Genomic DNA, 229,296 nt, shown 5'->3' on the forward strand with positions numbered 1-229,296 from the left:
TTGCTTTTACCCTTGAAGATAAATTTGGGGATAATGGTTTAATAGCGGTTGTTGTTTTAAAGAAGAATAGTGAAACGGATTTGTTCATTGAGTCTTGGTTCATGAGTTGTCGTGTTTTAAAACGTGGAATGGAAAACTTTATGTTGAATACTTTAACAGCGTATGCAGAAACGAATGGTTTCAAACGTATTTTAGGTGAATATATCCCAACTCCAAAAAACGAAATTGTTAAAGATCATTATCAAAACTTAGGGTTTGTGCAAGAGAATGATTTATGGTCATTATCATTGAAAGCATATATAGAAAGAACAAATTACATCACCTTGAAGTTACAAGATTAATTTATGAGCACCATTTTAAAGGTTATATTAGATAAGATTAAAGCAAAAAATCCAAAGCATTACGAAAAATTAGTGGCTCATTTGGAAGGCTATAATGATGCTTATGAAAACTTAGCCAATTCTTTTTTCAATAAATACAATGAATACCTAGAACGCAATCAAAAATCAATCGATTTTGGTGTTGATTGTTATCTTCATATGATTGAAGATATGTTGGAAGAGCGATTCAAATTCATTAGAGAAGGAAAATATTCTAATAGTTCTTTTGATGATGTAGAAAAAAGAATCTATGGTAATACCGAAATCATGACATATCACATGCATGGTTTGGTTTTTGCTCAATTTCTCTGGTTTGATCAATATGAGCGCATTTTGTTTTTTATTGAAAACATCAATAAATATGCTAAAGGCGGAAAAAAATATTTAGAAATTGGTGGCGGACACGGTTTGTATATGAACGAAGCCGTAAATTTGCTAACCGATATCGAAAAATTTGATTTGGTTGATATTAGTCAAAGTTCATTAGATTTAGCAGAAGGTATTATTAATACGACCAAAGTAAACTATTTTCTAAAAAATATTTTTGATTTTAGAGAAAGTGAAACCTATGATTTTATCACCATGGGTGAGGTGTTAGAGCATGTAGAAGAACCATTGAATTTATTGAATAAAATCAATCAGCTGTTAAATAAGCATGGAGTCTGTTATATTACAACTCCTATTAATGCACCAATGATTGATCATATTTATTTGTTTCACAATGAAACTGAAATTAGAGATATGTTAAATCAAGCGGGTTTTGAAATCATTGAAGAAAGAATTGTAATTTCTGAAAAAATAACAGAGAAGCAAGCAGCAAAATTCAAAGTTCCAGTAATGTATGCTGCTTTTATAAAGAAACAATAAGTATGGAAAGAGAACAAATCTTAAAAGAAATTAATGCGATTTTTATTGATGTTTTAGATAACGAAGATATCGTTTTAACAGATGAAACCAAAGCATCTGATGTGGATGGTTGGGATTCTTTAACGCATATTCAATTAGTAGTAACTTTCGAAAATCATTTCGGTATTCGATTTACGACTATGGAAATTCAAGGTTGGGAAAATGTAGGTGCTATTGTAGCTTGTATTAGTTCCAAATGTTAGATAAACATCTCATACGCTTTGCAACATTACAAGATGTTGATGCTATTATGACTTTCATCAATGAAAATTGGAAAGAAGGTCATGTATTGGCAACAAATAAGTCTTTTTTTCTCTACGAATACCAGTGTGGAGAACGTATTAATTTTGCCTTAGCGATTGATGTTGCAGATAATAAAATTGTAGGACTTTGCGGTTTTATAAAAAACACAGAAGCCTATCAAAATAGTTGTATTTGGGGTTCCGTTTGGAAAGTAATCAAAACAGATGACCCTATGTTAGGAATCAAGATTCTAGAATACCTACATACACAATCCGAATGCAAAATCTTTTCCTCTTGTGGAATTGCCCCAAAGACCATTCCTATATATCAATTTCTACGTTTTAAGACCGGAAAATTGAATCATTATTATAGATTAAATGATAAAGAAACGTATAAAGTAGCAAAAATTGTTTCCAAAGAAATTTCAGAATTTAAAGTAAACAACGAAGTTTCTTTCAAGGAATTCAAAACTTTTTCCGATTTACAAGCCCATTTTGATATAGCTTCTTTTTCGAATTCACTACCATATAAAGACGGTTGGTACATAGAAAAGCGCTATTTCAAACATCCTGTTTATCAATATAAAGTTTTTGGTATCGATGATAATTTTGGGCAGATAAAATCGATTTTAATTGCAAGAGAGGTTGGGTATAATGGAGTTAAAGTGCTAAGAATTGTTGATTTTATTGGGAATTACAATCAATTAGCAGAAACAGGAAATGCCATTCAAGAGATAATGCACAAAAATGATTATGAATATGTTGATTTTTATGCTGGTGGATTCAAATTAGACGCCATTGAAAAAGCAGGTTTCAAATTAAAAACAGAAGCTGATTTGAATTGCATTCCAAATTATTTTGAGCCATTTGTTCATGAAAACACAACGATACATTATTTTACCACATCAGAACAAGATTTTTTAATTTTCAAAGGAGATGGTGACCAAGATAGACCCAATTTTATACCTCAATCATAGATAAAATTAACAGATGAGATTATTATTAATAGTGCCAGACGGTGTAGCGGTGAGAAATTATTTGTATTCAGAATTTATAAATGAATTACAAGCTAAAGGTGTTGAGGTAATGTTGTATCAACAAATTTCAAATGCTGCCCTAGAAGAAGTAAAGAAAGTTCATCCAAAGTTATCTGAAATAAAATCAATACCTTACTTTATTGAAAAACCTGTAGCAAGACTTTTAAGAGAAAGTTTAGCATACGCTAGATTATTATATAATTCAAAAAAATTAAAGAACCCCACTATAATGGGTTTTTGGAATCGTAATCAAAAAAGCTTGAAACAGAAGCTGCTTTACAGATTAGCTGAAGTTTTAGGGACAGCTTTTTCTTGGAATTACAAATTGATTCTAAAAATGGAAAAGTTATATGATAGAGAGATTAGTCAAGATGCTATTTTGAAGAAGATGGATGAAGATTTCAGAGAATTCAATCCAGATTCTATTTTAAATCTACATCAACGCTCCCCATTATGTGCTCCAATTGTATTAGCCGCAAAAAAAAGGAATATTCCTATTTCAACTGTTATTTTTTCATGGGATAATGTGCCTAAAGCACGATTAATTTCAAGGTATAATACATATTTGGTTTGGTCAGAGATTATGAAAGATGAGCTGTCGCAACTTTACCCTGAAATAAATAAAGAAAGTATTCAAATAGTTGGCACACCTCAGTTTGAGTTTTATTTTGATGAGAAATTTTTAAAAAGTAAAGAGGATTTTTTTACTGAATTTGGATTAGATTTAAATAAAAAAACGGTTTGTTTTTCTGGGAATGACTTATCTTCACCTTACGAAGCAAATTATTTTGAAGATATTTGTGAGGCAATATCAAAAATAGAGGAAAAAGAAAGACCTCAGGTTCTTTTTAGAAGATGTCCAGTTGATAAATCCAATAGATTTGACAGTGTTCTTCAAAAATATGATGAATTTGTTTTTTCAGTTGATCCAGATTGGAGAAATGAAGATGAATTGGTAGGGTCTTTTGCGACTATTTATCCTGCTTACCAAGATATAGCTTTACTCGTAAATACTGTTAAACATTGTGATGTAGTAATTAATCTGGGGAGTACTATGGTATTTGATTTTGCAATTTTTAACAAACCATGTTTGTATTTAAATTACAACCCTGTTGTTAATTCTGTATTTAAAGTAGAAATGTCTTACGAGTTCCAGCATTTCAAATCAATGCAAGGATTAAATCCCGTAGGTTGGATAAATAGTAAAGAACAAATAGTAGATTCAATAAAGAAGGCATTGTTAAAACCTGATGAAGTGGGGAAAGACAAGCAGTTGTGGTTTCAAAAAGTGGTACATCATCCTTTGGATCAAGCATCGAATAGAATAGCTACTCAATTAACGCAATCGCAATGAAAGTAAAACTCTACAATGATCTAGATAAAATTAAAACTGCTCCAAGTTGGGGGTATGTTTTTCCTTTGTTAGAGTTGTTGCATGATGAAACGTCCCCTTTGCATGATTATTATGTCTTTGCCAATCTTGAAACTTGTGATTATATTGCCTTGCCACTAACGGTTGATTATTTGTTGAAGCATGATGCGGATTATTTTCATAGCATTTTTAAACAAGCGGAATCATTAGATAAAAAAGTATTGGTTTTTTCGGCTAGTGATGTGGGGAAAACCATAACGCATCCCAATTGTATTACTATTCGCTTGGGGGGATTTAAGTCAAAATTTGTACAGACTACCTATATTATGCCGCCTTTTATCAATGATCCTTATGTGTTTTTGGGAAAAGAAATAAGTTATTTGTCAAAAGAAGTAAAACCAGCAGTTGGTTTTGTGGGGCATTCGAATGGTAGTTTAATAAAATTAGCCAAAGAGTTTTTTATTTATGCTAGGTTTTCGCTGCAACGCCTGCTGAAAAAGCATTATTTTGACTACCAGTCTTTTTATCCATCTAGTTATTATCGTTATACTTATTTGAATTTTCTCGCTCGTAGTAAAGCTGTAGTTACTCATTTTATTTACCGAAAAAAATACCGTGCTGGTGTGACTTCATCTGAAGCTCGTTTGCAAACTTCAATGGAGTTTTTTCAAAACATTTATGATAACCCTTATACTTTTTGTATGCGAGGAACAGGAAATTTTTCCGTTCGTTTGTATGAAACCCTTGCCATGGGGCGAATACCAGTAGTCATCAATACAGATTGTCAATTTCCATTTGAAGATAAAATTAATTGGGGAGCACATTGCTTGCTTGTTGAACCAGAAAATGTTGCCTCATTAGGTGAAACTCTTGCTCGTTTTCATGAGGCATTATCCCCTTCGGATTTTATTGCGCTACAAAAATCGAATCGAAAATTGTGGGAAGATTATTTCACAAAGAAGACTTTTTTTATTAAGATGAGTGATGAACTTTTAAAAAAATAAATAAAATGCATATTTGTTACTTAACCAATGAATACCCAAAACAAGGTCATCCACATGGAGGTATCGGTAGTTTTGTAAAAACTATAGCTGAAGAATTGGTAAATAAAGGAATTAATGTTACGATTATTGGGATAAATTACATTCCTAAAAACGAAACGGAAATTAGTAATGGTGTTACAATTATTCGTATTCAAAAAAGTAATTTTAAAGGACTAGCTTGGTATTTTAATTCAAAAAACATTGCCAAAACTATTGCCACAATTCATAAAGAAAACCCTATTGATATTGTTGAAGGTGCTGAATTATCATTTGCATTTTTACCTAAAATTAAAGGTGTCAAATATGTTGTCCGGTTACATGGCGGTCATCATTTTTTTGCTGAAGCCGAAAATAGAGGAATTAATGGTTGGAAAGGGTTTCAGGAAAAACGTACGTTTAAAAAAGCGGATGCATTTATCGCAGTTTCTGATTATGTTAAAAATCATACTGCAACCTATTTGAGTTATCATAATGCACCCATATCTATCATCTATTACCCAATTAATGATTTGCATTTTCAACCTCAAGAGATAGCAATTGAAGTGAATAATATCACTTTTGCTGGAACTATTTGTGAGAAGAAAGGAGTTCGTCAATTGATTCAAGCTTTTCCATTGGTAAAAGAAAAATTTCCAAGTGCAGTTTTGAATTTGTATGGAAGAGATTGGTTATTTCCAGACGGGAGTTCCTATATTAAAATGTTGGAAGAAATAGAATTACCAAAAATAGGGGATATTTCTAAAGATATCATTTTTCATGGTGCGGTTTCTTATAATGAAATCCCAACGGCCTATGCAAAAGCAACTGTGTGTGTATTTCCATCTCACATGGAAACCTTAGGGTTAGTAGCACCAGAAGCAATGGCTATGGAAAAACCCGTAATTTTTACAAAATTAGGACCAGGTCCAGAAGTGATTGCTGATGGTGAAACAGGTTGGTTATGCAGTCCCCACGAACCAAAAGAAATTGCTAATACGGTTATTCAAGTTTTAAGTAATCCTCAAAAAGCCAATGAAATAGCAAAAAAAGGAAGACTATCGGTTTTACAACAATTTGAAATTAAAACTATTGTCGCAAAAAATATAGAATTTTATAATAAATTATAGTATGAATTTTTTGATACTAATTTCATTCGATTACAAAAAATATAAAAAATATGGAGGTAACTTAATTACCATCTTATTTTTTACGCAAGGATTTTGGGCTAGTTTTCAATATCGAGTAGCGCATGCTGTTCACAAGATGCCGATTCCTATTTTAAAGCAATTGTTGCAATTATTGTGTTTGATTTGGCAAAAAATAATTGAAATGTCCACTGGTATTTCAATTCCTGCTTCAGCTCAAATAGGACATTCGTTCTATATAGGGCATTTTGGAGGTATTATTTTAAATGCTAAAACTACTATTGGAAATAATTGTAATATATCACAAGGTGTGACCATTGGAGTATCGGGAAAAGGAGAAAACAGAGGGGTTCCAAAAATTGGAAACAATGTATATATCGGATCAAATGTGGTAATCGCAGGAAATATTACAGTAGAAGATGACGTATTAATTGGAGCTTGTTCACTAGTCAATACTAATGTTACAGCAAATAGCGTAATGTTAGGAGTGCCAGCAGTGAAAGTGTCTGAAAAAGGTTCGGAGGGCTATATTTAAAATGAGATTGTTAGTAATTTCTTCAGCACCCATAGTAAAAAAAGAAGCTCAAAATTATCTTTATGCGCCCTATGAAAAGGAAATGCAATTGTGGGCAAAACATGCCGATACGATACAATTTTGCAGCCCTATTTGGAAAGAAGATAGAAAGCTTCTAATTGCGCCTATTTCTTTTGAAGTTGATAATGTTATCGAACTTCAAGAATTTGATATCACTTCATTTTCAAATAAATTGAAAGCCATTCCTTTTGCTTTTGTGGCTTTGATAAAAATTTTCAAAGCGATGAGACAGGCCGATCATATTCATTTACGTTGTCCTGGAAATATTGCTTTGTTAGCATGTTTGGTTCAAATCTTTTTTCCCCATAAACAAAAAACCGCTAAATATGCTGGAAATTGGGACCCGAAAAGTAAACAACCATGGAGTTACCGTCTTCAAAAATGGGTGTTATCCAATACTTTTTTAACCCGAAATATGCAAGTCTTAGTATATGGGGAATGGGAAGGAAGCACCAAGAATATTAAATCTTTTTTTACTGCTACTTATAGCGAAAGTGAAATTCAGAATTCAGAATTCAGAATTCAGAACAAGTTGTCACTTCAATCGGAATCTAGCACTACAGAAAGCGACTTCGACTTCGCTCAGTCTGACAAAAAGGATTATAACTCATTGTCACTTCGAGCGGAGTCGAGAACTAATGAAAACCAATTCAAGTTTCTGTTTATAGGGACACTTTCACCTGGTAAGCAACCTTTATATGCAATTCAATTAGTTGAGGAGTTATTTAAAAATGGTAAAAATGTTACACTTGAACTTTATGGAGAAGGTATTTTAAGAAAGGAATTAGAGCATTATATTACCCAAAATAAATTAGAACACATAGTGGTTTTAAAAGGAAATCAATTTAAAGAAAATGTTTTAGAAGCCTATCAAACTAGTCATTTTTTAATTTTACCATCCAAAAGCGAGGGCTGGCCAAAAGTTGTGGCTGAAGCTATGTTTTGGAGTTGTGTACCTATTGCTTCTCCCGTTTCTTGTGTTTCCTATATGATGGGAAATGGAAGTAGAGGTGTTGTTTTACAAGAAGACTTAAACCAAGATGTAAGTCAAATAGAAACAGTTGTAAATAATCAAGAATTATATCAAAAAATGGCATCAGAAGGACAATCTTGGTCCAGACAATTCACAACAGATAAGTTTGAAGCAGAGATTAAGAAGTTGTTGAGAGGGTGATTTGGAGAGAGGAGAGTTAGGGAGGTGTTTTAATAAAGTTATCGGTTGTACAGGAGATGCTTGACAGCATGACAAGATTGTGTAAAATTTCATGTCCTTCCTGGTTTAAGAGATGCTTTGAGATGCTTGGCAGCATGACAAACTATTCGTATAGCATCTAATGTGAATTATGCCAAGTGAAACGTCTAATAATTAATCAACACAAAGCAAAACTATGTGTCTATGTGTTTAATAATCTGTGTTGTTCAAGAGATGCTTGCAGCATGACAAACTAAGTGAATCTAATGTGCTTATGTGTTTAAAAATAGAGTTTACCTTGATTTTGTTTTTAAACTTGTTCTTGTTCCTTTGATTTTTTCTATTTTTACATCTTAATCTTAATAAGTAAGTAGCATTGGCTTTTCCAAAAGAAATTCGCGTCCTTCAATTAATTGATAGTTTAGAGCCTGGCGGTGCTGAGCGTATGGCGGTTACTATTGCGAATGGACTTGCTGAAGAGGTAGCTTTTTCAGGCTTGGTAGCAACTCGAAAAGAAGGTGGTTTGAAAAACACTATCAATCAAAAAGTAGTATACACTTTTTTAAATAAAAAGCAGGCTATAGACTTTGCAGCACTTTTTAGTTTAAGAATCTTTGTCAAAAAAAATAATGTTAACACCATTCATGCTCACGGCAGTTCTTACTTTTTCGCGGTTTTGCTAAAGTTAAGCATGCCATCTCTTCAAATTTTTTGGCACGATCATTTTGGGAATCGCGTTACCTCTCAACAAGGTTATTTTGTACTTCGTTTTGTTTCTGTTTTTTTTAGTGGCGTTTTTACCGTTAATGAAGTACTAAAAGATTGGGCGCAAAAAAAATTAGTGGTGAAGGATGTGGCGTTTTTGTCTAATTTCACTTCAGATGCAAAAGACGAAATACCGGTTACCATTTTAAAAGGAACTTCTGATAAGAGAATCGTATTTTTAGCTAATCTTCATCATCCCAAAAATCATATCTTGGCCTTGCGCTCATTTTTGGCAAGTAATATTGCTAATGAAGGTTGGACCTTACATTTAATAGGAAAAGATAAGCAAGATAGTTATTCAGAGGAATTAAAAAATTTTATCCAACACAATACTTTGCAAGAAGCTGTTTTTATTTATGGTTCTTGTACTGATATAAAATCCATTTTGGAGCAAGTTAATTTTGGAATTTTAGTTTCCAGCTATGAAGGGTTTCCCGTAACATTGTTGGAATATGGAATGGTTGGATTGACGGTCATCAGTACCGATGTAGGTTATTGTAGTGCTATTATTCAGAACGATACTACTGGTTATTTGATTCTGCCTAATAATGAAGGAATGCTAACAAAAACTTTTGTTGAAATAGCAAATGAATCCCATAAAAATGCCGCTCTAGCTAAAAATTTGAATACTTTTGTTAAAAATAATTATGCTCCAGAAAAGGTAATTCAAAAAATTACAGCGGCTTATCAAAAACATTTATGAAGAGTGAAACCTCACAATATATAAAATTTGTAATTATCCATTTATTCATTGGATTGGCGGTCTATTTAGTACCGTCACTATCTAAACTATTTGCTATTGGAATTATATTAGTAGGTTATCGCTATGTGATTTCAAGAAGAAATAAAAATAATGAAGTGCTCTTTGTTTCAGCCTATATTGTAGGTGCAGAGGTATTGCTTAGGATGACAGATGGGATGTTTATAAATGAGTATGCTAAATACAATGTATTGTTGTTAATGGTTTTAGGAATATTTTATTCGGGTATCTCAAAATTCTCATTTCCATATTGGATATTTTTACTGCTTTTAGTACCAGGGATTGTTTATGGAATTAGCCAACTAAACTTTGATACAAATATCAGAAAAGCAATTGCGTTTAATATTTCAGGTCCAGTTACTTTAGGAATAGCATCTTTGTATTGTTTTGATAGAAAAATTACATTTGATCAAGTTAAGATATTATTAAAATCATTAGGTTATCCAATAATATCAATTACAACTTACCTTTTTTTATATACACCCTCGGTTAAAGATGTAGTAGTAGGTACTTATTCTAATTTTGAGACATCTGGTGGTTTTGGGCCTAATCAAATGGCAACAATTTTAGGTTTAGGTACATTTGTCTTTTTTTTTAATACAATTTTTAATTCTACGACAAAAAAAATACAGGTTATTAATTTAATAATTACCTCGTTAATAGCTTATCGCGGAATTGTAACTTTTTCAAGAGGCGGAATGATAACAGGTGTTGTAATGATATTTTTTTTGCTAGTATTGTCATATTTTAAAATGAATAATAAAGGTCAAATAAAATTGATTTTTGTTGTTGCTGCTGTTTTTCTAATGGGTGGTTTTATTTGGGTATATAGTTCTATACAAACTGGTGGATTGATTGATAAGCGTTATGCAAATCAAGATGCTAAAGGGAGAGAGAAAGTTAGTAAACTAACTGGAAGAGAAACACTTATTGAGTCTGAATTGAAAATGTTTTGGGAAAACCCTATTATGGGTGTGGGTGTGGGTAAAAATAAGGAATATAGGGAGATGATGACAGGAATTCAAGCGGCTTCTCATAATGAGCTTTCGCGAATGTTAGCAGAACAAGGTATGTTTGGTGTTTTTTGTTTATTAATTTTGTTTATTACTCCATTTTTTTTATATCTAAGTAATAGTAATAATATTCTAATATTGTCTTTTTATTTATTTTGGCTCCTCACGATTAATCACGCTGCCATGCGCTTAGCGGCACCCGCTTTTATATATGCTTTATCACTTTTAAAAGTCCAATTTGTCGATGAAACTACTGTATCTAGGGAATCAATTAAGTAAACATGGTTTTAATAAAACTACAATAGAAACTTTAGGACTTCAACTAGAGCAGGAAGGTTTTATCGTTTATTTTGCCTCGGATAAAAAATCATTTTCATTGCGTATGTTGGATATGATGAGGTCCGTTATTTGCTATCGCAAACAAGTTTCTTATATTTTAATTGATACTTACAGTACTAAAGCTTTTTGGTATGCCTTAGTTTGTAGTCAGTTGGCTCGAGTTTTAAACATAAAATACATTCCTATTTTACATGGAGGCGATTTACCGAATCGGCTTAAAAACAATCCCAAGTTATGCCGAATGGTGTTTGCTAATGCCTATCAAAACGTAGCGCCATCTGGTTATTTAAAAAAAGCGTTTGAAAATGTTGGTTTTAAAAATGTAATTCATATTCCTAATTCTATTGAAATAGATAAATACGAGTTCAAATCTAGAGAAAAATTAACGCCAAAACTACTTTGGGTTCGCGCTTTTGCATCCATTTATAATCCTGAAATGGCCATCAAAGTGTTATTTGAATTACAAAGAAAATATCCAAATACCACGTTAACTATGGTTGGTCCTGATAAAGATGGGAGTTTGCAAACGACTAAAGCATTTGCTGATTCATTAGGCATTTCGGTTACTTTTACCGGGCAATTGTCTAAAGAAGATTGGTGGGAATTAGCCTCAGAACACGATATTTTTATTAACACCACTCATTTTGATAACACACCCATTAGTGTAATGGAAGCGATGGCTTTAGGTCTGCCAGTTGTGAGTACTAATGTAGGCGGAATTCCTTATTTACTTACAGATAACGAAAATGCTTTATTGGTTAACGATAATGATGTAGTTGCCATGACAAATTCTATTTGTTATTTGCTAGAAAACCAGGGGAAAACAAAAGAACTAACTTCAAATGCGAGAACTTTTATAGCTCAAATGGATTGGAATGTAGTTAAAGAGGGGTGGAAGCAGGTTTTGAGGTGATTGGGAGTGTTTTTTGTTTCAAGTTTCAGGTTTCACGTTTCAAGTTTTTTGGAACACAGATTGGAGAAATTGGAATAATGTTTAAAATTTAATATTCCAATTTCAATAAAAAATTAAAGATGATTTCTTGGTTTCCTTTAAATTCGTTACTTTGCATTAGAATTAAGAGAAAATGAGTGCCTCCCAAAAAATACATTTTGAAATTTCTGAACGCAAAATCTTATTGCGTGTTATGGATGTTGTGTTTCCGGTGCTTACATTAGCACTAATTGGTCATTACACCCATTTCGATTATTTCAGAGTTTCGCAAACCAGTTTTTATTGGACTATAGTATTAGCACTTTATATCGTTTTCTTTGGAACCATATTTGAAATGTATAATTTGCAAACCGCAAGTAATCGTTTTCAAATTTCTAAAAGTATTATCCTTACTACTTCTGTTACGGTTTTATTTTATTTGTTAACTCCTTTTTATACGCCGGTATTGCCTTCTAATCGTTTGCAAATTATCTTGTTTTTCTTTTCTATTTTAATTTCATTGTTTGTTTGGCGCTATTTTTATATTGTTTTCTTGGCGTCAAATCGTTTTATGAAGAAAGTGCTTTTTGTGGGAAGTAGTAAAGATGTAGATAGTTTAGTCACCGAATTAGCGAAATTTAATCCGCATTATAAAGTTGTGGGATATATTGCTGTTGATGAAAATCCAAATGCGACAGATGTTGAACGAATTACTGCAGAAGAATTAGATGAGTTTATACGTTTGCAATATGTTTCTGAAATAGTAGTTGCAAACATTAAAAATAAATTAACTTCGGTTGATTTATATAATAAACTTTTGCGATTATTAGAGAATGGAATCGTTATTAGAAAATATAATCAGGTTTATGAACATAGTACCTATCGTTTGCCAATTCATTTTGAAGATAGAGAATTGTATAAGTTTTTCCCATTTAGCAGAAGTAATCAGAACAAGTTGTACATGTACTATACACGATTTTTTGATCTTGTTTTTTCGGTTGTTGGGTTGTTGGGATTCTTTTTGATTGCACCACTTTTGTGGATAATTAATCTTTTTGCAAATAAAGGAAGTTTCTTTTATACACAAGAGCGTGTAGGTAAAAATGGTATTCCTTTTACGATTTATAAAATGCGAACGATGGTGCAAAATGCCGAACAAAACGGTGCTGTTTTTGCTACTACCAATGATAGTCGAATTACTCCTTTCGGGAAATTTCTTCGCAAAACAAGATTAGATGAATTACCACAATTTATTAATGTTTTAAAAGGCGAAATGGCTATTATTGGTCCAAGGCCAGAACGACCAGTTTTTGTAGATCAAATTGCTGCTTCTATTCCTTTGTATCAAACGCGTCATGTTATTAAACCTGGACTTACAGGTTGGGCACAAGTGAATTATCCTTACGGTTCTAACTTAGAAGATAGTTTGATGAAACTTCGATACGACTTGTATTACATCAAACACAGAAGTTTGTTTTTAGATGTTAATATCGTCGTAAAAACATTGAGTACGGTATTGTTTTTTAGAGGACAGTAATTAGTGTTCAGTTGTCAGTGTTTAGTTATCAGTGTGCCAAATTTGATTTCTTAATTTGTAACACAATTTTCCCAATCCAATAAAAATGTAAGACAATAAAAGGCCAAACAATTCCTAAATGAATTTTTGTAGTCATGTAAGCTAAATAAACTAATAGCATTGCTAAAATTATTTTTCCAAAAAGCAGTATTTTGTCTTTAATCCCTTTTTTAATGTACCAAGCAAATACCAATAAAAGCGGATTAAACAATAAAATATTGTAATTCCATAATATCTCTTCATGCAACGAATATAATCCCACCAAGGAGAAGAAAAGACCTAATAAACCAGCAAAGATAAAGTAGCTAATTTTTAACCATTTCTTGTTTAAAAGTGCTAAAATTAAAAGCGCTGTAATTAAGGAATAAATCGAGTTTAACCAATTAAAAGGAGTTTCAGGCTTGGTTACTTGAAGGATTTTTGAATCACTCTTTTCAATTGTATTTCCATTTATTTTGGTAACCGAAATGGTATCTTTGAATTCAAAAGGTAAAAATAGGCGAGTGGCTGGTTCATCTACTTTTGCTCCAAAAATTAATTGAATTCCTAATTTCATATAAAAGTCGCTCATATACGGATATAAAATTTCGCGATACGACATCTTTGAACTATCCGATTTTATGTATTCTTTACCTAAAATGCCATTGATTTTATCCACTACCATTGTGGTGCAATTTCTATCAATGAATTTATACGTATAAAAACGCTTATCACTATAAACCGAATGATTTAGTTGTTGAAATAATGTGTTAATTTGAGTTGGTGACAAATCTAATTCTTGTTCAATTATTTCACGATTTTCCGCTTTATAATTGTAATAGAAATCGATGAAGTTACCATTGGTAACAAAATATTGTAAATCGCCTTTTATAAATCTGCCAATGAAATTTGGTGTACTAAAGTCAAAAGCGCCATAATTATAAACCACATCAATAGCATGAATACTATCTTGAATACGAATTCCTGTATGACCATACATAGCATACGATTCTGGTCCTAAACCACAAGTTAAAATGCTGACTTTTGCTTTTTCGGAAAGAGATATGCTTTGGGAAAATGAAGGTAGTGATATAAAATAAACTAGTAAAAAAAGTAGAAATTTATTCATTTTTTGCGTTTAATTACAACCATATAAGGCATATAAGTTAATATAAGATTTATAGTTATCCATTTTTCTTCCATCACTCATCACCCAACTTCCAGCATCCATCACCTAAACAATTCCCAGTCTACTTTTATGGAAAAAATGTTGGAATATAAAGCCGCACTTTGATCGCCTAAATCAGTTAAAGCATAATCAACTTGAATGCCTTTGTATTTGAATCCTAATCCAATATTCGGTTGAAAGCTTACTTTTTTAGAATCATCAATTTGTGTAATTTGTTGAAAATTTCCAACACCCGCTCTTAAATAAACCAAATCGATATAACCAAATTCCAAACCAAGTGCAGGATCAATACTTACTGCGTTTGTTGAAATGATATCGTTTGTTCTTGCAAATTGCATGTTTAAATTCGTTGCCGCTAACAAGCTATAATCATAGCGAATAATCCATTTTTTTGACATTCCTAATTGTGCTTTTGGAAGCGTAATTTCGCTAGTTTCGGGTAATTCCTGATTTTCCCCTGGAATGGCATCGGCAATTTCTTGAAACTTCTCTTCGTCTATGGTCCAAGTATTATAAGTAGTAGTAATATCGCGAATCATTAAACCAAATTTCCAATCTTCATCATCACTGATGTATTGAATTCCTAAATCCAATCCAAATCCCCAAGAATTAGCAAAATCACCAATAATTCTTCGGATTACTTTCGCATTTACTCCGTAATTCAATCCTTCAATAGGTAAACTTCTAGCATAAGAAACGGTTAAGCCATAATCGGCAGTGGAAAAAAGCGAAATTCTGTTGTAGTCAATGTTTCCTTCGCTATCAATTAATTGTGTGGTATTTAAAATGTCATCAACTCCAAAACGAATTAAGGAAATCCCAACCGCACTTCGGTCGTCAATTGGCATGGCGAAACCTGCATAATCGTATTGCGCAATATTGGCAAAATAACTGGCATGCATTAAAGAAAACTGTTTGTCTTCTAATTTTAATAATCCTGCAGGATTCCAATAACCCGAATTTACATCGCCAGTATGTGCCACGACAGCATTAGACATTCCCAAAGCAGCAGCGTCAACGCCAATATTCATAAATTCATTTGAATATTTTCTGACGGTTTGCCCATAGGTTGTCCCATAAAAACAAATTATAAGTAGTAAAATGGTCTTTTTCAATGCCAATTTTTTTTACAAAGATGAAATAAATTTCTCAAATAGTAAACTCTAAAAGTATTAACTTATTGTATTACATTTGCTGTAAATTATGGAAGGCTTGTTTTTAGGTCTTTTTTAGTTGTAATTTTGCAATTCATTTTAGTTGGAATTCCAACATTAAATTTAATAAAGAGTTTTAAAGTCACGTTATATGAATATCAAAAAACACATTCCCAATCTCATCACTTTGTTAAACTTAGCAGCTGGATTGTTAGCTATCATCGCTATTTTTAAAGGCTATTATGATGAAGCGTTTATTTTTGTTTGTTTGGGTATCTTCTTTGATTTTTGGGACGGATTTTTAGCTAGAAAATTCAATGTTGCCGGACCTTTAGGTGTGCAATTAGATTCTTTAGCAGACATGGTAACTTGTGGTGTAGTGCCAGGATTAATGATGTTTGTGTTGTTTCAAAATATTCAGGCTGATTCAACTTCGGTTTATTATTTAACAGAGGAGTATTATTTCATGGGATTTGTACCATATTTGGGTTTCTTAATTACGTTAGCTTCTTGTTATCGTTTGGCAAATTTTAATATCGATACACGTCAAACCGATTCTTTTATTGGATTGCCAACACCTGCAAACGCTCTGGTAATTATGAGTATTCCAATGATACAATATTCCAATGAATTTGAAGGATTGACTACTGTTTTATATAATCCTTATGTATTGTTGTTTATTACAATTTTGAGTTCGTATATTTTAAATGCCGAAATTCCGTTGTTTTCATTGAAAATTAAAGAGTTTACTTGGGCGAAATATAAAATGCAGATCTTGTTTTTAATTGGTTCGTTATTGTCCTTTTTTATTTTAGGATTTGTGGCGATTCCTTTAATTATCATTAGTTATGTGCTGGTTTCAGTAATCAGTAATAAAATGATGGCTAAGGAGTAATGGCGTCCAAAAATTACAGACGAAAACCTATTACAAAACGAAAATCCAATGCGAAAAGTAAATGGATTTTTTACCTAATCTCTTTTGTTCTATTACTATTTGTTGCAATTGGAATTTATAAATTCCGAGATGGTTTCTTGTATTATTTAGGTTTTAAAACCGATAAAAATGTAGTCACGCTGTCGAAAGAGGAACGAAAGTTAGCCGATATTCGAATTTATGAAGTGTTGCACCAACACGATGAAAAAGCCATAGGTTTTGATGTTTCAGAATACCAAAGTGAAATCGATTGGGAGCAAACGTATCATATTGACGAATCGTTTGAATTGTCTTTTGTGTTTATTCGCGCAACCGCTGGAAAAAATAAAGTGGATAAACGTTTCAAGGAAAACTGGAAAGCTTCAAAAGAGCGAGAACTTATTAGAGGTGCTTATCATTATTATCGTCCTAACGAAAATTCTATTGCTCAAGCTGAAAATTTCATCAAAAATGTAAAATTAGAAAAAGGGGATTTACCTCCTGTTTTGGATATCGAAAAATTGCCAAAATCACAATCGATTGATAGTCTAAAAGTAGGATTACGTCGTTGGTTGAAAAAGGTAGAAAAGCATTATAAAGTCAAGCCAATTATTTATTCGGGAGAAAGTTATTATACGGATTTCTTAAAAAAAGAATTTTCAGACTATCCGCTTTGGATTGCTAATTATAATTTTTGGAGAAACGACTTAGAATCTGATTGGCAGTTTTGGCAATTCACCGAAAAAGCGCAAATTCAAGGTATAGAAGGCATGGTGGATTTGAATATTTTTAATGGTACTAAAAATAAGTTGTTGTTGAAGTGTATTCGATGATTTTTTTAACGCAAAGACGCAAAGTTTTTTACTTCGTCAATTCGACCTTTGGTCTTGGGTCGCAATGGGCGTAATTAATTAAAACCACATAGATACAATAGTTTTGCTTTGTGTTGATTAATTTTGAGGTGTTTCACTATTCATAGTTCACATTAGACTATACTTATAGTTTGTCATGCTGTTAAGTATATCTTGAACTTCAACAAACATGATCAATGAAAGAAATATTAGTGAAACTTTGTGTTCAACTTTGAGAAACTTTGTGCTACAAAAAAACTACTCTATATTCAAATTTAAGTCTCCTTTTCCGTGAACGATAGTGGTTTTCGGAGCATCAAAATCGATTTTTGTTTTACGTAATTCGAAATTTTGCCCAAGATAAACACGTCTTACCATTTCGTCTGCTACTAATTCTTCTGGTTTTCCTGCTTTTAGGATTCCACCTTCAAACATTAAGTAGGTTTTATCGGTAATTGCTAAGGTTTCTTGTACGTTATGGTCAGTAATTAAAATCCCGATGTTCTTGTTTTTTAATTGTGCTACAATTCTTTGAATATCTTCTACTGCCACTGGGTCAACACCGGCAAAAGGTTCGTCTAAAAGAATGAATTTAGGATCGGTTGCTAAAGCACGTGCAATCTCTGTACGACGACGTTCTCCACCAGAAAGTAAATCACCACGATTGGTTCTTATGTGTTCCAATGCAAATTCTGCAATTAATTCTTCCATTTTAGCTTCTTGTTCGGCTTTTGAAAGTGTGGTTAATTGCAAAACACTCAAAATGTTATCTTCGATACTTAATTTTCTAAAAACAGAAGCTTCTTGTGCCAAATAACCAATGCCGTTTTGTGCACGTTTGTACATAGGAAAGTTGGTGATATCCATATCATCTAAATAGATATGGCCACTATTTGGTTTTACTAAACCTACAATCATGTAGAATGAAGTGGTTTTTCCTGCACCATTTGGACCTAATAAGCCCACAATTTCCCCTTGGTTTACTTCAACGGAAATTCCTTTTACAACACTTCTTTTTTTATAGGTTTTAACTAAATTTTCTGCTCTTAATTTCATTCTAAGGTTTAAATGTTTAGAAGTTGAATTGTTTAATCGATTTACAAATAAACGAATAAACAATTTAACAATTTATCTTTTAACAATTATTTAGTCTGCTCTTCTAATGCTTCCCAAAACTCGTATGCTCTTCTTAAATGAGGAATTACGATGGTTCCGCCTACTAAAGTGGCAATTCCCATGCTTTCCATCATTTCTTCTTTCGTAACGCCGTTTTTGTAAGCGGTTTCTAAATGGTATTTGATGCAATCATCGCAACGTAATACCGCCGAAGCTACTAAACCTAATAATTCTTTTGTTTTTACATCTAAAGCGCCTTCCATGTATGCGTTGGTGTCTACATTGAAAATTCTTTTGATGACTTTGTTGTTATCGGCTAATAATTTTTCGTTCATTTTAGAACGGTAATCATTGAATTCTTTTACTATATCTGACATAATTTATGCTTTTAATTTTTCTCTATCTTGACTTTTAACTACTAAAACGCTAATTAAAATACTAACTTCATATAATATCATAATTGGGATAGCAACAATTACTTGACTTATTACGTCTGGAGGTGTTATGATGGCTGATAAAATCAATACAATTATTAATGTGTATTTTCGATATTTTCTTAAAAATTCTGGAGTTACTAATCCTATTTTCGTAAGGAAGAAAATAATAATTGGTAATTCAAATAATAATCCACTAGCAATTGCTGATGTTTTCATTAAACTGATATAGGAATCAATATCAATTGAATTACTAATTTCTGGACTCACAATATAACTGGCAAAAAATTGAACTGATAATGGTGCAATTAAATAGTAGCCAAACAGCACTCCAACAAAGAATAAGAATGAGGATATTATGATAAATGATGCTGCATATTTCTTCTCTTTTTCATACAAAGCCGGACTAATAAATTTCCAAATTTCCCAAAGAATAAAAGGAAAGGCAAAAATAAATCCAACCGTAATGGATGTCCACATGTGCATCGAAAATTGTCCGCCCATTTCTCTGTTTTGGATAGGAAGGTTGATTTCGGTGATACATAAGGTTTCTGCCATATCAAATTGTTTTCCTAATTCACAAAAGAATTGGTAGGTCACAAAATCAGGGCTTTTTGGTCCGAAAATAATTTCATTGAAAATAAAATCACTAAAGAAAAAAGCTACTGCGCCACAAATTAAAATGGCTGCCGAACTTCTAACTAACAACCAACGTAATTCTTCGAGATGGTCTAAAAACGACATCTCTTTTATGTTTTTATCTGCCATTATACGATTCCTTCTTTTAAAATATCGTGTAAGTGAAGTATACCTTTGTATTCGTTGTCATCAATTACCACCAATTGTGTAATCGAATTGTTTTCCAAAATATTCAACGCTTCCGAAACTAAAATGCTCGAATTAATATTTTTTGGATTTTTGGTCATGATATCTTGCGCTGTTAAATCGGCAAAAGTATCACGGTTGTTTAGCATTCTACGAATATCTCCATCCGTTACAATGCCAATTACTTCATTATTTTCAATAACCGCTGTTACACCTAAGCGTTTTTCGGAAATTTCCATAATTACTTTTTTGATAGAAGCATCTGGAGTAACCATTGGTTTGTGTGTTCCATCCAACATGTCTTTTACACGAAGCAATAATTTTTTTCCTAAAGCGCCACCTGGATGGTACACGGCAAAATCTTCGCTTTTAAAGTTGCGCATTTCCATCAAACAAACCGCTAAAGCATCACCTAATACTAATTGAGCGGTAGTACTGTTGGTTGGTGCTAAGTTATTCGGGCACGCTTCGCTTTCCACAAAAGCATGTAAAATATAATGTGATTCTTTACCTAAGTACGAATTTTTGTCCGCTGTCATTCCAATTAAGGTATTACCAAAACGTTTTAATAAAGGAGCCAACACTTTAATTTCTGGACTATTTCCGCTCTTGGAAATACAAATGATGATATCTTCGGGTTGTACCATTCCTAAATCGCCATGAACGGCTTCGGCTGCGTGTAAAAACATAGAAGGTGTTCCTGTTGAATTTAAAGTGGCAACAATCTTTTGAGCGATTAAAGCGCTTTTGCCAATTCCGGTTACTACCAATCTTCCTTTGGTGTTGTAAATTTCGGTAACACTTTTGGCAAAGTCTTCATCTAAGTAATTTACAAGGTCTGTAATGCTTTTACTCTCTGAAAGTAAAGTCTTTTTTGCGGTAGCTAAAATTGTTTCTGTTGTGCTCAAAATAGAAATATTAAAAAATTTGTATGTGTAAAAGAAAATTGTATCTTTATGTTTGCAAATTTAGGTAAAATCATATTAATAGAGAATGAATCCAAACGAAATTGATTTACATAAAGAATTAAAGAAATATTTTGGTTTTAACCAATTCAAAGGACTTCAAGAGCAAGTAGTTAAAAGTATCATCACAGGAAATAATTCCTTTGTGATTATGCCAACAGGTGGCGGAAAGTCGCTTTGTTATCAGTTGCCAGCATTGGTATTAGACGGGACTGCTATTGTGGTTTCTCCGCTGATTGCCTTGATGAAAAACCAAGTAGATGCCATTCGAAGCTTAAGTTCTGATCCAGGAATTGCGCACGTTTTAAACTCTTCTTTAAATAAAACTGAGATTGCCAAAGTAAAAAAAGACATTACGTCGGGCATCACTAAACTATTATATGTAGCACCAGAATCCTTAACCAAGGAGGAATATATTGAGTTTTTGAACAGTGTTCCCATCTCTTTCGTAGCGATTGATGAAGCGCATTGTATTTCGGAATGGGGACATGATTTCCGTCCTGAATATCGTAATCTGAGAAATATTGTTCGTCTTTTAGGCGATGTTCCAATGATTGGTTTAACCGCAACGGCAACTCCAAAAGTGCAAGAAGATATCTTGAAAAATTTGGATATGCCTGATGCGAATACGTTTAAAGCTTCGTTCAACCGTCCTAATTTATATTACGAAGTACGTACTAAAACCAAAAATATCGAATCGGATATTATTCGATTCATCAAACAACATAAAGGAAAATCAGGTGTTATTTACTGTTTGAGTCGTAAAAAAGTGGAAGAAATTGCACAAGTTTTACAAGTAAATGGTATTAGCGCTGTTCCGTATCATGCAGGTTTAGATGCTAAAACGAGAGCCAAACATCAAGATATGTTTTTGATGGAAGATGTTGAAGTTGTAGTAGCAACCATCGCTTTTGGTATGGGAATCGACAAACCAGACGTTCGTTTTGTGATTCATCATGATATTCCAAAATCATTAGAAAGTTACTATCAAGAAACAGGTCGCGCTGGTCGTGATGGTGGTGAAGGACATTGTTTGGCGTATTATTCGTATAAAGACATTGAAAAGTTAGAAAAATTCCTTTCAGGAAAACCCGTTGCCGAACAAGAAATTGGTTTTGCGTTGTTACAAGAAGTAGTAGCCTATGCTGAAACTTCGATGTCGCGTCGTAAATTTTTATTGCATTATTTCGGTGAAGAATTCGATGATGTCAACGGAGAAGGAGCCGATATGGATGATAATGTTCGTAATCCGAAAAAGAAAGCAGAAGCACAAGATCAAGTAGTTACTTTGTTAAAAGTAGTTCGAGATACCAAACAATTGTTCAAATCGAAAGAAGTGGTTTTAGCGCTTGTAGGTAAAGTCAATGCGATTATTAAAGCGCAAAAAATTGATACGCAACCTTATTTTGGAAGCGGTTCGAGTTTTGATGAGAAATATTGGATGGCCTTAATTCGTCAGGTTTTAGTAGATGGATTATTGACAAAAGATATTGAAACCTATGGTGTGTTGAAAATGTCAGAAAAAGGAGTTGCGTTTATCAAAAATCCAGTTTCTTTTATGATGTCGGAAGACCATGAATACAATGAAGAAGAAGACGAAGCGATTGTAACTGCAGCTAAATCTACAGGAACTGCCGATGAAGCTTTAATGAGTATGTTGCGTGATTTACGTAAGAAAGAAGCTAAAAAGTTAGGTGTTCCACCGTTTGTAATTTTCCAAGATCCTTCTTTAGAAGATATGGCGTTGAAATATCCTATTTCAATTGATGAACTAAGTAATGTTCATGGAGTAGGAGAAGGGAAAGCTAAAAAATATGGAAAACCATTCGTTGATATAATCAATAGATATGTAGAAGATAATGATATTATCCGTCCTGATGATTTGGTGGTAAAATCTACTGGAGCCAACTCTGGATTGAAGTTGTATATCATTCAAAACGTAGATAGAAAGTTAGCTTTAGATGATATTGCCAAGGCAAAAGGTTTAGATATGGATGGTTTGTTGAAAGAAATGGAACAAATCGTATATTCTGGAACTAAATTGAATATCCGCTATTGGATTGACGAAATTTTAGATGAAGACCAACAAGAAGAAATTCACGATTATTTCATGGATTCTGAATCGGATAATATCAAAGATGCACTAAAGGAATTTGATGGTGATTATGATATCGAAGAACTTCGTTTAATGCGAATTAAGTTTATTAGTGAAGTAGCGAATTAATTTTTCAAATAAGGAACACAGATTGTTATAATTTGAGAAATTTTAAAAATAAAAGAGGCTTTATAAACAGCTGTCTGTCATTCCGAATTTATTTCGGAATCTAAAAATAACCTAAATTAGATGTTTTTAGAAGCTGAAACGAGTTCAGCTTGACAAACACAATGGTTTAGAAAGCCTCTTTCTTTTTACACCGAATAATCCTTGAAAATATAAATCCAAATAATTCGCGATAGTTTGATGTTGACTAAGGTTAAACTTAAAATAATAATTCCAATTATTGGGATAATTCTCAAATCGAAGGTTTCTTCAAAAAACGGCATGCAAATAAAATAAGTAATTAAAGCTTCGGCAACTCCAAGTCCATAACTAACAAACATTGCTCCGAAGAAAAACCCTGGTTCTTTTTCAAATTTCGTACCACAATTTGAACAGTTTTCATGCATTTTTGGGAAACTAAAACTGAAATGTAATAATCCTTTTTCAAAAATCTTTCCTTTATTGCAATTGGGACATTTGTTGCCAAACATGTTTATAAGGGTTGTAATCATGATTAATTTGCTGTGTAAACTTCACCTCGGTGTGGTTTTAAAATATCTCTAAAGGTAATCATGTCTTTTTCTTCTACCACAATGAAAGCAATAGCGTGCATTTCATTGATGATTTCAAACCCCGTTTTTTCTAATGTTATTTTTTCCTCATCTAAATATTCTTTTAAATGAATATCGTGATGCTCTGCTGTTTTTGCTGCAGCTTCACCTCTAAAATCCCAAATTAGTTTTATTTTTCGCATTTTATAAGTTTCAAAGAGGCAAAGTTACAAAGTCAGCTATCAAATTACTATTTTTGCACCATAATTAACCAAAACAAATATGCCACACGAATTTCAATTTCAAGTTTCACCCGAAGTAGCCGCAAACGAGAGTTTGTTAGCTCAACATGTAGCTAAGTTATTTCAGGTTTCTCCGAAGGAAATTCAAAAAGTGGATGTTTTAAAACGTTCGATTGATGCGCGTCAGAAAGCTATTAAATTAAATATTAAGGCGAATGTTTTTTTGGTTGGAGAAGAATATAATGCGCAAAAACTAGAATTACCTGATTACCCAAATGTTGCCAACAAGCAAGAAGTAATTGTAGTAGGTGCAGGTCCAGCAGGATTATTTGCTGCTTTGCAATTGATTGAATTAGGTTTAAAACCTATCGTTTTAGAACGTGGAAAAGACGTTCGTGGTCGTCGTCGCGATTTAAAAGCAATTAACGTGGATCATATCGTAAATGAAGATTCTAATTATTGTTTTGGCGAAGGTGGCGCAGGAACCTATTCGGATGGTAAATTATACACACGTTCTAAAAAGCGCGGTGATGTAGATAGAATTCTTGAACTTTTAGTAGGATTTGGAGCTACACCTGAAATTATGGTGGAAGCACATCCGCATATTGGAACTAACAAATTGCCACAAATTATTCAAGATATTCGAGAGAAAATCATTGCCAGTGGCGGACAAGTATTGTTTGAAACTCGTGTGACAGATTTCGTAATCAAGAACAACGAAATGCAAGGCGTTGTGGTTCAAAATGGTGATGTGATTTCGGCTAACAAAGTTATTTTGGCTACAGGACATTCAGCACGTGATATTTTTGAATTGTTACATAAAAAAGGTGTTCATATTGAAGCGAAGCCTTTCGCATTAGGTGTTCGAGCAGAACATCCACAGGAACTGATTGACCAAATTCAATATTCATGCGATTTTAGAGGTGATTATTTACCGCCAGCGCCGTATTCTATTGTAAAGCAAGTGAATGGTCGTGGCATGTATTCGTTTTGTATGTGTCCAGGTGGTGTAATTGCGCCCTGTGCTACGGCTCCAGGCGAAGTAGTTACGAATGGTTGGTCACCAAGTAAACGTGATCAAGCAACAGCCAACTCAGGAATTGTGGTGGAATTAAAATTGGAAGATTTTAAGCCGTATGAAAAGTTCGGACCGTTAGCCGGAATGGAATTTCAAAAAGCCATCGAACAAAAAGCGTGGCATTTAGCAGGAGAAACACAAAGAGTACCTGCTCAAAGAATGATCGATTTTACTCAAAATAAAGTTTCAAAAGACATTCCGAAAACATCTTATGTTCCAGGAACTACTTCGGTTGAAATGGGACAAGTTTTTCCTGGTTTTTTATCGCAAATTATGCGAGAAGGTTTTGTGCAATTCGGAAAATTGATGCGTGGTTATATGACTAACGAAGCTATTTTACATGCTCCAGAAAGTAGAACATCATCTCCAGTTAGAATTCCAAGAGATAACTTATCTTTGGAACACGTTCAAATCAAAGGCTTGTATCCTTGTGGAGAAGGAGCCGGTTATGCAGGTGGCATTATTTCAGCAGCAATTGATGGTGAAAAATGTGCTTTGAAAATTGCGGAGAGTTTGTCAAAATAAAAAAAAATCACAGCTTGCACTGTGATTTTAATTTTTGGGATAAAAAGGGATTATATTTTTTTAACGTTTACAGCATTCATGCCTTTAGCGCCTTTTTCTAAATCGTAAGTTACTAAGTTACCTTCTTTTACATCATCTAGTAAACCACTAATGTGTACAAAGTATTTTTCTCCTGTTTCAACTGCTTTAATGAAACCAAAACCTTTAGAATCATTGAAAAAATCGATTGTTCCTCTGCGTTCCGTTGGCGCTTCATCTTCCTCAGTTCTTCTAGAAGTACCAATTTCGATGCTTTCTACATCAACAATAATTTTTTTAGATGGATCTGGAGGTGTGCTGGTTAAGTGACCATTCTCGTCTACATACACATATAAATCTTCTCCCGATAATTTAGGGTTTGATTTACGTGCTTCTTTTTTCTCTTGTTTCTCTTTTCGTTTTTTAGCACGAAGTTTTTCTTGTTCTTTTTTGTTAAAGGTTTCCTGCGGTCTAGCCATTAAATTTTAAATAATTTAAATTAATATTTGTTTTAAAGTAAAAGGATAAAAACACACAAGCGAAATAAACAAGAAATTTATAAAGTACTTTTATTCAAAGTATTGCGAGAAGAAATTATTATCATTACCAATGTGACAAAGGTAGTAAAAAAAACGTTCACTTCTATAAAACCCGCCAATTTTAAGTTTCGATAGCTCTTTTTGCTTTGGAATTCAACACAAGTTAAACTTATCACAAACTCAAAAACTAGTTTCCAATCCTTTCTTTTTTTGTATTTTTGACAAGCATTACAAATCCTATGATAGAAGAACAAGTAATATTAGTCAACGAACAAGACGAGCCTATTGGGCTGATGAACAAAATGGAAGCACATGAGAAAGCCCTTTTGCATAGAGCTTTTTCGGTGTTTATTTTGAATGATAAAAATGAAGTGATGTTGCAACAACGCGCACATCAAAAATACCATTCACCACTTTTGTGGACCAATACTTGTTGCAGTCATCAACGTGCTGGCGAAACCAATATTGAAGCCGGAAAACGTCGCTTATTTGAAGAAATGGGTTTTGAAGTAGAGTTAAAAGAGCTTTTTCATTTTATATACAAAGCACCTTTTGATAACGGTTTAACCGAACATGAATTAGACCATGTAATGATTGGTTATTATAACCAAGCTCCAGTTATTAATCCTGACGAAGTGGAAAGCTGGAAATGGATGAAGATTGAAGATATTAAAGAAGATATGATAGTAAACCCAGAGGCTTATACCGTTTGGTTTAAGATTATATTTGATGAGTTTTATCACTATCTAGAAGAGCATAAATTATAAATTTCCAAACTACTAATTCTGAATTCAAACTTCTAAATTCTAAATTACTATGAGAGTAACTGTTTCAAGAAAAGCCCATTTTAATGCTGCGCATCGTTTGTATCGCAAGGATTGGTCTATGGAAAAAAATCAGGAAGTGTTTGGGAAGTGCAACAATCCTAACTTTCATGGGCATAACTACGAATTAATAGTTTCGGTAACTGGAGAGGTTGATCCTGAAACGGGTTATGTAATTGATACTAAAATTTTATCCGATTTAATCAAAGAACATATCGAAGAAGCATTTGATCATAAAAATTTAAATGAAGATGTTCCAGAATTCAAAGATTTGAATCCGACAGCCGAACATATCGCCTATATTATCTGGAACAAACTTCGAGTTTTAATAGCTACTGAAATAGATTTAGAAATTACTTTATACGAGACGCCAAGAAACTTTGTAACTTATAAAGGTAACTAATTATGGCAATTCAAATAGGAGATAAATTACCAAACTTTAAAGCAACTAAACAAGACGGAACTGCTTTTGAAAGTGCTTCAATTCATGAAAAACCAGTTGTAATTTACTTTTATCCAAAAGATTTTACGCCAGGATGTACTACGCAAGCGTGTAGTTTTAGAGATGCTTATCAAGATTTTCAAGATTTGGGAGCTGAAGTTATTGGTATTAGTGGTGATTCGGCTACTTCTCATCAGAACTTTCAACAAAAATATAAGCTTCCGTTTATTTTGCTTTCTGATGCTGATAGAAAATTACGTCGTTTGTTTGGTGTTCCAAACGCGCTTTTCGGATTGTTGCCAGGACGTGTAACTTATGTTTTTGACGCTAAAGGATATTGTATTTATATTTTTGATAGCATCAGTGCTAAAAATCATATTACAAAGGCTTTAGAAGCTATCAAAAAGTCAAAATAAAATATTTTTTTACAAAGTAAGACTTCCAATTTCTGTAATTCGTTAGAATTTTTCGCATCTTTGTACTTCATTATTTTGACTATGAAGTTTTATCCTTTAACCTTTACACCAATACTTAAAGACCGCATTTGGGGCGGGACCAAGTTGAAAACCTATCTCAACAAACCTATAGTTTCTGAAACTACTGGCGAGAGTTGGGAAATTTCAACCGTGCCTGGCGATATTAGTGTGGTAGCAACGGGTGTTTTAAAAGGAAAGAATATCAACGAAATTATCGATTTGTTTCCAGAAGAGATTTTAGGAAAATCGGTTATTACTCGTTTTGGAAAACAATTTCCATTGCTTTTTAAATTTATAGATGCTAAGGAAGATTTATCCATTCAATTGCATCCAAATGATGAATTGGCAAAAGAACGCCATGATTCTTTCGGGAAAACCGAAATGTGGTATGTAATGCAAGCAGATGAATCGGCACGTTTGGTGGTTGGCTTTAAGAAAGATTCTAATCAGGAAGAATACTTATCACATTTAGAAAATAAAAATTTAGTCGCTTTATTGAATGAATCTTCAGTTAAAAAAGGCGATGTTTTCTTTTTAGAAACTGGAACTATTCATGCCATTGGAGCAGGAGTTGTGGTAGCAGAAATTCAACAAACAAGTGATGTTACTTACCGAATTTACGATTGGGATAGAGTAGATGCTAACGGTCAAGGCAGAGAATTGCATACCGAATTGGCTTTGGATGCGATTAATTATAACGCTACTCATTCAAAAATCGAATATAAGGAAGAAGCCAATCAAAGTACTTCGGTAGTGAATTGCCCTTATTTTATCACTAATATTATCGCATTACAAGATCGTTTTATTTGGAAACGAAAGAAACAAGCGTTTACCGTTTTTATGTGTACCAACGGGCAATTTGAAATGGTAATGAATGGCGAAATCCTGCGATACCGAATGGGAGATACAATTTTGATTCCGGCTTGTATTGAGAATTTAACCATTAAAGGAAAGGCTACATTGTTAGAAATTTCCATATAATGTATTGAGAACAAAATATATTATGTAATTTTGCTTCAAATTTTAAATTTATACAAAATGGCAAGCGTTAAAAACTTGAAAAAAGAAATCAACTACGTTTTAGGTGATATTGTAAACATCGTTTACATTTGGGAAATGTCTACAACAGGAAAACCAACTGAAGCATCTGATAAATTAATTGATGAAGTGTACGAAACTTTCGATGCTTTAATGACAAAAGCTAACGTAAAAGACGTTGAGAATAAAAAAGCACATTTTAAACAAATTCGTAAAGAATACGAAGCTGCTGCTAATCAATTTGTTGCGAAAATAAACGAATTAAAATAAAAAAATCAATAAAAAAAGTGCAAAAAATATTTGGAAATTTAAAAATGACCCTTATATTTGCACTCGAAATTTGAGTTGCCAGCGTAGCTCAGCTGGCTAGAGCAGCTGATTTGTAATCAGCAGGTCGTGGGTTCGAGTCCCTCCGCCGGCTCAAATTAAAAACCATCACAGCAATGTGGTGGTTTTTTTGTTTATCTACATTTTGTAAAAGTAAATTTATTATCAGTATGGTCATAAATCAGCTCTAATCTTAATGAATCAGATGAATTAATTAGCTTATAAAAATCAGCTTCTGTAAAGTTTCTTTTTCTGTTGAAGTAAGTCGTGTTAATGCTAAAATCGCAGAAATCTTTTTCATTATAAATAATAACGTCATGTGTTATAAATGAATCTTTTTCATTGATATGAAAAATTACATGACAAAAATCATCAGAGATTTTATCTTTGTATTCTTTGGATAGTTTTGCTTTAAAAGTAATATTGTCTGGAGCAGGCGCATCATAAGTTCTTTTGATAACAAAATCTTTTACACAATTTTCTGTTTTCTTACATGATATTGTTAGATAAATCATTATTACCAAAAGGAAATGTTTCATAAATTATTTTATTGAGTTTGTAATAAATAGCTTTGTATCTTATAAAGATAAAAATCAATTTTAAATAAAGCATAAAAAAAGCGGTCAATTACTGACCGCTTTACTTTACTTCTGAACTTCTAAAGTTTTTCTTTCCTTAATATGCTCATTAAGCATTTTTCCGTATTTTGATTTAGCAACTTCTGGTGTTAAGCTTTTTTGAATGGTGTCTAAATACGTGGTGTTGATATCTGCAATTTCTGAAAGCGCTAAATAAGGCGCTATTTCTTTATTTCCGTTTGTAGTGGCAAAATGTGCCGTGTAGCGATATTTTCTCGTTAATGAGCTTTTATATGCTTTCTCAATGCTATCTGTAGTGGTTGCATTAGGTTTTAATTCGTTTTTTAAACGTTTTGCCATTAAGGCTAAGTTTTGATCTCTAAATTTACTATTAATGCTATCAAACTTTTTCCATAAATCATGATTTTTAGAACCTGATATTTTCGCATCAGCAAAAAAATGTTTTAAGGTAGTTTCAATTTTAATATTACCAGGTTCAGCAAAAAACGGTAAGCTGTTATCAATAGAATTGGTTTGTCCTCTGTCTAAAAATAAATACAGCATTTCTGGACTATCAAGTTTAATGTGACTCTCAAATTTAGAATCTCCGTTAACGATAATACTATCTAACATTACTAAAGCCGAATCTTGTATTTTTTGTAAGTACAATTTTCCTTGGCTTAAGCCTTTTACATCTCCAGTAATATGAACGTTAGCATCGGCATCAACTTCTTTTTTGTCACAGGCAATTAATGTGATAACGGCAATTACTGCTAAAAATATCTTCTTCATTCTTTTGTTTTATTTTATGTTCGCAAAGTAAATAAAAAAATCCTCAAAATACTAAGTACTTTGAGGATTATGAATCTATTTTGTTAGGATTAACCTCTTAACCAAGCTTCTCTAACTGTTTTTTTAGCGTCGTCAGTTGCTTGATATCCGTCTTGTTTTTCTTTTGGCATCACAATTTTTCCTTTTACAGTTTGTTCTTTACCATCTCTTTTGAATTTTACGGTCATAGCATCACCATCTTTCCAGTTCATACTTGCCATGATTAAATCGTAAATGTTATCTAAATTATAATCTTTACCATTGAAAGCCAAAAGTGTATCATTGTTTTTTAAACCTAAAGTAGTCATGAATACGTTTAATTCGGTATCAGGCAAAATCATGATTTCTTTAGTAGCAGGGTTTACCGTTATATAAGGTTGTGTTTGTCCTTTTAAGAATGGATTTCCAGCAATTTCTATAGTTGCTTCTGTAACTCCCATTTTAGCAAAATATTGCTCATAAGGAATTGGGGTTTCACCAGCTACGTGGTTTTTTAAGAACTCACCAACTGCAGGATACGTTAATGCTGTAATTTTAGCAAATAATTCTTCGTCTTTGAATGCTTTGGTTGTTCCGTATTCTTTAGATAATTCTTGCATCAGACTTAAAATTCCTTTTTGACCATTGCTGTTTTCTCTAATTAAAATATCCATACACATAGCAATTAAAGCTCCTTTTTGATATACGTTTAAGTATTGTTCTTTGTATGGAGGATTTAATACGTTTTTACTCATTTTAGTAAAACTCATATTGTCATTCATTTGACGCGATTGTGCAATTTTGCCTGCCATTCTTTCAAAGAATTCCTTTTCGTCAATTAAACCTTGATTTACTTGGAATAAGTTAGCGAAATATTCAGTTACACCTTCGTACATCCATAAATGTTCTGACATTTGAGGATTGTTGAAATCAAAATATTGAATTTCGTTTGAGTGAATTGTTAATGGAGTTACAATGTGAAAGAATTCGTGAGAAACTACGTCTTTTAATTGTTCTTGTAACATTTCTAATCCCATCATTTCTGGCATAACTACTACAGTTGATGTTGGGTGTTCTAATGCTCCAAATCCTTTTGCATCTTTAGCTGCCATATCAGACAAGTACAATAAGATGGCATATTTTTTTGTAGAGTTAATTGGTCCTAAGAAACGTTTTTGTGCCTTCATCATGTTTTCCATGTTTGGCGTAATCTGTTTCGCTGTATATTTTCCTGTTGGAGAATACACACTGATGATAATTTCCATATCATCTACCATAAATGAAGTGTAATCAGGTTTTGAATACATGATTGGCATTTCAACCAAACTTGCATATTTAGACATTAAAAACACATCTGAAGTAGCACTTGCATCTGTATCTATCATTGCCGAAACACCTAATAAACTTTCAGGATGCGTAACGGTTAATTTGTATGGTGTTTCTTCTTTTCCTTTGAAGTATCCAATGAATCCATGCGTATTTAACATGAAGTTTGTTCCAGCATTAATATTTGTTCCTGAAGGAGAGAAAATATCTTCGCTTTCACCAAAACCTGCACCACCTTCTGTATCAAAAGTGTCATTTACTAGATAAGTTAGCTTCGCTAATTTTGTAGCATTTGAAATGGTATATGAATTTTCACTAATTTTAGCTACTTTAAGACTTCCTCCTTTACTGTCAAAAGCTTTTACATTTTCTATAAAACGACCATAATCATCTTCTGAATACGTTCCCGGAACTGTTTTAGGAAAGTTAAATGTCACCGTTTCTGATGATAAAGATGGTGGAACAACTGTTACCATTACTTTGTCATCTTTAATGGTTATTAAATCGATGGTTACAGACACATCGTTTTGTTTTGTTGTGGATTGAGTTGAGCTACAGCTCCATAAAAATCCTACAAACGCTAGGGATAGAATTAATTTTTTCATTTTATCTAAATTGAATTAGATATAAGTAGAAAAAAAGTTGGGTTTGTTACAAAACCATTTAAAAATTTTTATGGATACGTTTTGTATATCAAATTAAGGTCAATAAAAAAGCTCTTATTTAGTTAAGAGCTTTAATTTTTAGTCGAATTTATTTTTGAAGTAATATTTACTATCTAAATCTTCATCTTCTAATTCGTTGTACTTTATGGGTTTTGGTTTAGGCTTACTTGCCGTTACTTTCTTTTTCCAAAGTTCAAAGTTGTCTTTGGATAATCTTTTGCGCATTAATTCGGTGACTTCGTTTTCAGTCATTCCAAACTCTTCTTTTAAAACTTCAAAAGGTTTTTTTTCCTCTTGAGCCATAGCAACAACTCTATCTAGTGTTTCGTTGTCGAATTCTGAAATTTTCTTCTTTCTCATCAGATGAATACTAATTCTAACTTTTTTATTGGTTTATAATTCAATATTAGTAAAAAAATAAATTCAAAAAATATGCCAATTACTTTTTTTGAAATTTTTAAAATTTCTCAAAACTTGATGTTGTTTTTTAAATAATAATTACAAAATTGTTCGAAACGTTAAATTTATTCTCGCATTTTTGGGTTGGGTAGCTTTTGGAATTTGATGTTTATAATAGATTTGACTACCTTCTTTCATTACTAATAAACTTCCGTGGTTTAAATTGAGCGATAATTTTACGTTCTTATCTGATATATGTTTCAATTGAAATTTTCGTTCTTCTCCAAAACTTACAGATGCAATTATGGGATTTCTGCCTAATTCTTTTTCATTATCGGCATGCCAACCATTACTGTCTTTTTCGTTTCGGTACAAGTTTGCTAAAACGGTTGTGAAATTTTGTTCGGAAATTTTGTCTACTTTCTTTTTTATAAACATCATAGTAGGATTCCAAGTATGAGGTTGCATGGTTAATCTTGAATAGGAATAAGGTTTGCCTTCGTTTCCAAACAAACAAGTTAATCGTGGTTGAGCAACTTTTTTTCCAAAAATAGTGATATCGTCTTGTTGCCAAGGGGTTTCATTCATCAATTTCTCAAATAACATATCCGCTTCTTCTTGATTGAAGAAATTTGGATAAAATTCAAAAACAGCATCAGGTAATGGTAGAATAATTTTCTCTTTTGGGAATAAATCGAGCATAAAAAAAGCGATGATTAACATCGCTAATTTACTATTTTATGGGGAAATATTATTTATTGTCTTGTAATAAATTCTTATAAATATAACCAGCTACAATAGCTCCTGCAATTGGTGCAACCCAAAATAACCATAATTGACTTAAGGCTTCACCTTGAACAAAAAGAGCTTGAGAAGTAGAACGTGCCGGATTTACTGACGTATTGGTTATTGGAATACTAATTAAGTGGATTAAGGTTAATGCTAAACCAATTGCAATTCCAGCAAATCTTCCGTTGGCTAATTTATCTGTTGCACCTAAAATGATAATTAAGAAAAACATAGTCAATAAGAATTCAGCTAAAAATGCTGCTCCCATTGAAAATCCTACACCATTATAATATGTTTTCGAATCAAAAGCGTTAGATTCATAGAAATTTGATGCAAAAGCACCCGCAGAATCAGCTGCAAATTCAGTTCCACCACCGCCATTTAAAATTAAGTATAAAACTCCAGCTGCGGCAGTTGCACCAATTAGTTGTGCCCCAATATAAGGTGCAATTTCTTTTGATGAAAAGCGTCCACTTGCCCATAATCCTAAAGTAACAGCAGGATTAAAATGACCGCCAGAAATATGACCTACAGCATAAGCCATGGTTAAAACGGTTAAACCAAAGGCTAGTGAAACACCAACTAATCCAATTCCAATATCGGGAACTCCGGCTGCAAAAACAGCAGCTCCACAGCCACCAAATACTAACCAAAATGTTCCGAAAAATTCGGCAAATAATTTTCTCATAGTTAAATAGTTTTAATTACAATTTCTTGTAATGGTTATTTAACTAAAATTACTAAAAAAAGAATGCTTTTTAAATTATTGAAAATAAAGTTATTAACAGTATAATTCTTGCTATTTGTTTTTCTTAAACTGAATGTTCATAATAACAATGGCTAAAATTATCAACACAATTCCAATCCATTGAATTAACAAAACTTGTTCGTCCAATAAGAAATAAGCCATCATAACCGAAACCGGTAACTCAAGCGAAGAAACAATACTTCCTAATCCAATTCCGGTATGAGGAAATCCAGCGTTTAATAACATGGGTGGAATGATGGTTCCGAATAATGCTAAAACAATTCCCCATTTGGCAAAAATTTCAAAATTGAAAGGAGTAACTTGAGTGTATAAACTAAAGCCAAAAACGATAACCGCTCCACCTAAAAGCATATACAAACTTCTTTGAGCTGATGAAATCCCTAATGCGACTTTGTTTGCTGTAAACATAGTTGTAGTAAAAGAAGCAGCTGCTAAAATCCCCCAAAATAATCCGTTTGCCCAATCAATTGTTGGGTCATTAAAGTTGATTTTAAAGATATTTATCGCTAAAGCTGTTCCGATTAAAACAATGATTACAGAAATTATTTTTTGGAATGAAGGTGCTTTTTTATCCAAAAACCATTCTAATAAAACACCCATCCAAACGGTTTGCATTAATAATACAATTCCAATAGAAACCGGAATGTATTTTACCGCTAAATAATAGAAAACACTTGTCATTCCTAACGAAGTTCCTGCTAACATTAAATGCATGATGTTTTTTGGAGTAGCTTTTACAGCTGTATTTTTGTTTTTGGTTCTTTGGAATAAATTGATAATTAAAATTCCAATTATTCCTAAAATAAATTGTGACGAAGTTACTTCGGCAGTTGTGAAATTTTCTTTGTATGCTAGTTTTACAAAAGTGGCTAACATTCCGTAACTCGTTGCTCCTAACGCTACAAGAAAAACTCCTTTTATGATATTGTTGTTTGACATGTCCTAAATTTTTAAGGGGCGCAAATATAGGGAATTAGAAATTAGAATTTTGAAGTTAGAAATTAGAAATTAAAATAATCCATTTAGAATTTGATTTTTGATTCCAATTTTTGTGTAATCAAATTGCAGTTTTTGCTCTAAAAGTGTTGCATAGATACTTCTAAAATCGGTTTCAAAAATTAAATCACCATTGTCTAAATTAGATAAATTTGGATTTTTTCCAATGATAGTTCCTTTGTTATTTCCGCCAATGATAAATAGTGGTGCAGCTGTTCCATGATCGGTTCCATTGCCGTTGTCTTTTACCCGACGACCAAATTCTGAAAATACGACTATCGTTACATTTTGGAGCAGGTTTGCTTGTTTTAATTCGGTATAAAAGCTAAATATTGCATCATTTAATTCGGTTAGTTTATTATTGTGAATGGCTAATTGATTATCATGCGTATCATAACCATTTTGAGAAGTGTAATATACTTTTGAATTCAAATTTCCTTTTACTAAGCGAGCTATCCATTCTAAATTTTTGCCTAATTGTGTTTTCGGATAGCTGATTTCAGTTTTAGATTGTGCTAATGCTTTTTGAATTTCGTCGGCACCTTCTGTAACTGAATTTGCAATTTTTCTAACAAAATCTAATTGAGGATTTTCTGAAAGTTGTATGTTTTCTGTTTCCGATTTTGATTTAAAACGGTTTGGATCTTTAACGGTTATAAAATTTGGTTCAACTCCTTTTAATGCTAAATTATCAATATTGTCAAGGTTTATACCTGCTGTTGGTGTGTGAGTAGCGCATTGCAAATCTAAGTAACGTCCTAACCAACCTTCATTGATGTATTGATTTGATTCAGAAGCTGTTTGCCAAATTTCTTGTGAACGAAAATGGGAACGACTTGGTTCTGGATAGCCCACATTTTGGATCACAGCTAAATGTCCGTTCTGTTGCATTGTAGCAAATCCTTTTAAAGCTGGATGAAAAGCCATGCCTTTATTTTTGTTGATTACATCATTTTTTGAAATGGCAATCTTTGGTCTTAAATCATAATACAACTCATTTTCAAAAGGAATAAAAGTGTTTAATCCGTCATTTCCGCCATTTAATTGAATAAATATTACCGAGGAATTTCCATGAATTAATTGCGATTGATTACCAAAAGCATGAAGAAACTCGGGTAGAATTAACATTCCTCCTGTAAATGTACCTGTTAGCGATAAAAAATTACGTCTGTTCATGGCAATTGGTTTAAATTAATTGAAATTCTGGTAATCTGGTAATAAAATTGAATAATCGAATTACTGCTTGTTGTGCATTTTCGGCTTCGGCATCAAAATCATATTTTAAAATGGTTTCCATGTCTTTTTGCGAAATTTCATCTACTTGAAACACATACGCATCACTTAATTCCTTGATAATTTGTTTGTTCGATGCCTTCGGATTAAAGTTGATTTTTATATCGATTTTTTCTAATGAAATTTTTGGTTCTTCTCCTTCAATTGTGCTATTATTGAACGCTTTTTTGTTAATATTTCTACCATTACAAAGTAAGTCTGATGCGTTATTGCGTTGTAAATACAATTGTGCGGTTAGCCAGTTGTTTCCACCTTCCCAACCTTTTACATTTGGCTGATTAAATAAATCCATACCTTGTTGTTTTAAGAAAAAAACAATGATTGCTGCATCCATTTCTTTAATTTGCAAGGCTTCGGTAAGTTGTAAGATATATTCTAATGGATTTTTTATTTTACTTCCAGCAGTATTTTTCTCATATTCTTCGGTGAAAATTTTTAAAAGTAAAGCCTCAATTTCAAAATCTACGGTTCTCAAATAATCACCATAATATTTTACCAGTTCTTCTTTTGGATTATCATAAATAAACCATTTTAAAATTTTTCGAGTAATGAGATAAGGAATATTTGGTTGTTCAAAAATGATATCTACTAAATCATCAGCTTTAAAATTTCCAGTTTTTCCTAAATAAGTAATGGTGTCGTTGTCTTCAAAAATAGCTCTGTATTTGGCTTCATTTTCCCCTAAACCTAATCCTGCCAATGCTTTTGCGCCATTTTTTATGTCAGATTCGGTGTAATTTCCAATGCCTAAAGTAAATAATTCTAACAATTCTCTGCTTAGGTTTTCGTTAATCTTACCTTTTCGGTTATCGGTATTATCTAAATAACGCACCATGGCATTCGTCTGAATCATTATTTTAGTTAATTGTCTAAAATTACTAAAAGCATTTTCTCTTAATAAGTAATTATTTTGATAAATCCACCAGTTTACTTTTACCTTTTGTGAAGTAGCTACAAAATGATTGTGCCAAAATAACACCATTTTTTCTCGCAATGGAAATTCTTGTTTTCTAATTTCATTAATCCACCATTTTCTTAATTCAATACTGTTTTTGATTTGATTTTTTAGGGCTTTTTTGCCTTCTTCAGAAGTAGTGTTTTTTACTTTTTCTCTAAAATCTTTGAGTTCGCTTAAAGTTTTTGGATCTTCTGTTAAACAAACGGGCATTTTATTTTCAAATGGAGCATGAAATGATTCTTTTAGAAATTTTTCAATTCCAATACTATTTATTTTCTGGCTTTGTTTTCCCGAAAATCCTAACCGAAGTGACCAAAGATTTGACTGATTCATGATGTATGGTATTGCATTTAAAATTTAGACTTTATTTAACACAAAAGGTTTAAATAAAAAATAAAAAAATGAGTTTAATCTGTATGTAAATACTTTTAAATATATGAAAAACTTTCTGTTCTTACTTGTGCTTTCTTTTTTATGTTGCAATAATGCAGAAAATACATCGAAAGTGCCAAAAGATTATTTTAAAATTCACTCAGAAGCATTTGAGTTTTGTAAGAAAGAAAAGTTCAATGAAGAATATTATTTTTTGGTTGATTTAAGTATTCATTCGGGTAAAAACCGCTTTTTTATTTGTGATTTTGAAACCAATAAAGTAATCGATAAAAACTTGGTTACACACGGAAGTTGCGATCAGTTTGAAGAAAATTCAGATAAGTGGAAAAAAGTAAAATTCGATAATAGAGTAGATAGTCATTGTTCCATGAAAGGAAAATACAAAATTGGCAATCGCGACTATAGTTCGTGGGGAATAAACGTGAAATATTGGTTACATGGATTAGAATCAACTAATAAAAACGCTGAAAAAAGAGTAGTAGTTTTACATTCGTGGAGTGCTGTTAAAAATAAAGAAGTCTATCCAAAATATTCGCCTTTGAGTTGGGGTTGTCCAGCAGTTTCTAATGAATTTATGAAAAAAATAGACAGTCGCTTGCAAAAATCTGAAAAGCCAGTTTTGTTATGGATTGTAGAATAAATGAATTTGTTTGTAACAAAACAAGAAAAAACCTACTAATTGAAATTATATTAGTACAATGAAAAAAATTTTAATTTGCCTTTCAGTTTTCGCCTTTCAATTTTCAATTGCACAAGAAGAAACATTAAAAGATAGTATAAAAACCACCGAATTAAATGAGGTAGTTTTAGTGAAAAAGAAAAAAGCTATTGAACAAAAAGCTGACAGAACTATATTTGATTTTTCAGAACAAAGTCATTTGAATTCGGGTTCTGTGATGGAAGGATTAAAAAAGTTACCTGGATTAATCGTTTCTGATGTAGCTGGAATGATGTATCAAGGAAAACAATTAGAGGTATTTATGGATGCTAGGCCATTGAATATTTATTCTAACGAATTAACTTCCTATTTAGAAAGTCTTCCTGCAAATTCTATAGAAAAAGTAGAAATTATTACGCAACCTGGAGCCGAATTTCCAGCAACTTCTGGTGGTGCAATTATAAATATTGTAACTTCAAAAAACGCTAAAAAATATCTTTCGGCAACGTATTCAAACGGATATAGTTATACAAAATATGATAAATCACGTCATCGATTTAACAATAGTTTATTGGTAAATGCTAAAAATAAATGGTTTGGTTGGCAGGTTCAATTAGGGCAAAACTTCAACCAAGGTTATCAACGAACCAATTTTCAAAATGAAACCACAGTACTTTCTAAAAATACGACCGACAGAGAAAATCGTTTTTACTTTTTTAAAACCGGTTTAAAGTTCGATTTAAAAAAAGATAGATTTTTGGTCAATTACGATTTCACCACTTCAAATAATAATGCTTTAATTGATGCAAGTGGTTTTGGATTTGCAACAAGTGATAAGAGTAAAAATAAACTCAACAGAAACGATGTTGCCTTGAATTATCAAAAGCGATTTGATGATGCAACTAAAAAATTAGACTTTAGATTTAATGTTAATTCGGTTAATAATAATTTCGATTTGAATAATAGAATTTCTGGAAATTCCGTTTTAGATAATGGCTACGATCAGTTGTTTTATCAATTTAAAACCGATTATTCGCAAGAATTTTCATTTTTAGATAAAACTAAATTTTCAACTGGAGTTTTAGCTGATAAATTAGAATTTGAAGCACAAAATTCTGGTTTAACCAATTTAGATTATCAACGAACCACTTTAGCCGCTTACACTGAATTTCAATCTTCTTACAAAAATTTTGATTTTATTTTGGGTGGAAGATTAGAGTCCTATTCTATTAAAGGAAATACAGATACTGATGAATTAATACCTTTTAATCAAACTCGATTTTTTCCTAATGCAAGTCTTCAATACAATATAATTCCACAAGTTTTTGTGAATGCGAATTATAATAAAAAGATTAGTTTACCCAATACATCTGCTTTAAATCCGAACAATACCAATTATCAAAATCCAAATGTTTCCTTTTTTGGAAACCCCAATTTAGAACCTACCATTTTTGATAATTACGAAGTTAAAATAAGCGCTTTTGAATATTTTTTTGTGAGTTATTCTCGTAGCGATGCGAATAATCAGGTAATGAACAGGATAATTACTGATGGTGATGGTGCTGCAAGTATTTCAGAAAATATTCCGCAAATAACCATTCATAATTTTAATTTTGGCTTGCCAGTTCCATATATGTTGTTTACCAAAGGTTTAAAAGAAACCTTGAAATTTGATTTTAATCCAGATGAGATTAATTTTTTATACTTGTACGTTGGACATCAAAAGCACATTTTACCTGATGTTAGCGGAAAAGGTTTGTGGTTTTTTAATGCTATGTCGCAAATTGTTTTACCAAGTAAAATTAAGTTTACAGCAAATTATAACACTTCAACAACAGGTGGAAATTATTTCTATTATGAAAATCGAGTTCCGTTTAGCCAACAATTTGATGTTACATTTGCTAAGAAATTCTTAGATAATAATTTATCGGTTTCGGTTTATTGTAACGATATTTTTAATACCAATAAACAAGGATTTAACGCCTTAGGAACAAATTTAGTTTACGAAAGTAGAAATGATTCAAGACGAGTAGGAATTACATTAAATTATAAAATTCCGACTAAAAATAAATTAGCAAAAGAAGAAGGTAATATCTTGAATAATGATAAAAAAGAAGATCAGCCAGTTATTGGGAATTAATTTGAAATTATCATAAGACATTTAATAAAAAATCTCGTTTAAAATTACTTTAAACGAGATTTTATCCGAACTAAAAATTAACTAACCTTTATCGTCTTCCACCACGACGTTTTGTTTTTACAACTGTGGTTTTTCCTCTTTTGTTTTTGTGAATTACTGTAGTTCCTCTTCTATTATGAACTACAACAGTCGATTTGCTTCTTCTTGGTGCATATATTTTTCGTGCAACAATAACTCTGTGTGTAGTTGTTTTGTGAAAATATACTCTATGATGCGCACATCTTCCGTTAAAAATGGAGTATCGATAAGGTTTCCAAGGTTTCCACCATCTTGGATAAAATCCCCAACGATGAGGAGAAACCCAAACCACATATCCTGGCGCATACAAGAAACGAACGCTTGGCCAAAACCAAACATTTACTACTACACCAGCTGTAGTAATTTCTGGAACATTTGGTCCTCCTTTTGATTTTTCGATTTTTTCTTCGATTTCAAAAGGTTCAACAATGGTATTTTCTGCATATAATTCTAAATCACCTTCAATTTGCAGTATTGCCGATTCATTTCCTGTTTTTTCTATTCCAATTGTGGCTATGTCCTGTTTTTCTGTTTCACTTAAATACGTGCTTAAAACAATTACATGTGTATTATTCTCTTGAATATCTTGCACCACAATGTAATCAATTTCACCATCATTGTTTAAATCAAGATTGTTCACATTGTTTTTTTCTTCATTGATTAATTTTTCAAATTCTTCTAATGAGTTTGCTTGCTTAAATAAGGCTAAAGCACCTTCTAAACTGAAATTTTCACCTGTGTATTCTGGTATATCATTTTTGTCATTATCTTGAGCAAAGCTTGTTGTAATTCCTAAAAATAACAACAATAGAAAGGATAATCTTTTCATGATTAATATAGTGTTACATTGTAAACAGTTCCGTTTGAATGTGTATAAGTTGCTAAGTTGTCACAGGTATTATTCCCATAGTCTAAAATTCCATCCAAAACACTACCTTGTAAGTCTAATTGTCCTTGCGAAATATGACTACAAGCATATTTTTTAATTAAAGTCTCAACTACAGTTACACTTAATGAAGAACCACCTACTCTCGTAATTGTGTGATTTCCCGAGGTAATTTCGTATATATTATCGGCTAATATTAATGTGCTAACTCCTGCCGTTTGTTTTACAGTTCTAGTACCATTATGGTTAAAAACAATTCCTTGTAAATTTGTAATTTTTCCGTTCGTTATAGTTCTTGTCCACTGTGGAATATCTGGATTTGTAGTTGTGTTTTCATAAACTACCGTTCCTTCAACTTTTCTGCCATTTACATAATAATTATTTCCTCTTTCAATGGTCATAATACTTCCATTATTCATCACATAATCAGTAATAGTGATGGTAATAATTCCAGAACGAGTTAAGCCATTATAAGTGCAACCTGTTCCAAAATCAACTGTAAATACTTTCGGAAATACACCAGGAGTAGAGTTGTTAACACTCACAGAGGCACATGGAGCAACAGCGTTTGTTTGATTAGAACTTCTTTCAGAATAACTTGAATTGTCGCTTGAAACATCAATTCCAGAATTAAAATCTAATTCATTTGTTAAATCAATATCCGCCGAAGCGTTAACTAATTCTTTATCAACAGAAAAATCTTCTTCTTTATTACAAGAAGTAAAATTTAAAGCTAATAATAACAATCCAGCAGTGTAAATTTTAAATTTTTTCATAATTATAATTTTTTTGAGGTTATAATAATTAGACATCGTTCTTCTAAAAAGGTTTAATAAAAAGTTAAAATTTATTCAATATCTTCCGATAAATCTTTCAAGTGAACTCTCAATGCATAAACAGAAATACTAATTTCCCAAAACGAAATTCCCAAAGAAATTAGTAAGCAAAGCAAGCTAGCACCGAAAAAATACATCCCAATAGTTTCTTGACCAATATATAAAACTAACATAGCAAAAACCGATAGAAACAAACACATTACTCCAAAAAGTTGCATGTAACGTATTAATGTTAAACGTAAATTTAAATTTTTTATTTCTATTAAGATACTTTTGTTGTGATTATCGTCATAGTTTTTCTTTAAGCTTCTTACTATTTGAGCAATCGTTAAAAATCGATTAGTATAAGCTAAAAGTATTAGAGATGTAGCCGAGAACAATAATGCTGGAGTTTCTAATGAAAGAGTCATGATTTTATAATTTTATATTGGTTTTGTAAATTCTACTCAAACCATTTTCATATTTTGTAATTTCGGTTTCAAATTCGGCTAACGATTTAAACTCTTTTTCAGAAGGTTCAATACGCTTACTTGTAAAGTATAAAGTTTGTGTAGTTGCATCGTAAAACGGACAATAATCCATTTGCTTGGAATTTATTTTTGCTCCTAAGTTCTTAGGTTCATCCCAATTTCCTTTGTTGTTCTTGTAACTGATATATAAATCGCCACTTCCTAAACCATCGGGTCTTCCGTAACAAGTATAAATAATGAATTCCTCATTCGGACTTACAAAGGCGTTAAATTCGTATCCTGTTGAATTGATGTTCATGCCTAAATTTTCAGGTTCGGTATATTGTTTTCCGTCCCACTTGCATACTAAAATATCGTCTTTTCCAAGTGTTTTTATCGCATCTGAAGTAAAATATAAATTCCCGTTTAAGGTAACACAAGGATAGAATTCATCATTAATTGAATTTACTGGAGCACCAACGTTAATAGGTTTCGACCATTCGCTTTTGAGGTCTTTTCGTTCTACATACCAAATGTCGTAATCTTTTGCTTTTGTTGTCTTATCGTCAATAGGTCGGTTTGAAGCGAAATACAAACGTAAACCATCTTGCGTTAAAAAGGGTTCGAGGTTTCTATAGTTTCCAGAAAACGAAGTCATTTGTGGTTCTTGCCATTTGTTTTTATGTTTCTTAGTAACGGCAATTACCGCTCGGTCTTCCGTTGGACTTTGAATTGAAAAATAAATTTCATCCTGATTTTTTGAAATTGTAAAATCGCGAACGTTTTGATATTTTGTTAAAAATTCACATGCCGGTATTGGTTTTGTATGTTCTTGCGAAAAACCATAAATTCCCAAAAACAGAAAGGAAATAAGTTGTAAAAGTACTTTCATTATTTCTCAGCGATTTCTTTTATGGTTTCTAATCCTTTTGGAAAACAGTCTAAAAAATAATTGGCGTGTTCATCTACAATGTCAAGTGTTACTAATACTTTTGAAAGACTTCCAATTTTAATTATTTCATAATTTTCTTGAGCTCCTGTCCAAGCTTTTGTGTCTTCATCTAAAGGTTGTTCTTCAAAGTTTTTGATGTTACCAATGTGAGTAAAATACATTTTTTCATTCGGAACTAAAACACTGATTTCACTATACATTCCGTTTCCGTTTGGATCTAAAAAATGAATCCTTTCGCCTTGTTTCCAAGAAGATTTTGCATATGAACCTTCGCAGAAAGCAGTAGTCCATTTTTTGTAATTTTCTTCTTCCCACATAGCGATCCAAACTTTATCAGTAGGAGCGTTTATTTCAATTTCGAATGATAGATTTTTCATGGTTTCTTTATTCAGTAATCAAATTTAATGAAAAACCCTGACAGGTTTTGAAACCTGTCAGGATTAATATTTAAAACGTTTTTTTATTTCTTATAAAATTTTCTTTTCTCAATTAGATATTCTTTGTCTTCCACTATCCAATATTTTTTTATCCAAAGGCCATCTTTGTTATAAACATAGCGAAAGTTTTCTTTCTTATAATGAGCTCTACCACCTCCAACTGGAATTGGAAATTCAACCGGATAATTAAATTCACGATTGAGTTCAATAACATTGTTAAATTTATCGTATTTGTAGGTTATGATTCCAATTTGACCTTTTTCAGGATAATCAGATCTTTTATTTTCAATAATATTATTTAATGAATCATATTTATATTCAAATTTTCCCCAAATTGAATCTTCCTCCCTAATAAGATTTCCATTTAAATCGTATTCACCACTATTTTTTATAGTTTCTTTTTTAGCATAATTATGCTTTATTCTGTTTTTTATTGAATCAATTTCTTTCTTAACTATCGAATCATTTTTATAACCTTCATTTATATCAAACAATTCAATAGTGTATTGGCTATTATTTATAGTGTCATAGATTACTATACATTTAAATGTCAATTTTTTTCCTCCGTAATATTCTTGTTCTGTTATATAACCATTTTTCAATTCGTACTTATAAGTCCAACTGTATTTTGTTGTTGGATTAATAATAACTTCATATCTCTTATATTTTTTTAATTTCTCAAATTCTTTACTTTTTTGTGAGAAAGAAAATGAACAAATTAAAAGTAGTATTAGTGTTATTTGGAAGCGAAATTTCATTTGCAGAGAATTATTTATCCAAATATAAAAAAATCCTGACAAGTTTCAAAAACCTGTCAGGATTAATAATAGAGTTCTAAATTATTATTTTAAAGTTTCAAAACTACGCTTCACAAAAGCGGTCAATTCTTCTCCTTTTAATAATCCTTGAGAAAGTTTAGCTAAGTCTAGTGCTTGTTTTACCAAGTCTTTTTGTGCGTCTTCTGGACTGTTTAAAATAGTAGTGGCTAGTTCTGAATTTGTGTTTATCACTAAATTATACATATCTGGGAAATTGCCCATGCCAAACATTCCGCCACCGCCAGACGCACTCATTTCTTTCATTCTGCGCATGAATTCAGGTTGGGTAATGATGAATGGTGAAGCATTACTATCTAAATTTTCTAATTGCACTGTGTAGTTTTCTTTTGGAACTACCGTTTCAATAGACGTTTTTAATTTTTCTTTTTCGTCATCTGATAATTTAGAAATCGTTTCTTCTTCTTTCTGAATTAATTTATCAATATGATCAGCATCCACACGAGCAAAAGTTACATTCTCATTATCTGCTTCTAATTTTTGAATCAAATGCGATACAATTGGCGAATCTAACAATAACACTTGATACCCTTTTTCTTTTGCAATATCAATATAACTGTGTTGCGCGTCTTTATTTGAAGCGTAAAGCACAACTAATTTTCCGTTTTTGTCGGTTTGATTCTCTTTTAAATTTTCCTTTAACTCGGCTAACGTATAATATTTATCTTCTGTCGTTGGATATAAAACGAAATCGCCCGCTTTTTCATAGAATTTTGGTTCCGAAAGCATTCCGTATTCCAATACAATTTTGATATCGTTCCATTTTTGTTCGAAATCTTCACGGTTTTCGTTGAATAACGATTTCAATTTATCAGCAACTTTTCGAGTGATGTAGTTCGAAATTTTCTTCACATTTCCATCCGCTTGTAAATACGAACGTGAAACGTTTAACGGAATGTCTGGTGAATCAATCACCCCTTTTAACATGCCTAAAAACTCAGGTACAATTCCTTCTACGTTATCGGTTACATACACCTGATTTTGGTACAATTGAATTTTATCTTTTTGCAATTGTAAATCAGCTCCCATTTTTGGGAAATATAAAATTCCTGTCAAGTTAAACGGATAATCTACATTTAAGTGAATGTTGAACAAAGGTTCTTCAAACTGCATTGGATACAATTCGTGATAGAATTTTTTGTAATCTTCATCCGTTAAATCTACCGGTTGTTTTGTCCAAGCCGGATTTGGATTATTGATGATATTGTCTACTTCTTGGTATTCTGTTTTGTAATCTTCTGGAGCGTCTTCTGGTTTAGGTAAAGCTTCTTGTTTGGTTCCAAATTTAATTGACACTGGCATGAATTTGTTATACTTGGTTAACAATTCACGGATTTTATATTCTTCTAAAAATTCTAAAGAATCTTCTGCAATATGTAAGATGATTTCAGAACCTCTTTCTGTTTTGTCATGTGACACTAAAGTAAATTCCGGACTTCCATCACATGTCCAATGCGCTGCTGGTTCGTCTTTGTATGATTTGGTTATAATTTCTACTTTTTCAGCTACCATAAAAGCAGAATAAAATCCCAATCCAAAATGTCCAATTACACCAGAATCTTTGGCAGAATCTTTATATTTTTCTAAGAATTCTTCAGCTCCTGAGAATGCAATTTGATTGATATATTTTTCTACTTCATCTGCTGTCATTCCTAATCCTTGGTCAATAATGTGCAGTTTTTTACCTTCTTTGTCGATTTTTACTTCGATGATTGGATTGCCATACTCTACTTTCGCTTCGCCAATACTGGTTAAATGTTTTAATTTTAAAGTAGCGTCGGTCGCATTCGATACTAATTCACGAAGAAAAATTTCGTGGTCGCTGTACAAAAACTTTTTAATTAAGGGAAAGATGTTTTCTACTGAAACATTAATTTTTCCTGATGCCATATTTTAAAATTTTAGTTAAACTTTTTTGTTTTATGTTTCAAAAGCAATACCAAAATCAAATCGATGACAAATTGACATATTCTGCTATTTTTCCAATATTATTTATTACTTTTGCTTGTACAAAAAAATATCATTATATGAAAAAAGCATTATTTTATTTATTTGTTGTGTCTTATTTCGTTGTTGGTTGTAAATCTACTACCCCAGTAACTAATACAAAATTAGATAATAAGACAGAGGTAGCCCTTAAAGGGAATTGGAAAATTACGGAAGTTTCATTTCCGGGGTCAAATTATATTAAAATTACTTCTTTTAATATTGCTGATTCAAAATGTTTTGTTGGAAGTCAATGGAAATTTATTTCTAATAATAATAAAGGAGAAATGATTTTGACAGCTTCAGCTTGTGATCCTTATGGTAGCCATATTACTTGGTACATTAATAAAGAAGGTAATATGGTTATGAAGTTTTTATCTGATGGTGTAAAAGCAAAACACACGACATCTGGATATATATTAAAAGTAGTTAATGTTACTTCCAATTCGTTTCAATTAATTGATAAAATGGATGTAGGAGGGCAAATAGTTGAAGTTGTTTATCAATTTAATAAAAACATGTAATTATGAAAAAAAGTATAGCGATTATTATTCTATTTGGCTTATTTTTTGGGCCAATATTAACAAGTTGTGAAGCAGCTAAAAATACAAATAAAACGCAAAGAGGTGCTGCAATAGGTGTTATTGCTGGAGGTGTTTTAGGAGCCGTTATAGGTAATAATGTTAAGGGTGGTAATGCAGCTTTAGGAGCAGCTTTGGGTGCAGCAATTGGAGGTGCGGCAGGAGGATTAATTGGTCATAAAATGGATAAACAAGCTAGAGAAATTCAAGAAGCTTTGCCGGGAGTTAGTGTTCAACGTGTTGGAGAAGGGATTCATCTTACTTTAGGTGAGAATTCGGTTAATTTTGAATTTAATAAAGCAACATTAACATCTACTGCTATGTCAAATTTAGATAAATTGATTCCTGTATTTAAAGATTACAATCAAACTAATATTAAGATTTACGGTTATACAGATAGTAAAGGTTCTGATGAATATAATTTAACATTATCTGAAAAAAGGGCCGCTACAGTGAAGCAATACTTGATTTCTAAAGGGTTATTAGGAAGCCGATTTACTTCTGTGGGTATGGGGGAGGCTGAACCAATTGCTGAAAATGAAACAGAAGCTGGTAGAAGTCAAAATAGAAGAGTTGAATTTACTATTGTCGCAAATGATCAAATGATAAAAGAAGCAGAAAATCAAGCAGGAGGAAATTAATTTTCATAAAAACGAGCAGTTTTATAACGGCTCGTTTTTATCTATCGTTAAATTTTATTAGTATTCCACCACTTATGGTATAATATAAACCAGTAATTGGATTTGGTTTACCAGAGTATGTTAAACTTCCATCCCAATTATAATGTTGTGATGGATTTATAACGAAAGATGCGTCAGCTGAAAGGTAAAAACCATTAAAAATTCTATATCTTGGATTAATTCCTAATATAACATTTACAATTTCATCTTTGCCTGTTGTTAAATAAGAGGATTTTGCAATTGTATATCCTATACCAACGTGTGTGTGTAGATTAAATTTATTATAGTAATATTCTCTATCTAATAATGCTGAAAGGTTATAGTCTAAATGAATTGTACTTCTAATAAAATCTACACCACTTTCATCACCTAAAAAATCATTTGAAATTCTGAATTTTTCTGAAGCAAAATCTAATTTTATTTCAAAATCTTCATAAATTTCATAAAAACCGCCAATTCTTATATGTTTTAAGTTTGTTTGATTCGGTTCATAAACATTATTCATTCCATAATAAGCCTCAATTCCAAATTTAGATTGTGAGTATAAAATATTGGTAGAAATCAAAAGGAATAATGCAAAAAATGTATTTATTTTAAAGTTCTTCATTTTTTTTGTTTACAAATATAAATTATAAAAATAAATTATGCCTGTTTTGTTACAGAGATTTTTAATTTTGCAATATTATGACACAACTTAAAATTAATAATATTTCTTTTTCTTATCAAAATAAATTGGTTTTGAGTAATATAAATTACTTCTTGTCTAAAGGAAAAAATTTGGCTTTAATTGGCGAAAGCGGTTGTGGGAAAAGTACCTTGCTAAAACTTATTTATGGTTTGTATGACTTAGATGAAGGACAGATATTTTGGAATGATTTAGAAGTATTTGGTCCGAAATATCATTTAATTCCAGGAATGCCTTTCATGAAATATTTGGCTCAAGATTTTGATTTGATGCCTTTTATTACCGTTGCTGAAAACGTAGGAAAGTATCTTTCTAATTTTTTTCCAGAAGACAAACAAGCCCGTATTGCGGAGTTGTTAGAAATTGTAGAAATGACCGAATATGCTAATGTAAAAGCTAAGTTTTTAAGTGGTGGTCAAATGCAACGTGTAGCCATTGCTAGAGTTTTAGCATTAGAGCCAGAAGTTTTATTGTTGGATGAACCTTTTAGTCACATCGATAATTTTAGAAAAAATAGTTTGAGAAGAAAACTTTTTGGCTATTTAAAAGAACAACAAATTACTTGTATTGTAGCCACTCACGATAGCACCGATGTTTTGGCTTTTGCTGATGAGGTAGCGATTATTAAAGAGGGAAAAATCATAGAAAGTGGTATTCCAAAGTTTATTTATGATAATCCAAAAGATAAATATGTAGCCTCTTTGTTTGGCGATGTTAACGAAATTAAAATCAACGGAGAACTAAAATTTGTTTATCCATATCAATTAAAAGTTTCGATTAATTCTGATATAAAAGTAGAAGTTGTAAATTCTTATTTTAGAGGAAGTCATTATTTAATTGAAGCCAAATTTGGAAATCAAACTTTATTTTTTGAAAATGATATGATTTTAGCGAATGGGGAAGTGGTTTGTTTGAAATGGATGTAAAAACAAATAGACCTTCAAATCTCTCAATTCAAAGGTCTATTTTCTTTATTCTATGTTCTTATGTCATCCTGAGCTTGTCGAAGGACTAATTCTTTAAATATTTTTCTAAAAATTGGTCTTGTTCCCATAACAAATGAAAAATGTTTTCTTTAGCTACATAACCGTGGCTTTCTTTTGGTAAAATTACCAATCTTGCAGGACCACCTAATCCTTTCAACGCTTGGAAATAACGCTCTGATTGTAATGTAAAAGTTCCAGGATTATTATCAGCTTCTCCATGAACTAATAATAATGGTGTTTTCATTTTTTCTGCATTCATAAAAGGCGACATTCCGTTGTAAACTCCAGGAACATCCCAGTAATTACGTTGCTCACTTTGGAATCCAAAAGGAGTTAATGTTCTGTTGTATGCACCACTTCTTGCAATTCCACAGGCAAATAAATTAGAGTGTGTTAACAAGTTAGCCGTCATGAAAGCTCCGTATGAGTGACCTCCAATAGCTACTTTTTTACGATTGATATAACCTAATTTGTCCACCGCATCAATAGCAGCTTCAGCATTTGCCACTAATTGTGGAATAAAGGTATCGTTAGGTTCTGTTGTTCCTTCACCAATAATTGGGAAAGACGCATCGTCTAAAACTGCATAACCTTTGGTTACCCAATATACAAACGAACCATAGTAAGGGAACGTAAATTCATTTGGGTTTTTATCGTTTTGTCCTGCCGAATTTTTGTCTTTGTATTCTGCTGGATATGCCCAAATTAACAAAGGTAATTTCTCTTTTTTCGTTTTATCATAACCAACAGGTAAATATAAAGTTCCCGAAAGTTCAACTCCATCTTTTCTCTTGTATTTGATCACTTCTTTGTGAACGTTTTTAATACTTTCGAATGGGTTTTTGAAAGTGGTAATCGGAGTTAATTTGTTTTTCGACTTGATGTTTCTAAAATAGTAATTTGGATATTCATTTTTCGATTGAATCATTACCAACACTTCTCCTTTTTTGAAATCTTCAATTGATAGTAAATCTTCTTTTTTGTCTTTTATGTTAGAAGTGTACAATCTCGTTTTTTTCAAAGTAGAGAAATCGTATTCATCAATAAAAGGAAATTGTCCATCTTTAGTATATCCAGACCCAATTAAGTAACCTTTGTTATTTTCAATTGCAATTACATAACGTCCAAATTCGTTCTTTTTCATTTCGAAATTTCCAGGATCCGAGTAAATGTCTTGCGAATTTCTGTCTTCAATAACTTTTGGAGCAATAGCTAAATTTGAAGGGTTAAATAAATACGCTTTTGTATTTCTAGTATCGTACCATGAATCGGCAACAATCGCAATGTTATCGTTTGCCCACATAATGCCAGCATAACGTTGTTGGGTTTTGATTAAGCTTATTGGGTTTGACGTAAAAGGCGCTTCCCATAAGAAAACTTCATCTCTAAAATCAACTTTTACGGCTTGATCTCCGCCGTCTAAAGCTTCCACAAAATATAAAGTTGCTGGTTTATCGGCTCTCCATCCCATACTTCTTTTTCCTTTTCTTACAGAAGAAAATCCTTTAGGCATAATTTCGATTAATGGCACTTCATTTACCACTTTTACTTCTTTTCCGTTGGCATCATAAACTGTAGTTTTTTGTGGAAATCGACTTAGAGGTACAATGTAAGAATATGGTTTTTGAATGGTGGTTATCATTAAATAGTTGCCATCTGGAGAAAAACTCTCGCCGGCATAAATGTCAGCAGATTTAAATAAAGTTGCATTTCCAGATAAACTTACTTTGTATAATTCTGAAGTAACTAAAACATCAAAATTAGCTTCATCTGTTTTGTTTTTCAATAAATCTTGATAGGTTCTGTTTTGTGATTTTGAACCATCACTTGTAGAAACAGTTGGTCCTTTTGGGATATCTTTATTACTGTCTATTAAATCTGGACGGTTTTTTGGTAACATTTTTACTAATAACGTTTCGTTATCTTTCATCCAATTGAACGGACTTCCTAAATTCGCATTCAAATTATCAGAAGTTAGTTTTTTAGCGTTTGCAGTTGCTATATCAATAACCCAAAGCTCCACACCTTTATTTGTGGTGTTAGTAAAAGCAATTTTCTTTTGGTTAGGTGACCAAGAAACATTTGTAATTCGAGCATTTGCAGGTAATCCGGTAACTTGAATTTCGTTTTTGTCCTTGATTTTTCTGATTTTTAGATTGTTGATATACGTAACAGTACTCGAAATATTGGTTACAGAATTAATTCTTAATCCACCTAATTTCATTTCGGTCTGATTTAAATCGTCTAATGTTTTGTAGGTGTTTCTATAGCTTAAAAGCAAGTACTCTTTTTTGGTATCCATACTTACAGATGGTGCTCTTTCGTAATCAGCCAATGCTAAAATTTCAGCAGATGGCTTTTGATACGTTACATTTTCTTGTGCTATCGCGGTGAATGTTCCCACAAAAACGAACAAGGAAAGGAGTTTTAGTTTCATTTTTTTTGGTTTTATAATTGGCACTAAAATTATTTTTTTAGTTACAATTTTTTTACAATTATTTGTTAATTTTTTCCTACCTTTATTTTTTAATAAATCAACAAAAACTATTTTTATTATGGGAAAATTTGTAATTTCAACAAGAAAAAACGGAGAATTTCAATTTAGCTTAAATGCAGGTAATGGTCAAGAAATCTTAGCTAGCGAAGGATATACAACTAAAGCAGCTTGTTTAAATGGAGTAGAATCAGTGAAGAAAAATTCACAAGAAGAAGCTCGTTTCGATAAATTAGAATCAAAAAATGGAAAATTTTATTTCAATTTGAAGGCTACTAATGGTCAAATTATTGGTACAAGTGAAATGTATGAAACTACAGCTTCTAGAGACAACGGAATTGCTTCTGTAGCGAAAAATGCTCCAGATGCTTCGGTTGATGATCAAACGGCTTAGTTTTAATAAATAATTTTGAAAAGTGTCTACCTAAAAGTAGGCACTTTTTGTTTTTAGATTTGTCAAAACAACAAAAAAAGGATTCTAAATTATTAATTTCGTATTTTTGTTTTAATAAAATGTAAAATTCGAAATATATGTTTCATTCCAAAATATCAGGATTAGGGTATTATGTTCCAGATAATATTGTTACCAATAACGATTTGTCTAAAATAATGGAAACCAATGACGAATGGATTCAAGAACGAACTGGAATTCAAGAACGTCGTCACATCATAAGAGGAGAAGATACCACCACTTCAATGGGTGTAAAAGCAGCTGAAATTGCTATTGAACGTTCAGGAGTAACTAAAGAAGATATCGATTTTGTCATCTTCGCTACTTTGAGTCCCGATTATTATTTTCCAGGTCCAGGTGTTTTAGTGCAACGCGATTTAGGTTTAAGAACCGTTGGTGCTTTAGATGTTCGTAATCAATGTTCGGGTTTTGTGTATGCGATTTCAATTGCAGATCAATACATCAAAACCGGAATGTATAAAAACGTTTTAGTAATCGGTTCTGAATTACATTCAACAGGTTTAGATATGACCACTCGTGGTAGAGGTGTTTCGGTGATTTTTGGAGATGGAGCAGGAGCAGCCGTACTTTCAAGAGAAGAAGATTTATCAAAAGGGATTTTATCAACCCATTTACATTCAGAAGGGCAACATGCTGAAGAATTATCGTTAGTTGCTCCTGGAATGGGGAAACGTTGGGTAACCGACATCATTGCAGATAATGATCCAAATGACGAAAGTTATTATCCATACATGAACGGACAATTTGTTTTCAAAAATGCAGTCGTTCGTTTTAGTGAAGTCATTAACGAAGGCTTACAAGCCAATAATCTGCAAGTTTCTGATATAAATCTATTGGTGCCACATCAAGCGAATTTGAGAATTTCACAATTCATTCAACAGAAATTCCGTTTAACGGATAACCAAGTATTCAATAATATTCAAAAATATGGAAATACAACGGCAGCTTCCATTCCAATTGCTTTAACTGAAGCTTGGGAACAAGGTAAAATCAAATCAGGTGATTTAGTAGTTCTAGCGGCTTTTGGTTCAGGTTTTACTTGGGGAAGTGTGATTATTAGATGGTAAGTTTTAGAGAATAGAAAAAAGAAAAAAGAATATAGATAAAAAGCGCTCTGAGATTTCAGAACGCTTTTTTACTTTTTTATTGAAAATTCCAAGTTGAATATTCAACATTATATTTAATAACGAATGTTGAATTTTCAACAACGAATATTGAAATTTTAGAACATTCCGCCACCACCTTGAGTTTCATTTGCATCTCTTTGTTTTCTGGCTAAAGCACGGTTTTTTCCGCCACCGAAAATGTAATTGAATCCTACATAGAAAGTTTGACTTTCCCAGTAAAACGCCCCTTGTTGTCTAAACGGAATATTTCCATCAAAAGCAAAACGCATATTTTCAAAAACGTCGTTGTAACGAGCTGTGATGGTTCCTTTTCCTTTTAAAATGTTATAAGTTGCTCCAATATCCATTTTGTACATTTCCATTCTATCGTATTGTAAACCTCTGTCTTTTCCTCTATACATTCCAAATAATTGAAAACGCAAATCTTTTGTAGCCGTAAAACTATTGTTGATTCTTGCGTTAAAAGTAGTTACATCTACTTCAGCATTTTCTAAAGCATTTGTGCTAGCATTTTGTACGGTTCCTTTTGCCGTTTTAAAATAAACATCGGCACTTGCATTAACAGACCACCATTGTGTGAATTTTAAATTTCCTGAAGTTTCAATTCCAAAGGCATCATTATTATCAAAGTTGTCATATGATAAAATGTTACGATTTGGATTGTTTGGATCGTTGTAAACTACTCTCGAAATTTCATCTGAAATACTTCTGTAGAAAACACCACTTGTAATAGAACCAATTTTGGTTGTTCTAGTATAATTCACTTCAAACGAATTGGTAAATTGTGGAACTAAATCTGGATTTCCTCTCGATTCCATTAAAGGTGTTGTCCATTCTCTAATTGGGCTAATTTGTCCAATACTTGGTCGGTCAACTCGTCTTGAATAATTAAAATTGAATGAGTTTTTATCGTTTGCCGTATACGTTAAAAATGCTGATGGATAAGCTGTAAACAAGTCGTCAGAAATGTTTTGAGCATCAGTAAAACTAGGATTTGTCTCGTTGATGGCAAAATCAGCATCCAAGTCAAAATGTTCTAAACGCACCCCAAGTTGACCGCTCCATTTTCCAATTTGCTTACCAACATTCGCATAAGCTGAATAAATATTTCTTCCAAATTCAAACGAATTATTCGCACTTGTAAAACTCGGATTAATATCATTAAAACGGTTACCCGAATTTTGAATTCTTGTTTCAACACCTAATTCCAATTTTGTAGTTTCAGTTATAGGGTTGATATAATCGGCATTAAACTGAAAATAATCAGTGGTTCCTTTTACAATATTGGTTCTGTCAAAATTAAAAGTTGGATTCGAAATTGTTTCATCGTACACTGTATTCTCGTCATTCACCGTGTGTGAGTAGTTTAATTGAATCTCTAAATTTTCATCTTTCTTTTCAAAATCATGTTTAAAAACCATATCGTAAGTTTGGTTTTTATTGTTTCCTCTACTTCCAAAAAGTTGTGTTGTGTTTCTATTCGCAATTGGGTCGTCATAAACTACAGTAGTCAAACCAGAACCTGTTCCAGATGTAAAACTTTGATTGGTGTAAGCAGATAATGTGTTTTTGTCGTTGATGTAATAATCCATTCCAAGCTTTAAAAGGTGCGAATTATTCTTGTTTTTAAATTGAAAATCTTGGCGATTTTCTTGCGTAGGTCTTTCGCTATCTACAAAGCCATTGTTGGCATTGATTCCGTGATTAAAACCATAATTGGTGTAAAAATTTACTTTTCCAACACGATAATTCATGTTTAAAGCTGAGTTGGTTTTTGGTGTGATTCCAAAAGTAACACCTGTGTTTAATGAACCATTAAAACCATCTTGCGAATTTTTATGCAAAATAATATTGATAATTCCACTCATTCCTTCTGGGTTGTATTTTGCCGAAGGATTTGTAATCAATTCAATTTGTTTAATCGAAGCCGAAGGAATTTGTTGCAACAATTGCTCTACTGAAACATTCGAAGGTTTTCCGTCGATAAGCACACGTACATTGCTGTTTCCTCTCATGCTAATTTCTTTCGTTTGGGGATCAATACTAACTGTTGGAATATTGTTCATAATTTCAGAAGCTGTAGTTCCTGATGCGATTAAATCTTTACCAACATTAATTACTTTTCTATCAATTTTTTGCACCATGTTTGAACGTTCAGCTACCACTTCAACATCTTTTAATTCTGAAACGTCTTCAGAAATAGCGATTATTCCTAAGTTTTGATTGGCGTCTGAAGTCAAATCCATGTTTTTAATAACTGTTGTATATCCAATAAATTGAATTTCAACTATGTATTTTTGTAAAGCTAATTTGTTGATGGCAAAATTTCCGTCTTCTGTGGTTACACCTCCTGTAACAATCTTGTCATTATCTTTAAGAATAATGTTCACGTAAGGTAAAGGTTCATTTGTGTTTTTGTCAATAACCTTTCCTTTGATGCTTCCTGAATTTTGTGCAAATCCAAAAGTAATTGAGCACAAGAAACAGGTGATAATTAATTTAAGTTTCATTTGTTTGTTTTTGATTAAATGATTGATGATTGTGTTTAATAGACTTCAACAATTGTTAAATGTTACAGTATTTTTAAAATATTTTTTTAATCGAAAAAAAACTAATCACTATTTACTAATCACTAACTACTATTTATTACCTTTGCACGTTCAAAAAATAAGGTAAAATGACATTACATCACACATTAACAACACACATCCAAAATGCGGTTCTTGAATTGTTCAATATTTCTATTGAAAAAGTTGAATTTCAAGCTACTAGGAAAGAGTTCGAAGGTGATATTACTATGGTAGTTTTTCCTTTGGTAAAAGCATTAAAAGGTAATCCAGTTGAAATCGGAAATCAGATAGGAAATTGCTTAGTAACGAACGTAAATGAAGTTTCTAAGTTCAATGTAGTAGGTGGATTTTTAAATATTGTGATTTCGGATGCTTTTTATGTGGAATTTTTTAATTCGATAAAAAACAACGAGACATTTGGTTTTGTAGCTCCAAGAGAAGGAGAAAAGGCGGTTATGGTAGAATATTCTTCGCCAAATACTAACAAACCTTTGCATTTAGGACACATTCGTAACAACTTATTAGGTTATTCCGTTGCCGAAATCATTAAAGCTTCTGGAAAAAAAGTATACAAAACGCAAATCATCAACGATAGAGGAATTCATATTTGTAAATCAATGTTGGCTTGGCAAAAATTCGGTAACGGACAAACGCCAGAATCAACAGGATTGAAAGGTGATAAATTGGTTGGGAATTTCTATGTTGAATTCGACAAACAATATAAAAAAGAAATTACGGAATTAATCGCTCAAGGTAAAACCGAAGAAGAAGCAAAAAAACTAGCACCATCTATTTTAGAAGCACAACAAATGCTTTTAGATTGGGAAAATGGAAAGCAAGAAGTTATTGAACTTTGGAAAACCATGAACCAATGGGTGTATGATGGATTTGAACAAACGTATAAAAATCTTGGCGTAAATTTTGATAGCTATTATTATGAATCCAACACGTATTTACTTGGAAAAGAAGTAGTGCAATTTGGTTTAGAAAAAGGTATTTTTGAGAAAGATCCAGATGGTTCGGTTTGGATTGATTTAACAGCGGATGGATTGGATAGAAAAATCGTGCTTCGTTCTGACGGGACAGCGGTTTATATGACTCAAGATATTGGAACGGCTATCCAACGTGTGAAAGATTTTCCAGATGTTGGAGGAATGGTTTACACCGTTGGAAACGAGCAAGATTACCATTTTAAAGTGTTATTCTTAATCTTGAAAAAGTTAGGGTTTGATTGGGCTGATAGCTTATATCATTTATCATACGGAATGGTGGAATTGCCTTCTGGAAAAATGAAATCACGTGAAGGAACCGTTGTAGATGCAGATGATTTAATGGCAGAAATGACTACAACAGCGCAAACAATTTCGGAAGATTTAGGAAAATTAGAAGGTTATTCTGAAGATGAAAAAGCGGTTTTATTTAAAACAATCGGTTTAGGTGCGTTGAAATATTACATGTTAAAGGTTGATCCGAAAAAACAAATGATGTTCAATCCAGAAGAATCAGTTGATTTTGCTGGAAATACAGGACCATTTATTCAGTATACTTACGCTCGTATTCAGTCGATTTTGAGAAAAGCTGATTTTGATTTTGAAAATGTTGTCATATCGAGCGGAGTCGAGATACATGAAAAAGAGAAAGAATTAATCAAGCAAGTACAATTATTCCCTGAAGTAATTCAAAATGCGGCAGAGAATCATAGTCCGGCGTTGATTGCAAATTATACGTATGATTTGGTAAAAGAATTCAATTCGTTTTATCAACAAGTTTCGATTTTAGGAGAAGAAAATCACGATAAAAAAGTGTTTAGAGTACAATTGTCAAAATCAGTTGGAAACACCATAAAAAATGCATTTCAGTTATTAGGAATTGAGGTTCCTGAGCGAATGTAAAAATATTTCAACATTCAAAATTCCATGTTGAATATTCCTTGTTTAAATATCGAACAACGAACTTGGAACAACGAATTTTGAAATAGTAAATCAGTTATAAGAGATAAAATTAAGTGAACACATCAAAATATTTTTTTCAAACTTTAATTGTGGTAATCGTTTCTGGATTGTCTTTTTTGGCATTCAAAACGTTTTTGCCTAAGAAATTATTTGCCGAAAGTAAATTAGATTCTAAAAATGTGGTAGTCGATAGTTTGCTTTTGGAAGCTATTGCCGAAGATGAGGGTGAAGTGACCGAAGACTCTATAACTAAAACCGTTATTGATTATAAAGTGGTAAACGGTATTAAATTCCCGCCAGAAACATTCGAAGAATATACTGGAAATCAATATTTAGCGACATTTTTTGAAAAGCTATTCCAATTAGAAACAAAAAAAGAAGGCAATGTTCGCATCGCTTATTTTGGAGATTCGATGACCGATGGCGATTTAATTGTAAAAGATTTTAGAACGTATTTCCAAGAAAAATTTGGTGGGCAAGGTGTTGGTTTTGTGAACATCACATCAGAATCTGCAAGTTCTCGTAGTTCTGTTACGCACGAATTTTCTGGAAATTGGAAAACACAATCGTATTTAAAAGTTAAACATCCGTCTAGAGCTTTTGGAGTGAATGGACATGTGTTTTTTGCAAACGATACAGCAAATTTGGCTTGGGTAAAATATAAAGCAACTAAAACAAGATTTGCAACAGAATTACCTCGACCAACCTTATTCTACGGAAGTTCTTCTAACAAAGAAGGAAAGGTGTTTTATGTTGCTGGCGATACAATCGTAAAAAAAATGACACCAAACAATACGTTAAACACACTTACATTATCGGAAGGAAGTTTGAAAAGTATTAAAGTAAATTTTAAACAAGCCGATTCTATTCCAATCTACGGATTCAATTTTGATGATGGAAAAGGCGTTCATGTGGATAATTTTTCTAACAGAGGAAATTCAGGTTTGCCATTAGGAAGTTTTGATATCAATACGATGCGTGCGTTTCATGACAAATTAGATTATGATTTAATTGTCTTGCAATATGGTGCTAATGTGTTGAATTACGGTTCGTTAAATTATAGTTGGTACGAAAAACGAATGGCGAAAGTAGTAGCGCATTTGAAAGAATGTTTTCCAGGAGTGGCTATTTTAATTATTTCAACTGCAGATAAATCTACCAAATACGATTTAGAAATGAAAACAGATTCTGCCGTTATTCCTTTAAATGCTGCACAAAAACGTTATGCAATTAAATCGGAATCGAGTTTTGTAAACATGTACACCTTAATGGGAGGTAATGGTTCCATGATTCAATGGGTAGAACAAGAGCCAGCAAGAGCCAATAAAGATTATACGCATTTTAATCATAGAGGCGCAAAAGAAGTAGCTAATTTGATTTTTACACAATTAAATCAAGGTTATGAAACCTATAAGGGATTAAGAAAAAAACGTAAAAAACAAGCTGCTCCAGTAAAAAAAGATAGTGTGATAATCAATAAAGATTCCGTTTATGAAGAATAGATTTTTGATATTTTTGTTAGGAATTTCTTTTTTTGGATTTTCTCAAGATACTTTATTAGTGCCAATGGATTCGGTTTATACGGATATTCCTGTAGTTGATTCTATCGAAGTTACTTTTACAGGAAACGACATTCAAAATCCTAGTGCATTATTGTCTTTTTATGATAAAATGTACCAATTAGAACAAAGTAAATCAGGTAAGATTAATATAGTTCATATTGGAGATTCGCACATACAAGCCGATTTGTTTACCGCTAAAATTCGTGCTCAATTTCAAAAGGTGTTTGGAAATGGTGGTTTTGGTTTTACCTTTCCGTATAGTGTAGCTAAGACAAATAACAGTGCTCCAATTCGGTATTCTGCATCAGGAAGTTTTCAAAGTTTCAGGAATTTATATGCTGATGAAAATCGACCAGTTGGCTTAAGTGGTTTTTCTATGGAAACGACTTTAAAGGATTTTGCAATTCAATTGAATGTAAAAGATGCACAATATAATTTTACGAAATTGAAAGTCATTACGCCACAAAATGTGAATTTGTTTGATGTTTCTGTTTCTAATAAAAACATTGTCATTGAAAGAAAAGTACCGAAAAAAATCACGCATAAAGTTAAGCCAGGTGAAGTTTTAGGTGGAATAGCTAATAAATATAATGTTTCTTTGAAAGCTTTGAAACAAGCAAACGGTTTAAAAAGTGATATGATTCGCGATGGAAAGGTGTTGACGATTCCAACTAAAGGAACACAATCAAAGTCTACAACCAAAACGGAATATATTCCAATCGAATTACAACCTTCGTTATTTTCTAACGATTATATTTCGGAAACACCTTTAGATAAAATTGCGATTGTTCCCAATCAAGAGATTGATGATTTTGCTTTGAATGGATTGGTTTTAGAAAATGATAATTCGGGTGTGATTTATCACAGCATAGGTGTGAATGGTGCAAAAGCTTCAGATTATAATAAATTCAGATTGTTCAATGAGCAATTACCTGTTTTAAATCCAGATTTGGTTATTATTTCCTTAGGAACAAATGAGAGTTTCGATAAGCAATCAGGCGAACAATATTTTGCACATTTGGATCAAATGATTCAAGGAATTAAAGAAAAAAATCCACAAGCTTGTGTTTTGGTAATGACACCACCTCCATCGGTTTTACATCGAAAATATAGAAATACTTTTATTGAAAAATATGCCGAAGCAATTGAAAATAATGCGCAAAATAGTAATTATGCTTTTTGGGATTTGCTAAAGATTTTTGGTGGGAACAATGCCATCAATAGAAACGCAGCAAAAGGTTTTATGGCTAGAGATAAAGTACATTATTCAAAAGTAGGTTACGAAAAACAAGGCGATTTGTTTTTTGAAGCATTTTTACAATCATATGAATTATTCAAATCAACAAAATAGAAGTGAGAGCACTTTTTAATTTACAAAATTGGTTTCTAGAAACAGTAGGAAATGTTGATTTAGAAACAGTAAAAAATTGGTTTATTTATAACCTAAAACAACCACTATTATTCAATAGTGCTTTGTTTTTAGGATTGTTTCTAATCTTTTACAGTATTTATATTTTATCTCGAAAAACGCATTATTTCCGCATAACATATGTAGTATTGTTTTCGTTGTTTTTCTATTATAAATCAAGTGGGTTCTACTTTTGGATCTTGATATTTTCATCTATCGTAGATTATTCGCTTTCCCGACTTATTTATGTGGAAGCTCAGCAATTCTATCGTAAGTTTTATTTGATATTAAGTTTGTTGATAAACTTAGGAATGTTAGCGTATTTTAAATATACCAATTTCTTCATCGATAATTACAATTCACTTTTCGACGGAACTATGAAGTTTGAAGATATTATTCTTCCTGTCGGAATTTCATTTTACACTTTCCAAACCTTAAGTTATACCATTGACGTTTACCGAAGAGAATTAGAGCCAACAAAAAGCTTTATGGATTTCTTGTTCTTCGTTTCGTTTTTTCCGCAATTAGTAGCAGGGCCAATTGTAAGAGCAAGTGATTTCATTCCTCAAATTTATGAAAAATTAAAGTTAACGAAAGAAGATTTCAATCGCGCTTTATTTCTGATTATTGGAGGTTTATTAAAGAAATCGGTGATATCAGATTACATTTCATCCAACTTCGTTGACCGTGTTTTTGATGCGCCAAACAGTTATACTGCTTTTGAAAATTTAATGGCATCTTACGGCTATGCGATTCAAATTTATTGTGACTTCTCAGGTTATTCTGATATAGCAATCGGATTAGCTTTATTAATGGGATTCTGGTTACCTGATAACTTTAGAACACCTTATCAATCAGGTTCTATTACCGAGTTTTGGAGAAGATGGCATATTTCACTTTCGAGTTGGTTAAGAGATTATTTATACATTTCTTTAGGCGGAAATCGAAAAGGAAAAATCAGAACCTATTTCAACTTATTTATGACCATGTTGTTAGGTGGATTATGGCATGGTGCTTCTTGGAAATTTGTAGTTTGGGGTGTTTTGCATGGATTGGCTTTAGTAGTAGAGAAATTTTTTGGACAGTTTATTAAATTGCCAAAAAATATTGTTGTCCGAACCATTCAAGTGGTTTTAACGTTCCATTTTGTGGTTTTTTGTTGGTTGTTTTTTAGAGCAAAAGATTTTGAAACTGCCTTTCAAGTGATTCAAAATATTGGAAAATTAACCTTCGATTTTAATCAATGGCAAACCATAATTTTAGGCTATAAAAACGTCTTTTTATTGATTGCTATTGGAGTAATTTGGCATTTTGTTCCCGTAAAAGGAATTGCTTTTATGCAAAAAACGTTTAGTTCAATTCCGTTATTGGTGAAAGCTATTTTATTAGGATTGATTTATTGGGTTGTTTATGCTACGGCTTCTGCTGGTGCGCAACCGTTTATTTATTTTCAGTTTTAAAAAAAAATAGTCTGAAAAACGATGAAGCTTTTCAGACTAAATTACTCATACCTAAATTAAATACTATTTTTTCAAAATTGTATTTAAAACTAAATCTTTATCTAATTTTTTAGTACAGAAAAACCAATCTTTACAGTCTAAAGTTTCATCGTTTTCCATTCTTTCTTTTGCAACACCACAAGAACCTGCGGTTGGCACAATTACATCGTCTCCAGGTCTCCAATAAGCTGGACAAGCTACTTCAAAAGCATCGGCAGTTTGTAAAGCAATTAAAGCTCTGTAAATTTCGTCAAAGTTTCTTCCAATACTTAATGGATAATATAAAATAGTTCTAATAGTTCCTTTTGGATCTACAAAGAATACGGCTCTCACAGCTTTTGTATTGCTTTCGCCTTCCATAATCATTCCGTATTTTTTAGAAACTTCCATTGTAATGTCTTCGATTAAAGGAAATTTAACTTCGATGTTCTTCATTCCTTTGTATTCGATTTTTTCTTTAATGGTTCTTAACCATGCAATATGGCTATACAATCCATCAACTGATAATCCTAATAATTCACAATTAGCTTCTTTAAATTGATTTTCCATGCTTGCGAAGGTCATAAATTCAGAAGTACAAACAGGAGTAAAATCGGCTGGGTGACTAAAAAAGATGACCCATTTTCCTTCATAATCTTTTGGAAAGTTGATAGTTCCTTGTGTTGTAATTGCAGTAAATTCTGGTGCTTGTTCGCCAATTCTTGGCATAAATACTTGATTTTCCATTTTTTCTATTTTTAAAATGTTATTATTAATTTTTGATGGTACAAATTTCAATCAAAAAAAATGTTGAAAAAGTAACAAGAGTTCCTTAGTATAATAAAATATTATTATATATTAATGTAATTATAAATTTTATCTATTTTATTATTGGTTTCTCAAATTGATTTGTAACAATCGTTACATCGTTTTATTTGCAATTCTATACATTTGATTTTTAAATAAAATAGAGATGAGATATATTGTTGCAGTAATAGTATTATTTGGTTTTGTGAGTTGCCAAAAAGATAAAAAAGTGTATAAAGAAATTCAAGATGCAAATCCAACTTCACTTCAAAATGAAATTCATGAAGGCAAAAAACTTATGGTAACCCATTGTTATTTGTGTCATAGTCCAAATGCAGCTGAAAGCGAAGGAAGAATTGCGCCACCAATGGTAGCTATTAAAGCAAGATATATCGACAAAGAAGGTTACAACAAAGAAGAGTTTGTAAAACATGTTACAGCATTTGTTGACAATCCAACAGAAGATATAGCACTTATGTATGGAGCAGTAAAAAAACATGGTGTTATGCCAAAACAAGTTTTTCCTGAAGGAAGTGTTGAAAAAATTGCCAATTTCATGTTTGATTATCAAATTGAAGAACCGGAGTGGTTTAAAGAGCATTGGGAAGGTCATGGCAATGAAAATTGGACACAATCGGGTAAAAAGTATGTGGAAGAAAAAAAAGAGAAAACCTATGCTGATATTGGTATAGAATATGCTTTGGGTACTAAAAAAGTATTGGGTAAAAATTTGATGGGAGCTATCCAAAAAAAAGGAACTCTCGAGGCTCTATCCTTTTGTAACATTCAAGCTATACCTTTAACAGACAGTATGTCAACTAAATTTAACGCTTCTATAAAACGTGTTTCTGATAAAAATAGAAATCCAAATAATAAAGCGAATACCGAAGAATTACAATACATTGCTCAATTTAAGAAAGAGTTAGCTGCCAAAAAAGAAATAAAACCAGTTGTAATAGAAAAAGGAAATAAAGTTCAGTTTTATTATCCAATTGAAACCAATACCATGTGTTTGCAGTGTCATGGAAAACAAATTAAACCAGAAGTTTCAAAGCAAATTATGAAATTATATCCAAAGGATTTAGCTATTGGTTATAATGAAAGCGAAGTTCGTGGTATTTGGAGTATTACTTTTGATAAAAAATAGTATGGCCAAAAAGACATATATCATTACTGGAATTGGAATTGTTGTTGGACTACTGTTAGGATATTTATATTATTTAGAAATAGGTTGTGCGTCTGGAATGTGCCATTACTTCTAAACCCTTAAATAGTACCTTATATGGAGGAATAATGGGCGGATTGCTTTTTAGTATGATTGGTGATTTTTTTAAGAAGAAAAAGAGCTAATTTCTTGTGTAACAATTGTTACTAAATATTTTTAAAGTTTACTTACATTTGTTAAATGAAATTCTCGGTTCACATGTTATGTTTTTACTTGTTGCTTCTGCTGACTTTGCCGTCAGTTAGAGCTATGAAAATGTTTGTGAGTCAAGAATGTCAAAATACTTGTCATAATGATGAGGCATCAAATTCAGGTTGTGAAAAAGGTAAAGTAATCATGAATTTGAACTTTAGTCCAACGCAATTTGTCTCTGAAATTTCGCTTAAAGAAATCATTTTAATTCCCGATTTTTATACCGAAAAGGAAAAATCAAACTACGAAAAGATTTTCATCCCAAAATACCAACATTCTATTTGGCATCCGCCCAAATTTTTCATTTAAGAAATTTAATAGTTTATTTATGGTTCCTTTTTTGATAGGAACTCAACTTATAATTTTATACAATGAAAAAATATTTCATCGTGTTATTATTGACTTTTTTACAGTCATCAATAGCACAAACTACTTTTGATTATGATGTAGTTTTAACTCCGGTTTCTGTTTCAGGATTACCAGGATTGCATTCCTATGCTTTTGCGCAACATAATGGAAAATGGTTAATCATTGGCGGAAGAAAAGATGGTGTACACGCACGCCAACCTTTTAATGCGTTTCCAGATGCACAAAACAATAAGGATATTTATGTGGTAGATATTGCCACACAACAATCTTGGTCGGCTTCAGTGAATTCGCTTCCGACTGGGATTAAAGAACAATTGCAATCGACCAACATGAATTTTTATCAAGATGGTGATGCTTTGTTTATTATTGGAGGATACGCTTATTCAACAACAGCTACCGATCATAAAACGTTCAATAATTTGACTTCAGTTGACGTGCCTAGTTTGATAAACGCTATCATTGCAGGAACTCCAATTACATCCTATTTCAAACAAATATCAAATGACGTTTTTGCGATTACGGGAGGTCAATTAGCAAAAATTGGTACTACGTTTTATTTGGTAGGCGGTCATCGTTTTGATGGAAGATATAACCCAATGAATAACCCAACGTTTACCCAAACGTATTCAAATGCTATCCGAAAATTTACAATTGATAATTCGGGAGCGAGTTTGAGTTATGCCAATTATGAAGAAGTTATAGATGCCGTTCATTTGCACCGACGTGATTATAATTTATTACCTCAAGTGTTTCCTGATGGCGAATTAGGGTATACGATTTCTTCAGGCGTATTTCAAATTGCGGTGGATTTACCATTTTTATATCCAGTTGATATAAAAGCAGGAGGTTATTTTCCTCAAACGCAATTCAATCAATATTTGAGCAATTATCATAGCGGAAAGGCTTGTTTGTATGATGCTACCAATAATAGAATGCACAATTTGTTTTTTGGAGGCATGAGTCAGTATTTCTATCAAGCTGGAAATCTAATTCAAGATAATACCGTTCCGTTCGTGAAAACCATCAGTAGAACTACTCGTTTCGCAGATGGAAGTTTGCTTGAATATCAATTACCTGTTGAAATGCCAAATTTAAAAGGCGCAGGAGCCGAATTTATCCCTAATGAGAATTTACCGCATTATTCAAATGAAGTAATTCAATTGTCGAATATTACAGCGGATGAATTCGTAATTGGACATTTATTTGGAGGAATTCAAAGTTCTTCACCTTCGGCATTTACAGATAATCAAACCAATTTAACGAGTGCTGACCCTACGGTTTATGAAGTTAAATTAGTGAAAAATCCGTTATTAAGCACGCCTCAAATAGATGGTAAAAATCCGTTTTCGTTTACGGTTTCGCCTAATCCAACATCGAATGATACAGTTAGAATTCAATTTGATATGGCTTATTCTGCTAAAGTCAATTATATAATATCTACGTTAGATGGTAAAATAGCAGAAGAAGGAGAAATCGAAGATGTAAGTGCAGGAATAAACAGTATGAACTTTAGTTTGGTCGCTGCAAATTCAGAGTTTGTTATTATAACTTTTATTTTTGATGATAAATTTTATGTGTCTCAAAAAGTAATAAAAAAGTAATAACTGTTAAATTAATAAAAAATTAAGAGTACTATTTCTAAAATTATATATATTTGTCATAGTACAATACAAACAAAAAAGATTAAATAACAATTTAAAAATAAATAAAATGAAAAAATTAGTTTCTATTATGGCTGTTGCCGCTTTTATGTTATCAATGAATGTTAATGCTCAAGAGCCAAAACAAAAAGCTAAAAAAGAGAAAGCAAAAACTGAAAAATCTTGCTCAACTGAAGAAAAAAAATCTTGTGGTACTGAAGCAAAATCAGGTGGATGTTGTTCTTCTAAAAAAGCTACTGAGAAAAAAGCTGAATAGTTTTAAACTCATATTTATAAAGACGCCCCGATTTTATCGGGGCGTTTTTTTATAAAAACAATTCAACATGTGTTAAAATTTTATTTGTGTAACAAGCGTTACTTTTAAAAAGATTAACTTACAATAGCTTTGTTCAACAATAAAATATATTATTATGGATGTCGAAATATTAGCTCGAATTCAGTTTGCTTTCACCATTGCTTTTCATTATATCTATCCGCCTTTAAGTATAGGAATAGGTTTGATTATGGTAATTATGGAAGGATTGTATTTAAAAACGGGCAAAAAAGAGTATGAAGTTTTAACCCGTTTTTGGTTGAAAATATTTGCTATTACTTTCGGAATTGGTGTGGCAACAGGAATTATCATGGAGTTTGAATTTGGAACCAATTGGGCAGTTTATTCGAGCTATGTTGGTGATATTTTTGGAAGTGCATTGGCAGCAGAAGGATTGTTTGCTTTCGGATTAGAAAGTACGTTTTTAGGAATTTTAATTTTTGGTTGGAATAGAGTTTCACCTAAAGTGCATTTTATTTCTACCATTGGTGTTTTCTTAGGTTCTATGTTTTCTGCAGTTTGGATTGTTGTAGCAAATAGTTGGCAACAAACTCCAGCAGGATATCATATTGTTGGTGAAGGTTTTAATGCTAGAGCCGAAGTTACCGATTTTTGGGCTATGGTTTTTAATCCGTCAAGTGTGGACCGAATTATTCATGTCTGGCAAGGTGCATTTTTAGCAGGAGCTTTCATGGTTTTGAGTGTTCATGCTTATTATATTCGAAAAGGAAAATTTGTCGAATTATCCAAAATAGCATTCAAAATAGCTTTAGTAGTAGCAACTGTAGTTTCGTTTACACAATTGATTTCTGGTCATAGTTCAGCAGATGGAGTAGCAGTAAATCAACCTGCAAAATTAGCGGCTATGGAAGGACATTACGAAAAATCAGCACCAGCAGATTTATATCTTTTAGGTTGGGTGGATAATAAAAAACAAGAAGTTACAGGTTTAGGTGTTCCCGGAGGATTATCATTTTTGGTTCATCAAGATTTTAAGGAGCCAATTATGGGATTGAATTCTTTTCCTAAAGAAGATCAACCGAGTCAAGTAAATGCTGTTTTTCAATTTTATCACATTATGATTTCAATTGGAATGTTTTTAATTGCACTATCTTTTTACGCTTGTTTTCTATGGTGGAAAGGAAAATTATTCGAAACCAAATGGATTTTATGGATTTTTTCTTTCTCTGTTCTATTGCCTCAAATTGCTAATCAAGCAGGTTGGTTTGCTGCCGAAATGGGACGTCAACCTTGGATAGTTTACGGACATTTGAGAACAAGTGAAGGTTTTTCACAAGAAGTTTCGGCCAATCAAATTGTATTTTCATTGATTTTGTTTTTAGTTGTTTATTCGCTACTATTTCTCTTGTTTTTGTATTCTTTAAATAAGAAAATCAAACACGGTCCTTATGAAGATGAAGCTCAAAATCAATTAGAAACTATTTAAATTAGTAAAGTATGGAAACATTTTTAGGCATCGATTATCCAACACTTTGGTATTTAGTAGTGGGACTATTATTTTCAGGTTATGCCATCTTAGAAGGATTTGATTATGGAGCAGGAGCATGGCATTTGTTTTTTAGAAAAGATGAAAGCCGTCGAATTGCCATTAATGCAATTGGACCACTTTGGGATGCCAATCAAGTTTGGTTAATTATTGGTGGAGGAGCTTTATTTGCTGGTTTTCCTGTAATGTACGCAACAATGCTTTCGGCCATGTATATTCCGTTTATGTTGTTCTTAATGTTATTGGTTTTACGTTCATCGGCTATAAAATTTAGAAGTGCAGAAACCATGTTGTGGTGGCGAAAAACATGGGATATTATTTATTCATTATCTAATATTTTAATCGCTTTTTTGTTAGGAGTAGTTTTAGGAAATGTGCTGCAAGGATTTGAATTAGGAGAAAATTACAGCTATAAAGGTGGTGTTTTCTTTTCATTTCTTAGTCCATATGCTATTATGGTTGGATTAACAACACTTTCTATTTTTATGACTCAAGGCGCTATTTTTCTTTTATTAAAAACCGAAGGAAGATTGCATACTCGATTAACATTTTTGTTAAAAAAAGGAATGATTTTCTTTATCGTTAGTTTTTCAATAACTTCATTATACACGTTAGTGTTTATACCTGGTGTAACAGATAATTTTAGGGAAAACCCGCTATTTTTTATAATTCCTATTTTATCATTTTTGGCTGTTGCCAATGTACCTCGATTGGTTTCTAAAAAGAAATACTTTCAAGCATTAGTCTTTTCTTCCTTAACTATGGCTTTTTTGTTAATGTTAGTGGCGTTTCAGTTATATCCCACTTTATTAATTTCGACAATTGATCCAAAATACAGTATTACGATTTATAATGCAGCATCTTCGCAAAAATCTTTAGGAATTATGTTAACCATCGTTTTAATTGGTGCTCCGTTATTAGCGGCTTACTTTATATTTCTCTACAAAACATTCAATGGAAAAGTAAAACTTGATGATACAAGTTATTAATACATATTTAATAAGAACGCCTCGAAAATATCGGGGCGTTTTTTATGTAACAAATGTTGCTGTAGCACAAATACATAACAACTAAATTTGACTTATTAAAATAATCAAAATGTCAAAAATAGTTATACTAGGAGCAGGAATTTCGGGTCATACCGCTGCTGCACATTTAAGAAGAAAATTAGGAAAAGAACATGAAGTTTTAGTAGTGTCTCCCAATAGAAATTACCAATGGGTGCCATCCAATATTTGGGTAGGAATTGGAAGAATGAAATCTAAGGAAGTAATATTTCCTTTAGAACCACTATATAAAAGAAAAGGAATAGGATACAAACAAGCCAAAGCCGTTTCCTTTCATCCAGAAGGTGATAGTTCAGAAGCAAAACCGTATATTTTAGTAGAAGGTGTTTTTGGCGATAGCTTAGGTAAACAAGAAAAAGTAACCTACGATTATTTAATTAATGCTACAGGTCCAAAACTTGCTTTTGATATGACCGAAGGATTAGTGCCTGAAACTAATAAAGTGTATTCAGTTTGTACGTATGATCATGCTGAAAAAGCTTCGGAAGCACTTCACAAATTAATTAACCAACTAAAAAAATCAGATAAAAAATCGAAAATTTTAATCGGAACAGGTCATGCAAAAGCCACTTGTCAAGGTGCTGCGTTCGAATATATTTTGAATGTAGAAAAAGAATTGCAAAAGTTTGGTGTTCGTGATAAAGCTGAAATTACTTGGATTTCGAATGAATACGAATTAGGTGATTTTGGAATGGATGGCATGTTGATGGAATACAACGGTTTCAATATGAAATCTAAAGATATGGTGGAAATGATTTTTGAAGATCGTGACATCAAATGGATTTTAGGAGCTGGAGTTACTAAAGTAGAAGATGGATTAGTACATTATGAAAATTTAGAAGGAGAATATAAAACAGAAGCCTTCGATTTTGGTATGCTAATTCCCGCTTTTTCAGGACATGGTTTTCAAGCGTATGACAAAGACGGGCAAAATATTACCGAAAAATTATTCAGAGGTTTTATGGTAGTGGATGCCGATTATACACCAAGACCTTATGAAGAATGGACGGTTCAAGATTGGCCAGAAACTTATCAAAATCCGAGTTATAAAAATATTTTTGCACCCGGAATTGCTTTTGCACCGCCACATACCATTTCAAAACCACGAAAAAGTAAAAACGGGACCGAAATTTTTCCAGCACCACCAAGAACTGGAATGCCTTCTGGAATTACAGCAAAATTAGTAGCAGATAACATTATTGATTCCATTAAATCAGGAAAAGAATCCTTGCATCACAAAGGTTCTATGGGGAATATGGGCGCAGCTTGTATCGCATCAGCGGGTTACGGAATGACACAAGGAAGTGGTGTAAGTATTACAACCTATCCAATTGTTCCTGATTATAAAAAATATCCAAATACTGGTGGAAGAGATATCAAAAAAACTTTCGGAGATATTGGTTTAGCAGGTCATTGGGTGAAATTATCTCTGCACTACGCTTTCCTTTACAAAGCAAAAATGAAACCATTTTGGTGGTTAATCCCTGAATAAAATTAAGGGATAAACTTAAAAAAAGGTTAATTCCTGAATAAATTTTAAAATTATGACACAAAGAATATCAAATGCACAGCGTTCCAAAATGCAAAATCCATTGATTCAATTATTCAAATTCTTTTATTTAAACATTAGAATTTTAAAAATTGTTGCAGGTGGTCACGGAGGAACAAGAAAGTAATAATCATTTTGAAGATGATGATTGTTTTTAGTTTTATTGGTTAGTAAAAGAGCACCTGAAGAGGTGCTCTTTTCATTTGTAACAATTGTCACTTCGTTATGTAACTCTTGTTACCGACTACCTTTTTTTACGAATGTACATTTGTAATATAAAATAAGAATAAACTATACTATGAAAAAAGTCAATTTATTAATCGTATTAGGAATGGTAACTGGTGCTGCTTTTGCACAAGATACTCTGACGATTTCAAAAAATGATTTGTTACAAAAAGTCACTGAAAATAACCTACAAATCAAAGTGGCAGAAAAATCATTTCAATCGGCTAAAGCGGATTATCGTCAATCGAATGCACTCTTTTTGCCCAACATTAATGTGTCGCACACAGGAATTTCTACAACTAATCCTTTAATGGCTTTTGGTTCGAAATTAAATCAGGAAATTTTAACTGCTTCTGATTTTAATCCAGCGTTGTTGAATGACCCAGATGTAACTCAAAACTTCGCCACTAAAATCGAAGTACAGCAGCCTCTTTTTAATTTAGATGGTTTATATGGAAGACAAGCCGCTAAAGCAAAAATGGACGCATTTCAATTACAAACGGAACGAACTAAGGAATATTTAGAATTGGAAGTTTCAAAAGCCTACATGCAATTGCAATTGGCTTATAAAGCAGTGAAAGTCTTAGAAAAAGCGAATGCAACCGCACAAGGCAATTTAAAAATGGTTGAAAACTATTTCAAAAACGGAATGTTGCAAAAAACGGATTTGTTAAACGTGCAAGTTCGTGTGAATGAAATTACAAATCAATTACAATATGCCAAATCAAATGTGCAAAATGCATCCGATTATTTAGCGTTCTTATTGAATGAAGATATGGCTGGAAAAACCTACAAGCCAGCAGAAGCTTTAGACAATTCAATTGCAATCGAAAGTATGAATACCACAATTTCTGATTCCAGAAAAGATATTCAAGCGATGCAAAAATCGTCTGAAGCGTACAAAAAAATGTTTCAATCATCCAAATTTGGATTCTTACCAAGATTAAACGCTTTTGGAAGTTATGAATTATACGATCAAAATATTTTCGGAACTTCAGCTAAAGGCTATTTAGTAGGTGCGCAATTATCATGGAATATTTTTGACGGATTCAAAACCATTGGAAAAACTCAAAAAGCAAAAGCTGATTTTGATAAAGCCGAAATTGAAACCGAACAATACAAGAAGCAAAGTCAGTTAGAGTTAAGCAAAACCAATCGTCAATTGCTAGATGCAGAAAACAAAGTGAATTTATCCCAATTAGCTTTTGAACAATCGCAAGAAGCTTTTAGAATTCGCCAAAATAGATTTACACAAGGATTAGAAAAAACAACCGATTTATTAATGGCTGAAACGCAAATGGCCCAAAAAGAATTAGAGCATTTGCAAGCCGTTTTCGAATATAACTTTACCAAACAATACTTACAATTTTTAACGAAATAATACTATGAAAAAGATAATAACTATAATCACTTTGTCTTCACTAATCTTAACATCTTGTGGAACTGATAAAAAAGAAAATGTAGCTGATTTACCTGCAGTTCCAGTAAAAGTGGCTGGAAATTCAGGAAATTCTAATAGTCCATACATAACAGCAAGTGGAAAAATCGAATCAGAAAATAGTGCCAATTTAAGCACCAGAATGATGGGTTATGTAACCAAAGTGAATGTGAAAGTTGGACAAAATGTATTGGCTGGACAACTTTTAGTAAGCATCAATAATACCGATTTACAAGCGAAAAAAGCACAAGTGGACGCATCCATCACACAAGCAACAGCAGCTTATAACAATGCTAAAAAAGATTATGATCGTTTTGTGAATTTGTTTGCACAACAATCGGCTTCGCAAAAAGAATTAGACGATATGACGGCTCGCTACGAAATGGCAAAAGCCGGTTTAGAAGCAGCCAAACAAATGCGTAACGAAGTGATGGCACAATTCTCTTATTCGAATATTACAGCTCCATTTTCAGGAACCGTAACCAATACATTCGTAAAAGAAGGTGATATGGCAAATCCAGGAATGCCTTTAGTAAGTATCGAAGGTGCTTCAAGATTACAAGTAACGGCAATGGTTTCAGAAAGCGATATTTCAAATGTAAAAAACGGAATGCCAGTCAAAATCAATGTAAAATCAATAAATAAAGAAGTTGCTGGAAAAGTTTCGGAAGTGAGTTTATCTGCAAAAAATACGGGTGGACAATATTTGGTGAAAGTAACTTTGGACAAAATGGATAAAGAAATTTTATCAGGAATGTTCGTAAACGTGCAATTTCCAACGGCTAAAAAAGTAGCAACAGCTGTAAAATCATCAGTAGTTATGGTTCCAGAAACCGCTTTAGTAAAACAAGGTCAATTGACAGGAATTTACACTGTAGGAAGTGGCAATGTCGCAATTTTAAGATGGTTACGAATCGGAAAAACATTCGGGAATCAAGTAGAAGTTTTATCAGGATTATCAGCAGACGAACAATATATCGTTTCAGCTGAAGGAAAATTATTTAACGGAGCTAAAGTTCAATTAGCCAATTAATCAATTAGCTAATATGTCAATTAATTGGCACATCGACACATTGTCTCATTAACAAATTAGAATCATGCAAGAAGGTATATCAGGTAAAATAGCCAATTTTTTCATCAACTCAAAACTAACCATTTTATTGATGGTAGCGTTGATGATTATTGGTACATACAGTTCATTCTTAATTCCAAGAGAAGAAGAACCACAAATTAATGTTCCTATGGCCGACGTAATGGTGGGTTATCCAGGAGCAAGTCCAAGCGAAGTAGAAAGTAGAGTAATTAAACCGCTTGAGAAAGTAATTTCAAACATCAAAGGAGTTGAGCATATTCACAGTATTGCAATGAACGGTCAGGCAATGATGGTCGTGCAATTTTATGTGGGTGAAAACAGCGAAGATTCGTATGTGAAATTATACGATGAATTGATGAAACACCAAAATATGTTTCCGCAAGGTGTTTATCAACCGATGGTGAAAACGCGTTCTATTGACGATGTTCCGATGTTAGGATTAACACTTTGGAGCGAAAAATATGATGATTTTCAATTGCGTCAAATAGCGGAAGAAGTTACTTCGGAAGTTGAAAAAGTAAAAGACGTTGCTATTACGAAAGAAATTGGTGGAAGAACGCGCGAGCTAAAAGTAGTTTTAGACAAAGATAAAATGGGCGAAAATGGAGTAGATGCTTTAAGCATTATGCAAATGATTCAAGCCAATAACGGAAGTTCGCAATCAGGAAGTTTTGTTCAAAATGATACAGAATATTTAGTCACTGCTGGTAAATTTTTAGCTACTTCTGAAGATGTTGAAAATTTGGTTGTAGGTGTAAATAACAATATGCCAGTTTATCTAAAACAAGTCGCATCTATTCAAGACGGACCACAAACACCAAAGAATTATGTTTCTTTTGGATACGGAAAAGCGAATGAAAATTTTGCAAAACACAATTCAGAATATCCAGCTGTAACCATTTCGATTGCAAAAGTTAAAGGTGCGGATGCGATGAAAATTTCAGAGAAAATTCTGGAACGAGTAGAAGCTTTAAAGAAAAATGTAATTCCAACTGATGTACACGTTGAAGTTTCTAGAAACTATGGAGAAACAGCATCGCACAAAGTAGGTGAGTTGTTGTTACATTTAGGTGTTGCTATTATTGCAGTAACCGTTTTAGTAATGTTAGCGATGGGTTGGAGAGGCGGATTAGTTGTGTTTTTCTCCGTTCCATTGACTTTTGCTTTGACTTTATTTAGTTATTATTTATTGGGATATACCTTGAATCGAATCACGCTTTTTGCCTTAGTTTTTGTGGTAGGAATTGTAGTAGACGACAGTATTATTATTGCTGAAAACATGCACCGTCATTTCAAAATGAAGCGACTGCCATTCAAACAAGCGGCTATTTATGCGATTAACGAAGTAGGAAACCCAACGATTTTAGCGACTTTTACTGTAATTGCAGCTATCTTACCAATGGCTTTCGTATCAGGAATGATGGGGCCTTACATGAGCCCGATGCCGATTGGTGCTTCGATTGCGATGATATTATCGTTGTTTGTAGCTTTGACCGTTACACCTTATTTGGGATACCATTTATTACACGAAAAAGACGAGCAAGAACACAAAGAAGAACAAGGTTTAGAAACCTCATGGATTTATAGAATTTACAAAAAAATTGAAGAACCGCTTTTAGACAATTCTAAAAAACGTAATCTAATGTTCTTGATTACAGGCGTTTTATTAATGGGTTCGGTTTTGATGTTTTTTACCAAATCAGTTGCGGTTAAAATGTTACCTTTTGACAACAAAAATGAATTCCAAGTAGTTATCGATATGCCAGAAGGAACTACGTTAGAAAGAACAGCTGCGGTTACAAAAGAAATTGCACAATATCTTTCAACGGTTCCAGAAGTAGTAGATTATCAGAATTATGTTGGGGCATCGGCTCCAATAACATTTAACGGTTTGGTGCGTCATTACGATATGCGTGGTGGAAGCAATATGGCAGATATTCAAGTGAATTTACTACACAAAGAAGATAGAGATTTACAAAGTCATGATATTGCAAAAGTGGTTCGTCCAGAAGTGCAAAAAATTGCAAAAAAATATGGAGCGAATGTGAAAATTGTAGAAGTTCCACCTGGACCACCAGTTTTATCAACTTTAGTCGCTGAGGTGTATGGACCAAATTACGAAGACCAAATCAAAGTAGCGAATCAAGTAAAAACTATTTTGGAAACTACTTCTGATGTAGTGGATACGGATTGGATGGTAGAAGCACCTCAAGTAGAATATAAATTAGAGGTAGATAGAGAAAAAGCCATGTTAAATGGAATCGCTCCGCAACAAGTCGTGGGTAACTTAACGTATTTGTTAAGAGAAATGCCAGTTTCTAATTTATACGATGAGCGTTCGAATAATCCAGTTGGCATCACATTATCATTGGAAGACAAAGACAAAACTTCGATTCAAGACATTCAAAATTTGAAAATAAAAGGCAGTAGAGGAAATGTTGTTCCAGTGAGTGATTTAGTAAAAGTTACAACGGATACCTTACAAAATACGATTTATCGTAAAGATCAAAAACGTGTGGTTTATGTTTTAGCTGATATGGCAGGAGCCTTAGAAAGTCCGGTGTATGCAATTTTAGGAATGAATGAAAAGTTAGAAAAAATGCAATTACCAAAAGGCTATAAAGTAAACGAATTATACATGGATACTCCGTCAGATGAAAGTGATTTCACCGTAAAATGGGATGGTGAATGGCAAATTACTTTAGAAGTATTCCGTGATTTAGGAGCAGCATTTTTAGTTGTAATTATTGTGATTTACATGTTGATTGTAGGTTGGTTTCAAAACTTCAAAACACCTTTAGTAATGATGGTTGCGATTCCACTTTCATTGGTTGGAATTGTATTAGGTCACTGGGTTTTAGGTGCTTTCTTTACAGCAACTTCGTTTATTGGAATGATTGCTTTGGCAGGAGTTATGGTTCGGAATTCTGTCTTACTAATTGACTTTATCGAAATCCGTTTAAACGATGGAATTCCAATGAAACAAGCCATTATTGAAGCAGGAGCAGTAAGAACAACTCCAATTTTATTAACCACTGGAGCTGTTGTAATTGGTGCATCAATCATCTTGTTTGATCCAATTTTCCAAGGACTAGCGATTTCGTTGGTGGCGGGTGCAATTGTTTCAACATTACTAACATTGATTGTAGTTCCATTAATCTACTACATCACGGAACGTAAAAAATGGGAGAAAAATAATTAAATTAATGTCATTCTGAACTTGTTTCAGAATCTAAAAAATATAAACATGAAATTAGTGTTAATTACCGTCATAGCAGAATTTGAGAAAGACGTCAAAAATATGCTAAAAGAAGCAAAGGTTAAATCGTATTCGTACAGAGATGTAAAAGGATATCGCGACAGTACAGAAGAAGCGATTGAAACCAATTGGTTTGGTTCAGAAATGAATGAAACAGAATCAGTTGTTTTTTATGCATTTGTTTTACAACAAAATTTAGATATTTTGTTTGATGAAGTTAAAGAATTTAATAACAAACAAGATTCAGTTTCTCATGTACACTTAGCGGTACTTGGAGTTGAAAAATACAATTAAAATTAAATAGATATGATCAATAGAATTATTAGAGCAATTGCAGGAACATTTATCATAATAAGTGTTTTATTAGCCATGTATGTTAATCAAAATTGGCTTTGGTTTACCATTTTTGTAGGAGCTAATTTATTACAATCTTCTTTTACTAAATGGTGTTTGATGGAAGATATTTTAAGAAAAGTATTTAAGATTCAAGATTAGTTATATTATTTTTTTATAATTTATCGTTAATTATAAAAAAATCTTATGAGAAAGCTTAAATTGATTCCTTTATTAGCATTGGTGTTTTTATTAAACGTAGCTTCAATGTGTTCTAATGATGACAATTCTAATTCATCTGCAGATCCTACTCCTGTAATAAATACAGTAACTTCTGGTACATGGAGAATTACGTTATATGAAGATAATGGTGTTGATGAAACAACAAATTATTCAAATTACAATTTTACGTTCAATTCAAATGGTGTATTAACAGCGGCTAATACTACTAGTTATAATGGAACTTGGTCTGTAATAACAAGTAATTCTGCAGACGATAACCCAGATAACGATTTAGATTTTAATATTGCATTTACTGCGCCAGCGCCAATTACATTTACAGATGATTTAACTGATGATTGGGAAATAGTTAGTTACACTGCTACTAAAATTGAATTAATTGATGTTAGTGGAGGTAATGGAGGAACTGATTATCTAACGTTTGAAAAAAATTAGTAAATTATAGTTACTTTAAAACCAGCTTTTTTAGCTGGTTTTTTTATAATTTATATTAACTATCTTTTAATAATACTAACAGCTGTTCCTGTTGTTGTAACTACAACATAATTACTATTGGTTAGTTCAATATCAACATGTATTCCCACTACTGCATTTGCATTTAATTTCATAGCATTTGCTTTAAGTTGTTCAAAAGCTTGATCTTTAACATCTGAAACACTTTCACTTATTCCAGCATAATATTTTTGCATATTAAAAGTCATTTTCATCTTTTGCATATTTACAGATGTTCCCGACACAATACCTCTGTACTCTGCAATTGTAAAGCCATCAATAGAATTGGTTGTTGTTAAAATCATAATTTAAATTTTTATTGCTTTTTAATAATTTTACCCAACGGGTTAAAATAAGTCTATTAAATTGCTGTTTTGTTACAATTGAGAATTAATCTCTTATTCATTTTAAAAAGTAAATTTTTTATACAAACTCTCTAATACTACTTTGCGACTTTATAACTTTATGTTATCTTTGCAACTTATTAAAATCACATCCATTATGTTTGATAATTTAAGCGATAAGTTAGATAAAGCGTTACACCTATTAAAAGGTCACGGTAAAATTACTGATGTAAATGTTGCCGATACTTTAAAAGAAGTACGTAGAGCATTATTAGATGCCGACGTTAACTTTAAAATTGCTAAAGATTTTACCACGAGAGTAAAAGATAAAGCAATAGGTGAAAATGTATTAACTACTTTACAGCCAGGACAATTAATGGTTAAAATCGTTAAAGACGAGTTGACCGAATTAATGGGTGGTGATGCAGCTGGAATTAATTTATCAGGAAACCCAACTGTGATTTTGATGTCGGGTTTACAAGGTTCTGGTAAAACTACTTTTTCGGGTAAATTAGCAAACTTTTTAAAAACTAAAAAGAACAAAAAAACTTTATTAGTAGCTTGTGATATCTATCGTCCTGCGGCAATTAATCAGTTGCACGTAGTGGGTGGACAAATTGGTGTTGAAGTATATTCAGAACCAGAAAATAAAAATCCAGTTGAAATTGCTCAAAATGCCATCAAACATGCAAAAGCAAATGGTTTTAATGTAGTAATTGTCGATACTGCTGGTCGTTTGGCTGTGGATGAGCAAATGATGAACGAAATTGCAAATGTTCATAAAGCAATTGAGCCACACGAAACACTATTTGTAGTAGATGCTATGACAGGGCAAGATGCTGTAAATACTGCAAAAGCATTCAACGACAGATTAAATTTTGACGGAGTTATCTTAACAAAGTTAGATGGTGATACGCGTGGTGGAGCTGCCATTTCGATTAAATCGGTAGTAAATAAACCAATTAAATTCATCGGTACAGGTGAAAAAATGGAAGCTATCGATGTGTTTTATCCAAATCGTATGGCGGATAGAATCTTGGGAATGGGAGACGTGGTTTCCTTAGTAGAAAGAGCACAAGAGCAATACGACGAAGAAGAAGCAAGAAAATTACAGAAGAAAATTGCTAAAAACGAATTTGGTTTTGACGATTTCTTAGCACAAATTCAGCAAATCAAGAAAATGGGGAACATGAAAGACCTTGTCGGAATGATTCCTGGAGCTGGAAAAGCATTAAAAGACGTTGAAATTGAAGATGATGCATTCAAACATATTGAAGCTATCATTCAATCAATGACACCAATTGAAAGAAGTAAACCATCTTTAATTGATGTAAAACGTAAAACCAGAATTGCAAAAGGTTCGGGAACAAAAATTGAGCAAGTGAATCAATTGATGAAACAATTCGACCAAATGAGCAAAATGATGAAAATGATGCAAGGTGGTGGCGGAAAAAATTTAATGAAAGCTATGTCTGGAATGAAAGGCGGAATGCCAAAAATGTAAATTATAGGTAAGGTTTAAAATTTTAAATAATGAAAGTTTTAAACCTTATTTTTTTGAATATACTAACTATTCGTTTTGGGATACACACAACTATAAACCCAAAGCTATAAACCTGAAACAAGAAAGCAAATGCAATTATTAGACGGAAAAAAAGTATCGGAAGATATTAAAAATGAAATTGCTGCCGAGGTAGCTCAAATGAAAGCCAATGGAGAGAAAGTTCCTCATTTAGCGGCAATTATTGTAGGAAACGATGGTGCAAGTTTAACGTATGTTGGAAGCAAAGTAAAATCGTGTGAGCGAGTTGGTTTTGAATCCACTTTAATTAAAATGCCAAGCACGACTTCAGAAACGGAGCTTTTGAAAAAAATCAAAGAATTGAACGAAAATGATGCTATTGATGGATTCATTGTTCAGTTGCCTTTACCAAAACAAATCGACACCCAAAAAATCATTGAAGCGATAGATCCAAGTAAAGATGTAGATGGTTTCCATCCTGAAAACTTTGGAAAAATGGCATTAGATATGTCTACTTTTATTCCAGCAACACCTTTCGGAATCTTAGAATTATTAGAAAGATATAATGTTCCAACCGATGGAAAGCACACCGTAGTTATCGGAAGAAGTCATATCGTAGGTCGTCCAATGGGAATTTTAATGGGAAGAAAAGGATTTCCTGGAAATTCAACAGTAACGGTTACACACAGTCATTCTAAAAACATCAACCAAATTACTTCACAAGCTGATATTATTATCTCTGCATTAGGTGTCCCAAATTTCCTAAAAGCAGAAATGGTTAAAGATGATGTAGTAATAATCGACGTAGGAATCACTAGAGTAGAAGATGAAACTACTGAAAAAGGATATAGAATTGTAGGTGACGTAGATTTTGAAAACGTATCTAAAAAAGCATCCTACATTACGCCAGTTCCGGGTGGAGTAGGACCTATGACGATTGCAATGTTGTTGAAAAATACATTGTTAGCGAGAGAGCAGAAGAGAAATAGATAAAAAAAGTATAAATGAAGTTCAGATTACTTTTTTTAATATTATTAATATTTCAAATTTCTAATTCGCAGTCAAATTTTAATAAAGTTAAGAATGAAATTAATAGAAATGGATATTCTATTTTTTATGATTCAACATTAAGATTAGACGAGAGTGGTAGAAATGGAGTTGAATTTTATTTGTTTACCGAAAAAGAAAATTCTCAAGATAATTTTGTAGAAAATATCAATTTGATTATTCAAAATTTGGAAGGATTAAATATTGATTTAAATAAATTTGTTGCAATAACGGAAGGTCAAATTTTGGCAAGCGGAGAATTAATTCGAAGCAAGAGAATAATTGTAAATGGCAACGAATGTCATTCTATAATTTATGAGGGAACTTTTAATGGATTAAATTTGATGTTTTTACAGTATAATATTGTTAAAAATGATAAAGCTTATGTTTTAACTTATACAGCAAATAGAAAAGATTTTGAAAAATATTTTAATGAAATGGAATTAATAATGAAGAGTTTTAAAATTAAATGATACTCAATTATATCAATATAATTTAATAAACAAACAAAAAAGCCATTTCAAACGAAATGGCTTTTCTTTTTTATCTCTTCTGATAATCCGAAGTAAAGAATAATTCTACTGTTGGATATTTTTGTTGGGTCATTTGGATTGAGAAATCGCTATCGGCTAAGAATACTAATTGGCCGTATTTATCATGTCCTAAGAATTTTTGTTTTACACGTTTAAATTCAGCAAATTCTACATTTTTAGGATCTTGTGGTTTTACCCAACACGCTTTAAACGCAGGGAAAGTTTCATACGTACATTTTGCTCCATATTCATGCTCTAAACGGTATTGAATAACTTCGTATTGAAGTGCTCCTACGGTTCCAATTACTTTTCTGCCGTTCATTTCTAAGGTAAATAACTGCGCCACACCTTCATCCATTAACTGGTCAACTCCTTTCTCTAATTGTTTCGATTTTAATGGATCAGCGTTATTGATATATCTAAAATGCTCTGGTGAGAAACTTGGAATTCCTTTGAAATTCATGATTTCGCCTTCGGTTAACGTATCTCCAATTTTAAAGTTTCCGGTATCATGTAAACCAACAATATCACCAGGATACGAAATATCAACAATCTCTTTTTTCTCAGCAAAAAACGCATTCGGACTAGAGAATTTTAAATTCTTTCCTAAACGAACATGCAAATATGGTTTGTTTTTTTCAAACGTTCCCGATACAATTTTGATAAACGCCAAACGGTCTCTATGTTTTGGATCCATGTTGGCATGAATTTTAAATACAAATCCGCTTAATTTTTGTTCTTCTGGATTTACTAAACGTGTATCTGATTCTTTTGCTCTTGGTGTTGGTGCAATTTCAACAAAACAGTCTAATAATTCACGAACTCCAAAATTATTCAAAGCCGAACCAAAGAAAACAGGTTGTAAATCGCCAGCCAAATATTCTTCTCTGCTAAATGCAGGATAAACTTCTTCAATTAATTCTAATTCTTCACGTAAGCGATTTGCTGGTTTTTCTCCAATAATTCCTTCTAATTCCTCGCTTTCAATATCAGAAAAAGCAATCGTTTCTTCAATGTTTTTTCGACTATCACCTTCGAAAAGGTTGATGTTCTTTTCCCAAATATTGTAAATTCCTTGGAAATCGTATCCCATTCCAATTGGAAAACTCAATGGCGTAACGCGAAGTTTTAATTTTTGCTCCACTTCGTCCATTAAATCAAAGGCATCTTTACCTTCACGGTCTAATTTGTTAATGAAAACAATCATCGGAATGTTTCGCATTCTACAAACTTCCACTAATTTTTCAGTTTGTTCCTCAACCCCTTTTGCAACGTCGATTACTACGATAACACTATCAACTGCAGTTAAAGTTCTGAAAGTGTCTTCTGCAAAGTCTTTGTGACCTGGCGTATCTAAGATGTTGATTTTTTTATTTTGATAGTTAAAAGCCAAAACAGAAGTCGCTACCGAAATCCCTCTTTGTCTTTCAATCTCCATGAAATCGGAAGTAGCTCCTTTTTTAATTTTATTACTTTTTACAGCTCCAGCTTCCTGAATAGCGCCTCCAAACAACAATAATTTCTCGGTTAAAGTCGTTTTACCAGCATCGGGATGCGAGATAATTCCAAAAGTTCGTCTTCTTGCTATTTCTTCTATAAAACTCATTATTCAAAATTTTGTGCAAAAGTAACTTTTTTTGCAGAATTTTCTGTTAATAGTCACTTATAAATGTTGTGAAATAGTATCGAATTGTTATTTTTGTCGATTACAACTTAAAATGTATAAATTAAAATGAAAATTAATCGCCTACTTATTTTTGGTTTTTTACTTGTTCAATCGTTTTTGTTTGCCCAAACAAAAGAAGTTTTATTTACGATTGACAATCATCCTTATTATACAGATGAATTTGTGCGTGTGTACAATAAAAATTTAGATTTAGTTAAAGATGATTCTCAAAAAGATTTAGACAAGTATTTGGATTTGTTTTTAGGATACAAACTGAAAGTAGAAAAAGCAAATAAAATTGGTTTGCAACATGGTACAAATTATCAGAACGAATTAAAATCGTATAGAAATCAATTAGCAAAAAATTATGTAAACGATTCTAAAGTAACTAACGAATTGGTGCATGAAGCTTACGATAGAATGAAGCAAGAAGTAAGAGCTTCACATATTTTAGTTTTAGTAGATGAAGGCGCTTTACCTCAAGATACTTTAAAAGCGTATAATAAAGTTTTAGCTATCAAAAAACGATTAGATGCTGGTGAGGATTTTATTACCGTTGCTCAACAAACGTCTGAAGATCCTTCTGTTAAAGAAAATAATGGCGATTTAGGTTATTTTTCAGCTTTCAGAATGGTATATCCTTTTGAAAACGCAGCATATAAAACTAATGTAGGTCAAGTTTCAAAACCATTCCGAACTCGTTTTGGTTATCATATTATTAAAGTGGTTGACAAAAGAATGAATAGAGGAGAAGTTACTGTGGCTCACATTATGATTGTAAAACCAAATGTTTCAGATGTTGCTCAGCATGAAAAAGCAAAAGCAACAATTGAAGATATTTACAAAAAAATTAAACAAGGTGAAAATTTTGAAACTTTGGCACAACAATTTTCGGAAGATAAATCATCTGCAGGAAAAGGTGGTGTTTTACAACGTTTTGGTTCTGGGCAATTAAGTTCAGAAGAATTTGAAAATGTAGCTTTTAGTTTGGTTAATAAAAATGATATTTCAGCTCCTTTTCAATCGCAATTTGGATGGCATATTGTAAAATTAATTGACAAACATCCTGTTCGTACTTTTGAAGAAATGAAAACTGAATTAGAAGAAAAAATCAGAAAAGACGAACGTTCTTTGTTAATTACTAATTCTTTGTCTAAAAAATTAAGAGCAAAATATGTAATTGCTAAAGATCAAAAGGCTTTGACAAAAGTAAAAAATTTAGTTACCGATGATTTTTACAATCAAACTTGGGAACAACCAGCTAGTTTAAAGGATAGCAATGTGAATTTGTTAACGATTGATAAAGCAAAAAAAATTAATACACCTGCCTTTATTAATTTTATTTACACACAACAAAAAGCAAATATTAAAACAAAACCCGTTACTAAATTGGTGGACGAATTATTTGAAAAATTCACTGACGAACAAGTAATTAATTATTACAATGAAAATTTAGAAAATGAGTTTCCTGAATTTAGATATGTGATGGATGAGTATCGTGATGGATTAATGTTGTTCGATTTAATGGAGAAAGAAATTTGGAATAGAGCAAAATCAGATACAACTGGTTTAATGAATTTTCATAAAGCGAATATTCAAAACTACCAATGGAAAAAAAGGCATAATGTAGATATTTTATCATCAACAGATAAAGCAACCATTGAAAAAGCTCAGAAATTCCTTAAAAAAGGAAAATCAATAGAGTACATTAAAGAAAAATTAAATAAAAACGGAAAAGTAAATGTCATGGTAAAATCGGGACTTTATGAGGAGGATTATGATATTTTAGCTCAATATCCAAATGTTGGAACTGGAGTAACATCAGTTGTTGTAAAGGATAAATATTACTTTGTAGTAAATGTAAAAAATACAAAAGAAGCAGAAGCTAAAGAATTTTCAGATTGTAAAGGAAAAGTGATAAGCGATTACCAACAATATTTAGAGAACAATTGGGTAGACGAATTAAAAAAAGAGTTTCAAATTAGTGTAAACAATGATGTCTTCGCCAAAGTAAAGCAGCAATTAGCAAAATAATATGAAATTTTGGGTTTCAATATTTTTACTTACCACAATGGTTGTTTCGTGCGATTATTTTATAGCGCCAAAGAAACCAAAAGCCATTGCGCGTGTAGGTGAAAATTATTTGTTCCAAGATGATATTGTAGATTTAGTTCCAAAAGGCACTTCTAAGAAAGATAGTGTTGCCATTGTAAAATCGTTTATTGATAGATGGGCAACACAAAAATTGTTGTTTGAAGCTGCTGAGCGTAATATTAGTACAGATAAAGTTGCCGAATTTAAATCGCTAATTGAGCAGTATAAAGTAGATTTGTATACAAAAGCACATATCGAAAGCTTGGTAATCAGACAAATAGATACAATTGTAACTAATGCGCAAATTGAGGATTATTATACTAAAAACAAGCAGTATTTTAAGAATTCTTCTGAGTTAGTAAAGCTTCGTTATATTAATTTAGTTAAAGAAAATCCAAAATTCGCAAAAATTAAATCAAAGTTTAGTTCCTTTACCAAAAATGATAGAAAAGAGTTAGAACAGCTTGCCGTTCAATTTAAAAGTTATGCGTTTAATGATTCTATATGGGTAGATGTCAATCAGGTTTTTGAGAAAATTCCGTTTATTAATTTAGAGAATAAGCAAAAATATATCGCAAGCGGAATGAATTTTCAATATCCTGATTCTACAACAGTTTGGCTGGTTAAAATAAATAAAGTATTACCAAAAGATAGCCCAACTCCCTTAGAATTTTTAAAGCCTACAATAAAGCAGATTATCATAAATAACAGAAAATTAGAATTAATAAATACAATAGAAAAAGAGATTACGAATGATGCCATCAAAGACAAAAAATATGAAATTTATAAATAAGAAGTTCCTTTTTGCCCTTTTAATTTTAGTAACCACAACCGTTTTCGCTCAACCCAAAAGAGAAAAAGTAGACGGTGTAATTGGAGTAGTCGGAGATTATGTGGTTTTGGATTCAGATATTGATTTAGAATTAATACAATTAAAAGCACAAGGAGTTGATACAAAAAATATCACACGTTGTGAATTATTTGGAAAACAATTAGAAGATAAATTATATGCTCATCATGCTATTCAAGATAGTATTGTTGTAACAGATTCTGAGGTAACTAGTTACATGAATGAACAACTAGATGCTATGGTGCAGCAAGTAGGGTCATTAGATAAAGTTGTTCAATTTTATAAAAAGAAAAATGTAGAGGAGTTTAAATCATACTTATTTGAAATTATTAAAATGAATAAATTAACTTCTCAAATGCAGAAGAAAATTGTTGACGATGTAACAATTACGCCTGAAGAAGTTAGAAATTTTTTTAAAGCGATTCCTATTGATGAATTACCAACATTTGGTGCTGAGATGGAAATAGCTCAAATCATTATAAAACCTGTAATTACTGATGATGAAAAGAAACGAGTTATTGATAAATTGAATGAAATTCGTCAAGATGTTTTAAATGGTTCTAGTTTTTTCAGTAAAGCAGTTTTGTTTTCAGAAGATCCAGGTTCAAGTTCAAATGGAGGTTACTATAAAATGAATCGTAAAACAGCTTTTGTTAAAGAATTTAAAGATGTAGCTTTTAGTTTAACAGAAGGTGAGATTTCAGAACCTTTTGAAACAGAGTTTGGATATCATATTATTATGGTTGAAAAAATTAAAGGTCAAGAAGTAGAATTACGTCATATCTTAATTGCTCCAAAAGTATCTACTCAGGCAATGAAAGATGCTAGAGCAAAAATTGAGGAAATACGTACTAAAATTTTAAACAAAGAGATTACCTTTGCTGATGCTGCTAAGTCATCGTCTAACGAAAAAGAAACAAAAAATAATGGTGGTGTTCTATTAAATCCAAGAACTATGGAGCCTCGTTTTGAATTAACTAAAATGGATCCAGCTTTATATGCTCAGGTTTCTTCTTTGAAAGATGGTGAAATTTCACTACCTATTTTAGATGAAGATAGAAGTGGTGGAGGTAAGTTTTATAAGATTATAACTGTTAATAATAGAACAGAAGAACATACAGCTGATTTTGCTAAAGATTATTTAAAAATTAAAGAATTAGCGTTAAGAGATAAGCAAATCAAGGAAATTGCAAAGTGGTCTCAAGAAAAAATTAAAGAAACGTATGTTAAGATTTCTGATGATTATAAAGATTGTCAATTTACCAACAATTGGTTAAAAAAATAAATTAACTAACCCTTTGAATTTTCAGAGGGTTTTTTATTATTTTAGAGGTTTAATAATTAAGTTCAATTTTCCGAATTCTAAATTTTAAATTAAATATGTCAGACGTAGCAGCCATTCAGGAATTAGTTCAAAGACAAAAAGCATTAAAACAAGAAATTGCTAAAGTAATTGTGGGTCAGGATGAAGTAGTACATCAAATTGTGATGAGTATTTTTTCAGGTGGTCACGCTTTACTTATTGGTGTGCCTGGTTTGGCTAAAACATTAATGGTTAATACTATTTCACAGGCTTTAGGGTTGAATTTTAAAAGAATTCAGTTCACTCCCGATTTAATGCCTTCTGATATTTTAGGAAGTGAAATTTTAGATGAAAATCGTCAGTTTAAGTTCATTAAAGGGCCGATTTTTTCCAATATTATCTTGGCGGACGAAATTAATAGAACTCCTCCAAAAACACAAGCAGCATTGTTAGAAGCTATGCAAGAACGTGCTGTAACGGTTGCCGGACATCATTATAAATTAGATTTGCCTTATTTCGTATTAGCAACGCAAAATCCAATTGAGCAAGAAGGAACATATCCTTTACCAGAAGCGCAGTTAGACCGTTTTATGTTTGCTGTAAAATTAGATTATCCAAGTTTTCAAGAAGAAGTTGATGTAGTGAAAGCAACAACATCCGATTTTAATCCTGTTGTAAATTCTTTATTCACGGCTCAGGAAATTATCGATTTCCAAAATGTAATTCGTAAAATTCCCGTAGCTGATAATGTAATTGAATACGCGGTTTCATTAGTAAGTAAAACACGTCCAGATAATCCGCTTTCAAATGAATTTGTAAAAACGTATATCGACTGGGGCGCAGGACCAAGAGCTTCACAAAACTTAATTTTAGCTGCAAAAACTAATGCCGCTTTTAATGGAAAATTTTCTCCAGATATCGAAGATGTTCAAGCGGTTGCAACTGGAATACTTCGTCATAGAATCGTGAAAAATTACAAAGCTGATGCCGAAGGAATTTCGGAAGATGATATCATTAAAAAGCTGTTTTAGTAAAATTAATTTTTAGAATACTTCGGTTTTAAGATTATAAGTTTTTCAAAAAATCAACTAGATTTTCTTCTTTGTCTAAATTTAATTTTTTTCTGATACTATATCTGTAATTATGAATAGAATGTTCGGCGATTCCTAATTGAGTTGCAATTTGTTTTGTATTAAAGTTTAATCGCAACAAAGTAGTTATTTGAATTTCTTTTTCATTTAAATCTGGAAAATTGCTTTTCAATTTGAATAAGAATGATTTTTGAGTATCCTCAACTTCTGAGTTAAGTTGTACTTTTTCATTATTTAAGACAATGGTGTCGTTAATCATCATTTGTATTTTTTGTACTTCGTCTAGTACAGTTGATTCTTTAGCTAAATTTTTTATAGCACTTAAATTCTTTTTAAGAAGTAAAAGAAGATTGTTTTGTTCCTGAATTTGAAGTGCAAACTCTGTTACTTGTTTATTTTTGAATTCGACTTCATTATTGTAATTTTCTTCTTTTAACTGATTAATTTCTTCTAGATATTTCTCGTTTCTTTTTTTGATTTTAATAATATTGTTTTGTCGAATAACAAAAAAAGCTAATCCAAGAATTAATAAAATTAAAATTGCATATTGGTATTTCGACTGCGAAGATTTGTATTTTAGAAGTTCAATTTCTTGTTTTTGAGTTTTAATGTTGTTTTCGTATTGGTCAATTTCATATTTCAATTGTAACTCTTTGGTGTCATTTTCTTTTGCTTCTTGTATAACTTTATTGTTTGTTTCTATGTATTGAGATTGCATTTTAAAAGCATTTACATAATCTCCTTTGATTTTGTAAATGTTTGAAAGTTTAATAAATGTTAAAGAAATGAGTTCATTGTTTTTAATTTTTTTAGCAAATGATAACGCTTGGTAGAGAAACGTTATAGCTTCATCATATTTTGTCTCTTTTAGGCTAATTTCCGAAAAGGTTGTGGGAAGATAAAATTCAAATTTTGAATTTGGATTTAATTTTACGTAGTTTTCTACCAATTCTAAATAGGTATAAGCATTTTGTATTTGGTTTAGTTCTATATATAAATTAGCGATATTAAAATTTAAATCGGCTCTTGCGATTGAATTTTGATTTAATTTTTTAAAGTTTTCCTTGTTTTTAAGAAGAGTTTGTAACGATTTTTCTATTTGATTACTGGATGCTTGTATACTTCCTATATTGTTATAAGAAAAGGTCATTTGAGAGTAATCTTTTATCTTTTCACTAATGGCTAGAGATTTATAATAATATTTTAAAGCTTCCTCTTTGTTGTTCTGAATGTTATTTAAGAAACCAATAGAGTTATAAATTTTCATTAAAATCTTTTCGTCTTTGTTTTTTGTAGCAATAGCGTCTGCTTTAATGAAATAATTCATGGATGTTTTGTAATCTTTAATATTTACATAAACATGTCCAATACTGTTATATAGCGCTGCTCTATTATAATAAGAAATGTTTTTTTCTGCATTAAAGAAGTTTTCTAACGCTTTTTTAGAATCTTGATTTTTCTTGTATGATTCTCCCAATTCATAATAACAGTCACCTAATCGAGTACTGATTTTTTGTTTTTCAAATTCTTTCAATGCGAGCAGTCCATACTGAATACTTTTATTATAGTCTTCATTTGCTCTGTAGATAATCATTTTTCTAAAATTTATTTCTGGAAGTAGTTCTTCCTTTGAATTAGATTTTTCTAATTGCTGTAATAAACTTTCAGCCTCTTTAAGGTTGGTATTCATTTCAATTAACTGATCGATTTTATCAAAATTTTGTTTTGTTATTTGTGAAAACGATATTATTGAGTAAAACAAGGCGATTAGAAGAGTTTTTCTTTTCTTTTTGGAATTAAGTATCATATATTCAATGTGTTAATATGTTTTTTTTTTTAATTATAGGATAAAAAAAGGATATGATTACAATTTCAAAGGTAATAAAAAGGAACTTGTAAACAATGCTTTTACTATTAAACTATTTAATTTAGCACACTATAATGACAAACCCCATTTATATTATGAGAAAAATTATTTATTTATTAATTATTTTATCGTTTTCGTCTTTTGTTAAAGGGCAAACTTTATTAATTAATCCTGCTACAGATGGAGGATTTGAAAATGGTACTACATTTGCAGCCAATGGTTGGACTGCCGTAAATGCAGGAACTAATAATTGGCATTGTGGTTCTTCCACTGCAGGTTCTCCATTAGCTAATTGGTGGACAGGTTCAAATGGTGCTTATGTTTCTGATAATGGTGGTGCAAATTGGCAGTACAATGGAACAATAAATCAACGATCACATATTTACAAAGATATTGCTTTTCCAGCAGGACAATCAAATATTACTTTAACATATGATATTAGAATGTTTGGTGAAGCTTTTTATGATAATTTACAAGTTTACATTACAGATACTTCAATTACTCCAAATAATGCTGGTCCTACAAGTAGTAACACCACTACAACAGGATGGCCAGGTTATACATATGGGACAACAGGTTATTATTTATTACTTTCAAATGCGATTTCAAATACAACAACAACTACTGTAACCTTTAATTTTACAGAAGCTCAAGGTTTATTTTGTGCAGGAAGTACAAAACGTCTAATCTTTACTTGGAAGAACAATACAACAAATACTACTCAAGCGCCAGTTTCTATTGACAATATTTCACTAACTTCTGTTACGCCCCCTACAAACAATTCATGTACTACACCTTCGTCATTAACTGTTAATCCATCTGAAGTATGTGCTACTTTTACTTCTGGAACGACAGTAAATGCAAACAATGCCGGACTTGCAGGTTGTTCAGGTAATGCAGATGATGATGTTTGGTATTCTTTTGTTGCTACATCAAGTACTCACAATGTAGCTGTTACTGCGGGTACAATTCAAAATGTTGTTTTTCAAGTTTTTCAAGGTAACTGTAATGGATTATCCAATATAGGTTGTATTAATAATACGGCTGGTTCTGGAAGTGAATCTTTTAATCTTAATGGTTTAACTCCCGGTAATACTTATCTTGTGAGAGTTTATAGTTTTGATGGTACCACTTCTTCACGAGGAACTTTTGATATATGTGTAACTAGTCCTCCTGTAGGTTGCGCTACTAAAGCACCTGATGATGTTGCTATTTTGTGTAATGAAACAGCTATTTTAACGGCTGCTTCATCACAGGTTTCCTATTCTATGATGGCTACGCCATGTGATCCTATTGCAATAACGGGAACTAATGCTTTTCCAGTTCCTGCAGATGACGCTGTAACGGGACAAATTCCAATTGGATTTAACTTTGATTTTTTTGGAAATACTTATAATACAGCTGTAATTCAAACTAATGGAATCGTTGGTTTTGGTCCTTTTACTTTTACAGGATTCAGTCCCTTTAGTATTCCTGCTGTAACGGCTCCAAATAATTATATCGCAGGTATTTATACTGACATAGATATTCGTTTTGGAGGAACCATAACTTATGCAACTATTGGTACTGCTCCAAACAGACAATTCGTAGTAAACTATAGTAACGTAGTTCCATATAACGGTGGGAGTTCTGCAGGTACAGGAACTGCTTCTTTTCAAATTGTATTAAATGAAAATGGTTCTTTTAACATCATAATTTCACAGTTTTCTGCCAATTGGTATGGTTCAATTTCAACTTCATTAGCAACTTCAGGTTCAGAGAATAGTGATGGAACAATTGCTTTTCCAGTTCCTTTAAGAAATTCAACTGACTGGCCAGGTATTGTACCTGCAAATAGAGATTGTCACACTTTTGTGTCTTCAGCATGTACTTTTGTAAGATGGCAAGAAGGAGCAACTGTATTAACAACAAATCCAGTTTTAAATGCATCACCTACTACAACAACTGCTTATACTGCAGTTTGGAATTGCGGAGGAAGTGAATGTTCTGATGAAACAATTGTTACGGTTTTACCATCAAGTATAATCAAATCAAATGTAATTGACAATACTAATTGTGTATTCCCTAATGGAATAATTAACTTATCAACGGATAATTTAAATGCACCATCTTATACTGTAAGTTATTTGCAGAATGGGACGCCAGCAACACAAACTATTAATTTAACGTCTCAAAATATAGCACCAGGTGATACTTTTAATTCAGGTGTTTTAACTAATACAGATCCTAAATGGACTAGAAATAACGCTGGTTCAGTTTGTAATGCAACTGCAGTGCCAAGTCAGTTCTTTGATGTGTATTCATTTACCGTAACGGCTAATGGATTGTATGCATTTGATATGTGTAATGGTGCTACTTCATTTAATGGATTTGCATCATTATATCAAAACGCATTTAATATAAATAATCCATGTGATATTGCAACAAATCATATAATTTCTGATGATAATGGTAATCCTAATGCGGGTGTGTGTGATAATGATGCAAGAATTTCAGCATCACTTGTTACAGGTGTCACATATTATTTGGTTACAACTTCAAGAAATGCAAATGTAGTTGGAGATTATAACTGGACATTTGTTTCAGGGCCTGGTAATATTGTAAATAATGACTCATATTATCAATTAACAAATTTATCTGCGGGTACTTATACTAATTTTTCAATAACTACTAATTGTGGCAATGTTACTTTTCCTGGGCCAATTGTTTTAGGAGACATTTCGCAAAGAACTTGGCTTGGTACCACTAATAACGATTGGAATAATCCTGTCAATTGGTCTAATGGTCTAATTCCAAACGCTTTTAATTGTGTTGTAATTCCAGTAACAGCAAATAATCCAGTAGTTTCAGGTGTAAATTATAATGCATTTGCTTATAGTTTAACAGTATTAGACGGTGCTACATTAACTGTAAATTCATCAAATAATATAGTGGTTACTGATTTGGTTACAGTAAATCCTACAGGTTTATTTAATATTCAAAATGATGCTAGCTTAGTTCAAATAAATGATGTTGTAAATATTGGAAGTATTGTAAAAAATAAAGAAGCAAATATTAAGAGATTAGATTATGTTTATTGGTCTTCTCCAGTAGCTAATTTTTCTTCAAGTGCAATTTCTCCATTAACACCTACAAATAGAATTTATAAATGGGAGCCAACTACAGCAACTGGATATGCAAGTAATTTTGGAAATTGGGTTTCAGGTAATGAATCTATGCAAATAGGGAAAGGATATATTGTAAGAGGTCCTGATAATTTTACAGATTCTAATCAAATTTTCACGAGCACGATTACTGGAGTTCCAAACAATGGAAATATAGCTACTCCAATATTTAGAAGTAATTACGATGGTATTTCATATGCAGGTCCAACCGCAACTTTAGTAACAAAAGATGATGATAATTGGAATTTAATTGGGAATCCATATCCATCAGCAATTGACGCTATTTCGTTCTTAAATTCAAACACAAACATTGATGGTTTTGTGAAAATTTGGACTCATGGTACAACTCCAAGTACAGCTTTGCCAAATCCATTCTACCAGAATTACACCTATAATTATAACGTAAACGATTATATTACATATAATGCAACAGGAGCTTCTTCTGGACCAGCTTCTTTTAATGGAAAAATTGCTTCAGGTCAAGGATTTTTTGTGTTGATGAATCATACATCGACATCAGATGCGGAAACGGTAAGTTTTACCAATGCATTAAGAAGAGATGGTTTAGGTTTACCTTATTCTAATGATGAATTCTTCAGAACTGCACAAGTTGTTGATCAGAGTGGTAAAATTTGGTTAGATATAATTGCGCCTAGCAATAATACTACAAGAGCTTTGGTTGGATATTTAGATGGAGCATCTAACAATAGAGATAGACTATTTGATGCTATAGCAAATGAAAAGCTAGAATTAAATCTGTACTCACTTACAGATAATATAAAAATGACAATTCAAGGACGTACTTTGCCTTTTGATGTAACAGATAGAGTGCCATTAGGAGTAAAAATTCCAGAAAGTGGAACATATTCAATTTCTATAGGTGAATTAACTGGATTTATGACTTCTCAAGCTATTTATTTAGAAGATACAGATTTAGGAATTATTCATGACTTAATTGCTCAACCTTACAGTTTTACAGCTAGTTCAGGTGATTTTTCAAATCGATTTGTATTACGCTATACAAATGAAACTTTAGGAGGAGACGATTTTGAAGCAGACAACGCTAATGTTTGGGTATATTCTTCAGATGTTTTATCAGTAAAATCTACAAAAAATGAAATAAAAGCGGTTAGAGTATTTGATATTTTAGGAAGAGAGTTAGCAAATTATCCAGAAGTTAATAGTTACGAACTACCTCTGTCTAAAATTCAAAAAAATAAAGCAGGATTAATCATTCAAATTACATTATCAAATGGTACAATTGTGAATAAAAAAGTAATTTATTAATAAAATGGAAAAAAATAATAACAATGTCAGGCTTTTTGTTAACGGGGAAAATATTATTATAGCAATACTTCAAGCAATTTTAATATTTACATTAAGCCTGATGAGTTATTATATTGAACTATTTTTTAAATATGAAAATTATATAATTTTATTAATTATAATTGGTATTGTTTTTTTAGCAATTAAAATTGGATTGAAATAAACGACAAATAACTTCTTTTGTAATCAATACCAATTATTATTTTTAATTTCATTAAAAACAAGTATATAATTTAAAAAAATAATAAATATATAATGAGTTAAAAAAGAATTTTTGTAAATGATAATTATTACTTTAAAAAATAATTCACCAAAGATTAGCAAATGATGTTATTGAATTTTTTTATCTAATTCAGTATCGTAAAAAAACAAAAACATACTTCCCATCATGTCTTGTTCTTCATTGGAAGTGTTATTTACCTCAATTTGCATTTCATAATTATGGTTTGGATAAAGCCAAATACCATTTTTTGATGAAAATGTATTAATTTTTGTTAATCCTATATTTTTAATATGATTAATGATTTTGCAAGAAAACAGTAGTTTTTTTGCTGTTTTATCATAAATACCTATTGAAGTAGCGTAAGGATGAACGTGTGGTGCTGCAAAATGAAGAAGCATTGGCTTATCGAGCATTAAATGTTCGTTGATGTTGCTTTTATAGGTTTTTGTTCCTAATGGTATTTTCCAATGGCCTGATAGTTTTTGACCTAATGCATTTGTGTAAGTATGATTTTTTGTTTCCACTGGAGTACATTCATTAGTTCCCGGATCTAATGGTTGTTTATTAATGTTAAATTCATTAAAAGGTAATTGTATAAAAGCGGTTCTGCTAGTAAGTGGTTTTAAAGTTTTTGTTTTTTCAAATTCAATTTTAACCTCATGTTTAATTTTCTTGTTTATTTCTATAATATTATGATTCAATGTTTGTGTTGTAATGTTTAGAACATCATTTCCTTTAATTGGAATACCATATCCTTTGGGAAAACTAAACTGTTCTAATCCGTGAGAAAGTGATGTTAGTCTAGGATATTGTTTGCCTATTCTGTTTTTTAAATTAAAATTAGAATAATAAGTATAATCATTTATATCTACATTCATATGACAAATAAAATCATTTGAAATTTCCTTGTTTGAAATTTCATCAATGGCTTTAACTTTAAATCCAGTTATCCAATAAAGTTCATTTTTTTGATTTAATTGTATATATCTTGAAGCCTTTGGACCTTCCATTGATTTGTAAATTCCATCAATGAGAAATGTTGGAGATAACATTGTAAAAGTGTTTTTATCCTCATTCAAGTTCCATTTGTTTGCTAAAATCCCAGTTTTATGATAAAAGTGAGTTTTTATTATTGCTTTATGTCTGTTCGACAACATTTGGTAAGTTATTGCACCTGTAAAAGTTGACAATAAAATAGTGAATAGTATATATTTGTATATATTTGATTTTTTAAACATATTAAAATTTTAGTTACAAAAATAGAAAAATGATGTCAACAAATACATTGAGAAATAAAATCTTTGGTTTAGATGTTTTTAGAGCAATTGCAATTTTGTTAGTATTGTTTTCGCATTTGTATTATGTTTTAGATATACCAAATCAGTTAGTTATAAGTTTGAGTGGATTAGCCGGTTTTATAGGTGTTGAAATGTTCTTCGTTTTAAGTGGTTTTCTAATAGGACGAATTCTATTAGAACAAATGAATACGAATGAGTTTTATTTTCGAAATTTAATCCATTTCATAAAAAGAAGATGGTATCGAACACTTCCAGCGTATTATTTTGTTTTGATAATAAATGTAGTTATTGCTTATTTATTATCATATCAACTAAATACAACATGGAGATATCCTTTTTTCTTGCAAAATTTATTTCAATATCAAATAATTTATTTTAGTGAATCATGGAGTTTGTCAATTGAAGAATGGTCCTATTTAATTTTTCCTTTGATTTTATTTTTATTAAATAATTGGCTTAAGACTACTGTTAAAATCAAGTTTATTTTTTCAGCTCTTTTAATTATAGTTGTGATACATGTTTTTAGGTTTGTAAATAATGCTACCGTTTTTTATGAAGATATGAATCTGTGGAATCAGAATTTGAAGTCGATTGTTATTTATCGCTTAGATGCTATTGTTTATGGTTTTGTTTTAGCTTGGATTTGTTTTTATTATAGAAATGTAATTTTAAATTATGCAGTTTATATGTTTATAATTGCAATTCATTTGTTGTTTTTGCAATTTTTTGTTCTCAATGTATTGGGGATTACATTAATTCAAAATCCAATTTATTTTAATGTTTTTTATTTTACGTTAACATCAATATCCATTATGTTTTTAATGCCAATTTTTATTTTTTGGAATTCCCAAATTTTTGGAAGTTCTGTTTATATATTTGTTAGCAAGATTTCATACTCCATTTATTTGTTACACTATAGTATTTGTGCAGTTTTATTTAAATTTTTTATTCAATATTATAATTTAGAGATTGGATTGATGCTAAAATTATTTATCTATTTGTTTTTGGTGTTTTTGCTTTCATTTTTATTACATAAATATATTGAAAAACCATTTTTAACTCTACGAGGTAAATTAAAAACAAAATAATTTTTTTGAACAAAACATTATTTTTGTCAATAAAATTAAGAATTGCTAATTTAGTTAATGTAATTTCAGTAAAAATTAAATAATATTCACAAAAAATAAATAAATACAGGTTAATTTTCTATTATTTAGGCTTTTTATTAAAAATTTTTAAATTTGATTAAGATTTATTAAATTTGTGCCACCAAAAAATACAACAAACACTAATTAACTTATTTATAGTATGGCATTAGCTACTGAAATGAATCTTTATAAAGAATATATTAAAGAAATTGAAGAAAGAAAAGGTCAAGGATTACACCCAAAACCAATTGATAGAGCTGATTTGTTAAACGAAATTATTGCTCAAATTAAAGATACAAACAATGTAAACAGAGAAGATTGTTTAAAGTTTTTTATCTATAACACATTACCAGGAACAACTCCTGCAGCTGGAGCTAAAGCAAAATTCTTAAAAGAAATTATTCTTGGTCAAGAAACAGTTGCTGAAATTACTTCAACTTTTGCATTCGAATTATTATCGCACATGAAAGGTGGGCCTTCAATTGAGGTTCTATTAGATTTAGCTTTAGGAAATGATTCAAATATTGCAAAGCAAGCTGCGGATGTTTTAAAAACACAAGTCTATCTTTACGATGCTGACATGGCTCGTATTAAAGAGGCTTTTGAAAAAGGAAATGCCGTTGCTAAAGAAATTTTAGAAAGTTATGCTAAAGCAGAATTCTTTACAAAACTACCTGAAATTGCTGAAGAAATTAAAGTAGTAACATTCATTGCTGGAGAAGGTGATATTTCAACCGATTTATTATCTCCAGGTAATCAAGCGCACTCGCGTTCTGACCGTGAATTGCATGGTAAATGTATGATTACGCCTCAAGCTCAAGACGAAATCAAAGCATTACAAGCACAACATCCAGATAAATCTGTAATGTTAATTGCAGAAAAAGGAACAATGGGTGTAGGTTCTTCTCGTATGTCGGGTGTAAATAACGTAGCACTTTGGACAGGTAAACAAGCAAGTCCTTATGTACCATTTGTAAATTTTGCTCCAATCGTAGGAGGAACAAATGGAATTTCTCCAATTTTCCTAACTACAGTTGATGTAACTGGTGGTATTGGTTTAGATCTTAAAAACTGGGTAAAAAAGACAGATGCTAATGGTGAAGTAGTTCGTAATGAAAGTGGTGATCCGGTTTTAGAAGAAGTATATTCTGTAGCAACTGGAACGGTTCTTACCATCAATACAAAAACAAAAAAATTATATAACGGAGACAAAGAATTAATTGACATTTCTAAAGCATTTACGCCTCAGAAAATGGAATTCATCAAAGCTGGTGGTTCTTACGCAATTGTTTTTGGTAAAAAAATCCAAACTTTTGCTGCTAAAACATTAGGAATTGAAGCGCCTTTAGTTTACGCACCTTCAAAAGAAGTTTCAGTTGAAGGACAAGGACTTACGGCAGTTGAAAAAATCTTCAATAGAAATGCAGTTGGAACCCTTTCTAAAAAAGCATTACACGCAGGTTCTGATGTTCGTGTTACGGTAAATATCGTAGGTTCGCAAGATACTACGGGTTTAATGACAGCTCAAGAATTAGAATCGATGGCAGCGACTGTGATTTCTCCAATTGTTGACGGAGCGTATCAATCAGGTTGTCATACAGCTTCTGTTTGGGATAAAAAAGCACAAGCTAATATTCCAAAATTAATGCAATTCATGAACGACTTCGGTTTAATCACAGCTCGTGATCCAAAAGGTGTTTATCATGCGATGACTGACGTAATTCACAAAGTACTTAACGATATTACAATTGACGAATGGGCAATTATTATCGGTGGAGATTCTCATACAAGAATGTCTAAAGGAGTTGCTTTCGGTGCAGATTCAGGTACAGTTGCTTTGGCTCTTGCTACAGGTGAAGCTTCAATGCCAATTCCAGAATCTGTAAAAGTGACTTTCAAAGGACAAATGGCAAGTTATATGGATTTCCGTGATGTGGTTCATGCTACTCAAGCGCAAATGTTACATAAATTTGGTGGAGAAAATGTTTTCCAAGGTAGAATTATCGAGGTGCATTTAGGTACATTAACTGCTGACCAAGCATTTACATTTACAGATTGGACTGCCGAAATGAAAGCCAAAGCTTCTATTTGTATTTCTGAAGATGAAACGTTAATCGAATCTTTAGAAATTGCAAAAGGAAGAATCCAAATTATGATTGATAAAGGCATGGACAACAAAAACCGTGTACTTCAAGGATTAATTGATAGAGCAAACAAACGAATTGCTGAAATCAGATCAGGTGAAAAACCAGCTTTACGTCCAGATGCTAATGCAAAATACTATGCAGAAGTTGAAGTAGATTTAGATCAAATTGCGGAACCAATGATTGCTGACCCAGATGTAAATAATAAAGATGTTTCTAAACGTTATACACACGATACTATTAGACCGCTTTCTTTCTACGGAGGTGATAAAAAAGTAGATTTAGGATTCATCGGTTCTTGTATGGTGCACAAAGGCGATATGAAAATATTAGCCCAAATGCTTAAAAATATCGAAAGACAACAAGGTAAAGTAGAGTTTAAAGCGCCTTTAGTAGTTGCTCCTCCAACATACAACATTGTTGACGAATTAAAAGCAGAAGGTGATTGGGAAGTATTACAAAAATATTCAGGTTTCGAATTTGACGACAATGCTCCAAAAGGTGCTGCACGTACAGAATATGAAAACATGTTGTATTTAGAGCGTCCAGGATGTAACCTTTGTATGGGGAATCAGGAAAAAGCTTCTAAAGGAGATACGGTTATGGCTACATCAACTCGTTTGTTCCAAGGTCGTGTAGTAGAAGATTCTGCAGAGAAAAAAGGAGAATCATTATTGTCATCTACTCCAGTAGTAGTTTTATCAACAATCTTAGGTAGAACACCTTCTATTGAAGAGTACAAGCTTGCAGTAGAAGGAATCAACTTAACTAAGTTTGCTCCATCTCACAAATTGTTGGTAGGATAATATAATCAATTATAATAATCAATTAAAAGTCTAAGTTCTGCTTAGGCTTTTTTTTGTTTTTTATCTGTCCATTTTTTCGTAAATTAGAAGGTTGAAAATAACATAACTAAATAAAATAATTATTATGGCATTCGATATTGAAATGATTGAAAAAATGTACGCTAATATGGCGGCTAGAGTGGATAAAGCTCGAGACATTGTTGGACGTCCATTAACGTTGTCTGAGAAAATTTTGTATTCGCATTTATGGGAAGGAATGCCAACTCAGGTATTCACAAGAGGTAAAGATTATGTTGACTTTGCTCCAGATAGAGTGGCTTGTCAAGATGCAACGGCTCAAATGGCTTTATTACAATTCATGCATGCTGGGAAAAAGACAGTAGCAGTTCCCACAACAGTACATTGTGACCATTTAATTTTAGCAAAAAATGGTGCAAAAGAAGATTTAGCATTAGCTAATAAACAATCCAAAGAAGTTTTTGATTTTCTTTCATCCGTTTCAAACAAATACGGAATTGGATTTTGGAAACCAGGTTCAGGAATTATTCACCAAATCGTTTTAGAAAACTACGCTTTCCCAGGAGGTTTGATGATAGGAACCGATTCTCATACCGTAAATGCTGGTGGTTTAGGAATGTTAGCCATTGGTGTTGGTGGTGCGGATGCAGTTGATGTAATGTCAGGAATGTCATGGGAATTGAAATTTCCAAAATTAATTGGAGTAAAATTAACAGGTAAATTATCTGGATGGACTGCTCCAAAAGACGTCATTTTAAAAGTAGCTGATATCTTAACTGTAAAAGGTGGAACGGGAGCTATTGTAGAATATTTTGGTGAAGGTGCAGAAGCTATGTCTTGTACTGGTAAAGGAACTATTTGTAACATGGGAGCTGAAATTGGAGCAACCACTTCAACTTTTGGTTACGATGATTCTATGAGAAGATATTTAGCCGCGACTGGTCGTCAGGATGTTGTAAATGCTGCTGATAAAGTAGCTTCTTATTTAACAGCTGATGCCGAAGTTTATGCCAATCCTGCACAATATTTTGATCAATTAATCGAAATCAATTTATCAGAATTAGAACCACACATCAATGGACCATTTACTCCAGATAGAGGAACTCCGGTTTCTAAAATGAAAGAGGAAGCAGCTCAAAACGGTTGGCCTTTAAAAGTAGAGTGGGGATTAATTGGTTCTTGTACCAACTCTTCTTACGAAGATATGGCGCGTGCTGCTTCTATTGTTAGACAAGCGGTAGAACACGGAATCACTCCAAAAGCTGAATTCGGAATTAATCCAGGCTCAGAGCAAATTCGTTATACGATTGAAAGAGATGGTATAATTGCCGATTTCGAAAAAATGGGAACTAAAGTATTTACCAATGCTTGCGGACCATGTATTGGACAATGGGACAGAGAAGGAGCGGACAAACAAGAAAAAAACACCATCGTTCACTCGTTTAACAGAAACTTCTCAAAACGTGCCGATGGAAATCCAAATACACACGCTTTCGTAACATCGCCCGAAATGGTAGCTGCTTTAGCAATTTCAGGACGATTAGATTTTAATCCATTAACCGATACTTTATTGAATGATAAAGGTGAAGCGGTTAAATTAAACGCTCCATTTGGTGATGAATTACCAAAAAGAGGTTTTGATGTAGAAGATGCAGGTTTCCAAGCGCCTGCAGCAGATGGTTCTAGCGTACAAGTTGCCGTTTCTGAAACTTCAGATCGTTTACAATTGTTAGCGCCATTTGAGGCTTGGGATGGTAAAAATTATACAGAAGCTAAATTGCTAATCAAAGCCTTCGGAAAATGTACAACTGACCATATTTCAATGGCTGGACCATGGTTACGTTTCCGAGGACATTTGGATAATATTTCAAATAATATGTTAATTGGTGCAGAAAATGCTTTCAATGGAAAAGCAAATTCCGTTAAGAATCAATTGACTGGTGCTTATGATGCAGTTCCAGCTGTTCAAAGAGCTTACAAAGCGGCGGGTGTTCCTTCGATTGTTGTGGGAGATCATAATTACGGAGAAGGTTCTTCGCGTGAGCATGCGGCTATGGAGCCTCGTTTCTTAGGAGTAAAAGCGGTTTTGGTAAAATCATTCGCACGTATTCACGAAACCAATTTGAAAAAACAAGGAATGTTAGCTTTAACCTTTGCTAACGAATCAGATTATGAAAAAATTCAAGAAGACGATACGATTAACTTCTTAGATTTAACCGAATTTGCACCAGGAAAACCTTTGTCATTAGAATTTGTTCATGCTGATGGTACTAAAGATATAATTTTAGCGAATCACACATACAACGATAGTCAAATTGGTTGGTTTGTGGCTGGTTCTGCTTTAAATTTAATTGCTGCTGGTAAAGCTTAATTAAAGTCTTTGTAATTAATTATAAAAAAGGGATAGAAGTTAACTTGTATCCCTTTTTTATAATATAATTTTTTTATTTTTCTTTCTTAGACAAATTAGCATTATTTTTAAATTCATTAATTTGAATTTTTGATTCACCTAAAAGTTCTACTTCTGTTTTTCCTGATGCTGATAAAGTAAGATTATTTGTTACATTAATAAAAGATTTTGCATAACCTTCCATCGTTAAATCTAAAGTTGCAATAACTAATTTTTTTGCAATTAGTAAAGAAGAATTATCTAATCTTAATTTAGCATTATTACAATTTCCTTCAATAGTAGCTTGACTTTTTTGGTACATATCTAGTTTAAACTCTGGTGAAGTAACTAAAGCTTTTAATTCTGTGTTTTTACTTAATTCTAATGATGTGTTTTCGGCTTTTACGTTGATTTCTGCTTCTGCTTTATCATTTAAAACTAAAGCAAAATAATTTGCTTTTACATTTAAAAATGCTCTAGAATTATCATAATTTTTAACGGTAATGTTTTCTAAATCTAAATCAGCTAAAGCATGAACAGAACTTTCATTTTTTGCTGTAATTAACTTTAATTCCGAAGTATAATTAATTCGAACAGCAAACTTTTTCATTCCAAAGGCATCGCGTAAAGAGGTAATTCTTAACGTACCACCGGCAACTTCGTAATTGATAATGTCGTGAAGATTATCGTCAGCTTCAATTTCTAAAGAAGGCTTGTCTGCTTTTACTAAGAAGATTTCAAAATTGTCATTGATTTCAATATTTTCAAAAGCTGGAATTTCTTTAACCGAAACCGTTACAATTTTTGAACCTTTAATTTTTTCTTTTTTTTGAGCTACAGTAATTGTAGTGATAAATAAAAGTGCAAATAGAAAAGATATTTTTTTTGTCATTTTTGTAATAATTTTTATATCACAAACATACACAAAATTTGTTCCAATTTTATTTTTACTGAAATAGATTAACAAAAAAACTTGATAGAAAACGAACATAAAAATAAAAAGCACCAGTTTAAATACTGATGCTTTTGTAGTTTTATATAATTGAATCTATTAGATTTACCACTAAAGTAAAAACAAATTCTACGACTTGAATAATCAACTTAATCATGAGAGTGAAATTTATGGTTGAAATAGTATTGTAAAATTATAAAATGCTTTAAATAAAGCTGTTAATTAAATACTAATTATTTGTTAATTAGTTAAGGCTCACACTTCCACCTGAGGTTTCTTCTTTAATAATTTTTTTTGGTTCTTTAACATAATCAATAGAACTTCCACTTGAGGCTTTTGCATTTAACAGTACAATTGGATTTACGGTGGTATTGCTTCCACTTGTAGATTGAGCTGTAATTTCGTTTGCAGCTAAATCTTTGGCATCTATTTCACTTCCGCTCGACGATTTTGTGTCTAAAGCCAATGCTTTTCCGCTTACGTTTATTTCGCTACCACTTGTTGATTCGCAACTTACTTTTTCATATTCAATATCTGCATGAATTTCACTTCCGCTACTTGATTTTAAAGCTAAATTAGTTCCTTTTAAAGTACTTTTTGAACTAATTGTAGCACCACTTGAAGTTTCTAATCCATCGATGGTTTTAGTGGTTACACGAACAATTGCATTTTCCATTGTATTAATGTTTCCTTCAATTTTTACAATTAAAGTTCCATTTTCAACTTTAGTTACAATGTGTTCCATCAAGTTGTCATCTACTTCCACTTCTACTTCGGTAGTTGCGCCTTGTTCTACGATTACTTCAACACCTGTACTGGCATCAATTTTAGTAAACGAAGTATTTATGCTTCTTTTTTCGGTGATTACATTTCCGCTTCCTTCAACTCCACCGCTCAGGTTAATATTGCCAGAACATGATGTTAATGTAATAACAAGCAAAAGAGCTACTAATTTTAATGTCGTTTTCATATTTTTTGATTTTAATTAAATCTATTTCTTTTGTTCTTTGACTTCCTTGTAAATCTTTTTTTCTAATTCATCTGCTTCAATAATATATTCTTCTTTTTTTGTGACCAAACCTTTTTTGTCAGTGTTTATTACTTTTTTGACTAAAACTCCGTTTTCATCATAATATATTGAAGCAGAAGTGTCACCAATTCCAACATTTATACTTATGTTTTCGTCAATTTCTTCAGCTAAACAATTCAAGCATTTTACTTTATCTTCATCTACCCTGAAAACTGGATTTTTTGTATCGTATTCATCAATGTCGAAAAATTCGTAATGACTAGTGTCAAAATTACTAAAACTTTCGTCAGTTTGGAAGATCGTTCCTTTAGGTAAATACAAGTATATTTCTACTTCCTGTCCTCTGAATTTATTTTCAACTGCTGTTAGTAAATAATTGTCTAAAACGATGGTGTTTCCTTCAATTTTATAATTGTATTTTATTTTTTCTGCTCTTTTTTTAGCTTGAGAAGTTGATTTTCCATTAGCTAATTTTTCAATTAACATATATGGAGCAGCAGCATCGGTTTCTTTTACTTCAATACTTACATTGTTTGAATAGATGATTTCGTTATCGCCTTCATCTTGTGTTATTTTGAAATCATGATTTCTGTAATTGCTTTTCGAATAAAAATCATTGTTTTTGAATTTGATTTTCAATGTATCTGTAGGCGCAATCGTAAACACCTCTTTTTGAACCGATTTTCCATCAAAAGCTAATTGAGAAGCTTCGTTGATTCCTAAAGAAATAATGATTCCTACTGCAATAATCCAAACAGCTAATAAGCTATATTTTACATAATTACCTATAGATCTTAAGTTGTTAACCATTAATTTTAATCCTAAAATGAATAAGAAAAATAACGGAATTCCAAAACCTATTAAAAATAGTATTCCTTGTGCCCAAAGCGGTGTTTCTAACCCAATAGGTGTTTGAATGTGATTTAAAATATAGTTCTCTGGCATTGTTGATGAAAATATCATAATAATGCTTGTTATAATAATGCCTAACAATGCTATTGCTGAGAAAAATAAGATAAATGAACCTATTATTTTTGCAAATACTTTGAATATTGTGGTAATAACTTCCTCTATTGATGATCCAATTCTTGAAGCGCCAGATTTTGCACTATTAGTAATCTTTTCATGATCGATACTACTTATTTTCGAAGTAATATCGTCAAAACCTTCCTTTACTTTTTTTTCGATATTAGAGATGGTTATAGGTTGCCCTTTCATTTCTAATTTTTGAGTCGTGGTAATCGCTTCTGGAACTAAAATCCATAATACGATATATACAAATAATCCGGTTCCAAATCCAAAGAATAATATCACCATTAAGATTCTTAACCACAATGTATCTATGCCTAAATAATGACCTAAACCGGCCATTACACCACCAATCATTCCGTTTTCTTTATCTCTATACAATCTTTTTGACGGATAATAAAAATTAGTTGATGAAGAAGAACTAGATTGGTATGATGTTTTTTCATCGTCAATTTTATAATCTTCTGGTTGTCCCATAATCGAGATTACTTCTTCGATTTCGCTTAAACCTACTACTTGTTTGTCGTTTTTTAACCGTTCTTGGAAAAGTTCGGCAATGCGACTTTCTATATCTTTCATGATTTCGTCTCTTCCATCAGGCGAAAGTGAACGCTTCACCGCATCAAAATAACGCGATAATTTTTGATAGGCATCTTCGTCGATGTGAAAGAAAAAACCTCCTAAATTTATACTTATTGTTTTGTTCATGACCTTTAGTTTTGACTTGTTATTATGTTTACTGCATCTGCTAATTCTTTCCAGGTGCCATTTAATTCTTGTAAAAATTCTTTGCCTTCATCGGTTAAACCGTAATATTTTCTTGGTGGTCCCGATGTGGATTCTTCCCAACGATAATTTAATAAGTTATCGTTTTTTAGCCTTGTTAGTAGTGGGTAAACGGTGCCTTCCACAACTAGTAATTTAGCATTTTTTAGCGTATCCAATATTTCAGAAGTATATGCATCTTTTTCTTTTAAGACCGATAAGATACAGAATTCCAAAACACCTTTTCGCATTTGTGCTTTAGTGTTTTCAATGTTCATAATTCCCCTTGTTTTTTTTAATTAGACTGTTCATTTTTTGATTTGTTTTGCTTGCGCAATGATTGATTTGATGATTGAAATTAGATTACCTATTAATTTCTTATACAAAGATAAGTCTAAAAGAAGGTATCTTGTTACGCATAGTACTTATATTTAACATAAAATTAACATTTAAAAAAATAGTAGGAATGCATAGTATTTTTTGTATTTTTACAAAATAAATCAATGAATTATGGAGTTTACACCTGCAAAACTAAATCTATTTACCTTTTTTAAACTGCCTTCTGCTTTTTGGAGTGGCTTGCGCGTCAAGTCAATTTCACCAGAAGTTTGTGAAGTAACTGTAAAGCATCGTTGGTTCAACCAGAATCCATTTAACTCCATGTATTTTGCTGTGCAAGCCATGGCAGCTGAGTTTACAACCGGAGCTTTAGTCATGTATCAAATTAAACAAAGTAGAACTAATATTTCAATGTTGGTAGCTCAAAATAAAAGTATGTTTACTAAAAAAGCTACGGGAAGAATTACATTTACTTGTAATCAAGGAAACGCTATTAAAGAAACCATTCAAAAAGCAGTAGCTACTAATGAAGGACAAACTATTTGGCTAACTTCAATTGGTAAAAACGAAAAAGGAGAACAAGTTTCGGAAATGCAATTCGAATGGACAATTAAAGTTAGAGGTTAAAATTTTCTACTTCCAACTCATAACTTAAAACTAATCCTAAACATAAGTTAATTTACTTTCATTCCTTATTTATTGATAGTAAATTTGAGAAAAAGGAAAAAGAAAATGACAGTATTAATTACAGGAGCTACGGGGTTGGTTGGACAAGAATTGGTGAATTTGTTGCTTCAAAACGGATATACAATTCATTATTTATCTACATCGAAATCTAAATTAGTTTCACAAAATAATTACAAAGGTTTTTATTGGAATCCTAAAAACGCTGAAATTGATACTAATGCTTTAACAGACGTTGAAGTTATCATTCATTTGGCTGGGGCCAATGTGGCAAAAAAATGGACCACAGCTTATAAAGAAGAAATTATTGAAAGCCGTGTACTTTCAACTCAATTGTTATATAAAACACTTCAAAAGAATTCCCATCAAGTAAAACAAATCATTTCGGCTTCAGCTGTTGGAATTTATCCAGATAGTTTAACCGATATCTACCATGAAACCGATTTAGATATAGATGTTTTCTTCCTTGGTAATGTTGTGAAACAATGGGAAAACGAAGTCAGTCAGTTTGAAAAATTAGAAATAATTGTTTCTAAAATTAGAATCGGAATTGTACTTGCTAAAAACGGTGGTGCTATACAAGAAATGGCAAAACCGATAAAATATGGAGTAGGAGCAGCGTTTGGTTCAGGAGAACAATACCAATCTTGGATTCATGTTCAAGATTTAGTAGCTATTTTCCAATTTGTTATGGAAAATAGATTACCTGGTATTTATAATGGAGTGGCGCCTTATCCTGTTACCAATTCAGAGTTGACAAAAGTGATTGCTAAAACTCTAGGAAAACCATTGTTTTTACCCAATATTCCAAAATTTGTAATGAAATTGATATTAGGCGAAATGCACCAAATCTTATTTTCGAGTCAACATGTAAGTTGTCGCAAACTTTTAGATGAAAATTTCCAATTCAAATTCGCATCCTTAGATAAAGCTTTGAATGATTTATTGAAATAGTATTTTTAAAATAAATTCCTGACAATTTGACATTTTTATACATTTGGCAATACATTTGCAATCCCATTTACTAAAGTAAAAATGTTTAAAAAAATATTCAAAAATATGAATCAAGAAAGTACTGAAAACATCGAAAAGGAGAACATTAATGAAGAAAATGTTTCAGAAAATCAAGGAATTCCAACACCAGATTTGTCGGTAGAAGAACAATTGCAAGAAGAATTAAGTAACGAAAAAGATAAATTTCTACGTCTTTTTGCTGAATTTGAAAATTATAAAAGAAGAACTGCCAAAGAACGCATCGATTTGTTTAAAACAGCAAATCAAGAAGTTTTACAAGCCATGTTGCCAGTTTTAGACGATTTTGACAGAGCTTGGGCACAAGTTTCTAAGTCTGATGATGAAGCATTAGTAACAGGTGTGCAATTGATTCATGATAAATTAAGAAGTACTTTAGTTTCTAAAGGTTTGGAAGAAGTTGAAGTTAGAGCAGGAGACGCTTTTAATGCCGATTTTGCTGAAGCTATTACGCAAATTCCAGCACCAAATGATAAATTAAAAGGTAAAATTGTTGACGTAATTGAAAAAGGGTACAAATTAGGAGACAAAATTATTCGTTTCCCAAAGGTTGTAATCGGACAATAATTTTTACCGTAGAGACAAGTCACAACTTGTCTTTTTCTACATATTATAATACAAGATGTAATGAAAAAAGATTTTTACGAAATATTAGGCATTTCAAAAAATGCTACACCAGAAGAAATTAAGAAAGCATATCGTAAGAAAGCAATCGAGTTTCACCCTGACAAAAATCCAGGCAATAAAGAAGCGGAAGAAAAATTCAAAGAAGCTGCCGAAGCTTATGAAGTTTTAAGCGATGCCAACAAAAAAGCTAAATACGATCAATATGGTCACCAAGCTTTTGACGGTGGTGGATTTGGCGGTGGTCAACACATGAATATGGATGACATTTTCAGTCAGTTTGGTGATATTTTTGGTGGCGCTTTTGGTGGTGGCGGATTTTCTGGATTTGGCGGTGGCGGAGGTCAACGTAGAGTAAAAGGAAGTAATCTTCGTATCAAAGTGAAATTAACTTTGGAAGAAATTGCTAATGGAGTTGAAAAGAAAGTCAAAGTAAAACGTAAAGTTCAGGCTAAAGGTGTAACCTACAGAACTTGTCCTACTTGTAATGGTTCTGGACAAATCATGAAAATTGCTAACACTATTTTAGGTAGAATGCAAACTGCAACTACTTGTCATATTTGTAGTGGTTCGGGTCAAATTTTAGACCAAAAACCAGCTGGTGCAGATGCACAAGGAATGTTGTTAGAAGAGGATACCGTTTCTATCAAAATTCCAGCAGGAGTAGTTGATGGAATGCAATTGAAAGTTGCAGGAAAAGGTAACGAAGCGCCAGGAACGAATAGTATTCCAGGTGATTTAATTGTTGCTATCGAAGAAGTTGAACACGAATTCTTAAAACGTGAAGGCGAAAACTTACACTACGATTTGTACATTAGTTTTGCCGAAGCCGCTCTTGGAGTTTCTAAAGAAATTGATACTGTTTCAGGAAAAGTACGTATCAAGTTGGAAGAAGGAATTCAATCGGGTAAAATATTAAGATTAAAAGGAAAAGGTGTTCCAAGTATAAATGCTTATGGAAACGGAGATTTACTAGTTCATGTAAACGTTTGGACACCAAAGACATTAAACAAAGAACAAAAGCAATTTTTTGAGAAAATGCTTACAGATGAAAACTTTATTCCGAAACCAGAAAAGTCAGACAAATCTTTTTTTGAAAAAGTTAAAGATATGTTTTCATAATTAAATAAATATTAATACATTTGAAACTCACTTTCTTAGGAGAGTGAGTTTTTCTTTTTCATAGCAATTTTTCCCATCCTTTAGCAATAAAGGGTGGGTTTTTTTTGTAACAAATTCCTCTTTTTGCTACTAATAAATAAACAAAATCACTCAATTTATGAGCAATATTCTCGAAGTACAAAACGTAGTAAAGCAATATGGCGATTATACCGCTCTAAACAATGTTTCGCTACAAGTTCCTAAAGGAAGTATCTACGGGCTTTTAGGTCCAAACGGAGCCGGAAAAACATCTCTTATTCGTATCATCAACCAAATTACGATGCCTGATAGTGGTGTGGTGTTATTGGATGGCGAAAAGTTAAAGCCAGAACATGTACAATATATTGGTTATATGCCCGAAGAACGAGGTTTGTATAAAACCATGAAAGTAGGCGAGCAGTGTTTGTATTTGGCGCAACTAAAAGGAATGCCAGAAGCTGAGGCTAAAAAACAATTAAAATATTGGTTTGAAAAGTTTGAAATTCAAGGATGGTGGGATAAGAAGATTCAGGAACTTTCAAAAGGAATGGCACAAAAAATACAATTTATTGTAACAGTTTTACATAATCCTAAATTACTTATTTTAGATGAACCTTTTTCTGGTTTCGACCCAGTTAATGCGAATTTGATCAAAGATGAAATCATCGAATTAAATAAAAAAGGAACTTCAGTAATTTTTTCTACACACCGAATGGAATCTGTAGAAGAAATGTGCGATTACATTGCGTTAATTCACAAATCGAATAAATTAATCGAAGGAAAATTAGAAGATGTAAAACGTCAATTTCGTTCTAATACATTTCAAATTGGAATTTTAACAAACAATATAGAAGGTTTGATGGTACAGTTAACTCAGAAATTTACTATTAGTCAAACCAATTTCAAATCATTAAACGATGATTTAAAATTAGAAGTGCATTTGGGTCAATCAAATTCAAACGAATTACTTACTATTTTAACTCAATTTGGTCAAGTTACCCATTTTGTGGAAAAAATACCAAGTGTAAACGATATATTCATTCAAACTGTTAGTCAATAATTATGAGCGTATTATCTTTAATTATCAAAAGAGAATTTATTGCAAAAGTGCGCAATAAATCATTTATCGTAATGACGTTTTTAGGACCATTATTGATAGTAGGAATGTCTTTTCTAATTGCTTATTTATCTAGTGTAAATAAAGGCGATGTAAAAACAATTGGCGTTCACGATAGAGCCAGTGTGTTTGTAAACGATTTTAAAAATTCGGAAGACATTAAATATGTAAACCTTTCTGGGTTGTCATATGACAAGGCAAAAGATTCTTCAAGTAACGCTTTTGAAGGTTTAATTTATGTTCCAGAAGTACAAAATGTAGAGGAATTAGCTACTAAAACAACGTATATTTCAGATGATAGTCCAAAAATGGATTTCTTAATGAATTTACAAAAAGTTATCGATACTAAATTGAACAAAGAAAATTTAAAAAAGTTAGGTTTTGATGCCGATACAATTGAAAAAGCGAAAATCAAATCAGAAGTTCAATTTGCGAAATTTTCAGGTGAAGATGGGTTGAAATTCTTAAACGAAATTAAAATTGCTATTGGTTTCGCTTTCGGATATTTAATTATGATGTTCATTATTATCTACGGAAACATGGTAATGCGAAGTGTTATCGAAGAAAAAACCAATCGTATTATCGAAATTATCATTTCTTCGGTAAAACCCTTCAAATTAATGATGGGTAAAATTATCGGAACATCATTAGCAGGAATTTTGCAATTTTTAATTTGGATTGTACTTGGCGGTGCTATCATGATTGGCGCTTCATTCTTTATGGGAGGCAATCAAGAAGCGGTGGCTACATCGCAAATTACAGCCGAACAAGCAGAAGTAGCAACAAATTTCATGGATCAAATTCATTTATATATGAACGAAATCCCAGTGGCTTCAATTTTAATTTCATTTGTAGTTTTCTTCATTGGAGGTTACTTTTTGTACAGTTCGTTTTATGCCGCTATTGGTGCTGCAGTAGATTCTGAAACCGATTCGCAGCAGTTTTTAATGCCTATCATTATGCCTTTAATGTTAGCTGTGTATGTTGGTTTTTTAACAGTTATGAATGATCCTCACGGAACTGTTGCAGTTGTCTTCTCTTTAATTCCATTAACCTCGCCAATTGTGATGCTAATGCGTATTCCTTTTGGAGTGCCATTATGGCAATTAGCACTTTCTGTAGTTTTATTGTACGGAACGTTTATCTTTGTAGTCTGGTTTGCGGCAAAAATCTACCGAGTAGGTATTTTAATGTACGGAAAAAAACCAACTTGGAAAGAATTATATAAATGGTTGAAATATTAAATAGAGTTTAAAAGTTTATAGTTTAGGAGTTTAAAAGTTTTCAAAACCCTCATAAACTTATAACCTCATAAACTTCTAACTTAAAAAAAGAATGAGTAAAATCCTTATCATAGAAGACGAAGCAGCAATTCGAAGAGTATTGACTAAAATACTTTCCGAAGAAAATGATTCGTATAAAGTTGAAGAAGCGGAAGATGGTTTACAAGGAGTTGAAAAAGTCAAAAATGAAGATTATGACTTAATTCTTTGCGATATCAAAATGCCAAAAATGGACGGTGTTGAGGTGTTAGAAGCCGTAAAAAAAATAAAACCTGAAATTCCAATGGTTATGATTTCTGGTCATGGCGATTTGGAAACAGCAATAAATACAATGCGTTTAGGAGCTTTTGATTACATTTCAAAACCACCCGATTTGAATCGTTTATTGAATACGGTACGAAATGCACTAGATAAAAAACAATTAGTAGTAGAGAACAAAATCTTGAAAAAGAAAGTTTCTAAAAACTACGAAATGATAGGAAACAGCGAAGCCATCAATCATATCAAAACTATGATTGGAAAAGTAGCTCCAACTGATGCCCGAGTTTTAATCACAGGTCCAAATGGAACTGGAAAAGAATTAGTAGCGCATCAATTACATGAAAGAAGCGAGCGTTCATCTGCTCCTATAATCGAAGTAAACTGTGCTGCTATTCCGTCAGAATTGATTGAAAGTGAATTGTTTGGTCACGTAAAAGGTGCTTTTACTTCAGCTGTAAAAGACAGAGCTGGAAAATTTGAAGCAGCTGATGGCGGAACCATTTTCTTAGATGAGATTGGGGATATGAGTTTGCCAGCTCAAGCCAAAGTTTTACGTGCGTTACAAGAAAATTTAATTCAAAGGGTAGGAGCAGACAAAGACATAAAAGTGAATGTTCGTGTGGTTGCAGCTACTAATAAAGATTTAAAAAAGGAAATCGAAGAAGGAAGATTCAGAGAAGATTTGTATCACAGATTAGCGGTGATTTTAATCAAAGTTCCTGCTTTGAATGATAGAAGAGATGATATTCCAGAATTAATTGAGCATTTTACTGCTAAAATTGCTTCAGAACAAGGAAATGCAGTAAAAAACTTCTCCAAATCAGCCGTTAAATTATTACAAGAATACGATTGGACCGGAAATATTCGAGAATTACGAAATGTAGTAGAACGCTTAATTATTTTAGGCGGAAGTGAAATATCAGAACAAGACGTGCAACTATTTGCGAGTAAATAATACCAAGTAAAAAGTGATTAGTAATTAGTGAATAGTTTGCTAATTACTATTCACTCTTCACTAATTACAAAATAAAAATGCAATTAAAAAAAATAAATTCCAACCTTCAGAAAGCGTTAATTGAAATCGACTTGATTGAGGCAAATGAGTTACAACAAGAAACATTTTCAACCATTAAAAGTGGTGTTGATGCGGTTATTCAGTCACCAAACGGTTCTGGAAAAACCACTACTATTTTATTGAATGTAATTCAAAGAATGGAAAAACCAGTGGGAGAAAGTACACGTGCTTTGGTTTTGGTTCAAGACAAAGAAAAAGTCTTAGAAGCTTTGGAAATATTCAAAAAAATGAATCATTATACCAATTTACGTGTTTTTGGAGTGCATGAAAAAGGCGATATGGATTACGATAAAAATCAAATTTCGTTAGGAATGGATGTTTTAATTGGAACGCCAATTCGCATTAATGAAATGTTTTCTTCTGCCGGTTTTAATATGAATACCATTAAAATGTTTGTAGTTGACGATGTAGAAGAAATGTTGCGTAAACGCGAGGATTCCATTATTCAAAGACTTTCAATGAGTGCCGAAAAAACACAACGTTTGTTTTTCTGTTCTCAAATTACCGAAAGAGTTGAAATTTTAGCAGACAGAATAATGATAGAACCACTTTTTTTTGAATCTGAAGAATAATTAAAAAATATACAACTATGGGAATGATGAAAGTTTTTTCGGGAAGTGAAATTTTAGCCGAAACATTAAAACAAAAAATTGAAGCGGTTGGTGTAGATGTTCTTAAAAAAGACAATTTGCAATCAGCTCGTCTAGCAGGTTTTGGCAATACAGATTTAGCAGTAGAATTATTTGTAGACGAACGTTATTACGGAAAAATTAGTCCAGTTTTAGAAGAATTTAGAATGAGTTTATAAAACAAAAAATCCCGTAATTGCGGGATTTTTTGTTTCGTGTTTTTGTAGTTATTCAAATAATACACTGCCTTTAAGAGCAACTTCAGACCAAGTTTTACTTATTCCATCTGAGCCTTTGTGCAAATCATAGCAAGCGGTATTTATTGCTTCAATTGCATTTTCTGCACCAAAATCAACTAAATCTATTTTGCCTTCTAAAGTAAATTTTTTACCAGAATAATTTGATGCAACTTCAATTTGTTTTACCATATCATTAATAGAAATAGTTAAAAAAGTTTTATTGTCTCTAAAGTTTAATACACCACTTAATAATTCTTTTTCTTTTAAAGCACCAAAAAAGATAGATTTTAATTTATAATCTCTATCAGGATTGTTGGTAAACAAACTACTTACCGGAATTGAAAAAGAAACACCTTCCAAAACTTCTTCAGGTGTATTTCCTTTTTTGGTTTCTTTTAATGTTATTTCTGTAAAACTTCCGCCAACAGCTACTTTTTCTGTGGTTTTATAAGCTGTCCAGTTTACTTTGGTAGAATCATTTACAATCATTAAACCACTAACTTTTTCTTGAGTTTCAGTTGGTGTTTCAGTTTTTTCTTCTTTTTTACAACTTACCGCAATTATTGAAATCGCAAATGCGAATAAAACTATCTTTTTCATAATTATTTAAATATTAATTTAATCAAAGATAATAAGAAATTAAAGTGATTTCAAAATACAATTGTTAAAGAATAATTAATCTTTTTAGAATTAGTTTATTGCTACAAACACCAATTCAACTATCTTTGCACCTTCAAAAAATTCAGTAAAAAGACTTTTACTTTTTACTTCTAACTTTTTACTTTAAAAAATGATTACAGTAAACGACATTGCGGTAGAATTTGGTGGAACAACTCTTTTTAGCGAAGTAACTTTTGCCATTAATGAAAATGATAAAATTGCCTTAATGGGTAAAAATGGAGCAGGAAAATCTACGCTTTTAAAAATTGTTGCCGGAGAAAACAAACCTACTCGTGGTGTAATTTCGGCGCCAAGTGATGCTGTAATTGCTTATTTGCCTCAGCATTTATTGACTTCTGATGATTGTACCGTGATGGAAGAAACATCAAAAGCGTTTGCTGATGTATTGAATATGAAGAAAGAAATCGACGAAATCAATGAGCAATTAACGATTCGTACCGATTATGAAAGTGATGAGTACATGAAATTGATTGAACGCGTTTCGGAATTATCTGAAAAATTTTATTCAATTGAAGAAGTAAATTACGAAGCTGAAGTTGAAAAAATATTAAAAGGATTAGGTTTTGAAAGAGAAGATTTCAATCGCCCTACAAAAGAATTTTCTGGAGGTTGGAGAATGCGTATTGAATTAGCAAAAATTCTTTTAACAAAACCCGATTTAATTCTTTTAGATGAGCCAACCAACCACTTAGATATGGATAGTATCGAATGGTTGGAAGAATTTTTGATTACGCAAGCCAAAGCGGTTATGGTAATTTCGCACGATAGAGCATTTGTAGACAACATCACCAATCGTACTATTGAAGTTACAATGGGAAGAATTTATGACTACAAAGCTAAATATTCTCACTACTTAGAATTGCGAAAAGACAGACGTGTTCACCAACAAAAAGCATACGAAGAGCAGCAAAAATTCATTGCCGATAATCAAGCGTTTATTGAACGTTTTAGAGGAACTTTTTCTAAAACCGAACAAGTGCAATCGCGTGTTAGAATGTTAGAAAAAATTGTTCCTATTGAAGTGGATGAAATTGATAATTCAGCATTAAAATTAAAATTTCCACCATCGGCTCGTTCAGGTCAATATCCTGTTATTGTTAAAGATTTAGAAAAATCGTATGGTGATCATTTGATTTTTAAAGATGCAAATTTGGTTATAGAACGCGGACAAAAAGTAGCCTTCGTGGGTAAAAATGGTGAAGGAAAATCAACTATGATTAAAGCCATCATGAAAGAAATCGAAATTAATGGTGGTTCTGTAGAAATTGGTCACAATGCACAAATTGGCTATTTTGCTCAAAATCAAGCCGCACAATTAGACGAAAATGCAACTATTTTCGAAACGATTGATAGAATTGCCGTTGGAGATGTTCGTACACAAATAAAAAATATTTTGGGAGCATTCATGTTTCAAGGTGACGATATTCAAAAGAAAGTAAAAGTACTTTCTGGTGGAGAAAAAACGCGTTTAGCCATGATAAAATTATTATTAGAACCAGTAAATCTTCTAATTTTAGATGAGCCTTCGAATCATTTAGACATGAAAACGAAAGACATCATCAAAGATGCTTTACGTGATTTTGATGGTACTTTAATTTTAGTTTCTCACGACCGTGATTTCTTAGATGGTTTAGCAGAAAAAGTATTTGAATTTGGAAACAAACGCGTAAAAGAACATTTCGAAGACATCAAAGGATTCTTAGCACACAAGAAAATGGATTCTTTGAAAGAGATTGAAAAATAGTGTTGAGTTTGGAGTAATTAGTTAGGAGTTTTTACTCAATTTTGTTTTTCCAAAGGAATCTCATTTTAATGATTTAGGGAATGTTTTATAAATTACCTCTAATGTACAAATAATTGGTTTTGTTGGTCGAGGAATTCGTTTCGTTTTTAATTTTTTTGGATTGTTCGTTTGTATTAAAGTATCAATTTTTTCAACAGCAAATAAAACTTCAGGATTAATATTTGGATTATTGGAAATGTCTAAATAATGAATATTGTCATTTGTAGCTAGATTCTCAATTTTATTATTTGAAACTATTATTTTTTTAGGTAAAATTTTATTTTTCTGAATAGAAAGCATTTTAATAGTTACAACTTTTAATTGATTATTGGATAAATCTATTTCTTCTAAATTCAAATCCGAATTGTGATATGGTTGTAACTCAGGAATGACACTATTTTTATAATTCATCATCATAAATTTAGTTAGCTTATTATCTGTACATTTCAATTTTCTCAATGTCAAAGGTAATTTACTAAGCGGTATTGTATCTAAATTATTGTATGATAAATCCAATGCAATAATTTTAAACATAGTTAAATCAGGAAGTGAGTCTAATTTTTTATGAGATAAGTCTAATTTTGGTATAGTATCAGTTTTGCTTAGATTTAATAAAATTTCAGTAAGACTTTTCTCTTTTTCTTGTTGAGGTAAATTAGTTTTTATTTCAATTTTCTCTTTACAAGAAATTAATAATGAAGCGAGTAGGATAAGTACAATTCTCATGATGCCGTTTTGTAAATATTGACTTCAAATTTTATTCCAAAACTCATTTTTTCTTCCACTTCTCAAAACCTAAAACACTTGGTTTGATTTCCTTTTGCCATTGTTTTCCATAAGTTTTGTTTAGATAATTAAAAACCAATTCATTTTTAGTTTCATATTCCTTAAAATTGGTAGGAGCAATGCAACCAAAATCGTGAAATTGAATATTGTATTTTTTAGCAAAAGCTAAATCTTCTTTTGTGATTACAGAAGCAATTCCGCCTAAAACATAAATCGTTTTGGTATTTGAATTAATTTCGATTTTGATAGTGTCGTTTTGTTTTTTCTCTTGCGCTTGAAGTGTCAAACACAACAGAATAGATAGAATTATAAATTTCTTTTTCATAATAAATTTAATTAACCGCTTCCACCAAACGAATAAACTCCGCACGATAACCTTCTGCATCAATTGATTTTCCTTGTAAAGCTAATGTTTTTATAGCAACTGATGATTTGTTCTCTACCAATTTTGAATCTCTTAATTTTAATCCAAACCAAGCCACAGCTGAACTAAATTTAAAATCTTCGCTTGTACTTTGTAAAGCAATCGATTTGTTTTCAATTACCTGAACCATTTCGATGCTTTTTTCGCCATCTGGTTTTTTGTAACGAAATTTTATCGTAGCCAATTCATTAGAATAATCTTTAGTCGATTTTACGGTTTCTGTATATTTTAAATCCGGAATTTCATTGGTAAATTTACTTTCAACTCCAACAGGAATTATTTCATACAAAGCTGTAACGGTGTGACCACTTCCTAGTTCACCTGCATCAATCGCGTCATTTTTAAAATCTTCTGGACGTAGTTTTCGGTTTTCATAACCAATTAATCGGTAACTTTGAACGTGTTTTGGATTGAATTCAATTTGAATTTTCACATCTTTTGCAATCGCAAACATACTTCCTTTAAATTCTTTTCCTAGAAAACGATTCGCTTCCTGAATGTTGTCGATATAAGCATAGTTTCCATTTCCTTTATTGGCTAAAATTTCCATTTTACTGTCTTTGTAATTTCCCATTCCGTAACCTAAACAAGTCAAAAACACACCTGATTTACGTTTTTCTTCAATTAAAGTTTCCATGTCTTTGTTGGAAGAAGCGCCTACATTGAAATCACCATCCGTAGCCAAAATAACGCGGTTGTTTCCTCCTTTGATGAAATTTTCTGTAGCAATTTTGTATGCCAATTCGATTCCGGCACCACCAGCCGTACTTCCACCAGCGTTCAAATTGTCTAATGATTTGATAATGGTTTCTTTATTATTTCCTGAAGTAGGAGGTAAGACTAACCCTGCTGCTCCGGCATATACAACAATTGCAACTTTATCATTTTCTCTCAATTGACTTACCAAAACTTTCATTGATTCTTTCAATAATGGTAATTTGTTTTGAGCACTCATCGATCCTGAAACATCAATTAAAAAAACAAAATTAGAATTCGGCAAATTATCACTATCAATATGTTTTCCTTGTAACCCGATTTTTACTAATTTGTGTTTCTCGTTCCAAGGACTTTCACTATATTCCGTGTGAATCGAAAACGGATGATTCGACTTTGGTTGCTCATAATTGTATTTGAAAAAATTCACCATTTCTTCTACACGAACAGCGTTTTTCGGTACTGCTTGTCCGTTATTGATAAAACGTCTCACATTCGTATAGGAAGCATTATCCACATCAATTGAAAATGTTGAAAGTGGTTCGTTTTTAGGATTTGTAAACGAGTTTTCTATAAATGAATCATAATCTTCATTAGAGCTAGTTTCGTTTGGAACAACAATTGGTGTCTGACATTTAGCTATAGTTTCTTGAACTTTCTTTTTTTCTTCTGCACTTAGCCCTTTTTTTGTTAATACAATGATAGCTCCATTAACACCTTGTTCACCATACAATGCAGCGCCTTGAGCGCCTTTTAAAACATTCGTATATTCAATTACTTCAGGAGGTAACGCTTGTAAAGTTCTAGCATCCGAAATTACATTATCGATTACTACTAAAGCTTCATTGTTTCCCCCAACAGAACGATTTCCTCTTAATACAATTCGAGTCGTTGGACTTACACCATTGTTAGTATTGTTAACTTGTAATCCCGAAACTTTACCTGATAATGATTGCACCACATTAGGATTTGCTGATTGTCTAATTTCTTCTCCTTTTACCACTTGATTAGAAGATGTAATTGCATCTTGTTTCTTTTTAATGTCAATTGCGCCCACAATTTCTACGTCTCTACCTGTTAGAACTTCATCTTCCAAGAAAACATTCACAACCAGATTTTTCTTGATGGTAATTTTTTGTGTTTTTTTGCCAGTGTAAGTGAATACCAAAATGTCATTTTCATTGGCTTCAATTTTGTATTTTCCATCAAAATCGGTATTGGTTTTAGTCTTGCTACCTTTAATTTGAATGTTAGCTCCTGCAATCGGACCTAGTTCGTCTGAAACTACTCCAGTAATCGTAACTTTTGTGTTGTTGATTGAATTAAAGCTACTTAGCGTGATGAAGTTAAGGAAAGATAATAGCATAGCTATCCCTAACGAAAAGTTTTTTACGTTTTTCATGATATTGAGTTTAAGATGTTAGTTTTTTTAACGGATGGTTTTCCGTTTTTGTGGTTGTAATTTATTTTTTACTCCGAGTATTCAAAATGCTCATTTATGCATTTTATTTTAGAAACATCAACGATTTTTTCTATTCTCATGGTTTTTTCATTTACTTTCCAAGATTTTATAATCATCTCCAAATATTCCTTTTTACTTTTTTTTACTAGTGAAATTATTTGCTCTGGTATTAAACCGTCCAATTCACAATAACCTATGGTAACAAAATTATTATCATCCAAAGAGTTAATTTGTAAAGTATCTAATAAAGTTAGAGATTCGTTGGCTTCATCTGTTTCATAATTCAAATTTATTTTGCTAAACAATATAAGTATTTTTGATTTTTTTCTAATTTGTGTCAATCTGTAATCTGAATTAGATAAAGTAAATGAAGTGTCAGAAACTTTTTTAAAACCATTAGATTTTATAACATCATCATAGTTTTCATATTCTTTATTTAACATAAAAAATTCATATTCTTTAAATTTATTTTTTCCGTTGATCTCTTGCCCCAAACTCAGGAAAGAAATTAGCATAGTAATGGCTAACGAAAAGGTTTTTACTTTTTTCATGATATTGAATTTAAGTTAATAGAAAGATTATTTTCTTAAGGACGGTTTTTTGGTTTTCCCCCAACTGTAGTTATAATCACAACTCCTTTTTTTCCTTTTTCACCATAAATCGGAATAGCTTTTTCAGGTTGTAAAATAACAATGGTGTCGATTTTTTGTTTACTCAAAGGTGCATACGGACTTGTTGGATTTTCTCCAAATAGTGACTCTTCTGAATATTCTACTCCGTTAATATAATAGATTGGTTCTTTTAATTCGATTATTGATTCAATTTCGTTATTATCAAATAAACTTGATAGCGGTTTTTTACTCACTTTTCCATCAATAACCACTAAATCATCATTAGCAACGTTTTTATCTTTTTCTTGAGTAGTTTCTTCCGAATTCATTGTAATATCATAACGTTTTCCTTTTGCCAAATAACCTGAATTATTCGTTGTAGCTGAATTCGAAACGTTATTGTTGTAACTCGGAACTAAACTCGTCTTAGCCACTTCTTGAACTTCTTCCATGGCAATTGGAGTAGGGATCATTACTTCTTTTTTTGAAGTATAATTAATTGTATCGTTAATTACAATGTTGTTTTGAATTACGATTTGTTGTTGCAAAATTTGCTCCGCTTCTTTTTTAATTTCCGGTTTCGTATTTACTAAACCATTCGCAGATTCTGGTGTTGGAATCATATTTTTTGATGAATCAATAGTAGTAATTGTATTTTCTGGAATTATTATATTTTCTTTTTCTTGTAGTAAGAAAAACGTTAATGTTCCGACTAAAACTATCGATGCTGCAACTGCTAATTTTTTCCACAAATGCTTTTCCTTTTGAAGCGTTTGTGTTTCCATTTTGTCTTCTACGCGTGCCCAAATCTTCTCCATTCCTGGAAAGTCTTTTTGCTCTGCGTTTTCGGCAGCTTGTTGTATTTTTTTATATAATTTTTCTTCTGTTCCCATGATTATTTTGCTTTTTGATAATAAAAAGTTCTTACCAATTCTTTTAATTTACTTTTTGCCGCATTCAATTGCGATTTCGATGTTCCTTCACTAATGCCAAGTTGTTCTGCAATTTCTTTGTGCGAATAGCCTTCGATCACAAATAAATTAAAAATCGTTTGGCATCCATCAGGAATATACTGGAGTAAATTGAGCAAATCTTCTTCTTCTAAATCGGTGACTTCATCGGCTAAAGGTTGTGAATTGTAACTCACATCTTCCAAATACAAATTAAAGTTGATATTCTTTTTAATTTGTAAAAGGCAATTGTTCACGGTTATTTTTCGAGCCCAAGCTTCAAAAGCCAAATCCTCTTTCAGTTGTTCTATTTTTGTGAATATGGTAAAAAAAGCATCGGCCAATACTTCTTCTATTTCTTCCTCCTTTTTTAAATACCGTTTACACAAACGGTAGAGTTTTGGCGCCATAGTTTCATACACCAAGCGTTGCGCTTCGCGGTGTTGTTTTCGGCAGCCTTGTATGTGTTTTACATCCATAAAATGTTTTTTTTTCAAAAATCAAATTCAACTTCAATTTCAAAAATCAAATTGTTTTGCATTTGAATTTGTTCTTGAATTTGTTCTTGTTCCCCTTTTTTATATAGAGCAGAAAAGTTGGAAAAAGGTTGGGACGACTTTAAATTATTTTCAAAAAAAAATCGCAAGTAGTTAAACTTACGATTATAAAAGTATAAAATATTATAGTGTTACACAGCGAAAAACGCTTCTAATTCTTTTAAAGTTTCTTCCGAAGTCATAATGTCTTTAACCACTTCGCCTTTGTTTAACGCTACAATACGATTACAAACTTCTACAGTATGAATTAAATCGTGACTGGAAATTAATACAGTTACATCTGGATTTTCTGCTAGTTCTTTTACAATTTTCTTTAATCTATTTACAGTTGTTGGATCTAAATTTGCAAAAGGTTCATCTAAAATTACCACTTCTGGATTTCCAATTAAAGTAGCAATAATGCCTACTTTCTTCATGTTTCCTTTCGATAAATCGCGAAGATATTTTTTGGTGTTTAGAATTTCGTTATTAAAAAATTCTTCATATTTCTTTAGTAAAGCATCAACATCTGCCTTGTTTTGTCCGCGTAATTCACCAATAAAATAAAAATATTCTTCGGCAGTTAAATAACCAATTAAGAAACTTTCGTCTAAAAAAGCCCCTGTGAAATTTTTCCAATTTTCGCTAGTGTTTACAGCAACATTATGATTGATAATTCCTCCTGTAGTAGGTTCGATTAAATCTAATAATAAACTAAAAAATGTTGTTTTTCCTGCACCATTATTTCCTACTAAACCAAAACTTTGTCCTTTAGGAATTTCTAATTCTTGAATATTTAAAACAGTAGTAGCGTTATATTTTTTGGTAAGATTGTTTACTTGTATCATGATAATTTAGTATAATTAAATTAATTTTTTTGTTTGTATGCAACGATTGTATCGTACTTTGCATTTTTGTAAATTCTTTCAATAAGAACGAAAATTCTCGATTTGAATAGTAAACCTAATAGCCCAACAATTGCAATCAATGCTATTCCAATATTAATATTGTCAAGTAAAAGTCCTACTCCAAAAAGTAAAATTGGTATAATCATTTGGGGTAAAGAAAATAATAGCGTTTTAAAATTAAACGCTTTTTTGTCCCCAAAAGCTCCTTTTGCTGACTCTAAATCTATTGCCGTTCTAGTGTATGCACCAGTTAATAATACTAAAAAGGAGTTAAATCCAATATTGTAAATACCTGTTGCCAAGATTGTAATGTAAATATCCCAACCAAAGTAAATATAAAAGGACGCCAATAGCATACTAATTGCTGTTCCTATAATCATTAACCACCATTTAGAATTCAAGTATTCTTTGTATGAAATACTTTGTGTCATCATAAGCTGATAATAAGAACTATCCCAACTTGGAACAAACTGTCCAAAATTAATTAGGAATCCACCTGTTACAAAAACTGCTGCAAATGCTTGCATAACACCGCCTTTGTATATGTCTTGAGTGAAGAATATCAATCCATAAAACAAGAAAAAGAAACTCATGTATAAAGTTGTTTTTGCTCGTTTATTTCGCATTAATAGTTTGATGTCGTTTTTTAAAAAAGTTCCTAAGGTTCCAAATTGATTCAACCAAGTTAAGTCGTTAGAATTCGCTAAATTCTTTTTAATATGTAATCTTTCATCTAAAGTTAAATCTTTTTTGAAGAAATTAAAAGTGAAATAATAGATGATTACTAAGGCAAAAATTGGAAGTAAAACCATCCAAACTTGCTCATATAAACCTTGAAAGAAAGGTTGTGTGTAAATTGTAATATCAAATAAATTATAATACTGAGATGCAACTAATCCTATGATAATCGTTGCTACAATACCAAAAAGCAGGTCTTTATTGTTGATTAAAATGTTTAAGAAATTAATAAACAGTATAGAGGTTAAAATTCCTAAATGCCAACTGATTACGCCTAATATATTATAATCGTTGTAGAGCAATATAATACTAAAAGGAATAAAAAAGAAAGCGTGAGTGGTATTAAAATAGTTTAAAACTGTTTTTCCTAAAGAAAAATGAACAATCGTATTTTTTTTAATAGGAAGAACTAATAAAGGGCGAATGGTTAGCGTAGGTATTTTTTGAAAAAAATAACGCATCATCATGTCGGCAAATAAATAGTAAATAATAAACTTATTTACCGTTTGTAATGGTTCTAAGCCCGCTTTTTTTAGTCCATAAAAAGCACCAAAACCAGCCAAAACAAACATGGAAGCAAAATATAAGAATAGTAGTGCCATGAAAATTTTAAAAGCCAAATTGGTTTTAAACGATGCCGACCGAACAAAAGATTTCCATTCGAGCGTAAGAAAATGTTTAATCATATTTTTTTGGATTTCTTATTTGTAGTGTTTTTTTGTAAAATGTTACGATTTTATTTCTTAAAATTCAATTTATAAATTGTAGTCTCTAAATCTTCGGTGTCATTGTCTTCACATAATAAAAAGGTGAATTCGCTTTCTGTTTCCTGATACAAGGTCATTCCTTCAAATTTTTGATGTTCGGATAATAAGTGAACTTCTATGATTTCAAAGGTTGGTGCATGCATAACCCCTAAAATGGTTCCTAAAACTTCGCCATCTTCATAAGTTGATGTTGTGTTTTCGGCGCAAGCCAGGAAATAAATTTTATCGCCAACCAAAACGGCATCGGTAAAAGTGGTTTCGATGTCATCTAATGTTGGAAGCGAAATCGGTACAAAACGAATACCATCTTCTTGATGATTAGGCACAATAAAAATTCCGTTTTTACTGTTTTTCGAATTGCCTCTTTGAAAAAGCAACATGGTTTGATGCGCATAAATGGCGCCTTCAATATTCAATTGATCATCAGCAAAGGAACCAACATTTTTTAATTTTTGATATAGAGATTTTAAATTTTGTGATTGCAATGTATCGGAACCTAAATCTAAAGTATACATCGAATTTCTTTTTTCGGTTGAACCGGATCCCAATATAATAATCTGATTTCCATATTTCGTGATGCATTCTAAATCGGGTTTTTCAGCTTTTTCTATGTTTTCTTTAGCCTCTTTTACTAAAGGGAATTTTAATAATAGCTTTTTAGAAATGTCGTATTGATATAAAAAATTACTTGAGTCTGAAATAAGAAATAAAACATCTTGAGAATACAATAATCCAGACGGCGCTGAAATTCCTTTTATAGTGAATAGATTTGTAAGTTTGAAATTTTCCATATTTTTACAAAAGTGTTTTTTAATTAGAATAAAAAAGTTTTAAAAATACTAACTTTACCACATTATACCTATAAAAATGAAAAATATCGAAATAGAGGCTTTAAAAGTAACTTCAAATATTAAATTAAGTTCGCTTCCTACTTTTATAGATGTTGAAACTTCTGAAAGTAAAAAAGAAAAAGAACTAGATAAAATAAGAATTAAGCTAAGTAAATTACAAGATAAATTATATGCTCATAACAAATATGGAGTGCTAATTTGCTTGCAAGGTATGGATACTGCAGGTAAAGATAGTTTAGTTCGTGAAGTTTTTAAAGAATTTAATGCGCGTGGTGTAGTGGTGCATAGTTTTAAAACACCAAATTCAAATGAACTAGAGCATGATTATTTATGGAGACATTATATTGCATTGCCAGAAAAAGGGAAGTTTTCAGTTTTTAACAGAACGCATTATGAAAATGTTTTGGTAACAAGAGTTCACCCAAATTATATTTTGAATGAAAATATTCCAGGTGTTAATTCTGTAGAAGATATTACGGCAGATTTTTGGGAAAATCGTTTTGAAAGCATCAATAATTTTGAAAAACACATAACTTCAAACGGAGTTATTGTTTTGAAATTTTTCTTACATCTAAGTAAGGAGGAACAAAGACTTCGATTAATTAGACGATTAGAAACAGAAAAACACAATTGGAAGTTTTCACCAAGCGATTTAAAAGAAAGAGAGTTGTGGGATGATTATCAGGTTTGTTATGAAGAAGCAATAAATAAAACTTCTAAAAAACATGCTCCTTGGTATGTAATTCCAGCCGATAATAAAGAAACGGCTCGCTATTTAGTAGCTAAAACTATTTTAGAAGAATTACAGAAATATTCTGATATAAAAGAACCAGAATTAGAACCAGAAATTAAAGAAAATATAAAAATGTATCGCGATAAATTAGCGAATGAGAAATAAAAAAGGAAACAATTAAATGAAAGTATATACTAAAACTGGCGATAGCGGAACTACTGCATTGTTTGGAGGAACACGTGTTCCAAAGCATCATATTAGAATTGAAAGTTACGGAACAGTTGATGAATTAAATTCGCATATCGGATTAATTCGCGATCAAGAGATGAGTGATTTATATAAGAATGTACTTATTGAAGTTCAAGATCGTTTATTTACGGTTGGAGCTATACTGGCAACACCACCCGAAAAAGAAACCTTAAAAAACGGACAACCTCGTTTACAAAACTTAGGAATAATAGAGTCAGATATCGAGTTTTTAGAGAATGAAATTGATACTATGGAAGAAGCTTTGCCTCCAATGACACATTTTGTGCTGCCTGGAGGTCATACAACTGTGTCATATTGTCATATTGCTCGCTGTGTTTGTCGTAGAGCCGAACGTTTAGCAGTGCATTTAAATGACATAGAACCGACAGACGAAAGTGTAATTAAGTACCTAAACCGACTTTCTGACTATCTTTTTGTGTTGGCACGAAAGTTGTCCCATGATTTGAACGCTGATGAAGTTCAGTGGATACCTAGAAAGTAGTATCAGAGTATAGTTTTATTCAGAAAAAAGAATCCAAACGGCTTTTACTGACCACTAAAAACTGACCACTGACCACTAAAAAAAGGAACGTTCTTAAATTTTAATAAAAAAAGTAAAAAAAAACTTGCCTTATTGGGTAATAAATTTATTTTTGCATAAACTTATAAATCGATAAAAGATGTATTGGACATTAGAATTAGCATCCTATTTAAGTGATGCGCCTTGGCCAGCAACCAAAGATGAACTTATCGACTATGCTATCAGAACTGGAGCTCCATTAGAAGTAGTGGAAAACTTACAATCTATAGAAGACGAAGGAGAAATCTATGAATCAATGGAAGAGATTTGGCCTGATTATCCTACTGACGAAGATTATCTTTGGAATGAGGATGAATATTAAAAAATAAATAAACACAACAGAAACAAGTCTCTTTACTGAGACTTTTTTTGTGGTTATATTTGCAAACCTATTTAGAAAATAAAAATTATGAGTATCATAAATTCCATATTGAAAGCTTTTGTGGGGGATAAATCGGAGAAAGATGTAAAAGCGATTCAACCACTTATTACCAAAGTAAAATCTTTTGAGAGTGCATTACAAGTACTGTCTCATGATGAATTACGTGCTAAAACAGCTGAATTCAAAGCTAAAATTAAAAATGCTCGCGCTGAAAAAGATGCAAAAATTGCTTCTTTAAAACAAGATGCAGAGCAAACTCAAGACATTGATGCTCGTGAAGATATTTATGCAGAAATCGATAAAATCGAAAAAGAAGCGTATGAGATTTCTGAGAAAGTATTAAATGAAATTCTTCCAGAAGCATTTGCTGTAGTAAAAGAAACAGCACGTCGTTTTAAAGAAAATACTTCTTTAACAGTAACGGCTACTCCAAAAGACAGAGAGTTATCAGCAACTAAATCGTATATTGCTATTGAAGGTGATAATGCAACTTGGGCAAACTCTTGGAATGCAGCTGGTAAAGCTATCACATGGGACATGATTCACTACGACGTTCAGTTGATTGGTGGAGTGGTTTTACACCAAGGTAAAATTGCCGAAATGCAAACTGGGGAAGGAAAAACATTAGTAGCAACATTACCTTTATATTTAAATGCCTTAACTGGAAACGGAGTGCATTTAGTAACGGTGAATGACTACTTAGCAAAACGTGATAGTACATGGAAAGCTCCTTTATTCGAATTTCATGGAATGACAGTTGATTGTATTGATAATCACCAACCAAATTCTCCTGAAAGAAGAAAAGCTTACAATGCTGATATTACTTATGGTACAAATAACGAATTTGGTTTCGATTATTTGAGAGATAATATGGCACATGCTCCAGAAGATTTGGTTCAACGTAAACATAATTTTGCTATTGTCGATGAGGTCGATTCAGTTTTAGTGGATGATGCAAGAACACCTTTAATTATTTCTGGACCAGTTCCTCAAGGTGATCGCCATGAGTTTAATGAATTGAAACCAAAAGTTGAAAATCTAGTTACTTTACAACGTAAATTAGCTACAGATTGTTTAACGGAAGCGAAACGTTTATTCAAAGAAGGAAACAATAAAGACGCTGGATTTAATTTATTACGTTCTTACAGAGCGTTGCCAAAAAGCAAAGCTTTAATCAAATTCTTATCGGAAGAAGGAGTAAAACAATTACTTCAAAAAACCGAAAACCAATACATGCAAGATAACAACAGAGAAATGCCAAAAATTGATGAGGCGTTATATTTTGTTATCGAAGAAAAAAATAATCAAGTTGAGTTAACGGATAACGGAATCCAATTCTTATCACAAGATACAGATGCACAATTCTTCGTTTTACCAGATATTGGAACAGGAATTGCTCAAATTGAAAAAGAAAACCTAGCTGCTGAAGAAATGGCAGAGCGTAAAGAAGAATTATTCCGTGATTTCTCAGTAAAATCGGAACGTATTCACACGTTAACGCAGTTGTTAAAAGCCTATACTTTATTTGAAAAAGATACCGAATACGTTATCATGGACAATAAAGTAATGATTGTAGATGAGCAAACAGGACGTATCATGGATGGGCGTCGTTACTCAGATGGTTTACATCAAGCAATCGAAGCAAAAGAAAATGTAAAAATCGAAGCTGCTACTCAAACATTTGCAACCGTTACGTTACAGAATTATTTCCGTATGTACAGCAAATTAGGAGGAATGACAGGAACTGCTTCAACAGAAGCAGGTGAGTTCTGGGAAATCTACAAATTAGATGTTGTGGAAATTCCAACCAACCGTCCAATGGCTCGTAAAGACAAAGACGATTTAATTTACAGAACCGTTCGTGAAAAATTCAACGCAGTTATCGAAGATGTAGTACAATTATCAAATTCGGGAAGACCTGTATTAATTGGAACAACATCGGTAGAGATTTCGGAATTATTAAGCCGAATGTTAAAAATTAGAGGTATTCAACACAATGTATTGAATGCTAAAATGCACAAAAGTGAAGCAGAAATTGTAGCTGAAGCAGGAAAGCCTGGCGTAGTTACAATTGCAACTAATATGGCAGGTCGTGGTACCGATATTAAATTATCTGACGAAGTGAAAAAAGCAGGTGGTTTAGCAATTATCGGAACAGAACGTCACGATTCGCGTCGTGTGGACCGTCAGTTAAGAGGTCGTGCGGGTCGTCAAGGAGATGTGGGTAGTTCACAATTCTACGTGTCTTTGGAAGATAACTTAATGCGTTTATTCGGTTCTGAAAGAGTAGCTAAAGTTATGGATAGAATTGGTCTAAAAGAAGGTGAAGTAATTCAACATTCTATGATGACAAAATCTATCGAAAGAGCACAGAAAAAAGTAGAAGAAAATAACTTTGGAGTTCGTAAACGTTTGTTAGAATATGATGACGTAATGAACGCACAAAGAGAAGTAGTATACAAAAGAAGACGTCACGCTTTACACGGAGAACGTTTGAAAGTGGATATTGCAAACATGATGTACGACACTTGCGAATTAGTAGTAGAACAAAATAAACTAGCAGAAGATTTCAAAAATTTCGAGTTTGAATTGATTCGTTATTTTTCAATCAGTGCTCCAGTTTCACAATCAGAATTTGCAAAATTATCAGCAAGAGAAATTACTGGAAAAACATACAAAGCGGTTTTAGCTCATTACGAAGAAAAAATTGCTAGAGATGCACGCGAAGCGTATCCAATCATCAAAAATGTATACGAAAACAATAATGGTCAGTACCAAAGAATTATAGTGCCATTCTCTGACGGAATCAAATCATTAAACGTGGTTACCGATTTAGAAAAAGCATATACTTCAGAAGGACGTTCGTTAGTGGCAGATTTCGAGAAAAACATCACGTTAGCTATTGTGGATGAAGCTTGGAAAAAACACTTACGTAAAATGGACGAATTGAAACAATCGGTTCAGTTAGCCGTTCACGAACAAAAAGATCCATTGTTGATTTACAAGTTTGAAGCCTTCAATTTATTCAAGAAAATGATTGATGAGGTGAATAAAGAGGTAATTTCGTTTTTGTTCAAAGGTGATTTACCTTCTCACAATACATCCGAAATTCAAGAAGCTAAGCAAGTGCAACAAAAAGAAAACTATACTGAAACTAAAGAAGATTTAGATAGCGAAGATACAGCGGCACAAGCAAGAAGAGCAGGAGAAATGGCAAGTCAAAGACCTCAAGTAACAGAAACGATTACAAGAGAAATGCCAAAAATCAATCGTAATGACACCGTTACTATCAAACACGTAATGAGTGGAAAAAGCGAAACCATGAAATACAAAAAGGCAGAAAGTATGTTAGCTTCTGGCGAATGGGTTTTGGTTAACGAATAATTAAAACACATAAATAAACTAATCCTCAATTGCTAAAAGTAGTTGGGGATTTTTTATCTTTGATAAAATAAAAACATTCAAATGAAATCTAAAATTCTATTCTTCGCATTCTTCATTTTTCAAACTATTGCTGTTTTAGCGCAAGACATGACGTCTTTAAAAACCGAAGCACTTAAGTCATATAAAGCTGGAGTAAATATGAATTTTGATGCCATTTTTGAAACCACTTATCCAAAAGTATTTGACATTATTCCTCAAGAACAAATGAAAAAGATGTTTGGTCAAATGATGGAAAACGAACAATTCTCTATCAAATTAGTCGAAGTAGAACCTGGTTTTTCGTTTGGAGAAATCAAGAAAATTGAGGGTAAAACATTTTGTCTTATTGGACATAATAATGTGATGACCATGAAATTTAAAGAACCAATGGAAGATGGGGAATCTATGACGGATATTTTTAAAACTTCAATGGAAGCAGAGAAAGTCACTTATGATAAAGCAACAAACTCATTTCGCATTGAAATGCGTTCAACCTTAATTGCTGTTGCTGATGAATTGACTAAAAACAAATGGAAATTTTTGAATAAAGACAAGGATAATAAATTGTTTTCAATGATTTTTGAGGAAAAAATTGTAAAAGCTTTAGCATTATAATATGAACGAAAATAACATCACCTATACCGAATTTTTCAACCGAGTTAGAGCGAGTATCGCTGATGGTACTTTTGCTAAATTAACGCTAGCTAAAACCATTGGAAAACCTGAATTGCAGAACATTTACGTAAAAACCATCGTAGAAGACAACATCTTAAAATTGTCAATGACGTATAAAATTTACACGACCGAAAAGCAAGAATTAGTGAAAATCTGCAAATTAGATGATTTTGAAGCAGAATTAATTCCACACATCAACAACCCGTTTTTATCCGCTTTGTTATTTACTACCGAAGCCGATATTACCATGAAATTAAACAAAAAACGCGTGGCAAGGATTGATGAACAAGCTCCAACGTTTAAAAATGCGGATGCGAATTTGGTGGAGTTTTTGGGGAAGTAAATTTATTTTATGAATTACATTAAAATTTTATTTTTGTTTTTATTTCTGGTTTCTTGTTCAGAGAAAGAGATTTCAGATGATGAATATTTAAAATTTTCTGAAAATTTAATTAGTAAAATAGAGTCAAATAGAAATCAAAAGTATGATAATTTTATTAACGTTATCGATGTTTTAAAACGAATCGATTATATTTCTGATTCATTAAAATTAGATAATAAAGTTGATAGAAAAATTTTTAATTCTAAGTACAGATACGAAAGAAAATGCTCAGAATATTTCCAAAATTTGTCAAAAAATTTAAAAGGAAAAATTAAAATCACAAATAGTTTCAAATCAAAAAATAGAATTCATTTTATCATATGCTCAGAGTTAACTAATTTAGTTGAGGTTACAGAATTGATATTAATTGATAAAGATGGTCAAATTAAAATAGATAATTTTCTCTCTTATTCTACAGGCTTAGATATGAAAGAAAACTACATATCTTACGCCATTTTAAAAACAAATGATCCAAGTTTTAATTTTTCAAATAGAAAGTTAGAAAAGTGTTTAAATCTCTCTAAACAAGGTTACAATAAGGAAGCATATGAGTTATATAAAACTATACCATCAAAACATGCAACTACTTCAAATTTTTTAATTGTTAAATATCAAATTTTTAGAAATTTATTTGATGATTTAAGCTCAGATGAAATTGCTGAAAACTATGAAGAATTAATTGGCTTTAATTATGAAAATAAAGGTTTCAGATATTCAAAGGGTTGGGAATATTATAAAATTTTTGGACACGATAGTCTTGCGAATAAATATCAAGACTCTATAAATATTTTAGTTAAAGATGAATATTTTATTAAAAAGGTTGAATCATTTAAAAAGAATTAATCATTCCCATCAGGAAAAATCTTCCCAGGATTCAACACGTTATTAGGGTCAAAAATGGCTTTGATGCGTTCCATTAATTCCAAATGCACTTTTGAAAACGCAATATCCATATAGTTTTTTTGTACTAAACCAATACCATGTTCGCCTGATAATGTTCCTTTTAAACCAACTGTTAATTCAAAAATTTCACGAATTCCTTTTGGAACTTCGGTTTTCCAATTGTCATCTGTCATGTTGCCTTTGATGATGTTGACGTGTAAATTACCATCGCCAGCATGTCCATAACAAACCGATTGAAAACCATATTTAGCACCAATTTCTTTGATTCCTTTTAATAATTTAGGCAATTCATATCTTGGGACAACTGTGTCTTCTTCTTTGTAAATTGAATTCGCTTTTACCGCTTCCGCCACTGAACGACGCATTTTCCAAAGGGCATTTTTTTGTTCGTCTGTATCGGCAAATAACACTTCGTCGATTTCAAATTGTTCTACGACTGCCAAAATTTGTTCGGCTTCTTGTATCAAAATTTCAGGATAATTCCCATCTACTTCAATCAACAAATGCGCTTGAACGTTATCTTTTACTTCTACATTCAAACCATCGACAAATTTTAATGTCCAATCAATCGCATCACGTTCCATAAACTCTAAAGCACTTGGTACAATTCCGGCTCTAAAAATCGCTGAAACGGCTTCACACGCTTGCTCCGCTTTATAAAATGGAACCAAAAGCAAAATGTTATGTTTATTTTGAGGTAATAATTTCAATACAATTTTAGTTACGATGCCCAAAGTTCCTTCACTTCCTACCATCAATTGCGTAAGATTATAACCCGTTGAATTTTTCAAAGTATTGGCTCCTGTCCAAATCACATCACCAGTAGGTAAAACAACTTCTAAATTCAGTACATAATCTTTGGTAACACCATATTTCAAAGCTCTTGCTCCACCAGAATTCTCGGCAATATTTCCGCCAATAAAACAACTTCCCATGCTACTAGGATCGACAGGATAAAACAAGCCTTTTTCGGCAACAGCTTCACGTAAAACTTGCGTAATTACACCAGGTTGTGCAGTAACTTGTAAATTTTGTTCATCAATTTCAATAATCTGATTGAATCGCTCCATTGAAATACCAATTCCACCATAAATAGATAAAGCACCACCACTCAAACCCGTACGCGCACCAATAGGCACTGTCGGAATTTTATACGTATTCGAAACTTTTAAAATTTGTGCTACTCCTTCAGTATTGGAAGGTTTTACAACAACATGAGGTGGAAAACTCAAATCTTCCGTTTCATCATGTCCATACGTTTTACGAGTAGCCTCATCAGTAAAAATATAAGCCGAACCTACAATGTTTTCAAGCGCAAGTAATATTTCAGGATTCATAGTGTAAAATTGAAGTGTAAAAGTAAATAAAAAAAAGATTATGAAAGTAGCTTAAAATTTTTGAACGTTGAAATTGAGTTTTGATATTGATTTTTGTCTTTTGTAATTGAAATTGAAATTGTATTTTTACACAAAGCAAAATTCCTTTTGAAAACACCTAATAAAAAATCGACACTTTCAGAAATTCACGGTGTAGAACAACCTGAAACGTTAAGTACGGTTGTAGCAACCCAGATTCAACAATTCCGAAGAAAACAACCTTCGGCAGATGAATTAATTGCTGGAATTTTAAAAGGAGATAAAACGGCTTTGAGTCGCGCTATTACTTTAGTTGAAAGCACCAATCCTGAGCATTTAGCCAAAGCGAATGAAGTCATAAAAGGTTGTTTGCCACACTCAAATAATTCGGTTCGAATTGGAATTACAGGTGTTCCAGGTGTTGGAAAAAGTACGTTTATCGAAGCTTTTGGAAAGTATTTAACTTCCATCGGAAAGAAAGTGGCAGTTTTAGCAGTTGATCCGAGTTCGTCTATCAGTCATGGAAGTATTTTGGGCGATAAAACCCGTATGGAAGAATTGGTAAAGGATGAAAACGCTTATATTCGACCAAGTGCTTCGGGTGATACGTTAGGTGGTGTAGCTAGAAAAACGCGTGAAACTATTATTCTTTGTGAAGCTTGCGGTTTTGATACCATAATTATTGAAACCGTTGGAGTAGGGCAAAGTGAAACGGCTGTTCATAGTATGGTGGATTTCTTTTTGTTGTTGAAAATTTCAGGCGCTGGCGATGAATTACAAGGCATCAAACGTGGCATCATGGAAATGGCAGATACTATTGTAATTAATAAAGCGGATGGTGATAATATTGCGAAAGCCAAATTAGCTAAAACCGAATTCAATAGAGCCTTACATTTATTTCCAGCCAAATCTTCAGGTTGGATTCCAAAAGTAACTACTTGTAGTGCTTATGAACAAACCGGAATTGATGCGATTTGGGAAATTATTTCTGAATATTTTGAATTGGTAAAATCGAATCATTATTTCGAAGAAAAACGTCAAAATCAAAACCAATTTTGGATGATGGAAACGATTAATGAACAATTGAAATCGCATTTTTATAATCATCCGAATATCATTCAACTATTAGAAGAAAACAAAAAAGCCGTGCAAAACAATGAAATTTCACCTTTTGCAGCGGCTATGAATTTGTTGGAAAAGTATTTTAATAAAGAGTGATTAGTGAAAAGTGATTAGTGAAAAGTGATTAGTGAAAAGTGATTAGTAATTAGCTGCTGAACACTTTTTACTGAATACTGATCACTATTCCTCTTCGTAACGTTCAATTTCTCTATCGTAGAATTCTCCAGCAATGGTGATTAAATGTTCCATTTCGGATTCCAATTCCTTTTCGTCTTCTTCTTCGATATCTTCTAAAAATTCTACTTCGTCATCTTTTAAATTGATTACGAATCTTGGATATTCTAAATGGATTACGAAAATATCTTCTGGAAAATCAGTATTATCTCCGATAACAAATTTTGGTAAGTTCATGTTTTTATGTTTTAAATACTTTTTATGATTGTAATTGAACTTGTTCTTGTGCTTGCACTTGAACCAGTTTTTTAGTTAAATAATTAAAGCGAATATACAAAAATATCGCTGCAGCTGTTAATCCGGCTAAAAGTCCAATCCAAACACCAACGGCTTTTAACTCGGTTTCTAATCCTAAATAAATAGAGATTGGAAATCCAATTACCCAATAGGCTACAAACGTAATATACATTGGGATTTTAGCATCTTGTAATCCACGAAGCGCTCCTAAAACCACTACTTGCAAGCCATCAGAAATTTGAAAAACAGCTGCAACTAATAATAAATTGGCCGAAATTGCGATTACTTCTAGGTTTTCTGTTAGGTTTTTTGCATCGTTAATATCTACAAAAATATAAGGTAGAATTTTGTGTAAAGCCACAAATAGTATAGCAAAAACCACTTCGATAATTATCGTTAATAAGAAAATGGAAATCGCTACTTTTCGTAAGGTAACATAATCATTCAACCCTTTTTGATTTCCAATACGAATCATTGCTGCAACACTCAATCCCATTGCAAACATGAAAGTAACAGATGCTAAACTCAACGCTACTTGATTTGCCGCTTGACTTGTAGTTCCAATCATTCCACACAACCAAATTGCTCCAGTAAATAATGCCACTTCAAAAAACATTTGCATTGCAGAAGGCATTCCAATTTTGATGATTTTTTGGTTGACCTCTTTTTTAATTTCTTTTAAGCTGAACCCTTTAAAATATGGATGAAATTTTGGTTTTAAATTCATCATATAATGCATAAAACCCAACATCACAAAACGAGAAGCAATAGTTCCAATAGCTGCTCCCACGATACCTAATTCTGGAAAAATCCAAATTCCATAAATCAAAAAATAGTTAATTACCACATTGGTAATATTTCCAATTATGGTTGCCCACATCGAATATTTAGTTTCACTCAAACCGTCGGCAAATTGTTTGTACGCTTGATACATAATTAGCGGAATCAGAGAAAAACCTACGATATCTAAATAGGGTTTCGCCATGTCAACAACTGCTGAAGGTTGCCCCATATAAGCAATTAAAGGTTTTGCAAAAAAGATTAAAGTAAATAAAGCAACACCTAAAATCGTACACAAATACAATCCGTGATGAAACGCAGAACGACCACCCGCTACATCATTTTTCCCATCGGATTCTGCAACCAAAGGTGTAATTGCGGTTGAAAATCCAATTCCTAATGACATGGCAATGAATACAAAACTGTTACCTAATGAAACAGCTGCTAATTCCGTTGGACCTAATTTTCCTACCATTATGTTATCTACAATTCCCACTATGGTATGGCCTAACATCCCTAAAATAATAGGGTAGGCTAATTTTAAGTTATAGGAAAACTCTTTTGTGTAATCGGAAAAAGTCATTTTGGAGATTTTGGGCAAAGGTAGTTATTTTGAAAATCAAAGCAAGAAAAAACCCGACAGGATTTATAATCTTGTCAGGTTTAAATATTGTAAGTTGAATTTACTTTTTAATATGCTGATTTATTGTATCGCTTTCAATAATTCCATCACGTAAACGTATGACTCTGTGAGCATAAGCTGCAATATCTTCTTCGTGAGTTACTAAAATTACTGTGTTTCCGTTGGCGTGAATTTCATTGAATAAATTCATGATTTCCACCGAAGTTTTACTGTCTAAGTTTCCTGTTGGTTCATCGGCTAAAATGATAGAAGGTTTGTTCACCAAAGCCCTTGCTACTGCTACACGTTGACGTTGTCCACCTGAAAGTTGATTAGGTTTGTGATCCATTCTGTCGTTCAAACCTACTTGTGTTAATACTTCTGTAGCACGTTCAACTCGTTCTGATTTGGAATGACCCGCATAAACCATTGGTAAAGCCACATTATCCAAAGCCGTTGTTCTTGGCATCAAGTTAAAAGTCTGGAAAACGAATCCAATTTCTTTATTACGAATTCCAGCTAACTCATCGTCTTGCATTTCACTAACGTATTTTCCGTTTAAAATGTAAGTTCCTGAAGTTGGTGTATCTAAACAACCTAAAATATTCATCAAAGTCGATTTTCCAGAACCCGAAGGTCCCATTAATGCAACATATTCACCTTTATTAATTTCTAAATCGATGCCTTTTAACACATACACGATTTCGTTTCCTAAAGGAAAATCTCTTTTGATATTGGTTATTTTGATTAACGGATTTGCCATAATGAAATTAGAATTTAGCCTCTCGACTTCGATCGAGATGACAATATTATTGATGTAATACTATAATAAGTAGAAAAAGAAAGGAATTTGTTACAACTAAAACCGAATTCTTTCAAACAAATGCGAACTAATCGTTTTATTTGGATTAATTATAAAATGTTCTTTTTCTTGCTCGGCTCTAAAAAATACAATTCCCCACTGAAAAGTATCAATGGTAACGGTGACTTTTGGATGATTTTTTATGATTTTCCAAGCTTCTTCCATGTCCGCCGACCAATGAATATCATCAAAAATCCAAACGGAATCATTGCAAATAGTAGGAAGTAAGGCTTCAAAATAATCTAAAGTCGCTTTTTTGGAATGATTGCCATCGAAATAGATTAGGTGATGGGTGATAGGTGATGGGTGATGGGTTTTGAAATAACTTGAAAATTCAGTGTTTATAAATTCAATATTTTGAAAATTTGAATTTGTCCCGAAACTTCGGGATTGCAATTGAACTTGCGCTTGCTTTTGCGTGTTTGGACAACCTTCTAGACTGATGATTTTTGCTTTTTCAGTTCCTAATGAAAGTGCTGAGGTTGCTAATCCTAAAGAAGTTCCAATTTCTAAAATATTTTTAGGTTGAAAATAACGAACAATTCTAAAAAGCAATTCCGCATTTTTTGAGGAAATTCCAGCTGTTTGTGCGATTTTTGAAATTTCTCTTGTATTCGATTTAAAAACTCTTGAACCTGCACCGAAATCCGTTACTTCAATCGTATTTTTATTTTCTAAAAGCGATTTTCGGTACGATTTTACTATTTCGTATTCTGGATATTTTGTGTTGTCATAAAAACATTTCGTAACCAAATCAAACACAAATGGCGAATGCACTCCATGTTCGTTTTTGGAGTGGAAAAGGAATTTTAGGTATGATTTTATTTGTTGTAGCACTAAGTTTCTCAAAGTTTGGCACAAAGTAACACAAAGAATTTATAAGAAAAAAAACTTAGTGAAACTTTGTGTAAAACGTGGTGCTACATTGTGAAACTTTATTCCATTTTACTCGATAATTCAAACCAACGCTCTTCTTTTTCTTCTAAAGACTGAATGATTTTTTGCAATTCATTTGCTTTCGCTTCAATTTTATCATCCGAAACTTTTCCGTCGGCGAATTCTTGTTCGATTTGTTTTTTATTGTATTCTAAATCTTTTATTTCTTTTTCAATTTTATTGAATTCCTTCTGTTCGTTAAAATTTAAACCGGTTGAAGCGGTTTGTTTTTCTTTCCAATTTGTTTTTTCAGTACTAACCGAATTCAAAACTTTTGGTTCTGCCGAATCTTCATAACTTCTAAAATCAGAATAATTTCCTGGGAAATCTTCAATCTCGCCTTCGCCTCTAAAAACAAACAAGTGATCTACAATTTTATCCATAAAATAACGGTCGTGACTCACCACTAACAAACAGCCTGGGAAATCTAATAAGAAACTTTCCAACACATTTAACGTTACAATATCCAAGTCATTCGTTGGTTCATCCAAAATCAAGAAATTCGGATTTTGAATTAAAACCGTGCATAAATACAAACGTTTCAATTCGCCACCACTTAATTTTTCTACGAAATCGTATTGTTTTTTGGCATCAAATAAAAAGCGTTCCAATAATTGCGAAGCCGAAATAATTTTGCCTTTTGTCAACGGAATATATTCGCCATATTCTTTGATGATGTCGATTACTTTTTGTCCTGGTTTTGGATTGATACCACTTTGCGTGTAATACCCAATTTTAATCGTATCACCAATAATCACTTTACCCGAATCAGGTTGAATGGTTTGGGTTAAAATATTTAAGAAAGTCGATTTTCCTGTTCCGTTTTTACCAATAATTCCAATTCGTTCGCCACGTTGAAATGAATAACTGAAATCTTTTAAAATGGTTCTGTCAGGAAAGTCTTTGTTCAATTTTACCATTTCGATAATCTTGCTTCCCATGCGCTCCATGTTGATTTCGAGCTCTACTACATTTTCTTTTCTTCGGCTTTCTGCTTTTTCTTTAATCACGTAAAAATCATCTTGACGCGATTTTGATTTGGTAGTTCTAGCTTTTGGTTGACGGCGCATCCAAGCCAATTCTTTCACGAATAAGTTTTGCGCTTTGTCGATACTCGCATTTTCAGAAGCCAAACGTTCTTCTTTTTTCTCTAAATAATACGAATAATTACCTTTGTATTGGTATATTTTTCCATTGTCTAATTCGATAATTTCGTTACAAACACGTTCCAAAAAGAAACGGTCGTGCGTTACCATAAACAACGTGATATTTTCTTTTGCAAAATAATCTTCTAACCATTCAATCATCTCTAAATCAAGGTGATTGGTTGGTTCGTCTAAAATTAATAAATCAGGTTTGCTAATCAAAATAATGGCTAATGACAAACGCTTTTTTTGTCCACCTGACATGTTTTTGACTTTCATTTTCAAGTCTTCCAACTTCAGTTTGTACAAAATTTGCTTGAATTGCGTTTCAAAATCCCAAGCATTATGACGGTCCATATCATCAAAAGCTCTTTGATATGCTTCCTCATCATTCGGATTTTCTAAGGCTTTCTCGTAGCGTTCAATTACTTTCAGAATTTCATTATCCGAAGCAAAAATATTTTCCTCAATTGTTAATTCGTCTTGCAAATTATTGTTTTGCGACAAAAACGCCATTTTAATCTCTTTTCGAATCACAACCTGACCAGTATCGGGTTCATCCAAACCATTAATCATGTTCATAATGGTGGTTTTTCCAGAACCGTTTTTAGCAATAAAAGCTATTTTTTGATCTTTGTTAATTCCAAAGGAAACGTCTTTAAAAAGAATACGTTCGCCGTATGATTTCGAAATATTTTCGACTGATAAGTAATTCATAATACAATTTAGAAGTGCAAAAATAGTTTATTGCAACTGATGATACAATCTTTTGGAATTAAATAAAAAAAGCCATCAGTTCAGACGGCTTTGAATTTGTTATTTTAAAATTTCTACTTCTAAATGACTTTCTTCAAAAATTTTAATAAAAGCCTTAGTGTAATCTTGTTTTTCTACTAAGTAAGGATTTTCTAAAAATTTCTGAGGATTTACAGCAATTAACGGATACCAAGTGCTTTGTACTTGTATTTGAATTTTATGTCCTTTTTTGAAAGTATGTAAAACATCTTGTAATCTAAAACTAACTTCTGTAGTTGCGTTTGGAGTTAAAGCTTCTGGTTTTTCAAAACTATTTCTGAAACGAGCGGGCATAACTTCGCTACGCACCATTTGATGATAGTTCGCATAAAGCACATTTGGTTTGTCCTTATTTTGAGGTTCGTCAGCTGGATAAATATCGATTATTTTCACAATAAAATCAGCATCAGTTGCAGTTGAAGCAATTTTCAACTTAGCCATAATTTCTCCTGCTAAAGTAATATCTTCTGTTAAATAATCAGTCGTAAACGTAACCACATCAGGTCTACTCAAGGCAAATCTTTGGTCTTCGCTCATGTAATTTCTTGGCGTAAAACCGTTATATTCTGCATAGTTGATGCTGCTTGGAACAGGATTGTTTGGATCGCTGTAATATTCACTAAAATTAAAACTTCCGCTTTTTTGGGTTTCCAATTTCCCGTTTGAACTTAGATAAAAATTAAGTTTTGTACTTTCTTTTGGAGGCCAATTCTGAAATGTTTTCCATTCTTTATTACCAGTGTCAAACATATAAGCTTCAGGAAGTTCTACAGCATCTTTTGATTTTTCTTTCAGATAATGATTGAAGAATTTATATTCTATATTTTTTTGATAAAAAGTAGCGATACTATCTCCAAAATAAATGTCGTTGTGATAATTTTTTCCGGCTTCTCTCGACCAACCTCCGTGAGAAAAAGGTCCCATTACAATCGTATTCTTTGCTTTTGGATTGTTTTTCTCAATTGTCTTGTAAATATTCAAAGGTCCGGCTAAGTCTTCAGCGTCATACCAACCACCAACAGTCATTACTGCGTGATCAATTCCTTTTAAATGAGGTAATAAATTTCTTGATTTCCAAAACTCATCGTAATTAGGATGATTTACAATTTTTTGCATGAAAAAATTGTCTTTGTAGTAGGTGTCAACAGCTTCTTTTAAAGTTCCAATTTCTCTGTAAAAAATTGAACCATCTCTTGAAATTGTTTTTATCGATTGGTCAGAATACCAAGCTTTATTTTCTGGTTTAGTTTTTTGAACACCAAATACAGGAAAAGTTTTGAAATATCCCATTATGAAAGCACCATTATGATGAAAGTCATCGAAAAAGAAATCCGAAATTGGAGCTTGTGGTGATGAAGCAACTAAAGCAGGATGATTGGCTAAAGTTCCAACAGCAGTATAGAATCCTGGATAAGAAGTTCCGTATTGTCCTACTTTTCCATTATTGTTTTTAATATTTTTGATTAACCAATCAATTGTATCGAAGGTGTCAGTGCTTTCGTCAACGTTTTTCTTCTTTTTGTGTTCAACTTGGGGCGTCATGTTAGTAAAAGTACCTTCACTCATGTATCTTCCTCTCACATCTTGATATACAAAAATGTACTTGTCTTTTTGCAAAAACGTATTTGGTCCCAATGTTTTTTTGTACTTATCTTCACCATAAGGAGCAATACTATAACAAGTTCTTTGCATTAAAATAGGATATTTTTTACTTGAAGAAATATCTTTAGGTGAATAGATGGCAGTAAAAAGTTTTGTACCATCCCTCATAGGAATATAAACTTCTCTTTTGTCATAATTTGCTAAAATATCCTCTTGTGAAAATATTGAAAAAGATGTTAAGAATAAAATTAGAGCAACTATTTTTCTCATAAATCAAATTTTAATTTTCGAAGATATTAAGTTTTTATTCAAAATGAAGATTCACTAATGTTAAAATTAAACTTTTAATTATATTCGCATCATGCAACTATCCGTAATCATACTTAATTATAATGTGCGCTTTTTTTTAGAGCAATGTGTTTTCAGTGTTCAAAAAGCATTGGAAGACATTGATGGAGAAATTATAGTTATTGATAATGCTTCGTCCGATGATAGCTGCAAGATGATGAAAACCAAATTTCCGTCCATCAAACTCATTGAAAACGCAGCTAATTTAGGTTTTCCAAAAGGAAATAACATCGGAGTGGCTCAAGCCAAAGGAGAATATATTTGCATTTTAAATCCAGATACGGTTGTTGCAGAAGATACTTTTTCTAAAATTTTAAACTTCCAACTCGTAACACGTAACTCGCAGCTCGGAATAATCGGTTGTAAATTAATTGACGGCACTGGCAATTTTCTTCCCGAAAGTAAACGTGGCGTTCCAACTCCTTGGGTGGCTTTTACTAAGATTTTCGGATTGTATAAAATTTCAAATTATTTCGGGAAATATTACGCGCAACATTTATCTGAAAATGAATCTGGGAAAGTTGATATTTTAGTTGGAGCTTTTATGGTAATGAAGCGCGAATTATATTTGGAAGTCGGTGGTTTTGATGAAAATTGCTTTATGTATTCCGATGATATCGATTTGAGTTATTTGGTTTTGAAAACTGGAAAATCGAATTATTACTTTCATGAAACTTCTGTAATTCATTATAAAGGAGAAAGTACGGTTCGCGATGGAACTTATATGAAACGTTTTCGTGAAGCGATGCAGTTTTTCTATAAAAAACACTTCAAGAAATCATGGCTTTTTGATGTGATGATGCAAGTGGGAAGTTTCGTTTTTAGTCTTTTGAAGAAAAATCAGCAGAAGAATGAAGTCAGAATTATTGATGAATATGTCGTTTTTTCAAGAGAAAATTTAGAGTTAAATCTATCAAAAAAAGCAACTTATTTGTCTGATTTTAATCAATTTGTAGGTCAGTCTCAAAAAAATCTTGAAATAATATTTGATACTACTACTTTTAGTTTTACTGAAATTATTACTTTTATGCAGTTAAATAAGAGTAAAAATCTAAGTTTTAAGAATTATATTTCGAGTTCGAATTACCTAATTGGAAGCAATAATTCTAACGATAGAGGACAAATAATTTTATTGTAAAAAATTATTGATTTCTTTATAAAACGAATGAAAAATTAGTATTTTTGCAAACCAAATACAAAAACACAACTTTAGTTTAAAGATATGGCAAAGTTTGAATTGAAATTACCTAAAATGGGTGAGAGTGTTGCAGAAGCAACAGTTACTAACTGGTTAAAAAAAGTTGGTGATAAAATTGAAATGGACGAAGCAGTACTTGAAATCGCTACTGATAAAGTAGACAGTGAAGTGCCTTCAGAAGTTGCAGGAACACTTGTTGAAATTTTATTTAATACCGATGATGTAGTTCAAGTGGGACAAACAATCGCTATTATCGAAACTGAAGGTGGTGCCGTTGCTTCAACTCCAGAAGTTAAAGTAGAAGCCCCAGTTGCTGTTGCAGAAGTTGCGAAAGCAGTTGAAGTAGCAAAAGAAACTGTTGCGCCAGCTGATTTTTCAGCATCAGATAAATTCTTTTCACCTTTAGTTAAAAACATTGCCAAAGAAGAAGGAATTTCATTAGCAGAATTAGAGTCTATTGCTGGTTCTGGTAAAGATGGTCGTGTAAATAAAGAAGATTTATTAAATTATATCAAAAATAGAGGAAGTCAGCCTGCAGTTGTGGCAACACCAGCGGCGGCTCCAAAAGCAACTCCAGCTCCAGTAGCGCAATCCGTTCCGGTTTCTGTAAATGGAGGTGATGAGATTGTAGAAATGGACAGAATGCGTAAGTTGATTTCGGGTTACATGGTAGCTTCGGTACAAACTTCGGCTCACGTTCAGTCATTCATTGAAGTTGATGTAACAAACATCGTAAAATGGAGAGATAAAGTTAAAAATGCTTTCGAAAAGAGAGAAGGTGAGAAGTTAACTTTCACGCCAATCTTCATGGAAGCAGTGGCAAAAGCATTGAAAGATTTCCCAGGAATGAATATTTCAGTTGATGGTGAATTTATCATCAAACGTAAAAATATCAACTTAGGAATGGCAGCTGCTTTACCAAACGGAAACTTAATCGTTCCTGTAATTAAAAATGCTGACCAATTAAACTTAGTTGGAATGGCAAAAGCGGTTAACGATTTAGGAAACCGTGCAAAAGCAGGAAAATTAAAACCAGACGATACTCAAGGCGGAACTTATACAGTTACGAATGTGGGAACTTTTGGTTCTGTTTTTGGAACACCAATTATCAACCAACCACAAGTAGGTATTTTAGCTTTAGGTGCAATTAGAAAAGTACCTGCAGTTATTGAAACTCCAGAAGGTGATTTTATTGGAATCCGTCAAAAAATGTTCTTGTCGCACTCTTATGACCACAGAGTTGTTGATGGAGCGTTAGGAGGAAGTTTCGTAAAACGTGTAGCGGATTACTTAGAAGCTTGGGATATCAATAGAGATATTTAATTTGAACTAAATTATAAATTAACCCGATACTGAAAAGTGTCGGGTTTTTTGTTATTTTTGGTTTATTAAAAGTATGTCATGAAGTTATTTTATTCTCTTATATGTATTTCGTTTTTTACTATTTCTTGTAAAGAGGTAATAAAAAATGAAAAGAAATTTGTTGCTGAGCAAAGCTTTGAAGAAATTCAATTTGTGGAACCAAAGGTTAGTAATAGCTTGGTTGTAAATAGTAAAGAAGATTTATTAGGTTATTGGGTTGGTGATTTTAAGGCGGATATCAGTGAAGAAAAAACAGATTCCATTTATCAAGAAAAAAATTACAACTTATTAAATAGAAAAATTACATTTTCTATCGATGAGATTAAAGGCGATTCTATTTTTGGTCATTCAATAACTGCAGGAAATATTAGTCAATTTAAAGGTCTTGTTTTTCAAAATGAAAGTGAATTCGTTATCAAAGTAGATGAGTTTAAGAAGTCAAAATATGACGGGCTTTTTGAAATGAATATTAGTAAGAATGATAGTTTGTTAATAGGTAATTGGGTAGCATATAATCCGAAAGAATTAAAAGTTGCAACAAGAAAATATCAACTTCAAAAAAAGATATTTATATACAACCAAAATAATAAAGTTGATGAAATATTTATTAATGATGATAAATTTAATACATTAAAATATAAAGATACAATAGATGGTGAAGTGTTTGAAAATGAGTTCGAAGAATATTTTACTAATACCGAAAAGTTATACGAGAAAAATGCTTCTATCGATGAATTGACTTCTGATTTTGTTTCCAATTTGTCAAAAGCCGATATTTTTATTCTTCGAAATTCTATTTTTGCACGTCATGGATTTGCTTTTCGCGATAAACAATTGCGCATGTATTTTGAATTGTTTGATTGGTATATGCCTGTTTTTGGAGATGTTAAAGAGGATTTAACAGAAATCGAAATTAAAAATATCGATTTGCTACTTCGTTATGAACAAAACGCAGAAGAATACTACGATACATTTGGAAGATAATGTGGATTAAATATTCAAAATATCTTTTGTGGATTGGATATGTTTATTTTTCATATCTACTTTTGTTAATAACACTTCAGTATATTCCATATCATACTGATGTTGCTTTTTTACGAATTAAACAAGATGTAATAGTTTTCAATCATTATAGAATTGCTTTTTTTACTCATGTGTATACAAGTATATTCTTGATGATTTTTGGTGCTTTACAGTTTTCGAATTACATTCAAAAAAAACACATAAAACTACATCGAATTTCAGGAAGATTTTATGTCGGAATCCTATTATTGCTTTCAGGTCCAAGTGGTTTAGTAATGTCATATTATGCAAATGGTGGTTTATTTGCGCAAGTTTCTTTTTTATTGTTGTCTACTTTTTGGATATTATTCACCTTTCTATCTTTCTATTTCATACTGAAAAAACAAGTAATCAAACATCAAAAATTTGCCATCAGAAGTTTTGCATTGACATTGTCTGCAATTTCACTTCGATTATTCAAATATTTATTGGTTTTCTTTTTTGAACCTTTACCAATGGACGCTTACCGAATTGCCGCTTGGTCTGGCTGGATGTTTAATTTACTGGTAGCCGAATTAATTATCTACTATAAGTTTTCAAGAATTAGTAAATAAAAAAATCTTCAATTATCTTTGTCCTATATAAAATCGCTATGGAATTAAAATTAACACGCCCTATCTGCTTTTTCGACCTTGAAACTACTGGAATTGATGTAGCAAGAGATCGAATCGTAGAAATCTCAATATTTAAAGTATATCCAAACGGAAATAAAGAAAGCAAAACATGGTTGGTAAATCCTACCATTCCAATTCCGCCACAAACTACAGCTGTACACGGAATTACGGATAAAAAAGTAGCCAATGAACCCACATTCAAAGAATTAGCTGCGCAAGTTTATAACATGATTAAAGATTCTGATTTGGCTGGGTTTAATTCAGACAGATTTGATATTCCGCTTTTAGCAGAGGAATTATTACGTGCTGAAGTTGATTTTGATATGAAAAACAGAGTTTCTGTTGATGTGCAAACGATTTTCCATAAGATGGAAGAACGTACTTTAAGTGCAGCATACAAATTCTATTGCGGACAAAGTTTAGAAAATGCCCACAGTGCTGAAGCGGATACGATGGCAACCTACGAAATCTTAAAATCACAACTAGATCGTTATGAGAATTTAGAAAATGATATGAAATCGTTATCTGAGTTTACAACGCGTAAAAAATCAGTCGACTTCGCTGGATTTATTGCTTTGAATAATGATGGAAAAGAAATTTTTACCTTTGGAAAACACAAAGGCGCATTAGTTGATGATGTTTTTGATAAAGAACCAGGTTATTTCGGTTGGATTCAAAACGCTGATTTTCCATTGTATACTAAAAAAGTGCTGACAGGAATAAAATTAAGAAAGTTAAATACTAAATAGACTGATTAGTGAAAAGTAATTAGTGAATAGTTGCTAATTACTTTTCACTATTTACTAATCACTAGAATTATGAAAATAATCTGCATAGGTAGAAATTACGCCGACCATATTTCGGAGTTGAATAATGAAAGACCAACAGAACCTGTGATTTTTTTAAAGCCAGATTCATCGATTTTACCAAATAAAAATCCATTTGTGATTCCAGCTTTCAGTAACGACATTCATCATGAAGTGGAGATTTTGGTTAAGATTTGTAAAGTTGGGAAGCATATCGATGTTAAATTTGCTCATAAATATTATGAAGAAATTGGTTTAGGAATCGATTTTACGGCTCGAGATGTTCAAAGTAAGCTGAAAGAGAAGGGGTTACCTTGGGAAAAAGCGAAGGCATTTGACCATTCAGCGGTAATTGGGAACTTTATATCGAAAAAAAATTATACTTCGCTAGAAAATATTAACTTTGAGTTAAAATCAAATGGAATCACCGTTCAAGAAGGTAATACAAGTTTGATGTTGTGGAAAATAGATGAGTTAATCACCTATGTTTCGCAATATTTTACCTTAAAAATTGGAGATATAATTTTTACAGGAACTCCAAAAGGTGTTGCAAAAGTTACAGAAGGTGATGTTTTAGAGGGTTTTATTGAAGGAAAATCGATGTTTAAAATTCAAATCAGGTAGTTATGGCATTACAATATAATTTAGCAAAGGTTTATGAAATTTCTGAAAATGATATTGAGTTTGCATTGCAAATAGTGACTTTATTCTTAGAGGAAGTTCCGGCAGAAATTAAGTCCATTAAAGTAGCAATCGAAGAAAAAGACTACACTAGAACTTATGCGTCATGTCATAAAATAAAACCTACTTTAGATTTATTAGGAATGGACTTAGCTTATGAAGAGAATATTCAAATCATGACTTGGGCCAAAGCTGAAGGTAAAAGAAAAGAAATTAAAGAAGTATTCAAATCGTTAAAAAGTAGGATTGATTTAGCAGTAAAAGAAATTAAAAAAGATTTCAAACTGTAGTATTCTGTTTTTTTATTTCCCCAAAATCTATTATGACATTCAAATGAAAGCTGCTATTGTAACTATTGGTGATGAAATTCTTATTGGACAAATTGTTGATACAAATTCATCCTACATTGCTAAAGCTTTAGATAAAATTGGAATCGCAACGCACGAAATGTTGTCTATTTCTGATGATAAACAACACATTTTAGATACATTTCATTCACTTCAAAATAATGTAGATGTTGTTATCATAACGGGCGGATTAGGTCCAACTAAAGACGATATTACAAAGAAAACGTTTTGCGATTATTTTGAAGATGATTTAGTCGAAAATGAAGCTGTTTTAGTACATGTGAAATCGATAATTGAAGGTTTTTATAAGCGACCAATTACGCAAATTAATAGAGAACAAGCGTTAGTTCCTACAAAAGCAAAAGTCCTTTTTAATCAAGCCGGAACAGCGCCAGGAATGTGGATGGAGAAAGATAATACAGTTTTTATTTCTTTACCGGGAGTTCCTTACGAAATGAAGTATTTGATTGATAACGAAGTGATTCCAAATTTAGTTCAAAAATTTGAACGTCCTTATATTGTGCATCAAACCATCATGACTTATGGTCGCGGAGAAAGCATGATAGCGGAACAAATTGAAGGATGGGAAGATAATTTGCCTGATTTTATCAAATTAGCGTATTTGCCAAGTCCAGGGAAAGTTCGTTTAAGATTAACGGCGAGAGGAACAAATGAAGAATTACTGAAAAATGAAATAAAACAGCAAGTTGAAAAGCTCGATTTGTTAATTCATGATATAATTGTAGGATATAATGAAGACGAAGCTATTGAAGTAGTTTTAGGAAGATTATTGACTGAAAAAAAAGTGACAATTTCAACAGCGGAAAGTTGTACGGGTGGAAAAATAGCGGCAACTTTGTCGGCGGTTCCAGGGGCATCAAATTATTTTAAGGGAAGTGTTGTGAGTTATACCACTCAGACTAAAATAAATGTGTTAGGGGTTGCAAATGATGCTGTTGTAAAATGTGGAGTTGTAAGTGCAGAAGTTGCTACTGAAATGGCAAAGTCAGTACAAAAAATAATGGCTTCTGATTATGCAATTGCTACTACAGGAAATGCTGGTCCAACTAAAGGCGATAAAGCAGCAGAATTAGGAACGATTTTCATTGCTATTGCTACTCCAAATGGGGTTTTTGCGGAAGAATTTAATTTTGGTCAACCCCGTGAAAAGGTCATAGATAGGGCTATTAGTAAAGCGTTGGAATTAGTTTATAAAGAAATTTTAAAAAAATAATAAAAGATAGTTGTGTATATGAAATGGATTTTGTTTCTTTGCACCCTGATTTTAGATAACGAAATAAAGCTGAATAATAATGTCAAGAGTTTGTGAACTTACAGGTAAAAGAGCAATGGTAGGGAACAATGTTTCTCACGCTATGAACAAAACAAAGAGAAAATTCTCTGTTAACTTAGTAAAAAAACGTTTTTACATTCCTGAAGAAGATAGATGGGTAACGTTGAAAATTTCAACTGCTGCATTAAAAACTATTAATAAAAATGGAATTGCTGCCGTATTGAAAAATGCAAAAGCAAACGGATTTGTGAAATCTGTATAATCCGCAATAATATATATATCAAAATGGCAAAGAAAGGTAATAGAATCCAAGTTATTTTAGAATGTACTGAGCACAAAACTTCTGGAGTTCCAGGAACGTCTCGTTACATTACTACGAAAAACAAAAAAAATACTCCAGATAGATTAGAGATTAAAAAATTTAATCCAATCTTAAAGAGAGTAACTGTACATAAAGAAATTAAATAAGATAAGTCATGGCAAAGAAAACCGTAGCAACTTTACAAACAGCTTCTAAAAGATTAACCAAAGCTATTAAAATGGTTAAATCTCCAAAAACTGGCGCTTACACATTCGTTGAATCTGTGATGGCTCCTGAATTAGTTGATGAATTCTTGAAAAAGAAATAATTCATAGAAACAATTATATAGATAAGCTACTTTCGTTTGAAAGTAGCTTTTTTATTTTTACATTTGTCATATAATTGATTTTGCAGTCAATACAAAATCAGTAAAAACTTAAACCCTATTTTAGTATGAGTTTTTTTAAAAAAATATTCTCTTCGGAAAAGAAAGAGCCCGTATTAAACGAGCAAGAAAAGCAAACTTTAGATAAAGGTTTAGAGAAATCGAAAACATCGTTTTTTTCTAAGCTTACTAAAGCTGTTGCAGGAAAATCGAAAGTAGATGCCGAAGTATTAGATAATTTAGAAGAAATATTAGTTTCTTCAGATGTTGGTGTTAATACTACATTAAAGATTATCGAACGTATAGAAGAGCGTGTTTCAAAAGATAAATATTTAGGAACGGATGAATTAAATGGTATTCTTCGTGAAGAAATTGCAGGTTTATTATCGGAAACTAATTCAGGTGAAGGAACTCAGTTTGAAATTCCAACGAACAAAAAACCATATGTTATTATGGTGGTTGGTGTTAATGGTGTTGGAAAAACTACAACAATAGGTAAATTAGCTTATCAGTTTAAAAAAGCAGGTTATAATGTTGTTCTTGGAGCAGCAGATACCTTTAGAGCAGCTGCAATAGATCAATTACAAATTTGGGCAGATAGAGTAGGTGTCCCAATCGTTAAGCAACAAATGGGAAGTGATCCTGCTTCAGTTGCATTCGATACGTTACAAAGTGCGGTAGCTCAAAATGCAGATGTCGTAATTATTGATACAGCAGGTCGTTTACATAATAAAGTTGGTTTAATGAACGAACTTTCTAAAGTGAAAAAAGTAATGCAGAAAGTAGTAGAAGATACACCAAATGATGTACTTTTAGTATTAGATGGTTCAACGGGACAAAATGCTTTTGAACAAGCCAAACAATTTACAGCGGCAACAGAAGTTTCTTGCTTAGCGGTTACTAAATTAGATGGAACAGCAAAAGGGGGTGTAGTAATTGGAATTTCAGATCAGTTTCAAATACCAGTAAAATATATTGGAGTAGGTGAAGGAATTGAAGATTTACAAGTGTTTAATAAATACGAATTTGTAGATTCATTTTTTAAATAAGAAATAGGAAGTAATGGAACTTTTAAAATATAGAACCGTACAGTTATTTTTATTAGCTGTAATTATGGCTTTAGTTGCCATCCCATTTAGTGATTATGATTTTATATTTCTTACATTACGATTGGTCTCTTTCGCCATATTTATGTACTTACTGATTAAGTTTACAAGCGGTAAGAAGAAAGTAAAAAAATAAAATAAGTGCTGTTAGTTGATAACAGCACTTATTTTTTCCCATAAAACTTCATCAAAGTCTGATAAACCAAAACTTTCAGCATCAGCTGCATCACCCATTCTTATAATTACAATTTTTCGACTAGGAATCACATATATTTTTTGGTCATTTTTTCCTAAAGCACAATACATGTCACTAGGTGCTGTAGAAATTAGTGTGCCATTAAATTGAAATTGAGTTTGCGGCAAATGAAAACTCGATTTCCCATTTAACCACCACATATAGCCGTAAGCTAAATTAATATTTTGAGAAGTGGTTGTTGCATTTTGCATGTAGGCTTGAGGTACAATCTGTTTATTTTCCCATTTTCCGCTATTTAAGGCTAATAGACCAAAACGAGCCATATTACGAGTAGTACTCCAATATACACTTAACCCTCCATTTTGAATCCAAGCACCACCAGTCATGCCTATTTTATCTCTCAATTTTGTATTGAAATAGTTCGACCAAGTTTGTCCAGTAGATGTTGCTACTACATCTTGCAGTTTAACATATACGTTATGATACGCCCAACGAGTTCCTGCATCTGCTACGTATTGTAAATTAGCAGGAGAAACATCATCACCTAACGCATCATTTATACCGGATGACATGGTTAAAAGGTGTTTGTTAGTAATTAAATTCTCTTTTGCAAGCGGAGCACTTGTCCAACCCGTTCCTAAATAATCTGAAACCTTATTATCGATGTTTAAATGTCCTTCTTGTTCTGCTATTCCAGTAACGGTTGCTGTTAATGTTTTACCTGCACTTGCCCAGTACCATGGGTCAGTAGCACTGTGACCATTAAAATAGTTTTCCATTACAATTTTTCCATTATGAAGAATAATAAAACCTTTGGTGTTTTTTAATTCTAAATAATCTAACAATGGTTGTACTTGTGTTTCATCCCATCCAAGCGATGCTACTGTTTTGGTTTCCCATGAAGAAGAACCAATAGGAGGAAAGTACATAGCTTCTTCGTTTGATGAATTTCCATCGTCTGAATTACAACTCCAGAATGAAGTAATCATTATAAAAAGTAGTGATATTTTTTTCATAGCTAAATAAATTTCAGAAGTTTTAAAACTTAGACAATAAAAATACGGAATAGTTTAATTCAAATGATTTTTAATTGTAATTTTAGGGTCTAATTTGGTAAATATAGTATGAAAAAAAGTCTTTTTTTAATAATTTTATGCTCAGTTCTTTCTTGTAAACAGAAGGTTACAGAAGCCGATATTTCGAATTTAAATGGCTATTGGGAAATTGAAAAAGTGGAACTTCCAGATGGTGAAAAGAAAGAATACAAATTAAATGAAACCATTGATTTTTTTAAAATTGAGGCTAATAAAGGTTTTAGAAAAAAAGTAATGCCGCAATTAGACGGTACCTATCTAACTAATGATATTCAAGAAGATATTGTTATTACTGTTAAAGATGGTGATGCTACAATTCAATATAAAACGACTTATGCGAGTTGGCAAGAAGAGATTGTTGAATTAACAAAAGATAAATTAGTTGTTAAGAACCAACAAGATTTAGAATATCATTATATAAGACCGGTTAAATTTTCTGTAAAGTAAGTTATGGCAAAGCGATTCAATGATGAAAGTCCGATAGGAGATGTGTTAAAACAGTTTATTACTCAAAATAAGTTGGAAGCTGGTATAGATGTGGTTAATGTTCGTGATGCTTGGAAAAACTTAATGGGAAATGGCGTCAATAATTATACAACGGAAATTCAATTAAAAGGATCTACTTTGTATGTAGCTTTGTCTTCAGCGGTTTTAAGAGAAGAATTAAGTTACGGAAAAGACAAAATCATAAAAATGATAAATGAAGAGCTTCGAAAAGATTTGGTTACAAATTTAATTTTGCGATAAAAAAAACCCGATTTTTATTTTAAAAATCGGGTTTTTATATAATAATTCTAAAATTAGAATTGCTCTCTTCCTGAAAAATGGAAAGCACCTTCAATAGCTGCATTTTCATCAGAATCAGATCCGTGTACAGCATTTTCTCCAATTGAAGTAGCATATTTTTTACGGATAGTTCCTTCAGCTGCATCAGCAGGATTAGTAGCTCCAATTAAAGTTCTGAAATCTTCAACTGCGTTATCTTTTTCTAAGATAGCAGCTACAATTGGACCTCTTGTCATAAATTCAACTAATTCACCAAAAAATGGTCTTGCAGCGTGAACAGCGTAAAACGCTTGAGCATCAGCAATAGTTAATTGAGTTAATTTTAAAGAAACAATTTTAAAACCACCTTCTGTAATCATGTTTAAGATTCCACCAATATGTCCGTTTTCTACAGCATCTGGTTTAATCATTGTAAAAGTTCTGTTTGTTGCCATTTTTTAATTTTTTTGCAAAGGTACCATTAATAAAAGGTTTTGCAAACGGTTTTTATATTATTTTTTGTAGGTTTTAACTATTCTAAAACCATAAAATTCGTGAGTTTTGTTTGGTTCTGTTGAAATTCTATTTGCTGGTCTTACATAGTTAGGTTGACTATCCCAAGAACCCCCTCTTACTGTTCTTCTATCACCCATCTCTGGACCATGTGGATTATTTCCCTTTTCCATTTTATAAAAATCTTTATTATACCAATCCCAACACCATTCCCAAACATTTCCGCTCATATCATAAATTCCTATTTCATTGTGGTTTTTTGTTCCAACTGTATGTGGTGTTTTTTTGCTGTTTCCTTTGTGCCAAGCAACTTCATCAAGGTTGTTGCTTCCGCTAAAGTTATAAGATTTACTATTTTTTCCTCCTTTTGCTGCAAATTCCCATTCGGCTTCTGTAGGTAATCTATAACCATTCGCATTAAAATCGCAAATAATATTTGGTCCTTTTTTTGTGTATGCAGGTTGAAGCTTTTCAGTTTTACTTAACCAGTTGCAGTATGCAATTGCTTCATTCCAAGTTATGCCATTTATTGGATAATTGTCATTCCAACCCCAACTTGGTTTTTGAGGCATTTTCATTTTATTACTTTTGATAAATTGTTTCCATTCCCAAACGGTAACTTCAAATTTACTAATTTCAAATGTTGAAACACTAACATTGTGTTCTTTTTGTTCATCTGTATCAGCTCTTTTGTCTGAATTTTTTGAACCCATTTTAAATGTGCCTCCTTCAACTTTAACCATTTTATGAGTTTTTATTTCATTTTTAAATGAAAATAAAAGAGAAATAATAATTAAAAAGGTAGAATAAAATGTAATTTTTTTCATAAGAATATTTATTATTTTTAAGTTATGCAAATATAAAATTTTATAACACTTAAATTTAAAAATGTTAAAAAAACATATTATTTACATCAATTAATTGATTAAAAAAATAAATATATCGTTTTTTATCGAATAAAAACGTTTTTAGTCGATATTTTTATATTATAATTATAGAAAAGTTTTGTTCCAAAGGTTGTAATTGAGACTTTAAAAGCAAGAAAAAAGCTTCAAATTCATTTGCTTCGTTGTAGAAATCCGCGAAATTTGATTTTCTTTCTTGTAAAGTTTGATTTGGAAATAATTCGTTTTGAATTTGAATAATTCGTTCTAATTTTTCAGTATGAATTCTTTTTTCAGCTTTGAGTAATTTCTTTTCTAAAGTATCAAGTCCTTTTAATTGTTTTATTTCTTGCGCTTTTACAGCTCCTAAAAAAGACTTATCCGTTTTATTCGCAATTTCATATAAAGCTTTAAATTGATTTTTTAGAAATTCTTTTTGTTCGCTGAAATCAATCGTAAATTCTGATATTGATTTGGTTTTTTCGTTGACTAAAATTTGTTGGTTTTGGAACATATTAGCCCAACTCAGATTTAATTTTTCCATTTTTTCAAATTGCTTTTTTGTAGCAATTAAAGCAGAGTTTCTAAGCAATAAAATTGGAAAGGTAATTTTATATGATTCAAAGTTTGATTTTAGTTCTAACCAATAAGCTATTTCACCTCCGCCGCCAATGTAGCAAAGATTTGGTAGAATTACTTCTTGGTACAATGGTCGTAAAATTACATTTGGACTAAAGTTTTCGGGATTATTTTCTAATTCAGTTAGTATTTCACTTTCTGAAAATGATAATGATGTATTATTGATTTTATAATTTCCGTTTTCAAAAACGATGCGTTCTCTTAAATTATCCTGAATATAGAACAAATTAATTTCTCTCGGATTTACTTGAACGTTGTATGGTTCTAATACGGGTAGCGTTTCGTTTACCTTTCTAAATGATGTTTGATGTAACAATTCATTCTTAGCATAAGGAATAAATAATTTTTTAAGGTCCGAATCATCACCATCAATAATTACTAAACCTTCATTTTTGAATAATTCATTAGCTAAGTATCGAGTAGCATCAGCTAAATTGTCGTGTTCTAAATATGATTTTTTAAATAATTCACGAAGATATTTCGCATTATTTCCTAATCCTAATTCGTTTGAAAATTGCTCATATACTTCATCTAATCCAGAAGTGTTTAATCTCCCAACAGGACCTTTGCTATCTCTTTTCCATTGAATTTTCTTGCCTTTGAAATTGAAATAATTAATTTCATCAAAATCGTGATCTTCGGTTGCCATCCAATATACGGGAACAAAATTATTTTCTGGATAAGTATTCTTTAATTCTTTCGTTAAATTAATAATTGAAATAATTTTATAAAGAAAGTATAAAGGACCAGTAAATAAATTTAGTTGATGACCTGTTGTAATTGTAAAAGTGTTAGAGCTTTTTAAAAGTTCAATATTATTTGAAGTAGTTTCAGAAACCTTAAAATTTTGGTATTGAATTAGTAATGCTTTTGCTAAAATTTCACGGTTTTCAATCGGGAAGTTTTTATTTTTTTCCTCCATTTGAAGTTGGAAATTCTCCAGCGTTGGAAACCGATTGTATAACGACTTTAATTCAGCCTTTTGGTCTAAATAATCTACGATTAATTTTGAAAAATATCCCGAATTTTGATACGTAATACAGTCGTTTGGCATTTTAGCAATTATTTTTTTGCTAAAATACTGATTTTTCATTTCTATACTATTCATTAATTAGCTAAATAATAGTTAAAAACTTTTCTTTTTAATTTTACCTTTGCAAAAATCTCATCCCTTGAAAGATATTCTATTAATCACTCCACCTTTTACCCAACTGAATACTCCGTATCCAGCAACGGCTTATATCAAAGGTTTTTTGAATACCAAAAACATTTCGGCTTACCAAATGGATTTAGGTATCGAAGTGATTTTAGAAATGTTTTCAAAGAAAGGTCTAATCGAGATTTTTTCACCCATCACCCATCACCCAACACCCAACACCCAAAGAATTTATTCCCTAAAAGACGATTACATCAAAACTATTGATTCAGTAATCGCTTTTCTTCAAGGGGAAAATCCGTCGTTAGCACGTCAAATTTGTTCAGGAAATTTCTTGCCTGAAGCCTCTCGTTTTGAGCAATTAGATGATATGGAATTTGCCTTTGGAACCATGGGAATGCAAGACAAAGCCAAACATTTAGCTACCTTATATTTAGAAGATTTATCCGATTTTATTGTAGAATGTATCGATGAAAATTTCGGTTTCAGTCGCTATGCAGAACGTTTGGGAAGAAGTGCTAATTCGTTTGATGAGTTATACAATCATTTGCAAAACGAGTTAACATTTATTGACGAAATCACAATCAAAATTCTGAAACAGAGAATTGAAGAAGTACAACCAAAATTGGTTTGTTTTTCCGTTCCTTTTCCAGGAAATTTATATAGCGCTTTTTGTTGCGCTCAATTTTTAAAAGAAAATCATCCTAATATAAAAATTGCAATGGGTGGCGGTTTTCCAAACACTGAATTGCGCGAATTAAAAGATAAACGTGTTTTTGAATTCTTCGATTTTATTACTTTAGATGATGGCGAACTTCCAGTTGAATTACTTGTAAATCAAGTTTTAAATTCCCCTCATTTGGAGGGGTGTCCGAAGGACGGGGTGGTTTTTTCAGGTGAATTTAAGAGAACATTTTTATTAGAAAACAACCAAGTCGTTTATAAAAATAACTCTACAAAATCAGATTACAAGCAAGCAGAAGTTGGTACGCCAGATTATTCTGATTTGTTGTTAGATAAATACATTTCGGTCATAGAAATTGCCAATCCAATGCACAGTTTGTGGAGCGATGGTCGTTGGAACAAGCTCACCATGGCACACGGTTGCTATTGGGGAAAATGTACATTTTGCGATATTTCTTTAGATTATATTAAGTTATACGAACCCATTGCTGCTAAAATTTTAGTAGATCGAATGGAAGAACTAATCGCTCAAACTGGCGAAAACGGTTTTCATTTTGTTGATGAAGCGGCACCACCAGCGTTGATGCGTGAAGTAGCTTTGGAAATCATCAAACGAAAATTAGTGGTGACTTGGTGGACAAATATTCGTTTTGAGAAAAGTTTTTCGGCTGATTTGTGTTTGTTGTTGAAAGAATCGGGTTGTATTGCGGTTTCTGGAGGATTAGAAGTGGCTTCTGACCGACTTTTAGAATTAATCAAAAAAGGAGTAACCGTTGAACAAGTAGCACAAGTTACTCGAAATTTCACCGAATCAGGCATCATGGTACATGCGTATTTGATGTACGGTTATCCAACGCAAACAATTCAAGAATCCGTAGATAGTTTGGAAATGGTGCGTCAATTGTTTGAATTAGGTGTTTTGCAAAGTGGTTTTTGGCATCAATTTGCTATGACAGCGCATTCTCCTGTGGGCATGTTTCCAGATGAATTCGGAGTAATTCCGGAACAAAATGAAATAACATTTGCCAATAACGACATCAATTTTAAGGACAAAACCGGAATCAATCACGACAAGTTTAGTTTCGGATTAAAGAAATCGTTATTTAATTATATGCACGGAATCTGTTTCGATTACGACCTGCAAGATTGGTTCGATTTTAAAATTCCAAAAACAAAAATTCCTGCTGATTTTATTTATAATTGCCTCCAAAAAGAACACAGTTTTAATACGAAATCCAATTCGAAAATTATTTGGTTAGGAGGAAAGCCTCAAACCGAAGTATTCACTAAATCGAAAAAAGGAAATTCTTGGGAAATGATGAAATTAACCTTTCATAATAAAACGCAAACTTTTGATATTTCTCTCAATTCAGAGGAAGGAAAATGGTTAATGGCTACTTTAGATAAAATTTCGGTTTACGCAGAAAATAAAATAACTTTTTCTCAATTAAAATTAGACTTTGAAACACATTTTGACGATTTTGAATTGTTTTGGTTTAGTAAACCAATTCTTATTCTTAGAAATTCGATGCTGTTAACTTTATAGAATTTTTACTATATACCAATTGTTTTTTATAAATTATTTTATTTTTATTGAAAAAAAAGTATAAATTTAACATCTAATACGATGTAAAGTGAAATTTTTTTTCTCCAAGAATACAGAGTCTACCTATACTAAAGTCATTAGTTTATTATCACTAATGTCACTTGCCTTACTTGTATTAGTGGCGTCTTTGTATTATTACATGAAAGTACAAGAAGAAGAAATTTACAATTCAAGTAATAAAATTTATAAAAATGAGATTAATTCACTTCTAAAATTAGACGCTGAAAATTCAACATCTTTAGTTGTAGAAATAACTTATTGGGATGAATTTGTAGATTTTGTAAAAACAAAAGATGTTAAATGGTTTAATACCTCTGTAGCAAATATTTTAGATAACTATAAAGCGGATTATGTTTGCGTTTATGATGAAAAAAGTGATTTTATAACCAAAGTTTCATCACCAAAAATTAAAACAACTCGATTTATAACAAAAGATGCAATTGAAAAATTGTTAAAGAAAAAAGTTGATAAATTTTATTTAAAAATACCTGAAGGAGTTGTAGAAATCTACGGAGCAACCATTCATCCATCTAACGACCCTTATAAAAATAAGACAAAACCATCAGGTTGTTTTTTCATGGCAAGATTATTAGATAACGAATATTTTGCGAATTTTGAAAAAATAAGTACTTCAAATATAGAGTTTTACGAAAAACCTATTCTAAAAACTAAAGCTGTTTTTTTTGTTTTACCACTCAAAAATCACAACAATGTAACAATAGAACAACTTGTATTTAAAAGAGCATATAATATAGATTTTTGGATAACTAAATTTATACTAATTGTAATCACATTTGCTCTAATTTTGTCTTGGTTTGTGTATTATTATTTTGCAAATAAGTGGTCCAAACTTCCGCTTAGTTTCATTAAAAAAATATTGAAAACAGGTGATACTGGAGCAATTCAATCTTTGAAAAATATAAAAGGAGAATTCCGTTACATTGGAAAACTATTTGAAGAAAATCAAGCCAAAACAAAAGAGTTAGAAATATCAAAAATTAAAGCAGAAGAAAGCGATAAATTAAAATCAGCTTTTTTAATGAACTTATCGCACGAAATTAGAACTCCAATGAATGCGGTTTTGGGTTTTTCAGATTTGCTTTCTAATCCACAATTATCTGATAAAGAACGAAATGAATATATAAAAGTAATTCAACAAAGTGGAAAAAATCTGTTAGAAATTATTGACGATTTGGTCGAAATGTCTAAAATTGATTCTCAATTAATTAAACCAAATTTACAACCTTTTGATTTAGATGAATTTATTCAGCAAATTTTTCTTTCGTATGAAAAGTTATATAGCAATGAAAAAGTTTCTTTTAAATTAGTAAAACCAGAAAAAACAATTCAAAAACACGTTATTTCAGATAAAGTTAAATTAGGAGAAGTAATTACTAATCTTTTAAATAATTCGTACAAGTTTACCGAAGAAGGTTTTATTATTTTAGATTATGATGTTGATGAAAAAAGCAAAATAATAAATTTCAGTGTTAAAGATTCTGGAATAGGAATTCCGAACGATTTTCAAGAAAATATTTTTAAACGTTTTAGTAAAATTAATGCGCAAGGAATTTCTGCTAACGAAGGGCTTGGTTTAGGTTTAGCAATTTCAAAAGCCTACGTGGATATGCTTGGCGGAAAAATTAATTTCACTTCTCAAGAAAACGTTGGTTCTACCTTCTTTGTCTCAGTTCCATTGAGTTTTGCAACCGAAAATGAAATAAAAACAGAAACTGTTTCAGAAATAAAAGTGCCTACGAATTTAGGAGAAGAAGAAATTATTTTAGTTGCCGAAGATGATAATATTAATTTTTTACTCATTGAAAATATTTTAAAAAGCCATAATTTCAAGATTATTCGCGCAAAAGATGGAGCAGAAGCTGTTGATTTTTGCAAAACAAATCAAGAAATAGATTTAATTTTAATGGATATAAAAATGCCAAATCTTGATGGTTATCAGGCTTTTACCGAAATTAGAAAATTTAATTCAACTATACCAATTATTGCACAAACTTCCTATTCATTTGAAGAAGAATTAGATAAAATAAAAAAATTAGGATTCAATAACTTTATCTCCAAACCAATTCAAAAACAAAAGCTATTAGAATTAATTAAAGTTTACCTAAACCGATAAAAAGCTATAGTATTTTTACAAATTTTATGAGATTTTTCATTTACGCAAACGATTTCTTTTCGTAAGTTTACGTCCACTAAATAAATCTCACATGAGCACAAATTATAAACTTTTAGTAAACAATTCTGCTTCGTTTGAAGTTACTGAAAATAGTCTTCAAAATTTAGATGCAGTAAAAATTGAAGATGCAAAGTTTCATGTACTAAAAGACAATAAACCCTACAAAGCTGAAATTGTTTCGGCCGATTTTATTTCCAAAAAATATACCGTAAAAGTTAACAACAACACTTATGAAGTGGCGATTTCTGGTGCTATTGATGAATTAATCAAAAGTATGGGAATCGAGCGTGGAAAAACCAAAGTTGTTAATGCAATCAAAGCACCAATGCCAGGTTTGATTTTAGAAATCAACGTTTCGGTTGGACAAGAAGTAAAAGAAAACGATCCTTTATTGATTTTGGAAGCCATGAAAATGGAAAACTGTTTCCTTTCGCCAAGAGATGGTGTTATCAAATCAATAGCTGTTGAAAAAGGAAATGCAGTAGACAAAGGACAATTGTTAATTGAATTCGAATAAGATGAAAGAAATTAAAAAAATATTAGTTGCCAATCGTGGTGAAATTGCTATTAGAGTAATGAAAACTGCGAAAAAAATGGGAATCAAAACGGTGGCGGTTTATTCGTCTGCCGATAGAAATGCTTTACACGTAAAATATGCTGATGAAGCCGTTTTAATTGGAGAAGCTGCATCAACTCAATCGTATTTACGAGGTGATAAAATCATAGAAGTTTGTAAAGAATTAGGTGTTGATGCGGTGCATCCAGGTTACGGATTTTTGAGTGAAAATTCGACTTTCGCAGAAGCTTGTGAAAAAAATAATATCATTTTCATCGGACCAAAATCGAAAGCGATTGAAATGATGGGAAGTAAATTAGCCGCAAAAGACGCTGTGAAACATTACAATATTCCTATGGTTCCAGGAACTGAAGATGCTATTACGGATATCGAAGCAGCAAAGAAAATTGCTACTGAAATCGGTTTTCCAATTCTAATCAAAGCTTCAGCTGGTGGTGGAGGAAAAGGAATGCGTGTGGTGGAAAAAGCAGAAGATTTCGTTTTTCAAATGGATAGAGCGATTTCAGAAGCAACAAATGCTTTTGGAGATGGTTCGGTTTTCATTGAAAAATATGTTACCAAACCACGTCACATCGAAATTCAAGTAATGGCGGATAGTCATGGAAATATTGTCTATGTTTTCGAAAGAGAATGTAGCATCCAGCGTCGTCACCAAAAAGTAGTGGAAGAGGCGCCATCTGCAATTTTAACTCCAGAAAAACGAAAAGAAATGGGTGAAGCGGCTGTAAAAGTGGCTAAAGCTTGTGATTATTTAGGAGCAGGAACTGTTGAGTTTTTAATGGATGCTGATCATAATTTCTATTTCTTAGAAATGAATACCCGTTTGCAAGTTGAACATCCAGTTTCAGAATTAATTTCAGGATTGGATTTAGTAGAATTGCAAATTCGTGTAGCGCGTGGCGAAGCGTTACCAATGAAACAAGAAGATTTACAAATCAAAGGTCACGCCATGGAACTTCGTGTGTATGCAGAAGATCCAATGAATGATTTCTTACCAAACGTAGGTTTCTTAAGCACTTACAAATTACCAGAAGGAGACGGAATTCGTGTAGATAACGGAATCGAAGAAGGAATGGATGTGCCAATTTATTACGATCCAATGCTTTCCAAATTGATTACGTACGGAAATACGCGTGAAGAATCAATCGAATTGATGATTAAAGCAATTGATAATTATTTGGTGGAAGGAGTTGCAACAACATTACCATTCGGGAAATTTGTAATGGAGCATGAAGCATTCCGCTCAGGAGATTTTGATACAGGTTTTGTAAAAGCGTATTACGATGCTGAAAAACTAAAATCAAAATTAGATACCGAAGCCGAAATCGCAGCTATGATTACATTTCAACAATACGTTGAAGATCAAAAAGTACTAAGATTACCAAACTAAAGAAAATAGAAAATAGAATATAGAAGTTAGAAATAATGTGTTTAAAAGTCTTTTTTCTGATTTCTATCTTCTTTAATCTTTAAAAATATGGAAGATAAAATCAAAATATTAAACGATAAAATCGCTTTAGCCAAATTAGGTGGAGGCGAAAAAAGAATTGCAGCACTTCACGCTAAAAAACGATTAACGGCAAGAGAACGCGTCGAGTATTTATTAGACGAAAGTTCGTTTGAAGAAATCGGAATGTTAGTTACACACCGTACTACTGATTTCGGAATGGAAAAAGAAATTATTTATGGTGATGGAGTTGTAACTGGTTATGGAACCATCAACGGAAGATTAGTATATGTTTTTGCACAAGATTTTACCGTTTTTGGAGGTTCGTTATCAGAAACCCATGCAGAAAAAATCTGTAAAGTAATGGATATGGCAGTGAAGAATGGTGCTCCAATGATTGGATTAAATGATTCAGGTGGTGCTCGTATTCAAGAAGGTGTGCGTTCTTTAGGTGGATATGCTGATATTTTCTACAGAAACGTTCAAGCTTCTGGAGTTATTCCTCAAATTTCTGCTATTATGGGACCATGTGCTGGTGGAGCGGTTTATTCTCCAGCCATGACCGATTTTACCATGATGGTGGAAAACAACAGTTATATGTTTGTAACAGGACCAAACGTTGTAAAAACCGTTACCAATGAAGAAGTAACTTCGGAAGAATTAGGTGGAGCGGCTACTCACGCATCAAAATCAGGAGTTTGTCATATTACGTCTCCAAATGGTGTGGAATGTTTAGAAGATATTAAAAGATTATTGAGTTTTATTCCGCAAAATAATAGAGAAACAACTCCAAAATTGCCTTATGAATTTCAAGATGAGGTTCGTGAAAAATTAGACACACTTGTGCCTGATAGCGCAAACAAACCATACGATATGCACGAAGTAATCAGCGGAATTATCGATGAAGATTCGTTCTTTGAAATCCATAAAGACTTTGCTGAAAATATCATAGTTGGTTTCGCTCGTTTAGGAGGAAGAAGTATTGGAATTGTTGCCAACCAACCAATGGTTTTAGCAGGTTGTTTAGATGTAAACAGTTCGATAAAAGCGGCTCGGTTTGTTCGTTTTTGCGATTGTTTCAATATTCCATTATTAGTTTTAGAAGACGTACCAGGTTTCTTACCAGGAACCGATCAAGAATGGAACGGAATCATCACACACGGAGCAAAATTATTATACGCATTTAGCGAAGCTACGGTGCCAAGAGTTACGGTAATTACTCGTAAAGCATATGGTGGCGCTTATGATGTAATGAATTCAAAACACATTGGTGCTGATATGAATTTTGCTTGGCCAGGTGCCGAAATTGCCGTAATGGGAGCAAAAGGAGCATCGGAAATTATCTTTAAAAAAGAAATTAGCGAAGCAACTGATCCTGCGGCTAAATTAGCAGAAAAAGAAGCAGAATATGCTGAGTTATTCGCTAATCCATATACTGCAGCGCAACGTGGTTTTATCGATGAAGTAATTTTACCAAGAGATACACGAAGAAAATTAATTAAAGCGTTTAGTATGCTGGAAAATAAAACAGTTGATACGCCAAAACGAAAACATGGAAATATTCCTTTGTAATTTAAAATAATGTTAAAACTCCCTCATTAAAGGGAGTTTTTTTTATCTTGCAAATTCCAAAAAAAGCAGCTATAACCCATCTAAATTAATTCTAAATGAGATTAATTCAATTTTTAACTTTTTTTCTTTTCTTCTGTAGTAGTGTTGTTTTTTCTCAAAAGACAATTAAGCATACGGTTGTAGAAGGCGAATCTTTTTATTCCATTGCTAAAAAGTATAAAGTAAGTGAATCCGATATTTATGAATTAAATCCAAAATCAAAAGGTGCTTTATTACAATTGAAGACAGTTTTGTTGATTCCTAATAAAAAATCGAATTCAAAAGATAAGAAAGAAGTTGCTTCCTCTAAAAATGTAAATAAAGAAACTCATGTTGTGGAATCGGGTGAATCACTTTATAAAATTGCAAAAAAATACGATATCAGTTTAGAAAAATTAAAAGAACTTAACCCTGAAATTAACCCAGAAAACATTCAAATTGGTGATAAAATTGTGGTTTCTGGTAAACCAAAAGCAGCAGTAAAAAAAGCAGTTGAAAAAAAGAAAGAGACAGTTGTAGCTGAAACAGAAACCAAGCAAAATATTGATTCTGATTTATATTTAGATGAATTAGGAAATCAGGTTCATTCAGTAAAAAGAGGAGAAAATTTATATAGACTTTCTAAAGAATACAAAGTAAGTGTTAGAGATTTAGAAGAAATGAATCCGGAAATAGTAGCGAACTTGCCTATTGGTTACGAAGTTATTGTTAAGAAAGGAAATGTTGAAGTAGAAAAAAATCAAAATGTTGTCGTTGAAGTTCCAAAAGAAATTGAAGAGCTTTCTCCAGAAAATATGTCTAAAGCTGAATTCTTAATTGCAAAAGCATCAAAACATATTGGTACTCGCTACAGAGGAGGAGGAACTACGAGTGCTGGATTTGATTGCTCAGGATTGATGTTTTCTACTTTTAAAAATATCGACATGACTTTACCTCGTTCATCAAGTTCAATGGCGGTTGGTGCAGGTGTAAGAGTAGATAGAAGTCAAGCGCAAAAAGGGGATTTAATTTTCTTTACAACTAATGGTAGAGGAAGTATAAATCATGTTGGAATGGTGACGGAAGTTTTGGAAAATGAAATCAAATTTATTCATTCTTCAGTTCAAGCAGGCGTAATTATATCATCAACTGAAGAACCCTATTATAAAAAACGATTCGTTCAAATTAATAGAGTTTTAGAATAATTAAATAAAATAGCCGCAATTAATATTGCGGCTATTTTATTTAATTATTCAGCAAAAATTGATAAATTTCATCTTTTAATTTTACTCGTTCCAAGCGCATTTGGTTTAAACCTTCATCTGATGTTGGTTGTATATCAGATTCAGCATTGTAAATTTCATGATCTAACGCGTCATAAGTTTCAAACAATTTTTTAAAAAAAGCATTTTCGACTTTTAAAAGGTGAATTTTATCTGCTAATTCAGGGAATTCAATGGTTAATGGATGTTTTGTAATCATATTAAAAAGGGTTGTTAAGATTGTATACTCAAAGTTACCATCTAAATAACAAATTGGATATGATAAATGTCATTTCAAATAAAAAATCCTTGCAATAAAAGACAAGGATTTAGATATAATTTTGGACACTGTAATTAATTAAATTGGCTCAGCATACAAATCAAACTCTGTTGCGTCTGTTATTTTTAAATTTACAAAATCTCCTGTTTTTAAATAGAATTTTGAAGCATCAACTAATACTTCATTATCTACATCCGGACTATCAAATTCGGTTCTTCCGATGAAATATTGCCCTTCTTTTCTATCGATAACACATTTGAAAGTTTGTCCAATTTTTTCCTGATTCAAATCCCATGAAATTTGCGATTGTAAGTCCATGATTTCAGCTGCACGTGCTTGTTTTACTTCTTGAGGCACATCGTCAACTAAAGCAAAAGCACCCGTGTTTTCTTCATGCGAATACGTAAAACAACCTAAACGCTCAAACTTCATTTCTTGAACCCAATCACGTAGAATTTCGAAATCTTTTTGAGTTTCGCCAGGATATCCAACAATTAAAGTAGTTCTTATTGCCATTCCAGGAACACGCTCTCTAAATTCTTGTAATAATTTTGTTGTTTTTTCTTTTGTTGTTCCACGTTTCATCGATTTCAAAATATCATCTGAAATGTGTTGCAACGGAATATCAATATAATTACAGATTTTTGGTTCGCGTTTCATCAAATCCAAAACGTCCATTGGGAAACCACTAGGAAAAGCATAATGCAAACGAATCCACTCAATGCCTTCCACTTTTGCAAGGTTTTCTAATAATTCGGCAAGATTACGTTTTTTGTATAAATCCAATCCGTAGTAAGTTAAATCTTGAGCAATTAAGATTAATTCTTTTACACCGTTTTTAGCTAAACCTTCAGCTTCTTTAACCAATTTTTCAATAGGTTGCGAAACGTGTTTTCCACGCATTAACGGAATCGCACAAAAACTACAAGGTCTATCGCAACCTTCAGCAATTTTTAAATAGGCATAGTTTTTTGGCGTTGTAGTTAAACGTTCACCAAGTAATTCGTGTTTGTAATCTGCACCTAAAGCTTTCAATAATAAAGGTAATTCTGTGGTTCCAAAATATTGGTCAACATCCGGAATTTCTTTTTCTAAATCGGGTCTGTATCTTTCAGATAAACATCCGGTAACGAATACTTTATCAACTAAACCTTGTTCTTTCTTGTCAACATATTCCAAAATCGTATTTACCGATTCTTCCTTTGCATTATCAATAAAACCACATGTGTTAATTACTACAATGTTGCCTTCTTGTTCGTGTGCTACATCTTTTCCATTGGCTTTTAGTTGTCCCATCAAAACTTCACTGTCGTAAGTGTTTTTAGAACATCCAAGTGTAATTACATTGATATTATTTTTCTTTAACGATTTGGTTCTCATGCTTTTAAATTTGAGGTGCAAAATTACATAAAATAATTAGTAGAAGCACCAGCGTATGGGAATTTTTTAATGTTTTGGTCCCGCTGTTCGCTATATCCGCTAAGGCGGGATGTCGCTTCCATCGGGGCTAGGAGTTATGGTTTGGTTATAAAAAAACCACTTCGATTGAGGAAGTGGTTTAATATGTTTTTTAATTTCTTAGAAGTTTACAGAATAAGTAAGAGTTACGTTATTGTTTGTAGTTCTTATTCTAGCAGTATCATTCATACCAGATGAAACAAAAGCTAAATTATAATTTCTATGATCATAGGAATAAGCCATGTCAAGTTTGCTTTTTCCAAAACTATATCCTAAACCAGCAGAATATCCAGTTAAATCGCCCATTGCATAATCTACTTTATATGGGCTTTCTTCAAAACGATATCCACCACGAACACTCCATTGTTTAATTTTGTATTCTCCACCAATTCTTAATTCATAAGTATTGTCTAATTGGTTGTGCATTTGAATGTTTAAGTCTCTATATAAATTTTCGCTTGTAGGTTTAAATTTCGTATTGCTGTAATCTTTCATGGCATAATCAATACTGATTAATCCTTTTTTGTTAAAAATATAAGCACCACTTAATGTGACTTTACTTGGAGTTTGAATTTTATATGTTGGGAAAACAAAAATAGGGCTTCCATAATATCTATTTATATCACCCGATGGTACATTTTCATTTCCATTGGTATATAAATCTTGAATCAATTCATCGTTTAATCGTAACCAAGTAGGAGATTCATAAGCAACGCCTAATCGCAATGATTCAGTAGCTTTATAAATTGCGCCTACGTTTAAAGAAAGCCCTGAACCATAAGTATTTAGTTGGTTATCAAAAATAATATTTCTCACCGTTGGTTGCGCTCCAGAATTTGCTGGGTTGTCATTACTTTCATATAAACTTGTAGTAAGAACATAATCCGTAAAATGAGCATTTAAGTTTAAACCTAAAAATAATTTATCTTTATAACTTGTTGCAGCATTTACAGTTAATTTACCATTATATCCACTTGAAGTAGCATAATAATCTTGGTAATAATTTCCACCAGAAGGAACATTTGATACATATAAATTAGGTGTAGAAGTATCTTCATTTATAATATAGGTTTCATAAGCCATTTCATATTGATAATCATTAAAATCTGTATTTGCAATATAATTCGCTTGATTAACAAAGTATTGAGAAATAGAATTTGAAGGATTTACACCTGCAGAAAACAAATTATTATCAAAATTATTAGTGTTTTCGTAATTTATTGCTACCGCAATTTTTGACCAATTAGACTTTCCGGATTTATCGTTAAAAACTAATACAGCACCAATTTGATTTAAATCTAAAGTGCTATAATTTTCTTTAGTTTTTGTTCCAAAATAATTAGAATTATTGAGTATGTTAAAACTTGTTCCACTAATGCTACCAAAATTATTTGTAAAAAAAGCAGAACCCGCAGGATTTACATTAATAGCTGACAAATCACCACCTACAGCACCAAAAGCACCACTCATTCCTCTAAAACGAGCCGTGCCGTATAAATTACTTGTAGCGTACCTCAAGGCGTCATTTATTGTTGTTTCTTGTGCTATTGAAACAACTGAGCTTCCTAAAAGTAGGAATAAAAATATTTTTTTCATTGCAATTTTATATTTTAAGAAAACTAAATTTTAGTACAACAATTAACCACGGCCACCTCTTCCGCCACCGCCACCAGATGATCTACCACCGCCACCAGAAGAACTTCCACCAAAACCTCCACTTGAGGGAGAACTTCTTGGAGTTGAGTAATTGTTGCTTCTTGGTGTAGATGTATTGTTACTTCTAGGTGTAGAATAATTGTTGTTATTATTTCTTGGAGGACTTACTGTGCTGTTTTCTCTTGGAGTATATGTTCTAGGAGTATTAGTTCTAGGTGTTACACTATTTTGAGAAGATCTAGGATTTTGATACGTGTTTCTAGGATTAGAACTTCTAGGATTGGCATTGAAACTTGAATTGCTTCTTCTTCCACTATTATAGTTAGAAGGATTTCTTCCAGAACCCGAGTTATAATATCCATTTCCGCCTCTTGGTCCAGCATTATGCACTACATTTCTACCTCTATAACCATTCCATCCCCAGTTGTTACCATAATATCCGTTCCATCCCCAATTATTTCCATAATAACCATTCCATCCCCAAGGAGAGTACCAGTTGTTCCAGCCCCAACCCCAGTTTGCTCCATACCAAGAATTCCAACCCCAGCCAGCTCCCCAGCCAATGTTAGAATAACCCCAATAAGGAGAATACCAGTTGTTCCAACCCCAATTGTTATCGTAATAATTGATTGTTACATTTGAAGCATTATTACCCCAACCTGCGTAACTTTGATCGCTATATTCGTTTCTATATACAACAACTGTCGTGTCTTTAGATTCTTGAGATTGATAATTATCAACATCTGTAAAATATGAATAATCTTCTTGCATAGATTTAAACTCTTGTGCATATGCATTCGATTTTTCTAAATTTTGTTCAGAATATTTGTTTTCTACTTTGGTTGTTGTTCTGTCTGAACCATAAACTCCATCATTATCGTAATAAGATGAGTTTTGATATGAACCACAAGAAGTTGTTAAAATGGCTGCTAATCCTATTATGGAAAAGGCAATATTTTTCGGATTAATTAGGTAAAAAGTTTTCATAGCTCTTTTTTTTATTGTTGGACACCTCAAATTTAACTATTTTTGCCGAACAAATTAGTTAAAATTTATAGAAACAATTTTTGTGCCAAAATATATATAATGAGCAAGAACTTAACAACAAGAGTAGAAGATTATTCCAAATGGTATAACGAATTAGTCGTAAAGGCTGATTTGGCAGAGAATTCAGGAGTAAGAGGATGTATGGTAATTAAACCATACGGCTATGCAATTTGGGAAAAAATGCAAGCCGAATTAGATAGAATGTTTAAAGAAACTGGACATAGTAATGCTTATTTTCCCTTGTTTGTGCCAAAAAGCATGTTTGAAGCAGAAGAAAAAAATGCGGAAGGTTTTGCTAAGGAATGTGCTATTGTAACGCATTATCGTTTGAAAAATGATGAGGAAAGACCTGGGAAATTAATGGTAGATCCAAATGCTAAATTGGAAGAAGAATTGATAGTTCGTCCAACTTCTGAAGCTATTATTTGGTCAACATATAAAGGTTGGGTACAATCGTATAGAGATTTACCTTTGCTTATTAATCAATGGGCAAATGTGGTGCGTTGGGAAATGAGAACGCGTTTATTTTTAAGAACTGCCGAATTTTTATGGCAAGAGGGGCATACTGCTCACGCAACTCGTCAAGAAGCGATAGAAGAATCTGAAAAAATGATGAATGTGTATGCTGATTTTGCTCAAAATTTCATGGCAATTCCGGTAATTAAAGGGTTGAAAACTGAAACCGAACGTTTTGCTGGAGCAGATGAAACCTATTGTATTGAAGCATTAATGCAAGATGGAAAAGCATTGCAAGCAGGAACTTCTCACTTTTTAGGTCAAAATTTTGCCAAAGCTTTTGATGTTAAATTTGCTAACAAAGAAGGAAAGCAAGAACACGTTTGGGGAACTTCTTGGGGAGTTTCAACACGCTTAATGGGAGCATTGGTAATGACGCATTCTGATGATAAAGGTTTGGTTTTGCCTCCTAATTTAGCACCAATTCAAGTAGTTATTGTTCCTATATATAAGACAGATGAACAATTTGATGCAATTTCTGAACAAGTAAATAGCTTAACTGCTGAACTTCGAAAATTAGGAATTTCTTTTAAGTATGATAATAGAGATACTCAAAAACCAGGATTCAAATTTGCAGAATGGGAATTAAAAGGAGTTCCTGTTCGAATTGCTCTTGGACCAAACGATTTAGAAAACGGAACTTACGAAATTGCTCGAAGAGATAATTTATCAAAAGAAGTGGTTTCTAAAGAAGGAGTAGCATCTTATATTCAAAATTTATTAGAAGCAATTCAAAACGATATGTTTGCTAAAGCATTGGATTACAGAGATACTCATATTACAGAGGTGAATTCATTTGAGGAGTTTAAAGAGGTTTTGGAAACAAAAGGTGGTTTCTTGGCTGCACATTGGGATGGTACTGCTGAAACGGAAGAGAAGATAAAAGAACTTACAAAAGCTACCATCAGATGTATCGCTTTAGATAGGGTAGAAGAAACGGGAAGCTGTATGTTTACAGGTGCTCCGTCTAAAGGAAGAGTTCTTTTTGCTAAGGCATACTAAAAAAAAATAAAAATTTTTATACAAGGTCTTGCAGAAATCAAAATTAGTTGTATTTTTGCACTCGCATTACAAAATTAATGTAATGGCCCGTTCGTCTATCGGTTAGGACGCCAGGTTTTCATCCTGGTAAGAGGGGTTCGATTCCCCTACGGGCTACAAGTATTGAGGTTACAAAAGAATAGGTTAATGGCCCGTTCGTCTATCGGTTAGGACGCCAGGTTTTCATCCTGGTAAGAGGGGTTCGATTCCCCTACGGGCTACAAGTATTGAGGTTACAAAAGAATAGGTTAATGGCCCGTTCGTCTATCGGTTAGGACGCCAGGTTTTCATCCTGGTAAGAGGGGTTCGATTCCCCTACGGGCTACAAGTATTGAGGTTACAAAAGAATAGGTTAATGGCCCGTTCGTCTATCGGTTAGGACGCCAGGTTTTCATCCTGGTAAGAGGGGTTCGATTCCCCTACGGGCTACAGAATTAGTTGTAAATAAGTTTTATAAAATAATAATTGGTGTCTCTGTTATTATTTTATTAGTTAAAACCAAAGTGTTCGCCTGGGCGAGTGTGGGAGGTTTTTCTTTTTTAACTAGTAGTTTATAACAATTATTACAATTAAAAAAAGAACAAAATGGCAAATCATAAATCTGCTTTAAAAAGAATTAGAAGTAACGAGAAAAAAAGAGTGTTGAACAGATACCAACACAAAACTACTCGTAATGCAATCAAAGCTATTCGTTTAGCTACTGATAAAGCTGAAGCTTCTGCAAAATTATCAACTGTAATTTCTATGATTGATAAATTAGCTAAGAAAAATATCATTCATGATAATAAAGCATCTAACTTAAAATCTAAGTTAACTAAACATGTAGCTTCTTTATAGTCTACAGTTACAAATAACACTAAAGCTCTCATTATGAGGGCTTTTTTTTATGTTAAGCAATTATTATTTTCAACTAAAGTGTTGATTACTATAGTGTTTTTACAAAAATAAAGATTACCTTTGCACTTTCAAAAATAAAATAAATGACTTCTATTAGAAACATCGCAATTATTGCACACGTTGACCACGGTAAAACTACTTTGGTTGATAAAATTATGTACCACTGTCAATTGTTTCGTGAAAACGAAAACACGGGAGACTTAATCCTAGATAATAACGATTTAGAGCGTGAAAGAGGTATTACTATTACTTCTAAAAACGTTTCTGTAACTTATAAAGGAACAAAAATCAACATTATCGATACTCCTGGTCACGCCGATTTTGGTGGTGAAGTTGAGCGTGTACTTAATATGGCTGATGGTGTTTGTCTTTTAGTAGATGCATTTGAAGGTCCAATGCCTCAAACACGTTTCGTATTACAAAAAGCAATTGACTTAGGATTAAAACCATGCGTGGTTATTAATAAAGTAGATAAAGAAAACTGTACTCCAGAAGAAGTTCATGAAAAAGTTTTCGACTTAATGTTTGAATTAGGTGCTACTGAAGCGCAGTTAGATTTCCCAACAGTTTATGGTTCGGCTAAAAATAACTGGATGTCTGATGATTTTAGAAATCAAACAGAAAACATCGAGCCATTATTAGATATGGTTTTGGAACACGTTCCAGCTCCTAAAGTATCTGAAGGAACTCCTCAAATGTTAATTACCTCTTTAGATTTCTCTTCATTCACAGGTCGTATAGCGATTGGTCGTTTAGAAAGAGGAGTTTTAAAAGAAGGAATGCCAATATCTTTAGTAAAAAGAGATGGTAAAGTAATCAAATCAAGAATCAAAGAATTACATACTTTTGAAGGTCTTGGACGTAAAAAAGTAGACGAAGTAGTTGCTGGAGATATTTGTGCAATTATCGGAATTGAAGGATTTGAAATTGGTGATACTATCGCTGATTTTGAAAATCCAGAAGCTTTACAGACTATTGCAATTGATGAGCCTACAATGAGTATGTTGTTCACAATTAACGATTCACCTTTCTTTGGTAAAGAAGGTAAATTTGTAACATCGCGTCACATTAGAGATCGTCTAACTAAAGAATTAGAGAAAAACTTAGCAATGAAGTTAGGTGAAACTGATTCTGCTGATAAATTTATGGTTTTTGGTCGTGGAGTTCTTCACTTATCGGTTCTTATTGAAACGATGAGAAGAGAAGGTTATGAATTACAAATTGGTCAACCACAGGTAATCATTAAAGAAATTGATGGTCAAAAATGTGAGCCAATTGAAGAATTAACAATCGATTTACCAGAAAACCTTTCAGGTAGAGCAGTTGAATTCGTAACTATCCGTAAAGGAGAAATGTTATCTATGGAAGCTAAAGGAGATCGTATGATTATTAAATTTAATATTCCATCTCGTGGAATCATTGGTTTAAGAAATCAGTTATTAACAGCTACTGCAGGTGAAGCAATTATGTCGCACCGTTACATTGGATATGAACCTTTCAAAGGAGCAATTCCAGGGCGTAACAATGGTTCGTTAATTTCTATGGAAAACGGAAAAGCTATTCCTTATTCTATTGACAAATTACAAGATCGTGGTAAATTCTTCGTGGAACCAAATGCTGAGATTTATGAAGGTCAAGTAATTGGTGAAAACTCTCGTGGTGATGATATGTGTATCAACGTAACTAAGGCTAAAAAACAGTCAAACGTACGTTCATCTGGAAATGATGAAAAAGCAAGAATTATTCCACCGATTATTTTCTCATTAGAAGAAGCGTTAGAATACATTCAAAAAGATGAATATGTTGAGGTTACTCCAAAATCTATTCGTTTAAGAAAAATTTATTTAACAGAAAACGACAGAAAACGTTTTAAAGTATAATTAATATGAATCCCGATGAAAATCGGGATTTTTTAGCATAAACAAGAATGGAAATTAAATTGAAATACGGAATTGACAATTTGCTTTTCGGAATGAAAGAGCAAGATGTTACTAAAATTTTGGGTAAGCCAGATACACAATATAAAGACGAAGAAGAGAATGTTGTTTTTATGTACAACGCTAGAAAACTTCGTTTGATTTTTTACAAAGAAGAAGCTTTTAGATTAGGATATATGACGACATCTAATCCAATAGTGAAGTTATTCAATACGACTATTATTGGTAAGAATTGGAGCGATGTTTTTCCTGTTTTAGAGAAGAACAAAGTAAAATCATTTGAAACTGATACAGTAGAAGGAATGATGAGTTACTTTAACGAAGAAAATTGGTTATTCATTCACGTTGATTATAACGAAATTGTGAAGATTGAAGTTGGTGCCGTTTTTAGTGATAAAGACGAATTTGACTGGAGATTTTAGATTATTAGTAAAAAAAACGGTTATTTTTAACTAAATATGCCTCAAAAAGTTTAAGACTATTTGAGGTGTTTTTATGAAAATTAAAGGGCAAAGTGTCAAAAATTAATTAAACTTGTTGCAATAAAATAAAGTTTTAATACGTTGTTAATTTTTTGAATACGAAAATTCACCGAACTTAAAGGATCTCTCTTAGACACATAGTTATTGTAGAAATAAGTTTTCTAAAATTTTAGTCCGAAGCTTTGGACGTTGCACTTTGCATAGCAAACATTAGCTATTCGATAATTTAAAAATTTAATCATGTACTACGCAGTAATTTTTACCTCTACTAGAACCGAAGTAGAAGCAAGTTATGCCGAAATGGCAATTAAAATGGTGGAATTAGCCAAAGCCCAACGTGGATTTATAGATATGGAAAGCGCCCGAAGCGAAATTGGAATTACCGTTTCGTATTGGGAAAGCTTGGAAGCCATAAAAAACTGGAAAGCTAATATGGAACATCTAGAAGCACAAGAAAAAGGTAAAACTACTTGGTACAAAAATTATAAAGTGAGAATTGCTATAGTGGAAAGGGAATATGAGTTTTAAAAGGGTGATTTAAACGTTAAGTTTTTTTGCATATTTTTTCATGCTGTTAAGTGTTTTTTAAACGCAAAGGGCTAAGTTTTTTCGCAAAGCACGCAAGGTTTAAACCTAAGTTTGTCATGCTATTAATAATCTTTTTTATGTCATCCCTACGTGATTTTACCAGCTATATTACTTTAAGTTACCCATATTCCATGCCTAACGGCATTTCAAACAGTTGTATTTACTTTTTTAGTTCCGTAGGAACGGAATTTTGGTAGCTCCGTAGGAACGCAATATGGGTAAAAAATAAACACAACGATTAAAAAGTCCAGTAGGGACGATATTTTTTATTTGATTACAACTGAAATTTCTTCTAAAGATATATTTTTTGGATGTAATAAATTATATGTGAATAATAATGGATGATATCGTTTTAAAATCAATGATTCTGGATTTTTGATTGTCAATCTTAACTTTGAATATTTTTGATTTTCAAATTTAAAAGCAAGTACAGCTTGTTGGCTACTGATGTAAGCTTGTCTTCTTAATCCAAAAAAATCTTTTGATTTAAGCACTACATTTTTTTCTGATTCGATATTAATGAGCTCAATGTCTAAATCTTCAAGGTTTTTAATGTACCATCCTCCAGTAAAATATATTTGATAACTACCATAACTTAGTTCAAATTCATGTGATTTTTCTTTAATGTAGAATTTTTCCATTTTTATATTTGATTCTATCACAAATATATCCAAATTCCCACAAACTCAATTACAGCTTTTCTGTACATTTTAAAACAAGCAAAAAAAAATCCCAAGCTTTCACTTGGGATTCTATCTTACATATTTTTAATTTGCTGTAGCTTTTCTTTCCACAATTTCAAGTCGTCTTTGTGGCGTTCAATGTTTTTCTGAACTTCCTTAATAAAAGGATTTTCACCTTTCGAACTACTGCTAATAAACTGAATGTTGTTCTCTAATTGGAAAATTTCGCTTTGTACTTCATCAATTTTCTTTCTAATAAAGAATTGCTCTTGTTCTAAAGCACGTTTGTCATCGTTGTCGCTCATTTGCTCTAAACGGTTGCTAAAACGCATCATTTCGGTGTCTTTTTTAGACATGCTTAGTTTTTCAAACAAGGCATCTAAAATCTTATTGAATTTCCCTTCAATGTGTCTTCTGTTAAAAGGCACTTTTCCAAAAGTTTTCCAAGTCGCAATGTGCTCTTTTATCGCATCTAAATCGGCTTTGTGTTCGCCACTTAATGTAAACGATTTCAACTCTTCTAAGAATGCTTTTTTCTTTTCAAATGCTTCTACTTCTTCACCAGTTTCGGCATTTTTAGCTTCGTGCATTCTATCAAAATACGCATTACACGCATCTTTAAAGTCTTTCCAAATGCTATCCGAATATTTACGAGGCACATGTCCAATTTTTTTCCAATCGTCCTGAATTTTCTTCATAACAGGAGTAGTGGCAGCGAAATCGGTACTTTCTTTTAACGATTTTGCTTTTTCAACTAATTCCAATTTCTTAGTTAAATTCTCGTGTTGCTCGTGTTTGATGTCTTTATAGAAAACATTTTTGTGTGCATTAAAAGCTCGAACCGCATTTTTAAATTTAGCCCAAGTTTCCTCAGTCACTTCCGTTGGAACTTTGCCTGCTTTAAAGAACGCTTCGCGCAACGCTTCCATTTTCTTAATTTGCGCTTGCCATCCACTGTGCGAATCGATTTTCTCGGTTCCCAAAGCCTCAATCAGCAATATAATTTCGTTCTTAATCGCTAAATTATCCGTTTCTTTTCCTCTTGCTACTGCATATAATGATTCGCGCTTATCGTGCATTTGTTTGGTAATTTCGCTGAATTCGTCCCAAATCGCTTCTCTGTGTTCACGATCAACAGGACCAATTTCTTCTTTCCAAACGCGGTGTAACAATTGCAATTCACGGAATGCTTTCATTACATCTTCTTCTTTTAGCAATTCCTTCGCTTTAGCAATAATATGTTGCTTTTGCTCTAAATTGTGTTTCAAATCTAAATCACGCGCTTCTTTATCTAAGTGCATGATGTCGTAAAAACGCTCAATATGAAAATGGTAATTGTTCCACAAGATGTTGTATTTATCTCTAGGAATTGCACCTGCATTTTTCCAACGCTCGCGAATGTCGTTTACTTTTTTGAACATATCGCCAATATTCGAATCACCCGAATCGATTAAGTTTTTCAACTCTTCGATTAAGCCTTCACGAACGGCAAAATTTTGCTCTAAATTGTTTTGTAATTGTTTGAAATGTTTGGCTTTGCTTGCTTTGTAAGTGTTGTAAATGCCGTCAAACTTATTTTTTAAAGGAAAGTGATACTCAAAATCTAAACCTTCTTCGTTGTTTTGAGCTAAGAATTCCTCTTTTTTCTCGTCTATAAAATGGTGGTATTTGTCCGAAAAAGCTTTTCTAATGCCTTCTACATGGTCTTTAATCGCCATTACTTTTTCGTTATCGACTAATTTCTCCAGCTCATCGGTTAAGGCTTCCATCGACATTGCATCGTACTCCAATACCGGAATTTCGTGCTTTTCTTTTATCGAATCATCTTCGCTTTCTTCTGCATTAGAATTGTCTATTTCCTCTAATACCGATTGACTAATAATGGTTGCATTATCTAATTGCTCCATTTGGTCTTGTCCATCTGCGTTGTGCAGGTTATCATGTGTTGCTTCTGACATTGAGTAAATGCTTAAGGTTACTAATATGGTGTGAAGATACTAAAGCACTCCGAAAATTCAAAAAAAATCGTCCAATTATCCGTTATTTTCTTTGAAACGAGTGTTTTGGGCTTTTTTGCTATCCATTTTCCCGCTATCCGCTATATCCGCCAAGGCGAGATGTCGCTTCTATCGGGGTTAGATAGCCATCAAAAGGCTTTCTTGGGATTGGTTTTTGAAGAAGTTATGGTTTTGTACTTTTTCAACAGACCAACTTAAAATGCCGCTAGGCATGAAATCTCGGTAATTAATGAATAGATAAGTGAATAAATCCCGTAGGGATGACATAAAAGAGATACTTAATAGCATGACAAACTGTGTGTGAAAATCTTTGCGAACTTTGCGAAAAACTTTGCGTCTTTGCGGTTAAATTTTACTCATTCCAAATCTTCCAAGTCTTTTCCGCTTGTAAAACCAACATTTCATAACCGTTTTTAGTTACAGCGCCTTGTGCTTTAGCTTTTCTTAAAAATGCAGTTTCTTCTGGATTGTAAATTAAGTCGTAAGCAATATGTTTTTTGGTAAACAAACTGTAATCTAAGTTTGGACAATCGGCTACATTAGGATGCGTTCCTACTGGAGTGGTGTTGATGATAATAGTATATTCTTCAAAAATAGCAGCGTCTAATTCTTCATATTTGTATTGAAATTCATCTGCGTTTCTAGAAACAAAATCATATTCGATTTTTAGGCTTCGTAAAGCATAAGCAATGGCTTTACTTGCGCCACCAGTTCCTAAAATCAATGCTTTTTTGTGATGGTCTTTCACTAAAGGTTTTATCGATTTTTTAAATCCGTAGTAATCGGTGTTGTGACCTTTTAGTTTTTTCTTTTTGGAAATCGTAATGCAATTAACCGCACCAATTTTCTCCGCCGTTTTTGATAATTTATCCAAATACGGAATAATCTCTTCCTTGTATGGAATGGTAACATTTAAACCACGTAAACCTTTAATTTCAGTGATTACTTTAGGAAACTCTTTGATGTTTTCAATGTCGTAATTTTTGTATTCGCAATTGTCAAAATGACCAATTTCAAATTTTTCATTGAAATACTTTTTAGAAAAAGAATAGCTAATATTTCGGCCAATTAAGCCAAATTTCAACTGTTTTTTTGTTTTCTTTTTCATTATTGAAGTTTTAAAATAGTATGCAGTTATTCTGTAAATTTATGATAAAAGATTGCATCTACAAAACACACTTTGAATTTTAATAAAAAAATCAAATTAACTTAACATAAACAAATAGAAGAAATGCAGTTTTAATAAATTACTCTTTTGGAAATTCTATCGCTATCATCAAATACTGCAACATTATTTTTCTTTAATTCAATTTTAAAACTTTCCCAATGTTTATTTAATAAATTATCAGATGAATATGTTCTATTTTCAAATAGTTTTGTTTTGATGACTACCGTTTTTCCAGATTGTCTATAATGACGATGAATATTAATAGATTCAATTTCATTTAAATCAAAATATTTTTTCTCCCAAAATCGGATTGAGTTTTTTACAATTAGATAGTTATCACTAATTGTAAAATAATTCATATCGTTTGAGAATAATAGAATTAAAAAAGTGATTATAACTGGTATTTGTAAAGTGATGTAAATATTCAAGGTTTCTCTTGAAAAAAAAGAGTAAAAACTTATTGAAACCAAACCATAAAAAAATATTCCTGTAAATGATAAAACATGTGAAAAATTAAAAGTTTTAGTTTTGTTGTATGAATTTATTTTGAATGACTTTTTATGAGGTAAAATGGAATCTAAATTCATTTTTTCAAGTTTTATATTCTCATTTTTTATAGATTCATTAATGAAGTTTAAAATGATTTTTAATTTGAAAAAATCTTGATATTTAAATGAATACAGGTTAATAATTTCGTCGTTTTTTAATTGTATTCTAGCTCTATCTACTAATATTTCATTAAGAATCATTAATTTCTGAAAGAACTATATTTTTAATGTTCTCAATTCGTATAACTTTTTTTGAAAAAACCTTATTTATAATTACTTCTTTTTCATTTATTTCAATTATAGAAAAAAAATTGATTGCAAATAAAGTAGTTGTAACAAGAAGAAAAATAAAGAAAAAAAGAACTAAGAAAGTTGGAATATCAAATTTTGTTCTAGATTCTTCGATAAATCTATTAAACATATGAAATGAAAGTATTCCAAAAAGAAATACACTAAAAAAACTAGAGGCTAAAACTAGTTTAATGTTGGTTTTTATTTTTACAGATTTGGACATTTCTTAGTTATACTTAATTCATTTAAAAAAAAAAGGTTTTATACATTTTAGTTTTTACCCAATTTACTTGCCATTTTTTCCATTCCAAAAATTACAAAAAATCCTAAAATTGCCAATACGATTGCCATTGCAATTTGCGGTTCGCCTTCAAAATTTTGTGGTAAAATACTTTTGTCGATATAAGGAACCACTTCGCCATGGCTGTTGATTCTGGTTTCTAAAACTTGTTTCCAAGGCCAAACTTTATTTAATGAACCTATCATAAATCCTACTAATAAAGTCAATGTTGTGTTTTTATGATTGGCAAACATCCAATGCAATATTTTAGAAAACGATTTTAAACCAATGATAGCTCCAAAAGCAAAAACACCCAACTTTAATAACGCTTGTGTTAGTATTTCAGAATTGGCTGTAGTTAAGCCTTCTCTAAAACTATTGATAGTTCCAATTACCGTTTCATACGAACCCATTAAAAGCAAAATGAAAGCGCCTGAAATTCCAGGTAAAATCATCGCAATAATGGCAATAAATCCAGATAAAAATAAATACCAATAACTATCAGGAGAACTCACCGGACGTGCAATAGTAATATAATAAGAAACCGTAATTCCGATTAGTAAAAATAAAATATCGACTAATTTCCAACTCGTAATTTCTTTCCAAATTAAAGTAATACTCGCAATAATTAATCCAAAGAAAAACGACCAAACTAAGATAGGTTGGGTTTCTAATAAATGCGTAATCACTTTAGAAAAAGTAAGTACACTAATTCCAATTCCTGTTACAAGTGCTAATAAAAAACTTCCGTTAATTTGCTCCCAAGCGGCTTTTAATCCCTCTTTTTTTTGTGTTTTTAAAGCAGAAACATTCACATTATTTATGCTGTCAATTAATTCTTGATAAATTCCAGAAATAAAAGCAATAGTTCCTCCAGAAACACCTGGAACTACATCGGCAGCACCCATGGCTAAACCTTTAAGTGTAATAATCAAATAATCGGGAAATAGTTTTCTCATGACAATAAAAATTCCAAAGTATTGCTACTTTGGAATGGGTTAAGGGTTGTTTATTCTCTATTTTTTAAATTTCATAATTGTTTTCTGAACTTCTGTTCTTTCCCAAACTACTGGGAATAATTCTTGAAACAAAGAAAGCTGTTTCAAATTTAATTTCATTCCGTTCATTAGGTGAAGATTTCCTTTGGTAACATCATCTGTTAAGAAATATAATCCAGCCAAACGATATTCCATTTCGTATTCATCTGGTAACACATTACATGCTTCAAGAAGGATTTCAATAGCTGTATCAAACTCTCCTAAATATTGTAAAACATCTGTCCAAAGCGTGAATGTATCTAAATTGATGTCGCCACTTTCAAATGCTTTTCGGTAACCGTATTCTGCTTCTTCAAAGAAATGAAGTGCTGTATTTACCGCTGCAAAACGTTTCCAGTACAACGAATTGTCGCCATCAATTCCTATAGCTTTGTTTGCATAATACAACGCTTTTTGATAGTTTTTTTGACGAATGTAAAAATCAGTAATTGCAATCCAGCCTTTATCTAACAAAGGATCTTCGTGAACTGTTTTTAGGTAATAATTTAATGCGAATTCTGTATTTCCTAAACGCTCATAACATTTAGCCACACGAAGCAATACAAAAGAAGAAGGGTCATCTAATTCTAAAGTAACGTTGTAACAATCGATAGCTTCTTGATATTTTTTTAGTTTTTCGTACGATTTTGCTTTTTCCATGTACGCCCCTAAGAAGGTTTCGTCAATTAAAGTTGCATAATCGAAAGCCCAAACTGCTTTTTCGTAGTTTTTCAACGCATAATATTGTCTGCCTAATTGATGCCAAGCGACTTCACTATACGGGTTTTTATCAATGAATTTGTTTAGGTAAACAATAGCATCTTCATTCTGATCTAAGAAATCAAAACAATACACTACGTTGTAAAGTGCCGAGTAATCTTCGGTATCTTCATCTAAACATTTGATGAAATTTTCTTTTGCCATTTCAAGATTATCCATAAAAAGATATTCCATTCCTATCATCGAATACACATCAGCATAATCATCAGTATATTTCAAGGCGATTTTTAAAAAGGAAATGGCCTTTTCGTGTTCGTCTCGTTTAGAATGTATGTTGGCTTTTTGAATGTAGATTTCTTCGTTTGTTGGCTCAATAGCGTACAACTCGTTTAGTAACTTTTCAGCAATATCGAGTTTGTCTTCGTACACCAACATTTCTACCTGAACTAATTTTAATCCAGTAGATTTTGGATGTTGTTCTAAACCTAATTTCAGCGCTTTTTTGGCCAAGTTCAGTCGGCCGGTATCCATATAATGAAGAATGATATCTTCAAACTCTTCTGAATCAAAGAAAAAAACTTTATTGGTTTTTAACATCGATTCAAATTTAGATAAGGACAAGCTGTTTTCTTCTTCTTCGTGACTCAAATTCATAGCGCTTCGTTTTATGATTTTATCCTTATTAAAATTAAGGAATAATATTGGGGTAGTGGTTCGGGATTTGAATTGTTGTAAACAATTTAATTAACAATTTGCAAGTGCAAAATCAATTTCAAAAATCAATTTCAATCTAAACTGATATCATCATTCATCAACAAACATCCATCATCCATCATTTACTTCATTTCTCTTTCTATCTCATTTAATACCTCAATAATAATGCCACAACCTTTGGTAATTTCTTCATTACTAATGGTTAGTGGTGGTGTAATACGAACAGCGCATCCTTCGAAAAGGAGCCAGAATAAAATAACGCCTCTTTTGTGGCAACGTAAAATTACTTCATTTGTAATCTCTGGTGAATTGGTCATTGCAGCAATCATAAGCCCTCGACCACGAATTTCTTTGATTAATGGATGTGCTAAAAGGCTTCGGAATAATTGTTCTTTTTCTAAAGTTTCAGCCATTAAATTGGATTCGGTAACTTCTTGTAACGTAGCCAAACAAGCTGCCGCTATGACAGGATGTCCGCCAAAAGTGGTAATATGACCTAGTTTAGGATCGTGACTTAGTAAGTCCATCATTTCGACTGATGCTGTAAAAGCACCTACAGGCATTCCGCCACCCATTCCTTTTCCCATTACTACTACATCAGGAATAACATCGTAGTTTTGAAATCCGAATAGTTTTCCGGTGCGACCAAATCCGGGTTGAATTTCGTCTAATATCATGATAGCACCAACTTCATCACAACGTTGGCGCACTTTTTTAAGAAAATCGTTTTGAGGTTCAATAAAACCTGCACCACCTTGAATGGTTTCTAATAAAACTCCAGCAGTTCGAGTGGTGATTTTCTCTAAATCTGCCTCATTATTAAACGTAATAAAATCCACATCAGGAATTAAAGGACGGAAAATTTGTTTGCGTTCTTCAAATCCCATCACACTCATGCTTCCCATAGTATTTCCATGATATGCATTGTGGCATGAAATTAATTGACTTCTCCCTGTAACTCTTCTAGCTAATTTTAAAGCACCTTCAATAGCTTCTGTTCCTGAATTCACTAAATACGTTTTCTTAAGTGGATAGGGTAGATGTTGCGCTATTAATTTACATAATTCTGTTGCTGGATGTTGGGCATATTCGCCATACACCATCACGTGAGAATAGATGTCTAATTGTTTTTTTATGGCATCATTCACGCGTTGTGGTTGATGACCTAATGTACATGCGGAAACTCCTGCAACCATATCTAAATAAGGATTTCCATCAGTATCATAAATATAAGAACCCTTAGCGTGAGAAATCTCCATGGCTAATGGATGAGGTGAAGTTTGGGCTTGGTATTTAAAAAAATCTTCAATCATAATTTAGTGATAAGTGAAAAGTAATTAGTGATTAGTTAAATTAAGCTTATCATTTTATTTATTACTTTTTACTTTTTTTACTTCTGGTTTTTTTGCGGTTTTCTTTTCTTCGGCTTTTTTATTCTCGTCGAAATCTAATGTTTCAGGAAGAATCTCCATTGGTTTTTCAGATTCGATTGCTCTCTTTTTAGCCTCAATCTGAATTTTATCATCTATTGCAACTTCGTCAGCCGGGAAAATATCCTCTTTTGATAAGATTCGTTCATCACCACGCCAATTAAAACCTCTCAGTTTTCTTGCGTTTTCCGGAAACTCACTCTCTGGATAAATGTGACTATCGGTTTTGGTAAAGAAAGTAATAGCATCGATTTTATTTTCATCTAGTTCCAAATTGATTTTACTACAAACTGTTTTGTTGATTCCGATAAACTCATTGGCATCGTTGTACATATAATAAATGACTTCGGCATTCTTAACGACATCGACTTCTTTTAGTTTACTGTCAACGAATTTTCCATATAGATTTTGTCCTTTTATCTGATTGTAGCCATTTTTACTAAGACTATCTTTTTGAATAATAAAAGCATTATTGAGTACTTTTAGTGAATCTAGTTTTTGCGTTTTGTTGTTTCCAATTAAATGCATTACATCACCTGTCATTTGGTTTTCGTTGTTCCAAAGAATAGGTTTTCCAATCATTTTCGTCAACTGAGTTTTGTTGTTAGAGTGAAGTGAATCACATTTCCCGCTCATGTCACTTTTGTAAAAACGGACATTATTGAAAGCACGAATCACACGATCTTCTTGCGGTCCTGAAACAATTATTTTTTTACCATGCATATACAAAGTATCTTTTTCTACCAATGTTTTTACTAAGGCTCTTTTGGTTAAAATCATCGAGTCTTTTTTGGTAGCGGCATTTCGGTAGAGTTCTGCGTAATGGCCTGTAGCAATAACTTTATTGATGGTATCAGTAATTTTTACATTGTTGATGCCTCTCGAATAATTTTTCTTTCGGTCGTAAAACAAATCATCACCTTCAATTATTTTATTATCAAGAGTAATTTTAGAATTTTTTGCTAATTTACCTATGTCATTTGTAGTGTCATAAAATCCGTTTTCGGTATAAATTACGTTTTCTTTACTGGTAATGGTTGAAGGTCCAAAAACATAAGCATGACCTGAATTTTCGTAATAATCTAAGTTGTTAGTTTTAATTGTACTTTCTGGATTCGTAACCGTTACTGCGGTTGTAAATTTGTATTTCTTTTGGTCTACATAATAGCGACCTGATTTACTTTTTAACGTATTTTCCTTGTTACGAATAGTACCAAAGGAATTATAAAAAACTTCTTGGTTTTTCTTATCGAAATAAACGGTATCTGTTGTTAATGTTGACTCAGGCGAGCGTAAAACTACATCTCCAGTAGCAAAAGCAAATTCTTTATCACCATTGTATTCCGCATAACGGCTATTCATGGTAATGGTGTCGCCTTGATTCATTTGAACGTTTCCGAATGCTTTTACATAATTTTCATCTTTAAAATGATACGCTTTATTACAAAACATTTTTACTCCATTGTGTATGATGCGAACATTTCCTGTAAATACAATAGCACCTGGAATTTCGGTCTGATTCATATCTACGAAATCGGAGTTTTCAATGATAATTTTTTTCTTTTCTTGTGCTGTCGAAAAAGTTACTGACAGCAATAAGATGGCGATATAAAAAAATGTGTTTTTCAAGTCGAATTTATTTTGAGCCAAATTTAAGTAAAAACTCGAAAAGCCATTGATAATTAAGAATATTTTATCATTTAGGAGTATAAAAAAACGCTTTCAATTGAAAGCGTTTTTGAAATTATTTTGTTATCGTTTGTTTTCTGTCTGGTCCAACCGAAATTACTTTGATTGGTACTTCAACTTCTTTTTCAATGAATTCGATATATTCTTTTAATTCTTGTGGTAATTCATCATACGTTGTCATTCCTGTTAAATCTGCTTTCCAACCTTTCATTTCTGTTAAAATTGGTGTTACATTTTCAGGTTCAATGTTGTATGGTAGATGTTGAATAGCTTGGCCTTTGTAGTTATATCCTGTACAAACTTGTAAGGTGTCAAATCCAGAAAGAACATCGCCTTTCATCATGTATAATTGTGTTACACCATTAACTTGAACGGCATATTTTAAAGCTACTAAATCTAACCAACCACAACGACGCGCACGTCCTGTAACGGAACCAAATTCGTTTCCTACTTTAGCCATAGTTTGTCCAGCTTCTTCGAAATCTTCTGTAGGGAATGGTCCGCTACCTACACGTGTAGTATACGCTTTGAAAATTCCGAACACGTCTTTTACTTTGTTAGGAGCAATTCCTAAACCAGTACAAGCTCCAGCTGCAGTTGTGTTTGAAGAAGTTACAAATGGATACGTTCCAAAATCAACATCTAATAAAGAACCTTGTGCTCCTTCTGCTAAAATTGATTTTCCTTCTTTTAACGCTTTGTTTAAATATTCTTCACTATCAATGAAAGTTAATTTCTTTAAGTCTTCTACGGCTGCAAAAAACTCATCTTCCATTTCTTTTAAATTGTATTGTAATTCTACATCGTAGAACGCAATCATTGCTTCGTGTTTGTCAGCTAAAGTTCTATATCTATCTTTGAAATCTTCTAATTCTAAATCTCCTATACGAAGACCATTTCTACCGGTTTTGTCCATATATGTTGGACCAATTCCTTTCAAAGTAGAACCAATTTTTGCTTTTCCTTTTGAAGCTTCAGAAGCAGCGTCAAGTAAACGGTGTGTTGGTAAAATTAAGTGTGCTTTTCTAGAAATAAATAATTTAGCAGTAACATCCATATTGAATTTTGCTAAACCTTCAATTTCTTTTTGAAAAACTACGGGGTCGATTACAACTCCATTTCCAATAATATTGATGGCGTTTTTGTGGAAAATTCCAGAAGGAATAGTTCTTAAAACGTGTTTGATTCCGTCGAATTCTAAAGTGTGTCCCGCATTTGGTCCACCTTGAAAACGTGCAATAATATCATATTTTGAGGTAAGAACGTCAACGATTTTTCCTTTTCCTTCGTCTCCCCATTGTAATCCAAGTAGTAAATCTACAGTCATTGTGTTGTTGTTGTTTGTTGTTGTTGAGACGTTGCATTGCAACGTCTGTACTTAATTAATTTATATTCTATTGTTGTTTTTTTGTTCCGTAGAAGTAAAGGGAATGGTTTGTGATATCAATTCCAAACATTTCTTCCATGGTTTGTTTAATTTGCTGAATTCTTGGGTCACAAAATTCGATAACTTCACCAGAATCGGTTAAAATAATGTGATCGTGTTGTTTATCGAAATACGATTTTTCGTAATGCGCCTGATTTTGTCCAAACTGATGACGACGCACCAAACCGCATTCTAATAAAAGTTCGATTGTATTGTAAAGTGTAGCTCTACTTACGCGATAGTTTTTATTTTTCATTTTGATATACAAAGACTCAATATCAAAATGCTCGGTAGCATTGTAAATTTCTTGAAGAATAGCATAACGTTCCGGCGTTTTACGGTGCGCTTTTTCTTCTAAATATTTAGTAAAAACATTTTTTACAATTTCCTGATTTTTGTTTTCCATTGCTTTGGTTAATGAAATATTGGCAAAGATAGTGAAAGTTAGAAGTTAGAAGTTAGGAGTTAGAAGTTTTTTTAAACAGAGTTATTAAGACATTATAATTATTGTTGAAAAATAAGATTCCAAATTTCGGGTTTTAGATGTTCGTGCATGGAGTCTGGTCTATATTCGCCATTTCTTATAAGAGTTTGACCGTTTGGTTTTATAAGTCCAAACGAACCGCAAACTGTTGGGTGAAGAAATAAATTGTTTCTAAAGAAATTATTTTTGTCAGAAAAGAAATATTCGTTTTTCGATTTAGGTCTGTTTTTCAAAATAATTCTGTTTTCAAACAAACATAAGTATATTACATTTGATTTTCGCTCTATTTTTCTTTTTAAAGAATCATCAAAGTTTTTTATTGAATTTATTTTTTCAATATTCATTTCATTTGAGTGCCAATCAGAACAAGTATCATCCAAATAATTGAACCTAATTAAAAATATAGTCGAATCTGAATAGGTTTTATTTGTAATTTTTTCAATTTCAGTTTTAATGATTTTGTAATCAACTTTATAGGTTGAATATTTTGGGGCATTAAATTGATAGACATATCCACTATCTTTTGTTTTTCTAAAAGATAATGAGTTATCTGGATATTTATCAATTAGAAAAATTTTTTCTTCTTTTGAGATTTCCCTTCCTTCAGGATCTAAATAATATTTTATTTTACCCGTTTGTGCTGAAATACCAATTGTAAATAAAAAAAATAGTAATGTAATTTTTTTCATTGCTAACTATTATAAACCCTAGTTACCTTATCAATTCCATCTACTTTTTTGATGTTTTCGATTAGTTTTTTAAGGATGGTATTGTTTTGAACTACCACTGCCACTTGTCCGTAGAATATACCCGCTTCGGAATTTAGGGAAATACTTTGGATATTTACATGCATTTGATTTGATATTACTTTTGTTAGTTCATTAGTAAGTCCTAAAATATCCATTCCTGTAATTTTTAATATTGCTTTAAATTCTTCTTGTGATGAATCAACCCATTTTGCAGGAATAATTCGATAGGCATAATTCGATTGCATGCTAATAGCATTTGGACAGTCTTTTCTGTGTACTTTTATTCCTTCATTAATACTAACAAATCCAAACACTTCATCTCCAGGAATTGGGTTACAACAACTTGATAATTTATAATCTAATTTGTCTTGTTCTGAACCAAATACTAATAAATCGTATTTTTTACTGATTTCATTTTTATGAATTTGTTCCGGTTGATTAGATGGCGATCGTTTTATAGTTTTCTTAAAGAAATTAACCAATGTGTTGCTTTTTTGAGCAGCATAATCTTTTAGTTGTTGGTTTTCGATAGCCCCAATTCCAGATCGGTAATATAAGTCTAAACTGGTTTGCAACTTAAAGAAGTTGACCAATTCATTAGTTGTATTTTCGTTAAGTACAATTTTTAAATGGCGTAATTTTCGAGTAAGAATTTCTTTTCCGTCTTCGGCAATCTTTTTAGTGTTTTCGTTTAAAACGTTTTTAATTTTATTTTTCGCTCTCGAAGTAGTTACATAATCTAGCCATTGCGATGTTGGTTTTTGATTCGCCGATGTAATAATTTCCACTTGATCGCCACTATTTAAAACATGATTTAGCGGAACTAATTTCCCGTTTACTCTAGTTCCTCTTGTTTTTACACCAATTTCTGAGTGAATACTGAAAGCGAAATCTAGTGAAGTAGCTCCTTTTGGTAATGATTTAATTTCACCTTTTGGAGTGAACACATAGATTTCTTTGGCATACAAATTCAGTTTAAAATCTTCTACAAAGTCAACTGCATTGGCACTAGAATTTTCTAAAGCTTCTTTTAATTGGTTTAACCAAATTTCCAAACCGTGTTCTTCAGTGGCACCATTTTTATATTTGTAATGCGCTGCGTAGCCTTTTTCTGCAATTTCATCCATACGTTCACTTCGCACCTGAATTTCTACCCAACGCCCTTTCGGACCCATTACGGTAATATGAAGTGCTTCATAACCAGATGATTTTGGAGAAGAAATCCAATCTCGTAATCTACTTGGCGAAGGTCGATAATGATCGGTAACTACTGAATAAATTTTCCAAGCAATGAACTTTTCGTCGTGTTGATTTGATTTGTAAATAATTCGAAGCGCAAATTTGTCGTATACTTCGTCAAAAGTAACGCCTTGAGCTTTCATCTTTCTACGAATGGAGTAAATTGATTTTGGACGACCTTTGATTGTAAATTCTATTCCTTCGTCAACCATCGATTTACTTAATACATCTGAAATAGTTTTGATATATTCGTCTTGCTCTTCTTTGGTTTCTTTAATTTTACTTACAATATCGTTGTAAACTTCGGGTTCAGTATATTTTAAACCTAAGTCTTCTAATTTGGTTTTGATGTTATATAATCCTAAACGATGGGCTAGTGGTGCATAAATATAAAGTGTTTCGGAAGCAATTTTGGCTTGCTTGTAATCCACCATACTTCCCATGGTTTGCATGTTGTGTAATCTATCAGCAATTTTAATTAAAATTACCCGAACATCATCGTTCAATGTTAATAACATTTTACGGAAATTTTCTGCTTGTACCGAAATTTCTTGATCGGTTTTAACTTTGGCAATCTTGGTCAAACCTTCAACCAATTGAGCAATCTTTGGGTTGAACATTTTTTCAATATCCTGAACCGTAATATCAGTATCTTCCACCACATCATGCATCAAGGCAGCCGCAATCGAAGTGGCTCCTAAACCAATGTCTCTAGCTACAATTTTAGCTACAGCAATAGGATGGAAAATATAGGCTTCTCCCGATTTTCTACGTTGGTCTTTATGGGCATCAACAGCTACATCAAATGCTTTACGGATGATTTTTTTGTCTTCAACCGTAAGTGTTTGATAACTGATGCGAAGTAATTCTTTATATTCTTGCGCGATTGCTTTGTTTTCGGCTTCTAATTCTAACTCTGTCATACAATTAATTCAAGTACTTAAATGTACTACAAATAAACAAAAAATCAAACTACAAGCACAAAAAAAAAGCGCCTAAGCGCTTTAAATATTATTTTCGATTAAAATCTAAATCATGAAAATCATAGCTAAAATCGGTTAATGGAGAAATTGCTTTCATTTTTAGATTTTGTGGTTTTCCATTTTCATCTAAACTAACAAAAATAAAAGCATCTGCATGAAAAAAGGCATTGTTCCATTTTACGGCATAAATGTTTTCTTTGTAATAAAAGACTTCTCCTGCTAGTTGTTTAGAACGTAAGGACTGAAAATATAATTTATTTTTTTTAAACGTTAAAGTGATATCTCCAAACCAATTATCAGAATACATTCCTTGTAATTGTTCAAACTTATTTTTAATATTTTTATCATTCTTATTTTTTTCAATATTTTTCCATACTTCTTCGTTTACTTTATCTGTGCCAGAAATTACATTTTTCTCACTTCTACTGTATATTGCAACTAAATCTATTTTAGGAATATTCAAGTAACTATTCTTGATAGTATTGGTTATTGCAGTAAAAGCAGAACCTGATTGTTGATTTGTAAGTACAATAATTCCTAAATTTAATTCAGGTATCATTGTAACTTGAGTTACCATTCCCTCAAGACCACCAGTATGAGTAACTTCTTTATACCCTTTTACATCGCTAAGAAACCATCCCAGCCCATAACCACCGAAATGAGTATTGTAAGGAGGTATTGTTGTTTTTGGAATTATTGTTTGTAATGACCACATATCATTAAGTAATTCTGGACTAAATAATTGATTGTTATTTTCAGGATTTTTCCCTTTATTTAATAATGTAAGTAGCCATTTATTTAAATCGTTTACAGAAGAATATATTCCGCCAGCAGCATCTAAGATAGGGTTTTTATATCTTGAAATGGGTTTTAATTTTTCTTGTATTGGAACATGAGGAGTAGCTATATTGGTTGTGTCTTTAAGTCTTTTAAAACTACCTGCTGTTCTATTCATACTTAAAGGAGAAGTAATTCTTGACTCTATAAATTCGCTCCAACTATTACCTGAAACTTTTGCTATTACTTCTCCAGCAACAATGTATAATAAATTGTCATAATCAAATTGTGTTCTAAAATTTGAAACAGGTTTTAGAAATCTCAAATTATGAATAATATCTTTTGATGTAAAATTGTTTCCATCTGGCCAAATCATTAAGTCTCCAGCTCCTAAACCTAAGCCACTTCTATGTGTTAATAAGTCTCTAATTGTAAATTCGTTAGTTACATAATCATTGTACATTTTAAAATCGGGTAGATAAGAGATTACTTTATCGTCCCAGTTTAATTTTCCTTCGTCAATAAGAATCGCAAGTGCGGCTGCTGTGAATGCTTTGCTGTTTGAAGCAATTCCAAAAAGAGTATTTTCGTCCACTTTTTGATTTGTAACAATAGAAGTTACACCATATCCTTTTGAATGGATTACTTTTCCATCTTTAATCACAGAAACGGCAATTCCAGGCACATTAAAAGCCGTTAATGAATTGGTTACTAACTGATCAATTTCTGTAGGAGAAATTTGCGATTGAATAGCTAAGGAAATAGAAAAACAAGCTATTAATAATTTTATTTTCATGTTGTATAGTTTTTAAAATCCACGTTGTCTTTTAGCTTCAAAAAGTAAAATAGCAGCAGCAACTGAAACATTCATAGAATCGATTTCGCCTTGCATTGGAATGATGATGTTTTTAGTGCTTTCTGTTCTCCATTTTTCGGATAAGCCTGTGGCTTCTGTTCCAACCACTAAAGCAGTAGGAGTGGTGTAATTTTGAGTATGGTATTCAGTAGAATCTTGTAAAGTAGCGGAATAAATATTAATGTTATTTTCTTTCAAATAATCAATTACTTCTTCAGTAGTTCCAACAGCAATTTGTCGGGTAAACAAACAACCAACACTAGAACGAACGATGTTTGGATTGTATAAATCGCTTTTTGGATTGGCGATAATTACAGAATCAATGTTTGCAGCATCAGCTGTTCTTAAAATGGCACCAACGTTTCCGGGTTTTTCTAAGGATTCTCCAACTAATATTAGTGGGTTTTTAGAAAGTTTTAAATCGGATAAGGCTAACGATTTTGTTTTGGCAATGGCTAAAATGCCTTCGGTAGTATCGCGATAGGCTAATTTTTGATATACCTCTTTTGAAATTTCGATAATCTCGACTTCGCTCGATTTGACAAGGTTATTTATTTCTCTATTCGAAATGATTTCGGGTAAAAATAGAATGGTTTCTAATTCATAACCTCCTTTTAATGCCAATTCAATTTCGCGTTTTCCTTCAATTAAAAAAGTGCCCGTTTGCTTACGAACTTTTGCTTTTTCTTGCAATTGGACTAACGATTTAATAAACGGATTTTGAACCGAGGTGATTTGTTTCATGAATAAGAAATTATAGAGCAAAAGTACAAAAAAAGCCTCTCATTTACTGAAAGGCTTTTGGTCTTATTTTTTTTGTTGTTCGAATTTTCCTTTGTAACGTTCATACAATTCGGTGTGGTGACTTTCTAAACTGATTTGTCTTCCGTCAATAAAAGCGAATGAAATTACATTGGTTTTCATATCCAAAGCATCGCCTTCAGAAATAAATAATGTAGCACTTTTACCAGATTCTAACGTTCCGTATTGGTTGTCAATTCCTAAAATTTTAGCTGAATTTCCTGTAATTAATTGTAATGCTTGTTCTTTTGTTAATCCCCAAGCGGCACAAGTTCCAGCGTAAAACGGAAGATTTCTGGTTTGCATACGTTCCATATCGCCTGCATTTTGTAATGCAACTAAAACGCCTGCATCTACTAATAATTTAGCATTTTTGTATGGTAAATTTACATCTTCATCTTCCAATAATGGTAAACTATGTACGCGATTTAATAAAACAGAAACGTTGTTTTCTTTTAATAATGTACCTACTTTAAATGCATAATAACCGCCAACAATTGTCATGTTTTTGATGTTGTTTTTCTTTTTGAATAAAACGGCATCGATGATTTCTTTTTCTCCATTTGCATTTACAAACAAGGTTTTTTCACCTGATTGTAACCCTTTCATAGCTTCATAAGGAATGTCTTTTTTAGTGTTTTTACTTCCCAAATAAGCAAAAGCATTGTCAAAATATTCTTGAATCGCTTTTACTTGTGGATCGTAATTTTTATTCATTTCAATTCCGCCTGGTTCAGCCCACCAACCAGCTCTTGAGTAGCTTCTTGGCCAGTTTAAGTGAATTCCGTCGTCGGTTTTAATCGATGCGTCTTCCCAGTTCCAAGCATCCAATTGAACGATTGATGATGTTCCTGGAATTCTGCCACCTCTTGGCGTAATTTGTGCTAACAAAACGCCGTTTGGACGTGTGGTTTCCACTAATTTTGACTCAGCATTGTAAGCGATAATACTTCTTACGTGTGGATTGAACTCTCCAATTTCGCTTTCGTCATCCGAAGCTCTAACTGCATCTATTTCTACTAATCCTAATGTTGAGTTTGGTGCAATGAATCCCGGATAAATATGTTTTCCAGATGCTTCAATCACAATATCATGTTTATCAGGCTTCATTACGGGAGCATCGCCAATAGTTGCAATTTTTCCGTCAATAATTGAAATCAAACTGTTTTCAATTACTTTTCCGTTTCCTAAATGTGCTTTGGCACCAAGGATTAAAATCGATTTACTTTGTTTTGGAGCAGGCGTTTGTTGGGCAAACCCAAACAAAGAAATAATACAAAGAATGAATGTTATTTTTTTCATTTATATATCTTTTTAATTTTATTCAAAATATTAAAACTAACTAAGTATAACTATAAACTTAATTAGAAGTATTGTCCCCTTGAGGGGACTTTAGGGGTGTTTTCAATCTTTCGATTTCTTGTTCCAATGATAGTAAAACGGAAAATAAGTTTTGTTTCACATCAATATCACTAAATCTTAAAAAATGAACACCTAATTTTTCTAACTCACCTCGTCTAAATCTGTCGTATTCGTATTTATAAAGGTGACTATCACCATCAATTTCAATAGCTAACATTAATTCATGACAATAAAAATCAACAATATAATCTAACATTGGGACTTGTCTGTGAAATTGAAAATCATATCCTTTCATTTTTATGTTTTGCCAAAGAATCACTTCGCTAAGTGTGCTGTTTTTTCTTAGTTCTCTTGCGAAATCTTTCAAGTGTGGTTTATATGGTATGATTTTGTTTTTCATGAACTTTTTACACCCCTAAAGTCCCCTCAAGGGGACAATTGTTCTATTGAATCATATTGTTTTATCTTTTCATTAGAAATTAGCTGTTTTGACTAATTATATTTATAATGAGACTCTTTGCAATTTTCTCCTAAAGTATCACAATGATAGTGACCATTTTCTTTTTTCTTGGGTAATTGCGTTTTCATTCCTTTGTTTTTAGCGTCTAACATGAAGTTGATTAACTCAGCTCTTTCTTTTTGGATTTCGCTCATCACTTCTTTCTCTTTTTCTAAATCATAGAAAATGATTCCGTCTACTAACGTTTTTTCAGCTCTTGTATAGATAGATAAAGGACTATCAGACCATAGTACTACATCGGCATCTTTTCCTACTTTGATACTTCCTACTTTATTATCTACTTGAAGAATTTTTGCAGGATTTAAGGTTACGAAATTCCAAGCTTCTTCTTCTGTTACGTTTCCGTATTTAACCGTTTTAGCAGCTTCTTGGTTCAGACGTCTTGACATTTCAGCATCATCAGAATTGATAGAAACTTGCACGCCTTCATTCATCATAATCGCTGCGTTGTATGGAATTGCATCGTTAACTTCGTATTTGTAAGCCCACCAATCTGCAAATGTAGAACCCGCAACGCCGTGTGCCGACATTTTATCAGCTAATTTGTAGCCTTCTAAAATATGTGTGAACGTTTGAATTTTGAAATTATAACGTTCTGCTAATTTCATTAACATATTGATTTCCGATTGCACATAAGAGTGACAAGTGATAAAACGTTTTTTTGCTAAAATTTCTCCTAAAACTTCCATTTCGACATCAAATCTTGGCATTACTTTATTTTTTCCTTTACCTGATTTGTAGGCATCCCACTCGTTTTTATATTCGATTGCTCTGGTGAAATAATCTTCATAAACTTGTTCTACACCCATACGAGATTGTGGGAAACGGTTACGTGAAAAATCGCCCCAGTTGGATTGTTTTACGTTTTCACCCAAAGCAAATTTGATATATTTTGGAGCATCTTTAACTAACATTTCCTCTGGTGAATAACCCCATTTTAATTTGATGAATGCCGCACGACCTCCAATTGGATTTGCAGAACCATGTAATAAGTTAGCCGAAGTAACTCCACCAGCTAAATTTCTGTAAATATTGATGTCTTCTGAATTTACAACATCTTCAATCGTAACTTCTGCTGATGAATTTTGCCCACCTTCGTTAACTCCATTTGAAATAGCAATGTGCGAGTGTTCATCAATGATTCCAGCCGTTAAATGTTTGCCAGTTCCGTCAACAACTTTTGCTCCTGAAGCTGGTAAGTTTTTACCAATTTTCGCAATTTTTCCGTTTTGAATTAAAACATCGGTTTCTTTAAGATTTCCTTCTTTTTCTCCTGTCCAAACGGTTACATTTTTAAATAAAATAGTTTCTTGTTTTGGTTTTTCGTCGTTTCCAAAAGAAATATTTGGATACGTTACCGTATACATAGACGGTACTTTTGGTTCGTCTTTTTTGTCGTCTTTCTTTTTATCTTCTTTAACTTCAGTTGCTCTTTTAGTTGCAGTCCAAGATGTTTCGTTTCCGTTTTCTAAAACGGCTTTTCCTTGCATCATGTCTTTTACGAAAGTTCCTGAAAGTCTAACGAAATTAGCTTTTGTAGTATCTTGATTTTTGATAACCAAATTAACCCACGGATCATTGAATTGGATTTTTGTTCCAAAGTTGATACTATCTTTAACAGCTTTTGCTTCGAATTTTGAAGTTTCGCCTTCGATTTTTAATTCGAATTTGTGATTATCAAAAACTAAATCGTAAGTCCCTCTAATATCAGTAGGATTGATTTTATCTATGATGTTTCGATTTCCTTGTACCCAGTTTTCTAAGATGTTGCTTTTGTCTTCAAAAATATCACCAGAAACGATAATGAAATTCGCTAATTTTCCTTTTGAAATAGAACCTACTTTATCAAATTGATTTACCAATTTTGCAGGAGTTTCTGTTAAAGCTAATAACGCTTTGTCTTTTGGTAAACCATATAAAACGGCTTTTCTTAAATTAGAAAGAAATGATTTGGTTTCTTTTAAATCTGCTGTAGAAAGTACGAATGAAACATTGTTCTCTGCTAAAATTTTCAAGTTGAACGGTGCTTGATTCCAAAATTTCATATCACTCAAGCTTACTTGTTGCGCTAAGTATGGATCTGTTACATCATAAGCATCTGGAAAATTCAATGGAATAATATAAGTAGCTCCCGATTTTTTGATTTCGTCGATACGCTCAAATTCGTTTCCGCTTCCTTTAATTAGATATTTAACTCCAAATTCATCGCCTAATTTATCTGCTCTTAAACCATTTAATTTATCGCCAGCATTGAAGATTTGCAATAAATATTTGTTCGCATTGAAAGCTTCTAAAGATAAATCTTTGTTAGTTGCATTTCCTTGTGCATACCATTTTGCATCGTGAAATACTTGGCGAATCAAAGCCATACTTCCCATCATTGAAGAAGGATAACTTTGCTTAGTAAATTTACTTCTACTGAATGTAAAATGTTGCGATACTTTATCTTTAATCATTCTATCAGCGTTTGTTCCGAAGTCGTTTAATGTCCAAAGTAAACCTGTTCCTGCAATTACACCATCATTGTGGTGACTTAAAACGGTACCAAAACCAGCTTCTCTTAAACTTCCAGCTGCTTTTGTATCATAACTTAAATTTTCATAAGCGTTGTATTCTGGTTTTACATGGTCGTTCCAGTAATATCCTTCACGATTCGATTCATATTGTGGTGTGAAGTTACCACTTGGTCTTGGAGTAGGTTTGCTGATTCCAAATTCGCTATATAACTCAACGAATGAGGGATAAATTGTTTTTCCTGTTGCATCTACAATTGTAGTCCCTTTTGGAATGGTAACATTGGTACCCACTTCTACAATTTTGTTCTCTTTGATTAACAGCGTGGCTTTTTCAATTTTTTGCGTTGCTGATACATAAATAGTGGCGTTTGTAATAGCAACATAGTTTTTGAAGCTTTGTTTTACGCCATCATTTTTTGGAAAATATTCTTGCGCATTTCCGGAAAATGAAATCAAGAATACTAACAATAACGATATGTATTTCATGTTTTAGGGTTTAGTTTGGTTAAAGATAGAAATTATCTTCGATTTTAATTATTGCAGAAAAGGATTTAAAAAATTTTAACTTTTGTTAATAGTAAACTATCGGTTTATGTAAAGGTAACCAGTTAAGGGTTCAGAATAATTAGGATCATTTAAATAAAGGATATAATAATAAGTTCCAGCAGGCGCTAAAGTACTTCCAACGCCTTCTTCTACATAACCATCCCAATCAGGTTTATTATTGTTTCCTGTCCATAAATGTTTGCCCCAACGATTAAAAATTAGTATTTCAAAATTCACAAAAATATCGCGAAGGCCATCTATGAAAAAAGCATCGTTTGAGCCATCTCCATTTGGAGAAACTGCATTATAAACTGTAGGAGGACAATTTTCGGTTAATAAAAAGAATGAAGTTACAGAAAAGCAGCTATTATCAATACGAACAAAAATTTCTTTTGGTGTGGTAAGCGCTTCGTAATTAAAACTATTTAGTATTGGATTTATATTTTGAACCGCATCATAATAACTTTCATGAAATGAAACAATTTGACTTGAATTTGTTTTAACTAATTCGGAATAACTTGAAAAATCAAAAATGCCTCGAGTTAAACCAAGATTACAAGAAGTTAATGGGTTTAAATTATTGAAAGTTGGCGATACCGTAAGTTCAATATCAATTTGAAAAGTATTGTTGTTTTCTAATAATTCAGTAACAATTCCTGAACCATTTCCTCTATCATCAACAACTGCTAATAATGAAAAGTTTAGAGAAACAGAACTTGGAATGGACAAAATTATGTTTCCATTTTCGCTTCCTCCAATTGGAATTATATTTTGAGTGTAAGTTGTTGCAATTACTTCTGTTCCTGCATAAAACGTAATGGGTGTATTTGCTTCTAAAACTTCTGTACTATTCAAATTTGAAACGGTGAAATCTAAAGTAACTTCTCTTGAATTACATGTGGAAGTTGGGTTTTCTAATACAATGGTTGCATCAGGTAATTGACTGTTTAGTTTTGTAACTACAGTGTTAATCATGATGAAATCTTGAAAAGAAGTTAATGCTATTGAAGCACTTGTATCTCCAATAGAAATATAATTATCAATTTCGTAAATATCCAAATCCATATTATATAACTGATTGGACCCTGTAACTGAATTTGTACTATTAAAAACGTTATTTGGTGGATTAAAAGGATTGCTTATTGCTGTTCCATTTACAGTAAAATTCTCTGTAGCTAGTTGTGAATCTCCTTCCCATGCAATGAATCCTGCTTTTGCATTGGAATTGTTTAGTACATACAAATTGGTTAAATTTATTTGTAAGGCATCAGGAACACCTTGTAATCCATCATAAATGTTTAATTGGTTTAACGTTAAACTCGGATTTTCATAAACAATTAATATGGCCCAACCTGCAAAATTTGTTTTTCTACTATAATGAAGTGCCTGAAATGGCGAAATATCTAAATTAGAAAGGGTATAAGTTCCATTTCCTGTTGTTTGAACTAAAGTTGTAATATCTTTAAACGCACTGAAATAAGTAAAAGTATTAGGGTTAAAAAATCTTGAATGTGAAAAAGTTCTATCAGGAGTAATTGTTGTACCATTCAAATCAACTTCAAAATCACCGTCTCCGCTGCCTGCCCAATATAAATAAGCTCTAATAATTGTATCACTCGGACCTAAATTTAGTGTCGCAGATGAAGAAGTATTGGTTACATAGAAATTGGTGGGATTATTTTCAGCTATATTCATTGTATTTCCTACAAATGTGAAATCGTATCTTCCATTTACTTGAGTGAATAATGAAATATCTTGACCTTTAGTTAAAGTAGGTAATAGAATTCCTAATAGAAAAATGAGGCAAAGTAATTTTTTCAACATACTGATTTAGTGAAAATTTGGTTCCAATTTACTATATTTTTTTTAAAAAACAGAATAAAGAAATCAGATGCCGTAAAAATTTAGTAATTTTCCGCTTTAAAATAATAGTTTGAGAAAGTATCACGTAGAAATATATAGTTCAACACGTTATGATTTGTGGAACGAATTTGTAGCCAATGCCAAAAACGCTACCTTCTTGTTTCATCGTGATTTTATGGAATATCATCAAAACCGATTTGAAGATTATTCGCTTTTGGTTTTTGATGATAGTCATGAATTAATGGCTATTTTACCTACAAATAGAGTAGGAGAAACCCTTTTTTCGCATCAAGGACTAACTTATGGTGGAATTGTAATTCATGAAAAAACAAAACTTTCCGATTTTATATCCATTGCAAAATCTGTTTTTGAATATTTGAACACACAACAATTTCAGAAAATAATTTTCAAAGAAATTCCAACTATTTACAATCAAATTCCTTCCAATGAATTGCAATATTTGATATTTTTAATGCAAGGAAATTTGGTCAGAAGAGATGTTTTGTCGGTTATAGATTTGAAAACCAATTTTTCTTTTTCACGTGATAGAAAAAATGGGATTAAAAGAGGAATCAAAAATAATTTAGTTGTAAAAGAAGAACCCAATTTTGAATTATTTTGGAATGAAATTTTAATTCCAAATTTAGAAGTTAAACATCAAGCAAAACCTGTTCATTCATTGGAAGAAATTCAAGTTTTGTATAATAAATTTCCAAAAAACATCCGACAATTTAATGTGTATCAAAACGATAAAATTGTGGCCGGAACTACCATTTTTGAATCAAATTTTGTAGCGCATTCTCAATATATTTCGGGGAATTCAGATAAAAACGAATTGGGAAGTTTAGATTTTTTACACGATTATTTAATTTCTAACGTTTTTAAAGACAAAAAATATTTCGATTTCGGAATTTCCAATGAAAATCAAGGAAAAAATATAAATAAAGGTTTGTTGTATTGGAAAGAAAGTTTTGGTGCAAGAGTTATTACACAAGATTTTTACGAAGTAGAAATAAAAAACTACATACTTTTAGATAACGTTTTACTATGATACATTTCCTAAATTTAAGAAAATTAAACCAACCTTTTGAAGTTGCTTTTCAGAAAAAGATGAAGCAATTTCTAGATGGTGGTTGGTATATTTTAGGTAATGAAGTCAAGCAATTTGAAACCGATTTTGCTTCCTATTGCGGCACAAAACATTGTATTGGTGTTGGAAATGGTTTAGATGCTTTGGTTTTGATTTTAAAGGCTTATATTCATTTAGGAAAACTTGAAAACGGTGATGAAGTTATTGTTCCAGCAAATACTTATATTGCTAGTATTTTGGCTATTTTACAAGCTGATTTAGTTCCTGTTTTAGTGGAACCAAGATTGGAAACGTACAATATTAATCCAGATGAAATTGAAGCTAAAATAACTTCCAAAACAAAAGCCATTTTGCCTGTTCATCTTTACGGCCAATTGTGTGAAATGAAAGCCATAAATGAAATAGCTCAAAGACATAATTTATTGGTTATTGAAGATGCAGCTCAAGCGCACGGCGCAAGATTAAGTGTTCAGTGTACAGTGGATAGTGTTCAGTCAAATACAGATTGTCATGCTGAACTTGTTTCAGCATCTCAATACCCAATACCCAATACCCAACACCCTACAGCCTATAGCTTTTATCCAGGAAAAAATCTCGGTGCTTTAGGCGATGGTGGAGCCATTACAACGAACGATGATGAATTAGCTGAAACGCTTTTTTCTATGCGAAATTACGGTTCAAAAGTAAAATATGAAAACGAAATTATCGGCGTAAATTCCCGTTTAGACGAATTGCAAGCGGCTTTTTTAAATATTAAATTGAAGCAATTAGATTCGGAAAATGAATTCCGTAGAAGCATGGCAAAACGCTATCTTTCAGAAATTAAAAACGATAAAATTATTATGCCAAGTTGGGATTTATCTCAAAATCACGTGTTTCATTTGTTTGTCATTCGAACTTCAAACCGATTAGCATTACAGAATTTTTTAAAGGAAAACGGAATTGAAACCATGATTCATTATCCAATTCCACCTCACAAACAAAAAGCTTTATCCAATTGGAACAATTTATCGTTTCCAATTACAGAGAAAATCCATGATGAGGTTTTGAGCATTCCGTTGAATTCAGGTTTAAAAGCTTCAGAAATTCAACATATTATTTCCACTTTAAACAACTATTAATTTTGAATATTTTAAAAAAAATAATTCAAAACAAGCTATTTAAAGTTACTTCTTTAAATAGCATTAGTATTTTAATTCGCATCATTACAGGTTTTGTTTCTTCAAAAGCTATTGCATATTTCATTGGACCTTCAGGAATGGCTTTGATGGGAAATTTGAGAAGTTTCACCTCTACAATTGAAAATGTTGGCATTTTAGGTTTACAAAATGGGATAGTTCAAAACTGCGCTAAAAACCAAGAGAATAAAGAGCAATTAAACAATTGGGTAGCTTCTTTATTTTGGATTTTTTTCATTTTATCTTTAGCTCTAAGTTTGTTAGTTTTCCTTGGAAACGGATTTTTTGGAAAACAAATTTTTGGTTCAGCTTCTGATTATCATTTTATACTAAATTTTATTGCTTTTGTAATTCCTTTTCAAGTGCTGCATTTGTTTTTTGTTGCAATCTTGAATGGTTTTAGTGAATACAAAAAGGTAACTGCAATTTCAGTATATAGTTACGTTGCTGGGTTGCTTATTTCTTTGTCCTTAATTTGGAAATATGGTATTAATGGAGCATTGATATCAATTTCAGTATTGTCGGTATTTCAATTTTTATTTTCGGGATATTATTTTGTCCAACATTTTTCTTTTCAACTAATTTTATTAAACAGAAAAATTGATTTTAGGAGTATAAAACATTTACTTCCATTGGGATTAATGACACTTTTTTCAGCAGTTTTGAGTCCAATTATTTATATTTTCATTAGGAATTTATTAAGTAGAGAAGTGTCATTAGACGCAGCAGGTCATTTTGAGGCGATGCAACGAATATCTGGGTTTTACATGATGTTTATTACGACTTTAATAACGTTTTATTTTTTGCCAGAACTAACAAAAGCGAAATCCTTAGATAAGGAAAGAAAACTAACATTTGCATTTTACAAAGGTATAATCCCAATTTTTGGTTTAGGATTAGTTTTAATTTATTTTTTAAGAAACTTTGTAATTCAGGTTTTATTAACAAACGAGTTTACCTTGGTTTCTGAATTGTTTGTATGGCAACTTTTAGGTGATTTTTTCAGAGCATTATCTTTAATCTTAGGAATTCGGTTTTATGCAAAAAAAATGATAAAAGGCTATTTTGTCACTGAAATTATTTCATTTGTGATTTTATTTTTTTCGAGTTATTTACTTATCCCAAAGTTAGGAAGTGAAGGTGCCGTTATGGCCTATGCAATTACTTATATTTTGTATTTTTTTGTTTTGTTAATATACTTTAGAAAGTTATTCTATGTCGAAAAATCTTAAAATACTGATTTCAATTGAAGCTTCATTTCGTTTTATTTTGTTTTTTGTATTTTATACAAGTGTAACTATTTTTCCTGATTCTGAAGGATATCTCGACTTAACTCAAAGACTTTCCAAATTCGATTTATCAAATTATAACGGATTACGTTCACCAGGATATCCATTATTGATTTCGTTTGTGAATTCTAATTTATATGCTGTAATATTTATGCAGTTTGGATTAGGGATTATAACTTCTGTTTTTCAATACAAAACACTAGTTCATTTTGATTTTTCGAAAAAGAATAGTTTAATGATTGCACTTTTTATTAGTTGTTTTTTAAATGTTTTCTTTTTTGAAACCTGTATTTTAGTGGAAACATTTGTTCTTTTTTTTATGAGTGCATTGATTTATTTGTTGTCAAAAAAGTCTTTTCAAGATCAAAATTTAAAGCATGATTTTCTAATAGGATTTATCTTAGGTTATTTAGCTTTAATTAAATCATTCTATATTTTCATACCGTTTTTACTACTTTTTTGGTTGGTTTTAAATCGATTAAATTTTAATACAATTTTACGAAAAGGATTGGTTATTTTACTTTTTCCTATGCTTTCTTTTTTGGGTTGGTCTTACGTAAATAAAATCAACATTGGTCAATTTTCTTCTTCTGGAATTTCAGGATTGTATTTAGCTCAAAATTGTGTTTATTTTGCCGAAGGTGCTCCTAAAGAATTCGATTGGATTTCAAAACCTTATGTAGCTTATCGCGAAAAATCTATTAGAGAAAATCGCGATGTTGCTATGGCTATTTGGTATGCTTATGAAGATGGAGCATACGATAAATACAATCTAAGTTTGCCTCAATTTTCAGTCGAACTTGGAAAATTTGCCAAAGCAACTATAAAAGAAAACCCAATAGCCTATTTCAAACAAATCATCACTAAATCTTGGTTTGATTTTTGGAAACCCACTATAAATTGGAGGTACGAAGGGTTTAATTTTAAATATATCAATAAGTTGTTATTTGGAATCTGGCATTTACAATCGGTTCTGATAGTGTTGATTAAAGTTGGATTTATTTTTGTTTTTTGCTTTCAATTGGTGCAATTCGTAAAAAACAGAAAATTAGTTTTAGAGTTTTTATTGTCATCAATAGTGTTTTCGGCGTCTATTTTACAAGGGTTAGTCACTTATGGAACTAATAATCGTTTTAGTTATCCGTTTGAATTTATAATGATAATTTCAGTTCTTTTGTTTTTAAAATCCAATGTTAAACTTCCCAACAAGTTAAATATTTGGCTGCAATAATTTTATAGTTGTGCTCTTTTTCAATAAAGTTTCGAGCACTTTTTGAGATTTCAATCATTTTATCAGGATGTTCAATTAAATAGGAAAGTTTTGTTGCAATTTCATTTTCATCCGGCAATGCATTAATACAAACTTCGTCCTCTTGCAATTGATACTGATTTAAAAATTCGGTTTCAGCACCTGTAAAAACCACTTTTCCTTTAGTCATAGCTTCTAATGCATTATATCCTTGATCGTATGCAAACACTTGATCTAACAAAATATGAGTTTTGTTATACTTCGATATATATTTGTTATACGGAATATTTTCTGTTACAATAATTTCGATTTTATCAGTATATTTTTTTTGGATAATTTCCAAAGCTTTTTCGAAATAGTTGATTCCTTTTTTGATGTAACTTAATCTATTTATACCTAAGAAAATTATAACTTTATCCTCAATTTCTAAATTTTTAAAAGCAATTGTATCAATATTTATAGGATTAGGAATAAACGTAGTTTGAAATCCCATTTTTTGCATCGGAATTTCATAATCTAAATCAGATGTGATTAGTTTTTGACAGTTTTCTTTCAACCAATCAAATGTTTTTCGATAATTTTCTTTTCGATATTTTAAAGGAAATTGAAATTGATTTTCCAAAGAATTGTCTTCAAAATAAGGATTTAAAACCGAATATTTTAGTTCGTTTTGAAACCAATAATCCACGACAGGAACTTCATCACCACAAATTAATAAACTTCGGCTTTTGATTTTTTTGAACAACTTTTTATATAAAAAACGTGATAAAATGGGATACGTTTCTAACGCATCAGAATTAATCAATTGCACATGATGATAGCTATTTAATTTTGGCAAGATTAAATAAAAACGAATCGCTTTTTCGATTTTTTCAAAATCTAAACCAATAACTTTCCGAATACTTTTAAATAGAAAATTCGCAATTTTATTTTCATGACAAATTCTGGCGTATATCGAATAATCAACAGGGAATTGCTTGAATTTATCACCACAACCTATAATCGTTACTTCGTGACTAAGTGCTACCAATCCTTCTTTTAAGGAATTATGTAATCTGCTGTATTCTCCAATTAAAAGTATTTTCATAAATAATTCTAAATCTAGTCACTAATCACTAATCACTAATCACTATATTTGTGTAAATATAGTACAATTGCTAAATATGTATCAAAAATCAGATATTCAAATTTTAATAGCAACCATGAATCGAAGTAATTTTGATTTTTTGGATGCTATGTTTGTGTTTTCTGATTTTTCTAATTTTGATTTCCTTATTATTAACCAAACATCTCAAGACAAACAATTAATATCTAATTTAGAGAATGTAAAAGTGGTTAATTCTTTTAATACAGGACTAACTAAAAGTAGAAATTTAGCAATTGAATTGGCAACAAAATCACTTCTAATTTTTACAGATGACGATGTTGTTTTTCAGTCAGGATTTGAAGCACATATACTAAAAGCTTTTAATTCTGATAGCAAACATGATGGTTTTCGTTTTGAGTTTTTAAATGGTAAAGGCAATTATGCGAAAAAATATCCTAAACATTTTGAAGAAAAATTATCACAATTTGAAATCTTAAATACCTCTTCAGTAGAATTGGTTTTTAAAAGAGAAAGTATTAATCGTGTAAATTTGAAGTTTGATGAGAATTTTGGCTTAGGAACTAATTTTGCAATGGGTGAAGAAGCTATTTTTGTGGCAGAAGCAGTAAAAAAAGGACTAAATATTGGTTTTTTCCCTGAAGTTTTAGTAGCGCATGCGCATGTTTCTACAAGTCAGAGAACTGCGGTTTCTATGCAATACTTTATTCATAGTGCAGTTTTTTACAAAATATATGGTAAAATGTATTTATTTTGGATAGCTTTGAAATTATTTTTCGATTTAAAACATCGAAAAGTGAGGTTTAGAGAAATTTTTAAAATGTTAAACCAATCCTTAAAAGGAAAACGAGCATATGTCAACCATACAAGATTGTAAATTACTAAATATTCCAAAAATCGAAGATCCACGAGGTAATCTCTCTGTGATTGAAAATAATGTTATTCCTTTTGAAATTGAACGCGTTTATTATTTGTACGATGTACCAAGTGGTGCTGAGCGCGGTGGACATTCTCACAAAGAGCAACAAGAATTTTTAGTTGCTTTATCGGGTAGTTTTGATGTTATTTTAAATGATGGAAATCAACAAAAAACAGTCACATTAAACAAACCATTTCAAGGTCTTTTAATTACGAATGGAATTTGGCGTGAATTGAAAAACTTTTCTTCTGGAGCTGTTTGTTTGGTTATTGCTTCTGATGTGTTTTCAGAAGAAGATTATATAAGAGAGTTTTCGGAGTTTTTAGTTACTAAATCTTAATTTTTTTCCATTGATAACTTTCGGTGATTTCATAGATGTCTATTTAAAATTAAAGCAGAAAGGATTTTCTTTTTTAATGAGAAAACTATTCAAGTTTTCAAATCAAAATAGGGTAGCATCTAAGTGGGATAGCTTTCATACAGAATCTGATTTTTGGGTAATTCCTGAAGTAAAAGCAGATTGGGATTATAAAATTTCTGGAAATTTGAATGTTACTTATGAGGAATATGTTGCTAAAAAGTATTTAAATCCAACTTCAAAACTTACATTACTTTCTATTGGTTGTGGAGAAGGATTACATGAGAGAAATTTTGCAAAACAATTTCATTTTTCTAAAATTATAGGAATTGATATTTCATCAGAAAGTATTAAAAATGCAATTAGTTTTGCCGAGAGTGAGCATCTAAAGATTGATTATTTAGCAGGTGATTTCACTAAAATGAATTTTCAAAACCAAAAATTTGATGTCATTTTATTTGATTCAAGTTTGCATCATTTTGAAAAATTAAAATCATTTTTAAAAAATAATATTAATCCATTGCTATCAAAGGATGGTATTGTAGTAGTATTTGAATATTGCGGACCAAACCGATTGCAATGGAGACCTTCTCAATTAAAAAAAATAAATCAGATTTTATCAAATTTACCAGAAAGTTATAGAATACTTCCAAATACAAATTGGATAAAAAGAAAAGCATATCGTCCAGGAATTTTAAGAATGTTTTTAGTTGATCCTTCTGAAGCACCAGATTCTGAAAATTTGCAAAAAGCTTTGCATGAAAATTTTGAAATAGTAGAGGAAACCAAATTAGGTTGGACTATTATTCAGCCTTTGTTTAAAAATATTGCGCATCATTTCGTAAATAACAAACCCGAAACTAAAAAATTGATTCGATATATTCTTGATGAAGAAGCTTCTTTTGTTAGAGAAACCAATGAGAATGATGCTATTTTTGGAATTTATAAAAAACTTAATCAATTATAAGTAGAAAATTCTATTCCAACCTTTTTTAAAATACGTTTGATTTTATAAAGTAGTTGTAAAACAAAACTGGGTAATACAAAAAGCAGTTTATTGGTTAAGGTTAAGTTTTTTGGAGCTATTTGTGTATAGTAAAACAAAGCATTCTCTTTATCACCAATTGATTTATAATGAATAGCATAAAAAAACCGATGTAAATCTAGAAATTCTTTCAAATAACTATCCTTTTGTTCTGCCTTTTCAAATTGTGAAAAGTCCATTAACTTCATTTGATTTATTTTTCTTTTAGTAAGACTGTTTGGAGTATTAAAATAATAGAGTGCTGTCGACTTATTAGAAATTGCAATAGGACTTGAAATTCCAATTTTTGTCCACAACTCTAAATCTTGTCCATTAGAAACATTTTCATTGAATCCTCCAAATTTTTGTAATGTTGATTTTTCAATCATTATTGCAGATGTCCATGTGATTCTAAAAGGTTTATTTGAATAAAAGTAATTCGAGATAATTCCTCTGAAATTTTTGTCAATTCCGTTAAATATAGGTTTTTGAAAATACTTTGAAGTGGTTTTTATTTGGTAACGATTACAATAAATACCACAATTTGGAAAATCAATGTAGAGTTTATATAATTCTTCTAAATGATTAGGATACCAATAATCATCTGCATCTAAAAATGCAATTAATTCTCCTGTAGCTTTTTCAATTCCTAAATTACGAGCAGCAGCTGCGCCTTTGTTTTGTTGTTCAAATAATTTGATTCGTTCATCTGAAAATTGAGAAACAATTTCAAAACTATTATCTGTAGAACCATCGTTTACAATTACTACTTCAAAATCGGTAAAAGTTTGAGCCAATACAGATTTTAAGGTTTCTGAAATGATGAAACCTTTGTTATAAAGCGGTATGATAACAGATATTTTTGGCATGTTTATTTGGTTGCAAAAAGAATAATTTCCTTGTCGAAAAAACCTAAATAAGCGTCTTTTTCAAATTCTTTTACAGAAACAGTGAATCCTACACTTTCTAATCGTTTTTTTAAACCATCTACTGAATAAATTCTCACATGATCTTCTTGACCAAAGTGCAATAATCGCTCAGCTTCGGAAGTAATAGTGTAATTTTCATAAATGTCACCTTCTTTAAAAGGCGTTTGAATGACCACAGTTCCAGTTGGTTTTAAAACACGATGTAATTCACTCATCGCTTTTACATCTTCAATAACGTGTTCTAAAATATGATAGCAAACAATCAAATCAAATGTATTTTCTTTTTCCGGAATTTTAGTGATATCGTAAGTAACATCAGTAATAAAATCACCCGATAAATCAGAAGCAATATGGTTTACGTTTTTTTCTTTTTTCCATTTTCGAAATAAAGTTCGAGAAGGCGAGAAGTCTAAAACGTGAATATTAGTTTTAATGTATTGCTCTTTTAAAATTTGCCATAAACGTCTATCTCTGGTAAGACTTCCACAATTGGGACAAAGTAAGTCGTGATTTGGTAAATGTACCCAATCTGAAGCTTTGAAATCGCAAATTATACATTCGTGATGGTTTCCTCTTTTAAAAACTGCATAACATTTTCGTAAAATAGGTTCTATTCTAAAAAGCAACTTTTTAGGAATAAATGGGGTTAGACTATTCTTTAACGAATTATACATGCTTTTTTTGATTGAGTAAACAAAAGTAACCTAATTTGTATAAATCTAATACAATCAAACTTGGATTAGATGAGGTTAGGTTAGCAATCATTTTTTTTGAAATTTTTTTAAAAAAGAAACGAATCACATTATCTAATTGCCAAAACTTAATGATACTATATGTTTTTCCTATTTTGGTGTCTGATAGTTTTAGTTTTTTATCTACAATTAGCTGATATAAAGTAGTAACTGCTTTTTCAGTTTTTTCAATAAAAGTTAAACTTGTTTCCGTATTAAAATGAACTAATCTGTTTTTAATATGTTGAATAGGAATGTTATTTTCTTTCAATTGTTTGATAAAAACCACATCTTCATATCCATAATCTTTTACGTTATAAGGAAAATGATGTTTTGAAAGAATTTCTTTTTTGAGAAGTAAATTCCAAGTAAAAACAAAATGATAAGGATTTTTTAATCGTTCCGATAACGGAATACTTTCGCGTTCATTACCATATTTCCAACGAAGTAATTTGTCTTTTTCAGGTTTTTTATTCGGATAAGTTACGCCACCAAATAATACCTGCGTTTCTAGATTAATCGAAGCAATTACATTTTGCAAATAGGTTTTTTTTTCAGGAAAAGCATCGGCTTCCATAATAAGCACATATTGAAATTGCGCTCGATTATTTAGTAAATTGATGTTGTTTCCTCGGCCTAAATTCTCATGATTTAATGTGTAGGAGCAATGTTGTAAAAGATTGATTTCGGTGTTTTCATTTAAAAAAGTTTTACTTGCATCATCTTGAACTAAAATTTCATAAGCAATACTTAATGCATCGGCCTGATTTTTTAATTCCGTAACTAATGGATAAACATTGTAGTTGTATGTGGGAATTAAAATCGATAGCATTTACACCGTTCTTTGAACAACTTCAAACATTTTTCCACCTTCAAATTTTAACGTTTTTGAAGGGTATTTTAAAACTAATGCATAATCGTGAGTTGCCATTAAAATGGTTTTTCCGTTAGCGTTAATTTTACGAAGTACTTCCATCACTTCTACACTTGTTTGTGGGTCAAGATTTCCTGTTGGTTCATCGGCTAAAATGATTTCTGGGTCATTTAATAAAGCTCTTGCGATTCCCACGCGTTGCTGTTCTCCACCAGAAAGTTGGTGTGGCATTTTATTAGCAAATCCTTTCATGCCTACTTTATCTAAAACTTCTTCAATTTTTAAATCCATTTCAGCTTTTTCTGACCAACCAGTTGCTTTTAAAACAAATAAAAGATTTTCTTTTACACTGCGGTCAGGTAATAATTTAAAATCTTGAAAAACCACACCTAACTTTCTTCTTAGATAAGGAATGTCTTTTTCTTTTAATGTGGCTAAGTCATAATTTACAACACTTCCTTGTCCATCTGTTAATGATAAATCAGCATAAAGCGTTTTTAAGAAACTACTTTTTCCAGAGCCTGTTCTACCAATTAAATAAATAAATTCGCCATTTTTAACTTCAATATTTACATCGATTAACACTGGGTTTTTATCTTGATAAATGGTTGCATTTTTTAAAGATAGAACTTCTTGTGACATAGTTGGTATGAGTTTTAAAATGTAAAAGTAATAACTTATGGTTCGGTTTCAAAATTTTAGCCCAAATTCGACTAAAAATATTAGTTGTAGTTAAAAACTATGTTCAAAAGTAGTGCAATAATATGTTAATTTCATTCGTTAATACTTTGAATAAGCCTTATATTTGGAACTTATAAATAACGCATCAAATGATAAAGTATTTAAAACTCTCTTTTTTAGTAGTTTTCTTTTCAGGAACACTTTTCGCCCAACAATCATCTGTTTATACGCACGAATTAACCGAATTCAATAGAGCAGTTGAATTATACAAAGACAAACAATATCAAGCAGCTCAAATTTTGTTTGATAAAGTAAAGTCGAAAACCGATAATGTGGAAGTAGAATCGGATTGTGCTTACTATATGGCTAATTGCGCTATTCGTTTAGACCAAATGGGAGCAGACGTTTTGGTAGAAAGTTTTGTTGAGGATTATCCAACGAGTACCAAAACGAATCAAGCCTATATTGAGGTGGCGCATTATTATTTTGATCAAGGAAATTATCCAAAATCATTAGAATGGTTTGATAAAGCCGATTCAAACAATATGTCACAAGCTGAAAGAGAAAAATTCAATTTCCAAAAAGGATATGCCTATTTTACAGCGAAAAATACAAAAGAAGCTACAAAATACTTCAATCAAGTTGTAAATTCTAAGACTTTTGGAAGTCAAGCGAAATACTATTTAGGGTATATGTCTTATGAAACCGACGATTATAAAAGTGCAAATCAATACTTCGAACAAGTTTCAGACCAAGACAAGTACAAAGAAAAAATGGGATATTTTCAAGCGGATATGAATTTTAAGCTTGGGAATTTCCAAAAAGCCATCGATTTAGGTGTAGAACAAATGCCAAAATCAAAAGGTGAAGAAAAAAGTGAATTGTCGAAAATCATTGGAGAAAGTTATTTCAATTTAAAGCAATACGATAAAGCGCTTCCGTATTTACTGGCTTATAATGGAAAAAAAGGAAAATGGAACAATACTGATTTTTATCAATTAGGTTACACGTACTACCAACAAAAAGATTACGAAAACGCGATTTCGCAATTCAATAAAATAATTGATGGAAATGATGGCGTGGCACAAAATGCTTACTATCATTTAGCAGAAAGTTATTTAAAAACCGATAAAAAGCAACAAGCTTTAAACGCTTTCAAAACAGCTTCGGAAATGGAATTTGATTTAAAAATTCAAGAAGATGCCTATTTGAATTATGCGAAATTGAGTTACGAAATCGGAAATCCATATCAATCGGTTCCAGAAGTTTTAAATGCTTACGTGGCTAAATATCCAAACACGCCATATAAATCAGAGATTAACACATTGTTGATTAGTTCGTACATCACGTCAAAAAATTATAAAGAAGCGTTGGTTTTATTGGAAAAAAACAAATCTCCAGAAAACAAATTAGCGTATCAAAAAGTAACGTTTTACCGAGGTTTAGAATTATATACCGATGGGGATTACAAAGGAGCTTATTCGTTATTCAAAAAATCAATAGCAGAAAATAAAGATGCAAAATTCACCGCAAGAGCCACTTTTTGGAAAGCGGAAACCGAATATAATTTAGACCAATTTGAAGAAGCAAAATTGAGTTTCAAACAGTTTTTAAATTCAGCCGAAGCTTCAAATACTCCAGAATACGCAAATGCAAATTACAACTTAGCGTATTCGTATTTCAAGTTAAAAGAATATGAAAATGCGATTCAATATTTCGATTCGTATACCAAATCGGTAAAAGAGGATAAAATTCGTTTAACCGATGCGTATTTGCGTTTGGGTGATTGTAATTTCATGGCAGCAAAATATTGGCCAGCGATGGATGCGTACAACAAAGCTATCGACATGAAAAGTGTTGATGCTGATTATGCAGCGTTCCAAAAAGGAATTAGCTACGGATTTGTAAGTAAACCAGATCGTAAAATTGAAGATTTAGAGAAATTTGTTAAAACCTATCCTACTTCTCAATATGCGGATGATGCATTGTATGAGTTAGGAAATACTTACGTAAATCAAAATCAGAACGACAAAGGAATTGCAACTTACGATAGATTAATCAATGGTTATAAATCGAGTTCTTATGTAGCAAAAGCGATTTTAAAACAAGGTTTGATCTACTATAACTCAAGCAAAGAAGATTTAGCTTTAACGAAATTTAAAAAAGTGGTTGCCGAATATCCAAATTCACCAGAATCTATCGAAGCCGTTTCAACAGCTCGTTTGATTTATGTAGATAAAGGTCAAGTGGATGAATATGCTGATTGGGTAAAAACACTCTCATTTATTGAAGTTTCTGATGCTGATTTAGATAATGATACCTACGAATCGGCTGAAAAACAATATTTACAAAACAACAGCAAGCAAGCTATTTCAGGATTCTCAAGTTATGTGAGTAAATTTCCAAACGGATTACATGCTTTGAAAGCGAATTTCTACTTAGCGCAATTGTATTTTGCAGATAACTTAGAATCAAATTCGGTAAAACATTACGAGTTTGTAGTTTCTAAACCAAGAAATGAATTCACTGAACAAGCATTAGCGCGTTTGTGTCAAGTTCATTTGAAAGCTAAAAATTACGATAGTGCCATTCCAGTTTTAGAACGTTTAGAAACAGAAGCAGAGTTTCCTCAAAATACTACATATGCACAATCTAATTTAATGAAATCGTATTACGAAAAACAAGATTTCACTAATGCCGTTGTATATGCTGATAAAGTATTGAAAAACGACAAAATCGATGATAGGATTAAAAGTGATGCCCAAATTATCGTAGCGCGTTCAGCAATAAAAACCAATGATGAAGCGAAAGCAAAAGATGCATATGCAAAACTTCAAAAAATTGCAAAAGGTGAATTAGCTGCCGAAGCTTTGTATTACGATGCGTATTTCAAAAACAAAGAAGGCAAGTTTGAACCATCAAATGTAGTAGTGCAAAAAATTGCTCAAGATTATTCAGGATATAAATATTTTGGAGCGAAGAGTTTGGTAATTATGGCAAAAAACTTCTACGGATTAAAAGATAGTTTTCAAGCGACTTACATTTTAGAAAGTGTAATTGAAAACTTCAAAGAATATACAGATGTAATCGAAGAAGCTCAAAAAGAATTGGATTTCATCAAAGGAGAAGAAGCAAAACGTAATTCATCAATCACAAACTAATAATCATATTTCATTGTCATACTGAATTTGTTTCAGTATCTCATTTAAAAATATAGAACATGAAGAAATTAAATATAATCGCCTTAGTTTTAGTCGTATTCGGAATCCAATTTTCTTTTGCTCAAGTAAAAGATGAAAACATTGGTTCGGAAGTGGTAAACATTGTGAAGCCTTATACGCCAACCATTTCAGATGCTTTTAAGGTTAAAGAAACGCCATTGTTAGACGATGAAGACAATCAGCAAAAAGAAGTAATTCAATACAATATTTTCTCGTTTCCGGTAGCATCAACATTTACGCCAGCAAAAGGAAAAGCAGCAGGAGTAGATAAAACCGAAAAAGAAAAATTATACAACAATTACGCAACCTTAGGTTTTGGAAATTATCCAACCATCAACGCCGAATTATTCATTACGCAAAACTTAAGCCGAAGCAATTATGTAGGTGGAATGTTACGTCATTTATCATCTCAAGGTGGAATTAAAGACTTGGTTTTAGATGATAAATTCTACAACACCAGTTTAGATGTAACTTACGGACTTCGTGAACGCGATATGAGTTGGAATGTAGATTTAGGCGTGAAAAACCAAATTTACAATTGGTATGGCTTACCAACAGAAACTATTTTCTTTGATGACCCAACGATTGCAGGAATCGATTCAAAACAAACGTATAATACGATTGCACTTGGCGGAAAAATGAGTTTCAATGATAGTTTCTTTAAAGATGCGAGTATGCAATTCAAACGTTTTTCTGATGGATTGGATTCGGGAGAAAATCGTTTTTTTATCAAACCAAATTTCGATTTCGATGTGATGAATCAAAAAATAAAAGCAGATTTCGTAGTAGATTATGTAGGTGGAAGTTTTGAAAGAATGTACGATGTAGATTCGGAATTAAAATACAGCACTATTATCGCGGGAACTAAGCCAAGTATTTTGTACCAACAAGATGATTTATCGGTTCAAATTGGAGCTGGAGTATATTATGCTACTACAAAAATCAATGGAGAAAGTGATGGAAAAATCTTCGTTTATCCAAACATCAAAGCATCTTATAAATTAGTAGGTGATATTTTAGTCGCTTACGCTGGAGCAGAAGGTGATTTAGAGCAAAATTCGTATGCTGATTTCGTAGATCAAAATGCTTTCGTATCGCCTACTTTGTTTGTTGCTCCAACAGATAATAAGTATGATATTTATGTTGGAATGAAAGGTAAATTAGCAAATTCAGTTGCTTTTAATGTTCGTGCATCTTATTTAAATCAAGACGACAAAGCACTTTTTGTTAGCAACGAGTATAATCCTGCTTACGGGAATACAGAAGGTTATGCTTACGGTAATTCATTCGGAGTAGTGTATGACGATTTAAATACGCTAAGTATTTTCGGAGAATTGAAAGCCGATTTCTCTAAAAATGTAACTTTCGGAATCAACGGAACCTACAATAATTACTCAACCGATTCACAAGCGGAAGCATGGAACTTACCACAATTAAAAATTGGTTCAACCGTAGATTTTGATATTAACGAAAAATGGTATGCTGGAGCGAATGTGTTTTTTGTAGGCGAAAGAAAAGATTTAATTTCTGTTCAAGATGATTTAACGATTAATCCAGGAACTTTCACAACAACTGAAGTAACTTTAGATAGCTATTTCGATTTAAACGCTCATATAGGCTACAAATACAACGCAAGATTAACCGCTTTCTTAAAAGGAAATAACTTAGCCAATCAACAATACAACCGTTGGGCAAATTTCCCAGTGCAAGGTATTCAGGTGTTGTTAGGTGCGAATTATAAATTTGATTTCTAATATACTTAACCACAAAGCTCACAAAGGTTTACACAAGGTTCACAAAGTCTTTTTGTGTTCTTAGCGCCTCCTTTGTGCCCTTTGTGGTTAAACATTCACCATGACATTCAAACAAAAAATAAAATCCCAATACCAAAACCAATTATCAGAAAAAATAAACGAATTTCGTTTTATGATTTCTGATTTGGCTCAAGATGCGCAAAACGATGCGAAAGGTTCGGCTGGTGATAAGCATGAAACCGCTTTATCCATGATGCATTTAGAGCAAGAAAAACTCAATCAAAAATTAGCGGAAATCATCGGTCATAAGAATAGCGTTGATAAAATTGATGCAGATGTAATTCATAATAAAGTTGCTTTGGGAAGTTTAGTTCAAACCAATGAAATGTTGTTTTACATCAGCGCTGCTTTGCCAAAAATCCAACTCGAAAATAAGACGATTATTGCCGTTTCACCACAATCGCCATTAGGAAGTCAATTAATGGGAAAAAGTCTCGGAGATGAGGTTATGATCAATACCAATCGATTCCAAATTAAATCCATCGAATAAAACAAACGCCACTTACTTGAGTGGTTTTTTTATGATTTGTAACCAAAACAAACGTAAAACAGTCTTTACGATTTAAAATATAATTAAAAAATCAATTTTTAGTTTTAAGTTATAACTAAAATTTGTTTATAGGTTTATTATTAAAACTTAATTAATCAATTTTGCTTCATCAAATTAAGTGAATGTATAATCTCACTTACACAATTAAACATTTCAACGATTAAACTAAAAAGTTATGTGCGGAATATTAGCCATTATAGGAAAAGGAAAAGAAGAAGCTTTAGTGCAACAATTATCAAAAAGAATGAGCCATCGTGGTCCAGATGAAAGTGATATTCATGTAACGGATAAAGGTCACATTTTGGCACACGAACGTTTATCAATTGTCGATTTGCACACAGGAAAACAACCCATTCAAGGAACCGATTCCGCTTGGATGGTACATAATGGCGAAATATACAATCACAAAAAATTAAGAGAAACGACTTTAAAACATCACACGTTCAGAACTTCATCCGATTCAGAAGTTATCGTGCATTTGTATGAAGAATTTGGATACGATTTCTGCGATATGTTAGACGGAATTTTCGCATTAGTAGTTATCGATGTCGATGATTACATCGTGGCTCGCGACCCACTTGGAGTAAAACCTTTGTATTACGGAATGGACGAAAGAGGTCGCTTGTATTTTGCTTCCGAAATGAAAGCTATTACCGACCAATGTAAATCATTTTCCACTTTTCCTCCAGGACATTATTATACGGAAAAAACAGGTTTCGTAAAATACTACAAACCAGAATGGGAAGCACACGAAAAAGCAGTTGAAAAACTAGATTTACAAGCTTTAAATGAAACATTAACTCAAGCGGTTGAAAAACGATTAATGTGTGATGTGCCTTTTGGAGTTTTACTTTCTGGTGGATTAGATTCATCGTTAATTGCTTCAATTACTTCAAGATTGTTAGAAGAAAGCGGACAAGAATTACATTCTTTCTCAATCGGATTAGATGCTTCTGCTCCTGATTTAGTAGCAGCAAAAAAAGTGGCGGATTTTATTGGAACTACGCATCACGAAATTCATTTCACGGTCGAGCAAGGAATCGAGATTTTAGATAAATTAATTTGGCATTTGGAAACCTATGATGTAACGTCAATTCGTGCTAGTACACCTATGTATTTCTTGTCGAAAGCTATTACGGAAAAAGGAATCAAAATGGTGTTGTCAGGCGAAGGTGCTGATGAAATTTTCGGAGGTTATTTGTACTTCAGAAATGCGCCATCAGTATTAGATTTCCAAAAAGAAACCATCGAACGCGTTCAAAAATTATTTACCGCCGATTTGCTTCGTGCCGATAAATCAACCATGGCACATGGATTAGAAGCGAGAGTTCCGTTTTTAGATAAAGCATTTTTGGATTTGGCGATTAAAATTCAACCTGAAGAAAAAATGCCAAAAACCTATAACGGAATTGAAAAATATATTTTACGAAAAGCATTCGATACACCCGAAAGACCCTTTTTGCCTGAAGAAATTTTATGGCGCCAAAAAGAACAATTTTCAGATGGAGTAGGGTATAACTGGATTGATACTTTAATCGAATATTGCTCAAGTCAAGTTACTGATGAACAATTTGCAAAAGCAAAAATATTATTTCCATACAATACGCCAGTTACAAAAGAAGCATTCTTTTACAGAACTATTTTCCATAAGCATTTTCCACAAGATAGTGCAGCGCAAACGGTTCGTAAATGGATTCCAAAATGGCAAGATAACCAAGATCCAAGCGGAAGAGCAAATGCTGCTCACGTTAAGGCAGATGTGTCGATTTCAGCAGAAATGGAGAAAATATAATTTTGATTTGATATAGTTTTGATTTTGTTGTTTTGAAAAACCTCTTTAATTTGATTTTAAAGAGGTTTTCTTGTTTATATCTGTTTTGCAAAATTCAAAAAACTATCAAAAATCCAAAATAAGGCTATTTTTATTCGATTTAAGCCACTTTTATTTGAAATTAACAAATGTTAATAACTTAGTATCGAGTTAAGGTGGTTTTTATTTCTTCTTTTTATCTAATTAGTTATATTTGTTGATATAAAAAATACTTTATTTAGCACAAATATTATGAGTGAAGAAAATAAAAAAGGTAGTTACTCGGCAGACAGTATTCAGGCATTAGAAGGAATGGAGCACGTAAGAATGCGTCCATCCATGTATATTGGAGATACTGGAGTTCGTGGATTACACCATTTAGTTTATGAAGTTGTAGATAACTCAATCGATGAGGCTTTAGCAGGACATTGTGATACTATTTATGTTGCAATTAATGAAGATAATTCGATTACAGTTGAAGATAACGGTCGTGGTATTCCAGTTGATTTACACAAAAAAGAAGGCGTTTCTGCACTTGAGGTGGTAATGACTAAAATTGGTGCTGGAGGTAAGTTCGATAAAGATTCATATAAAGTTTCTGGAGGTTTGCATGGTGTTGGGGTTTCGTGTGTGAACGCGCTTTCTGATCATTTACGTGCTACGGTTTATCGTGAAGGTAAAATTTATGAGCAAGAATACGAAAGAGGTAAAGCTATGTATCCAGTTAAACAAATTGGAACTACAGATAAGAGAGGTACCATGGTTACTTTTAAACCAGATGCTACCATTTTTACCCAAACTTTAGAATATTCTTACGATACTTTAGCAGCTCGTTTGCGTGAACTTTCTTTCTTGAATAAAGGAATTACGATCACGTTAACTGATAAAAGACATTTAGCGGATGATGGTTCTCAACCAGTTGAAACATTCCATTCAAAAGAAGGTTTAAAAGAATTCGTTAAGTTTTTAGATGGAAATCGCGAGCCAATCATTTCTCATGTAATTAGCATGGAACATGAAAAAAGTGAAATTCCAGTTGAGGTTGCTTTAATTTACAATACAAGTTATACAGAGAATATTTTCTCTTATGTAAATAATATCAATACACACGAAGGAGGAACACATTTGCAAGGTTTCCGTATGGGATTAACTCGTACGTTGAAAAAATATGCTGATGCTTCTGGATTGTTAGATAAATTAAAGTTTGAAATTTCTGGAGATGACTTCCGTGAGGGTTTAACAGCTATTATTTCGGTAAAAGTGCAAGAGCCACAGTTCGAAGGTCAAACCAAAACTAAGTTAGGGAATAGAGAAGTAGTTTCTCCAGTTTCTCAGGCGGTTTCTGAAATGTTAGAAAATTATTTGGAAGAAAATCCAAATGATGCTAAAATCATTGTTCAAAAAGTAATTTTGGCTGCTCAAGCCCGTCACGCTGCTAAAAAAGCACGTGAAATGGTACAACGTAAAACCGTAATGGGTGGCGGAGGATTACCAGGTAAATTATCAGATTGTTCTGAACAAGATCCAGCAAAATGCGAAATTTTCCTTGTCGAGGGTGATTCGGCAGGCGGAACAGCTAAACAAGGTCGTGACCGATTTTTTCAAGCAATTTTACCTTTACGAGGTAAGATTTTGAATGTAGAAAAAGCAATGCAACATAAAGTATTTGAAAACGAAGAAATTCGAAATATTTTTACCGCATTGGGAGTTACAATCGGAACGGCTGAAGATTCAAAAGCATTAAATTTAGAAAAATTACGATACCACAAAGTAGTGATTATGTGTGATGCCGATGTCGATGGTTCTCACATTTCTACCTTAATTTTAACGTTCTTTTTCCGTTATATGAAAGAACTTATTGAAAAAGGACACGTATATATTGCGGCTCCACCTTTGTATTTAGTTAAAAAAGGAAACAAAAAAGAGTATGCTTGGAATGATGTTCAACGTGATGTAGCTAACGAAAGAATGGGAGGAAGTGCTGCTATTCAACGCTATAAAGGTCTTGGAGAAATGAATGCTGAGCAATTATGGGAAACCACTTTGAATCCAGAAAATAGAACATTCAGACAAGTAACTATTGATAGTTTAGCAGAGGCTGATAGAGTTTTTTCAATGTTAATGGGTGATGAAGTGCCACCTCGTAGAGAATTTATCGAGAAAAATGCTTCTTACGCAAAAATTGATGCGTAAATCGGGCATAATAATAGGATTGTTTGCTGCTTTCTTTTTTACACAAAAAGTTAAGGGACAATCGGCTACAGATTTAGAACAAATAGGGTATCTGCTTTCAGATGCCCTTTTGTATTCAGAGCAATATATAGTTCCTGCTACAGATGCTGCGGTTTATCAAGCGTCGTCGGCTTGGGTAATGTCGCCTAAAAAGAGAAAAAAATGGGATGTGATTTTAGGATTGCATACCAATGTTTTCTTCGTTCCAAAAGCTGATAGAACCTTTCAAATTCAAAATTCTGATTTTCAGTTTTTCGAAATAGAAGGAGCAACTTCAGCTATAGTTCCAACTGCTTTAGGTGATGATACTCAGGTGTATTTAGTAGGGGAATTAGGAGGCGAAGAAGTGCGTTTCAAAACTCCAGAAGGAATTAACCAAGAGTTAGTAGTTTATCCTTATTTGCAAGGCGGAATTGAATTACCCTACGGATTTGAATTCATTGCTAGATATTCTACAAAAACCAAGCTAAAAAAAGGAGATTATCAAGTGTATGGTTTCGGATTAAAGCATAATTTTAGTCAATATTTTCCAAAAGTGGAAGCTAAAAATATCCATTTTGCAGCGGCAGCTATCTATTCAAAAGAAGATATCAGTTTTGATTTTTTAGATATTAATACTGCTTATGGTAATCTTGGAATTAATAATTTGAATGGTTTAGTAGATACTTTTCATTTTCAATTGAGTGCTTCTAAAGAATTTGAGCGTTTTGAATTGATGACCAATTTTATTGTTAATCATAGTTCTTTTGAATATATAGTAAGTGGTAAAAAAGGTTCTATAGAAGATGTTATTCCAATTCAAAGTTTGATTAACGGACTTTTAGAGCGAATTGCAAAAGATAAAACAAATGTTTTAGGAGAGATATCGGGTAGATATCAAATTAGTAAAATTTATCTTCAAAGTTCAATTGCTTTTGGTAAATTTGTCAACGCAAACGTTGGAGTTCAATATCAATTTTAATTTAATAATTTTTAATATACACAACAAAATGAAAGTAACAATAGTAGGTGCGGGTAACGTGGGTGCAACATGTGCAGATGTTATTTCGTACAGAGGAATCGCAAGCGAAGTAGTATTGGTAGACATCAAAGAAGGTTTTGCAGAGGGTAAAGCGATGGATATTATGCAATGCGCTACAACAACTGTGTTCAATACACAATTAAGCGGAACAACAGGAGATTATTCGAAAACAGCAGGAAGTGATGTAGTAGTTATTACATCTGGAATTCCAAGAAAACCAGGAATGACTCGTGAAGAATTAATCGGAATAAACGCTGGAATCGTTAAATCGGTTGCTGATAACGTATTAACGCATTCGCCAAATGCAATTATTGTAGTAGTGTCAAATCCAATGGATACAATGACCTATTTAACATTAAAAGCAACAGGATTACCTAAACACAGAGTAATTGGAATGGGTGGCGCTTTAGATAGCTCACGTTTCAAATATTTCTTATCAAAAGCATTAGACAAACCAGCTAATGATGTTCAAGGTATGGTAATTGGTGGTCATGGTGATACAACTATGATTCCTTTAACTCGTTTAGCATCTTATAATGGTGTTCCAGTTTCTAATTTCTTATCTCAAGCCGAGTTAGACAAAGTTGCTGCTGATACTATGGTGGGTGGTGCTACTTTAACAGGTTTATTGGGAACTTCTGCTTGGTATGCACCAGGAGCTTCTGTAGCGTATTTAGTAGACAGTATTTTAAACGATCAAAAGCGTATGATTCCATGTTCAGTTTTCTTAGAAGGTGAGTACGGACAAGAAGATATTTGTATGGGAGTTCCATGTATTATTGGTAAAAATGGTATAGAGAAAATCGTTGATGTACAATTAAATGATGCTGAAAAAGCGTTATTTACTAAAAGTGCAGATGCAGTTCGTAACATGAATGCCGATTTGAAATCAGTATTGTAATTTTGTATTAAAATAGAATTGAAAAACTGTCAAGAAATTGGCAGTTTTTTTTTGTTTTTACTATTTTTAAATAAGCTTTAAAAAAGAGATTTTTGCTTTAAATTAATAAGTTTTCAACAATAAATAAAGGAATGTGAAATACTTTTTTTAGTTGCAAGTCTTTCATTATTAGGTTATAATAGCGTTTTATGATTAAACTTGCATAAAAAGGGTATTTTAATCCAAAATAAAATTGCTTAATCCTATTGTAAATTATATATTTGTCCGTTTTTATAAAATAGAATAAATAAATTTTAGAATAATGCAGAATAGAGGACTTATTAAATTTTTCGCAATTATCTTTGCTTTGGTATGTGTATACCAGCTTTCTTTTACTTTCGTAGCGAATAGTATTGTTTCTGATGCAAAAGCATTTGCAAAAGGAGATACGGCTAAAGAATTACGCTATTTAGATTCTATAGGGAAAGAAGAAGTATACTTAGGACATACTTACAAAGACGTTACTAATAACCAAATCAACAAAGGTCTTGACTTAGAAGGAGGATTGAACGTAATCCTTCAGATTTCGGTTAAAGATGTTTTAAAAGGATTGGCTAATGATTCTAAAAATCCAGCTTTCAACAAAGCGCTTGCTGATGCAAAAACAAATCAAAAAGGAAATCAAGATTATATTGATGCTTTTTTTGAAGTGGCAAATTCTAGTAATTTAAAATTAGCTGCTGCTGATGTTTTTGGAAACAGAAACTTAGATGAAGTTATCAAATTTGATATGACCAACAAACAAGTTGAGCCAATTATCAAACAAAAAGTTCAAGAATCTGTAGAAAGTGCTTTTAAAGTATTAAGAGAGCGTATCGATAAATTTGGTGTAACTCAGCCTAATATTCAATTGTTAGGAAATTCTGGTAGAATCTTAGTAGAATTACCAGGAGCTAAAGATGTAGATCGTATTAAAAAATTATTACAAAGTACCGCTCAATTAGAGTTTTGGGAAACGTATAAAATTGAAGAAGTTGGACAATATTTAATAGCTGTTGAAGACGCATTAAAGAAAACTGAAGTAGCTGTTAAAGATGCTCCTGTTAAAACTTCTGGTATCGATTCATTATTAACTGATAAAGTTGATACTACTGCAGCTAAAAATAGTCCTTTCTTAGGTAAGATGTTAGCTCCAGGTCAGCAAGGTGCTCCACATATTGGAACTTTTGCTACTAAAGATACTGCAGCAATCAACGGATATTTTAAAAGAGCCGACATTAAAGCATTATTACCTGCTAATTTAACAAATATTAGATTTGCTTGGGGTAAAACAAATGAGAAAAATCCAGATATTACAGATTTATATGCATTAAAAGGAACAAGAGATAATGTTGCTCCTTTAAGTGGTGGTGTAATTGTTGATGCAAAAGATACTTTTGATCAATTAGGTAAACCTGCCGTTTCTATGCAAATGAATGGTAACGGATCAAGAAAATGGGAACAAATTACAGGAGCAGTTTCGCAACAAGGAAATGCTATTGCAATTGTTTTAGATAATATTGTTTACTCTGCACCAGGTGTAAGTAAAGGAGCTATTACTGGAGGTCAATCAGAAATTTCTGGTAACTTCACAATTGAAGAAACTAAAGATTTAGCAAACATCTTAAGAGCGGGTAAATTACCAGCTGCTGCAGAAATTGTTCAATCAGAAGTTGTTGGACCATCATTAGGTCAAGAAGCAATTGATAATGGTTTCTTATCATTTATCATTGGTTTCTCATTAGTGTTATTATGGATGGTGGTTTACTATGGTAAATCAGGTTTTTATGCTAACTTAGCTTTATTAGTTAACATTTTATTCATATTTGGAACATTAGCAAGTTTTGGTGCTGTATTAACATTACCAGGTATTGCAGGTATCGTATTAACGATCGGTATGGCGGTAGATGCTAACGTAATCATCTTTGAAAGAGCTAAAGAAGAATTGAATAACGGTAAATCGGTTCAAGAGGCTACTGACTATGCTTTCACATGGAAAGGAGCTATGTCTTCTATTATTGATGCAAACGTTACAACTGCAATTACTGCAATTATCTTATTAGTGTTTGGTACAGGACCTATTCAAGGTTTTGCTACAACGTTATTGATTGGAATTTTCACTTCTGTAATTACTGCTGTTTTTGTAACAAGAATGTTCTTAGATTGGAGTTTAAGCAGAAATGAAAAATTAACATACTCAACTTCATTAACTAAAAATTGGTTTAAAAATTTAAATATTGATTTCTTAGGGAAAAAGAAAATTGCTTATGTGGTTTCAGGAATTTTAATTGCATTAAGTATTTTCTCTTTAGCAACTAAAGGATTAAATCAAGGTGTGGATTTCGTAGGAGGTAGAACATATCAAGTGCGTTTCGATAAAGCAGTTTCTGCTCCAGAAGTTGCAGCAGATTTAGTAGCTGTTTTTGGAAGTGCTGAAGCTAAGATTTATGGTGGTAACAATCAGTTAAAAATTACTACTAAGTATAAAATTGAAGAAGAAGGTGAAGGAATTGATAAAGAAGTAAACCAAAAATTATATGATGGTTTAAAGAAACATTTGCCTGCAGATTTAACTTACGATAAGTTTGCTAACTTATATGAAGGAAAACAAATCGGAATTTTGTCATCTGCTAAAGTAACTGGTACTATTTCAAAAGATATCAAAACAAACTCTTTATGGGCGGTTTTAGGTTCATTGTTAGTAGTATTTATTTACTTAATGATAACTTTCCGTAGATGGCAGTTTGGTTTTGCTGCGGTTGTGGCAGTTGCACATGACGTAATTATTGTATTAGGAATTTTCTCTTTCTTCTACACTATTTTACCTTTCAACATGGAGATTGACCAAGCGTTTATTGCGGCTATCTTAACAGTAATTGGATATTCGTTGAATGATACTGTAATTGTATTTGATAGAGTTCGTGAATTCTTAGATTACAATTCATCACCTGATTTCAAAGGATTAGTGAACAAAGCATTAAATACTACATTAAGTAGAACAATCAATACGTCTGCTACAACTTTAGTTGTATTAGTTGCAATTTTTATCTTTGGTGGAGAAACAATTAGAGGATTCGTATTTGCTATCTTAGTAGGTATTTTAGTAGGAACTTATTCATCTTTATTCATTGCAACTCCAGTTATGAATGATGCAATTGGTGAAAAAGAAGGTCGTAAAATGGCTGAATTTAAAAAAGAAGACTAATAAATTAGTTTACATTATGAGTTGTCCTAAAAAAGGTTGACAAGTTTTACAATAAATTAATTAAAACCAGTGACGTTAACTTCACTGGTTTTTTCGTATACAAA

Annotated in this window: 201 protein-coding genes and 5 tRNA genes (1 of these 206 cut by a window edge); 121 read left to right on the top strand and 85 right to left on the bottom strand. The window is 31.9% G+C overall.

Annotated features, from left to right (window positions below; all coding sequences use genetic code 11):
- From GFJ94_RS06795 to GFJ94_RS06855, 13 genes are all read left to right on the top strand, one after another.
- On the top strand, positions 1 to 341 hold the 3' end of the coding sequence (locus GFJ94_RS06795) for an HAD family hydrolase (protein WP_153200801.1). It extends 1,390 nt beyond the left edge of the window; the window shows 341 of its 1,731 coding nt (coding positions 1,391-1,731); its start codon lies beyond the left edge, outside the window; its stop codon occupies positions 339 to 341.
- 3 nt (positions 342 to 344) lie between these two features.
- Positions 345 to 1,247, top strand: a complete 903-nt coding sequence (locus GFJ94_RS06800) for a class I SAM-dependent methyltransferase (protein WP_153200802.1) — start codon at positions 345 to 347, stop codon at positions 1,245 to 1,247.
- Between the two features lie 2 nt (positions 1,248 to 1,249).
- Positions 1,250 to 1,489 (top strand): acyl carrier protein, encoded by a 240-nt coding sequence (locus GFJ94_RS06805; RefSeq protein ID WP_153200803.1) that lies wholly within the window; start codon positions 1,250 to 1,252, stop codon positions 1,487 to 1,489.
- Positions 1,483 to 2,505 (top strand): hypothetical protein, encoded by a 1,023-nt coding sequence (locus GFJ94_RS06810; RefSeq protein ID WP_153200804.1) that lies wholly within the window; start codon positions 1,483 to 1,485, stop codon positions 2,503 to 2,505. The genes GFJ94_RS06805 and GFJ94_RS06810 overlap by 7 nt, the downstream gene beginning before the upstream one ends.
- 13 nt (positions 2,506 to 2,518) lie before the next feature.
- Complete coding sequence (locus GFJ94_RS06815) at positions 2,519 to 3,919, top strand: hypothetical protein (RefSeq protein ID WP_153200805.1); 1,401 nt, start codon at positions 2,519 to 2,521, stop codon at positions 3,917 to 3,919.
- Positions 3,916 to 4,941: an exostosin family protein gene (locus GFJ94_RS06820; protein ID WP_153200806.1), complete on the top strand. Its 1,026-nt coding sequence runs from the start codon at positions 3,916 to 3,918 to the stop codon at positions 4,939 to 4,941. Before GFJ94_RS06815 ends, GFJ94_RS06820 begins: the two co-directional genes overlap by 4 nt.
- Before the next feature lie 5 nt (positions 4,942 to 4,946).
- Positions 4,947 to 6,086 carry a glycosyltransferase family 4 protein gene (locus GFJ94_RS06825; RefSeq protein ID WP_153200807.1) on the top strand — a complete coding sequence of 380 codons (1,140 nt, stop codon included), beginning with the start codon at positions 4,947 to 4,949 and terminating at the stop codon, positions 6,084 to 6,086.
- A 1-nt stretch (position 6,087) separates the two neighbouring features.
- Positions 6,088 to 6,639, top strand: a complete 552-nt coding sequence (locus GFJ94_RS06830; protein ID WP_153200808.1) for a serine O-acetyltransferase — start codon at positions 6,088 to 6,090, stop codon at positions 6,637 to 6,639.
- A 1-nt stretch (position 6,640) separates the two neighbouring features.
- A complete protein-coding gene (locus GFJ94_RS06835) occupies positions 6,641 to 7,873 on the top strand; it encodes a glycosyltransferase family 4 protein (protein WP_153200809.1) in 1,233 nt (410 codons plus the stop codon).
- Positions 7,874 to 8,267: 394 nt separating this feature from the next.
- Positions 8,268 to 9,359 carry a glycosyltransferase gene (locus GFJ94_RS06840; protein WP_153200810.1) on the top strand — a complete coding sequence of 364 codons (1,092 nt, stop codon included), beginning with the start codon at positions 8,268 to 8,270 and terminating at the stop codon, positions 9,357 to 9,359.
- The gene (locus tag GFJ94_RS06845; RefSeq protein WP_153200811.1) at positions 9,356 to 10,708 is read left to right on the top strand and encodes an O-antigen ligase; all 1,353 of its coding nucleotides are present in this window, start codon (positions 9,356 to 9,358) and stop codon (positions 10,706 to 10,708) included. The genes GFJ94_RS06840 and GFJ94_RS06845 overlap by 4 nt, the downstream gene beginning before the upstream one ends.
- Positions 10,674 to 11,681, top strand: a complete 1,008-nt coding sequence (locus tag GFJ94_RS06850) for a glycosyltransferase family 4 protein (RefSeq protein WP_153200812.1) — start codon at positions 10,674 to 10,676, stop codon at positions 11,679 to 11,681. Before GFJ94_RS06845 ends, GFJ94_RS06850 begins: the two co-directional genes overlap by 35 nt.
- Positions 11,682 to 11,853: 172 nt before the next feature.
- Positions 11,854 to 13,236 carry a sugar transferase gene (locus GFJ94_RS06855; protein ID WP_153200813.1) on the top strand — a complete coding sequence of 461 codons (1,383 nt, stop codon included), beginning with the start codon at positions 11,854 to 11,856 and terminating at the stop codon, positions 13,234 to 13,236.
- Positions 13,237 to 13,264: 28 nt separating this feature from the next.
- Here GFJ94_RS06855 and GFJ94_RS06860 read toward each other — a convergent pair whose 3' ends face one another.
- Entirely contained in the window at positions 13,265 to 14,383 is a 1,119-nt protein-coding gene (locus GFJ94_RS06860; RefSeq protein ID WP_153200814.1) for a DUF4105 domain-containing protein, read from the bottom strand.
- A gap of 101 nt (positions 14,384 to 14,484) precedes the next feature.
- A complete protein-coding gene (locus GFJ94_RS06865; RefSeq protein ID WP_153200815.1) occupies positions 14,485 to 15,474 on the bottom strand; it encodes a PorV/PorQ family protein in 990 nt (329 codons plus the stop codon).
- A gap of 274 nt (positions 15,475 to 15,748) precedes the next feature.
- Between GFJ94_RS06865 and GFJ94_RS06870 the strand changes: the two genes are divergently transcribed.
- Both GFJ94_RS06870 and GFJ94_RS06875 read left to right on the top strand, forming a co-directional pair.
- Positions 15,749 to 16,492, top strand: coding sequence for a phosphatidylcholine/phosphatidylserine synthase (locus tag GFJ94_RS06870; protein WP_153200816.1), 744 nt, complete (start codon positions 15,749 to 15,751; stop codon positions 16,490 to 16,492).
- Positions 16,492 to 17,343: a glycoside hydrolase family 25 protein gene (locus GFJ94_RS06875; protein ID WP_153200817.1), complete on the top strand. Its 852-nt coding sequence runs from the start codon at positions 16,492 to 16,494 to the stop codon at positions 17,341 to 17,343. The genes GFJ94_RS06870 and GFJ94_RS06875 overlap by 1 nt, the downstream gene beginning before the upstream one ends.
- A gap of 276 nt (positions 17,344 to 17,619) precedes the next feature.
- Here GFJ94_RS06875 and lptB read toward each other — a convergent pair whose 3' ends face one another.
- The 4 genes from lptB to GFJ94_RS06895 form a co-directional block, all read right to left on the bottom strand.
- Positions 17,620 to 18,417: an LPS export ABC transporter ATP-binding protein gene (gene lptB, locus GFJ94_RS06880; RefSeq protein WP_153200818.1), complete on the bottom strand. Its 798-nt coding sequence runs from the start codon at positions 18,415 to 18,417 to the stop codon at positions 17,620 to 17,622.
- Positions 18,418 to 18,503: 86 nt separating this feature from the next.
- The gene (locus GFJ94_RS06885) at positions 18,504 to 18,854 is read right to left on the bottom strand and encodes a carboxymuconolactone decarboxylase family protein (RefSeq protein ID WP_153200819.1); all 351 of its coding nucleotides are present in this window, start codon (positions 18,852 to 18,854) and stop codon (positions 18,504 to 18,506) included.
- A 3-nt stretch (positions 18,855 to 18,857) separates the two neighbouring features.
- A complete protein-coding gene (gene tatC / locus GFJ94_RS06890) occupies positions 18,858 to 19,679 on the bottom strand; it encodes a twin-arginine translocase subunit TatC (protein ID WP_238989444.1) in 822 nt (273 codons plus the stop codon).
- Complete coding sequence (locus tag GFJ94_RS06895) at positions 19,679 to 20,644, bottom strand: SIS domain-containing protein (RefSeq protein WP_153200820.1); 966 nt, start codon at positions 20,642 to 20,644, stop codon at positions 19,679 to 19,681. The genes tatC and GFJ94_RS06895 overlap by 1 nt, the downstream gene beginning before the upstream one ends.
- 85 nt (positions 20,645 to 20,729) lie before the next feature.
- Here GFJ94_RS06895 and recQ point away from each other — a divergent pair, with 85 nt between their 5' ends.
- Complete coding sequence (recQ, locus tag GFJ94_RS06900) at positions 20,730 to 22,925, top strand: DNA helicase RecQ (protein ID WP_153200821.1); 2,196 nt, start codon at positions 20,730 to 20,732, stop codon at positions 22,923 to 22,925.
- Positions 22,926 to 23,110: 185 nt separating this feature from the next.
- On the opposite strand, the gene GFJ94_RS06905 is transcribed toward recQ, so the two are convergent.
- Positions 23,111 to 23,473, bottom strand: a complete 363-nt coding sequence (locus tag GFJ94_RS06905; RefSeq protein ID WP_153200822.1) for a DUF983 domain-containing protein — start codon at positions 23,471 to 23,473, stop codon at positions 23,111 to 23,113.
- 2 nt (positions 23,474 to 23,475) lie between these two features.
- Positions 23,476 to 23,715, bottom strand: coding sequence for a hypothetical protein (locus GFJ94_RS06910; protein WP_153200823.1), 240 nt, complete (start codon positions 23,713 to 23,715; stop codon positions 23,476 to 23,478).
- Between the two features lie 79 nt (positions 23,716 to 23,794).
- Between GFJ94_RS06910 and GFJ94_RS06915 the strand changes: the two genes are divergently transcribed.
- Positions 23,795 to 25,357, top strand: a complete 1,563-nt coding sequence (locus tag GFJ94_RS06915) for an NAD(P)/FAD-dependent oxidoreductase (RefSeq protein ID WP_153200824.1) — start codon at positions 23,795 to 23,797, stop codon at positions 25,355 to 25,357.
- A gap of 50 nt (positions 25,358 to 25,407) precedes the next feature.
- Here the strand turns inward: GFJ94_RS06915 and GFJ94_RS06920 are convergent, their stop codons facing one another.
- Entirely contained in the window at positions 25,408 to 25,854 is a 447-nt protein-coding gene (locus GFJ94_RS06920; protein WP_133609769.1) for a cold-shock protein, read from the bottom strand.
- Positions 25,855 to 26,153: 299 nt separating this feature from the next.
- On the opposite strand from GFJ94_RS06920, the gene idi reads away from it, so the two are divergent.
- The 6 genes from idi to GFJ94_RS06950 all read left to right on the top strand — a co-directional run bounded on the left by idi (position 26,154) and on the right by GFJ94_RS06950 (position 29,115).
- Positions 26,154 to 26,681: an isopentenyl-diphosphate Delta-isomerase gene (gene idi, locus GFJ94_RS06925; RefSeq protein ID WP_153200825.1), complete on the top strand. Its 528-nt coding sequence runs from the start codon at positions 26,154 to 26,156 to the stop codon at positions 26,679 to 26,681.
- Positions 26,682 to 26,730: 49 nt separating this feature from the next.
- A complete protein-coding gene (locus GFJ94_RS06930; RefSeq protein ID WP_153200826.1) occupies positions 26,731 to 27,141 on the top strand; it encodes a 6-carboxytetrahydropterin synthase in 411 nt (136 codons plus the stop codon).
- 2 nt (positions 27,142 to 27,143) lie between these two features.
- Positions 27,144 to 27,596: a peroxiredoxin gene (locus GFJ94_RS06935; protein WP_153200827.1), complete on the top strand. Its 453-nt coding sequence runs from the start codon at positions 27,144 to 27,146 to the stop codon at positions 27,594 to 27,596.
- A 75-nt stretch (positions 27,597 to 27,671) separates the two neighbouring features.
- Positions 27,672 to 28,637, top strand: coding sequence for a type I phosphomannose isomerase catalytic subunit (locus GFJ94_RS06940; RefSeq protein WP_162523821.1), 966 nt, complete (start codon positions 27,672 to 27,674; stop codon positions 28,635 to 28,637).
- 57 nt (positions 28,638 to 28,694) lie between these two features.
- On the top strand, positions 28,695 to 28,964 hold the full coding sequence (locus GFJ94_RS06945) for a hypothetical protein (RefSeq protein ID WP_133609779.1): 270 nt from the start codon (positions 28,695 to 28,697) through the stop codon (positions 28,962 to 28,964).
- Between the two features lie 77 nt (positions 28,965 to 29,041).
- Positions 29,042 to 29,115: transfer RNA gene (locus tag GFJ94_RS06950), tRNA-Thr, on the top strand.
- Between the two features lie 40 nt (positions 29,116 to 29,155).
- Here GFJ94_RS06950 and GFJ94_RS06955 read toward each other — a convergent pair.
- From GFJ94_RS06955 to GFJ94_RS06995, 9 genes are all read right to left on the bottom strand, one after another.
- On the bottom strand, positions 29,156 to 29,560 hold the full coding sequence (locus tag GFJ94_RS06955) for a hypothetical protein (protein ID WP_153200829.1): 405 nt from the start codon (positions 29,558 to 29,560) through the stop codon (positions 29,156 to 29,158).
- 105 nt (positions 29,561 to 29,665) lie between these two features.
- Positions 29,666 to 30,391 (bottom strand): DUF4369 domain-containing protein, encoded by a 726-nt coding sequence (locus GFJ94_RS06960; protein ID WP_153200830.1) that lies wholly within the window; start codon positions 30,389 to 30,391, stop codon positions 29,666 to 29,668.
- Positions 30,392 to 30,480: 89 nt separating this feature from the next.
- Positions 30,481 to 32,340: a peptidase M61 gene (locus GFJ94_RS06965; RefSeq protein ID WP_153200831.1), complete on the bottom strand. Its 1,860-nt coding sequence runs from the start codon at positions 32,338 to 32,340 to the stop codon at positions 30,481 to 30,483.
- A 138-nt stretch (positions 32,341 to 32,478) separates the two neighbouring features.
- A complete protein-coding gene (locus GFJ94_RS06970; protein WP_153200832.1) occupies positions 32,479 to 32,760 on the bottom strand; it encodes a TIGR03643 family protein in 282 nt (93 codons plus the stop codon).
- A gap of 138 nt (positions 32,761 to 32,898) precedes the next feature.
- Positions 32,899 to 33,501 (bottom strand): alpha-ketoglutarate-dependent dioxygenase AlkB, encoded by a 603-nt coding sequence (locus GFJ94_RS06975; RefSeq protein ID WP_153200833.1) that lies wholly within the window; start codon positions 33,499 to 33,501, stop codon positions 32,899 to 32,901.
- A gap of 49 nt (positions 33,502 to 33,550) precedes the next feature.
- Positions 33,551 to 34,276: an aquaporin Z gene (gene aqpZ / locus GFJ94_RS06980; RefSeq protein WP_153200834.1), complete on the bottom strand. Its 726-nt coding sequence runs from the start codon at positions 34,274 to 34,276 to the stop codon at positions 33,551 to 33,553.
- 111 nt (positions 34,277 to 34,387) lie between these two features.
- The gene (locus GFJ94_RS06985; RefSeq protein ID WP_153200835.1) at positions 34,388 to 35,296 is read right to left on the bottom strand and encodes an EamA family transporter; all 909 of its coding nucleotides are present in this window, start codon (positions 35,294 to 35,296) and stop codon (positions 34,388 to 34,390) included.
- Positions 35,297 to 35,365: 69 nt separating this feature from the next.
- Positions 35,366 to 36,529 (bottom strand): DUF1501 domain-containing protein, encoded by a 1,164-nt coding sequence (locus GFJ94_RS06990; RefSeq protein ID WP_153200836.1) that lies wholly within the window; start codon positions 36,527 to 36,529, stop codon positions 35,366 to 35,368.
- A 10-nt stretch (positions 36,530 to 36,539) separates the two neighbouring features.
- Positions 36,540 to 37,937 (bottom strand): DUF1800 domain-containing protein, encoded by a 1,398-nt coding sequence (locus GFJ94_RS06995; RefSeq protein WP_153200837.1) that lies wholly within the window; start codon positions 37,935 to 37,937, stop codon positions 36,540 to 36,542.
- Positions 37,938 to 38,040: 103 nt separating this feature from the next.
- Here GFJ94_RS06995 and GFJ94_RS07000 point away from each other — a divergent pair, with 103 nt between their 5' ends.
- Both GFJ94_RS07000 and GFJ94_RS07005 read left to right on the top strand, forming a co-directional pair.
- Positions 38,041 to 38,637: a murein L,D-transpeptidase catalytic domain-containing protein gene (locus tag GFJ94_RS07000; RefSeq protein WP_153200838.1), complete on the top strand. Its 597-nt coding sequence runs from the start codon at positions 38,041 to 38,043 to the stop codon at positions 38,635 to 38,637.
- A gap of 58 nt (positions 38,638 to 38,695) precedes the next feature.
- Positions 38,696 to 40,795: a TonB-dependent receptor domain-containing protein gene (locus GFJ94_RS07005; RefSeq protein WP_153200839.1), complete on the top strand. Its 2,100-nt coding sequence runs from the start codon at positions 38,696 to 38,698 to the stop codon at positions 40,793 to 40,795.
- Positions 40,796 to 40,883: 88 nt separating this feature from the next.
- Here GFJ94_RS07005 and GFJ94_RS07010 read toward each other — a convergent pair whose 3' ends face one another.
- From GFJ94_RS07010 to htpG, 7 genes are all read right to left on the bottom strand, one after another.
- Positions 40,884 to 41,702 carry a hypothetical protein gene (locus GFJ94_RS07010; protein ID WP_153200840.1) on the bottom strand — a complete coding sequence of 273 codons (819 nt, stop codon included), beginning with the start codon at positions 41,700 to 41,702 and terminating at the stop codon, positions 40,884 to 40,886.
- 2 nt (positions 41,703 to 41,704) lie between these two features.
- Positions 41,705 to 42,535, bottom strand: coding sequence for a hypothetical protein (locus GFJ94_RS07015; RefSeq protein ID WP_153200841.1), 831 nt, complete (start codon positions 42,533 to 42,535; stop codon positions 41,705 to 41,707).
- A 71-nt stretch (positions 42,536 to 42,606) separates the two neighbouring features.
- A complete protein-coding gene (locus GFJ94_RS07020; protein WP_153200842.1) occupies positions 42,607 to 43,005 on the bottom strand; it encodes a DUF2721 domain-containing protein in 399 nt (132 codons plus the stop codon).
- Between the two features lie 4 nt (positions 43,006 to 43,009).
- Positions 43,010 to 43,936 carry a PD40 domain-containing protein gene (locus tag GFJ94_RS07025; protein ID WP_153200843.1) on the bottom strand — a complete coding sequence of 309 codons (927 nt, stop codon included), beginning with the start codon at positions 43,934 to 43,936 and terminating at the stop codon, positions 43,010 to 43,012.
- Positions 43,936 to 44,373: an SRPBCC domain-containing protein gene (locus tag GFJ94_RS07030; protein WP_153200844.1), complete on the bottom strand. Its 438-nt coding sequence runs from the start codon at positions 44,371 to 44,373 to the stop codon at positions 43,936 to 43,938. The genes GFJ94_RS07025 and GFJ94_RS07030 overlap by 1 nt, the downstream gene beginning before the upstream one ends.
- 83 nt (positions 44,374 to 44,456) lie before the next feature.
- Positions 44,457 to 45,191 (bottom strand): hypothetical protein, encoded by a 735-nt coding sequence (locus GFJ94_RS07035; protein ID WP_153200846.1) that lies wholly within the window; start codon positions 45,189 to 45,191, stop codon positions 44,457 to 44,459.
- 84 nt (positions 45,192 to 45,275) lie between these two features.
- Complete coding sequence (htpG, locus tag GFJ94_RS07040) at positions 45,276 to 47,159, bottom strand: molecular chaperone HtpG (protein ID WP_153200847.1); 1,884 nt, start codon at positions 47,157 to 47,159, stop codon at positions 45,276 to 45,278.
- A 137-nt stretch (positions 47,160 to 47,296) separates the two neighbouring features.
- Between htpG and GFJ94_RS07045 the strand changes: the two genes are divergently transcribed.
- Together GFJ94_RS07045 and GFJ94_RS07050 are read left to right on the top strand one after the other, a co-directional pair.
- Complete coding sequence (locus GFJ94_RS07045) at positions 47,297 to 47,779, top strand: lipocalin family protein (protein WP_153200848.1); 483 nt, start codon at positions 47,297 to 47,299, stop codon at positions 47,777 to 47,779.
- A 2-nt stretch (positions 47,780 to 47,781) separates the two neighbouring features.
- Complete coding sequence (locus GFJ94_RS07050; protein WP_153200849.1) at positions 47,782 to 48,477, top strand: OmpA family protein; 696 nt, start codon at positions 47,782 to 47,784, stop codon at positions 48,475 to 48,477.
- Between the two features lie 37 nt (positions 48,478 to 48,514).
- On the opposite strand, the gene GFJ94_RS07055 is transcribed toward GFJ94_RS07050, so the two are convergent.
- Entirely contained in the window at positions 48,515 to 49,123 is a 609-nt protein-coding gene (locus GFJ94_RS07055) for a hypothetical protein (protein ID WP_153200850.1), read from the bottom strand.
- A 77-nt stretch (positions 49,124 to 49,200) separates the two neighbouring features.
- Between GFJ94_RS07055 and GFJ94_RS07060 the strand changes: the two genes are divergently transcribed.
- Positions 49,201 to 50,127: an ABC transporter ATP-binding protein gene (locus GFJ94_RS07060; RefSeq protein WP_153200851.1), complete on the top strand. Its 927-nt coding sequence runs from the start codon at positions 49,201 to 49,203 to the stop codon at positions 50,125 to 50,127.
- A gap of 85 nt (positions 50,128 to 50,212) precedes the next feature.
- On the opposite strand, the gene GFJ94_RS07065 is transcribed toward GFJ94_RS07060, so the two are convergent.
- A complete protein-coding gene (locus tag GFJ94_RS07065) occupies positions 50,213 to 52,624 on the bottom strand; it encodes a prolyl oligopeptidase family serine peptidase (RefSeq protein WP_153200852.1) in 2,412 nt (803 codons plus the stop codon).
- 118 nt (positions 52,625 to 52,742) lie between these two features.
- Here GFJ94_RS07065 and GFJ94_RS07070 point away from each other — a divergent pair, with 118 nt between their 5' ends.
- Both GFJ94_RS07070 and GFJ94_RS07075 read left to right on the top strand, forming a co-directional pair.
- Positions 52,743 to 53,075 (top strand): YegP family protein, encoded by a 333-nt coding sequence (locus tag GFJ94_RS07070; protein ID WP_153200853.1) that lies wholly within the window; start codon positions 52,743 to 52,745, stop codon positions 53,073 to 53,075.
- A 137-nt stretch (positions 53,076 to 53,212) separates the two neighbouring features.
- Positions 53,213 to 54,220 (top strand): 3-oxoacyl-ACP synthase III family protein, encoded by a 1,008-nt coding sequence (locus tag GFJ94_RS07075; protein WP_153200854.1) that lies wholly within the window; start codon positions 53,213 to 53,215, stop codon positions 54,218 to 54,220.
- 155 nt (positions 54,221 to 54,375) lie between these two features.
- Here GFJ94_RS07075 and GFJ94_RS07080 read toward each other — a convergent pair whose 3' ends face one another.
- Positions 54,376 to 56,790, bottom strand: a complete 2,415-nt coding sequence (locus GFJ94_RS07080; RefSeq protein ID WP_153200855.1) for a TonB-dependent receptor domain-containing protein — start codon at positions 56,788 to 56,790, stop codon at positions 54,376 to 54,378.
- 167 nt (positions 56,791 to 56,957) lie between these two features.
- On the opposite strand from GFJ94_RS07080, the gene argS reads away from it, so the two are divergent.
- The 4 genes from argS (at position 56,958) to GFJ94_RS07100 (ending at position 63,232) form a co-directional block, all read left to right on the top strand.
- The gene (gene argS / locus GFJ94_RS07085) at positions 56,958 to 58,742 is read left to right on the top strand and encodes an arginine--tRNA ligase (protein ID WP_153200856.1); all 1,785 of its coding nucleotides are present in this window, start codon (positions 56,958 to 56,960) and stop codon (positions 58,740 to 58,742) included.
- A 113-nt stretch (positions 58,743 to 58,855) separates the two neighbouring features.
- On the top strand, positions 58,856 to 60,304 hold the full coding sequence (locus GFJ94_RS07090) for a hypothetical protein (RefSeq protein WP_162523814.1): 1,449 nt from the start codon (positions 58,856 to 58,858) through the stop codon (positions 60,302 to 60,304).
- A complete protein-coding gene (locus GFJ94_RS07095; RefSeq protein ID WP_153200857.1) occupies positions 60,294 to 61,715 on the top strand; it encodes a GDSL-type esterase/lipase family protein in 1,422 nt (473 codons plus the stop codon). Before GFJ94_RS07090 ends, GFJ94_RS07095 begins: the two co-directional genes overlap by 11 nt.
- 2 nt (positions 61,716 to 61,717) lie before the next feature.
- A complete protein-coding gene (locus GFJ94_RS07100; protein WP_162523815.1) occupies positions 61,718 to 63,232 on the top strand; it encodes an MBOAT family O-acyltransferase in 1,515 nt (504 codons plus the stop codon).
- Between the two features lie 63 nt (positions 63,233 to 63,295).
- On the opposite strand, the gene GFJ94_RS07105 is transcribed toward GFJ94_RS07100, so the two are convergent.
- Positions 63,296 to 63,997 carry a peroxiredoxin gene (locus GFJ94_RS07105; RefSeq protein ID WP_153200858.1) on the bottom strand — a complete coding sequence of 234 codons (702 nt, stop codon included), beginning with the start codon at positions 63,995 to 63,997 and terminating at the stop codon, positions 63,296 to 63,298.
- A 226-nt stretch (positions 63,998 to 64,223) separates the two neighbouring features.
- Here GFJ94_RS07105 and GFJ94_RS07110 point away from each other — a divergent pair, with 226 nt between their 5' ends.
- From GFJ94_RS07110 to GFJ94_RS07175, 14 genes are all read left to right on the top strand, one after another.
- The gene (locus GFJ94_RS07110) at positions 64,224 to 65,204 is read left to right on the top strand and encodes a DUF3365 domain-containing protein (RefSeq protein ID WP_153200859.1); all 981 of its coding nucleotides are present in this window, start codon (positions 64,224 to 64,226) and stop codon (positions 65,202 to 65,204) included.
- A gap of 276 nt (positions 65,205 to 65,480) precedes the next feature.
- The gene (locus GFJ94_RS07120) at positions 65,481 to 65,783 is read left to right on the top strand and encodes a hypothetical protein (protein ID WP_162523816.1); all 303 of its coding nucleotides are present in this window, start codon (positions 65,481 to 65,483) and stop codon (positions 65,781 to 65,783) included.
- A gap of 62 nt (positions 65,784 to 65,845) precedes the next feature.
- Entirely contained in the window at positions 65,846 to 67,444 is a 1,599-nt protein-coding gene (locus tag GFJ94_RS07125) for a hypothetical protein (RefSeq protein WP_153200861.1), read from the top strand.
- Positions 67,445 to 67,553: 109 nt separating this feature from the next.
- Positions 67,554 to 67,760 (top strand): hypothetical protein, encoded by a 207-nt coding sequence (locus GFJ94_RS07130; protein ID WP_153200862.1) that lies wholly within the window; start codon positions 67,554 to 67,556, stop codon positions 67,758 to 67,760.
- A 154-nt stretch (positions 67,761 to 67,914) separates the two neighbouring features.
- Complete coding sequence (locus tag GFJ94_RS07135; RefSeq protein ID WP_153200863.1) at positions 67,915 to 69,264, top strand: cytochrome ubiquinol oxidase subunit I; 1,350 nt, start codon at positions 67,915 to 67,917, stop codon at positions 69,262 to 69,264.
- 11 nt (positions 69,265 to 69,275) lie between these two features.
- Entirely contained in the window at positions 69,276 to 70,313 is a 1,038-nt protein-coding gene (gene cydB / locus GFJ94_RS07140; RefSeq protein WP_153200864.1) for a cytochrome d ubiquinol oxidase subunit II, read from the top strand.
- A gap of 109 nt (positions 70,314 to 70,422) precedes the next feature.
- Positions 70,423 to 71,883 carry an NAD(P)/FAD-dependent oxidoreductase gene (locus GFJ94_RS07145; RefSeq protein WP_153200865.1) on the top strand — a complete coding sequence of 487 codons (1,461 nt, stop codon included), beginning with the start codon at positions 70,423 to 70,425 and terminating at the stop codon, positions 71,881 to 71,883.
- 52 nt (positions 71,884 to 71,935) lie between these two features.
- The gene (locus tag GFJ94_RS12710) at positions 71,936 to 72,067 is read left to right on the top strand and encodes a hypothetical protein (protein WP_255471468.1); all 132 of its coding nucleotides are present in this window, start codon (positions 71,936 to 71,938) and stop codon (positions 72,065 to 72,067) included.
- A gap of 171 nt (positions 72,068 to 72,238) precedes the next feature.
- Positions 72,239 to 73,546: a TolC family protein gene (locus tag GFJ94_RS07150; protein WP_153200866.1), complete on the top strand. Its 1,308-nt coding sequence runs from the start codon at positions 72,239 to 72,241 to the stop codon at positions 73,544 to 73,546.
- Positions 73,547 to 73,550: 4 nt separating this feature from the next.
- A complete protein-coding gene (locus tag GFJ94_RS07155; protein ID WP_153200867.1) occupies positions 73,551 to 74,636 on the top strand; it encodes an efflux RND transporter periplasmic adaptor subunit in 1,086 nt (361 codons plus the stop codon).
- 64 nt (positions 74,637 to 74,700) lie between these two features.
- Complete coding sequence (locus tag GFJ94_RS07160) at positions 74,701 to 77,898, top strand: efflux RND transporter permease subunit (RefSeq protein ID WP_153200868.1); 3,198 nt, start codon at positions 74,701 to 74,703, stop codon at positions 77,896 to 77,898.
- Between the two features lie 45 nt (positions 77,899 to 77,943).
- Positions 77,944 to 78,249 carry a hypothetical protein gene (locus GFJ94_RS07165; protein ID WP_153200869.1) on the top strand — a complete coding sequence of 102 codons (306 nt, stop codon included), beginning with the start codon at positions 77,944 to 77,946 and terminating at the stop codon, positions 78,247 to 78,249.
- Positions 78,250 to 78,261: 12 nt separating this feature from the next.
- Positions 78,262 to 78,450 carry a DUF2892 domain-containing protein gene (locus tag GFJ94_RS07170; protein WP_008254174.1) on the top strand — a complete coding sequence of 63 codons (189 nt, stop codon included), beginning with the start codon at positions 78,262 to 78,264 and terminating at the stop codon, positions 78,448 to 78,450.
- 45 nt (positions 78,451 to 78,495) lie between these two features.
- Positions 78,496 to 78,963 (top strand): hypothetical protein, encoded by a 468-nt coding sequence (locus tag GFJ94_RS07175; protein WP_153200870.1) that lies wholly within the window; start codon positions 78,496 to 78,498, stop codon positions 78,961 to 78,963.
- Positions 78,964 to 79,022: 59 nt separating this feature from the next.
- Here the strand turns inward: GFJ94_RS07175 and GFJ94_RS07180 are convergent, their stop codons facing one another.
- Positions 79,023 to 79,325 carry a heavy metal-binding domain-containing protein gene (locus GFJ94_RS07180; RefSeq protein WP_153200871.1) on the bottom strand — a complete coding sequence of 101 codons (303 nt, stop codon included), beginning with the start codon at positions 79,323 to 79,325 and terminating at the stop codon, positions 79,023 to 79,025.
- A 196-nt stretch (positions 79,326 to 79,521) separates the two neighbouring features.
- On the opposite strand from GFJ94_RS07180, the gene ffh reads away from it, so the two are divergent.
- From ffh to GFJ94_RS07195, 3 genes are all read left to right on the top strand, one after another.
- Positions 79,522 to 80,868, top strand: a complete 1,347-nt coding sequence (ffh, locus tag GFJ94_RS07185) for a signal recognition particle protein (RefSeq protein WP_153200872.1) — start codon at positions 79,522 to 79,524, stop codon at positions 80,866 to 80,868.
- A gap of 129 nt (positions 80,869 to 80,997) precedes the next feature.
- Entirely contained in the window at positions 80,998 to 81,879 is an 882-nt protein-coding gene (locus GFJ94_RS07190; protein WP_153200873.1) for a bifunctional 5,10-methylenetetrahydrofolate dehydrogenase/5,10-methenyltetrahydrofolate cyclohydrolase, read from the top strand.
- An 11-nt stretch (positions 81,880 to 81,890) separates the two neighbouring features.
- On the top strand, positions 81,891 to 82,406 hold the full coding sequence (locus tag GFJ94_RS07195) for a hypothetical protein (RefSeq protein ID WP_153200874.1): 516 nt from the start codon (positions 81,891 to 81,893) through the stop codon (positions 82,404 to 82,406).
- Positions 82,407 to 82,476: 70 nt separating this feature from the next.
- Here GFJ94_RS07195 and GFJ94_RS07200 read toward each other — a convergent pair whose 3' ends face one another.
- Entirely contained in the window at positions 82,477 to 84,072 is a 1,596-nt protein-coding gene (locus GFJ94_RS07200) for a peptide chain release factor 3 (RefSeq protein ID WP_153200875.1), read from the bottom strand.
- Positions 84,073 to 84,198: 126 nt separating this feature from the next.
- Here GFJ94_RS07200 and GFJ94_RS07205 point away from each other — a divergent pair, with 126 nt between their 5' ends.
- From GFJ94_RS07205 to GFJ94_RS07220, 4 genes are all read left to right on the top strand, one after another.
- A complete protein-coding gene (locus tag GFJ94_RS07205; protein WP_153200876.1) occupies positions 84,199 to 86,166 on the top strand; it encodes a peptidylprolyl isomerase in 1,968 nt (655 codons plus the stop codon).
- A 1-nt stretch (position 86,167) separates the two neighbouring features.
- Positions 86,168 to 87,019 (top strand): hypothetical protein, encoded by an 852-nt coding sequence (locus GFJ94_RS07210; protein WP_153200877.1) that lies wholly within the window; start codon positions 86,168 to 86,170, stop codon positions 87,017 to 87,019.
- Positions 87,003 to 88,361, top strand: a complete 1,359-nt coding sequence (locus GFJ94_RS07215; protein ID WP_153200878.1) for a peptidylprolyl isomerase — start codon at positions 87,003 to 87,005, stop codon at positions 88,359 to 88,361. The genes GFJ94_RS07210 and GFJ94_RS07215 overlap by 17 nt, the downstream gene beginning before the upstream one ends.
- 95 nt (positions 88,362 to 88,456) lie before the next feature.
- Positions 88,457 to 89,410: a MoxR family ATPase gene (locus GFJ94_RS07220; RefSeq protein ID WP_153200879.1), complete on the top strand. Its 954-nt coding sequence runs from the start codon at positions 88,457 to 88,459 to the stop codon at positions 89,408 to 89,410.
- A gap of 34 nt (positions 89,411 to 89,444) precedes the next feature.
- On the opposite strand, the gene GFJ94_RS07225 is transcribed toward GFJ94_RS07220, so the two are convergent.
- Positions 89,445 to 91,160, bottom strand: coding sequence for a LuxR C-terminal-related transcriptional regulator (locus GFJ94_RS07225; protein ID WP_162523817.1), 1,716 nt, complete (start codon positions 91,158 to 91,160; stop codon positions 89,445 to 89,447).
- Between the two features lie 272 nt (positions 91,161 to 91,432).
- On the opposite strand from GFJ94_RS07225, the gene GFJ94_RS07230 reads away from it, so the two are divergent.
- A complete protein-coding gene (locus tag GFJ94_RS07230; protein WP_153200881.1) occupies positions 91,433 to 95,788 on the top strand; it encodes a hypothetical protein in 4,356 nt (1,451 codons plus the stop codon).
- Positions 95,789 to 96,157: 369 nt separating this feature from the next.
- Here GFJ94_RS07230 and GFJ94_RS07235 read toward each other — a convergent pair whose 3' ends face one another.
- Positions 96,158 to 97,288, bottom strand: a complete 1,131-nt coding sequence (locus GFJ94_RS07235; RefSeq protein ID WP_153200882.1) for a hypothetical protein — start codon at positions 97,286 to 97,288, stop codon at positions 96,158 to 96,160.
- 32 nt (positions 97,289 to 97,320) lie between these two features.
- Here GFJ94_RS07235 and GFJ94_RS07240 point away from each other — a divergent pair, with 32 nt between their 5' ends.
- The 3 genes from GFJ94_RS07240 to GFJ94_RS07250 all read left to right on the top strand — a co-directional run bounded on the left by GFJ94_RS07240 (position 97,321) and on the right by GFJ94_RS07250 (position 103,835).
- Complete coding sequence (locus GFJ94_RS07240) at positions 97,321 to 98,436, top strand: acyltransferase (protein WP_162523818.1); 1,116 nt, start codon at positions 97,321 to 97,323, stop codon at positions 98,434 to 98,436.
- Between the two features lie 238 nt (positions 98,437 to 98,674).
- Complete coding sequence (locus tag GFJ94_RS07245; RefSeq protein WP_153200998.1) at positions 98,675 to 101,446, top strand: bifunctional aconitate hydratase 2/2-methylisocitrate dehydratase; 2,772 nt, start codon at positions 98,675 to 98,677, stop codon at positions 101,444 to 101,446.
- A 124-nt stretch (positions 101,447 to 101,570) separates the two neighbouring features.
- Positions 101,571 to 103,835 carry an aconitate hydratase gene (locus GFJ94_RS07250; RefSeq protein WP_153200884.1) on the top strand — a complete coding sequence of 755 codons (2,265 nt, stop codon included), beginning with the start codon at positions 101,571 to 101,573 and terminating at the stop codon, positions 103,833 to 103,835.
- 73 nt (positions 103,836 to 103,908) lie between these two features.
- Here GFJ94_RS07250 and GFJ94_RS07255 read toward each other — a convergent pair whose 3' ends face one another.
- From GFJ94_RS07255 to GFJ94_RS07270, 4 genes are all read right to left on the bottom strand, one after another.
- The gene (locus GFJ94_RS07255) at positions 103,909 to 104,745 is read right to left on the bottom strand and encodes a GIN domain-containing protein (protein WP_153200885.1); all 837 of its coding nucleotides are present in this window, start codon (positions 104,743 to 104,745) and stop codon (positions 103,909 to 103,911) included.
- 304 nt (positions 104,746 to 105,049) lie between these two features.
- Positions 105,050 to 105,775 (bottom strand): head GIN domain-containing protein, encoded by a 726-nt coding sequence (locus GFJ94_RS07260; protein WP_153200886.1) that lies wholly within the window; start codon positions 105,773 to 105,775, stop codon positions 105,050 to 105,052.
- Between the two features lie 21 nt (positions 105,776 to 105,796).
- Entirely contained in the window at positions 105,797 to 107,572 is a 1,776-nt protein-coding gene (locus GFJ94_RS07265; protein ID WP_153200887.1) for a PspC domain-containing protein, read from the bottom strand.
- Positions 107,573 to 107,577: 5 nt separating this feature from the next.
- On the bottom strand, positions 107,578 to 107,907 hold the full coding sequence (locus GFJ94_RS07270) for a PadR family transcriptional regulator (protein WP_153200888.1): 330 nt from the start codon (positions 107,905 to 107,907) through the stop codon (positions 107,578 to 107,580).
- Positions 107,908 to 108,139: 232 nt separating this feature from the next.
- On the opposite strand from GFJ94_RS07270, the gene GFJ94_RS07275 reads away from it, so the two are divergent.
- From GFJ94_RS07275 to GFJ94_RS07315, 9 genes are all read left to right on the top strand, one after another.
- Positions 108,140 to 108,595: a DUF4442 domain-containing protein gene (locus tag GFJ94_RS07275; RefSeq protein WP_153200889.1), complete on the top strand. Its 456-nt coding sequence runs from the start codon at positions 108,140 to 108,142 to the stop codon at positions 108,593 to 108,595.
- Positions 108,596 to 108,700: 105 nt separating this feature from the next.
- On the top strand, positions 108,701 to 109,606 hold the full coding sequence (locus GFJ94_RS07280; RefSeq protein WP_153200890.1) for a TIGR01777 family oxidoreductase: 906 nt from the start codon (positions 108,701 to 108,703) through the stop codon (positions 109,604 to 109,606).
- Between the two features lie 81 nt (positions 109,607 to 109,687).
- Positions 109,688 to 110,251, top strand: coding sequence for a nucleotide exchange factor GrpE (locus GFJ94_RS07285; RefSeq protein WP_153200891.1), 564 nt, complete (start codon positions 109,688 to 109,690; stop codon positions 110,249 to 110,251).
- Positions 110,252 to 110,311: 60 nt separating this feature from the next.
- Positions 110,312 to 111,430 (top strand): molecular chaperone DnaJ, encoded by a 1,119-nt coding sequence (gene dnaJ / locus GFJ94_RS07290; protein WP_153200892.1) that lies wholly within the window; start codon positions 110,312 to 110,314, stop codon positions 111,428 to 111,430.
- 157 nt (positions 111,431 to 111,587) lie between these two features.
- Entirely contained in the window at positions 111,588 to 112,508 is a 921-nt protein-coding gene (locus tag GFJ94_RS07295) for an ABC transporter ATP-binding protein (protein WP_153200893.1), read from the top strand.
- 2 nt (positions 112,509 to 112,510) lie between these two features.
- A complete protein-coding gene (locus tag GFJ94_RS07300; RefSeq protein WP_153200894.1) occupies positions 112,511 to 113,809 on the top strand; it encodes an ABC transporter permease in 1,299 nt (432 codons plus the stop codon).
- Positions 113,810 to 113,900: 91 nt separating this feature from the next.
- Positions 113,901 to 115,064: a sigma-54 dependent transcriptional regulator gene (locus GFJ94_RS07305; protein WP_153200895.1), complete on the top strand. Its 1,164-nt coding sequence runs from the start codon at positions 113,901 to 113,903 to the stop codon at positions 115,062 to 115,064.
- A 77-nt stretch (positions 115,065 to 115,141) separates the two neighbouring features.
- Positions 115,142 to 115,756: a DEAD/DEAH box helicase gene (locus GFJ94_RS07310; RefSeq protein WP_153200896.1), complete on the top strand. Its 615-nt coding sequence runs from the start codon at positions 115,142 to 115,144 to the stop codon at positions 115,754 to 115,756.
- A gap of 17 nt (positions 115,757 to 115,773) precedes the next feature.
- Positions 115,774 to 115,992, top strand: a complete 219-nt coding sequence (locus GFJ94_RS07315; protein WP_153200897.1) for a DUF2007 domain-containing protein — start codon at positions 115,774 to 115,776, stop codon at positions 115,990 to 115,992.
- 48 nt (positions 115,993 to 116,040) lie between these two features.
- On the opposite strand, the gene GFJ94_RS07320 is transcribed toward GFJ94_RS07315, so the two are convergent.
- A complete protein-coding gene (locus tag GFJ94_RS07320) occupies positions 116,041 to 116,652 on the bottom strand; it encodes a YceI family protein (protein ID WP_153200898.1) in 612 nt (203 codons plus the stop codon).
- A gap of 190 nt (positions 116,653 to 116,842) precedes the next feature.
- Between GFJ94_RS07320 and GFJ94_RS07325 the strand changes: the two genes are divergently transcribed.
- The gene (locus GFJ94_RS07325) at positions 116,843 to 118,477 is read left to right on the top strand and encodes an ABC-F family ATP-binding cassette domain-containing protein (protein ID WP_153200899.1); all 1,635 of its coding nucleotides are present in this window, start codon (positions 116,843 to 116,845) and stop codon (positions 118,475 to 118,477) included.
- 60 nt (positions 118,478 to 118,537) lie between these two features.
- Here the strand turns inward: GFJ94_RS07325 and GFJ94_RS07330 are convergent, their stop codons facing one another.
- The 9 genes from GFJ94_RS07330 to GFJ94_RS07370 form a co-directional block, all read right to left on the bottom strand.
- Positions 118,538 to 119,242: a hypothetical protein gene (locus GFJ94_RS07330; RefSeq protein WP_153200900.1), complete on the bottom strand. Its 705-nt coding sequence runs from the start codon at positions 119,240 to 119,242 to the stop codon at positions 118,538 to 118,540.
- Positions 119,243 to 119,285: 43 nt separating this feature from the next.
- Positions 119,286 to 119,627 carry a hypothetical protein gene (locus GFJ94_RS07335; RefSeq protein ID WP_153200901.1) on the bottom strand — a complete coding sequence of 114 codons (342 nt, stop codon included), beginning with the start codon at positions 119,625 to 119,627 and terminating at the stop codon, positions 119,286 to 119,288.
- A gap of 7 nt (positions 119,628 to 119,634) precedes the next feature.
- Positions 119,635 to 121,842: a VWA domain-containing protein gene (locus GFJ94_RS07340; protein ID WP_153200902.1), complete on the bottom strand. Its 2,208-nt coding sequence runs from the start codon at positions 121,840 to 121,842 to the stop codon at positions 119,635 to 119,637.
- 68 nt (positions 121,843 to 121,910) lie between these two features.
- On the bottom strand, positions 121,911 to 122,453 hold the full coding sequence (locus tag GFJ94_RS07345) for a hypothetical protein (RefSeq protein WP_153200903.1): 543 nt from the start codon (positions 122,451 to 122,453) through the stop codon (positions 121,911 to 121,913).
- Between the two features lie 35 nt (positions 122,454 to 122,488).
- Positions 122,489 to 123,406 carry a hypothetical protein gene (locus GFJ94_RS07350; protein WP_153200904.1) on the bottom strand — a complete coding sequence of 306 codons (918 nt, stop codon included), beginning with the start codon at positions 123,404 to 123,406 and terminating at the stop codon, positions 122,489 to 122,491.
- A gap of 2 nt (positions 123,407 to 123,408) precedes the next feature.
- Positions 123,409 to 123,942: an RNA polymerase sigma factor gene (locus tag GFJ94_RS07355; RefSeq protein WP_153200905.1), complete on the bottom strand. Its 534-nt coding sequence runs from the start codon at positions 123,940 to 123,942 to the stop codon at positions 123,409 to 123,411.
- Between the two features lie 209 nt (positions 123,943 to 124,151).
- A complete protein-coding gene (locus GFJ94_RS07360) occupies positions 124,152 to 124,847 on the bottom strand; it encodes an ABC transporter ATP-binding protein (RefSeq protein WP_153200906.1) in 696 nt (231 codons plus the stop codon).
- Positions 124,848 to 124,867: 20 nt separating this feature from the next.
- Positions 124,868 to 126,331 carry a DUF5687 family protein gene (locus GFJ94_RS07365; protein ID WP_153200907.1) on the bottom strand — a complete coding sequence of 488 codons (1,464 nt, stop codon included), beginning with the start codon at positions 126,329 to 126,331 and terminating at the stop codon, positions 124,868 to 124,870.
- 50 nt (positions 126,332 to 126,381) lie between these two features.
- On the bottom strand, positions 126,382 to 127,203 hold the full coding sequence (locus tag GFJ94_RS07370) for a hypothetical protein (RefSeq protein WP_153200908.1): 822 nt from the start codon (positions 127,201 to 127,203) through the stop codon (positions 126,382 to 126,384).
- Between the two features lie 76 nt (positions 127,204 to 127,279).
- On the opposite strand from GFJ94_RS07370, the gene GFJ94_RS07375 reads away from it, so the two are divergent.
- The 7 genes from GFJ94_RS07375 to GFJ94_RS07405 all read left to right on the top strand — a co-directional run bounded on the left by GFJ94_RS07375 (position 127,280) and on the right by GFJ94_RS07405 (position 134,530).
- Positions 127,280 to 128,161, top strand: a complete 882-nt coding sequence (locus GFJ94_RS07375) for a PPK2 family polyphosphate kinase (protein ID WP_153200909.1) — start codon at positions 127,280 to 127,282, stop codon at positions 128,159 to 128,161.
- A gap of 16 nt (positions 128,162 to 128,177) precedes the next feature.
- Positions 128,178 to 128,747, top strand: a complete 570-nt coding sequence (locus tag GFJ94_RS07380) for a cob(I)yrinic acid a,c-diamide adenosyltransferase (protein WP_153200910.1) — start codon at positions 128,178 to 128,180, stop codon at positions 128,745 to 128,747.
- 178 nt (positions 128,748 to 128,925) lie between these two features.
- Entirely contained in the window at positions 128,926 to 129,147 is a 222-nt protein-coding gene (locus GFJ94_RS07385) for a DUF2795 domain-containing protein (protein WP_002986941.1), read from the top strand.
- 87 nt (positions 129,148 to 129,234) lie between these two features.
- The gene (gene secA / locus GFJ94_RS07390) at positions 129,235 to 132,591 is read left to right on the top strand and encodes a preprotein translocase subunit SecA (protein WP_153200911.1); all 3,357 of its coding nucleotides are present in this window, start codon (positions 129,235 to 129,237) and stop codon (positions 132,589 to 132,591) included.
- Positions 132,592 to 132,672: 81 nt separating this feature from the next.
- Positions 132,673 to 133,245 carry a hypothetical protein gene (locus GFJ94_RS07395; RefSeq protein WP_153200912.1) on the top strand — a complete coding sequence of 191 codons (573 nt, stop codon included), beginning with the start codon at positions 132,673 to 132,675 and terminating at the stop codon, positions 133,243 to 133,245.
- Position 133,246: 1 nt separating this feature from the next.
- Positions 133,247 to 133,648, top strand: a complete 402-nt coding sequence (locus GFJ94_RS07400) for a hypothetical protein (RefSeq protein WP_153200913.1) — start codon at positions 133,247 to 133,249, stop codon at positions 133,646 to 133,648.
- Between the two features lie 9 nt (positions 133,649 to 133,657).
- Positions 133,658 to 134,530, top strand: coding sequence for a hypothetical protein (locus GFJ94_RS07405; RefSeq protein WP_153200914.1), 873 nt, complete (start codon positions 133,658 to 133,660; stop codon positions 134,528 to 134,530).
- Here the strand turns inward: GFJ94_RS07405 and GFJ94_RS07410 are convergent.
- Positions 134,527 to 135,927, bottom strand: coding sequence for an FAD-binding oxidoreductase (locus tag GFJ94_RS07410; protein WP_153200915.1), 1,401 nt, complete (start codon positions 135,925 to 135,927; stop codon positions 134,527 to 134,529). The two genes, GFJ94_RS07405 and GFJ94_RS07410, sit on opposite strands and share 4 nt — an antisense overlap.
- A 147-nt stretch (positions 135,928 to 136,074) precedes the next feature.
- Here GFJ94_RS07410 and meaB point away from each other — a divergent pair, with 147 nt between their 5' ends.
- Positions 136,075 to 137,163: a methylmalonyl Co-A mutase-associated GTPase MeaB gene (meaB, locus tag GFJ94_RS07415; protein ID WP_153200916.1), complete on the top strand. Its 1,089-nt coding sequence runs from the start codon at positions 136,075 to 136,077 to the stop codon at positions 137,161 to 137,163.
- An 84-nt stretch (positions 137,164 to 137,247) separates the two neighbouring features.
- Here the strand turns inward: meaB and GFJ94_RS07420 are convergent, their stop codons facing one another.
- The 6 genes from GFJ94_RS07420 to GFJ94_RS07445 all read right to left on the bottom strand — a co-directional run bounded on the left by GFJ94_RS07420 (position 137,248) and on the right by GFJ94_RS07445 (position 144,550).
- Complete coding sequence (locus GFJ94_RS07420; RefSeq protein WP_073580401.1) at positions 137,248 to 137,478, bottom strand: hypothetical protein; 231 nt, start codon at positions 137,476 to 137,478, stop codon at positions 137,248 to 137,250.
- A gap of 22 nt (positions 137,479 to 137,500) precedes the next feature.
- The gene (locus tag GFJ94_RS07425) at positions 137,501 to 138,901 is read right to left on the bottom strand and encodes an MATE family efflux transporter (RefSeq protein WP_153200917.1); all 1,401 of its coding nucleotides are present in this window, start codon (positions 138,899 to 138,901) and stop codon (positions 137,501 to 137,503) included.
- Between the two features lie 100 nt (positions 138,902 to 139,001).
- Positions 139,002 to 139,703, bottom strand: coding sequence for an ABC transporter ATP-binding protein (locus tag GFJ94_RS07430; RefSeq protein WP_153200918.1), 702 nt, complete (start codon positions 139,701 to 139,703; stop codon positions 139,002 to 139,004).
- A 96-nt stretch (positions 139,704 to 139,799) separates the two neighbouring features.
- Positions 139,800 to 140,639, bottom strand: a complete 840-nt coding sequence (locus GFJ94_RS07435; RefSeq protein WP_162523822.1) for a class I SAM-dependent methyltransferase — start codon at positions 140,637 to 140,639, stop codon at positions 139,800 to 139,802.
- 98 nt (positions 140,640 to 140,737) lie between these two features.
- Positions 140,738 to 142,600 (bottom strand): ABC-F family ATP-binding cassette domain-containing protein, encoded by a 1,863-nt coding sequence (locus GFJ94_RS07440; RefSeq protein ID WP_153200920.1) that lies wholly within the window; start codon positions 142,598 to 142,600, stop codon positions 140,738 to 140,740.
- 99 nt (positions 142,601 to 142,699) lie between these two features.
- Positions 142,700 to 144,550 carry a CocE/NonD family hydrolase gene (locus tag GFJ94_RS07445; RefSeq protein ID WP_153200921.1) on the bottom strand — a complete coding sequence of 617 codons (1,851 nt, stop codon included), beginning with the start codon at positions 144,548 to 144,550 and terminating at the stop codon, positions 142,700 to 142,702.
- Between the two features lie 91 nt (positions 144,551 to 144,641).
- On the opposite strand from GFJ94_RS07445, the gene GFJ94_RS07450 reads away from it, so the two are divergent.
- From GFJ94_RS07450 to ftsY, 12 genes are all read left to right on the top strand, one after another.
- Complete coding sequence (locus GFJ94_RS07450; RefSeq protein WP_153200922.1) at positions 144,642 to 145,766, top strand: glycosyltransferase family 2 protein; 1,125 nt, start codon at positions 144,642 to 144,644, stop codon at positions 145,764 to 145,766.
- Between the two features lie 84 nt (positions 145,767 to 145,850).
- Complete coding sequence (locus GFJ94_RS07455) at positions 145,851 to 147,149, top strand: dihydrolipoamide acetyltransferase family protein (protein WP_008253926.1); 1,299 nt, start codon at positions 145,851 to 145,853, stop codon at positions 147,147 to 147,149.
- A gap of 78 nt (positions 147,150 to 147,227) precedes the next feature.
- Positions 147,228 to 148,172, top strand: coding sequence for a YARHG domain-containing protein (locus GFJ94_RS07460; protein WP_153200923.1), 945 nt, complete (start codon positions 147,228 to 147,230; stop codon positions 148,170 to 148,172).
- Positions 148,172 to 148,804 (top strand): DUF2306 domain-containing protein, encoded by a 633-nt coding sequence (locus GFJ94_RS07465; protein ID WP_153200924.1) that lies wholly within the window; start codon positions 148,172 to 148,174, stop codon positions 148,802 to 148,804. The genes GFJ94_RS07460 and GFJ94_RS07465 overlap by 1 nt, the downstream gene beginning before the upstream one ends.
- Before the next feature lie 38 nt (positions 148,805 to 148,842).
- The gene (locus tag GFJ94_RS07470) at positions 148,843 to 149,613 is read left to right on the top strand and encodes a 3'-5' exonuclease (protein ID WP_153200925.1); all 771 of its coding nucleotides are present in this window, start codon (positions 148,843 to 148,845) and stop codon (positions 149,611 to 149,613) included.
- 69 nt (positions 149,614 to 149,682) lie between these two features.
- Positions 149,683 to 150,294, top strand: coding sequence for a fumarylacetoacetate hydrolase family protein (locus tag GFJ94_RS07475; RefSeq protein ID WP_153200926.1), 612 nt, complete (start codon positions 149,683 to 149,685; stop codon positions 150,292 to 150,294).
- A gap of 2 nt (positions 150,295 to 150,296) precedes the next feature.
- Entirely contained in the window at positions 150,297 to 150,641 is a 345-nt protein-coding gene (locus GFJ94_RS07480; protein WP_153200927.1) for a histidine kinase, read from the top strand.
- A 43-nt stretch (positions 150,642 to 150,684) separates the two neighbouring features.
- A complete protein-coding gene (locus tag GFJ94_RS07485) occupies positions 150,685 to 151,932 on the top strand; it encodes a CinA family nicotinamide mononucleotide deamidase-related protein (RefSeq protein ID WP_153200928.1) in 1,248 nt (415 codons plus the stop codon).
- Positions 151,933 to 152,011: 79 nt separating this feature from the next.
- Positions 152,012 to 152,254: a 50S ribosomal protein L28 gene (gene rpmB / locus GFJ94_RS07490; RefSeq protein ID WP_008253904.1), complete on the top strand. Its 243-nt coding sequence runs from the start codon at positions 152,012 to 152,014 to the stop codon at positions 152,252 to 152,254.
- A gap of 23 nt (positions 152,255 to 152,277) precedes the next feature.
- Positions 152,278 to 152,460 (top strand): 50S ribosomal protein L33, encoded by a 183-nt coding sequence (rpmG, locus tag GFJ94_RS07495; protein WP_008253902.1) that lies wholly within the window; start codon positions 152,278 to 152,280, stop codon positions 152,458 to 152,460.
- Between the two features lie 8 nt (positions 152,461 to 152,468).
- Positions 152,469 to 152,621 (top strand): DUF4295 domain-containing protein, encoded by a 153-nt coding sequence (locus GFJ94_RS07500; RefSeq protein ID WP_113988621.1) that lies wholly within the window; start codon positions 152,469 to 152,471, stop codon positions 152,619 to 152,621.
- A gap of 125 nt (positions 152,622 to 152,746) precedes the next feature.
- On the top strand, positions 152,747 to 153,727 hold the full coding sequence (gene ftsY, locus GFJ94_RS07505) for a signal recognition particle-docking protein FtsY (protein WP_153200929.1): 981 nt from the start codon (positions 152,747 to 152,749) through the stop codon (positions 153,725 to 153,727).
- A gap of 204 nt (positions 153,728 to 153,931) precedes the next feature.
- Here ftsY and GFJ94_RS07510 read toward each other — a convergent pair whose 3' ends face one another.
- Positions 153,932 to 154,996, bottom strand: coding sequence for a serine hydrolase (locus GFJ94_RS07510; RefSeq protein ID WP_153200930.1), 1,065 nt, complete (start codon positions 154,994 to 154,996; stop codon positions 153,932 to 153,934).
- Positions 154,997 to 155,104: 108 nt separating this feature from the next.
- Between GFJ94_RS07510 and GFJ94_RS07515 the strand changes: the two genes are divergently transcribed.
- Positions 155,105 to 155,521 carry a lipocalin family protein gene (locus GFJ94_RS07515; RefSeq protein WP_153200931.1) on the top strand — a complete coding sequence of 139 codons (417 nt, stop codon included), beginning with the start codon at positions 155,105 to 155,107 and terminating at the stop codon, positions 155,519 to 155,521.
- A gap of 3 nt (positions 155,522 to 155,524) precedes the next feature.
- The gene (locus tag GFJ94_RS07520) at positions 155,525 to 155,821 is read left to right on the top strand and encodes a DUF721 domain-containing protein (protein ID WP_153200932.1); all 297 of its coding nucleotides are present in this window, start codon (positions 155,525 to 155,527) and stop codon (positions 155,819 to 155,821) included.
- A gap of 53 nt (positions 155,822 to 155,874) precedes the next feature.
- On the opposite strand, the gene GFJ94_RS07525 is transcribed toward GFJ94_RS07520, so the two are convergent.
- From GFJ94_RS07525 to bshC, 3 genes are all read right to left on the bottom strand, one after another.
- Positions 155,875 to 156,294 (bottom strand): nucleoside-diphosphate kinase, encoded by a 420-nt coding sequence (locus GFJ94_RS07525; protein WP_133607821.1) that lies wholly within the window; start codon positions 156,292 to 156,294, stop codon positions 155,875 to 155,877.
- A 57-nt stretch (positions 156,295 to 156,351) separates the two neighbouring features.
- Complete coding sequence (locus tag GFJ94_RS07530) at positions 156,352 to 157,095, bottom strand: SUMF1/EgtB/PvdO family nonheme iron enzyme (protein ID WP_162523819.1); 744 nt, start codon at positions 157,093 to 157,095, stop codon at positions 156,352 to 156,354.
- 238 nt (positions 157,096 to 157,333) lie between these two features.
- Complete coding sequence (gene bshC, locus GFJ94_RS07535; RefSeq protein ID WP_153200999.1) at positions 157,334 to 158,929, bottom strand: bacillithiol biosynthesis cysteine-adding enzyme BshC; 1,596 nt, start codon at positions 158,927 to 158,929, stop codon at positions 157,334 to 157,336.
- 118 nt (positions 158,930 to 159,047) lie between these two features.
- On the opposite strand from bshC, the gene GFJ94_RS07540 reads away from it, so the two are divergent.
- From GFJ94_RS07540 to GFJ94_RS07565, 6 genes are all read left to right on the top strand, one after another.
- Positions 159,048 to 161,261, top strand: coding sequence for a radical SAM protein (locus tag GFJ94_RS07540; protein WP_153200934.1), 2,214 nt, complete (start codon positions 159,048 to 159,050; stop codon positions 161,259 to 161,261).
- Between the two features lie 154 nt (positions 161,262 to 161,415).
- Complete coding sequence (locus GFJ94_RS07545) at positions 161,416 to 163,455, top strand: response regulator (RefSeq protein WP_153200935.1); 2,040 nt, start codon at positions 161,416 to 161,418, stop codon at positions 163,453 to 163,455.
- Between the two features lie 91 nt (positions 163,456 to 163,546).
- Positions 163,547 to 164,032 carry an acetyl-CoA carboxylase biotin carboxyl carrier protein subunit gene (locus GFJ94_RS07550; protein ID WP_153200936.1) on the top strand — a complete coding sequence of 162 codons (486 nt, stop codon included), beginning with the start codon at positions 163,547 to 163,549 and terminating at the stop codon, positions 164,030 to 164,032.
- Between the two features lie 10 nt (positions 164,033 to 164,042).
- A complete protein-coding gene (locus tag GFJ94_RS07555) occupies positions 164,043 to 165,482 on the top strand; it encodes an acetyl-CoA carboxylase biotin carboxylase subunit (RefSeq protein ID WP_162523823.1) in 1,440 nt (479 codons plus the stop codon).
- Positions 165,483 to 165,569: 87 nt separating this feature from the next.
- The gene (locus tag GFJ94_RS07560; protein ID WP_153200938.1) at positions 165,570 to 167,111 is read left to right on the top strand and encodes an acyl-CoA carboxylase subunit beta; all 1,542 of its coding nucleotides are present in this window, start codon (positions 165,570 to 165,572) and stop codon (positions 167,109 to 167,111) included.
- Between the two features lie 95 nt (positions 167,112 to 167,206).
- Positions 167,207 to 168,334: a peptidoglycan endopeptidase gene (locus tag GFJ94_RS07565; RefSeq protein WP_153200939.1), complete on the top strand. Its 1,128-nt coding sequence runs from the start codon at positions 167,207 to 167,209 to the stop codon at positions 168,332 to 168,334.
- A gap of 40 nt (positions 168,335 to 168,374) precedes the next feature.
- On the opposite strand, the gene GFJ94_RS07570 is transcribed toward GFJ94_RS07565, so the two are convergent.
- From GFJ94_RS07570 to GFJ94_RS07585, 4 genes are all read right to left on the bottom strand, one after another.
- Positions 168,375 to 168,611, bottom strand: coding sequence for a YdcH family protein (locus GFJ94_RS07570; RefSeq protein WP_153200940.1), 237 nt, complete (start codon positions 168,609 to 168,611; stop codon positions 168,375 to 168,377).
- Between the two features lie 138 nt (positions 168,612 to 168,749).
- Positions 168,750 to 170,051, bottom strand: coding sequence for a 30S ribosomal protein S12 methylthiotransferase RimO (gene rimO / locus GFJ94_RS07575; protein ID WP_153200941.1), 1,302 nt, complete (start codon positions 170,049 to 170,051; stop codon positions 168,750 to 168,752).
- Between the two features lie 198 nt (positions 170,052 to 170,249).
- A complete protein-coding gene (locus GFJ94_RS07580; protein ID WP_153200942.1) occupies positions 170,250 to 171,725 on the bottom strand; it encodes an OmpP1/FadL family transporter in 1,476 nt (491 codons plus the stop codon).
- A 42-nt stretch (positions 171,726 to 171,767) separates the two neighbouring features.
- Complete coding sequence (locus tag GFJ94_RS07585; protein ID WP_153200943.1) at positions 171,768 to 172,772, bottom strand: hypothetical protein; 1,005 nt, start codon at positions 172,770 to 172,772, stop codon at positions 171,768 to 171,770.
- Between the two features lie 99 nt (positions 172,773 to 172,871).
- Between GFJ94_RS07585 and proS the strand changes: the two genes are divergently transcribed.
- The 9 genes from proS (at position 172,872) to GFJ94_RS07630 (ending at position 178,233) form a co-directional block, all read left to right on the top strand.
- Positions 172,872 to 174,350, top strand: coding sequence for a proline--tRNA ligase (gene proS / locus GFJ94_RS07590; RefSeq protein ID WP_153200945.1), 1,479 nt, complete (start codon positions 172,872 to 172,874; stop codon positions 174,348 to 174,350).
- An 84-nt stretch (positions 174,351 to 174,434) separates the two neighbouring features.
- A tRNA-Glu gene (locus GFJ94_RS07595) sits at positions 174,435 to 174,506 on the top strand.
- A 32-nt stretch (positions 174,507 to 174,538) separates the two neighbouring features.
- A tRNA-Glu gene (locus GFJ94_RS07600) sits at positions 174,539 to 174,610 on the top strand.
- A 32-nt stretch (positions 174,611 to 174,642) separates the two neighbouring features.
- A tRNA-Glu gene (locus tag GFJ94_RS07605) sits at positions 174,643 to 174,714 on the top strand.
- 32 nt (positions 174,715 to 174,746) lie between these two features.
- A tRNA-Glu gene (locus tag GFJ94_RS07610) sits at positions 174,747 to 174,818 on the top strand.
- A 156-nt stretch (positions 174,819 to 174,974) separates the two neighbouring features.
- The gene (gene rpsT, locus GFJ94_RS07615; protein ID WP_073583040.1) at positions 174,975 to 175,226 is read left to right on the top strand and encodes a 30S ribosomal protein S20; all 252 of its coding nucleotides are present in this window, start codon (positions 174,975 to 174,977) and stop codon (positions 175,224 to 175,226) included.
- A gap of 143 nt (positions 175,227 to 175,369) precedes the next feature.
- A complete protein-coding gene (gene typA, locus GFJ94_RS07620; protein WP_133609897.1) occupies positions 175,370 to 177,166 on the top strand; it encodes a translational GTPase TypA in 1,797 nt (598 codons plus the stop codon).
- Positions 177,167 to 177,213: 47 nt separating this feature from the next.
- On the top strand, positions 177,214 to 177,645 hold the full coding sequence (locus GFJ94_RS07625; protein WP_153200946.1) for a hypothetical protein: 432 nt from the start codon (positions 177,214 to 177,216) through the stop codon (positions 177,643 to 177,645).
- A 300-nt stretch (positions 177,646 to 177,945) separates the two neighbouring features.
- Positions 177,946 to 178,233: an antibiotic biosynthesis monooxygenase gene (locus GFJ94_RS07630; RefSeq protein ID WP_153200947.1), complete on the top strand. Its 288-nt coding sequence runs from the start codon at positions 177,946 to 177,948 to the stop codon at positions 178,231 to 178,233.
- Positions 178,234 to 178,559: 326 nt separating this feature from the next.
- On the opposite strand, the gene GFJ94_RS07635 is transcribed toward GFJ94_RS07630, so the two are convergent.
- The 18 genes from GFJ94_RS07635 to GFJ94_RS07720 form a co-directional block, all read right to left on the bottom strand.
- Entirely contained in the window at positions 178,560 to 178,934 is a 375-nt protein-coding gene (locus GFJ94_RS07635) for a hypothetical protein (RefSeq protein WP_153200948.1), read from the bottom strand.
- Between the two features lie 116 nt (positions 178,935 to 179,050).
- Positions 179,051 to 180,934, bottom strand: a complete 1,884-nt coding sequence (locus GFJ94_RS07640; RefSeq protein ID WP_153200949.1) for a DUF349 domain-containing protein — start codon at positions 180,932 to 180,934, stop codon at positions 179,051 to 179,053.
- Between the two features lie 412 nt (positions 180,935 to 181,346).
- Complete coding sequence (locus GFJ94_RS07645; RefSeq protein ID WP_153200950.1) at positions 181,347 to 182,102, bottom strand: shikimate dehydrogenase; 756 nt, start codon at positions 182,100 to 182,102, stop codon at positions 181,347 to 181,349.
- A 131-nt stretch (positions 182,103 to 182,233) separates the two neighbouring features.
- Complete coding sequence (locus GFJ94_RS07650; RefSeq protein WP_153200951.1) at positions 182,234 to 182,749, bottom strand: hypothetical protein; 516 nt, start codon at positions 182,747 to 182,749, stop codon at positions 182,234 to 182,236.
- 522 nt (positions 182,750 to 183,271) lie between these two features.
- On the bottom strand, positions 183,272 to 184,240 hold the full coding sequence (locus GFJ94_RS07655) for a DUF368 domain-containing protein (protein ID WP_153200952.1): 969 nt from the start codon (positions 184,238 to 184,240) through the stop codon (positions 183,272 to 183,274).
- Positions 184,241 to 184,297: 57 nt separating this feature from the next.
- The gene (locus GFJ94_RS07660; RefSeq protein WP_153200954.1) at positions 184,298 to 185,692 is read right to left on the bottom strand and encodes a lipopolysaccharide assembly protein LapB; all 1,395 of its coding nucleotides are present in this window, start codon (positions 185,690 to 185,692) and stop codon (positions 184,298 to 184,300) included.
- A 182-nt stretch (positions 185,693 to 185,874) separates the two neighbouring features.
- Positions 185,875 to 187,065, bottom strand: a complete 1,191-nt coding sequence (locus GFJ94_RS07665; RefSeq protein ID WP_153200955.1) for an aspartate aminotransferase family protein — start codon at positions 187,063 to 187,065, stop codon at positions 185,875 to 185,877.
- 54 nt (positions 187,066 to 187,119) lie between these two features.
- Positions 187,120 to 188,811 carry an OstA-like protein gene (locus GFJ94_RS07670; protein WP_153200957.1) on the bottom strand — a complete coding sequence of 564 codons (1,692 nt, stop codon included), beginning with the start codon at positions 188,809 to 188,811 and terminating at the stop codon, positions 187,120 to 187,122.
- 115 nt (positions 188,812 to 188,926) lie between these two features.
- On the bottom strand, positions 188,927 to 190,198 hold the full coding sequence (locus GFJ94_RS07675; RefSeq protein ID WP_153200959.1) for an adenylosuccinate synthase: 1,272 nt from the start codon (positions 190,196 to 190,198) through the stop codon (positions 188,927 to 188,929).
- Between the two features lie 67 nt (positions 190,199 to 190,265).
- Positions 190,266 to 190,703 carry a Fur family transcriptional regulator gene (locus GFJ94_RS07680; protein WP_153200960.1) on the bottom strand — a complete coding sequence of 146 codons (438 nt, stop codon included), beginning with the start codon at positions 190,701 to 190,703 and terminating at the stop codon, positions 190,266 to 190,268.
- Between the two features lie 98 nt (positions 190,704 to 190,801).
- Positions 190,802 to 191,470, bottom strand: coding sequence for a hypothetical protein (locus tag GFJ94_RS07685; RefSeq protein ID WP_153200961.1), 669 nt, complete (start codon positions 191,468 to 191,470; stop codon positions 190,802 to 190,804).
- A 2-nt stretch (positions 191,471 to 191,472) separates the two neighbouring features.
- Positions 191,473 to 193,692 carry a bifunctional (p)ppGpp synthetase/guanosine-3',5'-bis(diphosphate) 3'-pyrophosphohydrolase gene (locus GFJ94_RS07690; protein ID WP_153200963.1) on the bottom strand — a complete coding sequence of 740 codons (2,220 nt, stop codon included), beginning with the start codon at positions 193,690 to 193,692 and terminating at the stop codon, positions 191,473 to 191,475.
- 88 nt (positions 193,693 to 193,780) lie between these two features.
- On the bottom strand, positions 193,781 to 195,325 hold the full coding sequence (locus GFJ94_RS07695) for a serine hydrolase (protein ID WP_153200964.1): 1,545 nt from the start codon (positions 195,323 to 195,325) through the stop codon (positions 193,781 to 193,783).
- 12 nt (positions 195,326 to 195,337) lie between these two features.
- Positions 195,338 to 196,129, bottom strand: a complete 792-nt coding sequence (locus GFJ94_RS07700; protein WP_153200966.1) for an RNA methyltransferase — start codon at positions 196,127 to 196,129, stop codon at positions 195,338 to 195,340.
- 63 nt (positions 196,130 to 196,192) lie between these two features.
- Positions 196,193 to 197,488, bottom strand: coding sequence for an amidohydrolase family protein (locus GFJ94_RS07705; RefSeq protein WP_153200968.1), 1,296 nt, complete (start codon positions 197,486 to 197,488; stop codon positions 196,193 to 196,195).
- A 58-nt stretch (positions 197,489 to 197,546) separates the two neighbouring features.
- Positions 197,547 to 197,948 carry an endonuclease domain-containing protein gene (locus tag GFJ94_RS07710; protein ID WP_153200969.1) on the bottom strand — a complete coding sequence of 134 codons (402 nt, stop codon included), beginning with the start codon at positions 197,946 to 197,948 and terminating at the stop codon, positions 197,547 to 197,549.
- A gap of 92 nt (positions 197,949 to 198,040) precedes the next feature.
- Positions 198,041 to 201,070 carry an amidohydrolase family protein gene (locus GFJ94_RS07715; protein ID WP_153200971.1) on the bottom strand — a complete coding sequence of 1,010 codons (3,030 nt, stop codon included), beginning with the start codon at positions 201,068 to 201,070 and terminating at the stop codon, positions 198,041 to 198,043.
- A 96-nt stretch (positions 201,071 to 201,166) separates the two neighbouring features.
- Positions 201,167 to 202,954, bottom strand: coding sequence for a gliding motility-associated C-terminal domain-containing protein (locus GFJ94_RS07720; RefSeq protein ID WP_153200973.1), 1,788 nt, complete (start codon positions 202,952 to 202,954; stop codon positions 201,167 to 201,169).
- 109 nt (positions 202,955 to 203,063) lie between these two features.
- Here GFJ94_RS07720 and GFJ94_RS07725 point away from each other — a divergent pair, with 109 nt between their 5' ends.
- From GFJ94_RS07725 to GFJ94_RS07740, 4 genes are read left to right on the top strand one after another with little or no spacing between them, the layout of a single operon-like run.
- Positions 203,064 to 204,044: a GNAT family N-acetyltransferase gene (locus tag GFJ94_RS07725; RefSeq protein ID WP_153200974.1), complete on the top strand. Its 981-nt coding sequence runs from the start codon at positions 203,064 to 203,066 to the stop codon at positions 204,042 to 204,044.
- A complete protein-coding gene (locus GFJ94_RS07730) occupies positions 204,041 to 205,204 on the top strand; it encodes a DegT/DnrJ/EryC1/StrS aminotransferase family protein (RefSeq protein WP_153200975.1) in 1,164 nt (387 codons plus the stop codon). The genes GFJ94_RS07725 and GFJ94_RS07730 overlap by 4 nt, the downstream gene beginning before the upstream one ends.
- Positions 205,205 to 205,206: 2 nt before the next feature.
- Positions 205,207 to 206,493: an O-antigen translocase gene (locus tag GFJ94_RS07735; RefSeq protein ID WP_153200977.1), complete on the top strand. Its 1,287-nt coding sequence runs from the start codon at positions 205,207 to 205,209 to the stop codon at positions 206,491 to 206,493.
- Positions 206,477 to 207,781, top strand: a complete 1,305-nt coding sequence (locus GFJ94_RS07740) for a hypothetical protein (RefSeq protein WP_153200979.1) — start codon at positions 206,477 to 206,479, stop codon at positions 207,779 to 207,781. The genes GFJ94_RS07735 and GFJ94_RS07740 overlap by 17 nt, the downstream gene beginning before the upstream one ends.
- Here GFJ94_RS07740 and GFJ94_RS07745 read toward each other — a convergent pair.
- Positions 207,744 to 208,886: a glycosyltransferase gene (locus GFJ94_RS07745; protein ID WP_153200980.1), complete on the bottom strand. Its 1,143-nt coding sequence runs from the start codon at positions 208,884 to 208,886 to the stop codon at positions 207,744 to 207,746. The two genes, GFJ94_RS07740 and GFJ94_RS07745, sit on opposite strands and share 38 nt — an antisense overlap.
- Before the next feature lie 76 nt (positions 208,887 to 208,962).
- Here GFJ94_RS07745 and GFJ94_RS07750 point away from each other — a divergent pair, with 76 nt between their 5' ends.
- The 3 genes from GFJ94_RS07750 (at position 208,963) to GFJ94_RS07760 (ending at position 211,148) form a co-directional block, all read left to right on the top strand.
- Positions 208,963 to 209,781: a glycosyltransferase family 2 protein gene (locus tag GFJ94_RS07750; RefSeq protein WP_153200982.1), complete on the top strand. Its 819-nt coding sequence runs from the start codon at positions 208,963 to 208,965 to the stop codon at positions 209,779 to 209,781.
- Entirely contained in the window at positions 209,759 to 210,163 is a 405-nt protein-coding gene (locus GFJ94_RS07755) for an FdtA/QdtA family cupin domain-containing protein (RefSeq protein ID WP_153200984.1), read from the top strand. Before GFJ94_RS07750 ends, GFJ94_RS07755 begins: the two co-directional genes overlap by 23 nt.
- A gap of 76 nt (positions 210,164 to 210,239) precedes the next feature.
- Positions 210,240 to 211,148: a class I SAM-dependent methyltransferase gene (locus GFJ94_RS07760; RefSeq protein WP_153200985.1), complete on the top strand. Its 909-nt coding sequence runs from the start codon at positions 210,240 to 210,242 to the stop codon at positions 211,146 to 211,148.
- Here the strand turns inward: GFJ94_RS07760 and GFJ94_RS07765 are convergent.
- The 4 genes from GFJ94_RS07765 to GFJ94_RS07780 are packed head-to-tail and all read right to left on the bottom strand — an operon-like array spanning position 211,139 to position 214,381.
- Positions 211,139 to 212,074, bottom strand: a complete 936-nt coding sequence (locus GFJ94_RS07765) for a glycosyltransferase family 2 protein (RefSeq protein WP_153200986.1) — start codon at positions 212,072 to 212,074, stop codon at positions 211,139 to 211,141. The genes GFJ94_RS07760 and GFJ94_RS07765 overlap by 10 nt on opposite strands.
- A gap of 2 nt (positions 212,075 to 212,076) precedes the next feature.
- Positions 212,077 to 212,808 (bottom strand): bifunctional 2-polyprenyl-6-hydroxyphenol methylase/3-demethylubiquinol 3-O-methyltransferase UbiG, encoded by a 732-nt coding sequence (locus GFJ94_RS07770; protein ID WP_153200987.1) that lies wholly within the window; start codon positions 212,806 to 212,808, stop codon positions 212,077 to 212,079.
- Positions 212,801 to 213,697: a glycosyltransferase gene (locus GFJ94_RS07775; protein ID WP_153200988.1), complete on the bottom strand. Its 897-nt coding sequence runs from the start codon at positions 213,695 to 213,697 to the stop codon at positions 212,801 to 212,803. The genes GFJ94_RS07770 and GFJ94_RS07775 overlap by 8 nt, the downstream gene beginning before the upstream one ends.
- Positions 213,698 to 214,381 (bottom strand): cell division ATP-binding protein FtsE, encoded by a 684-nt coding sequence (locus GFJ94_RS07780; RefSeq protein ID WP_153200989.1) that lies wholly within the window; start codon positions 214,379 to 214,381, stop codon positions 213,698 to 213,700.
- A 188-nt stretch (positions 214,382 to 214,569) separates the two neighbouring features.
- Here GFJ94_RS07780 and GFJ94_RS07785 point away from each other — a divergent pair, with 188 nt between their 5' ends.
- From GFJ94_RS07785 to secDF, 8 genes are all read left to right on the top strand, one after another.
- Positions 214,570 to 217,581 (top strand): tetratricopeptide repeat protein, encoded by a 3,012-nt coding sequence (locus tag GFJ94_RS07785; protein ID WP_153200990.1) that lies wholly within the window; start codon positions 214,570 to 214,572, stop codon positions 217,579 to 217,581.
- A 59-nt stretch (positions 217,582 to 217,640) separates the two neighbouring features.
- Positions 217,641 to 219,395 (top strand): TonB-dependent receptor, encoded by a 1,755-nt coding sequence (locus tag GFJ94_RS07790; RefSeq protein ID WP_153200991.1) that lies wholly within the window; start codon positions 217,641 to 217,643, stop codon positions 219,393 to 219,395.
- Between the two features lie 100 nt (positions 219,396 to 219,495).
- Positions 219,496 to 219,945 (top strand): GreA/GreB family elongation factor, encoded by a 450-nt coding sequence (locus GFJ94_RS07795; RefSeq protein WP_153200992.1) that lies wholly within the window; start codon positions 219,496 to 219,498, stop codon positions 219,943 to 219,945.
- A gap of 235 nt (positions 219,946 to 220,180) precedes the next feature.
- Entirely contained in the window at positions 220,181 to 221,797 is a 1,617-nt protein-coding gene (gene asnB / locus GFJ94_RS07800; protein WP_153200993.1) for an asparagine synthase B, read from the top strand.
- A gap of 270 nt (positions 221,798 to 222,067) precedes the next feature.
- Complete coding sequence (gene gyrB, locus GFJ94_RS07805; RefSeq protein WP_133610054.1) at positions 222,068 to 224,008, top strand: DNA topoisomerase (ATP-hydrolyzing) subunit B; 1,941 nt, start codon at positions 222,068 to 222,070, stop codon at positions 224,006 to 224,008.
- On the top strand, positions 223,980 to 225,008 hold the full coding sequence (locus GFJ94_RS07810; RefSeq protein ID WP_238989445.1) for a DUF6588 family protein: 1,029 nt from the start codon (positions 223,980 to 223,982) through the stop codon (positions 225,006 to 225,008). Before gyrB ends, GFJ94_RS07810 begins: the two co-directional genes overlap by 29 nt.
- Positions 225,009 to 225,036: 28 nt before the next feature.
- Positions 225,037 to 225,969, top strand: a complete 933-nt coding sequence (mdh, locus tag GFJ94_RS07815; RefSeq protein ID WP_153200994.1) for a malate dehydrogenase — start codon at positions 225,037 to 225,039, stop codon at positions 225,967 to 225,969.
- Between the two features lie 301 nt (positions 225,970 to 226,270).
- The gene (gene secDF / locus GFJ94_RS07820; protein ID WP_153200995.1) at positions 226,271 to 229,192 is read left to right on the top strand and encodes a protein translocase subunit SecDF; all 2,922 of its coding nucleotides are present in this window, start codon (positions 226,271 to 226,273) and stop codon (positions 229,190 to 229,192) included.
- Positions 229,193 to 229,296: the final 104 nt, after the last annotated feature.

The organism is Flavobacterium sp. LMO8 (assembly GCF_009495755.1).
In the GTDB taxonomy this organism is placed as follows: domain Bacteria; phylum Bacteroidota; class Bacteroidia; order Flavobacteriales; family Flavobacteriaceae; genus Flavobacterium.

Bases quoted from the DNA above. Each gene is read 5' to 3' on its own strand.
- GFJ94_RS06800 (WP_153200802.1), top strand. From the start codon at position 345: ATGAGCACCATTTTAAAGGTTATATTAGATAAGATTAAAGCAAAAAAT.
- GFJ94_RS06805 (WP_153200803.1), top strand. From the start codon at position 1,250: ATGGAAAGAGAACAAATCTTAAAAGAAATTAATGCGATTTTTATTGAT.
- GFJ94_RS06810 (WP_153200804.1), top strand. From the start codon at position 1,483: ATGTTAGATAAACATCTCATACGCTTTGCAACATTACAAGATGTTGAT.
- GFJ94_RS06815 (WP_153200805.1), top strand. From the start codon at position 2,519: ATGAGATTATTATTAATAGTGCCAGACGGTGTAGCGGTGAGAAATTAT.
- GFJ94_RS06820 (WP_153200806.1), top strand. From the start codon at position 3,916: ATGAAAGTAAAACTCTACAATGATCTAGATAAAATTAAAACTGCTCCA.
- GFJ94_RS06825 (WP_153200807.1), top strand. From the start codon at position 4,947: ATGCATATTTGTTACTTAACCAATGAATACCCAAAACAAGGTCATCCA.
- GFJ94_RS06830 (WP_153200808.1), top strand. From the start codon at position 6,088: ATGAATTTTTTGATACTAATTTCATTCGATTACAAAAAATATAAAAAA.
- GFJ94_RS06835 (WP_153200809.1), top strand. From the start codon at position 6,641: ATGAGATTGTTAGTAATTTCTTCAGCACCCATAGTAAAAAAAGAAGCT.
- GFJ94_RS06845 (WP_153200811.1), top strand. From the start codon at position 9,356: ATGAAGAGTGAAACCTCACAATATATAAAATTTGTAATTATCCATTTA.
- GFJ94_RS06850 (WP_153200812.1), top strand. From the start codon at position 10,674: ATGAAACTACTGTATCTAGGGAATCAATTAAGTAAACATGGTTTTAAT.
- GFJ94_RS06855 (WP_153200813.1), top strand. From the start codon at position 11,854: ATGAGTGCCTCCCAAAAAATACATTTTGAAATTTCTGAACGCAAAATC.
- GFJ94_RS06860 (WP_153200814.1), bottom strand. From the start codon at position 14,383: ATGAATAAATTTCTACTTTTTTTACTAGTTTATTTTATATCACTACCT.
- GFJ94_RS06865 (WP_153200815.1), bottom strand. From the start codon at position 15,474: ATGAATATTGGCGTTGACGCTGCTGCTTTGGGAATGTCTAATGCTGTC.
- GFJ94_RS06870 (WP_153200816.1), top strand. From the start codon at position 15,749: ATGAATATCAAAAAACACATTCCCAATCTCATCACTTTGTTAAACTTA.
- GFJ94_RS06875 (WP_153200817.1), top strand. From the start codon at position 16,492: ATGGCGTCCAAAAATTACAGACGAAAACCTATTACAAAACGAAAATCC.
- lptB (WP_153200818.1), bottom strand. From the start codon at position 18,417: ATGAAATTAAGAGCAGAAAATTTAGTTAAAACCTATAAAAAAAGAAGT.
- GFJ94_RS06885 (WP_153200819.1), bottom strand. From the start codon at position 18,854: ATGTCAGATATAGTAAAAGAATTCAATGATTACCGTTCTAAAATGAAC.
- tatC (WP_238989444.1), bottom strand. From the start codon at position 19,679: ATGGCAGATAAAAACATAAAAGAGATGTCGTTTTTAGACCATCTCGAA.
- recQ (WP_153200821.1), top strand. From the start codon at position 20,730: ATGAATCCAAACGAAATTGATTTACATAAAGAATTAAAGAAATATTTT.
- GFJ94_RS06905 (WP_153200822.1), bottom strand. From the start codon at position 23,473: ATGATTACAACCCTTATAAACATGTTTGGCAACAAATGTCCCAATTGC.
- GFJ94_RS06910 (WP_153200823.1), bottom strand. From the start codon at position 23,715: ATGCGAAAAATAAAACTAATTTGGGATTTTAGAGGTGAAGCTGCAGCA.
- GFJ94_RS06915 (WP_153200824.1), top strand. From the start codon at position 23,795: ATGCCACACGAATTTCAATTTCAAGTTTCACCCGAAGTAGCCGCAAAC.
- GFJ94_RS06920 (WP_133609769.1), bottom strand. From the start codon at position 25,854: ATGGCTAGACCGCAGGAAACCTTTAACAAAAAAGAACAAGAAAAACTT.
- idi (WP_153200825.1), top strand. From the start codon at position 26,154: ATGATAGAAGAACAAGTAATATTAGTCAACGAACAAGACGAGCCTATT.
- GFJ94_RS06930 (WP_153200826.1), top strand. From the start codon at position 26,731: ATGAGAGTAACTGTTTCAAGAAAAGCCCATTTTAATGCTGCGCATCGT.
- GFJ94_RS06935 (WP_153200827.1), top strand. From the start codon at position 27,144: ATGGCAATTCAAATAGGAGATAAATTACCAAACTTTAAAGCAACTAAA.
- GFJ94_RS06945 (WP_133609779.1), top strand. From the start codon at position 28,695: ATGGCAAGCGTTAAAAACTTGAAAAAAGAAATCAACTACGTTTTAGGT.
- GFJ94_RS06955 (WP_153200829.1), bottom strand. From the start codon at position 29,560: ATGAAACATTTCCTTTTGGTAATAATGATTTATCTAACAATATCATGT.
- GFJ94_RS06960 (WP_153200830.1), bottom strand. From the start codon at position 30,391: ATGAAGAAGATATTTTTAGCAGTAATTGCCGTTATCACATTAATTGCC.
- GFJ94_RS06965 (WP_153200831.1), bottom strand. From the start codon at position 32,340: ATGAAAAAATTAATTCTATCCCTAGCGTTTGTAGGATTTTTATGGAGC.
- GFJ94_RS06970 (WP_153200832.1), bottom strand. From the start codon at position 32,760: ATGAGAAAGAAGAAAATTTCAGAATTCGACAACGAAACACTAGATAGA.
- GFJ94_RS06975 (WP_153200833.1), bottom strand. From the start codon at position 33,501: ATGCTCGATTTATTCCCAAAAGAGAAAATTATTCTACCATTACCTGAT.
- aqpZ (WP_153200834.1), bottom strand. From the start codon at position 34,276: ATGAGAAAATTATTTGCCGAATTTTTCGGAACATTTTGGTTAGTATTT.
- GFJ94_RS06985 (WP_153200835.1), bottom strand. From the start codon at position 35,296: ATGTCAAACAACAATATCATAAAAGGAGTTTTTCTTGTAGCGTTAGGA.
- GFJ94_RS06990 (WP_153200836.1), bottom strand. From the start codon at position 36,529: ATGAACAGACGTAATTTTTTATCGCTAACAGGTACATTTACAGGAGGA.
- GFJ94_RS06995 (WP_153200837.1), bottom strand. From the start codon at position 37,937: ATGAATCAGTCAAATCTTTGGTCACTTCGGTTAGGATTTTCGGGAAAA.
- GFJ94_RS07000 (WP_153200838.1), top strand. From the start codon at position 38,041: ATGAAAAACTTTCTGTTCTTACTTGTGCTTTCTTTTTTATGTTGCAAT.
- GFJ94_RS07005 (WP_153200839.1), top strand. From the start codon at position 38,696: ATGAAAAAAATTTTAATTTGCCTTTCAGTTTTCGCCTTTCAATTTTCA.
- GFJ94_RS07010 (WP_153200840.1), bottom strand. From the start codon at position 41,702: ATGAAAAGATTATCCTTTCTATTGTTGTTATTTTTAGGAATTACAACA.
- GFJ94_RS07015 (WP_153200841.1), bottom strand. From the start codon at position 42,535: ATGAAAAAATTTAAAATTTACACTGCTGGATTGTTATTATTAGCTTTA.
- GFJ94_RS07020 (WP_153200842.1), bottom strand. From the start codon at position 43,005: ATGACTCTTTCATTAGAAACTCCAGCATTATTGTTCTCGGCTACATCT.
- GFJ94_RS07025 (WP_153200843.1), bottom strand. From the start codon at position 43,936: ATGAAAGTACTTTTACAACTTATTTCCTTTCTGTTTTTGGGAATTTAT.
- GFJ94_RS07030 (WP_153200844.1), bottom strand. From the start codon at position 44,373: ATGAAAAATCTATCATTCGAAATTGAAATAAACGCTCCTACTGATAAA.
- GFJ94_RS07035 (WP_153200846.1), bottom strand. From the start codon at position 45,191: ATGAAATTTCGCTTCCAAATAACACTAATACTACTTTTAATTTGTTCA.
- htpG (WP_153200847.1), bottom strand. From the start codon at position 47,159: ATGGCATCAGGAAAAATTAATGTTTCAGTAGAAAACATCTTTCCCTTA.
- GFJ94_RS07045 (WP_153200848.1), top strand. From the start codon at position 47,297: ATGAAAAAAGCATTATTTTATTTATTTGTTGTGTCTTATTTCGTTGTT.
- GFJ94_RS07050 (WP_153200849.1), top strand. From the start codon at position 47,782: ATGAAAAAAAGTATAGCGATTATTATTCTATTTGGCTTATTTTTTGGG.
- GFJ94_RS07055 (WP_153200850.1), bottom strand. From the start codon at position 49,123: ATGAAGAACTTTAAAATAAATACATTTTTTGCATTATTCCTTTTGATT.
- GFJ94_RS07060 (WP_153200851.1), top strand. From the start codon at position 49,201: ATGACACAACTTAAAATTAATAATATTTCTTTTTCTTATCAAAATAAA.
- GFJ94_RS07065 (WP_153200852.1), bottom strand. From the start codon at position 52,624: ATGAAACTAAAACTCCTTTCCTTGTTCGTTTTTGTGGGAACATTCACC.
- GFJ94_RS07070 (WP_153200853.1), top strand. From the start codon at position 52,743: ATGGGAAAATTTGTAATTTCAACAAGAAAAAACGGAGAATTTCAATTT.
- GFJ94_RS07075 (WP_153200854.1), top strand. From the start codon at position 53,213: ATGTTTCATTCCAAAATATCAGGATTAGGGTATTATGTTCCAGATAAT.
- GFJ94_RS07080 (WP_153200855.1), bottom strand. From the start codon at position 56,790: ATGAAACTTAAATTAATTATCACCTGTTTCTTGTGCTCAATTACTTTT.
- argS (WP_153200856.1), top strand. From the start codon at position 56,958: ATGACATTACATCACACATTAACAACACACATCCAAAATGCGGTTCTT.
- GFJ94_RS07095 (WP_153200857.1), top strand. From the start codon at position 60,294: ATGAAGAATAGATTTTTGATATTTTTGTTAGGAATTTCTTTTTTTGGA.
- GFJ94_RS07105 (WP_153200858.1), bottom strand. From the start codon at position 63,997: ATGGAAAATCAAGTATTTATGCCAAGAATTGGCGAACAAGCACCAGAA.
- GFJ94_RS07110 (WP_153200859.1), top strand. From the start codon at position 64,224: ATGAGATATATTGTTGCAGTAATAGTATTATTTGGTTTTGTGAGTTGC.
- GFJ94_RS07120 (WP_162523816.1), top strand. From the start codon at position 65,481: ATGTTATGTTTTTACTTGTTGCTTCTGCTGACTTTGCCGTCAGTTAGA.
- GFJ94_RS07125 (WP_153200861.1), top strand. From the start codon at position 65,846: ATGAAAAAATATTTCATCGTGTTATTATTGACTTTTTTACAGTCATCA.
- GFJ94_RS07130 (WP_153200862.1), top strand. From the start codon at position 67,554: ATGAAAAAATTAGTTTCTATTATGGCTGTTGCCGCTTTTATGTTATCA.
- GFJ94_RS07135 (WP_153200863.1), top strand. From the start codon at position 67,915: ATGGATGTCGAAATATTAGCTCGAATTCAGTTTGCTTTCACCATTGCT.
- cydB (WP_153200864.1), top strand. From the start codon at position 69,276: ATGGAAACATTTTTAGGCATCGATTATCCAACACTTTGGTATTTAGTA.
- GFJ94_RS07145 (WP_153200865.1), top strand. From the start codon at position 70,423: ATGTCAAAAATAGTTATACTAGGAGCAGGAATTTCGGGTCATACCGCT.
- GFJ94_RS12710 (WP_255471468.1), top strand. From the start codon at position 71,936: ATGACACAAAGAATATCAAATGCACAGCGTTCCAAAATGCAAAATCCA.
- GFJ94_RS07150 (WP_153200866.1), top strand. From the start codon at position 72,239: ATGAAAAAAGTCAATTTATTAATCGTATTAGGAATGGTAACTGGTGCT.
- GFJ94_RS07155 (WP_153200867.1), top strand. From the start codon at position 73,551: ATGAAAAAGATAATAACTATAATCACTTTGTCTTCACTAATCTTAACA.
- GFJ94_RS07160 (WP_153200868.1), top strand. From the start codon at position 74,701: ATGCAAGAAGGTATATCAGGTAAAATAGCCAATTTTTTCATCAACTCA.
- GFJ94_RS07165 (WP_153200869.1), top strand. From the start codon at position 77,944: ATGAAATTAGTGTTAATTACCGTCATAGCAGAATTTGAGAAAGACGTC.
- GFJ94_RS07170 (WP_008254174.1), top strand. From the start codon at position 78,262: ATGATCAATAGAATTATTAGAGCAATTGCAGGAACATTTATCATAATA.
- GFJ94_RS07175 (WP_153200870.1), top strand. From the start codon at position 78,496: ATGAGAAAGCTTAAATTGATTCCTTTATTAGCATTGGTGTTTTTATTA.
- GFJ94_RS07180 (WP_153200871.1), bottom strand. From the start codon at position 79,325: ATGATTTTAACAACAACCAATTCTATTGATGGCTTTACAATTGCAGAG.
- ffh (WP_153200872.1), top strand. From the start codon at position 79,522: ATGTTTGATAATTTAAGCGATAAGTTAGATAAAGCGTTACACCTATTA.
- GFJ94_RS07190 (WP_153200873.1), top strand. From the start codon at position 80,998: ATGCAATTATTAGACGGAAAAAAAGTATCGGAAGATATTAAAAATGAA.
- GFJ94_RS07195 (WP_153200874.1), top strand. From the start codon at position 81,891: ATGAAGTTCAGATTACTTTTTTTAATATTATTAATATTTCAAATTTCT.
- GFJ94_RS07200 (WP_153200875.1), bottom strand. From the start codon at position 84,072: ATGAGTTTTATAGAAGAAATAGCAAGAAGACGAACTTTTGGAATTATC.
- GFJ94_RS07205 (WP_153200876.1), top strand. From the start codon at position 84,199: ATGAAAATTAATCGCCTACTTATTTTTGGTTTTTTACTTGTTCAATCG.
- GFJ94_RS07210 (WP_153200877.1), top strand. From the start codon at position 86,168: ATGAAATTTTGGGTTTCAATATTTTTACTTACCACAATGGTTGTTTCG.
- GFJ94_RS07215 (WP_153200878.1), top strand. From the start codon at position 87,003: ATGAAATTTATAAATAAGAAGTTCCTTTTTGCCCTTTTAATTTTAGTA.
- GFJ94_RS07220 (WP_153200879.1), top strand. From the start codon at position 88,457: ATGTCAGACGTAGCAGCCATTCAGGAATTAGTTCAAAGACAAAAAGCA.
- GFJ94_RS07225 (WP_162523817.1), bottom strand. From the start codon at position 91,160: ATGAATACCAACCTTAAAGAGGCTGAAAGTTTATTACAGCAATTAGAA.
- GFJ94_RS07230 (WP_153200881.1), top strand. From the start codon at position 91,433: ATGAGAAAAATTATTTATTTATTAATTATTTTATCGTTTTCGTCTTTT.
- GFJ94_RS07235 (WP_153200882.1), bottom strand. From the start codon at position 97,288: ATGTTTAAAAAATCAAATATATACAAATATATACTATTCACTATTTTA.
- GFJ94_RS07240 (WP_162523818.1), top strand. From the start codon at position 97,321: ATGTCAACAAATACATTGAGAAATAAAATCTTTGGTTTAGATGTTTTT.
- GFJ94_RS07245 (WP_153200998.1), top strand. From the start codon at position 98,675: ATGAATCTTTATAAAGAATATATTAAAGAAATTGAAGAAAGAAAAGGT.
- GFJ94_RS07250 (WP_153200884.1), top strand. From the start codon at position 101,571: ATGGCATTCGATATTGAAATGATTGAAAAAATGTACGCTAATATGGCG.
- GFJ94_RS07255 (WP_153200885.1), bottom strand. From the start codon at position 104,745: ATGACAAAAAAAATATCTTTTCTATTTGCACTTTTATTTATCACTACA.
- GFJ94_RS07260 (WP_153200886.1), bottom strand. From the start codon at position 105,775: ATGAAAACGACATTAAAATTAGTAGCTCTTTTGCTTGTTATTACATTA.
- GFJ94_RS07265 (WP_153200887.1), bottom strand. From the start codon at position 107,572: ATGAACAAAACAATAAGTATAAATTTAGGAGGTTTTTTCTTTCACATC.
- GFJ94_RS07270 (WP_153200888.1), bottom strand. From the start codon at position 107,907: ATGAACATTGAAAACACTAAAGCACAAATGCGAAAAGGTGTTTTGGAA.
- GFJ94_RS07275 (WP_153200889.1), top strand. From the start codon at position 108,140: ATGGAGTTTACACCTGCAAAACTAAATCTATTTACCTTTTTTAAACTG.
- GFJ94_RS07280 (WP_153200890.1), top strand. From the start codon at position 108,701: ATGACAGTATTAATTACAGGAGCTACGGGGTTGGTTGGACAAGAATTG.
- GFJ94_RS07285 (WP_153200891.1), top strand. From the start codon at position 109,688: ATGTTTAAAAAAATATTCAAAAATATGAATCAAGAAAGTACTGAAAAC.
- dnaJ (WP_153200892.1), top strand. From the start codon at position 110,312: ATGAAAAAAGATTTTTACGAAATATTAGGCATTTCAAAAAATGCTACA.
- GFJ94_RS07295 (WP_153200893.1), top strand. From the start codon at position 111,588: ATGAGCAATATTCTCGAAGTACAAAACGTAGTAAAGCAATATGGCGAT.
- GFJ94_RS07300 (WP_153200894.1), top strand. From the start codon at position 112,511: ATGAGCGTATTATCTTTAATTATCAAAAGAGAATTTATTGCAAAAGTG.
- GFJ94_RS07305 (WP_153200895.1), top strand. From the start codon at position 113,901: ATGAGTAAAATCCTTATCATAGAAGACGAAGCAGCAATTCGAAGAGTA.
- GFJ94_RS07310 (WP_153200896.1), top strand. From the start codon at position 115,142: ATGCAATTAAAAAAAATAAATTCCAACCTTCAGAAAGCGTTAATTGAA.
- GFJ94_RS07315 (WP_153200897.1), top strand. From the start codon at position 115,774: ATGGGAATGATGAAAGTTTTTTCGGGAAGTGAAATTTTAGCCGAAACA.
- GFJ94_RS07320 (WP_153200898.1), bottom strand. From the start codon at position 116,652: ATGAAAAAGATAGTTTTATTCGCATTTGCGATTTCAATAATTGCGGTA.
- GFJ94_RS07325 (WP_153200899.1), top strand. From the start codon at position 116,843: ATGATTACAGTAAACGACATTGCGGTAGAATTTGGTGGAACAACTCTT.
- GFJ94_RS07330 (WP_153200900.1), bottom strand. From the start codon at position 119,242: ATGAGAATTGTACTTATCCTACTCGCTTCATTATTAATTTCTTGTAAA.
- GFJ94_RS07335 (WP_153200901.1), bottom strand. From the start codon at position 119,627: ATGAAAAAGAAATTTATAATTCTATCTATTCTGTTGTGTTTGACACTT.
- GFJ94_RS07340 (WP_153200902.1), bottom strand. From the start codon at position 121,842: ATGAAAAACGTAAAAAACTTTTCGTTAGGGATAGCTATGCTATTATCT.
- GFJ94_RS07345 (WP_153200903.1), bottom strand. From the start codon at position 122,453: ATGAAAAAAGTAAAAACCTTTTCGTTAGCCATTACTATGCTAATTTCT.
- GFJ94_RS07350 (WP_153200904.1), bottom strand. From the start codon at position 123,406: ATGGGAACAGAAGAAAAATTATATAAAAAAATACAACAAGCTGCCGAA.
- GFJ94_RS07355 (WP_153200905.1), bottom strand. From the start codon at position 123,942: ATGGATGTAAAACACATACAAGGCTGCCGAAAACAACACCGCGAAGCG.
- GFJ94_RS07360 (WP_153200906.1), bottom strand. From the start codon at position 124,847: ATGATACAAGTAAACAATCTTACCAAAAAATATAACGCTACTACTGTT.
- GFJ94_RS07365 (WP_153200907.1), bottom strand. From the start codon at position 126,331: ATGATTAAACATTTTCTTACGCTCGAATGGAAATCTTTTGTTCGGTCG.
- GFJ94_RS07370 (WP_153200908.1), bottom strand. From the start codon at position 127,203: ATGGAAAATTTCAAACTTACAAATCTATTCACTATAAAAGGAATTTCA.
- GFJ94_RS07375 (WP_153200909.1), top strand. From the start codon at position 127,280: ATGAAAAATATCGAAATAGAGGCTTTAAAAGTAACTTCAAATATTAAA.
- GFJ94_RS07380 (WP_153200910.1), top strand. From the start codon at position 128,178: ATGAAAGTATATACTAAAACTGGCGATAGCGGAACTACTGCATTGTTT.
- GFJ94_RS07385 (WP_002986941.1), top strand. From the start codon at position 128,926: ATGTATTGGACATTAGAATTAGCATCCTATTTAAGTGATGCGCCTTGG.
- secA (WP_153200911.1), top strand. From the start codon at position 129,235: ATGAGTATCATAAATTCCATATTGAAAGCTTTTGTGGGGGATAAATCG.
- GFJ94_RS07395 (WP_153200912.1), top strand. From the start codon at position 132,673: ATGAAATCTAAAATTCTATTCTTCGCATTCTTCATTTTTCAAACTATT.
- GFJ94_RS07400 (WP_153200913.1), top strand. From the start codon at position 133,247: ATGAACGAAAATAACATCACCTATACCGAATTTTTCAACCGAGTTAGA.
- GFJ94_RS07405 (WP_153200914.1), top strand. From the start codon at position 133,658: ATGAATTACATTAAAATTTTATTTTTGTTTTTATTTCTGGTTTCTTGT.
- GFJ94_RS07410 (WP_153200915.1), bottom strand. From the start codon at position 135,927: ATGAATCCTGAAATATTACTTGCGCTTGAAAACATTGTAGGTTCGGCT.
- GFJ94_RS07420 (WP_073580401.1), bottom strand. From the start codon at position 137,478: ATGAACTTACCAAAATTTGTTATCGGAGATAATACTGATTTTCCAGAA.
- GFJ94_RS07425 (WP_153200917.1), bottom strand. From the start codon at position 138,901: ATGACTTTTTCCGATTACACAAAAGAGTTTTCCTATAACTTAAAATTA.
- GFJ94_RS07430 (WP_153200918.1), bottom strand. From the start codon at position 139,703: ATGGCAAATCCGTTAATCAAAATAACCAATATCAAAAGAGATTTTCCT.
- GFJ94_RS07440 (WP_153200920.1), bottom strand. From the start codon at position 142,600: ATGAATTACTTATCAGTCGAAAATATTTCGAAATCATACGGCGAACGT.
- GFJ94_RS07445 (WP_153200921.1), bottom strand. From the start codon at position 144,550: ATGAGAAAAATAGTTGCTCTAATTTTATTCTTAACATCTTTTTCAATA.
- GFJ94_RS07450 (WP_153200922.1), top strand. From the start codon at position 144,642: ATGCAACTATCCGTAATCATACTTAATTATAATGTGCGCTTTTTTTTA.
- GFJ94_RS07455 (WP_008253926.1), top strand. From the start codon at position 145,851: ATGGCAAAGTTTGAATTGAAATTACCTAAAATGGGTGAGAGTGTTGCA.
- GFJ94_RS07460 (WP_153200923.1), top strand. From the start codon at position 147,228: ATGAAGTTATTTTATTCTCTTATATGTATTTCGTTTTTTACTATTTCT.
- GFJ94_RS07465 (WP_153200924.1), top strand. From the start codon at position 148,172: ATGTGGATTAAATATTCAAAATATCTTTTGTGGATTGGATATGTTTAT.
- GFJ94_RS07470 (WP_153200925.1), top strand. From the start codon at position 148,843: ATGGAATTAAAATTAACACGCCCTATCTGCTTTTTCGACCTTGAAACT.
- GFJ94_RS07475 (WP_153200926.1), top strand. From the start codon at position 149,683: ATGAAAATAATCTGCATAGGTAGAAATTACGCCGACCATATTTCGGAG.
- GFJ94_RS07480 (WP_153200927.1), top strand. From the start codon at position 150,297: ATGGCATTACAATATAATTTAGCAAAGGTTTATGAAATTTCTGAAAAT.
- GFJ94_RS07485 (WP_153200928.1), top strand. From the start codon at position 150,685: ATGAAAGCTGCTATTGTAACTATTGGTGATGAAATTCTTATTGGACAA.
- rpmB (WP_008253904.1), top strand. From the start codon at position 152,012: ATGTCAAGAGTTTGTGAACTTACAGGTAAAAGAGCAATGGTAGGGAAC.
- rpmG (WP_008253902.1), top strand. From the start codon at position 152,278: ATGGCAAAGAAAGGTAATAGAATCCAAGTTATTTTAGAATGTACTGAG.
- GFJ94_RS07500 (WP_113988621.1), top strand. From the start codon at position 152,469: ATGGCAAAGAAAACCGTAGCAACTTTACAAACAGCTTCTAAAAGATTA.
- ftsY (WP_153200929.1), top strand. From the start codon at position 152,747: ATGAGTTTTTTTAAAAAAATATTCTCTTCGGAAAAGAAAGAGCCCGTA.
- GFJ94_RS07510 (WP_153200930.1), bottom strand. From the start codon at position 154,996: ATGAAAAAAATATCACTACTTTTTATAATGATTACTTCATTCTGGAGT.
- GFJ94_RS07515 (WP_153200931.1), top strand. From the start codon at position 155,105: ATGAAAAAAAGTCTTTTTTTAATAATTTTATGCTCAGTTCTTTCTTGT.
- GFJ94_RS07520 (WP_153200932.1), top strand. From the start codon at position 155,525: ATGGCAAAGCGATTCAATGATGAAAGTCCGATAGGAGATGTGTTAAAA.
- GFJ94_RS07525 (WP_133607821.1), bottom strand. From the start codon at position 156,294: ATGGCAACAAACAGAACTTTTACAATGATTAAACCAGATGCTGTAGAA.
- GFJ94_RS07530 (WP_162523819.1), bottom strand. From the start codon at position 157,095: ATGGTTAAAGTTGAAGGAGGCACATTTAAAATGGGTTCAAAAAATTCA.
- bshC (WP_153200999.1), bottom strand. From the start codon at position 158,929: ATGCCAAACGACTGTATTACGTATCAAAATTCGGGATATTTTTCAAAA.
- GFJ94_RS07545 (WP_153200935.1), top strand. From the start codon at position 161,416: ATGTCACTTGCCTTACTTGTATTAGTGGCGTCTTTGTATTATTACATG.
- GFJ94_RS07550 (WP_153200936.1), top strand. From the start codon at position 163,547: ATGAGCACAAATTATAAACTTTTAGTAAACAATTCTGCTTCGTTTGAA.
- GFJ94_RS07560 (WP_153200938.1), top strand. From the start codon at position 165,570: ATGGAAGATAAAATCAAAATATTAAACGATAAAATCGCTTTAGCCAAA.
- GFJ94_RS07565 (WP_153200939.1), top strand. From the start codon at position 167,207: ATGAGATTAATTCAATTTTTAACTTTTTTTCTTTTCTTCTGTAGTAGT.
- GFJ94_RS07570 (WP_153200940.1), bottom strand. From the start codon at position 168,611: ATGATTACAAAACATCCATTAACCATTGAATTCCCTGAATTAGCAGAT.
- rimO (WP_153200941.1), bottom strand. From the start codon at position 170,051: ATGAGAACCAAATCGTTAAAGAAAAATAATATCAATGTAATTACACTT.
- GFJ94_RS07580 (WP_153200942.1), bottom strand. From the start codon at position 171,725: ATGAAAAAAATATTTTTATTCCTACTTTTAGGAAGCTCAGTTGTTTCA.
- GFJ94_RS07585 (WP_153200943.1), bottom strand. From the start codon at position 172,772: ATGAAAACTTTTTACCTAATTAATCCGAAAAATATTGCCTTTTCCATA.
- proS (WP_153200945.1), top strand. From the start codon at position 172,872: ATGAGCAAGAACTTAACAACAAGAGTAGAAGATTATTCCAAATGGTAT.
- rpsT (WP_073583040.1), top strand. From the start codon at position 174,975: ATGGCAAATCATAAATCTGCTTTAAAAAGAATTAGAAGTAACGAGAAA.
- typA (WP_133609897.1), top strand. From the start codon at position 175,370: ATGACTTCTATTAGAAACATCGCAATTATTGCACACGTTGACCACGGT.
- GFJ94_RS07625 (WP_153200946.1), top strand. From the start codon at position 177,214: ATGGAAATTAAATTGAAATACGGAATTGACAATTTGCTTTTCGGAATG.
- GFJ94_RS07630 (WP_153200947.1), top strand. From the start codon at position 177,946: ATGTACTACGCAGTAATTTTTACCTCTACTAGAACCGAAGTAGAAGCA.
- GFJ94_RS07635 (WP_153200948.1), bottom strand. From the start codon at position 178,934: ATGGAAAAATTCTACATTAAAGAAAAATCACATGAATTTGAACTAAGT.
- GFJ94_RS07640 (WP_153200949.1), bottom strand. From the start codon at position 180,934: ATGTCAGAAGCAACACATGATAACCTGCACAACGCAGATGGACAAGAC.
- GFJ94_RS07645 (WP_153200950.1), bottom strand. From the start codon at position 182,102: ATGAAAAAGAAAACAAAAAAACAGTTGAAATTTGGCTTAATTGGCCGA.
- GFJ94_RS07650 (WP_153200951.1), bottom strand. From the start codon at position 182,749: ATGAATTTAGATTCCATTTTACCTCATAAAAAGTCATTCAAAATAAAT.
- GFJ94_RS07655 (WP_153200952.1), bottom strand. From the start codon at position 184,240: ATGAGAAAACTATTTCCCGATTATTTGATTATTACACTTAAAGGTTTA.
- GFJ94_RS07660 (WP_153200954.1), bottom strand. From the start codon at position 185,692: ATGAATTTGAGTCACGAAGAAGAAGAAAACAGCTTGTCCTTATCTAAA.
- GFJ94_RS07665 (WP_153200955.1), bottom strand. From the start codon at position 187,065: ATGATTGAAGATTTTTTTAAATACCAAGCCCAAACTTCACCTCATCCA.
- GFJ94_RS07675 (WP_153200959.1), bottom strand. From the start codon at position 190,198: ATGACTGTAGATTTACTACTTGGATTACAATGGGGAGACGAAGGAAAA.
- GFJ94_RS07680 (WP_153200960.1), bottom strand. From the start codon at position 190,703: ATGGAAAACAAAAATCAGGAAATTGTAAAAAATGTTTTTACTAAATAT.
- GFJ94_RS07685 (WP_153200961.1), bottom strand. From the start codon at position 191,470: ATGAAAAAAATTACATTACTATTTTTTTTATTTACAATTGGTATTTCA.
- GFJ94_RS07690 (WP_153200963.1), bottom strand. From the start codon at position 193,692: ATGACAGAGTTAGAATTAGAAGCCGAAAACAAAGCAATCGCGCAAGAA.
- GFJ94_RS07695 (WP_153200964.1), bottom strand. From the start codon at position 195,325: ATGAAAATAAAATTATTAATAGCTTGTTTTTCTATTTCCTTAGCTATT.
- GFJ94_RS07700 (WP_153200966.1), bottom strand. From the start codon at position 196,129: ATGAAACAAATCACCTCGGTTCAAAATCCGTTTATTAAATCGTTAGTC.
- GFJ94_RS07705 (WP_153200968.1), bottom strand. From the start codon at position 197,488: ATGAAAAAAATAACATTCATTCTTTGTATTATTTCTTTGTTTGGGTTT.
- GFJ94_RS07710 (WP_153200969.1), bottom strand. From the start codon at position 197,948: ATGAAAAACAAAATCATACCATATAAACCACACTTGAAAGATTTCGCA.
- GFJ94_RS07715 (WP_153200971.1), bottom strand. From the start codon at position 201,070: ATGAAATACATATCGTTATTGTTAGTATTCTTGATTTCATTTTCCGGA.
- GFJ94_RS07720 (WP_153200973.1), bottom strand. From the start codon at position 202,954: ATGTTGAAAAAATTACTTTGCCTCATTTTTCTATTAGGAATTCTATTA.
- GFJ94_RS07730 (WP_153200975.1), top strand. From the start codon at position 204,041: ATGATACATTTCCTAAATTTAAGAAAATTAAACCAACCTTTTGAAGTT.
- GFJ94_RS07740 (WP_153200979.1), top strand. From the start codon at position 206,477: ATGTCGAAAAATCTTAAAATACTGATTTCAATTGAAGCTTCATTTCGT.
- GFJ94_RS07745 (WP_153200980.1), bottom strand. From the start codon at position 208,886: ATGAAAATACTTTTAATTGGAGAATACAGCAGATTACATAATTCCTTA.
- GFJ94_RS07750 (WP_153200982.1), top strand. From the start codon at position 208,963: ATGTATCAAAAATCAGATATTCAAATTTTAATAGCAACCATGAATCGA.
- GFJ94_RS07755 (WP_153200984.1), top strand. From the start codon at position 209,759: ATGTCAACCATACAAGATTGTAAATTACTAAATATTCCAAAAATCGAA.
- GFJ94_RS07760 (WP_153200985.1), top strand. From the start codon at position 210,240: ATGAGAAAACTATTCAAGTTTTCAAATCAAAATAGGGTAGCATCTAAG.
- GFJ94_RS07765 (WP_153200986.1), bottom strand. From the start codon at position 212,074: ATGCCAAAAATATCTGTTATCATACCGCTTTATAACAAAGGTTTCATC.
- GFJ94_RS07770 (WP_153200987.1), bottom strand. From the start codon at position 212,808: ATGTATAATTCGTTAAAGAATAGTCTAACCCCATTTATTCCTAAAAAG.
- GFJ94_RS07775 (WP_153200988.1), bottom strand. From the start codon at position 213,697: ATGCTATCGATTTTAATTCCCACATACAACTACAATGTTTATCCATTA.
- GFJ94_RS07780 (WP_153200989.1), bottom strand. From the start codon at position 214,381: ATGTCACAAGAAGTTCTATCTTTAAAAAATGCAACCATTTATCAAGAT.
- GFJ94_RS07785 (WP_153200990.1), top strand. From the start codon at position 214,570: ATGATAAAGTATTTAAAACTCTCTTTTTTAGTAGTTTTCTTTTCAGGA.
- GFJ94_RS07790 (WP_153200991.1), top strand. From the start codon at position 217,641: ATGAAGAAATTAAATATAATCGCCTTAGTTTTAGTCGTATTCGGAATC.
- GFJ94_RS07795 (WP_153200992.1), top strand. From the start codon at position 219,496: ATGACATTCAAACAAAAAATAAAATCCCAATACCAAAACCAATTATCA.
- asnB (WP_153200993.1), top strand. From the start codon at position 220,181: ATGTGCGGAATATTAGCCATTATAGGAAAAGGAAAAGAAGAAGCTTTA.
- gyrB (WP_133610054.1), top strand. From the start codon at position 222,068: ATGAGTGAAGAAAATAAAAAAGGTAGTTACTCGGCAGACAGTATTCAG.
- GFJ94_RS07810 (WP_238989445.1), top strand. From the start codon at position 223,980: ATGCTTCTTACGCAAAAATTGATGCGTAAATCGGGCATAATAATAGGA.
- mdh (WP_153200994.1), top strand. From the start codon at position 225,037: ATGAAAGTAACAATAGTAGGTGCGGGTAACGTGGGTGCAACATGTGCA.
- secDF (WP_153200995.1), top strand. From the start codon at position 226,271: ATGCAGAATAGAGGACTTATTAAATTTTTCGCAATTATCTTTGCTTTG.